This is a genomic window from Pseudomonas sp. NPDC096950, assembly GCF_044762525.1.
GTDB lineage: Bacteria > Pseudomonadota > Gammaproteobacteria > Pseudomonadales > Pseudomonadaceae > Aquipseudomonas.
The window spans coordinates 210,533-441,218 of record NZ_JBIWEL010000002.1 but is presented as its reverse complement, the minus strand read 5'-3'; the positions used below and the strand labels follow the sequence as shown (position 1 = coordinate 441,218).

At 59.3% G+C, this 230,686-nt stretch carries 199 protein-coding genes, 1 tRNA gene and 2 pseudogenes (1 of these 202 only partly in view); 85 read left to right on the top strand and 117 right to left on the bottom strand.

The window, feature by feature from the left end:
* From flgK to ACIQY3_RS06410, 7 genes are all read right to left on the bottom strand, one after another.
* Positions 1-1,989 carry the 5' portion of a flagellar hook-associated protein FlgK gene (gene flgK / locus ACIQY3_RS06440; protein WP_403018051.1) on the bottom strand. It extends 51 nt beyond the left edge of the window, so 1,989 of the gene's 2,040 nt are visible here — the first part of the coding sequence; it begins with the start codon at positions 1,987-1,989; its stop codon lies beyond the left edge, outside the window.
* 23 nt (positions 1,990-2,012) lie between these two features.
* Positions 2,013-3,320 carry a flagellar assembly peptidoglycan hydrolase FlgJ gene (flgJ, locus tag ACIQY3_RS06435; protein WP_403018050.1) on the bottom strand — a complete coding sequence of 436 codons (1,308 nt, stop codon included), beginning with the start codon at positions 3,318-3,320 and terminating at the stop codon, positions 2,013-2,015.
* An 11-nt stretch (positions 3,321-3,331) separates the two neighbouring features.
* Positions 3,332-4,420 carry a flagellar basal body P-ring protein FlgI gene (locus tag ACIQY3_RS06430; RefSeq protein WP_163909044.1) on the bottom strand — a complete coding sequence of 363 codons (1,089 nt, stop codon included), beginning with the start codon at positions 4,418-4,420 and terminating at the stop codon, positions 3,332-3,334.
* A 27-nt stretch (positions 4,421-4,447) separates the two neighbouring features.
* Positions 4,448-5,143, bottom strand: a complete 696-nt coding sequence (flgH, locus tag ACIQY3_RS06425; RefSeq protein WP_403018048.1) for a flagellar basal body L-ring protein FlgH — start codon at positions 5,141-5,143, stop codon at positions 4,448-4,450.
* Positions 5,144-5,195: 52 nt separating this feature from the next.
* Complete coding sequence (flgG, locus tag ACIQY3_RS06420) at positions 5,196-5,981, bottom strand: flagellar basal-body rod protein FlgG (RefSeq protein WP_054049256.1); 786 nt, start codon at positions 5,979-5,981, stop codon at positions 5,196-5,198.
* 46 nt (positions 5,982-6,027) lie between these two features.
* Positions 6,028-6,768 carry a flagellar basal body rod protein FlgF gene (locus ACIQY3_RS06415; protein ID WP_054615772.1) on the bottom strand — a complete coding sequence of 247 codons (741 nt, stop codon included), beginning with the start codon at positions 6,766-6,768 and terminating at the stop codon, positions 6,028-6,030.
* 310 nt (positions 6,769-7,078) lie between these two features.
* On the bottom strand, positions 7,079-8,638 hold the full coding sequence (locus ACIQY3_RS06410; RefSeq protein WP_403018046.1) for a sigma-54-dependent transcriptional regulator: 1,560 nt from the start codon (positions 8,636-8,638) through the stop codon (positions 7,079-7,081).
* Between the two features lie 407 nt (positions 8,639-9,045).
* On the opposite strand from ACIQY3_RS06410, the gene phhA reads away from it, so the two are divergent.
* The 5 genes from phhA to ACIQY3_RS06385 all read left to right on the top strand — a co-directional run bounded on the left by phhA (position 9,046) and on the right by ACIQY3_RS06385 (position 13,464).
* A complete protein-coding gene (gene phhA, locus ACIQY3_RS06405; RefSeq protein ID WP_054049250.1) occupies positions 9,046-9,837 on the top strand; it encodes a phenylalanine 4-monooxygenase in 792 nt (263 codons plus the stop codon).
* A 111-nt stretch (positions 9,838-9,948) separates the two neighbouring features.
* Positions 9,949-10,305, top strand: a complete 357-nt coding sequence (locus ACIQY3_RS06400) for a 4a-hydroxytetrahydrobiopterin dehydratase (RefSeq protein ID WP_054049248.1) — start codon at positions 9,949-9,951, stop codon at positions 10,303-10,305.
* The gene (locus tag ACIQY3_RS06395) at positions 10,305-11,498 is read left to right on the top strand and encodes an amino acid aminotransferase (protein WP_403018045.1); all 1,194 of its coding nucleotides are present in this window, start codon (positions 10,305-10,307) and stop codon (positions 11,496-11,498) included. Before ACIQY3_RS06400 ends, ACIQY3_RS06395 begins: the two co-directional genes overlap by 1 nt.
* 480 nt (positions 11,499-11,978) lie before the next feature.
* On the top strand, positions 11,979-12,161 hold the full coding sequence (locus tag ACIQY3_RS06390; protein WP_054049614.1) for a hypothetical protein: 183 nt from the start codon (positions 11,979-11,981) through the stop codon (positions 12,159-12,161).
* 103 nt (positions 12,162-12,264) lie between these two features.
* Positions 12,265-13,464 carry an MFS transporter gene (locus ACIQY3_RS06385; RefSeq protein WP_403018044.1) on the top strand — a complete coding sequence of 400 codons (1,200 nt, stop codon included), beginning with the start codon at positions 12,265-12,267 and terminating at the stop codon, positions 13,462-13,464.
* On the opposite strand, the gene arfB is transcribed toward ACIQY3_RS06385, so the two are convergent.
* The 4 genes and pseudogenes from arfB to ACIQY3_RS06365 all read right to left on the bottom strand — a co-directional run bounded on the left by arfB (position 13,461) and on the right by ACIQY3_RS06365 (position 16,019).
* Complete coding sequence (arfB, locus tag ACIQY3_RS06380) at positions 13,461-13,874, bottom strand: alternative ribosome rescue aminoacyl-tRNA hydrolase ArfB (protein WP_010461917.1); 414 nt, start codon at positions 13,872-13,874, stop codon at positions 13,461-13,463. The two genes, ACIQY3_RS06385 and arfB, sit on opposite strands and share 4 nt — an antisense overlap.
* A 351-nt stretch (positions 13,875-14,225) precedes the next feature.
* Positions 14,226-14,413: pseudogene (locus ACIQY3_RS06375) on the bottom strand (aminoacyl-tRNA hydrolase); the annotation flags it as partial.
* A gap of 420 nt (positions 14,414-14,833) precedes the next feature.
* Positions 14,834-15,526 (bottom strand): DUF4225 domain-containing protein, encoded by a 693-nt coding sequence (locus tag ACIQY3_RS06370; RefSeq protein WP_403018043.1) that lies wholly within the window; start codon positions 15,524-15,526, stop codon positions 14,834-14,836.
* Positions 15,519-16,019, bottom strand: coding sequence for an Hcp family type VI secretion system effector (locus ACIQY3_RS06365; protein WP_403018042.1), 501 nt, complete (start codon positions 16,017-16,019; stop codon positions 15,519-15,521). The genes ACIQY3_RS06370 and ACIQY3_RS06365 overlap by 8 nt, the downstream gene beginning before the upstream one ends.
* Before the next feature lie 267 nt (positions 16,020-16,286).
* On the opposite strand from ACIQY3_RS06365, the gene ACIQY3_RS06360 reads away from it, so the two are divergent.
* Entirely contained in the window at positions 16,287-17,129 is an 843-nt protein-coding gene (locus ACIQY3_RS06360; RefSeq protein ID WP_403018041.1) for an alpha/beta fold hydrolase, read from the top strand.
* A gap of 234 nt (positions 17,130-17,363) precedes the next feature.
* Here ACIQY3_RS06360 and ACIQY3_RS06355 read toward each other — a convergent pair whose 3' ends face one another.
* Both ACIQY3_RS06355 and ACIQY3_RS06350 read right to left on the bottom strand, forming a co-directional pair.
* Positions 17,364-18,785: an amino acid permease gene (locus ACIQY3_RS06355; RefSeq protein WP_403018040.1), complete on the bottom strand. Its 1,422-nt coding sequence runs from the start codon at positions 18,783-18,785 to the stop codon at positions 17,364-17,366.
* A 289-nt stretch (positions 18,786-19,074) separates the two neighbouring features.
* Positions 19,075-19,221: a hypothetical protein gene (locus ACIQY3_RS06350; RefSeq protein ID WP_403018039.1), complete on the bottom strand. Its 147-nt coding sequence runs from the start codon at positions 19,219-19,221 to the stop codon at positions 19,075-19,077.
* A gap of 501 nt (positions 19,222-19,722) precedes the next feature.
* Between ACIQY3_RS06350 and ACIQY3_RS06345 the strand changes: the two genes are divergently transcribed.
* Both ACIQY3_RS06345 and ACIQY3_RS06340 read left to right on the top strand, forming a co-directional pair.
* Positions 19,723-19,857 carry a hypothetical protein gene (locus ACIQY3_RS06345; protein ID WP_259698148.1) on the top strand — a complete coding sequence of 45 codons (135 nt, stop codon included), beginning with the start codon at positions 19,723-19,725 and terminating at the stop codon, positions 19,855-19,857.
* Positions 19,858-19,926: 69 nt separating this feature from the next.
* A complete protein-coding gene (locus tag ACIQY3_RS06340; RefSeq protein ID WP_403018038.1) occupies positions 19,927-20,892 on the top strand; it encodes a leucyl aminopeptidase in 966 nt (321 codons plus the stop codon).
* Between the two features lie 200 nt (positions 20,893-21,092).
* Here ACIQY3_RS06340 and rluB read toward each other — a convergent pair whose 3' ends face one another.
* From rluB to ACIQY3_RS06310, 6 genes are all read right to left on the bottom strand, one after another.
* A complete protein-coding gene (gene rluB, locus ACIQY3_RS06335) occupies positions 21,093-22,385 on the bottom strand; it encodes a 23S rRNA pseudouridine(2605) synthase RluB (protein ID WP_403018037.1) in 1,293 nt (430 codons plus the stop codon).
* A 143-nt stretch (positions 22,386-22,528) separates the two neighbouring features.
* On the bottom strand, positions 22,529-22,720 hold the full coding sequence (locus ACIQY3_RS06330) for a DUF1289 domain-containing protein (protein WP_403018036.1): 192 nt from the start codon (positions 22,718-22,720) through the stop codon (positions 22,529-22,531).
* 148 nt (positions 22,721-22,868) lie between these two features.
* Positions 22,869-23,879 (bottom strand): SMC-Scp complex subunit ScpB, encoded by a 1,011-nt coding sequence (gene scpB, locus ACIQY3_RS06325; RefSeq protein WP_403018035.1) that lies wholly within the window; start codon positions 23,877-23,879, stop codon positions 22,869-22,871.
* A gap of 11 nt (positions 23,880-23,890) precedes the next feature.
* Positions 23,891-24,649 carry a ScpA family protein gene (locus tag ACIQY3_RS06320; RefSeq protein ID WP_177331463.1) on the bottom strand — a complete coding sequence of 253 codons (759 nt, stop codon included), beginning with the start codon at positions 24,647-24,649 and terminating at the stop codon, positions 23,891-23,893.
* 60 nt (positions 24,650-24,709) lie between these two features.
* Positions 24,710-25,339, bottom strand: a complete 630-nt coding sequence (locus ACIQY3_RS06315) for an L-threonylcarbamoyladenylate synthase (protein ID WP_054049612.1) — start codon at positions 25,337-25,339, stop codon at positions 24,710-24,712.
* Positions 25,340-25,352: 13 nt separating this feature from the next.
* Positions 25,353-26,216: a PHP domain-containing protein gene (locus tag ACIQY3_RS06310; protein ID WP_403018034.1), complete on the bottom strand. Its 864-nt coding sequence runs from the start codon at positions 26,214-26,216 to the stop codon at positions 25,353-25,355.
* An 87-nt stretch (positions 26,217-26,303) separates the two neighbouring features.
* Here ACIQY3_RS06310 and ACIQY3_RS06305 point away from each other — a divergent pair, with 87 nt between their 5' ends.
* The 6 genes from ACIQY3_RS06305 to ACIQY3_RS06280 all read left to right on the top strand — a co-directional run bounded on the left by ACIQY3_RS06305 (position 26,304) and on the right by ACIQY3_RS06280 (position 30,592).
* Positions 26,304-26,900: a septation protein A gene (locus ACIQY3_RS06305; RefSeq protein WP_403018033.1), complete on the top strand. Its 597-nt coding sequence runs from the start codon at positions 26,304-26,306 to the stop codon at positions 26,898-26,900.
* Position 26,901: 1 nt separating this feature from the next.
* The gene (locus tag ACIQY3_RS06300) at positions 26,902-27,201 is read left to right on the top strand and encodes a YciI family protein (RefSeq protein ID WP_054049220.1); all 300 of its coding nucleotides are present in this window, start codon (positions 26,902-26,904) and stop codon (positions 27,199-27,201) included.
* Positions 27,202-27,311: 110 nt separating this feature from the next.
* Positions 27,312-27,725 carry a translation initiation factor 2 gene (locus ACIQY3_RS06295; RefSeq protein ID WP_265044067.1) on the top strand — a complete coding sequence of 138 codons (414 nt, stop codon included), beginning with the start codon at positions 27,312-27,314 and terminating at the stop codon, positions 27,723-27,725.
* Positions 27,726-27,732: 7 nt separating this feature from the next.
* Positions 27,733-28,410: a response regulator transcription factor gene (locus tag ACIQY3_RS06290; protein ID WP_123598925.1), complete on the top strand. Its 678-nt coding sequence runs from the start codon at positions 27,733-27,735 to the stop codon at positions 28,408-28,410.
* Positions 28,411-28,628: 218 nt separating this feature from the next.
* Complete coding sequence (locus tag ACIQY3_RS06285) at positions 28,629-29,078, top strand: Spy/CpxP family protein refolding chaperone (protein ID WP_123509089.1); 450 nt, start codon at positions 28,629-28,631, stop codon at positions 29,076-29,078.
* Positions 29,079-29,251: 173 nt separating this feature from the next.
* Positions 29,252-30,592, top strand: a complete 1,341-nt coding sequence (locus tag ACIQY3_RS06280) for a sensor histidine kinase (RefSeq protein ID WP_403018032.1) — start codon at positions 29,252-29,254, stop codon at positions 30,590-30,592.
* Between the two features lie 153 nt (positions 30,593-30,745).
* Here the strand turns inward: ACIQY3_RS06280 and ACIQY3_RS06275 are convergent, their stop codons facing one another.
* Entirely contained in the window at positions 30,746-31,312 is a 567-nt protein-coding gene (locus tag ACIQY3_RS06275) for a nitroreductase family protein (protein ID WP_403018031.1), read from the bottom strand.
* 121 nt (positions 31,313-31,433) lie between these two features.
* Between ACIQY3_RS06275 and ACIQY3_RS06270 the strand changes: the two genes are divergently transcribed.
* Positions 31,434-32,888, top strand: a complete 1,455-nt coding sequence (locus tag ACIQY3_RS06270; RefSeq protein ID WP_403018030.1) for a TrkH family potassium uptake protein — start codon at positions 31,434-31,436, stop codon at positions 32,886-32,888.
* Here the strand turns inward: ACIQY3_RS06270 and ACIQY3_RS06265 are convergent.
* Positions 32,845-33,906 (bottom strand): AraC family transcriptional regulator, encoded by a 1,062-nt coding sequence (locus ACIQY3_RS06265; protein ID WP_204280787.1) that lies wholly within the window; start codon positions 33,904-33,906, stop codon positions 32,845-32,847. The two genes, ACIQY3_RS06270 and ACIQY3_RS06265, sit on opposite strands and share 44 nt — an antisense overlap.
* Positions 33,907-34,066: 160 nt before the next feature.
* Here ACIQY3_RS06265 and ACIQY3_RS06260 point away from each other — a divergent pair, with 160 nt between their 5' ends.
* A complete protein-coding gene (locus tag ACIQY3_RS06260) occupies positions 34,067-34,378 on the top strand; it encodes an Mpo1-like protein (RefSeq protein ID WP_403018028.1) in 312 nt (103 codons plus the stop codon).
* 95 nt (positions 34,379-34,473) lie between these two features.
* Positions 34,474-35,064: an HD domain-containing protein gene (locus tag ACIQY3_RS06255; RefSeq protein WP_054049201.1), complete on the top strand. Its 591-nt coding sequence runs from the start codon at positions 34,474-34,476 to the stop codon at positions 35,062-35,064.
* A 134-nt stretch (positions 35,065-35,198) separates the two neighbouring features.
* On the opposite strand, the gene ACIQY3_RS06250 is transcribed toward ACIQY3_RS06255, so the two are convergent.
* On the bottom strand, positions 35,199-36,014 hold the full coding sequence (locus ACIQY3_RS06250; RefSeq protein WP_046055974.1) for a UDP-2,3-diacylglucosamine diphosphatase: 816 nt from the start codon (positions 36,012-36,014) through the stop codon (positions 35,199-35,201).
* A 128-nt stretch (positions 36,015-36,142) separates the two neighbouring features.
* On the opposite strand from ACIQY3_RS06250, the gene ACIQY3_RS06245 reads away from it, so the two are divergent.
* Together ACIQY3_RS06245 and ACIQY3_RS06240 are read left to right on the top strand one after the other, a co-directional pair.
* Complete coding sequence (locus tag ACIQY3_RS06245; RefSeq protein WP_403018026.1) at positions 36,143-36,901, top strand: AraC family transcriptional regulator; 759 nt, start codon at positions 36,143-36,145, stop codon at positions 36,899-36,901.
* Between the two features lie 250 nt (positions 36,902-37,151).
* A complete protein-coding gene (locus ACIQY3_RS06240; protein WP_403018025.1) occupies positions 37,152-38,045 on the top strand; it encodes a DMT family transporter in 894 nt (297 codons plus the stop codon).
* Here the strand turns inward: ACIQY3_RS06240 and ACIQY3_RS06235 are convergent.
* Positions 38,039-38,326: a SelT/SelW/SelH family protein gene (locus ACIQY3_RS06235; protein WP_403018024.1), complete on the bottom strand. Its 288-nt coding sequence runs from the start codon at positions 38,324-38,326 to the stop codon at positions 38,039-38,041. The two genes, ACIQY3_RS06240 and ACIQY3_RS06235, sit on opposite strands and share 7 nt — an antisense overlap.
* Before the next feature lie 72 nt (positions 38,327-38,398).
* Between ACIQY3_RS06235 and ACIQY3_RS06230 the strand changes: the two genes are divergently transcribed.
* Positions 38,399-40,588: a patatin-like phospholipase family protein gene (locus tag ACIQY3_RS06230; RefSeq protein WP_403018023.1), complete on the top strand. Its 2,190-nt coding sequence runs from the start codon at positions 38,399-38,401 to the stop codon at positions 40,586-40,588.
* 129 nt (positions 40,589-40,717) lie between these two features.
* Here ACIQY3_RS06230 and ACIQY3_RS06225 read toward each other — a convergent pair whose 3' ends face one another.
* The 3 genes from ACIQY3_RS06225 to recQ all read right to left on the bottom strand — a co-directional run bounded on the left by ACIQY3_RS06225 (position 40,718) and on the right by recQ (position 45,288).
* A complete protein-coding gene (locus tag ACIQY3_RS06225; protein ID WP_403018022.1) occupies positions 40,718-42,478 on the bottom strand; it encodes a FimV/HubP family polar landmark protein in 1,761 nt (586 codons plus the stop codon).
* Between the two features lie 129 nt (positions 42,479-42,607).
* Complete coding sequence (locus tag ACIQY3_RS06220; RefSeq protein ID WP_403018021.1) at positions 42,608-43,042, bottom strand: MarR family transcriptional regulator; 435 nt, start codon at positions 43,040-43,042, stop codon at positions 42,608-42,610.
* A 119-nt stretch (positions 43,043-43,161) separates the two neighbouring features.
* Complete coding sequence (recQ, locus tag ACIQY3_RS06215) at positions 43,162-45,288, bottom strand: DNA helicase RecQ (RefSeq protein ID WP_054049185.1); 2,127 nt, start codon at positions 45,286-45,288, stop codon at positions 43,162-43,164.
* 392 nt (positions 45,289-45,680) lie between these two features.
* Between recQ and ACIQY3_RS06210 the strand changes: the two genes are divergently transcribed.
* The 4 genes from ACIQY3_RS06210 (at position 45,681) to lapD (ending at position 49,531) form a co-directional block, all read left to right on the top strand.
* The gene (locus ACIQY3_RS06210) at positions 45,681-46,268 is read left to right on the top strand and encodes a YecA family protein (RefSeq protein WP_030130067.1); all 588 of its coding nucleotides are present in this window, start codon (positions 45,681-45,683) and stop codon (positions 46,266-46,268) included.
* 10 nt (positions 46,269-46,278) lie between these two features.
* Positions 46,279-46,674: a YbaN family protein gene (locus ACIQY3_RS06205; protein ID WP_403018020.1), complete on the top strand. Its 396-nt coding sequence runs from the start codon at positions 46,279-46,281 to the stop codon at positions 46,672-46,674.
* A 189-nt stretch (positions 46,675-46,863) separates the two neighbouring features.
* Positions 46,864-47,568, top strand: a complete 705-nt coding sequence (gene lapG, locus ACIQY3_RS06200; protein ID WP_403018019.1) for a cysteine protease LapG — start codon at positions 46,864-46,866, stop codon at positions 47,566-47,568.
* 22 nt (positions 47,569-47,590) lie between these two features.
* Positions 47,591-49,531, top strand: coding sequence for a cyclic di-GMP receptor LapD (gene lapD, locus ACIQY3_RS06195; protein ID WP_403018018.1), 1,941 nt, complete (start codon positions 47,591-47,593; stop codon positions 49,529-49,531).
* A gap of 353 nt (positions 49,532-49,884) precedes the next feature.
* On the opposite strand, the gene ACIQY3_RS06190 is transcribed toward lapD, so the two are convergent.
* Positions 49,885-58,518: a retention module-containing protein gene (locus tag ACIQY3_RS06190; protein WP_403018017.1), complete on the bottom strand. Its 8,634-nt coding sequence runs from the start codon at positions 58,516-58,518 to the stop codon at positions 49,885-49,887.
* 591 nt (positions 58,519-59,109) lie between these two features.
* Here ACIQY3_RS06190 and ACIQY3_RS06185 point away from each other — a divergent pair.
* From ACIQY3_RS06185 to ACIQY3_RS06175, 3 genes are all read left to right on the top strand, one after another.
* Positions 59,110-60,468 (top strand): TolC family outer membrane protein, encoded by a 1,359-nt coding sequence (locus tag ACIQY3_RS06185; RefSeq protein ID WP_123509062.1) that lies wholly within the window; start codon positions 59,110-59,112, stop codon positions 60,466-60,468.
* A 136-nt stretch (positions 60,469-60,604) separates the two neighbouring features.
* A complete protein-coding gene (locus ACIQY3_RS06180) occupies positions 60,605-62,764 on the top strand; it encodes a type I secretion system permease/ATPase (RefSeq protein ID WP_403018016.1) in 2,160 nt (719 codons plus the stop codon).
* Positions 62,765-62,773: 9 nt separating this feature from the next.
* Positions 62,774-64,141: an HlyD family type I secretion periplasmic adaptor subunit gene (locus ACIQY3_RS06175; protein WP_054049166.1), complete on the top strand. Its 1,368-nt coding sequence runs from the start codon at positions 62,774-62,776 to the stop codon at positions 64,139-64,141.
* A gap of 138 nt (positions 64,142-64,279) precedes the next feature.
* Here ACIQY3_RS06175 and ACIQY3_RS06170 read toward each other — a convergent pair whose 3' ends face one another.
* Together ACIQY3_RS06170 and ACIQY3_RS06165 are read right to left on the bottom strand one after the other, a co-directional pair.
* A complete protein-coding gene (locus ACIQY3_RS06170) occupies positions 64,280-64,876 on the bottom strand; it encodes a tRNA-uridine aminocarboxypropyltransferase (RefSeq protein ID WP_403018015.1) in 597 nt (198 codons plus the stop codon).
* A 4-nt stretch (positions 64,877-64,880) separates the two neighbouring features.
* On the bottom strand, positions 64,881-65,774 hold the full coding sequence (locus tag ACIQY3_RS06165) for a LysR family transcriptional regulator (RefSeq protein ID WP_008034255.1): 894 nt from the start codon (positions 65,772-65,774) through the stop codon (positions 64,881-64,883).
* A 366-nt stretch (positions 65,775-66,140) separates the two neighbouring features.
* On the opposite strand from ACIQY3_RS06165, the gene speB reads away from it, so the two are divergent.
* The 6 genes from speB (at position 66,141) to ACIQY3_RS06135 (ending at position 71,759) form a co-directional block, all read left to right on the top strand.
* On the top strand, positions 66,141-67,091 hold the full coding sequence (gene speB, locus ACIQY3_RS06160) for an agmatinase (protein ID WP_403018013.1): 951 nt from the start codon (positions 66,141-66,143) through the stop codon (positions 67,089-67,091).
* Positions 67,092-67,100: 9 nt separating this feature from the next.
* Complete coding sequence (locus tag ACIQY3_RS06155; RefSeq protein ID WP_054049160.1) at positions 67,101-67,523, top strand: nuclear transport factor 2 family protein; 423 nt, start codon at positions 67,101-67,103, stop codon at positions 67,521-67,523.
* A gap of 54 nt (positions 67,524-67,577) precedes the next feature.
* Positions 67,578-69,095, top strand: a complete 1,518-nt coding sequence (locus tag ACIQY3_RS06150) for a purine-cytosine permease family protein (protein WP_403018012.1) — start codon at positions 67,578-67,580, stop codon at positions 69,093-69,095.
* A 168-nt stretch (positions 69,096-69,263) separates the two neighbouring features.
* The gene (locus tag ACIQY3_RS06145) at positions 69,264-70,643 is read left to right on the top strand and encodes a sodium:solute symporter (protein WP_403018011.1); all 1,380 of its coding nucleotides are present in this window, start codon (positions 69,264-69,266) and stop codon (positions 70,641-70,643) included.
* A gap of 84 nt (positions 70,644-70,727) precedes the next feature.
* A complete protein-coding gene (locus ACIQY3_RS06140) occupies positions 70,728-71,453 on the top strand; it encodes an MBL fold metallo-hydrolase (RefSeq protein WP_403018010.1) in 726 nt (241 codons plus the stop codon).
* Between the two features lie 54 nt (positions 71,454-71,507).
* The gene (locus ACIQY3_RS06135) at positions 71,508-71,759 is read left to right on the top strand and encodes an acyl carrier protein (protein WP_403018009.1); all 252 of its coding nucleotides are present in this window, start codon (positions 71,508-71,510) and stop codon (positions 71,757-71,759) included.
* Positions 71,760-71,948: 189 nt separating this feature from the next.
* Here ACIQY3_RS06135 and ACIQY3_RS06130 read toward each other — a convergent pair whose 3' ends face one another.
* On the bottom strand, positions 71,949-72,077 hold the full coding sequence (locus tag ACIQY3_RS06130) for a PA1414 family protein (RefSeq protein WP_007914492.1): 129 nt from the start codon (positions 72,075-72,077) through the stop codon (positions 71,949-71,951).
* 139 nt (positions 72,078-72,216) lie between these two features.
* Complete coding sequence (locus ACIQY3_RS06125) at positions 72,217-73,110, bottom strand: LysR substrate-binding domain-containing protein (protein WP_403018008.1); 894 nt, start codon at positions 73,108-73,110, stop codon at positions 72,217-72,219.
* A 103-nt stretch (positions 73,111-73,213) separates the two neighbouring features.
* Between ACIQY3_RS06125 and ACIQY3_RS06120 the strand changes: the two genes are divergently transcribed.
* A complete protein-coding gene (locus ACIQY3_RS06120) occupies positions 73,214-74,392 on the top strand; it encodes an MFS transporter (protein WP_403018007.1) in 1,179 nt (392 codons plus the stop codon).
* Here ACIQY3_RS06120 and ACIQY3_RS06115 read toward each other — a convergent pair.
* The 4 genes from ACIQY3_RS06115 to ACIQY3_RS06100 form a co-directional block, all read right to left on the bottom strand.
* Entirely contained in the window at positions 74,337-75,269 is a 933-nt protein-coding gene (locus tag ACIQY3_RS06115; protein ID WP_403018006.1) for a DMT family transporter, read from the bottom strand. The genes ACIQY3_RS06120 and ACIQY3_RS06115 overlap by 56 nt on opposite strands.
* A gap of 253 nt (positions 75,270-75,522) precedes the next feature.
* Positions 75,523-76,968 carry an NCS1 family nucleobase:cation symporter-1 gene (locus ACIQY3_RS06110; RefSeq protein WP_403018005.1) on the bottom strand — a complete coding sequence of 482 codons (1,446 nt, stop codon included), beginning with the start codon at positions 76,966-76,968 and terminating at the stop codon, positions 75,523-75,525.
* Between the two features lie 365 nt (positions 76,969-77,333).
* Positions 77,334-77,726 (bottom strand): DUF2177 family protein, encoded by a 393-nt coding sequence (locus ACIQY3_RS06105; RefSeq protein ID WP_403018004.1) that lies wholly within the window; start codon positions 77,724-77,726, stop codon positions 77,334-77,336.
* A gap of 46 nt (positions 77,727-77,772) precedes the next feature.
* On the bottom strand, positions 77,773-78,609 hold the full coding sequence (locus ACIQY3_RS06100) for a S1 RNA-binding domain-containing protein (RefSeq protein WP_403018003.1): 837 nt from the start codon (positions 78,607-78,609) through the stop codon (positions 77,773-77,775).
* Between the two features lie 351 nt (positions 78,610-78,960).
* Here ACIQY3_RS06100 and ACIQY3_RS06095 point away from each other — a divergent pair, with 351 nt between their 5' ends.
* From ACIQY3_RS06095 to ACIQY3_RS06085, 3 genes are all read left to right on the top strand, one after another.
* Complete coding sequence (locus tag ACIQY3_RS06095; protein WP_017337097.1) at positions 78,961-79,149, top strand: hypothetical protein; 189 nt, start codon at positions 78,961-78,963, stop codon at positions 79,147-79,149.
* Positions 79,150-79,358: 209 nt separating this feature from the next.
* The gene (locus ACIQY3_RS06090) at positions 79,359-80,078 is read left to right on the top strand and encodes a TorF family putative porin (RefSeq protein ID WP_403018002.1); all 720 of its coding nucleotides are present in this window, start codon (positions 79,359-79,361) and stop codon (positions 80,076-80,078) included.
* Positions 80,079-80,156: 78 nt separating this feature from the next.
* Complete coding sequence (locus tag ACIQY3_RS06085) at positions 80,157-81,026, top strand: DUF6279 family lipoprotein (RefSeq protein ID WP_403018001.1); 870 nt, start codon at positions 80,157-80,159, stop codon at positions 81,024-81,026.
* 126 nt (positions 81,027-81,152) lie between these two features.
* On the opposite strand, the gene ACIQY3_RS06080 is transcribed toward ACIQY3_RS06085, so the two are convergent.
* Positions 81,153-81,542: a transcriptional regulator gene (locus ACIQY3_RS06080; RefSeq protein WP_403018000.1), complete on the bottom strand. Its 390-nt coding sequence runs from the start codon at positions 81,540-81,542 to the stop codon at positions 81,153-81,155.
* Positions 81,543-81,717: 175 nt separating this feature from the next.
* Here ACIQY3_RS06080 and ACIQY3_RS06075 point away from each other — a divergent pair, with 175 nt between their 5' ends.
* A complete protein-coding gene (locus ACIQY3_RS06075) occupies positions 81,718-82,452 on the top strand; it encodes a DUF899 domain-containing protein (RefSeq protein ID WP_403017999.1) in 735 nt (244 codons plus the stop codon).
* Positions 82,453-82,618: 166 nt separating this feature from the next.
* On the opposite strand, the gene ACIQY3_RS06070 is transcribed toward ACIQY3_RS06075, so the two are convergent.
* The 12 genes and pseudogenes from ACIQY3_RS06070 to ACIQY3_RS06015 form a co-directional block, all read right to left on the bottom strand.
* Positions 82,619-83,527: a LysR family transcriptional regulator gene (locus ACIQY3_RS06070; protein WP_403017998.1), complete on the bottom strand. Its 909-nt coding sequence runs from the start codon at positions 83,525-83,527 to the stop codon at positions 82,619-82,621.
* 341 nt (positions 83,528-83,868) lie between these two features.
* Entirely contained in the window at positions 83,869-84,435 is a 567-nt protein-coding gene (locus ACIQY3_RS06065) for a hypothetical protein (protein WP_403017997.1), read from the bottom strand.
* A gap of 290 nt (positions 84,436-84,725) precedes the next feature.
* Positions 84,726-84,962, bottom strand: a complete 237-nt coding sequence (locus ACIQY3_RS06060) for a hypothetical protein (RefSeq protein ID WP_403017996.1) — start codon at positions 84,960-84,962, stop codon at positions 84,726-84,728.
* Positions 84,963-85,156: 194 nt separating this feature from the next.
* The gene (locus ACIQY3_RS06055) at positions 85,157-85,399 is read right to left on the bottom strand and encodes a hypothetical protein (protein ID WP_403017995.1); all 243 of its coding nucleotides are present in this window, start codon (positions 85,397-85,399) and stop codon (positions 85,157-85,159) included.
* Between the two features lie 515 nt (positions 85,400-85,914).
* A pseudogene (locus ACIQY3_RS06050) lies at positions 85,915-86,073 on the bottom strand (hypothetical protein); the annotation flags it as partial.
* Positions 86,074-86,120: 47 nt separating this feature from the next.
* The gene (locus ACIQY3_RS06045; protein WP_403017994.1) at positions 86,121-86,297 is read right to left on the bottom strand and encodes a hypothetical protein; all 177 of its coding nucleotides are present in this window, start codon (positions 86,295-86,297) and stop codon (positions 86,121-86,123) included.
* 194 nt (positions 86,298-86,491) lie between these two features.
* Complete coding sequence (locus ACIQY3_RS06040; RefSeq protein WP_403017993.1) at positions 86,492-87,052, bottom strand: hypothetical protein; 561 nt, start codon at positions 87,050-87,052, stop codon at positions 86,492-86,494.
* A 178-nt stretch (positions 87,053-87,230) separates the two neighbouring features.
* A complete protein-coding gene (locus ACIQY3_RS06035) occupies positions 87,231-87,467 on the bottom strand; it encodes a hypothetical protein (RefSeq protein ID WP_403017992.1) in 237 nt (78 codons plus the stop codon).
* A gap of 10 nt (positions 87,468-87,477) precedes the next feature.
* Positions 87,478-102,306, bottom strand: coding sequence for a hemagglutinin repeat-containing protein (locus ACIQY3_RS06030; RefSeq protein ID WP_403017991.1), 14,829 nt, complete (start codon positions 102,304-102,306; stop codon positions 87,478-87,480).
* Positions 102,307-102,330: 24 nt separating this feature from the next.
* Positions 102,331-104,037 (bottom strand): ShlB/FhaC/HecB family hemolysin secretion/activation protein, encoded by a 1,707-nt coding sequence (locus tag ACIQY3_RS06025; RefSeq protein ID WP_403017990.1) that lies wholly within the window; start codon positions 104,035-104,037, stop codon positions 102,331-102,333.
* A 296-nt stretch (positions 104,038-104,333) separates the two neighbouring features.
* A complete protein-coding gene (locus ACIQY3_RS06020; protein ID WP_403018135.1) occupies positions 104,334-104,753 on the bottom strand; it encodes a DUF2846 domain-containing protein in 420 nt (139 codons plus the stop codon).
* Positions 104,754-104,758: 5 nt separating this feature from the next.
* Positions 104,759-105,187, bottom strand: a complete 429-nt coding sequence (locus ACIQY3_RS06015; protein ID WP_403017989.1) for an Sbal_3080 family lipoprotein — start codon at positions 105,185-105,187, stop codon at positions 104,759-104,761.
* A 252-nt stretch (positions 105,188-105,439) separates the two neighbouring features.
* Between ACIQY3_RS06015 and ACIQY3_RS06010 the strand changes: the two genes are divergently transcribed.
* From ACIQY3_RS06010 to ACIQY3_RS06000, 3 genes are all read left to right on the top strand, one after another.
* The gene (locus ACIQY3_RS06010) at positions 105,440-105,715 is read left to right on the top strand and encodes a hypothetical protein (protein WP_403017988.1); all 276 of its coding nucleotides are present in this window, start codon (positions 105,440-105,442) and stop codon (positions 105,713-105,715) included.
* A 255-nt stretch (positions 105,716-105,970) separates the two neighbouring features.
* Positions 105,971-106,555: a papain-like cysteine protease family protein gene (locus tag ACIQY3_RS06005; protein WP_403017987.1), complete on the top strand. Its 585-nt coding sequence runs from the start codon at positions 105,971-105,973 to the stop codon at positions 106,553-106,555.
* A 12-nt stretch (positions 106,556-106,567) separates the two neighbouring features.
* Positions 106,568-107,167: a hypothetical protein gene (locus ACIQY3_RS06000; RefSeq protein ID WP_403017986.1), complete on the top strand. Its 600-nt coding sequence runs from the start codon at positions 106,568-106,570 to the stop codon at positions 107,165-107,167.
* Positions 107,168-107,229: 62 nt separating this feature from the next.
* Here the strand turns inward: ACIQY3_RS06000 and ACIQY3_RS05995 are convergent, their stop codons facing one another.
* Positions 107,230-108,576 (bottom strand): DEAD/DEAH box helicase, encoded by a 1,347-nt coding sequence (locus tag ACIQY3_RS05995; RefSeq protein ID WP_008153197.1) that lies wholly within the window; start codon positions 108,574-108,576, stop codon positions 107,230-107,232.
* A gap of 193 nt (positions 108,577-108,769) precedes the next feature.
* Here ACIQY3_RS05995 and ACIQY3_RS05990 point away from each other — a divergent pair, with 193 nt between their 5' ends.
* Positions 108,770-110,068 carry a mechanosensitive ion channel family protein gene (locus tag ACIQY3_RS05990; protein ID WP_403017984.1) on the top strand — a complete coding sequence of 433 codons (1,299 nt, stop codon included), beginning with the start codon at positions 108,770-108,772 and terminating at the stop codon, positions 110,066-110,068.
* A gap of 109 nt (positions 110,069-110,177) precedes the next feature.
* Here the strand turns inward: ACIQY3_RS05990 and ACIQY3_RS05985 are convergent, their stop codons facing one another.
* The 3 genes from ACIQY3_RS05985 to ACIQY3_RS05975 all read right to left on the bottom strand — a co-directional run bounded on the left by ACIQY3_RS05985 (position 110,178) and on the right by ACIQY3_RS05975 (position 112,537).
* Positions 110,178-111,044, bottom strand: a complete 867-nt coding sequence (locus tag ACIQY3_RS05985) for a carboxylate/amino acid/amine transporter (protein WP_403017983.1) — start codon at positions 111,042-111,044, stop codon at positions 110,178-110,180.
* Positions 111,045-111,391: 347 nt separating this feature from the next.
* Positions 111,392-111,991, bottom strand: coding sequence for an FMN-dependent NADH-azoreductase (locus ACIQY3_RS05980; protein WP_403017982.1), 600 nt, complete (start codon positions 111,989-111,991; stop codon positions 111,392-111,394).
* A gap of 231 nt (positions 111,992-112,222) precedes the next feature.
* Positions 112,223-112,537: a 3-phosphoglycerate kinase gene (locus tag ACIQY3_RS05975; RefSeq protein WP_403017981.1), complete on the bottom strand. Its 315-nt coding sequence runs from the start codon at positions 112,535-112,537 to the stop codon at positions 112,223-112,225.
* A gap of 49 nt (positions 112,538-112,586) precedes the next feature.
* On the opposite strand from ACIQY3_RS05975, the gene ACIQY3_RS05970 reads away from it, so the two are divergent.
* The 5 genes from ACIQY3_RS05970 to aqpZ all read left to right on the top strand — a co-directional run bounded on the left by ACIQY3_RS05970 (position 112,587) and on the right by aqpZ (position 117,797).
* The gene (locus ACIQY3_RS05970; protein ID WP_123410624.1) at positions 112,587-113,510 is read left to right on the top strand and encodes a LysR family transcriptional regulator; all 924 of its coding nucleotides are present in this window, start codon (positions 112,587-112,589) and stop codon (positions 113,508-113,510) included.
* Between the two features lie 14 nt (positions 113,511-113,524).
* Positions 113,525-114,328: an alpha/beta fold hydrolase gene (locus ACIQY3_RS05965; protein WP_403017980.1), complete on the top strand. Its 804-nt coding sequence runs from the start codon at positions 113,525-113,527 to the stop codon at positions 114,326-114,328.
* A gap of 3 nt (positions 114,329-114,331) precedes the next feature.
* On the top strand, positions 114,332-114,889 hold the full coding sequence (locus ACIQY3_RS05960) for a peptidylprolyl isomerase (RefSeq protein ID WP_123410622.1): 558 nt from the start codon (positions 114,332-114,334) through the stop codon (positions 114,887-114,889).
* Positions 114,890-114,974: 85 nt separating this feature from the next.
* Positions 114,975-116,807: an ABC transporter ATP-binding protein gene (locus ACIQY3_RS05955; RefSeq protein WP_403017979.1), complete on the top strand. Its 1,833-nt coding sequence runs from the start codon at positions 114,975-114,977 to the stop codon at positions 116,805-116,807.
* A gap of 294 nt (positions 116,808-117,101) precedes the next feature.
* Positions 117,102-117,797, top strand: coding sequence for an aquaporin Z (gene aqpZ / locus ACIQY3_RS05950; RefSeq protein ID WP_403017978.1), 696 nt, complete (start codon positions 117,102-117,104; stop codon positions 117,795-117,797).
* 636 nt (positions 117,798-118,433) lie between these two features.
* Here the strand turns inward: aqpZ and ACIQY3_RS05945 are convergent.
* The gene (locus ACIQY3_RS05945; RefSeq protein ID WP_403018134.1) at positions 118,434-119,558 is read right to left on the bottom strand and encodes a GNAT family N-acetyltransferase; all 1,125 of its coding nucleotides are present in this window, start codon (positions 119,556-119,558) and stop codon (positions 118,434-118,436) included.
* A 279-nt stretch (positions 119,559-119,837) separates the two neighbouring features.
* Here ACIQY3_RS05945 and ACIQY3_RS05940 point away from each other — a divergent pair, with 279 nt between their 5' ends.
* Positions 119,838-121,154 carry a putative porin gene (locus tag ACIQY3_RS05940; protein WP_403017977.1) on the top strand — a complete coding sequence of 439 codons (1,317 nt, stop codon included), beginning with the start codon at positions 119,838-119,840 and terminating at the stop codon, positions 121,152-121,154.
* A gap of 416 nt (positions 121,155-121,570) precedes the next feature.
* Here the strand turns inward: ACIQY3_RS05940 and ACIQY3_RS05935 are convergent, their stop codons facing one another.
* From ACIQY3_RS05935 to aceK, 3 genes are all read right to left on the bottom strand, one after another.
* Positions 121,571-122,692: a beta-ketoacyl-ACP synthase III gene (locus tag ACIQY3_RS05935; protein WP_403017976.1), complete on the bottom strand. Its 1,122-nt coding sequence runs from the start codon at positions 122,690-122,692 to the stop codon at positions 121,571-121,573.
* Between the two features lie 312 nt (positions 122,693-123,004).
* Complete coding sequence (gene hrpA, locus ACIQY3_RS05930) at positions 123,005-126,916, bottom strand: ATP-dependent RNA helicase HrpA (protein ID WP_403017975.1); 3,912 nt, start codon at positions 126,914-126,916, stop codon at positions 123,005-123,007.
* Positions 126,917-127,125: 209 nt separating this feature from the next.
* Positions 127,126-128,847, bottom strand: coding sequence for a bifunctional isocitrate dehydrogenase kinase/phosphatase (gene aceK / locus ACIQY3_RS05925; protein WP_403017973.1), 1,722 nt, complete (start codon positions 128,845-128,847; stop codon positions 127,126-127,128).
* A 333-nt stretch (positions 128,848-129,180) separates the two neighbouring features.
* Here aceK and ACIQY3_RS05920 point away from each other — a divergent pair, with 333 nt between their 5' ends.
* Both ACIQY3_RS05920 and ACIQY3_RS05915 read left to right on the top strand, forming a co-directional pair.
* Positions 129,181-130,806, top strand: coding sequence for a methyl-accepting chemotaxis protein (locus ACIQY3_RS05920; protein ID WP_403017972.1), 1,626 nt, complete (start codon positions 129,181-129,183; stop codon positions 130,804-130,806).
* A 235-nt stretch (positions 130,807-131,041) separates the two neighbouring features.
* The gene (locus ACIQY3_RS05915) at positions 131,042-131,950 is read left to right on the top strand and encodes a DMT family transporter (protein WP_403017971.1); all 909 of its coding nucleotides are present in this window, start codon (positions 131,042-131,044) and stop codon (positions 131,948-131,950) included.
* Positions 131,951-132,105: 155 nt separating this feature from the next.
* On the opposite strand, the gene ACIQY3_RS05910 is transcribed toward ACIQY3_RS05915, so the two are convergent.
* The 7 genes from ACIQY3_RS05910 to ACIQY3_RS05880 all read right to left on the bottom strand — a co-directional run bounded on the left by ACIQY3_RS05910 (position 132,106) and on the right by ACIQY3_RS05880 (position 140,352).
* A complete protein-coding gene (locus tag ACIQY3_RS05910) occupies positions 132,106-132,408 on the bottom strand; it encodes a hypothetical protein (RefSeq protein WP_403017969.1) in 303 nt (100 codons plus the stop codon).
* A gap of 363 nt (positions 132,409-132,771) precedes the next feature.
* The gene (locus ACIQY3_RS05905) at positions 132,772-134,352 is read right to left on the bottom strand and encodes an aldehyde dehydrogenase (NADP(+)) (protein WP_403017968.1); all 1,581 of its coding nucleotides are present in this window, start codon (positions 134,350-134,352) and stop codon (positions 132,772-132,774) included.
* A gap of 154 nt (positions 134,353-134,506) precedes the next feature.
* A complete protein-coding gene (gene araD1 / locus ACIQY3_RS05900) occupies positions 134,507-135,502 on the bottom strand; it encodes an AraD1 family protein (RefSeq protein ID WP_403017967.1) in 996 nt (331 codons plus the stop codon).
* Between the two features lie 55 nt (positions 135,503-135,557).
* Complete coding sequence (locus ACIQY3_RS05895) at positions 135,558-136,733, bottom strand: L-rhamnonate dehydratase (protein WP_054049072.1); 1,176 nt, start codon at positions 136,731-136,733, stop codon at positions 135,558-135,560.
* Positions 136,734-137,061: 328 nt separating this feature from the next.
* Positions 137,062-138,066 carry a 4-hydroxythreonine-4-phosphate dehydrogenase PdxA gene (locus tag ACIQY3_RS05890; protein WP_403017966.1) on the bottom strand — a complete coding sequence of 335 codons (1,005 nt, stop codon included), beginning with the start codon at positions 138,064-138,066 and terminating at the stop codon, positions 137,062-137,064.
* Entirely contained in the window at positions 138,063-139,019 is a 957-nt protein-coding gene (locus ACIQY3_RS05885; protein ID WP_403017965.1) for an amidohydrolase family protein, read from the bottom strand. The genes ACIQY3_RS05890 and ACIQY3_RS05885 overlap by 4 nt, the downstream gene beginning before the upstream one ends.
* Positions 139,012-140,352 (bottom strand): MFS transporter, encoded by a 1,341-nt coding sequence (locus ACIQY3_RS05880; protein ID WP_403017964.1) that lies wholly within the window; start codon positions 140,350-140,352, stop codon positions 139,012-139,014. Before ACIQY3_RS05880 ends, ACIQY3_RS05885 begins: the two co-directional genes overlap by 8 nt.
* A gap of 380 nt (positions 140,353-140,732) precedes the next feature.
* Between ACIQY3_RS05880 and ACIQY3_RS05875 the strand changes: the two genes are divergently transcribed.
* From ACIQY3_RS05875 to ACIQY3_RS05860, 4 genes are all read left to right on the top strand, one after another.
* Positions 140,733-141,746, top strand: a complete 1,014-nt coding sequence (locus ACIQY3_RS05875; RefSeq protein WP_403017963.1) for a Bug family tripartite tricarboxylate transporter substrate binding protein — start codon at positions 140,733-140,735, stop codon at positions 141,744-141,746.
* A 34-nt stretch (positions 141,747-141,780) separates the two neighbouring features.
* Positions 141,781-142,314, top strand: coding sequence for a tripartite tricarboxylate transporter TctB family protein (locus tag ACIQY3_RS05870; protein ID WP_403017962.1), 534 nt, complete (start codon positions 141,781-141,783; stop codon positions 142,312-142,314).
* Complete coding sequence (locus ACIQY3_RS05865; protein WP_403017961.1) at positions 142,311-143,840, top strand: tripartite tricarboxylate transporter permease; 1,530 nt, start codon at positions 142,311-142,313, stop codon at positions 143,838-143,840. Before ACIQY3_RS05870 ends, ACIQY3_RS05865 begins: the two co-directional genes overlap by 4 nt.
* A 69-nt stretch (positions 143,841-143,909) precedes the next feature.
* Positions 143,910-144,851 carry a LysR family transcriptional regulator gene (locus ACIQY3_RS05860; protein WP_054615823.1) on the top strand — a complete coding sequence of 314 codons (942 nt, stop codon included), beginning with the start codon at positions 143,910-143,912 and terminating at the stop codon, positions 144,849-144,851.
* A 36-nt stretch (positions 144,852-144,887) separates the two neighbouring features.
* Here ACIQY3_RS05860 and ACIQY3_RS05855 read toward each other — a convergent pair whose 3' ends face one another.
* Positions 144,888-145,751, bottom strand: coding sequence for a DMT family transporter (locus tag ACIQY3_RS05855; RefSeq protein WP_403017960.1), 864 nt, complete (start codon positions 145,749-145,751; stop codon positions 144,888-144,890).
* Positions 145,752-145,852: 101 nt separating this feature from the next.
* Entirely contained in the window at positions 145,853-146,017 is a 165-nt protein-coding gene (locus ACIQY3_RS05850) for a hypothetical protein (RefSeq protein ID WP_403017959.1), read from the bottom strand.
* A gap of 180 nt (positions 146,018-146,197) precedes the next feature.
* On the opposite strand from ACIQY3_RS05850, the gene ACIQY3_RS05845 reads away from it, so the two are divergent.
* Positions 146,198-146,743, top strand: coding sequence for a hypothetical protein (locus ACIQY3_RS05845; RefSeq protein ID WP_403017958.1), 546 nt, complete (start codon positions 146,198-146,200; stop codon positions 146,741-146,743).
* 35 nt (positions 146,744-146,778) lie between these two features.
* Positions 146,779-146,937, top strand: coding sequence for a hypothetical protein (locus tag ACIQY3_RS05840; protein ID WP_403017957.1), 159 nt, complete (start codon positions 146,779-146,781; stop codon positions 146,935-146,937).
* Positions 146,938-146,990: 53 nt separating this feature from the next.
* On the opposite strand, the gene ACIQY3_RS05835 is transcribed toward ACIQY3_RS05840, so the two are convergent.
* Both ACIQY3_RS05835 and cysK read right to left on the bottom strand, forming a co-directional pair.
* Positions 146,991-147,929 carry an aspartyl/asparaginyl beta-hydroxylase domain-containing protein gene (locus ACIQY3_RS05835; RefSeq protein ID WP_403017956.1) on the bottom strand — a complete coding sequence of 313 codons (939 nt, stop codon included), beginning with the start codon at positions 147,927-147,929 and terminating at the stop codon, positions 146,991-146,993.
* A 280-nt stretch (positions 147,930-148,209) separates the two neighbouring features.
* Entirely contained in the window at positions 148,210-149,184 is a 975-nt protein-coding gene (cysK, locus tag ACIQY3_RS05830; RefSeq protein ID WP_403017955.1) for a cysteine synthase A, read from the bottom strand.
* Between the two features lie 127 nt (positions 149,185-149,311).
* On the opposite strand from cysK, the gene ACIQY3_RS05825 reads away from it, so the two are divergent.
* Positions 149,312-150,388 carry a DUF748 domain-containing protein gene (locus ACIQY3_RS05825; RefSeq protein WP_403017954.1) on the top strand — a complete coding sequence of 359 codons (1,077 nt, stop codon included), beginning with the start codon at positions 149,312-149,314 and terminating at the stop codon, positions 150,386-150,388.
* Here ACIQY3_RS05825 and ACIQY3_RS05820 read toward each other — a convergent pair.
* On the bottom strand, positions 150,385-150,888 hold the full coding sequence (locus ACIQY3_RS05820) for a DUF2442 domain-containing protein (RefSeq protein ID WP_403017953.1): 504 nt from the start codon (positions 150,886-150,888) through the stop codon (positions 150,385-150,387). The two genes, ACIQY3_RS05825 and ACIQY3_RS05820, sit on opposite strands and share 4 nt — an antisense overlap.
* The gene (locus ACIQY3_RS05815) at positions 150,876-151,106 is read right to left on the bottom strand and encodes a DUF4160 domain-containing protein (protein ID WP_403017952.1); all 231 of its coding nucleotides are present in this window, start codon (positions 151,104-151,106) and stop codon (positions 150,876-150,878) included. Before ACIQY3_RS05815 ends, ACIQY3_RS05820 begins: the two co-directional genes overlap by 13 nt.
* 202 nt (positions 151,107-151,308) lie before the next feature.
* Between ACIQY3_RS05815 and ACIQY3_RS05810 the strand changes: the two genes are divergently transcribed.
* Both ACIQY3_RS05810 and ACIQY3_RS05805 read left to right on the top strand, forming a co-directional pair.
* Entirely contained in the window at positions 151,309-152,154 is an 846-nt protein-coding gene (locus ACIQY3_RS05810) for a MoxR family ATPase (RefSeq protein WP_163908972.1), read from the top strand.
* Between the two features lie 21 nt (positions 152,155-152,175).
* Positions 152,176-153,354, top strand: a complete 1,179-nt coding sequence (locus tag ACIQY3_RS05805; protein WP_054049045.1) for a VWA domain-containing protein — start codon at positions 152,176-152,178, stop codon at positions 153,352-153,354.
* A gap of 102 nt (positions 153,355-153,456) precedes the next feature.
* Here ACIQY3_RS05805 and ACIQY3_RS05800 read toward each other — a convergent pair whose 3' ends face one another.
* The 4 genes from ACIQY3_RS05800 to ACIQY3_RS05785 all read right to left on the bottom strand — a co-directional run bounded on the left by ACIQY3_RS05800 (position 153,457) and on the right by ACIQY3_RS05785 (position 157,183).
* Positions 153,457-154,383, bottom strand: a complete 927-nt coding sequence (locus tag ACIQY3_RS05800; RefSeq protein ID WP_403017951.1) for a biotin-dependent carboxyltransferase family protein — start codon at positions 154,381-154,383, stop codon at positions 153,457-153,459.
* Complete coding sequence (locus ACIQY3_RS05795; protein WP_403017950.1) at positions 154,380-155,084, bottom strand: allophanate hydrolase subunit 1; 705 nt, start codon at positions 155,082-155,084, stop codon at positions 154,380-154,382. Before ACIQY3_RS05795 ends, ACIQY3_RS05800 begins: the two co-directional genes overlap by 4 nt.
* Positions 155,081-155,833, bottom strand: coding sequence for a 5-oxoprolinase subunit PxpA (locus ACIQY3_RS05790; protein WP_401322842.1), 753 nt, complete (start codon positions 155,831-155,833; stop codon positions 155,081-155,083). Before ACIQY3_RS05790 ends, ACIQY3_RS05795 begins: the two co-directional genes overlap by 4 nt.
* Positions 155,834-155,896: 63 nt before the next feature.
* Entirely contained in the window at positions 155,897-157,183 is a 1,287-nt protein-coding gene (locus ACIQY3_RS05785) for an MFS transporter (protein ID WP_403017949.1), read from the bottom strand.
* Positions 157,184-157,341: 158 nt separating this feature from the next.
* Between ACIQY3_RS05785 and ACIQY3_RS05780 the strand changes: the two genes are divergently transcribed.
* A complete protein-coding gene (locus ACIQY3_RS05780; RefSeq protein ID WP_403017948.1) occupies positions 157,342-158,256 on the top strand; it encodes a LysR family transcriptional regulator in 915 nt (304 codons plus the stop codon).
* A 130-nt stretch (positions 158,257-158,386) separates the two neighbouring features.
* On the opposite strand, the gene ACIQY3_RS05775 is transcribed toward ACIQY3_RS05780, so the two are convergent.
* Genes ACIQY3_RS05775 through ACIQY3_RS05765 form a run of 3 tightly spaced genes read right to left on the bottom strand, consistent with a single transcriptional unit; the run spans position 158,387 to position 160,248 of the window.
* Entirely contained in the window at positions 158,387-158,929 is a 543-nt protein-coding gene (locus tag ACIQY3_RS05775; protein WP_054049029.1) for a DUF2937 family protein, read from the bottom strand.
* Between the two features lie 12 nt (positions 158,930-158,941).
* Positions 158,942-159,718, bottom strand: a complete 777-nt coding sequence (locus ACIQY3_RS05770; protein WP_054049027.1) for a class II glutamine amidotransferase — start codon at positions 159,716-159,718, stop codon at positions 158,942-158,944.
* 32 nt (positions 159,719-159,750) lie between these two features.
* Positions 159,751-160,248 carry an MFS transporter gene (locus ACIQY3_RS05765; RefSeq protein WP_403017947.1) on the bottom strand — a complete coding sequence of 166 codons (498 nt, stop codon included), beginning with the start codon at positions 160,246-160,248 and terminating at the stop codon, positions 159,751-159,753.
* Between the two features lie 236 nt (positions 160,249-160,484).
* Here ACIQY3_RS05765 and ACIQY3_RS05760 point away from each other — a divergent pair, with 236 nt between their 5' ends.
* The gene (locus ACIQY3_RS05760) at positions 160,485-162,539 is read left to right on the top strand and encodes a S9 family peptidase (RefSeq protein ID WP_403017946.1); all 2,055 of its coding nucleotides are present in this window, start codon (positions 160,485-160,487) and stop codon (positions 162,537-162,539) included.
* Between the two features lie 218 nt (positions 162,540-162,757).
* The gene (locus ACIQY3_RS05755; protein WP_213937256.1) at positions 162,758-163,231 is read left to right on the top strand and encodes a cyclic nucleotide-binding domain-containing protein; all 474 of its coding nucleotides are present in this window, start codon (positions 162,758-162,760) and stop codon (positions 163,229-163,231) included.
* Here the strand turns inward: ACIQY3_RS05755 and ACIQY3_RS05750 are convergent.
* The gene (locus ACIQY3_RS05750; protein ID WP_403017945.1) at positions 163,228-163,518 is read right to left on the bottom strand and encodes a hypothetical protein; all 291 of its coding nucleotides are present in this window, start codon (positions 163,516-163,518) and stop codon (positions 163,228-163,230) included. The two genes, ACIQY3_RS05755 and ACIQY3_RS05750, sit on opposite strands and share 4 nt — an antisense overlap.
* Before the next feature lie 88 nt (positions 163,519-163,606).
* On the opposite strand from ACIQY3_RS05750, the gene ACIQY3_RS05745 reads away from it, so the two are divergent.
* The 3 genes from ACIQY3_RS05745 (at position 163,607) to ACIQY3_RS05735 (ending at position 165,789) form a co-directional block, all read left to right on the top strand.
* Positions 163,607-164,293 (top strand): spermidine synthase, encoded by a 687-nt coding sequence (locus tag ACIQY3_RS05745; protein ID WP_123410584.1) that lies wholly within the window; start codon positions 163,607-163,609, stop codon positions 164,291-164,293.
* 48 nt (positions 164,294-164,341) lie between these two features.
* Positions 164,342-164,713, top strand: coding sequence for a YajD family HNH nuclease (locus ACIQY3_RS05740; protein ID WP_008153129.1), 372 nt, complete (start codon positions 164,342-164,344; stop codon positions 164,711-164,713).
* 170 nt (positions 164,714-164,883) lie between these two features.
* Positions 164,884-165,789 carry a LysR family transcriptional regulator gene (locus tag ACIQY3_RS05735; protein ID WP_403017943.1) on the top strand — a complete coding sequence of 302 codons (906 nt, stop codon included), beginning with the start codon at positions 164,884-164,886 and terminating at the stop codon, positions 165,787-165,789.
* 76 nt (positions 165,790-165,865) lie between these two features.
* Here the strand turns inward: ACIQY3_RS05735 and ACIQY3_RS05730 are convergent, their stop codons facing one another.
* The 6 genes from ACIQY3_RS05730 to ACIQY3_RS05705 all read right to left on the bottom strand — a co-directional run bounded on the left by ACIQY3_RS05730 (position 165,866) and on the right by ACIQY3_RS05705 (position 175,025).
* The gene (locus tag ACIQY3_RS05730; RefSeq protein WP_403017942.1) at positions 165,866-166,510 is read right to left on the bottom strand and encodes a glutathione S-transferase family protein; all 645 of its coding nucleotides are present in this window, start codon (positions 166,508-166,510) and stop codon (positions 165,866-165,868) included.
* A gap of 173 nt (positions 166,511-166,683) precedes the next feature.
* On the bottom strand, positions 166,684-168,231 hold the full coding sequence (locus ACIQY3_RS05725) for an MFS transporter (protein ID WP_403017940.1): 1,548 nt from the start codon (positions 168,229-168,231) through the stop codon (positions 166,684-166,686).
* 39 nt (positions 168,232-168,270) lie between these two features.
* Positions 168,271-169,782: an efflux transporter outer membrane subunit gene (locus ACIQY3_RS05720; protein ID WP_403017939.1), complete on the bottom strand. Its 1,512-nt coding sequence runs from the start codon at positions 169,780-169,782 to the stop codon at positions 168,271-168,273.
* Positions 169,783-169,792: 10 nt separating this feature from the next.
* The gene (locus tag ACIQY3_RS05715; RefSeq protein WP_403017938.1) at positions 169,793-173,041 is read right to left on the bottom strand and encodes an efflux RND transporter permease subunit; all 3,249 of its coding nucleotides are present in this window, start codon (positions 173,039-173,041) and stop codon (positions 169,793-169,795) included.
* 15 nt (positions 173,042-173,056) lie between these two features.
* Entirely contained in the window at positions 173,057-174,241 is a 1,185-nt protein-coding gene (locus ACIQY3_RS05710; RefSeq protein ID WP_403017937.1) for an efflux RND transporter periplasmic adaptor subunit, read from the bottom strand.
* Between the two features lie 136 nt (positions 174,242-174,377).
* Complete coding sequence (locus ACIQY3_RS05705; RefSeq protein WP_403017936.1) at positions 174,378-175,025, bottom strand: gamma-glutamylcyclotransferase; 648 nt, start codon at positions 175,023-175,025, stop codon at positions 174,378-174,380.
* Positions 175,026-175,226: 201 nt separating this feature from the next.
* On the opposite strand from ACIQY3_RS05705, the gene ACIQY3_RS05700 reads away from it, so the two are divergent.
* The 3 genes from ACIQY3_RS05700 to ACIQY3_RS05690 all read left to right on the top strand — a co-directional run bounded on the left by ACIQY3_RS05700 (position 175,227) and on the right by ACIQY3_RS05690 (position 177,272).
* Positions 175,227-175,562 carry a hypothetical protein gene (locus ACIQY3_RS05700; protein ID WP_403017935.1) on the top strand — a complete coding sequence of 112 codons (336 nt, stop codon included), beginning with the start codon at positions 175,227-175,229 and terminating at the stop codon, positions 175,560-175,562.
* Positions 175,492-176,346, top strand: coding sequence for a hypothetical protein (locus ACIQY3_RS05695; RefSeq protein ID WP_403017934.1), 855 nt, complete (start codon positions 175,492-175,494; stop codon positions 176,344-176,346). Before ACIQY3_RS05700 ends, ACIQY3_RS05695 begins: the two co-directional genes overlap by 71 nt.
* 242 nt (positions 176,347-176,588) lie before the next feature.
* Positions 176,589-177,272 carry a response regulator transcription factor gene (locus tag ACIQY3_RS05690; protein ID WP_403017933.1) on the top strand — a complete coding sequence of 228 codons (684 nt, stop codon included), beginning with the start codon at positions 176,589-176,591 and terminating at the stop codon, positions 177,270-177,272.
* A gap of 169 nt (positions 177,273-177,441) precedes the next feature.
* Here the strand turns inward: ACIQY3_RS05690 and ACIQY3_RS05685 are convergent, their stop codons facing one another.
* Together ACIQY3_RS05685 and ACIQY3_RS05680 are read right to left on the bottom strand one after the other, a co-directional pair.
* On the bottom strand, positions 177,442-177,852 hold the full coding sequence (locus ACIQY3_RS05685; protein WP_403017932.1) for a hypothetical protein: 411 nt from the start codon (positions 177,850-177,852) through the stop codon (positions 177,442-177,444).
* Positions 177,853-178,004: 152 nt separating this feature from the next.
* Positions 178,005-178,409, bottom strand: a complete 405-nt coding sequence (locus ACIQY3_RS05680) for a hypothetical protein (protein ID WP_403017931.1) — start codon at positions 178,407-178,409, stop codon at positions 178,005-178,007.
* Between the two features lie 226 nt (positions 178,410-178,635).
* Between ACIQY3_RS05680 and ACIQY3_RS05675 the strand changes: the two genes are divergently transcribed.
* The 5 genes from ACIQY3_RS05675 (at position 178,636) to ACIQY3_RS05655 (ending at position 185,653) form a co-directional block, all read left to right on the top strand.
* Positions 178,636-181,857, top strand: a complete 3,222-nt coding sequence (locus tag ACIQY3_RS05675) for an efflux RND transporter permease subunit (protein WP_403017929.1) — start codon at positions 178,636-178,638, stop codon at positions 181,855-181,857.
* On the top strand, positions 181,847-183,013 hold the full coding sequence (locus ACIQY3_RS05670) for an efflux RND transporter periplasmic adaptor subunit (RefSeq protein ID WP_265043912.1): 1,167 nt from the start codon (positions 181,847-181,849) through the stop codon (positions 183,011-183,013). Before ACIQY3_RS05675 ends, ACIQY3_RS05670 begins: the two co-directional genes overlap by 11 nt.
* Complete coding sequence (locus ACIQY3_RS05665) at positions 182,997-184,409, top strand: efflux transporter outer membrane subunit (RefSeq protein WP_403017928.1); 1,413 nt, start codon at positions 182,997-182,999, stop codon at positions 184,407-184,409. Before ACIQY3_RS05670 ends, ACIQY3_RS05665 begins: the two co-directional genes overlap by 17 nt.
* Before the next feature lie 318 nt (positions 184,410-184,727).
* Positions 184,728-185,198, top strand: coding sequence for an RNA methyltransferase (locus ACIQY3_RS05660; RefSeq protein WP_010462134.1), 471 nt, complete (start codon positions 184,728-184,730; stop codon positions 185,196-185,198).
* A 77-nt stretch (positions 185,199-185,275) separates the two neighbouring features.
* On the top strand, positions 185,276-185,653 hold the full coding sequence (locus ACIQY3_RS05655) for a DUF2892 domain-containing protein (protein ID WP_054615842.1): 378 nt from the start codon (positions 185,276-185,278) through the stop codon (positions 185,651-185,653).
* A gap of 121 nt (positions 185,654-185,774) precedes the next feature.
* Here ACIQY3_RS05655 and ACIQY3_RS05650 read toward each other — a convergent pair whose 3' ends face one another.
* Both ACIQY3_RS05650 and ACIQY3_RS05645 read right to left on the bottom strand, forming a co-directional pair.
* Positions 185,775-187,004, bottom strand: a complete 1,230-nt coding sequence (locus ACIQY3_RS05650) for a hypothetical protein (RefSeq protein WP_403017927.1) — start codon at positions 187,002-187,004, stop codon at positions 185,775-185,777.
* A 114-nt stretch (positions 187,005-187,118) separates the two neighbouring features.
* Positions 187,119-187,568: a YcgN family cysteine cluster protein gene (locus ACIQY3_RS05645; RefSeq protein WP_403017926.1), complete on the bottom strand. Its 450-nt coding sequence runs from the start codon at positions 187,566-187,568 to the stop codon at positions 187,119-187,121.
* A gap of 281 nt (positions 187,569-187,849) precedes the next feature.
* Here ACIQY3_RS05645 and ACIQY3_RS05640 point away from each other — a divergent pair, with 281 nt between their 5' ends.
* Complete coding sequence (locus ACIQY3_RS05640) at positions 187,850-188,443, top strand: nitroreductase family protein (protein WP_403017925.1); 594 nt, start codon at positions 187,850-187,852, stop codon at positions 188,441-188,443.
* A gap of 126 nt (positions 188,444-188,569) precedes the next feature.
* Here ACIQY3_RS05640 and ACIQY3_RS05635 read toward each other — a convergent pair whose 3' ends face one another.
* The 6 genes from ACIQY3_RS05635 to ACIQY3_RS05610 all read right to left on the bottom strand — a co-directional run bounded on the left by ACIQY3_RS05635 (position 188,570) and on the right by ACIQY3_RS05610 (position 195,105).
* A complete protein-coding gene (locus ACIQY3_RS05635) occupies positions 188,570-189,502 on the bottom strand; it encodes a D-2-hydroxyacid dehydrogenase (protein ID WP_054615844.1) in 933 nt (310 codons plus the stop codon).
* A gap of 120 nt (positions 189,503-189,622) precedes the next feature.
* Entirely contained in the window at positions 189,623-189,916 is a 294-nt protein-coding gene (locus ACIQY3_RS05630; RefSeq protein WP_403017924.1) for a YcgL domain-containing protein, read from the bottom strand.
* A complete protein-coding gene (gene rnd, locus ACIQY3_RS05625) occupies positions 189,913-191,046 on the bottom strand; it encodes a ribonuclease D (RefSeq protein ID WP_403017923.1) in 1,134 nt (377 codons plus the stop codon). Before rnd ends, ACIQY3_RS05630 begins: the two co-directional genes overlap by 4 nt.
* Positions 191,047-191,169: 123 nt before the next feature.
* Positions 191,170-191,832 (bottom strand): class I SAM-dependent methyltransferase, encoded by a 663-nt coding sequence (locus ACIQY3_RS05620; RefSeq protein WP_403017922.1) that lies wholly within the window; start codon positions 191,830-191,832, stop codon positions 191,170-191,172.
* Between the two features lie 71 nt (positions 191,833-191,903).
* The gene (locus tag ACIQY3_RS05615; RefSeq protein ID WP_403017921.1) at positions 191,904-193,553 is read right to left on the bottom strand and encodes a phosphoethanolamine transferase; all 1,650 of its coding nucleotides are present in this window, start codon (positions 193,551-193,553) and stop codon (positions 191,904-191,906) included.
* Positions 193,554-193,722: 169 nt separating this feature from the next.
* A complete protein-coding gene (locus tag ACIQY3_RS05610; protein ID WP_403017920.1) occupies positions 193,723-195,105 on the bottom strand; it encodes a glutamine synthetase family protein in 1,383 nt (460 codons plus the stop codon).
* 562 nt (positions 195,106-195,667) lie between these two features.
* On the opposite strand from ACIQY3_RS05610, the gene ACIQY3_RS05605 reads away from it, so the two are divergent.
* Positions 195,668-196,855, top strand: a complete 1,188-nt coding sequence (locus ACIQY3_RS05605; RefSeq protein WP_403017919.1) for a cyanate transporter — start codon at positions 195,668-195,670, stop codon at positions 196,853-196,855.
* 146 nt (positions 196,856-197,001) lie between these two features.
* Positions 197,002-197,913, top strand: a complete 912-nt coding sequence (locus tag ACIQY3_RS05600) for a DMT family transporter (RefSeq protein ID WP_403017918.1) — start codon at positions 197,002-197,004, stop codon at positions 197,911-197,913.
* 243 nt (positions 197,914-198,156) lie between these two features.
* Here ACIQY3_RS05600 and ACIQY3_RS05595 read toward each other — a convergent pair whose 3' ends face one another.
* From ACIQY3_RS05595 to ACIQY3_RS05570, 6 genes are read right to left on the bottom strand one after another with little or no spacing between them, the layout of a single operon-like run.
* Positions 198,157-199,569 carry an amidase gene (locus ACIQY3_RS05595; RefSeq protein WP_403017917.1) on the bottom strand — a complete coding sequence of 471 codons (1,413 nt, stop codon included), beginning with the start codon at positions 199,567-199,569 and terminating at the stop codon, positions 198,157-198,159.
* Positions 199,569-200,909, bottom strand: a complete 1,341-nt coding sequence (locus ACIQY3_RS05590; protein ID WP_403017916.1) for an aspartate aminotransferase family protein — start codon at positions 200,907-200,909, stop codon at positions 199,569-199,571. The genes ACIQY3_RS05595 and ACIQY3_RS05590 overlap by 1 nt, the downstream gene beginning before the upstream one ends.
* Complete coding sequence (locus tag ACIQY3_RS05585; RefSeq protein ID WP_403017915.1) at positions 200,887-202,014, bottom strand: aminotransferase class III-fold pyridoxal phosphate-dependent enzyme; 1,128 nt, start codon at positions 202,012-202,014, stop codon at positions 200,887-200,889. Before ACIQY3_RS05585 ends, ACIQY3_RS05590 begins: the two co-directional genes overlap by 23 nt.
* Before the next feature lie 9 nt (positions 202,015-202,023).
* Positions 202,024-202,905, bottom strand: coding sequence for a TauD/TfdA family dioxygenase (locus ACIQY3_RS05580; protein WP_403017914.1), 882 nt, complete (start codon positions 202,903-202,905; stop codon positions 202,024-202,026).
* Positions 202,880-204,448: an AMP-binding protein gene (locus ACIQY3_RS05575; protein WP_403017913.1), complete on the bottom strand. Its 1,569-nt coding sequence runs from the start codon at positions 204,446-204,448 to the stop codon at positions 202,880-202,882. Before ACIQY3_RS05575 ends, ACIQY3_RS05580 begins: the two co-directional genes overlap by 26 nt.
* Positions 204,445-205,062, bottom strand: a complete 618-nt coding sequence (locus ACIQY3_RS05570; RefSeq protein ID WP_403017912.1) for a thermostable hemolysin — start codon at positions 205,060-205,062, stop codon at positions 204,445-204,447. The genes ACIQY3_RS05575 and ACIQY3_RS05570 overlap by 4 nt, the downstream gene beginning before the upstream one ends.
* A 173-nt stretch (positions 205,063-205,235) precedes the next feature.
* Between ACIQY3_RS05570 and ACIQY3_RS05565 the strand changes: the two genes are divergently transcribed.
* Positions 205,236-206,171 (top strand): LysR substrate-binding domain-containing protein, encoded by a 936-nt coding sequence (locus ACIQY3_RS05565; protein ID WP_403017911.1) that lies wholly within the window; start codon positions 205,236-205,238, stop codon positions 206,169-206,171.
* A gap of 266 nt (positions 206,172-206,437) precedes the next feature.
* Positions 206,438-207,373, top strand: coding sequence for a LysR substrate-binding domain-containing protein (locus tag ACIQY3_RS05560; RefSeq protein ID WP_403017910.1), 936 nt, complete (start codon positions 206,438-206,440; stop codon positions 207,371-207,373).
* 3 nt (positions 207,374-207,376) lie between these two features.
* Here ACIQY3_RS05560 and ACIQY3_RS05555 read toward each other — a convergent pair whose 3' ends face one another.
* From ACIQY3_RS05555 to ACIQY3_RS05525, 7 genes are all read right to left on the bottom strand, one after another.
* The gene (locus ACIQY3_RS05555) at positions 207,377-207,742 is read right to left on the bottom strand and encodes a 5-carboxymethyl-2-hydroxymuconate Delta-isomerase (RefSeq protein WP_290027577.1); all 366 of its coding nucleotides are present in this window, start codon (positions 207,740-207,742) and stop codon (positions 207,377-207,379) included.
* A gap of 70 nt (positions 207,743-207,812) precedes the next feature.
* Positions 207,813-209,003, bottom strand: coding sequence for a low temperature requirement protein A (locus tag ACIQY3_RS05550; protein WP_403017909.1), 1,191 nt, complete (start codon positions 209,001-209,003; stop codon positions 207,813-207,815).
* A gap of 15 nt (positions 209,004-209,018) precedes the next feature.
* Positions 209,019-209,957, bottom strand: a complete 939-nt coding sequence (locus ACIQY3_RS05545; protein ID WP_403017907.1) for a LysR substrate-binding domain-containing protein — start codon at positions 209,955-209,957, stop codon at positions 209,019-209,021.
* Positions 209,958-210,044: 87 nt separating this feature from the next.
* Positions 210,045-212,141 carry a DUF6311 domain-containing protein gene (locus tag ACIQY3_RS05540; RefSeq protein WP_403017906.1) on the bottom strand — a complete coding sequence of 699 codons (2,097 nt, stop codon included), beginning with the start codon at positions 212,139-212,141 and terminating at the stop codon, positions 210,045-210,047.
* A complete protein-coding gene (locus ACIQY3_RS05535) occupies positions 212,138-212,524 on the bottom strand; it encodes a GtrA family protein (RefSeq protein WP_403017905.1) in 387 nt (128 codons plus the stop codon). The genes ACIQY3_RS05540 and ACIQY3_RS05535 overlap by 4 nt, the downstream gene beginning before the upstream one ends.
* Positions 212,521-213,231, bottom strand: a complete 711-nt coding sequence (locus ACIQY3_RS05530; RefSeq protein ID WP_403017904.1) for a class I SAM-dependent methyltransferase — start codon at positions 213,229-213,231, stop codon at positions 212,521-212,523. The genes ACIQY3_RS05535 and ACIQY3_RS05530 overlap by 4 nt, the downstream gene beginning before the upstream one ends.
* A gap of 3 nt (positions 213,232-213,234) precedes the next feature.
* Positions 213,235-214,203 (bottom strand): glycosyltransferase family 2 protein, encoded by a 969-nt coding sequence (locus tag ACIQY3_RS05525; RefSeq protein WP_403017903.1) that lies wholly within the window; start codon positions 214,201-214,203, stop codon positions 213,235-213,237.
* A gap of 278 nt (positions 214,204-214,481) precedes the next feature.
* Here ACIQY3_RS05525 and ACIQY3_RS05520 point away from each other — a divergent pair, with 278 nt between their 5' ends.
* Positions 214,482-214,673: a DUF1508 domain-containing protein gene (locus ACIQY3_RS05520; protein ID WP_213937303.1), complete on the top strand. Its 192-nt coding sequence runs from the start codon at positions 214,482-214,484 to the stop codon at positions 214,671-214,673.
* Positions 214,674-215,290: 617 nt separating this feature from the next.
* Positions 215,291-217,429, top strand: a complete 2,139-nt coding sequence (mtlD, locus tag ACIQY3_RS05515; protein ID WP_403017902.1) for a bifunctional mannitol-1-phosphate dehydrogenase/phosphatase — start codon at positions 215,291-215,293, stop codon at positions 217,427-217,429.
* Positions 217,430-217,572: 143 nt separating this feature from the next.
* On the opposite strand, the gene ACIQY3_RS05510 is transcribed toward mtlD, so the two are convergent.
* Together ACIQY3_RS05510 and ACIQY3_RS05505 are read right to left on the bottom strand one after the other, a co-directional pair.
* A complete protein-coding gene (locus tag ACIQY3_RS05510; protein ID WP_403017901.1) occupies positions 217,573-218,007 on the bottom strand; it encodes a DUF86 domain-containing protein in 435 nt (144 codons plus the stop codon).
* On the bottom strand, positions 217,997-218,392 hold the full coding sequence (locus ACIQY3_RS05505) for a nucleotidyltransferase domain-containing protein (protein ID WP_403017900.1): 396 nt from the start codon (positions 218,390-218,392) through the stop codon (positions 217,997-217,999). Before ACIQY3_RS05505 ends, ACIQY3_RS05510 begins: the two co-directional genes overlap by 11 nt.
* 239 nt (positions 218,393-218,631) lie before the next feature.
* Between ACIQY3_RS05505 and ACIQY3_RS05500 the strand changes: the two genes are divergently transcribed.
* From ACIQY3_RS05500 to ACIQY3_RS05490, 3 genes are all read left to right on the top strand, one after another.
* Entirely contained in the window at positions 218,632-220,098 is a 1,467-nt protein-coding gene (locus tag ACIQY3_RS05500) for a tyrosine-type recombinase/integrase (protein ID WP_403017899.1), read from the top strand.
* Positions 220,099-220,261: 163 nt separating this feature from the next.
* The gene (locus ACIQY3_RS05495) at positions 220,262-220,573 is read left to right on the top strand and encodes a hypothetical protein (RefSeq protein WP_403017897.1); all 312 of its coding nucleotides are present in this window, start codon (positions 220,262-220,264) and stop codon (positions 220,571-220,573) included.
* A 60-nt stretch (positions 220,574-220,633) separates the two neighbouring features.
* Complete coding sequence (locus ACIQY3_RS05490; RefSeq protein ID WP_403017896.1) at positions 220,634-221,065, top strand: response regulator; 432 nt, start codon at positions 220,634-220,636, stop codon at positions 221,063-221,065.
* A gap of 9 nt (positions 221,066-221,074) precedes the next feature.
* Here the strand turns inward: ACIQY3_RS05490 and ACIQY3_RS05485 are convergent, their stop codons facing one another.
* From ACIQY3_RS05485 to ACIQY3_RS05475, 3 genes are all read right to left on the bottom strand, one after another.
* Entirely contained in the window at positions 221,075-221,818 is a 744-nt protein-coding gene (locus tag ACIQY3_RS05485) for a hypothetical protein (RefSeq protein WP_403017895.1), read from the bottom strand.
* Between the two features lie 293 nt (positions 221,819-222,111).
* The gene (locus ACIQY3_RS05480) at positions 222,112-222,672 is read right to left on the bottom strand and encodes a recombinase family protein (RefSeq protein WP_403017894.1); all 561 of its coding nucleotides are present in this window, start codon (positions 222,670-222,672) and stop codon (positions 222,112-222,114) included.
* A gap of 157 nt (positions 222,673-222,829) precedes the next feature.
* Positions 222,830-223,045 carry a hypothetical protein gene (locus tag ACIQY3_RS05475; protein WP_403017893.1) on the bottom strand — a complete coding sequence of 72 codons (216 nt, stop codon included), beginning with the start codon at positions 223,043-223,045 and terminating at the stop codon, positions 222,830-222,832.
* 546 nt (positions 223,046-223,591) lie between these two features.
* Here ACIQY3_RS05475 and ACIQY3_RS05470 point away from each other — a divergent pair.
* Positions 223,592-224,455 carry an AbiJ-NTD4 domain-containing protein gene (locus ACIQY3_RS05470; protein ID WP_403017892.1) on the top strand — a complete coding sequence of 288 codons (864 nt, stop codon included), beginning with the start codon at positions 223,592-223,594 and terminating at the stop codon, positions 224,453-224,455.
* A 493-nt stretch (positions 224,456-224,948) separates the two neighbouring features.
* On the opposite strand, the gene ACIQY3_RS05465 is transcribed toward ACIQY3_RS05470, so the two are convergent.
* Together ACIQY3_RS05465 and ACIQY3_RS05460 are read right to left on the bottom strand one after the other, a co-directional pair.
* On the bottom strand, positions 224,949-225,587 hold the full coding sequence (locus ACIQY3_RS05465; protein WP_403017891.1) for a hypothetical protein: 639 nt from the start codon (positions 225,585-225,587) through the stop codon (positions 224,949-224,951).
* A gap of 594 nt (positions 225,588-226,181) precedes the next feature.
* Positions 226,182-226,430 (bottom strand): helix-turn-helix domain-containing protein, encoded by a 249-nt coding sequence (locus ACIQY3_RS05460; protein WP_403017890.1) that lies wholly within the window; start codon positions 226,428-226,430, stop codon positions 226,182-226,184.
* Between the two features lie 115 nt (positions 226,431-226,545).
* On the opposite strand from ACIQY3_RS05460, the gene ACIQY3_RS05455 reads away from it, so the two are divergent.
* The gene (locus ACIQY3_RS05455) at positions 226,546-226,854 is read left to right on the top strand and encodes a hypothetical protein (protein WP_403017889.1); all 309 of its coding nucleotides are present in this window, start codon (positions 226,546-226,548) and stop codon (positions 226,852-226,854) included.
* 281 nt (positions 226,855-227,135) lie between these two features.
* Here the strand turns inward: ACIQY3_RS05455 and ACIQY3_RS05450 are convergent, their stop codons facing one another.
* From ACIQY3_RS05450 to purC, 4 genes are all read right to left on the bottom strand, one after another.
* Positions 227,136-227,654: a hypothetical protein gene (locus tag ACIQY3_RS05450; RefSeq protein WP_403017888.1), complete on the bottom strand. Its 519-nt coding sequence runs from the start codon at positions 227,652-227,654 to the stop codon at positions 227,136-227,138.
* A 9-nt stretch (positions 227,655-227,663) separates the two neighbouring features.
* The gene (locus ACIQY3_RS05445) at positions 227,664-228,863 is read right to left on the bottom strand and encodes an ATP/GTP-binding protein (protein WP_403017887.1); all 1,200 of its coding nucleotides are present in this window, start codon (positions 228,861-228,863) and stop codon (positions 227,664-227,666) included.
* 884 nt (positions 228,864-229,747) lie between these two features.
* Positions 229,748-229,837, bottom strand: a tRNA-Ser gene (locus ACIQY3_RS05440).
* 84 nt (positions 229,838-229,921) lie between these two features.
* Positions 229,922-230,635 carry a phosphoribosylaminoimidazolesuccinocarboxamide synthase gene (purC, locus tag ACIQY3_RS05435; RefSeq protein ID WP_403017886.1) on the bottom strand — a complete coding sequence of 238 codons (714 nt, stop codon included), beginning with the start codon at positions 230,633-230,635 and terminating at the stop codon, positions 229,922-229,924.
* Positions 230,636-230,686: the final 51 nt, after the last annotated feature.

The following is a 230,686-nucleotide window of genomic DNA, read 5'->3' as shown; positions in this document are numbered from 1 at the left end:
CTGCGAAGAGGCGGTGTAGTACTGCTGGTATTTGACCAGGTTGCCGGTTTCTTCATCCAGGTCGACCCCGGACAGCGAATCACGGGCGCCCTTGGCCTGAGTCAGGATCGCCGTGGTGGCGGCACTGTCGGACTTGCCCTGGGCCGCCTTGCTGCCGACGTTGGTCACCAGCGTGTTGTAGGCGTCGGTCAGGCTGATGCCCTTGCTCGCCGAACCGGTGTCCACGGTCTGCTTGGTTTGCAGGCCAACCAGCGCCTGGGCGTTGCGGTTGTCCGAAGACGCCGCGCCGGTCAGGGACATGGAGAAGCTTTCGCCAGTGCCGGGCGAACCGCCCACGGTGGTCTGCACGGTGAAGGTTTTCTGCACCGGCGGCGTACCGCCCATGATCGGCGTACCCGTGGCGTCGACCATCGGGACTTTCAAGCTCAGGGTGTTGTCCTGGCCCGGAACAATGGTGCCGCTGCCCAGCGGGTTGCCTTGGGCGTCGGTCATGCTGTAGGTCTGGCTGCCACCGCTGGGGGCACCGAAGGTGATCTTGACCGGCGTCGAGTATTTGAGCCCGGTCTGCATGTCGGACTGGTTCGTCGAGTTGTAGATATCGATGGTGCTGGTCAGCGTCGGCTGGGTGTACGTGCCGCTGGCCTTGGAGCTGGCCACACCGGTCAACGGCGCGGCGGCGGCGATTTTTTTCGGGTCGGTCAGTACGGTCTGGATGCTGGCTGCGGCGCCGCGGGTCGGGGTCACCTTGAAGCTGTCGCCGGCGCTCAGGGCACCGCCGTTCAGCGACAGGCTGAAACCGTCGATCACCGGAGGCGGAGTCGTCGTGGTACTGAAGGTGCCCATATCGGTGCCATCGGAGCGCTTGACGCTGTAGTCCGTGGCGCTGGTGAAGGTCACCTGATAATCGCTGGTGGTCAGCTTGCCGGTGTCCTTGATGGTGACATCCAGGTTACCGGAACCTGCGCTGTTGCTCGCATTGCCAATACTGCGCTGACTGATCAGCGCGGCACTGTTGATGTTGTTGAAGATCGCCGCGCCGAACTCGCCGTTCTTGTCGATGCCTTGGGCTTGCTGACTGTTGATCTGATCAGCCACCACCAGGGCCACGCGCCCCAGCTCATTGAGCGACGGGTCGAGCACTTCCTTGCGGTAGGTCAGCAGGCCACCGATTTCGCCGCCGCTGACCACCGAGGTAATGTCGATGGTGCTGGAGCCACGATCCATTTGCAGCGCCATGCGCGACGGATCGTCTTTGCTCGGCACGGTGCCCAGGGTGTTCGTCGTGTTGCCGATCACCAACGGCTGGCCGCTGCCGATGTAGATGTCATAGCTGGTGCCGCGTTCGACAACTTGCGCGCCGACCATCTCGGACAATTGGCGCACCGCTTCGTTACGGGTGTCTAGCAGGTCGTTCGGCTGGCCGCCGCTGGTGGAGATTTCGCCAATCTTCTGATTGAGGTTGGCAATCGAAGTGGCCAGTTTGTTCACCTGCGACGCCATGTCAGCCAGGCTGCCATTGATGGTGGTGTTCTGGTCGTTCAGCTGCTTGGCGATGCTGTTGAAGCGGGCGCTCAACGCCTGGGCGCCGGTCAGCACCGATTGACGCGAGGTATCGTCAGTTGCCGATGTCGACACACCTTGTACCGAGGTAAAGAATTTCTGCAACACGCCAGTCAGGCCGGTGTTGGTATCCGACAACGAGGCGTCCAGCGGCGTGGCCTGGGCCAGGTACGACGCGGACTCGCTGTTGAGCGAGGTGGCGGTGCGCAATTGCGAATCGAGGTAAGAGTTGTACACCCGACGCACATCGGCCAGGGTCGTACCGGTGCCAATGAAGACGTTCCCGTACTGTTGCGAGGCCTTGGTGCCCTGCACGGTTTGCTGACGCGAATAACCGGCGGTGTCGACGTTGGCAATGTTGTTGCCTGTCACAGCCAGGGAGGATTGGCTAGCCGCCAGACCCGACATCCCGATATTGAGCAAACTCATGGTTCAGACCTTATGCCTTGTGCCTATAAAGGCGTGGTGGAAGCGCCCGCCGCAGCGTAGTTTTGGTAACTCGTCATCTGCTTGGCTATCTGCGAAATCTTGTTGGCGTAGTTCGGGTCGGTTGCATAACCGGCCTTTTGCAACTCGCGCACAAACTGTTCTGGGTTATCGGCCGACTTCACGACATCTTGATAGCGATTATTGGATTGCAGCAACGTCACAAGGTCATGGAAGCTGTCCTTGTAAGAGGCGTAGGAACGGAACTCGGCCGTCTCCTTGACCATCGCGCCATCCCTGAATTCGCTGGTGATCGCCCGCGCCGAATCGCCCTTCCAACTGCTGCCGGTCTTGATGCCGAACAGGTTGTGACTGCTGCTGCCGTCCTGGGCGCGCGTGACCGATTTGCCCCAACCGGTTTCGAGCGCAGCCTGGGCCACCAGGTAACGCGGATCGACGCCGATGCGGTCGGCGGCTTCCTTGGCCATCGGCAACATGGTGTTGACGAATTCGTCAGCGGAACTGAAGGCTTTCTTCGCTGGCGCCAGAGGAATCTGCGCCATTGCGCGACCGTAAATCTGCATCTGCCCGCTCGACGCCGATGCAGTTGCTGACGGCAACCAGTCGCCGTTGTACAGCGGGCCCGCGCCGGTCGGCGTGGTGGTGGCGCGCTCAGGCAACAGGTTTTTGAGGGAGGTGGCCGCGGTCGTGGTGCTGGACGCGGTGGACGGCACCAGGCCGGCGAGCAAACGGTCGGCCAGTTTCGGCGGCAAGGCCAGACGCCGCTGATTGAGCAGCGCCACGTCATTGCTGTGAGCGGCCGTCGCTGTCGGCGACTTGACCCCGCGCGAAGCCCACAACGGACGCTCGCCGTTAAGGCGCGACAACGGGCCATTCGTGGCGACTGTACCGGCGGCCACCGGCGTGGTGATCGCTTCGGCCTTGGCTTTCGCCGCCTCCTGCTTGGCCGCCGAGTTCGCTGCCGCCTCACCTGGGGCCAGCGGTTTGTTCTTCGACATCTGGCGCATCAGCACGTCCGCCAGGCCAATACCGCCGCCTTCGCGAGACATGGAAACGGCCAACTGCTGGTCGGACATTTCCTGGTATTGCTTGGCGGCCGGGGTGTTGAGCGGATTGTCCTTGCCCAGTTCGTCGGTGGCCGAGCGCATGGACTTGAGCATTTCACCGAGGAACAGCGACTCGAATTCCTGCGCAACCTTGCGCATGTTCCCGTCGCTGTTCTTGTCGCCGATCTTGAGTTGGTTCAGACGATTGAGGTCCGAGTAAGAACCCGAGTCGCTGGTGCTGAGAGTGCCGCTCTTGCGCATGTCCATGGTCGACGTCCTCAGATCACGATCAGGTCGGCTTGCAACGCGCCGGCCTGTTTCAGTGCTTCAAGGATGGCCATCAAGTCACCCGGCGCCGCGCCGACCTGGTTCACCGCACGAACGATTTCGTCGAGGGTGGTGCCTGGGCCGAACTTGAACATGGGCTTGGCTTCTTGCTGGGCGTTGACCCGCGAGCGCGGCACGACCGCGGTCTGCCCATTGGACAGAGGGCCGGGCTGGCTGACGATCGGGTCTTCGGTGATGGTCACAGTCAGGCTGCCGTGGGTCACGGCGGCCGGGGACACTTTCACGTTCTGGCCGATCACGATGGTGCCGGTGCGGGAGTTGATGATGACTTTCGCCACCGCCTGGCCCGGATCGACTTCAAGGTTTTCCAGAATCGACAGGTAGTCGACGCGCTGGCTCGGGTCCAGTGGCGCGGTGACGCGGATCGAACCGCCGTCGATGGCCTGGGCCACGCCAGGGCCGAGCAGGTCGTTGATCTTGTCGACCACGCGCTTGGCGGTGGTGAAGTCGGAACGGTTGAGGTTCAGGGTCAGGCTGTTGCCCTGGTTGAAACCGCTCGGCACCGAACGCTCCACCGACGCACCGCCAGGGATACGACCGGCCGACGGAACGTTGACAGTGATCTTCGAACCGTCGCGACCTTCGGCATCGAAACCGCCGACCACCAGGTTGCCCTGGGCGATGGCGTAGACGTTGCCGTCGATACCTTTGAGCGGCGTCAGCAGCAAGGTGCCGCCGCGCAGGCTTTTGGAGTTACCGATGGAGGACACGGTGATATCCACCTGCTGACCCGGCTTGGCAAACGCCGGCAAGTCCGCACTGATCGACACCGCCGCGACGTTCTTCAACTGCACGTTGCCCGAACCCGGCGGCACCTTGATCCCGAACTGCGAGAGCATGTTGTTGAAGGTTTGCAGGGTGAACGGGGTCTGGGTCGTCTGGTCGCCGGTGCCGTTAAGCCCGACCACCAGGCCGTAACCGATCAATTGGTTGGTCCGCACGCCGGAAATGCTGGCGATGTCCTTCAACCGCTCGGCTTGAGCGGTGAAGGCTGCGGACATCAACAAGGCAGCGACCATGAGACTTCTGAAGTTCAACGTAGCCACCTAGAAAGGGAACAGCGGGCTGAGGAAGAAACGGTCGAACCAGCCTGGCTGACTCGCATCGGCAAACGCACCGGTGCCCGAATAGGTGATACGTGCATCAGCGACGCGGGTCGACGACACGGTGTTATCGGTGGCGATGTCATCGGCGCGCACCAGGCCGGCAATCCGCACCAGTTCATCGCCCGAGTTCAGGGTCATCCACTTCTCGCCGCGCACGGCGATGATGCCGTTGGGCAAGACGTCAGCGACAGTCACGGTGATCGAACCGGTCAGGCTGTTGCTCTGGCCGGATTTGCTGGCGCCGTTGGTAGCGCGGTCGCCGCTGTAGCCGACGTCCAGGCTCAGGTCGCCGCTGCCCACCGGGTTATTGGTGCTCAAGCCGCCACCGAACAGCGAAGACAAACCGATGCCGGTCTTGCTGGTCTTGTCGATCTGCGAGTTGGCGCCTTTGCTGGCCTGGGTCTTCTCGTTCAGGGTGATGGTGATGATGTCACCGACCCGGAACGCCTTGCGGTCGCTGTACAGGTTCTGTTCGAAACCGGCCTGGTAGATCGAGCCGTTATTGGCGGCAGCCGGCAACGGCGTGCGCGGCAACACCGGGGCGTAATAAGGGTCATTGGGCTTGGGCGTCGGCGCGACGCAGCCCGCGAGTGCGACTACCCCACTCAGTGCCAGAACAGATACAAAGCGATTCATGACCCTACCTCACGGTGTTGCTGGCGACCGCATGGCCGCCCCATAGACTTGATTACAGATTCTGCGTTACGAACGAGAGCATCTGGTCGGCGGTGGAGATCACCTTGGAGTTCATCTCGTAGGCGCGTTGAGTGGTGATCATGTTGACCATCTCTTCAACAGTGCTGACGTTGGAACCTTCCAGGGTGTTCTGCAGCGTGGTACCGAAACCGTTCAGGCCCGGGGTGCCGACTTGCGGCGCGCCACTGGCGGCGGTTTCCAGGAACAGGTTGTTACCCACCGCTTGCAGGCCGGCCGGGTTGATGAAGTCGGCGGTTTGCAAGTTGCCGATCACCTGGGAGGCCGGGTTGCCGGGAACGGTGATGGACACCGTGCCGTCAGTACCGACCGTGAAGGTCTGGGCGTTGTTCGGAATGACAATGGCTGGTTCCAGGGCGAAACCGCTGGCGTTCACGATCTGGCCGTTGGAGTCGAGGTGGAAGGTGCCGTCACGGGTGTAGGACGTGGTGCCGTCCGGTTGCAGAATCTGGAAAAAACCGCGACCGTCGACCGCCAGGTCCAACGGTTGCTCGGTGGTTTGCAGGCTGCCGGCGGAGAAGTTTTTCTGGGTGCCGACGATGCGCACACCAGTACCCAATTGCAGACCGGACGGCAGTTCGCTGTCCTGGGTCGACTGGGCGCCAGGCTGGCGTTTGATCTGGTAGAGCAAGTCCTGGAACTCGGCGCGATCACGTTTGAAACCCGTGGTCGATACGTTCGCCAGGTTGTTGGAAATTGTGGTCAGGTTAGTGTCCTGGGCGGACAGACCTGTTTTGGCAACCCATAGAGCCGGAAGCATTTCGATTCTCCTCGTGCGCCTGTTTTACGGCGCGACGTTCTGGTAATTAGCTGATCTGCAAGACCCGAGCCATGGCCTGGTCATCGTCTTTGGCGGTGTTCATCATCTTGATGTGCAGCTCGAATTGCTTCGACAAGGCCAGCACCGAGGTCATTTCTTCCACGGCGTTGACGTTGCTCGACTCCAGGAACCCGGACACCAGCTTGACGCCTGCATCGGCTTGCGCCGGCTTGCCGTCCTTGGTGTGGATCGAACCATCCAGGCCTTTGGTCATGTTCTTCAGGTCAGGGTTGACCAGTTTGATCCGGTCGATTTCGGCCATCACGCGCGGGCCTTCACCCATCGAACGAATGCTGATGGTGCCGTCTTCGCCCACTTCGATTTTCTGCTCGGGCGGCACGGCAATCGGCCCGCCATTGCCCATTACCGGCATACCGTTGCCGGCGCGCAACACACCCAAGGCGTCAATGTTCAGGCTGCCGGTGCGCACGTAGCTTTCGCTGCCGTCAGGGCTCTGCACCGCGATCCAGCCGTTGCCGGTGACGGCCACGTCGAGGTCACGACCGGTTTCCACCATCGAACCTGGCGAGAAGTCGGTGGCCGGACGTTCGCTCATGGCAAAGGCACGCGCCGGAAAGCTGTCACCAAACACCGGCATCGAACGGGCCTGTTCCAGGTCCTTTTGAAAACCGTTGGTGGAGATGTTCGCCAGATTGTTCGCGTGAGCCTTCTGCGCCAGTGCATTCTGGCTGGCGCCGGTCATTGCCACATAAAGGTACTTATCCACACTCAATCCTCTGCATGCCGGACGTTTGCCGCCCACCGCTGTACTGATGAGCCTTAAGCAATTTGCAGACCAACTTTTTTCTGACGGCCCGGGGCCCGGCAAACAAAGGACTTGAGGGGTTTGGAGGGGATGAGGGGATTGTGTCGAAGTCGAAAAACCGGCGGTGTTATGCCGGTAAGTGGCAAAGATTGAACTGCAGGTTGCCAGGACGACCGCCTTCGCGAGCAAGCCCGCTCCCACAGGGAAATGCGATCACCTGTGGGAGCGGGCTTGCTCGCGAAGGGGCCCTGACAGCCCCAACCACTATTGGCTATGACTCAGTCTTGCCGACGTCATACTCGCGCAACTTATTGGCAATGGTCGTATGCGAAACCCCCAACCGCTTACCCAACTGCCGACTGCTCGGATGTTCGGAATACAACCGCTCCAACACCGCTTTCTCAAAGCGCCCGACAATCGCATCCAGCCCGCCTTCCAGCGAGAAATCGCCAAGGGGCTGACGCACGCCGTAGTCGGGCAATCGAATGTGCTCAGCCTTGACCGTCCCGCCCTCGCACAACGAAACCGCCTGGAACAACACATTTTCCAACTGCCGGACATTGCCCGGCCAATGGTAATGGCTGAGCCGTTCCATCGCCGCCGGCGCCAGTTTCGGCAACGGACAACCGATCTGCCGACTGGCCTGGTCGAGGAAGTGCTCCACCAGCGGCGTCAAACCGTCGAGGCATTCGCGCAGTGGCGGGATGTGCAACGACAGCACGTTCAAGCGGTGATACAAATCCTGGCGAAACTCGCCGCGGGCGCACAACTCGGACAAGTCCACCTGGGTCGCACAGATCACCCGCACGTCCAGGTAGACCTCTTCATCACTGCCTACACGGCGGAAGCAACCGTCCTGCAAGAAGCGCAGTAATTTCACCTGCAAGCGCGGACTCATTTCCCCAACGCCATCGAGAAACAACGTACCGCCCGCCGTCAGCTCCAGCAGCCCGAGCTTGCCTTCGGCCCGCGCCCCTTCGAACGCGCCGGGGCCATAACCGAACAACTCGGTCTCGGCCATGGACTCCGGCAGACCGGCGCAGTTAAGCGCCATCAGCGGTGACTGGCCGCGCGGGCTGGCCAAGTGACAGGCCCGCGCCAGCAGTTCTTTGCCGGTGCCGGTTTCGCCTTCTATCAATAGCGGCGCATCCAGCGGTGCCATGCGCCGGGCCTCGCGCACCACCGCAGCCATGACTTTCGAACTCTGGAAGATGCTGTCGAAACCGCGCAGCTCTTGTTTGCGCACGTTATAGATGCGCTCGCCGACCCGGTCCGCCCGGTGCAACGTCAACACCGCGCCGGCCATGGCCTCGCTGTCGTCGTGCTCCGATTGCAGCGGGGCGATGTCGGCGAGAAACACGTCACCCTTGACCTTCACCCGCAGCCCGTTGATCCGCGACTTGTTGGCGCGCACCAGTTCCGGCAAATCGAAATCCTCGGCGTAACGGGACAAGGGAATCCCCGGCACCTCGTCCACCCGCACTCCGAGCAACTGCGCCGCCGCGCGGTTGGCCGCGACGATGGAACCGCCCATGTCGATCGACAGCACCGGGAACTCCAGGGCGCCGAGCAGCGCATTGAGTTCCATATGCCGACGCTCGCTGGGCATCAGTCCTACACGCTTGACGCCGAATACTCCGCCAATCGCTTCGAATTTCGGACGCAGCGCCTGGAACTGGATGTTGATCAGGTTCGGGCAATGCAGGTAGATCGCATTGCCATGCTCACCGCCGACCTCGCCGCGCGCGACGTTGATCCCGTATTCCACCAACAGATTGAGGATGTCGCGCAGGATGCCGATGCGGTTTTGGCAGTGGACTTTGATACGCATATAAAAGGCCTGAAAAAGCGGTGAGTGAATTGGATGCCAAACACTTCACCCTGTGGGAGCGGGCTTGCTCGCGAAGGCGTCGTGTCAGCCAATGATGATGTCGACTGACACTCCCTCTTCGCGAGCAAGCCCGCTCCCACAAGGGGGATTGCGGTGTCCTCGGGGGCATTTTTCTGCAAGGGCACTCAGATAGTCGTCAAGATTATGTGACACCCAGAGCGCTTTTCAAACCCGAAAAACTCAATACCTGCGCCACAGCCATCAATCCGTAACGAAAACTTTACGAAAAACACGGATTTCTCCTACGCGCGATCCGAATCACCTGCTGCATCACCACACGCCTTGGGGTATCTCTAGGTCCATAGCTGTACATAACAAGAACGACTTCCCCCTAGCAGGAGAGCAGCATGAAGCAGACGCAATACGTGGCCCGCGAGCCCGATGCGCAAGGTTTTATCGACTACCCCGCCGAAGAACACGCGGTGTGGAACACGCTGATCACTCGCCAACTGAAAGTGATCGAAGGGCGTGCGTGCCAGGAATACCTGGACGGTATCGAAAAACTCGGTCTGCCCCACGACCGCATTCCGCAACTGGGTGAGATCAACAAAGTTCTCGGTGAAACCACCGGTTGGCAAGTGGCCCGGGTTCCGGCGCTCATCCCCTTCCAGACCTTTTTCGAATTGCTCGCCAACAAACAGTTTCCGGTAGCGACGTTTATCCGTACCCGCGAAGAGCTGGATTACCTGCAAGAGCCAGACATTTTCCACGAGATCTTTGGCCACTGCCCGTTGCTGACCAACCCGTGGTTTGCTGAATTTACCCACACCTACGGCAAACTCGGCCTACAGGCCACCAAGGAAGAACGCGTGTACCTGGCGCGTTTGTACTGGATGACCATCGAATTCGGCATGGTCGATACGCCAGAGGGCCTGCGCATCTACGGCGGCGGCATCCTGTCCTCGCCGAAAGAAACCGTTTACTGCATGTCGGACGAGCCGGAGCATCAAGCCTTCGATCCGCTGGAATGCATGCGCACGCCGTATCGCATCGACATCCTGCAGCCGCTGTACTTTGTGCTGCCCAATCTCAAGCGCCTGTTCGACGTGGCCCATGAAGACATCATGGCGATGGTCAAGCAAGGCATGCAGCTGGGCTTGCACGCACCGAAATTCCCACCCAAACCCAAGGCCGCGTGAACCGCGACTTTTACTGACAAGTGAGCCTGTCAGTCGGCGCGGCTTTGGTTTAGCGTGACGGCATTGACGGCCGATATAGCCCATATAAAAACTCGATACAGGAAACAGACCATGTCCGCTTTGAACCAAGCCCATTGCGAAGCCTGCCAAGCCGGCGCCCCTCAGGTCAGCGACGAAGAGTTGCCGGTACTGATCAAACAGATCCCGGACTGGAACATCGAAGTCCGCGACAGCGTGATGCAGCTGGAAAAGGTTTTCCTGTTCAAGAATTTCAAGCACGCCCTGGCCTTCACCAACGCGGTGGGTGAAATCTCCGAGGCCGAAGGTCACCACCCGGGCCTGCTGACCGAGTGGGGCAAAGTCACCGTGACCTGGTGGAGCCACTCGATCAAGGGCCTGCACCGCAACGACTTCATCATGGCCGCGCGCACAGATGACGTGGCCAAGGATGCCGAGGGCCGCAAATAATGCATTTCGACGCCATCGGCCGAGTACCCGGCGACCCGATTCTCGGCCTGATGGAGGCCTATGCGCAGGACCCCAACCCGCGCAAATTCGATCTGGGTGTGGGCGTCTATAAAGATGCCCAGGGCCTGACGCCGATTCCGCAATCGGTGAAACTCGCCGAGGCGCGCCTGGTGGATCGCCAGACCACCAAGACCTACATCGGTGGTCATGGTGAACCAGCGTTCGGCAAAGTCATGAACGAACTGGTGCTCGGCGCCGATTCGGCACTGATCGCCGAGCAACGGGCCGGCGTCACCCAGACGCCGGGCGGCACCGGCGCATTGCGCTTGAGCGCGGACTTCATTGCGCAAATGCTGCCGGGCCGTGGCGTCTGGTTGAGCAACCCGACTTGGCCGATCCACGAAACGATTTTCGCCACGGCCGGGGTCAAGGTCAGTCACTACCCGTACGTGGGCAGCGACAACCGTCTCGACGTTGATGCGATGCTCGCGGTGCTCAACGAAGCCCCCAAGGGCGACGTGGTGCTGCTGCACGCCTGCTGCCACAACCCGACCGGTTTCGATTTGTCCCATGACGATTGGCGTCGGGTGCTCGACGTGGTACGACGCCGCGAGTTGTTGCCGCTGATCGACTTCGCCTACCAGGGTTTCGGCGACGGTTTGGAACAGGACGCCTGGTCCACCCGTTTGTTCGTCGACGCGTTGCCGGAAGTGCTGATCACCAGTTCCTGCTCGAAGAACTTCGGCCTGTACCGCGACCGCACCGGTGCGCTGATTGTCTGCGCGAAAACCGCCGAGAAATTGGTGGATATCCGCAGTCAACTGGCCAACATCGCCCGCAACCTGTGGTCGACCCCACCGGATCATGGTGCCGCCGTCGTGGCGACCATCCTCGGCGACCCCGAGCTGAAAAGTCTGTGGGCCGACGAAGTAGAAGCCATGCGTTTGCGCACCGCGCAACTGCGCACTGGCCTGGTGGAAGCCCTTGAGCCCCACGGCTTGCGCGAGCGCTTTGCGCACATCGGCGTGCAACGCGGGATGTTCTCCTACACCGGGTTGACGGCGGAGCAGGTCAAACAGTTGCGCGATCATCACAGCGTGTACATGGTCAACTCCGGCCGGGCCAACGTGGCGGGGATTGATGCGACGCGTTTGGCGCTGCTGGCCGAGGCGATAGCTGAAGTCTGCAAGTAACCTCGAGCCATTACACATCCCTATGTGGGAGCGGGCTTGCTCGCGAATGCGGAGTGTCAGTTGACATCAACTGACTGATACACCGCATTCGCGAGCAAGCCCGCTCCCACATTTGATTTGTGTGACTGCTGTAGACCTGTCTAGACAATCCCATTCGTCGAAACAAATGGATATAAAAGTCTGTTTGTCATTTCTCCTGCTGTATCCTGCCCAAGCTTTTTAAAAGCGCGGATCTACCAGATCTATCAACAGACTTTGCGAGGAGCGCGAACATGCACGAGATCCCTAATCTCCCCTTCCCAAGCCTGCACGAAACTGAGCAGACACCCCCGCAACAAGCCAGTGCCCAACAGCCTGAGCCGAAAGAAGCCACTGACAGTCGAAAGGCTGACAGCGAAGACTGAAACACCTGCAATGCCAGACCGTGTGGAAAGCGCTAACATGCGCTTTCCACACCGCCTGAACCCCGAGCACCCTGCCATGACCGATGACTTTTCTGAAACCCAGGCCAGCGTTCTGATCGGCACCGCCGAGAAAATGATCGAGATCTGGAATCGCCTCTCCCCGGAAAAACAAGCCGCCCTGCTCGCCCGTTTCGGCAGTGAAGAAAACGCCCTCGCCGCCCTGGTCACCACGCAACTGGTCGCCCCGGCCAAATCCTGACTCATCCCGCCCAACAAATAGTTTTACTTTTCCACGACCGCTCGCCCCTCGCGCCGCTATCATAAGCAGCCTATCTATCCTGCTGCCCCGTGGACTTTTACCCATGTCAGAAAACCAGCGCCCCCTGGCGGTCACGCTGCAAGTCGTTTCCATCGTCCTGTTCACCTTCATCGGCTACCTCAACATCGGCATTCCCCTGGCCGTATTACCGGGTTACGTCCACAGCGACCTGGGTTTCGGCGCGGTCATCGCCGGGCTGGTGATCAGCGTGCAATACCTGGCCACCCTGCTCAGCCGGCCTTACGCCGGGCGCATTATCGACAACAAGGGCAGCAAACTGGCGGTGATGTACGGCCTCGCCGGTTGCGGTTTGAGTGGGGTGTTCATGCTGATTTCAGCCTGGACCCAAAGCCTGCCGATGCTGAGCCTGATCAGCTTGCTGATCGGCCGACTGGTGCTCGGCAGCGCGGAAAGCCTCGTGGGCTCGGGCTCGATCGGCTGGGGCATCGGCCGGGTCGGCGCGGCGAATACTGCCAAAGTGATCTCCTGGAACGGCATCGCAAGCTACGGCGCCATCGCCATCGGTGCGCCGCTGGGCGTGCTGCTGGTCGATCAAATGGGTTTGTGGAGCATGGGCGTGAGCATCGTGCTGCTGGCGGTGCTGGGCCTTGCGCTGGCCTGGCCGAAAACCGCCGCGCCGATTGTGGTCGGTGAACGCCTGCCGTTCATGCATGTGCTGGGTCGGGTGTTGCCCCACGGCTGCGGCCTGGCGCTGGGCTCGATCGGTTTCGGCACCATCGCCACCTTCATCACCTTGTATTACGCCACGCAGCATTGGTCGAACGCGGTGCTCTGCCTGAGCCTGTTCGGGGCCAGCTTCATTGGTGCGCGGCTGCTGTTCGGCAACCTGATCAACCGCCTCGGCGGGTTTCGCGTGGCGATTGCCTGCCTGTCGGTGGAAACCCTGGGCTTGTTACTGCTGTGGCTCGCGCCGGACGCCCACTGGGCACTGGCCGGTGCGGCACTGAGCGGTTTCGGCTTCTCACTGGTATTCCCGGCGCTGGGCGTGGAAGCGGTCAACCTGGTGCCGGCCTCCAGTCGCGGCGCGGCGGTCGGGGCTTATTCGCTGTTCATCGATTTGTCGCTGGGGATTACCGGGCCACTGGCCGGTGCAATTGCAGCGGGATTCGGCTTTGCGTCGATCTTCCTGTTCGCTGCCCTCGCCGCGCTTAGCGGTTTGGCGCTGAGCGTTTATCTGTACCGGCAAGCACCGAAGTATCGCGAAGAAAGAGAGCCCCGCTAGAAGTCGATCTTACCGCGCCCGGCCTTGATGCTGCCGCGCTTGGTCTTGGACTCCAGCCGACGCTTCTTCGAACCGAGGGTCGGCTTGGTCGGGCGGCGCTTCTTTTCGACTTTGGTGGCGCTAAGAATCAATTCCACCAACCGTTCCAGCGCATCAGCGCGGTTGGCTTCCTGCGTGCGATATTGCTGGGCCTTGATGATCAACACGCCGTCGCTGGTGATACGGCTGTCCCGCAACGCCAGCAGCCGCTCCTTATAGAACTCGGGCAACGACGAGGCCGGTATGTCGAAGCGCAGATGCATGGCGCTGGAGACCTTGTTGACGTTCTGCCCTCCCGCGCCCTGGGCACGAATGGCAGTCAATTCGATCTCGGCATCCGGCAGATGCACGTTGTTGGAGATTACCAGCATGGAAAAGCGTCCGGGTTCAGGACGTGCAGGATACCGCGAATGCGGCTTTGAAAAACGGATCGCTACGGTTGCACCCTAGCCAGTCTTATGCGTGCCCACGCATTCTCGGAATATAAAAGCGCAAACCAAAAAAAACCAGAATTGAGTAAGTGACCAAGTAGGCGACATTCAAGCCCCAACCGCCCAAAGGAATAACCTCAGTTATGCACCAGACTATAATTCCCGTCGACAAGCCTGAGCAGCCTAAAACCAGGCAAGTAACAGAAAGGTAATATCGAACATTTTCAAGCATCAGTAAGCCCTTTCATTGCTGACAGGATCGAATCTAAAAAGTTGCGCAGATTCAGGATGCTGACTGTCGCGCAGCGCCATCAACCGCTCCTTGTAAAATTCGGGCAAGGAAGAGGCCGGAATATCGAACCGCAGGTGCATCGAGCTAGGGACCTTGCTGAAGTTCTGACATCGGCGCCTTGGGCGTGGATGGCGGTCAATTCGATCTCGGCATCCGGCAGGTGCACTTTGTTGGAGATTACCAGCATGGAGACGCATCCGAGTTTCGGGGTGTGCAGGATACCGCGAATAACGAACTGAATATCTGACAATCATTGGAACAGGCCTTTCCGAATCTTTCAGAACCACAATTAACAAACCTAAAAAAACAGTTGCTTTTATTCGCCCAACTTTACTAACCTAACAAATCATATCAATGAGGCTTCACAACTAATGCTCCTTGAAAAAATTCGATATTATCTTGCCGTCACTCTCCTAGTACTAGGCTGCTCTGGACTACCCTCAGGGCTGATTGTATTCGGCATAAGAAAAATAATTCACATAGATGAAAAATACTTAAACAAAGTTTACCTAGCAACATATGCTATCGTTGTTTTTTTTGGATTGATTATATACATCCCAAGAATGCACGGAAAAACATAGTAACTAAACCCTCATAGCACCCCCACTTAAGAACCTGACATCTCTTGAGATCTAATTATATTTATCGTGAGAAAGTCAACAAACACCTCAAAGGCCAGCGTTAGTTTTCCCGTCTGTTGGTAAGCTCTTTCGTAGTTTATCGGGTCACGCCTGAAAAGTTCAAAAGCCTCAGGCCTTTGAACTCTCCTAAAAACCCCATACGCTGACAAAATCAAATCCAAGGAGTAATAAGCCACATCCCCCCTGTCATCATCAAAGGCAGTTCTGTAGATATTCCTAATGGGTCCAACAGTGCCGGACGCGTCCGGCCCATAGTAGATATTCGCCATCCCTTCATAAATGTTATTCGCTCCGTGTCCAACCATCAGCGCTCCCGGAACAACACCTAATACGCCAACTCCCGGGGTAGCAGCGATTGAAACCCCCGTTTTAATCTGCATTGCACCCGCCGCCACCCCAATACCATTCTGCAGGTAAAACCGCGCCCTTGAAGCCAACGCCTCATACTCAGCCCTGATTTCCTGACCCCCTTCCCAAGCGCTGATCAGCCCTTCATCGACTGCCTGAATAACTTCATTGGCAAACGAAGAAATCATCGATCCAAATCGCAGCCGCATAAGACCGTCAGGAAAATGCGTCATGCCAATGTTGCATCCGACTGCAACCAAATCGGAAGCCGCTCGCGTTACATCATGAATATCACAAGCGTCTTCATTCACCCTCTTCCCTCCATGAACTATAAGCGCTTGTCGCTGCGGTTACATGGGCCCAGGCGATTTCTCTATATCGAATCGCTACCTGCTCCTGCGGTTCGGCATCATTCATGCGAATAGCGTGGGGCACTTGCTGACTGATATGCGCAATTCGCGCACCGTTGAGGTGTATTGAGTAATAGCGCTCCTGTCCTCCAGCCGAGGCGGTGCGGTAGAAGTTGATCGTACATTCAACCTCCTCACGCTCATGCAACGCACTCGCCAGCAGGGGTGATGCTTTATCAATCGCTTTGGTGATCACGATCGGCATGTGTTTACCACGATCACCGGCCATGTTGCCTTCATTACCAGTCGTCATATCGTGCGAGAACGCCAACACCAGGATCTCATCTTCGTGATCAAACTGGCATTTGTGACCAATAGAGCTATTACCTGAGCAACCGGCAGAGATAAAACCTTGACGTTTACCGGTAATCGTCATGTAGCTGTTACTGGCCATATACGCCGCTCGTTAATGTTTTCGGGACGCCAGACTAAGATAAAAAAGACCCTGTAGGTTGTAGTCCACTTCCGAATTAACAAGCTTCATTCTGTTTTTGCAATTTTCCGAAGCCACTGTAGTACATGGCAACTACACATGTAGGAACCAGGCTTCAGAAGCCCATCCGCAATATATCTTTATATATCTACACCTGGCCTTCTGACGGCAGCCTTCTACGCTAAAGCCTCCGGATCACGCCGATCAGTCGCTTAAATGGAGAGACCTATGCCTCGTCGCTTGCTTGCTGCTTTCTGCCTGCTGCTGTCATTCAACGCGGCTCACGCCGTCGAACGCTGGGAAACACTGCCGGACACCCCCGCTCCAATCACCAGTGCAAAAACCGGCCGTGCCGACGTCAACGGCATCAAGCTCTACTACTCGATTACCGGCCACGGCTCTCCTGTCGTGTTGCTGCACGGCGGTCTGGCCAATTCCGATTACTGGGGCAATCAGGTCAAGGCTCTCTCGGCGAAGCACACCGTCATCACACTCGATAGCCGTGGCCATGGTCGCAGCTCCCGAGATGCGCGACCTTACGGTTATGACTTGATGGCGGACGACGTCATCGCGGTGCTCGACAAGCTGAAGATCGAGCGCGCTGATTTCGTGGGCTGGAGTGACGGCGCGATTCTCGGGCTGGATCTGGCGATGCGCTATCCGCAGCGTGTCGGCAAAGTGTTCGCCTTCGCCGCCAATACCCAGACCTCGGGGGTCAAGGAAGGCGTAGAGAAGAACCCGACCTTCGCCGCCTACATCGAACGCGCCGGCAAGGAATACGCGAAGCTGTCGCCGACGCCCAAGGAATATGATGCGTTCGTCGAGCAAATCAGCCACATGTGGGCGAGCCAGCCGAACTGGACCAGCGAAGACCTGGCGAAAATCAAAAGCCCGGTGTTGATCGTTGACGGCGACCATGACGAGGCGATCAAGCGCGAACACACCGAATACATGGCATCGGCCATCCCCGGTGCCGGCCTGCTGATCCTGCCGAATGTCAGCCATTTCGCGTTTATCCAGGACCCGGCGTTTTTCAATGCGTCGGTGCAGAGCTTTCTGGATGAAAAGTAATCACTGACACCACAGCCTCACTCCCACAGTGGTTGTGTGCTGTTCTCCGGCAGTGTGTTCAACACAAATCCAGTGTGGGAGCGGGCTTGCTCGCGAAGAGGGCGTGCCAGACGACATCTTCATCGTCTGACACGACGCCTTCGCGAGCAAGCCCGCTCCCACAGTGAGTTTTGTGTAAACCCTGAAAACAACAAACCCGGCACAAGGCCGGGTTTGTTGTTTTTGCACTCTGCGTTACTTCACGCTTGAGCTGGCAGCCTGCAGCGTGTGTTGGGCGCTGCGCTTGTTCTTGATGCCGTAGCAGATCCACATGAACGCGACCCACACCGGGATCGCATACACCGAGATCTGGATCCCCGGAATCAGCAACATCACGCACAAGATGAACGCCACGAACGCCAGGCAGATGTAGTTCCCGTATGGGTACCACAGGGCCTTGAACAGCGGCGTCTGTTGGGTCTTGTCCATGTGCTGACGGAATTTGAAGTGCGAGAAGCTGATCATCGCCCAGTTGATCACCAGGGTGGCCACCACCAGCGACATCAACAGTTCCAGCGCATTTTGCGGGATCAGGTAGTTCAGCAGCACGGCAATCAACGTCACTGCCGCCGACGCCAGGATCGAACGCACCGGCACGCCGCGCTTGTCGATCTTCGCCAGGGCTTTCGGCGCATCGCCCTGCTCGGCCATGCCCAGCAGCATGCGGCTGTTGCAGTAGGTGCCGCTGTTGTACACCGACAATGCTGCGGTCAGGACCACGAAGTTGAGGATGTGCGCAGCGGTGTTGCTGCCGAGCATCGAGAACACTTGCACGAACGGGCTACCGCTGTAGGAATCGCCCGATGCGTTCAGGGTCGCCAGCAGACTGTCCCATGGCGTCAGCGACAGCAGGATGACCAGGGCGCCGATGTAGAAAATCAGGATCCGGTAGATCACCTGGTTGATGGCTTTCGGGATCACGGTTTTCGGCTTGTCGGCTTCGGCTGCGGTGAAGCCGAGCATTTCCAGGCCACCGAAGGAAAACATGATGATCGCCATGGCCATCACCAGACCGCTGACACCGTTCGGGAAGAAGCCACCGTGGGACCACAGGTTGCTCACCGACGCTTGCGGGCCGCCATTACCGCTGACCAGCAAATAGCTGCCCAGGGCGATCATGCCGACAATCGCCACGACCTTGATGATCGCGAACCAGAACTCGGCCTCGCCGAAGACTTTGACGTTGGCCAGGTTGATCAGGTTGATCAGCACGAAGAAACCGGCGGCCGAGACCCAGGTCGGGATGTCCGGTGCCCAGTAGTGGATGTATTTGCCGACCGCGGTCAGCTCCGACATGCCCACCAGGATGTACAGGATCCAGCAGTTCCAGCCCGACAGGAAGCCAGCGAAACCGCCCCAGTATTTGTGCGCGAAGTGGCTGAAGGAACCGGCGACCGGCTCTTCGACGATCATTTCGCCGAGCTGACGCATGATCATGAAAGCAATGAAGCCGCAGATGGCGTAGCCGAGGATCATCGACGGGCCGGCGGATTTGAGGACGCCCGCCGAACCGAGGAACAGCCCGGTACCGATCGCGCCACCGAGGGCGATCAGTTGAATATGGCGATTTTTCAGGCCGCGTTTCAGCTCGCCTGAATGCGAGTTTTGTCCACTCATGAAAAGGGTCTCACGCAAGGTTTGATGATGTTCAGTAGACGTTGCTGCTCAGTTGCAATTTCAAGCAGCGCCGATCAAACCCCAGCGCAAGCACCAGGAGTTCAGCGTATTTACAACGGTCATGCGTCACCTGTTTGTTTTTATCTGTGACGAAATCGAACCCGACACGCTTGTGGCGCGGCGGAGTGAACAAGACGGGTAGCCTTGAAATTTACGCAGATGCGCAGGAGATCACAGTTAAAACGCGGCGCATTGTACACCGCTAACCCCCTGCTGCCAGACACGCGAGTCAGCGCGTCTGTTGCCGGGATTGCCTGTGTCCGCCCTGGGAGTGCCGGGCGGCTGCAAAAAAGAGGTCAGACCTTTGCAGGTCATCGACGCGGGCGAGCAAAAAACCGGCCCACGGGGAGAGATGGAAATGCGTCACGGCGTTCATTGCGCCTCCTTCTTGTTATGCACCTGCACGGCAGGCATGGGGGGCATCTCACCCTTCCTGTGCTGCTGAAACAAGCGCGCCAGAGCCTTGCAGGGTCGTTAAAGAACGGACTTTCGGAAGGTTTTCCTTACAGTCCTGAAAAGGGCCTCATTCGAAGGGTATTGACGGTGGAATTCGTAAAACGTCCGTTACATGCCGTAACGAAAACTTGCCAAATCAGATCTTTCCGCAGGCTGACTGCAAATTGACGTTAGGAAGCTTCCTAAGGAAAAGGTCGAGTCAGTTTTCTGTTTTTTATAAAGAAATTCGCAGTCAAAAAATGGAATAAAAAATTCAAACAAATCTTATTTAATTATTTTTTTGCATTCCAAAACCCTGTGAACTAGGTTTTCAGCGACTTGCCGGACCGCATCGATCGGCAAGTTGGCGGGTTATTCACTGATTGAAAAACACGCCGCTGTTCCTATTCAACAGTCGTAAAAGTCATCTGGGAGATTCACTATGCAACTGGACAAAGACTTGGAAACTGAACTGCAACTGGACGATTGGTTTGAAGCGCCGACCCATGACGCCGCCGTTGAAATGATGCAAGCCGACGCGGTTGTTCCGTTCGGCACGGCGATGTGGCCTCTGTAAGCCATCCCGGCGGGCACGATCCGGCCGGTTGTGCCTGCCCCATTTGCTCGGTTTGTCAGGGAGGACTACATGGATAAGCAACGCGCTATCTCGCATTTCCTTTACTACCTCGAACAACACCCGGCCCTCGTCGGCATCAACCCGGCGAAGGTCTTGCTCGGCCACACCGCGGATTACGAGGCACTGACCGGCGCCATCGCCGAACAGGCGGGTAACAGCTCACCGTTCAGCTTCAGCGCCATGCGCCTGGATCTGGAACCCACGGATTTTCTGGCTCAGGCGATTGCCGACAGCGATCTGTACATTTTCTTCTACGACTCTTCCACCCTGCCCAACCCACGCCCCGAAGGCCCGGAATTTCTCCGCGCACTGCAAGGAGTGATGGCGCAAAACTGGAAGAAGTCGCTGCTGTTCAAGGATTACGGCGATTACTTCTACGACACGTTCAGTGTCACCCCGCAGCGCATTGCCGGGTTGAACAGCCACTTGATCCAGCGCATGTCCCACGCGACAACCCTCAGTTTCAAAGATGACCATGGCTCGTGGTTTGAAACACCGCTGAGCAGTATCAAGAAGTGGACCGACATCAACGGTGTCGGCAACTTCGACCTGGCACCCGGTGAGATCGCCACCCACAGCGAGGAGATCAATGGCCGGGTGAAGTTCATGGGGACGTTCCTCAGCACCATTCCGTTTGCCCGCAAATACGGGGTGCTGGAGTCGCCGCTGGAGTTGTGGATCGAGAACTCGACCATCAGCAAAATCGCCACGGACGTGCCGGGGCTTGAGCACGATTTCAATAAATACCTGGATGCCAATCCGTCGAACCGGCGGATCGAAGAGTTGGGCATTGGCACCAACGAAGGCGTGAAGGATCTGTATGCACGCAACGCCGGGTTCGAGGAGCGCCATTGCGGCTTGCACCTGGGATTGGGCGGCGGGGCCAAGGGCAGTCATCACCTGGACCTGATCTTCTCCGGTGGCGTGTTGGCGCTGGATGATGAGCCGGTGTTTGATGGGCGGTTTGTGTTTTAACTGCTGAAATGGCGGTGCTGCTTCTGGCGCCTTCGCGGGCAAGCCCGCTCCCACATTTGATCGCATTTCTGCGAGACAACTCGGTCACCTGTGGGAGCGGGCTTGCCCGCGAAGAGGCCCGACCATTCACCGAACCACTACAGCCAGACCAAAAAAAACGCCAACCCGAAGGTTGGCGTTTTTTATGCGGCGCTTACCGATTACTCCGGCTTGCGACGCCCAAAGCCCGGACGCTGGCCCGAACCGGCTGGCGCGCCACGGCGTTTGCCCGATGGCGTGTCCTTGTCGACCAAAACGATGCCTGGGCGTTTCTTCCCGACAGGCTTGGCCGGACGCTTGGTGTCGGCCGGACGGTCTGCCACTGGCGTACCGCGACTCGAATCACCACGAGCTTCACCACGAGGAGCACCGCGATCGCTACGACCACCGCTTGGCGCACCACGGCCTTCACCGCGCTCGGTGCGGCCATTGGCCGGACGTGGCGTGCGTGGACCGCGCTCGCCATCAGCGCGTGGCGCTGCTGGTTTGCGGGCTGGACGCTCGCCTTCGATTTGCGGTTCACGGGAGTCACGTGGCGTCGCAGCGGTCTGGTTACCGATAGCAGGACGCAACGAACGCACGCGCTCGGTCTTGCCCATCGGACGCGACGATTTACGCTGCATGCGATCGAGCTTGTCTTTGCTCTTGGCGTTCATCTGCGGCATGGCCACAGGCGTCAGGCCCACTTCAGCACTCAGAATGTCGACTTCGTACTGGCTCATTTCGCGCCAGCGACCCATCGGCAGGTCGGAGTTGAGGAACACCGGACCGAAACGCACGCGCTTCAGACGGCTGACCACCAGGCCCTGAGATTCCCACAGGCGACGAACTTCGCGGTTGCGACCTTCCATCACCACGCAGTGATACCAGTGGTTGAAACCTTCGCCACCCGGCGCCTGTTTGATGTCGGTGAACTTGGCCGGGCCGTCTTCGAGGACGACGCCTGCTTTCAAGCGCTCGATCATCTCGTCATCGACTTCGCCACGCACACGTACCGCGTATTCACGGTCCATCTCGTAGGAAGGGTGCATCAGGCGGTTGGCCAGTTCACCGTCGGTGGTGAACATCAGCAGACCGGTGGTGTTGATGTCCAGGCGACCGATGTTGATCCAGCGACCTTCTTTTGGTTTCGGCATCTTGTCGAAAACGGTTGGACGGCCTTCCGGGTCGAGGCGGGTGCAGATTTCGCCGTCGGGCTTGTTGTACATGATCACGCGGCGTACCGACTCGGCGGCTTCTTCGCGCTTGATCACCTTGCCATCGATGGTGATGGCGTCGTGCATGTCGACGCGCTGCCCGAGGGTGGCGTCTTTGCCATTGACCTTGATGCGGCCGTGGCTGATCCAGGCTTCCACGTCACGGCGCGAGCCGACGCCGATACGGGCGAGGACTTTCTGCAGTTTTTCGCCTGCTGGGCCGATTTCCTGGTCGTCTTTCTGGTCGTTGATACTCATCTGGGCACCTCCCGGTGTGGTCTGTTCAGGCCTTGCCTGAAGCGATGTAAAACTGGTTCTCGGGCGAAGGGATCGCCGGAGGGTCGCGAATCATACGCTCATGCAAGCGTTCGCGCATCAGAGACTAGCTGATCAATGGATACTTACTTGTGTTTCCGCCGACCGGTGGCACCGAGTTTGATCAGGCGCAGCGCCGCTTCGGCCAGCACCGTGCGCTTGTCGGACTTGTCGAGTTTCTTCCAGGCCTTGATCTCGCGCTTGCTGCGGCCACAGCCGAGGCAGATATCGTCGGTGAACTTGCAGACGCTGATGCAGGGGTCTTTGGTTGAGCTCATACCTACTCCAGAAAACGCCACAAACCCTTGTGGGAGCGGGCTTGCTCGCGAAGGGGGCGCGTCAGTCGACATCATTGCCGCCTGAAGCACCGCATTCGCGAGCAAGCCCGCTCCCACAAGGGGATCTGCATTGACCGCAGGTTTGGGGTCAGTCGTCGAATTCCCGGCGTTCGGCTTCGATCGCTTCGGCGAGGGCGCGGGCTTCGGCTTCTTCGTCGCTCAGTTCGGGTTCGGGTTCGGGTTCGGGTTCGGGTTCCGGTTTGTGCTGCTCTAAAGCGGCGACGGCGGCCAGGAGTTTCTCTCGCGCTTCGGCGACACCGAGGACATCGTCTTCCAGCTCTGCTTCCGGCTCTTCTTCGATTGTGGCTTCAGGCTCAGGCTGAAGTTCAACTTCAATCTCCGGCTCGGGCTGTTCCAAAACCTCCTCAGTCTCGGTCACCGCCCCATCCCGCAACAAATCGTCGAAGTCAGTCTTGATCCCCTGCTCCATGTCATCCAGTTCCAGCAACAGCGTGTGGAAACTGGTTTCTTCCTTGGGTTCTTCCGGCTCGGCGCTGGCGTCGGCCAGTTCCTGCAAACCGGCCGGGACCGGCGCGTCGTCGAAGTCGAGCACCGGGTCAGGCTCCATCTCCCGCAGTTCGGCCAGCGGCGGCAGGTCGTCGAGGTTTTTCAGGTTGAAGTGATCGAGAAACACCTTGGTGGTGGCGAACATCGCCGGTTTGCCCGGCACATCGCGGTAGCCGACGATGCGAATCCACTCGCGCTCCAGCAAGGTCTTGACGATGTGGCTGTTGACCGCCACGCCCCGCACATCCTCGATCTCGCCCCGGGTGATCGGCTGGCGATAAGCGATCAACGCCATGGTTTCGAGCATGGCCCGGGAATAACGCTGCGGCCGCTCTTCCCACAAACGGCCGACCCACGGCGAAAACTTCTCGCGAATCTGCAAGCGATAGCCGGACGCGACTTCCTTCAATTCAAAGGCGCGGCCGTCGCAGGACTTGGCCAGGATCGTCAGGGCTTTCTTGAAAACCGGCGGCTCCGGCCGTTCGCCCTCTTCGAAGAGTTCGAACAGGCGTTCCAGTGATTGCGGTTTTCCCGAGGCCAACAGAAAGGCTTCAAGCAGTGGCGCCAGCTCGCGGGGTTCAGTCAGGTTCATGATTCAACTCGTTATTCGGCTCGGGCCCGCACATGGATCGGCGCGAACGCTTCATTCTGCACCAGCTCGACCAAGGATTCCTTGACCAGTTCGAGGATCGCCATGAAGGTCACCACCACCCCCAGCCTTCCCTCTTCGGCGGTAAACAGCTCGACAAAGGGCACGAAACCGCCGCCCTTGAGCCGTTCCAGCACATCGCTCATACGCTCGCGGGTGGACAACGCTTCGCGGCTGACCTGGTGACTTTCGAACATGTCGCCACGGCGCAGGACCTCGGCCATGGACATCAGCAATTCTTCCAGGCTCACGTCTGGCAACAGCTTGCGCGCCCGGGCTTCCGGGGCGTCGAGCTTGGGCACCACCACGTCGCGGCCCACCCGGCTCAGGCCATCAATGCCTTCGGCGGCGGCTTTGAAGCGTTCGTATTCCTGCAAGCGGCGTATCAGTTCTGCCCGGGGATCGTCTTCTTCGGCTTCGATGGTTTCCGCGCGCGGCAGCAACATCCGCGATTTGATCTCGGCCAGCATCGCGGCCATCACCAGGTACTCGGCGGCCAGTTCCAGGCGCACCGACTGCATCAACTCGACATAGCCCATGTACTGCCGGGTGATTTCCGCCACCGGGATGTCGAGGATATTGATGTTCTGTTTGCGGATCAGGTACAGCAGCAGGTCGAGGGGGCCTTCGAAGGCTTCGAGGAATACTTCGAGGGCATCCGGCGGAATGTACAGGTCCAGCGGCATTTCCATGACCGCCTGGCCATAGACCATGGCGAAGGGCAGCTCTTGCTGGGCTCCGGCCTGACTGTCGACGGGTTCTACTGCGGACATCTACGCCTCGGCCATAAACGGCGTCGGGTCACCGCAACCGACGCGGATCACTTCAGGTTCGCCGTCGGCCAGATTGATCACCGTGGACGCCTTGATCCCGCCGAAACCGCCGTCGATGATCAGGTCCACCTGGTGTTCCAGCAACTGGCGCATTTCATGGGGATCGCTCAACGGATCGGTGTCGCCGGGCATGATCAGGGTCACGCTCATCAACGGCTCACCCAGCTCCGCGAGCAGCGCCAGGGCGATCGGATGGCTTGGCACCCGCAGGCCGATGGTGCGCTTCTTGGCGTGCAGCAACAGGCGCGGCACTTCCCGGGTGGCGTTGAGGATAAACGTATAAGGCCCAGGTAAATGGGCCTTGAGGATGCGGAAGGTGCCTGTGTCGATCTTGGCGAACAGCCCCAGTTGCGACAGGTCACTGCAGATCAGCGCGAAGTTGTGCTTGTCGTCGAGCTGACGCAAGCGGCGCACGCGCTCCACGGCGTTCTTGTCGCCAATCTGGCAACCAATGGCGTAGGACGAGTCTGTGGGATAAATCACCACCCCGCCTTTGCGGATGATCTCGACAGCCTGTTTGATCAGGCGCGCTTGCGGGTTTTCCGGATGAATCTGGAAAAATTGACTCACATTCTCTACCTGTTCAGACGGCGGCAATAATTGGGTCATGTTTGAATCGACACCATAACGGTGGCAGATCCTCCGGAACCGGGCGGTATTCACCGATTTCCGACCAGCCTCCAGGGCCATGAAAATCACTGCCGGCGCTGACCAGCAGACCGAACTCCCGGGCAAGAATGGCCAAGCTGCCCACCTGTTCGGCGGGCTGATGGCCATTGACCACTTCGATAGCGTGGCCCCCAGCTTGAATATAGTCGGCAATCAGGCGCCGACGCTTGCTGCGCGTGAAATCGTAGTGCCATGGATGCGCCAGGCTGACCCAGGCACCGGCGACGCGCAGGGTCGCGACGGTGTCTTCGAGGGTCGGCCAGTGTTGCTTGACGTCACCCAGTTTGCCGGCGCCCAGCCATTTGCGGAACGCTTCGGCGCGATCCTTGACGAAGCCTTCGCGCACCATCCAGTCGGCAAAATGCGGACGGGCCGGCGCGTTACCGCTGTCGCCGAGCGCCTGCTGCATCTCGCGGGCACCGTCCATCGCGCCAGGCATACCTTTGAGCGCGAGTTTTCGGCTTATTTCTTCGGACCGTAGCCAACGGCCATCGTGCAATTTGGCGATCGCCTCGACCAACGGTACGGCATTCACGTCGAAACCGTAGCCCAACACATGAATAGTCGCGCCGCCCCAGGTGCAGGACAATTCGACGCCGTTGACCAGTTGCATCCCCAACGCCGTCGCGGCGCTGCGGGCCTCATCGAGGCCTTCAAGGGTGTCGTGATCGGTCAAGGCCAGGACTCGCACGCCTTTCTCGAACGCACGCGCAACCAGTACCGCAGGCGCCAGGGCGCCATCGGAGGCCGTGCTATGGCAGTGCAAATCAACATTCACAGGGCTTTGTAACCTCAAATCAGCTGGCGCTATCGCGCGCCAATATGTTTGTTATTATGCCGACACATCCTGCTTCTGGCTGCCACTGTGAAACAATTCATCGACTTCATCCCGCTTCTGCTGTTTTTCATTGTCTTCAAAATCGATCCACGGGTCGTCGACATTGCCGGTCATGAGGTCACTGTAGGCGGTATTTACAGCGCCACCGCCATGCTGATCATCAGCTCCCTGGTGGTTTACGGCACATTGTTCATCAAGCAGCGCAAGCTGGAGAAGAGCCAGTGGCTGACCCTCATCGCCTGCCTAGTCTTCGGTAGCCTGACCCTGGCGTTCCACAGCGAAACCTTCCTTAAGTGGAAAGCCCCGGTGGTCAACTGGCTGTTCGCCCTGGCCTTCATTGGCAGCCACTTCATCGGCGACCAACTGCTGATCAAGCGCATCATGGGTCACGCACTGACCCTGCCAGATCAAGTCTGGACCCGCCTGAACATCGCCTGGATCGGGTTTTTCCTGTTCTGCGGCGCCGCCAACCTGTTCGTTGCGTTCACTTTCCAGAACTACTGGGTCGACTTCAAAGTGTTCGGCAGCCTGGGCATGACGCTGCTGTTCCTAGTCGCGCAGGGCATTTACCTGTCCCGCCACCTGCATGACGCCGATACCACCACGCCAAAAACCGAGGACTGACATGCTTTATGCAATCGTTGCTACAGACGTCGCCAACTCCCTGGAAGCTCGCCTGGCCGCACGCCCGGCGCACCTTGAGCGCCTGCAAGTGCTCAAGGGCGAAGGCCGCATCGTGCTGGCCGGCCCGAACCCTGCCGTGGACAGCAATGATCCGGGCGCCGCAGGTTTTACCGGCAGCCTGATCGTCGCCGAGTTCGAATCTTTGACCGCCGCTCAGGCTTGGGCCGATGCCGACCCGTATATCGCCGCAGGCGTCTACGCCAACGTTTCCGTGAAGCCGTTCAAGCAAGTCCTGCCGTAAATTTCCCCCACGCGATGAACCTTGTCGGTTCATCGCGCTCTCAATCGCTCATTATTCTCGTTTGCCTGCCGACAACTTGCCTAATAACTCGATTGGAATCAGGAGTCGTGATGCGCAAGGGTCCGTTGTGTCTGATGTTGGTGACGTTGTCGATCGTGGCTCCCGCACACGGTGAAGAGGCTGCCACTGGCAGCAATTCCACGCCGCTGTCCTTGAGCGCCGGCAGCCAGATCGCCGAGTTGCAGCAACGCTTGAAAGTCAGCGAGCAGCAACGAGAAGAACTGAACAAACAACTGCAAAATGCCGATGCCGAGCGTGAAAGCGCCCAACTGGCCCGGTTGCGCCAAGAGAACCAGCGCCTGAAGCTGCAACTCAAGGAAGCCCAGGCCAACGGTCCGCTGCCACGCTTGCTGACTGATCAGCAGCAATGGTTCGTCACCGGAGGCGGAGTAGCGCTATTGGCCCTGCTCTGCGGTATCTTTGCCAGTGGAGCAAGTCGAAAACGTCGGCAATGGCTAAATTGAGTGAGTCATGAGCGAGCTGTTATTAATTGATGATGACCAGGAGCTGTGTGAGCTCCTGAGCAGTTGGTTGAGTCAGGAAGGTTTTGTGGTCCGTGCCTGTCACGACGGCCAGAGTGCCCGCCGTGCGCTGGCCGAAACCTCCCCCGCCGCCGTCGTGCTGGACGTGATGCTGCCTGACGGCAGTGGTCTGGAATTGCTCAAGCAACTGCGCAACGACCATCCGGACTTGCCCGTGCTGATGCTCTCGGCCCGGGGCGAACCGCTGGACCGCATCCTTGGTCTGGAACTCGGCGCCGACGATTATCTGGCCAAGCCCTGCGACCCACGAGAACTGACGGCCCGGCTGCGCGCGGTATTGCGCCGCAGTCATCCGGCGGCAGTGTCCAGCCAGCTCGAACTCGGCGACCTGTGCTTCAGCCCGGTGCGCGGCGTGGTCAGCATCGATGAACAGGAATTTACCCTCACCGTCTCCGAAAGCCGCCTGCTCGAAGCCCTCATCAAGCAACCCGGCGAACCGCTGGATAAACAGGAACTGGCGCAGATCGCCCTCGGCCGCAAGCTGACCCTGTACGACCGCAGCCTGGACATGCACGTCAGCAACCTGCGCAAGAAGATCGGCCCGCATCCGGATGGCCGTCCGCGCATCGTGGCGCTGCGTAGCCGCGGTTACTACTACAGCCTCTGAAGCCGACTATCGACCCGTAGGGGCACGGCTTGCCGGCGATGGCGATCTCAGGGATGCCTTCGCCGGCAAGCCGTGCTCCTACGCAGCCTGTAAGTTTTGTCAGGTCGGCACAAAACTGTCTTTACCCAAGCTTTACGCTCCGCTGACCGCCGCTGACCTTGATCTCCGTAATCTGAACTCATCCGGAACGTACCGGGAACGAGACAAGGAGATTCACCATGCGCAAGACTCTTATCGCTCTGATGTTCGCCGCCGCCCTGCCAACCGTTGCCATGGCCATGCCTGAAGGTGCCGGCCCGATGGGTGGCCCGATGGACGGTCCGCGCCACGGCGGTCAGATGTACCACCACGGTAAAGGCGGCCCGTACAGCCAGCTGGACCTGAGCCGCGAACAGCGTGAGCAGATCCGCAAAATCATGGGCGAGCAGATGCATGATCGCAAACAACTGGTCGAGAAATACCTGGAGAAACTCTCCCCGGCCGACCAGAAAGCCATGAAGGATGAAATGGCCACCAAGCATCAGAAAGCCCAGGCCGATGTGCGCGCCGTGCTGAAACCGGATCAACAGAAGAAATTCGACGAGATCCAGAAAAAACAAGCCGAGCGCCGCGCCGAGTGGGCCGAGTTCAAGGCCTGGAAAGCGCAACAGCCGCAAAAAGCGCAATAATGTGTTAACCCCGGACCCAACGGCCAACACCGTTGGGTCTTTTGCCATTCTGTACAATGTGGGAGCGGGCTTGCTCGCGAAGGCGGAGTGTCAGGCACAGCACTTATTGACTGACACACCGCCTTCGCGAGCAAGCCCGCTCCCACATGGCGTTCTTTGTTCGAGGATTTTCTGTGCGCTCATTGTTCTGGCGTATCCTGGCCAGCTTCTGGCTGGCCATCGCTCTGGTTGCAGGGCTTTCGATTCTGCTGGGGCACATGCTCAACCAGGATGCGTGGATCCTCAGTCGCCATCCGGGCCTCAACACCCTGGCCGAAGAGTGGACGCAAACCTACGAAGCCCAGGGCGAAGACGCCGCCCAGGACATCCTCGAACAGCGCAAACGCCAATATCACATCGACGTCCAGGTGCTCAACGAGAGCGGCGACCCGGTAGTGCGCGGGACTTTCCCACGTCGGGCCGCGGCGTTTGAAGCACGGCAGAACGACGACGATCGTCGCCTGCCATGGCGCCGCCTGACCGCTGAGTACACCAGCGAAAAAACCGGCAACACGTACCTGCTGATCTACCGCATCCCGCACCCGGAACTGGATTCCTGGCACCGCGAAAGCCTGCTCTGGCCATTGAGTGCGCTGGGTATCGCATTGGTGGTGCTGACACTGTTCAGTCTGCTGGTGACTCTATCGATCACCCGCCCCCTCAGCCGTTTGCGCGGCGCGGTGCATGACCTGGGGCAAACCACCTATCAACAGAACAGCCTGGTGAAACTGGCCAACCGCCGCGATGAATTCGGCGTGCTCGCCAACGACTTCAACCGCATGGGTGCGCGCCTGCAAAGCTTGATCGGCAGCCAGCGGCAATTACTGCGGGATGTGTCCCATGAATTGCGCTCGCCCCTGGCTCGATTGCGCATTGCCCTGGCTTTGGCCGAGCGGGCTAACCCTGAGGAACGGGAAAAACTCTGGCCACGCCTGACCCGCGAATGCGACCGACTGGAAGCGTTGATCAGCGAAATTCTGGTCCTGGCACGGGTCGATGCAGACAACGCCAGTGCCGAAGACGTCGATCTCAACGCCTTGCTGCACACCCTGCAAAAGGACGCGCAATTGGGTTTCCCGGAACAGACCGTGCACTTGGAAGCCGAGCCGCAACTCAACCTCAAAGGCTGGCCAACCATGATCGAGCGCGCCGTGGACAACCTGCTGCGCAATGCCCAACGCTTTAACCCGGCGGGCCAGCCGATTGAAATGCAGGCCTCGCGCCAGGGCGAGCGGATGGTGGTGAGCGTGCGCGACCATGGGCCGGGGGTCGAGGCCGAGCACTTGAACCTGTTGGGAGAACCGTTCTACCGCGCACCGGGGCAAACCGCCGCCGGGCATGGCCTGGGCCTGGCCATTGCACGCCGAGCCGCAGAACGGCATGGCGGCAGCTTGATCCTGGCCAATCACCCGGACGGTGGGTTCATCGCCAGCCTGGAATTGCCGTTGGTGCCGGGGGCTGTGGTTCAGCTCTGACCCACATGGATCACCAGCAAACACAACATGTATGCACAACCTCACCCCCTGTGGGAGCGGGCTTGCTCGCGAAGGCGTCGGGTCAGTCAACATCTCTGTTGAATGTGATGCCGCTTTCGCGAGCAAGCCCGCTCCCACATTGGATCTGTGTCGTCAGGCCTTACCAGGCCAGGCGCTGACGAATTCGGCCAGATCAACTTTCTCTGCAACCCGCGGTTCTTTCTGCGGTGTGCCGAGATAAAGGAACGCAATCACTTCCTCCCCTTCCGCCAACCCCAACCCCTTGGCCACATGCGTCGAGTAAGCCAGTTCACCGGTCCGCCATACCGCACCAATCCCCTGTGCATACGCCGCCAGCAAAATCCCGTGGGCCGCACAGCCCGCTGCCAGCAGTTGCTCGGATTTCGGGTATTTGACGTGATCCTGCAACCGCGCAATGACCACAACCACCAATGGCGCGCGCAGCGGACCATTGCGGGCCTTGTCCAGCACCGCTTCGGGCGCCTCACTGTCCTGCAGCTTCGCCGCTTCAGCCAGCAACTCACCCATTTGCTCACGCGCCGCGCCTTCGACGGTCAGGAAGCGCCAAGGCTGCAAATGGCCGTGGTCCGGGGCACGCAGCGCAGCGCCGAACAGCACTTCCCGCTGTTCGGCGGTAGGGGCCGGTTCGACCAGTCGGGGAACGGAAACACGGTTGAGCAAAGCGTCGAGAGCCTGCATCGGCCACCTCCTGTAAAAAATGTTTGGCTATTCTAGCTGCAACCCTGCGGGAGTGCCGGTTTACATGGCAGACCCCACAGGTAGAATGGCGCCCTCCCCACTTTCAGCCCGAGCGGACTTCATGGCGTTGCCGACCTTACGGACTATTGGTTTCATCATCGGCATCTTCCTGATCACACTGGCCATCGCCATGGTCGTGCCCATGGCCACCCTGGTGATATTCGACCGCACCGGCGACCTGCCATCGTTCCTCTGGGCCAGCATGATCACCTTCGTCGCCGGCCTGGCGCTGGTCATCCCCGGACGCCCCGAACACGTGCACCTGCGCCCCCGGGACATGTACCTGCTGACCGTCAGCAGTTGGCTGGTGGTGTGTATCTTCGCCGCGCTGCCGTTCCTGCTGACCCAGCACATCAGCTACACCGACTCGTTCTTCGAAAGCATGTCCGGCATCACCGCCACCGGCTCCACGGTGCTCAATCACCTGGATGACATGTCCCCTGGCATTCTGATGTGGCGCTCGCTGCTGCACTGGATCGGCGGCATCGGTTTCATCGGTATGGCGGTGGCGATTTTGCCGCTGCTGCGCATCGGTGGCATGCGGCTGTTCCAGACAGAATCGTCGGACCGCTCCGAAAAAGTCATGCCCCGCTCGCACATGGTGGCGCGCCTGATAGTGGCGGCCTACGTCGGCATCACCATCGTCGGCAGCCTGGCTTTCTGGTGGGCCGGGATGAGCCTGTTCGATGCGATCAACCACGCGATGTCAGCGATTTCCACCGGCGGGTTCTCCACTTCCGACGAGTCCCTGGCCCACTGGAAACAACCGGCGGTGCACTGGGTTGCGGTGGTGATCATGATTCTCGGCAGCCTGCCGTTCACCCTTTATGTGGCGACGTTGCGCGGTAACCGCAGGGCGCTGATCAAGGATCAACAGGTCCAGGGTTTGCTCGGCATGCTGCTGGTGACCTGGCTGGTGCTCGGCACCTGGTACTGGTGGACCACCAACCTGCATTGGCTGGATGCGCTGCGGCACGTGGCGCTGAACGTAACGTCGGTGGTCACGACCACGGGGTTTGCACTCGGGGACTACAGCCTGTGGGGCAATTTCTCGCTGATGCTGTTTTTCTATCTGGGCTTTGTCGGTGGCTGCTCGGGCTCGACGGCGGGCGGGATCAAGATTTTCCGTTTCCAGGTCGCCTACATCCTGCTCAAGGCCAACCTTAACCAGTTGATTCACCCGCGAGCGGTGATCAAGCAGAAGTACAACGGTCACCGGCTTGACGAAGAAATCGTGCGTTCGATCCTGACCTTTTCGTTCTTCTTCGCCATCACCATTTGCGTGATCGCGTTGCTGCTGTCGCTTCTGGGCGTGGACTGGATGACCGCGTTGACCGGCGCGGCGAGCACCGTGTCCGGCGTCGGTCCCGGCCTGGGCGAGACTATTGGCCCGGCGGGTAACTTCGCCACCCTGCCGGACGCTGCCAAGTGGATTCTCTCGTTCGGCATGCTGCTGGGCCGACTGGAGATCATTACGGTGTTCGTTCTGTGTATTCCGGCGTTCTGGCGTCACTGACCTGTTTCGGCGCATCCATCAATCGCGCCCGATACTCACCGGGCGTCGCGTCGAACCAGCGGCGGAAGGCGCGGAAGAAATTGCTCGGGTCAGCAAATCCCAACAGGTAGGCAATTTCCAGCAGGGTCATGCTTGGCTGCGCCAGGTACTGCTCGGCCAGTTCGCGGCGGGTGTCGTCGAGCAAGGTCTGAAAACTCGTGCCCTCTTCCTGCAAGCGGCGCTGCAAGGTACGTTGCGACAGGTGCAGGGTCTGCGCCACCGTATCGCGCTTCGGCTCGCCCTGGGGCAGTAAACGGCAAAGTACTTGCCGGGCCTTGTGGGTCACGCGACTTTCAGAAAACCGCGCCAGGTACTCGCCGGCAAACCGGTCATGCAGCAGCGCCATCGCCTCGTTGGCGGTCGGCAGCGGCGCTTCCATGTCGGCACGTTCGAAGATCAATGCGTCGTACGGCGCGTTGAACACCAGCGGCGCATGGAAGGCTTGTTTATAGGGTTCCAGGTCAGCGGGTTCATCGCCCTGCACCAACACCTTGCGCGGCTGCAGGGTGCGGCCGGTCAACCAGCCGCACAGCGCCAAGGCACAGGCCAGTGAGGCTTCGGCGCTCTGCCGGGTCGGCGGCAGGTGGTCGCCGTGGACGGTCAGAATCAGCGCATAGCCTTCTTCCAACAGGCGGAAACTCAGGTCGGCACTTTCGGCAATGATCCGCTGGTAGCGCACCAGCCGCTGGAAACCTTCTGCCAGGGTCTGGCTGGACATCAGCGCGTAGCCGGCGACATGAAAGGATGCCGGTCGCACCACTTTGCCCATGTTCAAGCCGATCGCCGGGTTACCGGACAGCTCGACCGCGCGCTGCCAGAGCCGCGTCATGGAATCTTGCGGGAAGCGCGCATCCGGATCATCCAGTGCCGCGTAGTCGAGCCCCAGCTGTTTGAACAGAACCCGGCAATCCAGGCCGTCCATTTCCAGTGCTTTGACAATCCCCATCGCCCAGCTTGCAGAAGTCGTTCGTTCGCTCATGGCGTTTACTTACATGATGAGCCGCATCTCACGGCCAATTACCGAAGGATACTAAAGTGGCGCCTATTGTCACTGGCTGATGCCAATGATCACTCTAGACTCAAATAAGCTACCCGCAGAACAACTTGCCATCAGAACAATAACCACAGAGATCGCAGTCGTGGAAAATACCAAGCGTTTCAATAGCTTCGCTGAGTTCTACCCGTATTACCTCAGCGAACACAGCAACAGTACGTGCCGACGATTGCACTTTATCGGCACCTCCCTGGTTATTTTCATCCTGGCGATGACCATCGGCAAAGGCGCCTGGCTGCTGCTGATCGCCCTGCCCCTAGCCGGTTACAGCTTCGCCTGGGTCGGGCATTTCTTCTTCGAGAAGAATCGTCCTGCCACCTTCCAGCACCCGTTCTACAGCCTGCTCGGCGATTTCGTCATGTACCGCGACATGATTCTGGGCCGCGTGCCGTTCTAGGCTTCCCGGGCCAGCAAAGCGTCCCGTGCAGACAGTGCACCAGTGGATCCAAGTTCTACACTCAATCCGTCACTTCGCAAATAAGAAGATCGCCGATGAACGCCAATGCCCGCTTCACCCACATGCAGGACGGCACGCAGGAGGACTGGGCGATCATCGCCGCGGACTTCAGTGCCTACGCCCGACAATTGCCGACACGGATTGTGGCGCACCTGAAGTTGCTGGAGGGTGATTTTGGCGGCTTCCCGGTGGATCGCCTGACCCATTCGCTGCAAACCGCCACCCGCGCCTGGCGCGATGGCCGCGACGAAGAATACGTGGTCTGCGCCCTTCTCCACGATATCGGCGATACCCTCGGCTCCTACAACCACCCGGACATCGCCGCGGCGATCCTCAAGCCCTTCGTCAGTGCAGAGCATTTGTGGATGGTGGAGAAACACGGGATTTTCCAGGGTTACTACTTCTTCCATCACCTGGGCATGGACCGGCACCTGCGCGAGCAATTCAGCGGGCATCCGCAGTATCAGGCGACCATTGAGTTCTGCGCCAAATACGATGCGGCGGCGTTTGATCCGGCGTATGAGACGCTGCCGCTGAGTTTCTTTGAGCCGATGATGGAACGGCTGTTTGCGCAGCCGAAGAACTCGATCTACAAAGCGGCGATGGAAGAACACGCGCCGGCCTGAAAACACACCACAACCCAATGTGGGAGCGGGCTTGCTCGCGAAAGCGGTATCACATTCAACATCTTCGTTGACTGACACACCGCTTTCGCGAGCAAGCCCGCTCCCACAGGGGATCTGTGGTGGCCATCAATGTGTTACGCCGGTTCGGCGACTTTCACCGCTTTCAACTCCGCCTCCCGCGCCTGGGCATCCGCCAGTCGATACAACTCGATCGAGCCGTCCCAGTGCTCGATCAACGCCGTGCACGACTCCACCCAGTCCCCGCAATTCAGATAATCCACCCCGCCGACCTTGCGAATTTCGGCATGGTGAATGTGGCCGCACACCACGCCATGCAACTCGCGCTTGACGCATTCGTGGGCGATGGCTTCTTCGAAGTCGCTGATAAAGCTGACTGCGGTTTTCACCTTGTGTTTGAGGTACGCCGACAGCGACCAGTAACCGTAGCCGTAGCGGGCACGCCAGTGATTGAGCCAGCGGTTGAGGGTCAGGGTGAATTCGTAGGCCGAGTCGCCGAGAAAGGCCAGCCAGCGGTGATAACGGGTGATCACGTCGAACTGGTCGCCGTGGATCACCAGCAGGTGCCGGCCATCGGCGGTCACGTGCACCGCTTCGTCCACCAACTGGATATTGCCGAGGATCAGCTTCGAATAGCGACGTAGGAATTCGTCGTGGTTGCCGGTGACGTAGATCACTTCGGTGCCGCGCTTGCTCATGGTCAGCAAGCGGCGGATCACGTTGGTGTGGGCCTGGGGCCAATACATGCCGCCACGCAGTTTCCAGCCATCGATGATGTCGCCCACCAGGTAGATCTTGTCGGTGTGGTAGCCCTTGAGAAACTGCGACAGGTGCTCGGCCTGGCAATCCCGGGTGCCCAAATGCACGTCGGAAATCCATAAGGTGCGGACACGTTGTTTACGACTGGGTTTGGCGAGCTCGGCGCTGGTCATGGGCAACCCTCTGGGATGTTTTTACAAGCTTGCGCCGGTCGGGTTAATTGCCCATGACAGTGACGAGTCAATCCTGTGACAGCGCCCGGCCGGTGTAGACTGGCCGCATCTTGCCCCGGAGACCTGCGATGAGACCGATCCTCACGCTTCGCCAATACAGCCACGACCTGATCGTCCACAGCCACGACCACGCGCAACTGGTGTTCGGCTTGTCGGGCGCGCTGGATTTCGAGGTCGGCGGCCAGGGCAGCCAGGTGGTGCAGCAGAGTTTCGTGGTGATCCCGGCCGGCATGCATCACGCCTGTGGCAGCCCCAACGGCAGTCGCTGCCTGGTGCTGGATGTGCCCGATGATCAATGGGTATCGCAATCCCTGGGAGAACACGCCGACGCCAGCCGCCGCTTGCTCGACAACGCCGGCCGCCTGCCGCTGGATGCCGGGCAAAGCCAATTGGTCAGTTGGCTGGCGGGCAGTCCGGTGAGCGATCCGCTGATTGCCCAGCAAGGTGCGGTTCTGTTATTGGCCAGCCTCAACCACATCAAACCGGATGTGATCGGTGGACGACGCCTGCCGTATGCAGCGCTGAACGCACACATCGACCAGCATGCGGCCTATCCGCTGCAAGTGGCTGATCTGGCGCGCATCGCCGACCTCTCCAGCGCGCGCCTGCATGCGCGGTTCGTGGCCGAGTGCGGGCAGACGCCGATGGACTACATTCGCAGTCGGCGGCTGCACATTGCAGTGAGCTTGTTGCGGGATTCGGCGCTGCCGATTGGCGAGATCGCCAGTCGGGTCGGTTACAGTTCCCAGAGTGCGTTTGCGGCGGCGGTGTTGCGTGAGTTTGGTGCTTCACCCGGCACATTGCGCCGCGAGGCGAATGCCGGTTAGTGAATGTTTGTGAATACAGGATCTGTGGCGAGGGGGCTTGCCCCCCGTTGGGTCGCGAAGCGGCCCCTGCATTCGTACGTCAGACCTCATTTGCCGGATTGACGACTGCTTCGCAGCCGAACGGGGGCAAGCCCCCTCGCCACAAGGTATTGCGCGAGGCTGGCGACAAAAGTCGATAGTTTGCCGACAGACACAGCGAGTCGTTACGCGGTTCAATGGTCGGGTTCAATACGTTTTCCAAAGGATTGCAATGACTCCCCGTACTGCCCTTGGCGCCCTGCATATCGGCGCACTGATGTTTGGCCTGACCGGTGTGTTCGGCAAACTCGCGGCCGCCACCCCGGCGGTCATCGTCTTCGGTCGTGCGGCGTTCGCGGTGCTGGCACTGGCGTTCTTTGCGCGGTTCGCCAGCAACACCCGTTGGCAGAAACTCGAAGCCGTGGACTGGCGCCGCCTGCTGCTCAGCGGCTTGCTGCTGGCCGGGCACTGGGTGAGTTTCTTTATTGCGGTGAAGGTCGCAGGGGTGGCGATTGCGACCCTGGGTTTTGCCAGTTTCCCGGCCTTTACCGTAATCCTCGAAGGGCTGATCTTCCGCGAGAAAATCCGCGCCAATGAAATCCTGCTGGTGGTGCTGGTCAGCGTGGGCCTGGTGCTCGTCACGCCGTCCTTCGACCTTGGCACCGGCGCGACCGTCGGCCTGCTGTGGGCGGTGGGCTCCGGTTTGCTGTTCGCCCTGCTGTCCCTGACCAACCGCGCCAGTTCCGCGCGCATCCCGGCGGTGCAGGCTGCGCTATGCCAGAACGTGGTGGTTGCGCTGTGCCTGCTGCCAGTCGCCGCGCCGCAGTTGAGCGAAGTGCGCGCCATCGACTGGTTGTGGATCGGCTTGCTCGGCGTGTTCTGCACCGGCGTGGCCCACAGCCTGTTTGTCGCCAGCCTGGCGGTGATCAAGGCGAGGACCGCCGCAGTGGTGTTTGCCCTGGAACCGGTCTACGGCATCACCATGGCCTGGCTGCTGTTCGACGAAACCCCGACCCTGCGCATGCTGCTCGGCGGCGCGCTGATCATCGTCGCGATCGTGGTCTCCAGTCGCCTATCCGGCAGCTCAAGCAAAAAAGCCGTGGCCGCGGAAGCCGCCTCTCACTGAGTGCGGTCGTTGTGGCCGAGGTCGCGGTCCGGGTCGATCTGATCCCGGACCCGCTGCTTCAGCACCTTGGCTTCCGGAAAACCGCCGTCCGCCTTGCGCTCCCAGATTTGCACGTCGTTACAAAAAATATGAAAGACCCCGCCCGTGCCCGGCACCAGGGACACTTTGCCCAAGTCGTCGCCAAAGGTGCTGAGCAGTTCCTGGGCCAGCCAGGCGGCGCGCAACAGCCACTGGCATTGCGTGCAATAAGTGATGACGATTTCCGGTTTTTGCATGGTCATGATCGCTGAAACTCCTGAGCCAGAGGGGCGCCGCTATAATAGCCGCCTTTATCGCTTGCCCCGAGATTCACGATGCGCCGTTTACTGTGCTGCCTGTTGCTTTGCCTCTTCCCTTCAATCGTCCACGCCACTGACGCACCCCGACCGAAAATCGGCCTGGTGCTGTCCGGCGGCGCGGCCCGTGGCCTGGCGCACATCGGTGTACTCAAGGCACTGGAAGAACAAGGCATCAAGATCGATGCCATTGCCGGCACCAGCATGGGCGCGGTAGTCGGTGGGTTGTACGCCTCAGGCTACAAAATCGATGAGCTGGAAAAACTCGCCCTCAACATCGACTGGCAACAAGCCCTGTCCGACGCCCCGCCGCGAGAGGACGTGCCGTTCCGCCGCAAGCAGGATGACCGGGACTTCCTGGTGAAACAGAAACTGAGCTTTCGCGACGACGGCAGCCTCGGCCTGCCACTGGGCGTGATTCAGGGCCAGAACCTCGCCCTGTTGCTGGAAAGCCTGCTGGCCCACGCCAGTGATACCCGGGACTTCGACAAACTGCCGATCCCGTTCCGTGCGGTCGCCACCGACATCTCCACCGGAGAAAAAGTCGTGTTCCGCAAGGGCCACCTGCCCCAGGTGATCCGCGCCAGCATGTCGATCCCGGCGGTGTTTGCGCCGGTCGAACTGGGCGGACGCTTGCTGGTGGACGGCGGCATGACTGACAACATCCCGCTCGACGTGGCACGTGAGATGGGCGTCGACATCGCCATCGTGGTCGATATCGGCACCCCGCTGCGCAATCGCAAACAACTGACCACCGTGGTCGATGTGCTGAACCAGTCGATCACCCTGATGACCCGGCGCAACTCCGAAGAACAACTCGCCGCCCTGCACAAGGACGATGTGCTGATCCAGCCGTCACTGGCGAGTTTCGGCGTGACCGACTTCGGCCGCGCCCAAGACATGATCGACGCCGGTTACCGCGCAACCAAGGTTCTTGAAGCGCGCCTGGCCCAACTCAAACCGGTGCAACCGCTGGACGCCGAACTGACCGCCGCCCGGGCCCCGAGCCAGCGCACACCGATCATTACCGCGATCAAAGTGGAAAACGACTCGAAAGTCAGTGACGACGTGATCCGCTACTACATTCGCCAACACGTCGGCGAGCCGCTGGACATCGGCCGCTTGCATACCGACATGGGCACCCTGTACGGCCTCGACTACTTCGAGCAAGTGCAATACCGCGTGGTGCACAAGGGTGAGGATCACACCCTGGTAATCAGCGCCCGGGGCAAACGCAGCGGCACCGATTACCTGCGGGTCGGCTTGAACCTGTCGGACGATATGCGCGGCGACAGCGCGTTCAACCTCGGAGCCAGCTACCGGGTCAACGGCATCAATCGCCTCGGCGCCGAATGGCTGACCCGGGCGCAGATCGGCGACAAGCAGGAACTCTACAGCGAGTTCTATCAACCGCTGGACGTCGGTTCGCGCTACTTCATTGCGCCCTACGCTGCATTTGAAGCGCAGAACGTCGACGCGGTCCTGGACAACGACCCGATCGCCCAGTACCGCGTCGAACGTTATGGTTTCGGCCTGAATGTCGGCCGGCAGATTGGCAACAGCGGCGAGATCCGCTTCGGTGTCGGCGAGGCCTGGGGCAAGGCTGACGTGCGCATCGGCGATCAGGATCTGCCGAGTGAAAGCTTCAACGAGGGCTTCTATGAGCTGAAGTATTCGTTCGACTCGTTCGACAACGTCTACTTCCCCCACGAGGGCAAGGAGATCGGGTTGGCGTTCCGCCAGTTCGAACCGGGCCTGGGCTCGGACAAGCGTTACCGCCAATGGGAATTCAAACTGGACAAGGCCATGAGCAGTGGCCCGGACACCTTCATTCTGGGTGGGCGTTATGGCCGTACGCTGGACGATGCCAACGTTGTCACTTCAAGCTTCCTGCTCGGCGGCGCGCGGCAGTTGTCGGGGTTTCGCGAAGATGCGATTTCCGGGCAGAACGTCAGCCTGATGCGCGGGGTTTACTACCGCCGCCTGACGCCGCGTTCGTATTTGCCGCTGGATTTCCCGTTGTACATCGGCGGCTCACTGGAGCGCGGGCGGGCGTGGAACAACGATAATGAGTTCGACAGCGGTTACATCAATGCGGCCAGTGTGTTCATCGGTTTCGACACACCGCTGGGGCCGCTGAATTTCAGTTATGGCTTTAATGATGCGGATGAACAGGCGGTGTATCTGAATCTGGGGCAGACGTTTTAGCCGGAGCACCACTGTCCAATGTGGGAGCGGGCTTGCTCGCGAAAGCGGTGTGTCAGTCAACATAGATGTTGAAAGTCAGGCCGCCTTCGCGAGCAAGCCCGCTCCCACATTAGAGATGTAGTGACCGTGCTAGCGGATACCAGCCAACAAAGTCCGCGCAGTCTGCTTCAGGGGCTCATCGCCTTCCTTGAGCAATTCGTTGAGCAACTCGATGGCGCTGTCCAGATCGCCGTCATCAATGCAGTTTTGGGCTTGTTCAAGTTTGCCAGCGCCGGCCGGCACGGGTTCGGGCAGTGGCTCCAGTTCCAGCGACTGGCCGGGCTCGCTGAATGCGTCGAGAAAGTCATCGTCCAGCGTTTGTGCTTCGGGTTCGGCGTCCCACTCCAGTTCAGGTTCGCCCAGTGCCGGTTCGTCGGGCATTTCGTAGACATCCGGCATAACGTGCAGATTTGAAGTGAACGCCGGCTCATCCGGCAACGGCGGCTTGACCATCGGCGAGGGCGAATCGTCGAAGGGGCTGACCAGATCCCAATTGGAGTCCATCGACAGGTCGTCAAGGTTCAACTGGAAGTCATCGCCGGGTGGCGCTTCGGGGACCGCCGCCGCGACAGTCGCAATGACCGGCGCAATGGCCGCGACCGGTGCGGCATTCGCCAGTTTAGGGAATCGGGCGCGAAGGTCCGCCAGTTGCTGCGGATTAACCCCGGCGTCACGCAGACTGCTTTCCTGCGCGTCATAGGCCGGCGTATCACCTTGCTTGCCCAGCACTTCCAAAAGCTGCAACGCCAGATCGGTGCGCTGCGGTTCCTTGAGCAACGCCTCACGCAACAAACCCACCGCTTCGGAAAACCGACCATAGGCCAGGTAAATGCCAACGCCTTCCAGCACATCGCCGGCGGGGGTCTCTTCGCGGTGATCGGGGACTGCCGCGACACGGGCAGGTTGTGGCGGGATCTCACGTTCAGGTTCATCACGTACCGGCGCCGTCGATAATGGCTCGGTCAACGCTTGCTGGCGTTGCCGGCGAACAAACAACCCAAGCAGCACCAGCACCACCACCCCCAGCAGTCCGGCAATCAGTAACCAATTGCTGCTCTCGGGTTCCTGAACCACGACCGGCGCAGGCGCCACGGCGACCGGCGCGACGTCAGGCTTCTGCGCGACCTCGGACAAGCGGGTCTGCAAGTCGCTGACCTGCTTTCTTTCATCGGCAATTTGCCCGTCCTGGGTCTTGATCCGAACGTTCAACTCATCAATGGTTTTTTGCAGCTGCTGGTTTTGCAGGACGCTGGCGGCCAGTTGCTCGGCCACCTCATCGTTTGCGGGTGCGGCCGCCGGAGGAGCAACGCTGGCGGCGGGTGCAGGCGCCTTGCTCTTGGGGGACTGTATCGGTGCAACGGTCGGCTCGACGCTCGGAAAACCGGAGCTCGGTTCTTTGGCCGACGGCTCGTCCGTCGCAGGGACAATCCCCGGTGAACCCGGCGGATCGATCAACACCGTGTATTCGCGCAGCAATCGGCCGTTGGGCTGATTGAGCTGCACCAGGAAATTCAGAAAGGGTTCTTTGACTGGCTTACTGGAAGTCACCCGGATCAGCGTGCGGTTGCCCCGCAGGATCGGTGAGAATTTCAGGTTATTGAGGAAGAACACACGCTCGACGCCCGCTCGGCTGAACTCCTCGGCCGTGGCCAGGCTGACCGACAGATCGCTTTCCGCCAGGCCCGCCGCATCCACCAGGGCGATATCCGCGCTGAATGGCTGGTTCAACGCCGAATGCACGGTGATGTCACCCAAGCCCAGGGCCGGTGCCAATGCCGAGTAAGTGACCGCAACGCCGGCCAGAAGCAGCCGAGTGCAATACCGCAAAACCACGTGCCAACTCTCGAGCATGAGCATCCCTTAGATTAAGCAGAACCAACCTGTACGTGTTCGCACATCCGGTACGAACACGATATTGCCTAGTAGTTCTTTATAGTCTGCCCAACGGGGTATCTCAAAAACACGGCCTAAGGTTTTGCCTCAAGACTTTTCGAGGTTGGCCAGAATGTGACCGTGAACACGCATGCAGACCTTCAGATCGGCCTCATCGACGCCTTCGAACAGCTCGTGGCGCAGTTGAGTCGCAATGGTTTCAATTTGTTCGATCAATGGCCGGGCCGGGGCACAGAGGACGATTTTTTTCGCCCGACGGTCTTCCAGCACCGCTTGGCGTTGCACCAGGCCCTGGGTTTCCAGGCTGTCGAGCAGCCGGGCCAGGGTCGGTCCTTCGACGCCGACGCTTTGCGCCAGTTCGCGCTGGGTCGGGGCTTCCTCGAAACGTGCCAGGTGCAGCAGCACCAGCCAACGGGCCTGAGAAAGTCCCAGACCGGCCAGACGGCGGTCCAGTTCGGCGCGCCAGCCACGGGACATCTGGGCCAATTGCATGCCAAAGCGGTGTTGATCGGTTAACGGCATAAAAAACTCATGGTTAGACTGAAATAGAGAAAAACTAATTATTAGTCAGCTAAGCATGACCTTTGGCTATAGGCAAGGTTTGCTCTGTACTGAATCGTTACATCTATGCTGTCGGTCACTTAAATCTCGAATTCGGATTGCAGCGCCGCCCGCACACAGTACAAAACCCCTTCCGGCACGCGACCGGCAAACAACGCGGCAATCTCCGCGACCGGCGGCAGCTCGCCTTCGCCGTCGAGGAACGCGTCCTGGATTTCGCCCATCAATTCCTCGGGCAGGTCCAGCGCCTGTTCCAGCGACAACTGCTGCTTGCCGATGGCCTCGGCGAGCATGGTGTAGACGTTCTTTTCCGAGCATTGCAGCTGACCGGCAATCTGCAACGGCGTCATGCCGGCCCGGGCCAGGGTGATCAGCTCGTGGCGCACGTCGGCCACCACTTTCGGTGCCTCGACCTGACCACCGAGCACTTCGAGGAATGCCTCGCCGTAACGCTCCAGCTTGCGTGCGCCGACGCCGCTGACCGTGGCCATTTCCGCCAGGGAAGTCGGCTGGCTGCGGAGCATTTCCAGCAAGGTCGAGTCGGGGAAGATGACGTACGGTGGCACGCCGTGTTCTTCCGCGAGCTTGCGACGCAGGGCACGCAGGGCTTCCCATTGTTCGCGCTCTTCGCCGCGGACCAGCTGGCTCGCCTGGCTCTTGCTGCTTTTCGCGGTGGTTTGGGGCTTGAGGTCGCGGCGCAGTTCCAGGGTCACTTCGCCCTTGAGCAGCGGCCGGCAGGTGTCGCTCAGGCGCAGGCCGCCGTAGCCTTCGAGGTCGATGTCTGCCAGACCACGGGCCACCAATTGGCGGAACAGCGAACGCCATTCGCTCTCGCCCATCGCCTTGCCGACGCCATACACCGACAGATGCTGATGGCCGAAGCTGCGGACCTTTTCGTTGTCCTTGCCCAGCAACACATCCACCAGATGGCCGACGCCGTAGCGCTGGCCGGTGCGGTAGATCGCCGAGAGTGCCTGACGGGCCGGCTCCGTGGCGTCCCAGGTCTGCACGCCGTCGACGCAGTTGTCGCAGTGGCCGCACGGCTCCGGCATGTCTTCGTCGAAGTAGGCCAGCAGCGTCTGGCGCCGGCAGCGGGTTTCTTCGCAGAGCGAGAGCATCGCGTCGAGCTTGTGCTGCTCCAGGCGCTTGTGGCGCTCGTCGCCTTCGGAGTTCTGCAGCATTTGCTTGAGCATCACCACGTCTTGCAGGCCGTAGGCCATCCACGCGTCTGCCGGCAGACCGTCACGACCGCCGCGACCGGTCTCCTGGTAATACGCCTCAAGGGATTTCGGCAAGTCGAGGTGAGCGACAAAGCGCACGTTGGGTTTGTCGATGCCCATGCCGAACGCCACGGTGGCGACCATGATCAAGCCTTCCTCGTTGAGGAAGCGTTTCTGGTGATGGGCCCGGGTTTCGTTGGGCAGGCCGGCGTGGTACGGCAGCGCCGGGAAACCCTGTTCGCTGAGGAACACCGCCACTTCGTCGACTTTTTTGCGCGACAGGCAGTAAACGATGCCGGCATCGCTGCGCCGTTCGGCGAGGAACGCCAGCAATTGCTTGCGCGGCTGCTCCTTGGGGACGATGCGGTAGAAAATGTTGGGACGGTCGAAACTCGACAGGAAACGCTCGGCGTCCTGCAAATGCAGGCGATCGACGATTTCTTCCCGGGTGCGCTTGTCGGCGGTGGCGGTCAGGGCAATGCGCGGGACGTTGGGGAACAGTTCCGCCAACTGGCCCAGTTGCAGGTATTCGCGGCGGAAGTCGTGACCCCATTGCGACACGCAGTGCGCTTCGTCGATGGCGAACAGGGCAATCTCAAGGCTTTGCAGGAAGGCCAGCATACGCGGCTGCACCAGGCGTTCCGGCGCGAGGTACAGCATTTTCACTTCGCCGCGCTTGATCCGTGCGGCCAGGTCGCGCTGTTGTTCGGCGCTCAGGGTCGAGTTCAATGCGGCGGCGGCCACGCCCAGTTCTTCGAGGGTCGCGACCTGGTCGTCCATCAACGCGATCAGCGGCGACACCACCACCGCCAGGCCTTCGCGCAGCAGCGCCGGGACCTGGAAGCACAAGGACTTGCCGCCACCGGTAGGCATCAATACCAAAGCGTCGCCGCCATTGGCCACGCGCTCAATGATTGCACCCTGGCGGCCACGGAAACTGTCGTAGCCGAAGATGTCCTTGAGGACGCGTTGAGCCTGTTCGAGCATAAAAACTCCAAAAATCACCGAAACATCCCTGCAAGGCTGGTTCAGAACCACGCACGCTGCACTGACAAATCGTAAGTGCGCATTGCATGACGCTTCACATCTCAGCCGCGACGCCGGCAGGGCATCACAAAACGCGGGAGTATACCCGACCCCTCCGTTGCAAAGGGTGCCGCTGAGAAGACACACAATGACAAACACCGGGCAACCCCTGTGGGAGCGGGCTTGCCCGCGAAGGCGGCTTAACATTCAAGATTTACATTGACTGACCCACCGCTTTCGCGAGCAAGCCCGCTCCCACAGGGAATAAGGCGCAAATATCCCGCGCGGCTGGCCTGGGGGCTCAAGAAGGCCTAGAATTCCCGCATCTGTTTAATTCCCCAAGGTAGCTTTTAATGTCCTTCGCTGAGCAACTAACCCGCCTGCAAGTCTTCCTCGACGCCGATGAACTGCATGACGAGGCGCTGGACTACGTGGCCGCCCACGGCTACCTCACGGCGCTGTCGATCTGTTCCGAAAGCGTTCCCGACCGTGAATGGATCGACGCCCTCTTCGCTGAAGAGCCGCATTACGCCGACGACACCGAGCGTGAAGCGATCGAATCCACCCTGTTGGCCCTCAAGGCTCACATCGCGCGCCAACTGGCGTCCGACGAAGAGTTCGAGTTGCCGTGCGACCTGGACCTGGGCGAAGAGCCGGATGACTCCGACCTGCGCGGCTGGTGCATCGGTTTCATGGAAGGCGTGTTCCTGCGCGAAGCGGCCTGGTTCGAAACCGCCGAAGACGAAGTCAGCGAAATGCTGCTGCCGATCATGGTCGGTTCGGGCCTGTTCGACGAACAGCCTGAGTTCGAAGACATCGCCAAGGACGCCAACCTGATGGACGACATGATCGTGCAGATCCCGGAAGCCCTGACCGCGCTCTACCTGCTGTGCCAGGCACCCGACGAAAAACCGGCGATCCTCAAGCCACGTCACCACTAAGGTCTTGCCTATGGACAAACCCATAGGCAACCGCTCCCTGATGTTGCGCTACGTGCTGCTGGCCATCGGCTGGCTGAGCGTAGCGTTGGGGGTGATCGGGATTTTCCTGCCGGTATTGCCCACCACGCCATTCTTGCTGCTGGCGGCCGCTTGCTTCGCCCGCAGTTCGCCACGTTTCTATCAATGGCTGGTCGAGCATCCGCGGCTTGGGCCGTGGATTCGCGATTACCTGGACGGCAACGGCATTCCGCTCAAGGGCAAGGTCTACGCCATCGGCCTGATGTGGGTGAGCATCCTGTTCTCCTGCTACCTGGTGCCGCTGCCGTGGGCGCGGGGGTTTATGTTGACCAGTGCGGTGCTGGTGACGATCTACATCCTTCGGCAGAAGACGTTGCGCAAGACTTGATCGTTCCCACGCTCTGCGTGGGAATGCAGCCCGGGACGCTCTGCGTCCCTGCGAAGCGAACGCGGAGCGTCCGTTGAGCCATTCCCACGCAGAGCATGGGAACGATCATGCGCCGCTCGCCCGACAATCAACCCTCCCCCTCCCGAAACTGCGCCTAGACTTCAGTCATCTGCACCCGAGCAGCCAGACATGTCCAGCAGTCGGCGTCGTCCAGGATGGCCAGCGCTCCGACTTCGGTTCGGCGGCTGGCTGCTGGCGGGTTTTCTGCTGGCCGGGCTGGGCAGTGTGTGCGCCGACTGGGATTTCGGGCAGATCCTGCAAACCGCCAAAAATCGCTACGGCCCCCTCGGTCCGGCACAGGGGCGAATCGAGGCCTGGAACCAGATGCTGCAAGGCGAACGCAACCAGCCAGAACGCGAGCAACTGAACGCGGTCAATCGCTTCTTCAATCAGCAATTGAGTTTTCAGGACGACACCCGCATCTGGCAGCAGATCGATTACTGGGCCACGCCGGAAGAGTCCTTGATCAAGGGCGCCGGTGACTGTGAGGACTACGCCCTGGCGAAATATTTCAGCCTGCGTCAGCTCGGGGTTCCCAGCGAGAAACTGCGCATCACCTACGTCAAGGCCCTGACCCAGAACCAGGCGCACATGGTGCTGACCTTCTACAGCAGCCCCACGGCCGATCCGCTGGTGCTGGACAACCTGATCGGCGACATCCGCCCCGCCTCCCAACGCAAAGACCTGCTGCCGGTGTACGCCTTCAACGCCGAAGGCCTGTATTTGCCCGGTGCCAATGGCGGCAAGCGCAGCAGCGACTCGAAAAAATTGTCACGTTGGCAAGACGTGTTGAAAAAGATGCAGGCCGAAGGGTTCGCCGTGGGCGACGGCTAGCCGCCACAGCAAGGAGCGTTTTATGTCACTGCGCAAACAGTTGTTTCTCGCCATTTGCCTGTTTCTGCTGGTGGCGTTCAGCGGCAGTTTTTTTGTCAGCCTGGAAAGCTCCCGGGAACAAATGCTCGGCCAGCTGCGCTCCCACGCCCAGGACGCCGCCACCGCGTTGGGACTGTCCCTGACCACGCAGATCGACGACACGGCGATGATCGAATTGATGGTCAGCTCGATTTTCGACAGCGGTTATTTCAGCAGCATCCGCATCGTCAACATCGCCGATGAACAAGTGCTGGTGGAGCGTGATGCCCCCGCGCGAATCGAAGGTGTGCCCGACTGGTTCGTGGACCTGGTGAACTTGCATCCACAAGGCGGGGACGCGTTAATCATGCGCGGCTGGGAGCAAGTGGCGCGGGTCGAAGTGTTGAGCAATCCGCAATTCGCCTTGGCCAAACTCTGGGACAGCACCCTGGGTAGCCTCGTCTGGCTGCTGCTGTGCGGATTGCTCAGCGCGATGTTTGGCGGCTGGCTGCTGCGTCGGCAATTGCGCCCGCTGGACAAAATGGTCAAGCAAGCCGAAGCCATCAGCAAACGGGAGTTTCTCAGCCTGCCGAAACTGCCGCGCACACCGGAGCTGAAACGGGTGGTGCTGGCGATGAACCAGATGGTCGAAAAGCTCAAGGCACTGTTTGCCGAAGAAGCGGCGCGCAGTGAAAAGCTGCGGGCTGATTCCTTTCAGGACAGCCTCACCGGATTGGCGAATCGACGCTTGCTGGATGAGCAATTGGCCGACCACTTGTTGGTCAGCGAACAGAGCAGCGACGGCCACTTGCTGATGTTGCGGATCAACGACCTTGCAGGCCTCAACCAGCGCCTGGGCGGTCAACGCACCGATGCCTTGATCGGTGCCGTCGGCGAACTGCTCAAACGCCTGACGCAACTTCCGGAGCGGCGCACCTGGCTGGCAGCGCGCAATCGCGGCGGCGAGTTCAGCCTGCTGACCCCAGGCCTCGACGACAAGGACGCCGCGCGCCTGTGCGCCGAGATCAGCGCCACCCTGGAAAACCTGCGCCTGACCGGCGCCAGCGACAGCATGCCGGTGGCGCACCTGGGCATCGTCGCCTTTCAACCGGGCGAGCCGGCCGGCGCTGTACTGCTGCGCCTCGATCAGGCCTTGACCCAGGCCCAGCAGCATCCCGAGCGGCCGTGGGTGCATCTCGATCACGCCAACACCGCGCCGAACCAGTCCCAGCACGACTGGCGCAACTGGATCGACGACGCCCTGACCCACGGCAAATTGCAGCTGTACTTCCAACCGGTGGTGCAATGCGCCGACACCAGCCAGGTGATGCACCACAAAATCCTCGCGCGGTTATTGGACCCAAATGGCGAAGCGATTGCCGCCGGGCACTTCCTTCCGTGGATCGAACGCCTCGGCTGGTCAGCCCGCTTCGACCTGGCGATGCTCGACGCCACCCTCGACTACCTCGCCGTCAATCGTTGGCCCCTGGCGCTGAGCCTGTCCGGCACCACCCTGCGCGATCCTGCGTCACTGCAACAAATTCTGCGGACGCTCGACTCCCTGCCGGAACTCGCACCGCTACTGATCCTGGAAATCGACGAACGCCAACTGCCGCCCCCGGATGAATTGCAGCGCCTGAGCCACAGCTTGCTCCACACCGGCTACCGCATCGGGTTGCAGCATTTTGGCGGGAGCTTCAGCCAAATCGGCAACCTCAGTCAGTTGGGGTTGGCGTACTTGAAGATTGATGGGAGTTACATCCGGGGGATTGATGAGCAGAGTGACAAGCGACTGTTCATCGAAGCGATTTTCCGGGCGACGAACAGTATTGATTTGCCGTTGATTGCGGAGAGGGTCGAGACACAGGGAGAGCTGGAGGCGATCAAAGAGCTTGGGTTGTTTGGGGTCATGGGGCGGTTGATCGGGCCGCCGGAGCCGATGTGAGATTGCCAGCGAAACCGCGTTATTGTTCTTCGCGAGCAGGCTCGCTCCCACAGGGGAATGGTGTCGTGCACAACATTTGAGTACGGCCCGGATCCAGTGTGGGAGCGAGCCTGCTCGCGAAGGCGGTGGGTCAGCCGACATCTCTATCAACTGACATGGCCTCTTCGCGAGCAAGCCCGCTCCCACAGGGGAATGGTGTCGTGCACAACATTTGAGTACGGCCCGGATCCAGTGTGGGAGCGGGCTTGCTCGCGAAGGCATTCCTACAGTCACCGCATGACTAAAATCCAGAGCACAAAAAACCCGCCACTCCCTTTCGGAAATGGCGGGTTTGTCGTTTCAGCCCTACCGCATCAAACCGTGTCCACCTTCAGCGAATGGTCGTTGAGCATGCCGGTGATGATGGTCGCCGTGTCGTGCCCGCCTGCGACTACCCCGCCCGCGCCTGGTGTGACGCCGTAGTGGCTGGCCAGGTTGACGCCGGCCAGGTCGATGGTCTGGGTTGGCGTGGCGCCGGCCATGGCGCTGACGTCGATGCTGGTGACCAGGCTCGCACCGCTGCCGGTGACGGTGAAGTGCAGGTAGTCATCCAGCGACGCGGTGGTGCCGTTTTCGCCTTGCAGCAGTTGTGACAGGTCGAGTTTGTCGGTGCCGGGGGTGAAGTCGGTGACCACGTCGTGGCCACTGTTGCCGGCTAGCCACTGGAAGGTGTCGGCCCCCGAACCGCCGGTGAGGGTGTTGTTGCCCAGGCCACCGATCAACAGGTCATCGCCGCCACCGCCATTGAGCGTGTCATTGCCCAGGCCGCCGTTGATCACGTTGTTGTTATTGTCCCCCGTCAGTGTGTCGTTGAAGTTGGAGCCCACCAGGTTCTCGATACCGGTGAGTGTGTCGGTGCCCGCGCCGATGGTGTTTTGCGCGCCGAGCAGGCCCAGGTTGACGGTGACGCCCGCCGTGGCATGGGCGTAACTGGCGGTGTCGATGCCGGTGCCGCCGTCCAGCAAGTCGTTGCCTGGTCCGCTGTACAGCAAGTCGTTGCCGGCGCCGCCGTGCAATTCGTTGTTGCCACTGCCCGCGGTGAGCACGTCGTTGCCGTCACCGGCGTTGATGATGTTGTTGCCGGTGCCGGCCACCAACACGTCATCGCCCGAGGTGCCGGTGAGGGTGTGGCCGTCCTGGTAGCTGATGGTCACGTTCGCCGTGTCGCTGCCGCCATGGTTGTCGTTGGCGGTGTAGGTGCCGTGGTAGTCCGGGGTGAGGTCGTGGGCCCCGGCGTAGTTGACGGTCATGGTCAGTTGATAGTTCTCCGACCCAGTGGTGTTGCTGCCACTGGTGTTGGTGATGTTGGTGACGTGGATCTGGTAGGTGCCATCGGATGTCGCCGTGATGGTCCCGCCATCGGCGATGCTCACGAACGCACCGCCATTGAGCGAGTACTCCAGGGTGACGTGACCGGCCGCCAGGTTGTGGTCCAGGTTAAGGGTTTCGCCCTGTTTCAGTTTGACGGTGATCAGGTCTTCATCGTTGGCGTTGGACGTCGTCACTGCGCCCAGGTAGCCGCTGATCACCAGCACGGCGGTCATCGCTGCCGAGTTCGCCGCGAAGGAATTACGCACATCCGCCAATGCCTGGTTGGCGGCGTTGTTGCCGGTGCCAGTGAAGCTGATGGCACCGGTGCCGGTGAAGTCCGCGCCTTTCGCTGCCCAACCGGTGTTGAACGTGGTCGGGGTCGCCGTCATTGGATCGCCATTGGCGTCGGTGTCGTTGGCCAGCAGCAGCTCGCCCGGCACCGTAATGGTGCCCGACAGCACGTTGGTGATGATGTGGTCATCGACCGCCACCGGTGGTGCATTCGGGATGACTTTGACGGTCAGCGTCGAGCTGGCCAGGTCGCCGTCGTTGTCACTGGCGGTGAAGCCGATGTTTTCGGTGATCACCACCGCCGTGGTTTTCTGCGAGGTGTAGGTGTATTCGCCGGTGTCGAGGTTCACCACCAGCGTGCCGCTGTTGTTGGTGGCGATGCTGATGGTGTTGTTCACCGTGTTGAACGTGCCGTGGTTGGTGCCACTGAATGTCAACGAACCCTGATTGCTGTTGCCTCGCGGGTCATAGGTGTACGTAGTGCCATCGACCACAAGGGTTTTGATGAAACCGCCATCGGCGCCGAACGAACCGCCCTCCATCAGCGTGCCGGTGACCGGTGCGCCCTGCACGGTGCCCGAGAGCACCGAGTTGAGTTGGTTGAGGTCAGTCACCACTACCGCGTTGGTGTTGGTGTGGGTGCTGCCGTCATAGGCCAGCGGGTCGAGGTTGGCATTGCTGACGCCGCTGCCCAGGCCAATCGCGTAGTTTTTGATGCCGTTGGCGTCGAGGAAGTTTTTCAGCGCCGCCTCGTCCGATGTACCGATGTCCTGGCCGGACGTCGGTTTGCCGTCGGAGAAGAAATACCCGACGTTCTGCGCCCCGGTGAGTTTGCCGTCCGTATTGAACGCGGTTTGCAGGGCCGCCACAGCCGCGTCGTAGTTGGTGCCACCGCCAGCGGTGAGGCCCGCGATGATCGACTTGGCTGTCGCCACATCGACCCACACCGAGGTTTTGTCGGTGGCGCTGCTGCTGAAGGTGACGATCTGTACTTTCACATCACCCAAGTCATCGTATTTGTCGAGCAAGGCACTGATCGCCTGCTTCGCCAGCGCCAGCCTCGACAGGCCTGGCACCCCGGAGGCGTCGGCCATACTGCCGGAAACGTCGATCACCAGCAGCAGGTTGGAATCGACTTCCACCGCGGTTACCGAACGGTCAGACGCCACGGCTTTTGGCACGTCATCGACAATGTTCACCACGATGGTGCTGGTGGTGCTGTTGCCCAGCGCATCGGTGGCTTTGTAGGTGAAGCTTTCGCTCAGGGTGTTTGGCCCGTCATTGGCGCCCGGCGAGGTTTTCGGCGCCGAGGTCAGGGTGTAGGTGTAGCTGCCGTCCGGGTTGATCAGGATTTGTCCGTAAGTCCCGGTGGCGCTGCCGACCACGCTGTAAGTGAGCGGACCGGTGCCGCCGGTGACCGATCCGACCAGCGTACCGGTGGCGGTTTCGCCAGTACTTGTCGGGTCGCTGCCGGTGACCGTGCCGGGTGCCAGGTCCAGGCCATCCTTGCTCAGGTCGAGGGCTTTTTCGAAGACCGTCACGTCCTGATCGACCACTGCTTTGAGGCCACTGTCGTTGACGTTAATGGTGATGGTGGTGGTGCTTTCGTCACCGTCGGAATCGCGCACGGTGTAGACGAACGTATCGGTGGCCCCCGCCACGCCGACCGAGTTCGGGTTGCTGTGGTACACGGCGTTGCCCGCCGCATCCAGGGTCAGGTAGCCGTAGGTCCCGTTGATGTTGGTGCCCAGGCCGCCCACCGCCGAAGTGCCGGTGTTGCTGCCGGCGCGCACGCCGATCACCGCCCCGCCCGCTGAGGCGCCGTCGGCACCCAGCACGTCGTTGCCGAGCACGCTGAGGTTGATGGTCGCGCCTTCGGCGGCAGTGCCGGTGTCTGGCGCTGCGGTCGGCAGGTCATCGACGATGTTGACGTTGATCTGCCCCGACGCGGTGCTGCCGTCGGTGTCCGTCGCCACCACGTTGAAGTTCTCGGTGAGGCTGTTGGCGCCGTTGGCGGTCGGATGGGTTTCGTTATCCACCAGGGTGTAGCTGTAGCTGATGACGCCGGTGCTCGCGTTGTAACCGGTGATGGTCAACGTGCTGCCCAACGGCGTCACGATCGATTGCGGGAAGCCTGCCGCCACGCCGCCCGCGACCACATGAATGCCGCCGACGTCGAGGGTTTGCAAACCGTCCAGCGCGGTGACGGTGAAGGTGCCGCTCTGGGTCAGCGCCGGGGTGTTGGGGCTGGTGCCGTCGCTGAGGTTTTTCTCGTAGACGGTCAGCTCGCCGCCATTGACGTTGAGGCCGTTGAGGGTCACCGGATCGTCGTTGTTGTGGATGTTCAGCACCAGGTTGGCGGTGCTGGTGTCGCCGTCCGAATCGGTGATGGTGTAGGCGAAGGTCTCCGTGCCGTTGCCGCCGCCGTGCAGGTTTTTGAAGTCGGCGTCGTTGGTGTTGAGGGTGTAGGTGTAGGTGCCGTTGGCATTGAGGACCAGCGTGCCGTACGTCCCGGTGAAGGTGCCAGGAGTCACAGGGCCGGCGTTCGGGCCGGTGGCGACGAGGTCTGCGCCCTGAATGTCGTTGGTCAGCACGTTGCCATTGAGCGTCAACGCGCTCTCCGACGCTATACCGACGTTGCTGTCGTTGACGGCTTTTGGCACGTCATCGACGATCTGCACGACGATGGTGCTGGTGCTGATATTGCCCAGGGAATCGGTGGCCTGATAAGTGAAGCTTTCGGTCAGCGTGTTGGCACCGTCATTGGCATGCGGCGTGGTGCTCGCCGGGGATGTCAGGGTGTAGGTGTAGGTGCCGTTGGGGTTGAGCTGGATCTGGCCAAAGTTACCGTTGGCGCTGCCCACCAGGGTGTAAGTGATCGCGCCGATGGCGCCGGTGACCGAACCGACCAAGGTGCCACTGGCGGTTTCGCCGGTGCTGGTCGGGTCGCTGCCGACCACGGTGCCAGCCGCCAGGTCCTGGCCATCTTTGGTCAGGTCCAGGGCTTTTTCGTAGACGGTCACGTCGGTGTCGCTGACAGCCTTGATGCAGCTGTTCGAGACGTCGATGGTGATGGTGGTGGTGCTTTCATCGCCATCGGCATCGCGCACGGTGTAGACGAAGGTATCGGTCGCACCGGGAGCGTTCACCGCGTTGGGATTGCTGTGATAGACCGCGTTGCCGTTGGCATCCAGCGTCAGGTAACCGTAGGTGCCATTGATGTTCGAGCCCAGGCCACCGATGGCCGAGGTCGAGGTGTCGCTGCCGGCGCGAACGCCCACCACGGCACCGGTGACCGCCGGGCCGTCAGCCCCGCCGATGTCGTTATCCAGCACGTTGCCCGACACCGTCCCGCCCTCGGCCACAGACGCGCTGTCCGCGTGAGCAGTGGGCAAATCGTCGACGATATTGACGTTGATTTGATTGGTTGCCGTGCTGCCGTCGGTGTCCGTGGCCACCACGTTGAAGTTTTCGGTGATGCTGTTCGCACCGTTGGCGGTTGGGTGGGTTTCGGTGTTCACCAGGGTGTAGCTGTAACTGACCACGCCCGTGGTCGCGTCATAACCGGTGACGGTCAGCGTACTGCCCAGCGGTGTCACGATCGATTGCGGGAAGCCCGCCGCCACGCCACCGACCACCACATGAATACCGCCCACGTCGAGGGTTTGCAAACCGTCCAGTGCGGTGACGGTGAAGGTGCCGCTCTGGGTCAGTGCCGGCGTGTTGGGGCTGGTGCCGTCGCTGAGGTTTTTCTCGTAGACAGTCAGCTCGCCGCCATTGATGTCGAGGCCGTTGAGGGTCACCGGGTCGTCGTTGTTGTGGATGTTCAGCACCAGATTGGCGGTGCTGGTATCGCCGTCGGCATCGGTAATCGTGTAGGTGAAGGTTTCCGTGCCGTTGCCATTGCCGTGCAACGCTTTGAAGTCGGCGTCGCTGGTGTTCAGGGTGTAGGTGTAGGTGCCGTTGGCATTCAGGACCAAGGTGCCGTAAGTGCCGGTGAAAGTGCCGGGGGTGATCGGGCCGCTGGCCGGGCCAGTCGTCACGCGGTCGGCGCCTTGCACGTCGTTGGTCAGCACGTTGCCGTTGAGGGTCAACACACTTTCCGAGGCGGTGCCGGCGTTGCTGTCGTCCAGCGCTTTGGGCAGGTCGTCGATGACGTTGACGTCCAGGGTCGCGTTGGCGGTGGTGCCGTTGTCATCGACCACGGTGACGGCGAATTGCTCAGGCAGGTTGTTAGCGCCGCCCGCTGTCGGATGCGCTTCGTTGCCGTTGAGGGTGTAGCTGTAACTGACGACGCCAGTGGTCGCATCGAACCCGGTGATGGTCAGGGTGTTGCCCAAACCAGTCGGAATCGATTGTGGGAAGCCCGCCGCCACGCCACCGCTGACGACGGTAATACCGCCGACGGTCAACGTCTGCACGCCATCCAGCGCGGTGATGGTGAAGGTGCCGCTTTGGGTCAATTGGGTGCTGTCCGGAGCGCTGCCGAGACTGAGGTTTTTCTCGTAGACCGTGAGCTCGCCGCCCTCGACGTTCAGGCCATTGATGATGACCGGGTCGTCGTTGTTGTGGATCTGCAGGACAAGGTTGGCGGTGCTGGTGTCGCCGTCGGAATCGGTGAGGGTGTAGGTGAAGTTTTCCGTGCCGTTGCCACCGCCGTGCAGGGCTTTGAAGTCTGCGTCAGTAGTGTTCAGGGTGTAGGTGTAAGTGCCGTTGGCGTTGAGCACCAGGGTGCCGTAAGTCCCGGCGAAAGTGCCGGGCGTCACAGGGCCGGTGGCCACGCGATCCGCGCCTTGCACATCGTTGGTCAGCACATTGCCGTTCAGCGTCAGCAGAGTTTCCGACGCCGTGTTCGCATTGCTGTCGTCCACCGCTTTTGGCACGTCGTCGATCACATTGACGTCCAGCGAACCGTTGGCCGTGGTGCCGTTGTCATCAACCACCGTCACCGCGAATTGCTCAGGCAGATTGTTCGCGCCGCCCGCAGTTGGGTGTGCGTCATTGCCGTTCAAGGTGTAGCTGTAGCTGACCACGCCGGTGGTTGAGTCGAACCCGGTGATGGTCAGGGTATTGCCCAACCCGGTGGAAATCGATTGTGGGAAACCAGCCGCCACACCGCCGCTGACGACGGTGATCCCGCCGACGCTCAACGTCTGCACGCCATCCAGTGCGGTAATGGTGAAGGTGCCGCTTTGAGTCAGCGCGGTGGAATCCGGTGCACTGCCCAGGCTCAGGTTTTTCTCGAAAACGGTGAGTTCGCCGCCCTCGACATTCAACCCGCCAATCGTCACCGGATCATCGTTGTTATGGATTTGCAGCACCAACGTTGCAGTGCTCGCATCGCCGTCGGAATCAGTGATGGTGTAGGTGAAATTCTCGGTGCCGTTGCCGCCGCCATGCAAGGCCTTGAAATCCGCGTCACTGGTGTTGAGGGTGTAGGTGTAAGTGCCGTTGGCATTCAGCACCAGGGTGCCGTAAGTACCGGCGAAAGTACCCGGAGTGACCGGACCGCTCTCAGGACCTGTCGCCACGCGATCCGCGCCTTGCACGTCGTTGGTCAACACATTGCCATTCAGCGTCAGCAGGGTTTCCGACGCCGTGTTCGCATTGCTGTCGTCCACCGCTTTTGGCACGTCGTCGATCACATTGACGTCCAGCGAACCATTGGCCGTGGTGCCGTTGTCATCGACCACGGTGACGGCAAATTGCTCAGGCAGATTGTTAGCACCACCAGCGGTTGGGTGCGCGTCATTGCCGTTCAGTGTGTAGCTGTAACTGACCACGCCCGTGGCGCTGTCAAACCCGGTGATGGTCAGCGTATTGCCCAACCCGGTCGAAATCGATTGCGGAAATCCAGCCGCCACGCCACCGCTGACAACGGTGATCCCGCCGATGCTCAACGTCTGCACGCCATCCAGCGCCGTGATGGTGAACGTGCCGTTCTGGGTCAACGCCGTGGCGTCTGGCGCACTGCCCTGGCTCAGGTTTTTTTCGAAAACGGTGAGCTCGCCGCCCTCGACGTTCAACCCGCCTAAGGTGACCGGGTCGTCGTTGTTGTGGATTTGCAGCACCAGGTTGGCGGTGCTGGAGTCGCCGTCGGAATCGGTGAGGGTGTAGGCGAAGGTTTCGGTGCCGTTGCCACCGCCGTGCAGCGCTTTGAAATCCGCATCGCTGGTATTGAGCGTGTAGGTGTAGGTGCCGTTGGCGTTGAGCACCAGGGTGCCGTAAGTCCCCACGAAAGTGCCGGGAGTGATCGGGCCGCTGGTTGGGCCAGTCACTACGCGATCAGCACCTTGCACATCGTTGGTCAGCACGTTGCCGGTCAACGTCAGCAGCGTTTCAGACGCGGTGCCGTTGTTGTCGTCCACAGCCTTGGGCACGTCGTCGGTGATGTTGATGTCCAGTGAACCGGTGGCCGTATCGCCATTGGTGTCCCCGGCGACCACGGTGAATTGTTCGCTGAGGTTGTTGGCGCCATCGCCGGCCGAATGGGTATCGTTGCCGTTGAGGGTGTAGCTGTAACTCACCACGCCAGTGGCCGGGTTGTAGCCGGTGATGGTCAGGGTGTTGCCGAGTTGAGTGGTGATCGATTGCGGGAACCCTGAGGCCGCCCCGCCGCTGACTACGTTGATGCCGCCGATGTTGAGGCTCAGCAAACCGTCGGGGGCGGTCACGGTGAACGTGCCGCTTTGAGTCAGGGCCGCTGGATTGGCCGCCGAGCCGTCGGGCAGATTGGATTCGTTGAGGGTCAGTTCACCGCCCACGGCATCGAGGCCGCCGAGGGTCACGATGTTGTTCACCGGAACGACCACCGGGGTGTTGTCGTTTTGCTGGACATCGGCGTTGTGCCGTTCTTCAGGAATCTCTGGAATACCGCCAAAACCGGCAGTCGGGAAACCGATGGTCGGATCGACCCGCCCGCCCACTTCTTCCAGCAGCACGAAATTGTGACCGCCACCCAGGGCACCACCCGGTGCACCTGTCGCCTGCGGGCCGGCCGCAGTGGCTTCACCGGTCTGGGTCGGGTCGGCACCAGCCGCGATGGCTTGCTGGAGTTTTTGTACGTCGGTCAGTTGTGCTTCGGTAGGCGTCACCGCTTCAGGCGTGTCCACATGGGGCGCCTGATGCGCGAGCAATTGAGAGGTCATTTGCAGACTGCTGCCACGCCCCAGTGTCAGCTCCTGGCCATTTTGCAGATGCACCGCCACCGCGCCTTCGGCCCCGGTGACCAGTTGATCGCCGGCAAACAAGCGGTCGCCCTCGACCAACGCACGTCGAGTACCGTCGGCCGCAACCGCGAACACCTGACCAATTACCTTACTGACGATTCCGATGAGCGTAGCCATGTGCATCTCCTCCGCTGCCAACACCTGTCGGCACCTGTTTGCGCGAAGAGCGTGCTCATGGCGAAAAGCGGGCTACCAGGCGGATCGTCTACCGGAATGCGTGTTTACCTAAGTAAACCGCATTCCTGGCGACGCTCACGCCAAGCATGTCACTCGCGGGCCATTTGTCCGGCTCGGCATAAAACCCTATGCAATCAATGGCATCGGGCTCCCATTGCGGAACAACCTCCCTGCGAGCGATGCGTAACGGTTCTGAACCACCAGAGTGACAAAAAAATGTCGCTCTAAAACCGTCCCACTTCCCTCCCCTCCAGCACTTCTCCGCCCTATGTCGCTAAGTGGATGGAACTTTCCTCAAACCCTCTGGAGCTCCCTAAGGCTCATGAATCAAGGGCTTTCGCTTTGAACAATGTGCTGGATTTTTCAGAGCGCATAAGTTTTTTTTGACATAAGCCTTATGAGAAATAGTTCTTAGGTTTTTCCTAGAATGTTCTTAGCTCTGTTGTTACAAGAGTGAAACGGTTTCGCCTATAAATAGCGTCAAGTATTTGACGACAAGTAAGCACCATCAGGAAACAGGGAGAAGTACCCATGCGCCTTTTAACCCCCCTCTGCAGCGCGGTTTTGCTGGCCATGGCCTGCACTTCTCAGGCTCAGGCCATGTCGTTGACCGACGCGATCCAAAGCACCATTGCGACGCACCCCGAACTTGCATCGCGCGTGGACGCGCGGCTGTCGGCGGATGAGCAAGTGAAAGTTGCCAAAGGGGGCTTCTATCCATCAGTCGATTTGAACGCCGCTTACGGGCGCGGCTACAGCGATAACACCAACACCCGGGCCTTCGGCAATCACCACACCGAAATCCTCAATTACACCCAGTCGGAATTGCGCCTGCGGCAGATGCTGTTCGACGGGTTCAACACCGCCAACGAAGTCGAGCGCACCAAGGGCGTGTCCAACTCCCGGGCCTATTACGCCCAGGGCACCGCCCAGGATCTGGCCTTGCGCACCATCGAGGTCTACCTCGAAGTGCTCAAGCGCCGTGAACTGGTGACGCTGGCCACCAACAACCTGCAAGCGCACATGCGGGTCAACGATCAGATCGGCCTGCGCACCCAGCGCGGTGTCGGCAGCAACGCCGACTCCGATCAGTCCACCGCTCGCCGGGCACTGGCGCAGAACAACCTCGACACCGCCGAGGTCGATCTGGCGGACGCCGAGTCGAACTTCTACAGCGTGGTCGGGCGTATCCCCGATGAGCTCGAAGCACCGCCGTCGACCCGTGGCGAGTTGCCGACCAGCCTGCCGGAAGCCCAGCAGAGCATGGTGGAAAACAACCCGTACCTGAAATCCGCCCAGGCTGACGTGCAATCGGCCGAGAGCCAGTATGAAGTCGCCAAGTCGCCGTTCTACCCACGTTTCGACGCTGAAGCCGCGGTGGGCGCGAACAACAACGTGCAGGGTGACGAGGGCCACGACAACGAATGGCGCGTCGGCGTGATCATGAACTACAACCTGTTCCGCGGCGGCAGCGACAAGGCGCGCCTGGCCTCCGATGCGCACCAGATCAACCAGGCGATGGACATCCGCAACAACGCCCTGCGCCAGCTCAACGAGAACATTCACCTGGCCTGGAACGCCATGGTCAACGCGAAGAAACAAACCCCGACCGCGCGTGAATACGCGGAAACCACCAAACGCGTCCGGGCGGCCTACCAGGATCAGTTCGGCCTCGGCCAGCGGACCCTGCTCGACTTGCTCGACAGTGAAAACGAGCTCTACAACGCCAACCGCCGCTACACCGAAGTGCGCTACACCGAGGAGTACTCGATGTACCGCGTGCTGGCGAACATGGGTCAGTTGCTGAGCAAACAACGGGTGGTGCTGCCCGCCGATGCGATCGCCTCCTCGGAAGTGAAAAACGAAGCACGTTTGCCTGAACTGAAGTAACCCCCGCGCAGGAGCAGCCGCAGGCTGCGATCTTTTGACTTTGGTTTTTAAGATCAAGATCAAAAGATCGCAGCCTTCGGCAGCTCCTACACGGTGAGGTGTATGGATGTCTGTACCAACAACAGGAGCGATCAATTTGACCAGCATGGAACCCGGCAACAGTGGTGTCGATCCGCGCCTGAGCTTCGATGACCCGCTTCTGGACGGTCTGTTGATCCTCTGCAAACTCCACGGCGCGGCGGTCAGCCGCGCCAGCCTGAGCGCCGGCCTGCCCCTGAACAAGCAACGCATGAGCCTGGACCTGCTGCCCCGCGCAGCGGCCCGGGCGAGTTTGCAGGCGCGTTTGCTGCGTCGGGACCTGGCGGATATTTCTGCCCTTAATTTGCCGGTGTTACTGATCCTCAACGATGGCCGCACCGCCGTGCTGCGCCGCTTTGGCGATGACGGTCAGTTGCTGATTCTGCCCTGCGAAGCCGAGGGCGGTGAACAATGGGTCAGCCGTGAAGAGCTGACCGCCAATTACAGCGGCCAGGCGTTGTTCGCCCGGCCGCGCCATGAACTCGAAGACTTGCGCTCCCCCCTCGTACCGCGTGTCGAGGCGTGGTTTCGCGACACCCTGAAGCTGTCGAAATGGCTGTACAGCGATGCGATCCTCGCCAGTTTCCTGATCAACCTGCTGGGGCTGATGGTGCCCTTGTTCGTGATGCAGACCTACGACCGGGTGGTGCCGAACCAGGCCACTTCGACCTTGTGGGTGTTGGCCATCGGCTTGCTGATCGGCACCGGTTTTGAACTGGTGCTGCGGGTGGTCCGCGCGCACCTGCTGGACACCGCGGGCAAGAAAACCGACGTGATCCTTTCCGCAACTCTGTTTGAACGCATCACCGGCATGGCGATGAAAGCCCGGCCGGCGACCATCGGCGGTTTCGCCCAGAGCATCCATGACTTCCAGGGCCTGCGGGAATTTCTTACCGCCGTGACCCTGACCAGCCTGATCGACCTGCCGTTCGCCGTGCTGATGCTGGTGGTGATCGGCCTGCTCGGCGGCTGGCTGGTGGTGATTCCGCTGCTGGCGTTTCCGATCACGATCATTTTCGCCATGGTGATCCAGGTACGCCTGCGCGACACCGTACAAAAAAGTCTGAGCCTGGGCGCCGAACGCCAGGCATTGCTGATCGAAACCCTCGGCGGCCTGGAAACCCTCAAGGCGTGCAGCGCCGAAAGCGAGCGCCAGCACAAATGGGAAAGCACCCACGGCGCCCTCACCCGCCTCGACAGCCATGCGCGCAATCTTTCGGCCCTGGCCACTAACGGCACGCTGTTCATCCAGCAATTCTCCGGCATGGCGACCATCGTCGCCGGGGTCTACAGCATCATCGCCGGCAACCTCAGCGTCGGCGCGCTGGTAGCGACCTACATGCTCGGCAGCCGCGTGCTCGCACCGCTGGGGCAGATTGCCGGTTTGATCACCCGCTACCAGCAAGCGCAACTGACCATGCGCAGCACCGATGCGCTGATGTCGTTGCCGCAAGAGCGCGATCCGAAACAACGGCCACTGGAGCGCACGCAACTGCAAGGCGCAATGGACGTCAGCGGCGTGACCTTCCACTACAACGGCCAGAACGCTCCGGCATTGGCCAACATCAGTTTCAGCGTCAAACCCGGCGAACGCATCGGCATCATCGGCCGTAGCGGCTCGGGCAAAAGTACCCTCGCACGGTTGGTGATGGGTTTCTACGCACCGGAAGAAGGCCAGTTGCTGCTTGATGGCCTGGACTTGCGGCAACTCGACGTCGCCGACCTGCGCCAACAGATCGGTTATGTCGCCCATGACCTGCCGCTGTTGGCCGGCAGCCTGCGCGACAACCTGACCCTCGGCGCCCGTTACATCAGCGATTCGCGGATGCTCGAAGTGGCGGAACTGACCGGCGTTACCGAACTCGCGCGCCAACATCCCCAAGGCTTCGACCGGCCCGTGGGTGAGCGCGGACAATTGCTGTCCGGCGGTCAACGCCAGGCGGTGTTGCTCGCTCGGGCGTTGTTGCTCGACCCGCCGATCATGCTGCTCGACGAACCCACCAGCGCCATGGACAACAGCAGCGAAGACGTCCTGCGGCAAAAACTCCACAGCTGGGTCCAGGGCAAAACCTTGCTGCTGGTGACCCACCGCACCTCGATGCTGAGCCTGGTGGATCGATTGGTGGTGCTGGACAACGGACGGATCGTCGCCGACGGCCCGAAAGAAGCGGTCATCGATGCACTGCGCAAGGGCCGTGTCGGCTCTGCGGCTGTCTAGGAGTTGCCCATGGCTCGTTCATCGTCCGACGTTTCAAAGGATCGTGGCTACTTCGGCAGCTTCAGCAAAAGTGCGGAAAGCGAATACATGCCGGAAACCGCCGGCGCCGCGTTGCAGGATTCCCCGCGCCTGTCGCGGATTACCGTGTGGCTGGCGGCGGGGCTGCTGATTTCGGGGCTGGTCTGGGCCAAGTTCGCGGTGCTACAGGAAGTGACCATGGGCGAAGGCAAGGCGATTCCGTCGAGTAAGGTCCAGGTGATCCAGAACCTGGAGGGCGGCATCGTCTCCGAGATTTTCGTCCGCGAAGGGCAAATGGTGAACAAGGGCGACACCCTGCTGCGCCTGGATGACACGCGGTTTTTGTCGAACAAGGGTGAAAGCGAGGCGGATCGTTATTCGTTGACCGCGAAGGTCGAGCGCTTATCGGCGGAGGCTGAGGGGCGGCCGTTCAAGCTGTCGGACGAAGTCATCGCCAAGGCCCCGCAAGTGGCCGAGGACGAACGCTCGCTGTACGAACAACGGCAACGCCGACTGGCCAGTGAACAACGCACCCTGAGTGAACAACTTCGGCAAAAAACCCAGGAACTGGCGGAATTCCGCTCGAAACAGGGGCAATTCAGTTCCAGCCTGGCGTTGCTGCAACAAGAGATGAACATGTCGGCGCCGCTGGTGGGCACCGGGGCGGTGTCGCCGGTGGAAATCCTGCGGCTTAAACGCAGCGCGGTGGAGATTCGCGGTTCGTTGAATGCGACCACGCTGGCGATTCCTCGGGCGGAATCGGCGATCAACGAGATCAAAAGCAAGATCGACGAATCGGAACAATCCTTCCGTTCCGACGCGGCGAAAGAGCTGAATGAGAAACGCACCGACCTGTCGAAAATCACCGCATCGAGCATTGCCATCGACGACCGCGTGACCCGCACCACGGTGGTGTCGCCGGTGCACGGGATCATCAAGGTGCTGAAGGTCAACACCATCGGCGGCGTGGTTCAGCCGGGCAGCGACATGGTGGAAATCGTGCCGCTGGAAGACAACCTGCTGATCGAAGCCAAGGTGCGGCCGCAGGATGTGGCGTTCCTGCACCCCGGCCAGAAAGCCATGGTCAAGTTCAGTGCCTATGACTACACGATTTATGGAGGGCTGAGCGCGAAGCTGGAGTTGATCGGCGCGGACACGATTACCGATGATAAGGGCAACAGCTTCTACCTGATTCAGGTGCGGACCGATAAGAATCACTTGGGCGGGGATGTAAAACCGTTGCTGATCATTCCGGGGATGGTGGCGACGGTGGACATTATTACCGGGGAGAAAAGCGTGCTGGATTATCTGCTGAAACCGGTGCTGAAGGCGCGGACTGAGGCGATGCGGGAGCGCTAGGCATTTTCAAGGCTCGCGGTGATTGATCTGGCGTCTTCGCGAGCAGGCTCGCTCCCACAGTGGATCGCATTTCTTCAGGAAGAACTCGGTCAACTGTGGGAGCGAGCCTGCTCGCGAAGACGCCCTCACTGGCGCCGACTATTTCGGCCCATGATTACGCTGGAAAACCTCCTCCCCCATCGCCGCAATCTGCCCCTCGATCAACGCCTCGAACGGTTTCAACAACGGCTCGAACGTGGCCGGTGCTTCCAGGGTTTGCAACGCCTGCACAATCGCCTCCACCGTCGACAACGCCCCCGGCCCCGGGGCCTTGCGCAAGCGATACCGCGACACGCCGCCCTCCGCCAACGCCACCCGAGGCAACGCCGCCAGCAGCGGATTGAGGTGCAGCATCTTGCGCGCCTTGCGCCAGGTGCCGTCCGGAACTACCAGCAGCAAGGGTTCATCGCTGGAGGTGTAAGCCTGCAACGGCTGCGCCTCGTCGCCGGGAAACAACAATCGCGCCTGATAACCCGGCCGGTTCAACAGCGCCGGCAAATCCTCAAACACTTCACCGACGATCAACTCCGCATTGTTCAAGCCCAACGCTGCCAGCCGAGCGGTGTTCAAGGCATGGTTCACTTCGCTGGGATGCTGCAACAGCAAGACCCGGGTGCGGCTGTCGAGGCTCGGGATTAGCGGGCACAGGCAGTGGGTTTGCGGGCGCAGGCAGCGTGGGCACTGGATTCTGGACATGTTCTTAAGCCTGGTTGAGCTGTGCTTTGAGCAGATCGCGGAAGGTCTGGATCAGCGGTTCGCGGCTGCGGCCACGGCGCATGATCATCGAGAACGGCGCCTGATACCCGAAGGTCGCCGGCAGCAACACTCGCAGGTCGCCCTTGTCGGCCCAGGCCTGGGCGTAGTGTTCCGGCAGGTAGCCGATGTAGGCGCCGGACAGCACCAGGATCAATTGGGCTTCCATACTTTCCACAGTGGCGGCGCTGTGTTTGAAGCCGTGACGCGCCAGTTCCGCCTGACTCCAATAGCCGCGACCGACCATGCGCTGCTGGGTGATGACTTGCTCGGGAATGCGCCGCTCGGTGAACAGCGGATGGCGGCTGCTGCAATACAGCCAGTGTTGCTCGCGGTACAGCGGCATGTAGACCAGCCCGCTCATGCGCGTGGAAAACGCGCCGATGGCCAGGTCGAGTCGGTTGTCCTGCACGCCGAGTTGCAGTTCGTAGGGGCTCATCACCGACAAGTGCAAATGCACGGCCGGGTGTTCCTGACTGTAGGCGCCGATGGCTTCGGCGAAGGGCAAGGCCTTGTCGCTGACGGTGGAGTCGATGACCCCGAGGTTCAGCGTGCCGCGCAACTCGCCCTTGAGCGCTGCCGCGTATTGCTCGAAACCTTCGAGTTCGCCGAGCAGCCGCAAGGTTTCCTGATGGAACAACTCACCCTTGCTGGTCAGGCTGAAACCGCCGCGCCCGCGATGGCAGAGCACCAGGCCCAGCGCCGCTTCGAGCTGGCTCATGTAAGTGCTGATGGCCGAGGTCGAGAGGTTGAGCTCTTGCTGGGCGTTGGCGAACCCCTGATGACGAACCACGCTGACGAAGATGCGCAATAGTTTCAGGTCGGGTAAAGCGTTGGCCATGGGGGCTCCTGTTACAAGGATACGCGCGAGGCTTCTGTGGAAACACAATCCTTGTGGGAGCGGGCTTGCTCGCGAAAGCGGTGTGTCAGGCAATATTGATTTCGACTGACACGACGCCTTCGCGAGCAAGCCCGCTCCCACATGAGATGCGGTGTCCGGCCGATGAATGACAGGTGTCAGCGATTCTGCGCTTGGCGGAAGTCTATCGCCGTCCCCGCCATTAGTTTAGAAAAATCTGAACTAAGTATTTGCCCGTAGCGATTCTTCCCGTCCACTACATTTCGCATTATCGGCCCACAGCGGTGCCCGTACCTTCCGTGAACGGCGTGCCGACATAAATAAAACAACGACGATGAGGCCTTACCCGTGGACAAGATTCTTCACCAACCACTGGGCGGCAACGAAATGCCGCGCTTCGGCGGCATCGCCACCATGATGCGACTCCCCCATTTGACGACCGCTGCCGGCCTGGACGCTGCCTTTATTGGCGTGCCGCTGGACATCGGTACTTCCCTGCGCCCCGGCACCCGCTTCGGACCTCGCGAAATCCGCGCTGAATCGGTGATGATCCGCCCGTACAACATGGCCACCGGCGCTGCCCCGTTCGATTCGCTGTCGGTTGCCGACATCGGCGACGTGGCGATCAACACCTTCAACCTGCTGGACGCCGTGCGGATCATCGAAGAGTCCTACCACAGCATCCTCGAACACGACGTGATCCCCCTGACCCTGGGCGGCGACCACACCATCACCCTGCCGATCCTGCGTGCGATCCATAAAAAGCACGGCAAGGTTGGCCTGGTGCACATCGACGCCCACGCCGATGTGAACGATCACATGTTCGGCGAGAAAATCGCCCACGGCACCACCTTCCGTCGCGCCGTCGAAGAAGGTCTTCTGGACCCCGACCGCGTGGTGCAAATCGGCCTGCGCGCCCAGGGCTACACCTCCGAAGACTTCAACTGGAGCCGTAAACAAGGCTTCCGTGTGGTTCAAGCCGAAGAGTGCTGGCACAAATCCCTGGCGCCACTGATGGCCGAAGTTCGCGAGAAAGTCGGCGGCGGTCCGGTGTACCTGAGTTTCGACATCGACGGCATTGACCCGGCCTGGGCTCCTGGCACCGGCACCCCGGAAATCGGTGGTCTGACGACCATTCAGGCAATCGAAATCGTGCGTGGCTGCCAAGGTCTCGACCTGGTCGGCTGCGATCTGGTAGAAGTCTCGCCCGCTTATGACACCACCGGTAATACCTCGCTGCTGGCCGCCAACCTGCTGTACGAAATGCTCTGCGTACTGCCTGGCGTGTCCCACCGCTGAGGATTGATCATGAACGAACGCGATCAGGTTTTGAAAGCCGCCGCCGATCTGGTGACTGCTTTTGCCCGTAACGATCGCGAAGCCTACTTCGGCGCCTTCAGCGCCGATGCCAGCTTCGTGTTCTACACCCTCGAACAGCCGCTGCTGTCGCGCGATGCCTACCAGGCGTTGTGGGACAACTGGCGCGCCGAGGATGGCTTCGAAGTGCTGTCGTGCACGTCGAGCAACGCCTTTGTCAGCCTGCAGGGTGACGTGGCGATTTTCATCCATGACGTGGCCACCGAGCTGCGCATGCAAGGGGAGCAACACTTCAGCCAGGAGCGCGAGACGATTGTTTTCAAGAAACAAGCGTCTGGCCAAGAACAACAAGGCCTATGGCTGGCCTGTCATGAACATTTGTCCGCAATGCCGGAAGGGCTGCCATCCCCTTAGCCAAACAGGTGACGCTCACACACGATGAGCGCGCCTTTATGATCGGAGCTGATCATGAATAACAACAACAAAGACAAAGACCAAAGCCTTACGCAAATTGAAACTTACGGGGTCGAACAGATCCCGGACAGCGAACGCACCGCAGGCCCGACGGACTTGTTCCGGATGATCTTCGGCGGTTCCAACACCTTTGCCACCGCCGTGCTCGGCAGTTTCCCGGTGCTGTTCGGCCTCTCGTTCCAGGCCGGTGTCTGGGCGATTGTGCTGGGCGTACTGCTGGGTTCGCTGATCCTCGCGCCGATGGGCCTGTTCGGCCCGATCAACGGCACCAACAACGCCGTGTCTTCCGGTGCACACTTCGGCGTGCACGGGCGGATCGTCGGTTCGTTCCTGTCGCTGCTGACCGCCATCGCCTTCTTCTCGCTCTCGGTGTGGAGTTCGGGGGATGCGTTGATCGGTGGCGCCAAACGCCTGATCGGCCTGCCGGAAACCGACCTGACCCTGGGCCTGGCCTACGGTCTGTTCGCGATTCTGGTGCTGACCGTGTGCATCTACGGCTTCCGCTTCCTGCTGTGGGTCAACAAGATCGCGGTGTGGAGCGCCAGCCTGTTGTTCCTGCTGGGCATCTTCGCGTTCGCAGGTCCCTTCGATGTGAACTACGCCGGCACCGTCAGCATGGGGCAACCAGGGTTCTGGGCTGCGTTCATCGGCGCGGCGCTGGTGGCCATGAGCAACCCGATTTCCTTCGGTGCGTTCCTCGGTGACTGGTCGCGCTACATCCCGCGCGACACGCCAAAAGGCCGGATCATGGCGGCAGTGGTCATCTCGCAGATCGCGACCTTCATCCCGTTCCTGTTCGGCCTGGCCACCGCGACCATCGTGGCGATCAAGGCACCGGACTACATCGCGGCCAACAACTACGTCGGCGGTCTGCTGGCCGTTTCGCCGAGCTGGTTCTTCCTGCCGGTGTGCCTGATCGCGGTAATCGGCGGCATGTCCACCGGCACCACCTCGCTGTATGGCACCGGGCTGGACATGTCCAGCGTGTTCCCACGGGTGCTGTCGCGGGTCAAGGCGACGTTGCTGATCGGTGTGATGTCGATTGCCTTCATCTTCATCGGGCGCTTTGCGGCGAACCTTGTGCAGAGCGTGTCGACCTTCGCCGTGCTGATCATCACCTGCACCACCCCATGGATGGTGATCATGATCATCGGCCTGGTGGTACGTCGCGGCTTCTACTGCCCGGATGACCTGCAGGTGTTCACCCGTGGCGAGAAAGGTGGCCGCTACTGGTTCACCCACGGGTGGAACTGGCGTGGCCTGGGTGCGTGGATCCCGAGTGCACTGGTCGGCCTGTGCTTCGTGAACCTGCCGGGGCAGTTCGTCGGTGTGCTGGGCGATCTGGCCGGTGGCATCGACATCAGCCTGCCGGTGACCCTGGGCCTGGCTTCGCTGGTGTACCTGACATTGCTGAGCCTGTTCCCGGAACCGCGGGAAGTGTTTGGGCCGCAGGATGCGCGTAGTAAGGGCACGGACTCGCTCGGTAAACCGGCGTTGCGCCAAGCCGCCTGATTCAACGCATTACCCCTGTGGGAGCGGGCTTGCTCGCGAAAGCGGACTGTCAGTCACATTGATGTTGAATGTACCGACGCCTTCGCGAGCAAGCCCGCTCCCACAGAGAGCAGCCCCACAGAAACACCTTTGTTTCACCATAAAAAAGACAATTGGAGACACGCCATCATGGCATTGGATTTATTCGTCGTACTCATCTACGCCGCCGCGATGCTGATACTCGGCTATTACGGCATGCGCAAAGCCAAGACCAACGAAGACTTTTTGGTCGCCGGTCGTAACCTCGGCCCGAGCCTGTACATGGGCACCATGGCCGCCACCGTACTGGGCGGCGCGTCCACCGTCGGCACCGTGCGTTTGGGCTACGTGCATGGCATCTCCGGTTTCTGGCTGTGCGCCGCACTGGGTTGCGGGATCGTGGCGCTGAACCTGTTCCTCGCCAAACCGCTGCTGAAACTGAAGATCTACACCGTTACCCAGGTCCTGGAAAAACGCTACAACCCGATGGCCCGCTCGGCGAGCGCGGTGATCATGCTGGCGTACGCGCTGATGATCGGCGTGGTCTCGATCCTGGCAATCGGCACCGTGCTGCAAGTGCTGTTCGGCCTGCCGTTCTGGATTTCGGTACTGCTCGGCGGTGGCGTGGTGGTGATCTACTCGGCGATCGGCGGCATGTGGTCGCTGACCCTGACCGACATCGTCCAGTTCGTGATCAAGACCGTGGGCCTGATGTTCATCCTGTTGCCGATCTGCATGTATCGCGTCGGCGGCTGGGATGAGTTGGTGTTGAAACTGCCGGCGAGCGCCTTCAGCTTCACCACCATCGGCTGGGACACGATCATCACCTATTTCATGATCTACTTCTTCGGCATCCTGATCGGCCAGGACATCTGGCAACGTGTGTTCACCGTCAAGAGCGCCAAAGTGGCTCAAGTCGCCGGTACGTTCGCAGGCTTCTACTGCATCCTTTACGGACTGGCCTGCGCCCTGATCGGCATGGCCGCTCACGTGCTGATCCCGGACCTGGACAACGTCAACAACGCCTTCGCCGCCATCGTTAAGCTGTCCCTGCCGGACGGTATCCGTGGCCTGGTGATCGCTGCGGCCCTAGCTGCGATGATGTCCACCGCCAGCGCCGGCCTGCTCGCCGCGGCCACCACCCTGACCGAAGACCTTCTGCCAAAACTGCGTGGCGGTAAACAGTCGAGCCTGGGCATGAACCGCCTGTTCACCCTCTTGACTGGCCTGGTGGTGCTCGGCATCGCCCTGGTAGTCAACGACGTGATCAGCGCCCTGACCCTGGCGTACAACCTGTTGGTAGGCGGCATGCTGATCCCGTTGATCGGTGCGATCTTCTGGAAACGCGCGACCACCGCCGGCGCTATCGCCAGCATGGGCATGGGCTTCGCCACAGCGCTGGTGTTCATGTACAAGGATGGCCTGGATGCCAACTCCCCGATCTATTACAGCCTCGGCGTGGGCTTGGTGAGCTTTGTGCTGGTCAGCCTGATGTCCCGTCGCCCGGCCGTGGTGGCGAGCGCCGTCTAAGCTTTCTATAAAGAACTGATGCTTTCTTCGACGGGTGTGGCGTCGGTTGCCACACCCGTTTTTTTTCGTCTGGAGAAAACCGTTATGAAGATTGTTTCTCGCGATCAGTGGTTCGAGGTCAAAACCCTGGCCGACGGCATCCGCCTGATTCACGAGCCTTACATCCGGCCCTTCTACCGCTGCAACCTCTGGCACATCCAGGGCCGCGACAAGGACTTGCTGCTGGACAGCGGTTCCGGGCTGGTGAGCTTGCGCGAGCAATTGCCGTGGATCACCGAGCGGCCGCTGGTGGCGGTGGCCAGTCATTGCCATTTCGACCACATCGCCGGGCATCACGAATTTTCCGAACGGCTGGTGCACCCGGCCGAAGCGCAAATCCTCGCCGAGCCCGATGGCGAGAACACCTTGAGCACGGCGTTTGTCGGCGACGAGATGTTCGAAGCGCATCCTGACTGCCCGTTGTGCTACGCCGAATACCGGGTCAAAGCTGCGCCAGCCACCGGGATGATTGAAGAAGGCGATGTGCTGGACCTAGGGGATCGCGTGCTGCAAGTGCTGCACACGCCAGGGCATTCGCCGGGCGGCATCAGCCTGTATGAAGCGGCCACCGAGACCTTGTTCAGCGGCGACATCATCTACGACGGCCCGCTGATCGAAGACGCCTACCATTCCAACCTCGACGACTACGCCCGCAGTTTGCAACGCTTGCACGCGCTGCCGATCCGAACGGTGCATGGCGGGCATTTCGGCAGTTTCTCCGGGGAACATTTGCGCACGATGATTGACGAGTGGCAGCGCTCCCACGGCTGAAGCCTGCTGTACTCAGCCAAGGGAAAACAACAATAACGCCCTCGAAGAACGACTATGACCAGAGCCGCCGTTCGCGCTGCCGTGCACCGTTTCATCAGCCGCCTGCTGGAACGTCAGGATGACTTCGACGACAACGCCAGCCTGGCGCAGTTGGGCCTGGATAAAGAAGATATCGAAGAATTGATCTTCCATCTGGAAGATGAGTTGGGGTTGACGGCGTTTACGGCGGAAGAAGACCGGATGCTCAAGGACGCCAGGACGGCGGAGGATTTGAGTCGGTTTTTAGTGAGGATCGGACGGCATTGAGAGGGATTGCCAAGTACAGCCGAGAAACTGTGGCGAGGGGGCTTGCCCCCGTTGGGCTGCGGAGCAGCCCCGAAACCATTCACCCCGGTTGTATCAGGCAGACCATGTTGGCCTATCTACGACTGCTGCGCAGCCGGACGGGGGGCAAGCCCCCTCGCCACAACGCTCGCCGCAGGCACCGTCCGCAATTTACCGGCGACGCTGCTGGCGTCGGCGCTGTTCGTCGTCAGTGCGAATAGGCACAGGTTGCAGAGGCGGTTCGATCAAACCGAGTGCGACACCCAGGTCGTGCAGCCAGTTTTGGATTTTCTCTTTCATGGTGCCCCCTTCAGGGTAGTGCCGAGTGGCCAAAATTCTGTAGCCACTTCGCACTGATAATAGTCCGAAGTCCTACGCAATGCTCGCCCAAGATCGCAATGATCTGTTACTGAATTGATCAAAATACCTGACCAATAGTTCAAGCCGTCGCCAGCGCCTGGCTCGGCACCGTCGGATAGACCATTTGTTGCTGCTCAAGCCAGGCGTTCAGATTCGCCCCCACCATGCCTTTGCGCCACATCAACCAAGTGGTGGCGCTGGCAAACGGTTCGGCCAACGGATGCACCGCCACGCTTTCGCGGCCCGGCAGGCTGGCGAGCATCGACTCCGACATCAGCGCCACACCCGAGCCGGCGATCACGCAGGCGAGCATTCCCGGATAAGACTCGATCTCTATCGCCCGGCCCATCGCCGCGTGGTAATGGGCGAACCAGGCTTCCAGGCGCATCCGGTAGGAACAGCCTTGGCGAAAGGTGAACACCGAGCGCCCTTGCACATCCATCGCGCTGAGGATCGGCGGGTGATCGGCCTCGCTGATCAGCACCAGCCGTTCGTCGCACAACGGCACGCCGTCAAGGCCCGCCAGTTGCAGCGGACCGTCCACCAATGCCGCATCGAGCCGCCCGGTGAGCAAGCCTTCGAGCAATTCACCGCTGGGGCCGGACTGCACTTGCAGGTTCACCGCCGGATAGGTGCGGTGGTAGCGCGCCAACAGCCCCGGAAGGTGGATAGCGGCCGTGCTGTACATGGTGCCGAGCACGAAGTCACCGGCCGGTTGCCCGCCCTGCACCGCCGCACTGGCTTCGTCGTGCAGGGCAAACAGCTTGGCGGTGTAGTCCAGCAGGACTTTTCCCGCAGGTGATAACTGCAAACGCTGACGCTCACGCAGGAAAAGTTCGACGCCGAGTTGCTCTTCCAGTTGTTTAAGGCGGGTCGACAGGTTCGACGGCACCCGGTGCAGGCGTTCGGCAGCGCGAGTGATGGAACCCTCTTGCGCAACAGCCTGGAAAATCCGCAATTGGCTGAATTCCACACCTTTCTCCTAATCAGAACAAGTTACTCACTATTATTCATTTTAAAAGAAAGTCAATCAGTCCTAGCCTGACGGTCATTGATCCTCTGCTGGAATTCAGACCATGTCCCCTCTGATTCGCTTAACCGCCAGCTTCATCGCCTTGATGATGGCCATGGGCATCGGGCGTTTCGCCCTGACGCCGCAACTGCCGCACCTGCTCAGCGAAGGCCAGATCGACCTGACTGCCGCCGGTCTGATTGCGGCGGCCAACTACCTCGGTTACTTCGTTGGCGCGGTGGACGCGATGTTCGCTCGTCGTCATCACCACGTTCGCCTGCGGTTGCTGGGTGGATTGTGGCTGTGTGTGCTGCTGACCCTGGCGTCGTTCTGGGCCAACGGCTTTTGGTCCCATCTGCTGCTGCGCTTTGGCACCGGCGTGGCCAGCGCCTGGGTGTTGGTGATGATCACTGCGTTGAGCCAGCCATTGGCTGCGGCGGCCGGGCGCCCACGGCTGGGTGCGTTGGTATTTGCCGGACCGGGTTTGGGGATTTTTCTGACGGGGTTGTTGGCCTTGGGCTCACACCTGTTGGGGCAAACTTCCGCAACGTTGTGGCTGGTGTACGCCGCTGTTGCGCTGGTAATGCTGCTGGGGATTCTGCCCTTCCTGCCGCAACCGACTGCCGCAGTAGCCGCACCGACCGTCAATACATCAGGCAATCAGGGCATCGGTCGTTTAGGGCTGATCTATGGTTTGTACGGCTTGGGCTACATCATCCCGGCCACGTTCCTCTCGCAAATGGCCAACGCGCAGTTCCATGGTCAATGGATGGCGGATCTGTTCTGGCCATGCTTCGGCCTTGCGGCAGCGATTGGCGTGGTGCTGGTGAGTTTGCGTCGACATAACCCGAATGCCACGCGGCATTGGCTGATGGCGACGTTGTGGTTGCAAGCCGCCGGGGTGTTCGCCTGCTTGCTGGGCAGCGGCCCGGGCTTGGCGCTGGGCGTTATCCTGTGTGGCACGCCGTTCCTGGCCTGCATGCAACTGGTGATGCAACGCTCCCGGGAACTGGCACCCCACGCCACTCAGCGCAATGCCGGATTGCTGACCGCGTGCTTTGCCGTGGGACAACTCGCCGGGCCTTTGTTGGCAGCAACCAGCAGCCATTTCAGCGGTGGCCTGCAACCTGCGCTGATCGTCGCCGGCAGCGGCTTGCTGATCGCAGGCGGTTTGCTGCTGGGCCCGCTCAGTGCTGGCCGAGGGCTCTGCGTAAACGACGGCGCACCCACTGCTCAGCGCTGACAAAAGTGATGCCGAGCAGCACCAGCACCGCGCCGATCACGAAGTTGAGGCTCAGGTCTTCCCCCAGTAACACCACGCCGAACGTGACGCCGAACAGCGGCGTCATGAACGAAAATACTGCCAGGTTCGCCGCCAGATAGCGGCGCAACAGCCAGAACCAAGTCAGGTAACTGAAGAACGACACCACCAAACCCTGGAACAGCACGCTGGCCACCGCCACCGTGGTCAGGCTGACGTGGGAGACCTGGCCGCTGAGGACCGCGATCAGCAACAGGCCGACAAAACCGACGATCAATTGATAGAACAAGGTCAGGGTCACCGGTGCTTCCGACAGCCGCGAGGCTCGCACCACCACCGTGGTCGCGCCCCACGAGGCACCGGCCAGAACGCCCAACGCATCGCCCATCAACATGCGATGGTCGAGATTGTCCCAGGACACGCCGCCGGCAAACGCGATGGCGATCCCGACAAACGCGAGAAAAATCCCCAGCCATTGCACCGGTCTTAAACGCTCGCTCGGCAACAGCCAATGGACGCCCAACGCGGTGAAGATCGGCGCGGTGTAGAGGAACACCGACATGTGCGCGGCGGTGGTCAATTGCAGGCCTTCGGAAATAAAGAAGAACTCCAGACCAAACAACGCGCCGGCCAGTAGTCCACCGCGCCACGTATGGCTGACTTGATCCCAACCACCCTTCCAGCAGATGAGAAGTCCTACAAGCAACGCAGAAATGCCCGAACGCCCGGCGGCTTGCATGACCGGTGCAATGTCCGGCGCCGCCCATTTGATCATCACCTGCTGCACGCCCCAGATCAGGCACAGCCCGAGCATCACTTGCAGGGCAAACCCATCGGCGCTACGCCGGGTGGCGCTCACCGGAACACCTCGAAAACACAATCCATGGCAGTGACTCGACAGTAAAAAGCAAAGCCCCAGCTCAAGGCTGGGGCGAAAAATTATGCTGTCGATTATTAACCAGATGGCCAGAAAATGCCGCCTGTAAGAGATATACCGAGCAAAGACAATCCTGTGGGAGCGGGCTTGCTCGCGAAGAGGCCATTACATTCAACATTGTTGTTGAATGACAGACCGCTTTCGCGAGCAAGCCCGCTCCCACAATGGACTGCGTTTAGCCAGTGGTCACCATCGCGACCGTGGGCCGAGTTTGCTCACGCCAAGCCAAAACGAAGTAAATCGCACCGCCGAGGAAGCAACCGGTGAACCAGGCAAAGTTGGCCATCGGTTGCAGCACTGGCGTGAAGGTGATCGCGACGCCCATCAACGTGGCTGGAATCAGTGCCTTGACTGCCGTCCAGTTGACCCCACCGCTGTAGTAATACTTACCGCTCGGTCCGTCATCGAACAACGCATCCACATCGATCTGCTGCTTTTTGATCAGGTAGTAATCCACCAGCAGAATCCCGAACAACGGACCGATAAACGCCGCGAGTACATCAAGTGTGTAATGGATCACTTCAGGGTTGTTGAACAGGTTCCACGGGGTGATGAAGATCGACGCCACGGCGGCAATCATGCCACCGGCACGCCAGCTGATTTTGCTCGGGGCGACGTTGGCGAAGTCGAACGCCGGGGACACGAAGTTGGCGACGATGTTGATGCCGATGGTCGCGGTGACGAAGGCGAAAGCACCGAGCAGCACCGCCACGCTGTTGTCGATGCGCGCCACCGTGGCAATCGGGTCGTGGAGCATTTCACCGAACACCGGCAAGGTGCCGGAGACGATCACCACCGTCACCAGCGAGAACGCCAGAAAATTCACCGGCAGGCCCCAGAAATTGCCGCGACGCACGTCCGCCATGCTGCGGCAATAGCGACTGAAATCGCCGAAATTCAGGGTTGGCCCGGAAAAGTACGACACCACCAGCGCCGTCGCGACGATGACTTGTCCGAAAGCTTCCCAGCCAGAGAGGGATTTTTCCGCGAGGGTGAAGCTGATATTGCTCCAACCGGCCTGCCAGACGATCCAGCCGGCGAGCATGAACATCACGCCGTACACCACGGGTCCTGCCCAATCGATGAAACGACGGATCGATTCCATCCCAGTCCAGAACACCAGCGCCTGGACGAACCACAAACTGAGGAAACCGAACCAGCCCAGGTAGGACAAACCGGCAAAGTGCGGTTCGGCGTAGGCTGCCATCGTAGGAAAAAACCGCAAGACGACAATGATCAGCGCACTGGACGCCAGGTAGGTCTGAATCCCGTACCAAGCCACCGCGATAAGGCCACGAATGACCGCAGGAATATTCGCGCCGAACACGCCGAACGCCAACCGGCAGATCACCGGATACGGCACCGCCGCTTGCTGGCTCGGCTTAGCCACCAGGTTGGCGATCAACTGCACGATGCAGATCCCGCCGAGCAACGCGATCAACACCTGCCAACTCGCCAGCCCAAGGGCAAACAGGCTGGCGGCGAACACATAACCACCAACGCTGTGCACGTCGCTCATCCAGAAAGCGAAGATGTTGTACCAATTCCATTTCTGCGGCAGCGGCCCCAGATCCTGGTTATACAGGCGGGGGCTATAGCCGTTGGGCACTTGCTCGGTCATCGCGGGGCTCCTCGTCAGAACCGACCCACCGCACTGCGTACGGGAGCCGGCATCGTTTGTATACGAGTTGCTACGCAGAATGCGTGCCATAGGCGTTTAACATGTGACAGAACACGGCTTTCAAGCGGCGGGGGGATAGGTTTCAGATCGGTTTTCGGGCAACGAATGCCCATGAACAGGGCGCAGGCGCCTGCTAACGGTGCAAAGTTTTATGTATACAACTGGAATGGGTGACTGCTGCGCAGTCAATTCGCGAGCAAGCCCGCCCCCACAGAGAATTTATGTTTGGCTGAAAATCTTCATCTCACGCAAATCCCCTGTGGGAGCGGGCTTGCTCGCGAAGACGTCATCACAGACAACTCAAATCACCGCACCCTACGCGCAACCCAATGCCCGACAGTGCAAGCCACACACGTCGCAAAAGTACCCCACGCCATATCCATCACCGCCAACCCCGCCGACCACCCATTCAGCGTCGCCCAGTTGCTCAAGTCATAAGTGCCATAAGCCACCAACCCCAACAACGCCCCCAGGCGAGCGGCCCGTTGCCAGCTCAGCGCCGGCAATACCACAAACACCACACAACCGAAGACATAAAGGAGGTAGAACAACGCTGCCGGGGCCAGCAGCGGTTGGTCGAGCATCAGCGGGCCGAGCAGCGCGCGGTAGGTCGGCGCCATCAGCACGCCGAGCCAGAGGCCGTCGAGCACGAGAAACGCCAGCAAGGTGCCAGCGTAAGCCAGGAGAGCCTTTTTCATCGCAGTCCAACCCCATGTCATCGATTTACATGGGGCCAGTGCGCGGTCAGCTTAGTTCAATGCGATCCGCATGAATGACAATCTGGCCGTTCTTGTACAACGCGCCGATGGCCTTCTTGAAGTTGCCTTTGCTGACGCCGAACATGCTGCTGATCAGGGTCGGATCGCTCTTGTCGCTGATCGGCAGGGTGCCGTTGTTATCGCGCAACTTGGTGAGGATCTTCGAGTTCAGGCTGGTAGCCGCTTCTTCGCCGACTGGTTGCAGGCTCAGGCTGATCTTGCCGTCGGTACGAACTTCTTTAATGAAGCCCTTCTCTTCTTTACCGGCGCGCATGAACTTGAAGATTTCGTTCTTGTGGATCAAGCCCCAGTGCTTGTTGTTGATGATCGCCTTGAAACCCATGTCGGTCGCTTCGGCCACCAGCAGGTCAACTTCCTGGCCCGGGGTGTAGTTGGCCGGGGTCTTGTCCAGGTAGCGGTCCAGGCGCGCGGTCGCGGTGATGCGGCGGGTGTGCTTGTCGAGGTAGACGTGCACCACCACATACTCGCCGGCGGTCATCTGGCGTTTTTCTTCGGAGTACGGCAGCAACAGGTCCTTCGGCAGGCCCCAATCCAGGAACACGCCGATGCTGTTGACTTCAACGACTTTCAAACTGGCGAATTCACCGACCTGAACTTTCGGCGTTTCGGTAGTAGCGATAAGTTTGTCATCGCTGTCCAGATAAACAAAAACGTTGAGCCAATCTTCATCTTCGCTGGGAATATCTTTAGGGATATAACGATTGGGCAGAAGGATTTCACCGTCCGCGCCACCGTCCAGATATAAACCGAAGTTAGTGTGTTTAACCACTTGCAAACTGTTGTAGCGCCCGACTAAAGCCATTTCCAATACCCTCATTGCGTGGGCGGCATTCTACCCGGTTTTGCGAGCCGCGTTCGCCGGCCGGCCCGGTGGCGCGAGAAAATCCTCTGCAAGCCTTGATTTTCCTGGGTTTGTCGACGGGCTTGCAGCCGCTCGTCAGACGGATCCTGCGCCCCGAGTCAGCCTCCGTCGAGCTCAAGGTGCGTTTTCACTGCCCATCTTCTTATTTAAAACAGCAGCTTAGCCGGGTAATTCGGACAATAACTTGTGAATAATCGAGTGATTGCCTTGGTTATTTCAGGGGGATATTTACCAAGCAATTGTCAAGTATTTCCTGTACGATGCTTGGCCAAGTTAATTTTCTACAGGTTAATGGCCGCCATGCGTGTAAAAGCATCCAACAGCAAAGCAAAGCCAGCTCCAGCCGTTGAAACCAGCGAATCGATCAACAACCAGATCGCTGCTTTCCTCAAGTCCGGTGGCGAGATCCAGCAAATTGCCAAAGGCGTCAGCGGCCAGACATTCGGCCCGTCGAAGCAAATCACGCTCGGCAAGAAGTAACACCCTGCTTTAACTGGTCCGTAAGCGCTTTGAACGTCGAAGCGCTTGGACTGGAACCTCCTCGCAACACCTCGCAAAACCCATCAATATTTTTCAGAAATCGACGAACGGCCCTCAATGCCGAGCATTCGCCGGTATGCTTGCACACGTCTAGATTAAGCGTTTCAGCAGATTTCGGTTCCTGCTTCCTCGCGGTCATGGAGTGACGCATGCTCAAACCCTCCTATCTATTGCTCGGCGCCCTCCTGCTGTCGTGCTCGAGTGCCAACGCGCAAATTTTCCAGCGCGAGTTGGGCGACTTCGACCTCAAGCTCGGCACTACCCCGAGCCGCAGCATGGCCCAAGGGTTGGTCAAGCCTTCCAGCACCGGCTCGTTCCACGGTGGTCTCGACCTGAGCCATGACAGCGGCTTCTATGTGGGCCAATGGTCGCCGAGCATGGGCTTGAGCCCAGGCAGCAACCTCGAAGTCGATTCCTACATGGGCTTCAAGCAACCCTTCGATAAAACCCTCGGCTACGAAGTCGGCATGATCCATTACAGCTATCCGAAAGTGGACACCCTCGACAGCCAGGAGCTATTCGGTGGCCTGACCTTTCTCGGCAGCCGTTTCGGCGCCGCCTTCAGCAACGACCCCGACAAACAGAACAGCACCGTGTTCGCCGACCTCGGTGGTAACCAGCCGTTCGGCATCGGGATCAGCATGAAATACACCACCCACCAGCTCAACACGCCGGTGTCGGTCGACGGTGGTGCAATCGGCAGTTTCACCGACTGGTCGCTGCAACTATCCCGCGCGTTCATGGGCGTCGACCTGGACCTGATCTACAGCGACTCCAACCTCAGCGGCAGCGATTGTTCCGCCTACTCCGGGCACAACAGCCAATGCGACGGGCTGGTCACCCTCAAGGCCGAACGCGCCTTCTATTGATCGGCTTGAACTGCCGGGCTTATCTTGCGTTCACATAGAGACACCTTTAAAGAAGCCAGGCTTCGCAAGGACTCGCCCATGTCGCGCTGGTTTAAACGCGTTGCTCTACTGCTGACCATCACCCTGGCCCTCGGCGCCTGCAGCCGCATGGGCCTGGCCTACCGCAACCTCGACGTGATCATTCCGTGGACGCTCAGCGACTACCTGGACATGAACGGCGAGCAAAAAGGCTGGTTCAACGAACGCCTCAAGGAACACCTGAGCTGGCACTGCACCACCCAACTGCCGGGTTACCTCGATTGGCTGGACCGGTTGCAGGCGATGGTCGAAACCAATCAGGTCACCGACGAGGCGCTCAAGGCCCGCACCCAGGAAGCCAAGCAAGCCATCGCCCAGACTGCCAAGGAGATCACCCCGTCGGCCATCGAATTGCTGCAAGGACTGAATGACCAGCAAGTGGCGGAGATGAACGACGCCTTCGCCAAGGATCAGCGCAAACGCCAGGAGGACTACCTCAAGCCATCCCTGGATCAGCAAATCAAGGACCGTGGCGAGCGCATGGACAAACGCCTGAATGACTGGCTCGGACCGCTCAGCCCGACCCAGCAGCAACGGGTGACGGCGTGGTCAAAAGCCTTGGGCGACCAGAATCAACAATGGATCGCCAACCGCGTGCATTGGCAGAAGCAATTCAGCGCGGCCGTTGCGCAGCGCCAGAGTGCAGAATTCCCACAGCGGATCGAGATGCTTCTGGTCAATCGTGAGAGTTTATGGACACCGGCTTACCGCCAGGCCTACGCCAACACCGAGGCACAGGCCCGGGGACTGTTGGTGGATTTGATGGCCGAAAGCACGCCGGAGCAGCGGCAGCGGTTGTTGAAGAAGATTGATGGGGTGAGGAAGGACTTCAATGATTTGAAATGCCTGAAAGCCGTTAAACAAGGCTGAACTCAACACAAATCCAACTGTGGGAGCGGGCTTGCTCGCGAAGGCGTCATGTCAGTCAACATTGATATCGACTGAGACGACGCTTTCGCGAGCAAGCCCGCTCCCACATTAGTTTTGCGGTGTTCTTCAGGCGATCTGCGCTTTCGACGCCACCTGATCGAACGTCACTTCATCCAGCGCATCCTGCTGCTCATCCAGCACTTGGCGCGGATGATCATTCCCCGGAATGCTGCTGTCGATCAGGCTCAACAAACTCGATCCTCGCTGCGTCAAAATGTAGTTCGAGCCGCTGCCGCCCTGCTCTTCCGGCCGGGGCTCGATATAACCGCGTTCCAGCAGTAACTTTTCGTACTCGCCGGCCACCGCTTTCAGGTGATCCAGGTTCTCAGTCTGCTCGCCTTCCGACGCTTTCTCCGCCGCGTACTGCTCGGCGTAGGCCCGAGGCGTGTAGCTGCCCTCACCGTGCTGCACTTCGTGCAGCAAGCGTTCGATCAAATCCCAGTTATAAGTCGTCATCCTTTCAACCTCCAAGCCAGAGTGTGTGATGGCCTTCATAGGTTGTGACCGACGGCGCGGGTAGCCGTTCAGCCGAGGTTTTGAACGGTACCGACCGGTGGTATGTCGAATTTCCCACAGGCCGAACGACTAGGCTGTGTAAGCCAACTCCCAGCATCCCGCAGGAGAAAACCCAATGAACGTTCAGAATCATCCCGTCGTCTCGCGAGAAGAATGGCTCGCCGCCCGCAAGCAACACCTGACACACGAAAAAGCCTTCACCAAGGAACGCGACAGACTCAGCGCTGAGCGCCGCGCCTTGCCCTGGGTAAAAATCGACAAGGACTATCGCTTCCAGGGCCCGAACGGCGAATTGAAACTGGCCGATCTATTCGGCGACAACAGCCAACTCATCATCTATCACTTCATGTTCGCCAAAGGCTGGGACGCAGGCTGCACCGGCTGCTCGTTCCTGTCCGACCACATCGACGGCGCCAACCTGCACCTGGCCCACCATGACGTGGCGGTGGTGGCGGTTTCCCACGCACCGTTCGCCGAATTCCAGGCCTTCAAGCGGCGCATGGGCTGGAAATTCGACTGGGTGTCGTCAGACGGTTGTGATTTCAACTACGACTTTGGCGTCTCGGCCCGAGCCGAAGACATCGCGGCCGGAACGGCGACCTACAACTACGAAAAAAACCCGTGGACCGAAGAAGAACTCCCCGGCCTCAGCGTGTTTTATCGCAACCCCGCCGGCGAGATCTTCCACACCTATTCCAGCTATGAACGAGGCCTGGACCTGCTGGTCGGCGCCTACAACTACCTCGACCTTACGCCCAAGGGCCGCAATGAAGAGGAAATCATGGAGTGGGTGAAACACCACGACAAATACGACGACAAGGGGTCGTCCAGTTGCTGTCATGGGGGATAATTTCGAGGGCCGAGGTGCGGCGGCTATTCGCGAGCAGGCTCGCTCCCACAGTGGAATGCATTACCTTGTGGGAGCGGGCTTGCTCGCGATGACGGACTAACTTTCAACATCGATGGCGACTGATACACCGCTATCGCGAGCAAGCTCTCTCCCCCATTATTCGAGGTCAGGAATCCGGTGGCATCGGCTTCTTCACAAAATCCACAAACGCCCGCAATGCCGGGGACATCTGCCGCTGACTCGGGTAATAAAGGTAAAAACCCGGAAACGCCGGCGTCCACTCCGGCAGCAGATGCACCAGCCGCCCGGAAGTAATGTGCTCCCGCACCTGATGCTCAAACAGATACGCAATCCCCGCCCCTTCAAGCGCCACGCGAGTGAGCATTTCCGGCTCCGTGACCACCAGCGGACCATTCACCGAAATCGCCAGCCGTTCACCGGCACGCTCAAACTCCCAGCGATACAGACTGCCGTCTGTGGGCCAGCGATAGGACAGGCATTGATGCTCGCTCAAATCATGCGGCGTGTGCGGCGTGCCGAATTGCTCGATATACGCCGGTGACGCCACGACCATCATTTCCAGATGCCCGCTCAACTCCACGGCGATCATGTCCTGATCGAGACTTTCGCCAAGCCGGATCCCGACGTCGAAACCACCCGCGACCATATCCACCAAACGCTCGTCGGTGACGATGTCGAGACTCACGCCGGGATAAGTGTTCAGGAACGGACCAATCAAAGGCGCCAGATAATGAATCGCCGCAATCCGTGGCGCATTGATGCGCAGTCGACCGCTGGGCGGCGTACCCGGCGTTTGCGTGACCCCGGCCAGCGCCGCGTCCACTTCGTTGAGCGCCGGTTGCAGCCGCAACAACAACCGCGCGCCGGCATCGCTGGGCGACACGCTGCGGGTGGTGCGGTTGAGCAGGCGCACGTCCAGCCGCTCTTCCAGTTGGCGGATGGTCTGACTCAACGCCGATGCCGACATCCCCAAATGAGCCGCCGCCCGCACGAAACTGCCGTGCTCGACCACCGCGACAAAGGCCCGAAGCTGGGCGTATTCACTGCCTCGCATTATGTATGGGTTCCTTAATAAGTCGGACCGATACTAACGCATTGTTGAAACAATCCCACTCCTTTGAGATTTACAGCGACGCGAGGTAAATGAAAATCCCCCTTCACGCAGCCGGAACGCTCATCACGGGAATACGCTGCTCAGGCTGGCTCACATCGTAAACATGTTGCTCACACCCCTCACCCACAAACTGGAACTCCACCAAATAGACCTTGCTTCGTTCTGGTGAAAGCGCTCTTCAGCGGGCCGTAACTATAACTACAAAAAAAGGACAGGTTGACTTTTTGGCCGCTATATAAACAAACAAATAAGCCAGCCCATTCTTCACCATTTTCCACAGTCTAAACAACCATGATCATAGCTACTTCTTGATCCTTAAAGTCCTCCAAGTCCCCTCCCCCTCCACCGAGGACTACTCCACCAGACTTCTCATAAAACCACTCTTCCGCCTCATCATAAACCAGTTCATAGAAAGAAGCGGCCACATCCATTCTCGAACCAAGTCGAGTACCGTCTGCCAAAAGGCCTTGATACGAATATGTGAGTTTTTTATCCCCCAACACATCGAAGTAATCAAACATCCAGACAGAAACACTAGATACTTTTTTATCTAAAAATCCAACTACCAATGCTCTTGTCTCAGATGAAACCAGCTTCGATTCGGGAAACTGGCAGTACCAGCCGGTAAGGGCAACGTCAGCAACAGCAAACTTAAAATATACTCGACCCTGCTGCTCATTAACTTCAAGCAAAAACAGCGGCGCCTCTGGAAACTTGTAGAGACCACTTACAAAATCAATACAGTACACCTTGATCAAAGCTTTAAAATCTTCAAGATCAGAGCCTAACTCGATACCAGCCAATGTCACACCAGGAACTATAGGTGCACTCCAACTAAAGATACTCATATCATACTCAAAAATAATTTCTGGTCTGTCCAGGCATTCAAAGCAAGCTTATTCGATACATTGAATTGTGTCTAAAGCTCCCTGGCTTGCAGTTTACGCCAAGGGATCAGCATTTACACATGATTCGCAATCTTCAAACCATGTCGTTCATTTGCCCGGTGGAAAACAAAGTAGAAGATCTATTTTTCCGGCCATGCCAAATAAAATAAACCCGTTCTTTTCTACCTGCCTACTCGCGAGTCGCACCTTAGCCTTGACTTAAGGCTGGCTAACGGTGCCCTATTTCTATTTCAGGAAGCCCACTCCGTCTTATCAGGAAAATGACCCTCCCTCCAAAGACGCACTAATTTTGTTGCAGCTCTTTTTGACCACGCTCCATTTTTATCCAGAGGGCACTCTTTCAGTAGACGAATAGACTCACCATCTTTATCTATCCGAATCAATCCAACATCCAAATTCCGGCCAAACGTGTATTCAACATACTCTTTCGTTTCTGCGACTTTATCCATTTCCATATAAAACGCCATACAACTCCCCTCCATTTCCTAGTGGACTCGGATATCGCAACTGTATTTTAACATGAGCAACACCATTGCAAACTTATGGCAAAAATCGGGATCAAAAATTGGCCAGATTTACTTCTGGCCATTACATAGCAAAAAAAATAATCCCGCCCATTTATTGCATAGCCCAAAAAAGGTAAATCCCCCCTCCTTTCCCCCTACAAATAACCTGCCTTCTTCAACATTGCCAACAGCTCAGCGTTTAGTGATTCGTCACTTATTCCTTCAGTTTTTCCTGGCCCCCGCCAATGCCAGATAAGCTGCAGGGCCAAGCTATCCACCTCGATAAACTCTTCATGAAAAAGCTCGCTAAGCCGTACATTACCAAGGGTGCTATCAACACTTATTAATTCTCTGAAAACCTCACACGGCAGTTTATCTTCGTTTATACCCTCAAGCATAAATACTCCAGTGCAATTAACCAGTTTAAGAATAGAAGGGAAGATTTATTTTTAGTCGCTGCCGTACAAATAAATCCGTCCATTTTTTCATCTCCTCATTTTTCACGCCTAACGAAGCGCTCAATTATGCACAGAGGCACGCTCGACAGTTTGATTTTTAACTTACACCAATTCTTGAAACCTAGAATCCCCGCGCATCAACCTTAGAGCTTCAGACCAGTTCCACAGTACCCCTTCAATGTGACCCGCAGGCACCAGTTTTCCAACATTACTCTCAGGAAAAATCACCATTGCTTCTTCACAGCAATGATAAAAAACATTGAAACAATTCGCTTCCACATCGGTCAAGACAATAAAACTTTGTCCTTGCTCATCTAAAGGCGAATATATTTTATGCGCACACGCACCATGCTCGATTCCAAATCTGTCTCTCGTCCCGTCTACGATACAATCAAATACTCCTCTTGACGTAGCCAGCCCACCCCATCACCGATTGCTATATACATTCCCATGCGTCACCTCAAAATCAGTATTTTATCTTTCGATGCTGCGGGCAATCCCTCAATCCAGCTTGTCACTAGCCTTTGATTATCAAGCGTCAAGTCTCTGTAATCCAGAGGAACTATATCTGCCTTATCAATATGCTTTATCAACTGCTCATAATTAGTTTTTGCATTATTAACAAAAACTTATTAAGCGGTTCAACCCTGCTGGCATCAGTTCACATAAAGTCAACGGTTTTCCCTGCATAAGGTCCATCAACAAACACGAAGTCTGGATTCGGTTGCCCAAGAATTGGCTCCATTCGTTTCAAGGTACTGCCAAAAGTATTCTCTAGCTGAACAGCTGCCTGACCTTCGTGCAACGCAATTTTCTGAGTATCAGGATCAAGTGCCAACTCTTCAATCCGCCTAACGTTGGTGGATACAATAGGGTTGATAGAGTTTAACCCTGTCTCAGGAACCGTTGCGTGATGCTTGTGATTTGATGGATGTGATTGGTCGGCGGCTGCGGGCGCAGGTCGCGGGGTGAATAAAAACGGGCGACCTTTTGGGTCGCCCGTTTTATGTCATGAACAATAGAAGAGCCCTTTTATGCAGCAGGTACGCTCGTCACGGGAACACGCTGCTCAGGCAGGGTCACATCGTAAACATGCTGCTCACAGCCCTGCCCCACAAACTGGAACTCCACCAGATAGACCTTGCTTCGTTCTGGCGTAAAAGTGTTCTTCAGCGGGCCGCAACTATAATTGCCGCCGGCGTCTCTACCATTCGAATATCCCGACACCTCAAAAGACTTATCGGCATCGGCTTGTACTTCCAACTGCGGAAAGCGTTTAACCGCCGCGCTATTGGCCACTTCGTTAAGTTTGGCGATCCAGCCGAACACCTTGCCTTGGCCAGAGTCCACCACGGTCCCTAGCACTTCCATTCTCTGGTCAGGATCGGCTGCACGGCGGACCGAGAACTCGACTGGAAATGTGTTACCCGACGCTTTCATGATGACCTTGGCGTGCTGCGCATCGACAGCTACCGTGTTTTGGCGTAGCTGGATGCCGTCTTTCAGCAGGCTGGGGGAGGAGTCCCTGACGTTGGAATGGCAGCCTGACAAGGTGAGAATCAGGGCTAGTATTAACAGTGGAGTTCTTTTCACTTCTGAATATCCTTATTAAAGGTATGCCCGGTGGAAAACGAAGAAGAAAAATCTATTTTCCTGCCATGCCAAATAAAATAAACCCGTTCTTTTCTACCTGCCCACTCGCGAGTCTTACCTTAGCCTTGATTTAAGGCTGGCTAACGGCGCCCTTTTTTCCATTTCTACTTCTATTTCTTCAGGAAGCCCACTCCGTCTTATCAGGAAAATGACCTTCCCTCCAAAGACGCACTAATTTTGTTGCAGCTCTTTTTGACCACGCTCCATTTTTATCTAGAGGGCACTCTTTCAGCACGCGAATAGATTCACCATCTTTATCCATTCGAATCAATCCAACATCCGAATTCCGGCCAAACGTATATTCAACATACTCTTTCGTTTCGGCTACTTTATCCATCTCTATATAAAACGCCATACAACTCTCCTCAGTTTCCTAGTGGACTCGGGTATCGCAGCTGTGTTTTATCATGAGCAACACCATAGCCAACTTTAAAAATACCATCAAATCTAGACTCAAAATATTCATGTTTAAAGAGCTGAACATCTTCTGTCTTGTACGTACCATTTTGAAATCTCGACCATGCCTCAGCAATCTCGGCATCCGGATCAAAACGACGTATACCTCCATCTCGCATCACATGATCCTGAATAAACAGATGTTCTTTTACTCTTTCAACTTGAAAATCTGGAATACCTAAGTTTTTAGCAATATCTGAGACATCATCAGTAGAGTTCCGGATAATTTCGTACTGATCCATTGCCCATCGCTCGCGCTTCATATACTGCTCAGCTGTAAGTTCCTGGGCACCCGTGCTGTATGTCTTACCTTTCCCATCAGCAGTAATGATAGGGTCTAGCCAGTGGGACTCCGCCCCCACTTCGCCCAGTTTCCCAATCCGGCCCGCGGGCACAAGGTTAATTGCCATTTCCGCATCATATTTGGCTCTAACTGCCGCGCTAGCGGCCGTGTTGCCCTGCAATTCATACAGAGAGGCCAATATCTCTACATCGTTTTTGTTATCACGATAGCTGTTGAACAGCCTATCGGGGCTCGCCATGGACAACAAGAGACCATTTGCGATTTGGCTGGTTGTATCCGCCGGGTTGTTGAGAAGGCTGCTGCCCAGAGACCAGAAATTGGTTGCTATGCCCGTAGCCGCGTTCCAATACCCCTGTGGCGAGCCGGTGAGAACACCCATCGAGAAATCACCGAAACCCTCACGAAAATTCAGATTCTTTTCATAAAAATCCTTGTTTCGAAAGTCTTCAGCTTTTGGGATGTAGTTAAAATTCGGATTCAGATAATCGCCGTACAGCCGATTATCCGCATACGCCTCAGGGTGGTTAACACTGTAATTTTGAAGCAGACGAGCCGTTTCGTTTGGCGTGTAGGTCTTTTTGTCACTGAACACAGGGACATCTTCGTTGACCGTCGCAGTGACATCGTAGCTATCCGCCAATGGGGCTAATGCAATACCCAAATACTTGAGGGTCATGTCATCAGGGGCCGTCGCCTTGGCGTCAATGACCGTACGCCAGCCCGCATCGGTGTAGTAAACCAATGCCCTGGCCAAGCGCGTTTCCGCCTCGGCTTCGGTAATGCCTGCGTCCTTGGCCAATGCTTGTGCTTGAGCCTTAATCAGCGGAATTTCTGCCGGGTGCATCTGACGGTTGAACTGCTCAACATTGGCAGCAATAGCGGCACCGCTCATCTGCGCAACCGAACCACCGCCGCCGACCGCCGCCCCAAAGCCTGCGGCGATCAAAGTCCCGAATGCATCCCGGCTTGCCACGCCGATACCGTAACTTTTCAGAACCTCATCCAACGCCGGCATAATTGCTGCCGATGTGCCTGCGCTAAGGGCACCGTTTACTACCGAGCCACTCGATAAGCCTTGTACGGCACCGGCCAGGCTGTGCAACAAGACACGTGCAGCGCCACCTTCGGCCCACGCCGCTTGCAGGGTCGTGTCCTTGTTACGTATTGCGTCCGCCAGTTGTTGATCGGCGTAGTTGCCTATCGTTCTGAAGGTATCCGCCGCTGTGGTATTGGCGACAACGCCGATCGCCGTTGCACCGCCCACACTCCCCAAACCGGCGGCTATCACGCCAGCGGCGATATCCGCCATAAAGCGTTTGTCACCGCCTGCTCGCCAGCTGTCGAACTCATTGATTGCAGCCTGGCGTTCCTCCTCAGTCGTCGCGGATTTGATTTTGTCACTGGCTGCTTGCTGCTGAGCGTTAGCTACTTTGTTGATGATGTTTTTTGAAAGCGCAACGGTGCTCTGGATTAGATCAATCCGCTCCTGAATCGCTTTTTCATCTGGCTTATCCAGCGTCTGGTTGGCGTTTGCTGTATCGCGATTCAACCCAACCAGATCATTCGCCCCCTCAGCGTTGCGCACGATGATGGTGCCTTCACTGACAGCGCTGCGGGTGCTGCTGTGGTCCGAATCACTCAGCGACAACGGAACGCTACCACCTACACTCGAGCCAGAATTGCTGCCATAGGACGCCGAGAAACCTGCCGACTGAGCGCTTATCTCGCTGGTATTTTTAATATCGCTGACGATCAGACGATCAGTGCTAAGCAGATTCTTGTCGGGAGACGCTTCACTGGCTATTACCGCGCCTTGCAAGGTGGTGTTTTTACCGACGGTAATGTCATAACCACCGTTACCGGCAAACAAACCGCTCTGATCTGTCACTGCCTTGTAGTCGCTGTTCATATTGCCAGCGGCCAGACTTCCAGACACGGCCACAGGTGCGCCGTAGCAGAACGGCGGAATACAGATGCTACCGCCGATCCCGGCACTGCCCTGTTTGCTTTTCTGCGTCTCGGTGTCCTGACGCGAGATGATGTTGAGATTGCCGTCAATCAACGCATTGATACTGTCTGCCCGTACCTGTGCACCGGCCAGGGTGGTGTCCTGTCCGCTATGCAGGGAAAGAGAACCGGTATCCAGAGTTGTGTTGACTTGGGTAACCGAGCTACCCGTCCCCATGCTCTTGGCGATAGAAGCGCCCAGATCGAGGGTGAATCCGTTCTGTTCGCCGAGGTTGAAACTGGCGCCAATGGCGGTTTTGTTGTTGCTGCTGTTGTTGGCCCAGTCGGCGGTGTTTTGCGCGCTTTCCAGTGTGATGTTGTTTTTTGCAATTAAGACCGTGTCGGCGGCTTTCAAGCTGCTGCCAATGACGTGAATATCGCCCGCCGTTCCCGGCGCACCGCCATCGGCGATGATCAGTAGGTTACTGCCTGCGTTGAGCGTGCTTTGCTTGGCGGTTTGGCTGGTGTACTCACTTGTGCTTTTGCTATGAGTATTCGCCAGCTCGGTACCGATTTTGATCAGGGAGCCGTTGCTGGCAGATCCCTGTTTTTTTCCATAATCCGAACCAGCGCCTTCGGCGTCGCCGCCCATACCTCCCAGATCGTTGAACGCCATTGCCGCTTGAGCCAGCTTGACCGCTTTGAGGCGCGGATCGTCGGCGTTTTTGGCCGCTTCTACTGAGCTTCGAATCGTATTGACCGTATCGACGATTGCGCCGCCAATGACCCGCCCCACCGCCAAACTGTTGCTCTTGTCAGTACTGCTCTGGCTCAAGCTTTCCATGCCAGCAGCAATGGTCACCTTGGAACCGATCAGGCTCATGTTCTTGGTGCTGATCAGGTCGCTGGCAATCACGCTCAGTTCACGACCGCTGGTGAGACTGACGCTGCCCTCGCTGGAGCCAATGGTGCTGCCGGTCAAAGTGGTTTGGGATGACTGGCCGGTGTGATTCTGACTGTTGATCGACAGATGCTGGTTACCGGTGATGTCATCGACGCCGAGGTTGTTGGCTGTCAGTACACCGGTCAGGTCGCGGTTCTTTTCCTTATGAAGCTCGTTGCGGGTGAAGGTATTTTCCGCCGCCTTAATAGTAAGGTCACGGCCCGCCTGCACAGTCAGATCCTGGGTACTGACCAGTGACGATCCGGTGATCGTAATGTCACGCTTGGCCGCCACATCCACGGTATTACCCGAAATCATGCTACCGACAGCCGTGGTTTGTGTTTCCGCTAGCTGATCCTTGACCTTGCTCGACTTCAAGCCGCCCCAACTGCTTTTACTGGAACTGCTTTCATGGCGAGCGCTACTCGAATCAGTAACCGCGACGATCTGAATGTCATTGCCCGCGGCCAATTGCACGCCGCCCTTATCGGCCGCCACTTCGCTGCCTTTGATCAGCATGTCGTTGCCGGCCAGCAGCGTGGCGTTACCGCCAGACGTCACTGAGCTGGCGATATTCGTGGTGCTGGCCACCTCGTCAAGCCGACTCTTCTTGCCCGAGGAACTTTTCTTGGTTTTGCTGTAAAAGCTGTAATCGGTATCTTCGGCAGATTGGAGCACCAGATTGGCGCCAGCGGCGAGATAAGCCTCATCGCCGGCACTGACCCTACTCGCAATCAAGCTCAGGTCCTTTCCGGCATCAAGCGAGATCGTCCCCCCCGCTTTTACCGTCGTAGACACCTGACTAACATGATCCTCCTGGCTCGTAACCTTCTTGGTCTTGCTATACGAGTGCTCTTCATCCGCCGCCGACGCCAACGTCAGATCACCAATCGCGCTCATGCTCACATCACGCTTGGCATCGATCTGGCTGGCAATCGCCGTGATGTCACGACCGGCATTAATCTTCAGGTCCTGCCCCACATCAACCGTCGAGCCGTACTGGGTAACGCTCGAATCCGTATGCAAACCACGCACGCCGCTGTTGACCTGTTCGGCGGAGACGAGGTTGACGTCACGCCCGGCATTGATGGTGGTGTCGCCACCGCTTTTCAGCACGCCGCCGGTGTTGTTGAAGTCTTGTCCGGCCTTGATGGTCAGGCTGTTGGCGGCTTCGATGCGGGCGGCGCTGTCGACGAAGTCGGTGCGTTCGTCGCGGTAACCGCTGCTGCTTTCGTGGGTGGTGACGGTGCGTTCGTTGATCACGTCGCCGCGGGTGGCGGTCAATGAGACGTCGCGGCCGGAGATGACGCCGCCGGCCTTGTTGATCAGGTTGTTGCCGGCCAGCAGGTCGAGGCGGTTGCCTGCTTCCACGAGGCCGCTGTTGACCAGGTCGTTGCCAGCGGTGGCCGACAGGTTGCTGGTGGCTTTCAAGGTGCCGGCGTTGTTCAGGTCCTTGCCGGCGATCAGGGTCACGTCGCTGCCCTGGATCAGGGCGCCGTTGGCGGCCAGGCGATTGTTGGCGTTGGCCAGGTACAGCACCGGCACCAGCACTTGCTCGCCGTTCACTTCGGCGTTTTCCATCCAGACAATGTCGTGGGTCAGCGCCGCGACTTGTTCGGACGTCAGGCTGACGCCGATCGACAGGTTGAGCTCCGTCTTGCTCGCGACGGCGTTGTTCATCAGGTACTTGAACATGCTCTCGTCGGAGGTCTGGCCGTCGATGAAGCGCTGGCCGGTACGGGCGACCACGGCTTGTTGGATCAGGGTCTGTTCGTAGAAACCATCACCCAGGCGCTTGGCACTTTGATCAGGGTCGTAACCGAGGTTGGACAGCAGGTAATCCGAGCTCATGAACTGCTTGAGGTCGGTGAGTACCGGGTTGGTTTCGATCAGGTATTTCTGGGGGTTGGACTGACCGCTGCTGCTCGGTAAGCCCTGGACTCGTGTAATGGTCTGGGCAACGGCCGAGGTGATTTGCGTCGGGACGGTCGATGGGTTGGCGGCGCCCAAGGGTGCTTGGGACACGGGCAGTACGCCGACAAGCGCCGGTTGACCGGCCAGGTTCGATCCGGTGACGCCGTTGACCACGGTGGTGCCGGTAGCGCCAGAAATATGCCCCGGTACGTTGATGCCACCCGCGCTGGTTGGCGCACTTACGTTGATGGCCGACGCGTTGGCGACAATGCCCGCGCCTTGGCGAGCGTCTGTCGCCAATTGAACACTGGCCGCAGACACTTGAGTGACGTTACCCAACTGGATATCCCGCGCCTGCACATCCGGCGTGGTCTGGTTGCGTTGGGTCAGCGACACACTGGCGCCAGCGAAGGTCCAGCTTGGCGCAGCGGCACTACCCGTCGAGGCCTGGGCGTTGCTGCCATCCTGCCCGCTCAGGCGGAACAAGCCGTTCTGACCGGTAGGCAGGGCGAAGCCAGGCAAGGCCAACGGGTTGACTTGCTGCTGGGCCAGGTCCGGCGGCAGTTGCTGATTTATGGTGATGCGCGTGGAAAACTGGCTGCCCGCCGCGGCGGTGCCGGTACGCGGACCGCTGCCTACGTAGGTGTAGCCAGGGCGTACGACACTGTTATCGATGTTGTTTTGAGCATTGATGTAGACCGCGCCGGCAGCCTGGATCACGGCGGCGTAGCTTTGGTCGCTGGAAGCGATTTTCCGGGTGCTGCCCAAGCCCGGAAGCTCCGTTTCGGTCATGCCGATAAAGTTGGCCATGCCGGCTTGCAGACCACTCAGGTCATTGGCGTTGTAGCCGGGGCTTTCATACCAATACTGGTTCGTGAAGGCACTCGCGGCGCTGTACCAGCCACCGGCGTTTTTGGTCCGCTCCGACATGAAGATGCGGGTGGTTTCGGTTTCACCGGTTTCGACGCCGCTGTTGGTCAGGTTGACCAGCGTGGCGCTCAGGTTGCCGCCGGTAGCGATGGTGCTGCTCTGGTTCAGCAGGTTGCCACCGCGCAGGCTTAAATCTGAACCCGCTGTGATGCTGGAGGCCGCGCTGGCCGCGGTGACCTCAAGTTTTTCACGCTGGACGATTTCCCAGGCGTGGTTCTGCTTGCCGCTGCAGTCACCGGCGTTCACCCCTTCGATACAGGTGACTTCGCCAATCCGCGCGGTGTAGAGACCCGCGTTGTCGACGGTCAGCACAGTGCGGATGTTCTGGATGGTGCTCGCGGCCAGGCTCATGGTGCCGTCGCTTTGGATCGACGCCGAGCTGTTCACGATGCTGTTGGCAAAGCCGCCGCTGCCGTCGCGGTCGATACTCAGGTTGCCGAGGCTGTAGACGTTGGCGTTGCTGTTGTTGAAATCAGCCACGCGCAACGACATGTTGCCGCCGCTGAAAATCAAACCACCGCTGTTGGTCAGGCTGCCGGTCGTCAGTGTCAGGCCGCCACCGGCGCCCAGTGTCCCGAAGTTTCTAACCCCGCCCGCCGTGATGGTCATTCCGGCCCTGGAAGTCAGACGACCACCATTGTCCAGTTGGCCGCCGACATTGATCGTGGTATCGCCGCCGCCAGCAATACTGGACGTCGCCTGGTCAAGACTCACTTGCGCCCCGCTCAGGCCCAGGTTGCCCTGGCTGCTGAGACGACCGCCGCCCCAGTAAGCACCGCTCAGGCCGACGTTGAGGCTGCCATCACTGGCGATCAAGCCTTCGTTGTGCCAGTTGAGACCGCTGCCGCTAAAGCTGTCGGACGCCAACAATTGGCCGCTGGCGGTCTGGGTGAAGTTGTTGACGTTAACGCTCAGGCGCCCGGCCTGGATCACGCCGCTGTTGGCCCAGGTGTCGGTGCTGATGGTCAGGCCACCACGGGTGACGAGGGTGCCGCCGGCGTTGATGACGTTGGGGGTGGAGATGTCGAACGTGCCGGTGCCGACGTGCAACAGACTGCCGCCGGTGTTGAGGAAATTGCCGGCGCCGAGGGTCAGGTCGGAGTTGGCGGTTTCCAGGGTGCCGTTGCGGTTGTCGAACAGGCCGCCAATCTGGAAGTTGGTTTTGCCGCTGGTGCCCAGGGCACGCAGTTGGCCGGTCTGGTTGTCGAGGCTGGCAGCCTTGATCGCCAGGGTGCCGTCACTCTCGATGATGCCCAGACGGTTGTTCAGCGCGCCGCTCAGGGTAAGGTCGATTTGTTGACCGGCGATCTGGCCATCGTTGTCGCCACTGTTATCGAAATTGTTGCCGGTGACGTTGATCTTGCCCTTGGCGTACAGGCCGCCATTGCGGTTATCGAAGTTAGCGGTGGAGATGATTGCATCACCACTTTGCGCCGAGAGGCGTCCGCCGTAGTTGTCGATGCCGCCCAGGGCGGTCAGGTTCAGGCGTTGGGCCTGGGTGACGCCGCCCTGGCGGTTGTTGTTCAGGTCATAGCCGTTTTTCAGCACGCCGGTCAGGTGCGCGGTGAACGCCGCTTGCAGGCTGGCGAGCACGCCGCCGCGGTTGTCGAGGTTGCCAGCGGTGACGCTCAGGTCGCCGGCCTTGGCGATGATCCGACCACTTTGGTTATCGATATCGCCGCCGGTGGTGAGGGTCAGCGCACCTTGGCTTTGCAGCGCGCCCTTGGCGTTGCCGAGGCTGGCGGCCTGGATCTTCAGGTCGCCGTTCTGGCTGTAGATCAAGCCGTCGGCGCTGTTCTGCACGGCGCCCGGGGTGGTGATGGTCAGCAGATCATTGGCCGCGACGGTGCCGCGATTGCGGTTGTCCAGGCCGCCGGTCAGCAGCGTCATCAAGCCCTGGCTCGCCAGTTGGCCGCCCTGGTTATTGATCTGGGCGACATGCTGCACCAGCAACGGCCCGGCGCTGGCCAGTTTGCCGTTGGTGTTGGTCAGGACGCCGAGCAGGTCGAGGGTCACGGCTGCGTTGCCGACCAGGTTGCCGCCGGTGTTATCGAGGGTGGTGCCGGTAAAGCTCAGATCCTGTTTAGCGTTCAGGGTGCCGCCCGCGTTACCCAACGTGATGGCCCGCATCGCCAGGGTTGCGCCGCTGTCGATCAAACCGCCCTGGGCGTTGTTCAGCAGACCGCTGAGCGTCAGGGTTTGAGCGCCGCCGCTGGAGAGGACGCCGCCGTTGCTGTTATCCAGGTTCGCGGCATTGACGCTGAGGTTTTTCAGGCTGACCAGTGCACCGCTGCCGCTGTTGAGCAAGTCGCCGCTCAAGGTCACGCCGAGGTTGCCGCTTTTACTGGAGAGCGTGCCGTTGTTGCGGTTGTCGAGGCTGCCAGCGTTGACCTCGAGGCCCTGCCAGCCGGAAAGCAAACCGTTCTGGTTGAGCAGATTACCGGCGGTCAGGCTCAGCAAGTTGCTGCTGATCAGTTTGCCGCCGCTGTTATCGAAGGTGCGCCCGGCCAGGGTAAAGCTCTGGCTGCTGGAAACTTCACCGACGCGGTTGCTCAAGTCACGCAAGCGGCTGATGGTCAGCGGTCCCTTGGCGGTGATCAAGCCGTTGTTGTTGCTCAGGTCGCCATCGTTCAGATCAAGGGTGATGCCGGCATCGCTCAACAAGCGACCGCCATTGTGGGTCAATGCATTCAGCTTCAGGTCGATATCACCAGTGGCCGAGACTTCACCGCCATTGCTGGAATCCAGGCTATTGGCGGTCAGGTTCAAAGAACCCTTGCTGTTGATCAGGCCTTTGGCGCTGTTGTCCAGTGCGGCCGTGTTGATCGTCAGCGCAGTGCCGACGAACATCTGGCCGCCGCGGTTATCGAGATTGCCAGCGTCGATGTTCAGCGCCTGTGTCGCATTGATCAGGCCGTCGCTTTTGTTGGTCAACAAACCACTGACGTTCAGCGCGAGGTCGCCACGGCTGTTCAGGGTGCCGCCACTGTTGTCCAGTGTGCCGGCGCGCGCGTCGAGGCTGGCGGCAGCGATCATGCCCTTGACGTTATTCAGCATCTGGGCGATTCGCAGGGTGATGCCCTGATTGCTCAGCAGCTGGCCGTTGTTGCTGTTGTCGAGGTTGTTTGCCGTCAGGGTGAAGGCTTGGGCGCTGGAAATTTGACCTTTCTGGTTAAGCACATCCGTCAGGTTTTTCAGCACCAGAATCGGTGCATTGATCACACCGCTCTGGTTGTTCAACTGGCCGTTATTCAGGTCCAGATTCAGGCTGGTGTTACTGAACAACCGACCATCCTGCTGATCCAGGCTGGCGACGTTTGCCGTCAAGGCACCGGTGCTGCCGATCTGGCCTTTGTCCTGGTTGGTGACGGCGCCCGCTTTCAGATTCAGGGTGCCGCCACTGTTCAGTTTGCCGGTATGACTGTTGTCGAACGCGCCGGTCGTGACGTTGGCAGCGCCCACGGCAGTGATGCTGCCCAGTTGCCGGTTATCGAGGCTGGCGCTGTGCAGATCGAGGTCGGCATAGGTGATGAATTTGCCGCCCTGGTTGCCGATCGCCCCGACGCTGTTGAAGGTCAGGTTACCGGCGCTGGACAAGGTGCCGTTCGCGTTGATCAACGCACCCACGCGCACACCCAGGGTGCCTTCGCTGCTGATCAGACCGAGGCTGTTGTCCAGCGACGCACCGAGGCCAACGTCGATGTTCTGTTGGCTGAGCAGGAAGCCGCCGGTGTTATCCAGCGCAGTGCCTGTGACGTTCAAACCGGTCTTGCCGGAGATGCGGCCGGTGTTGCGGTTGATGATTTGATCGACCGTCAGTGCCAGGGTGTTTTGCGCGAGGATCTTGCCGCCGTCGCTATTGTCCAGTTGCTGGCCGACCAGGGTCAGGTCGCCTTGAGTGGAGAGTTCGCCACCCCGGTTGTCGACGTTGCCAACCTTGATGTCCAGTACACCCGTCGCGCCGACCAGGCCACTCAAGCGGTTGTCCAGGCTGTTGCCGGTCAGGCTCAGATTGCCTTGGGCGATCAGTTTCCCGCCCTGTTGTTGCAAGCTGCCAATGTTGGCGGTGAGGTCTTTTTTACCGGCGATCTGGCCGAGGCTGTTGTCCGTCGTGGCGGCGCTGAGGACCAGATTGCCGTCGGCGATCAACGTACCGTTGTGGTTGTTAAGGGTGTTATCGACGACCAGATTCAGGCCGTCGCGGCTGCTGAGCATACCGTCGGTGTTGTCGAGGCTGGCACTGTGGACGTCCAGCGCGGCGGCGGAAATGATGCCCTTGATGTTGGTCATCGCCTGCGCCACGCGCAGGGTCAGCGCCTGATTGCTGAGCAGCTTGCCTTTGGCGCTGTTGTCGAGCGTCCGGGCATCGATTGTGAAGGCTTGGGCACTGGAGATTTCGCCGTTCTGGTTGGCGACGCCGTCGAGGTTTTTCAGCAGCAACGCACCGGGGGTATTGATCAAGCCGCCCTGGTTGTTCAACTGGCCGTGGTTCAGGTCGAGGCTCACGGACGTGTTGCTGAGCAACTGGCCGCCCTGTTGATCGAGGCCAGTGACCGCAGCGGTCAACGCCATGGCACTGGCAATGCGGCCAGTGTCCTGGTTGGTGACTTGGGCAGCGTTCAGGTCGAGGGTGTTGGCGCTGGTCAGGCGACCGCCATGACTGTTGTCGAAAGCACCGGTGGTGACAAGGGTCGCGCCTTTACCGGACAGCAGCCCGTTGTTGCGGTTATCGAGGCTGGCGCTGTTGAGGGTCAGCCCGGCATTGGTGCTGATCGAACCGCCCTGGTTATTCAACGCGCCCGAGGTGACGACGTTGAGCTCGGTCGCGCTGGACAGGCTGCCCTGCGCGTTGTTCAGGCTGGCGGCGTTGACCGTCAGGGTGCCTTCGCTGCTGAGCAGGCCGGCACTGTTGTCGAGATCCCCCGTCAGGTTGATGGCGAGGTCATTCTGGCTGGCCAGCGTGCCACCGGCATTGTTCAGGCTGGTGCCATCGAGGCGCAGGATGTTGCCGAACAGCAGGCCTTTGTTCTGGTTGATCAGGTGAGCGACCGTCAGGCCCAACGCGGTGCCGGCCAATACCTTGCCGCCGTCACTGTTGTCCAATTGCTGGCCGCTGATATCGATATCGACCTGGCTGGAAATCTCGCCAGCACGGTTGTCGATATTGCCGACATTGAGTTTCAGCGCTTTTGTAGCCCCTACCAGACCACCGTTGCTGTTATCCAGCGACGTACCGGTGAGGGTCAAAGTACCCTGGGCAACCAGCTCGCCGTCTTGCTGGGTCAACGCGTCGATATTGGCGATCAGGTCGCTCTGGCTGGCGATGCGGCCGGCGTTATTGAGCACCACGCCGGCTTGCAGTTGCACCAGGCCTACGGCGCTGAGCAAGCCGCCCTGGTTGTCCAGGCGCTGGCCAGTGAAACCGATGCCGGCCTTGCTGCTGAGCAGGCCTTGCTGGCGGTTATCCAGTTGATCAACGAACAGCTGCAGGTCCTTGTCGGCGCGGATGACGCCGCCGCGGTTGTCCGCCGTGGTCGTGCGCAAGGTCAGCAGATTCAGCCCCGAGAGACGACCACCGCCGTTGTCCAGGCTCAGGCTCTGGATGTTCATCAAGCCTTTGGCCTGCACGCTGCCGCCGCCCTGGTTGTCCAACAACCCGGCGAGGGTGACGTCGAGGTTGCCGTCAGTCACCAGACTGCCGACCTGACGGTTATCGAGGCTCCCGGCGGTGAGGCTCAAGCCTTGCCCGGCCCCCAGCGTGCCGGCCTGGTTATCCACGGCGCCGTTGATGGTCAGGTTCAGGCGTTGATCGGCCATCACTTGGCCGCCGGCGTTGCCCAGGCTCATGGCGTTGATCGTGCTGTTGCCGGCACTGGTCAATTCGCCGTTCTGGTTGAGCAGCGCCCCGCTCACTTGCAGGTTCAAATCGGCATCGCTGCTGAGGCTGGCGTCAGTGTTGTCGAGGCTGGCAGCGTGCAGGTCCACGCCGGCGCCGGAGATCAATCCCCGGACGTTGGCCAGCACCTGATCGATACGCACGGTCAACGCTTGATCGCTGACCAGTTTGCCGTCGGTGTTATCGAGACTTTGCGCAGCCAGGGTGAACGCCTTGGCACTGGAGATTTCACCGCCAGTGTTGTCAACGGTGTTCAGGTTCTTCAGCAGCAGTTGGCCCGGGGCGGTGATCAGACCGCCACGGTTATTCAGGTAACCGTTGCTCAGGTCCAGGCTGACGTCGGTGTTGCTGAACAACTGACCGCCGCCATGCTGGTCGAGGCCGGTGACGGTCGCGGTCAACGCCATGGCGCTGGCAATCCGGCCGGCGACGCTGTTATCCACCTGGCTGGCGGTGAGCTGGAGCGTGTCGGTGCTGGTCAGTCGACCGCCCTGTTGGTTGGCGAATGCACCCGTCTTGATGACCACGCCTTTGCCGGCGATACGCCCTTGCTGGCTGTTGTCGAGGCTGCTGCTGATCAGCGACAGGCCGGCGTCGGTGAGCAAGGCGCCGCCCTGGTTGGCAATGGCGCCGTCACTGTTGACGGCCAAATTGCCCACGCTGGAAATACTGCCGCCATTGTTGCCCAGGCTGCCGGTACGCACATTGAGTAGGCCATCGCCGCGCAGCGTGCCTTGGGTGTTATTCAGTTGATTGGCCACGGACAGACTGAGATTGCGTTTGGCATACACGCTACCGCCGCCGCTGTTATCCACTTGCCCGCCACTGAACTGCACATCGCGCTGCCCGGAGATCACACCCTTGAGCTGATTGTTGAGGGTATTGAGGGTCAGTGCGACATCGCCGTTGGCCAGCAGTCGGCCGTTGCCGCTGTTGTCCGCCTGACTGCCGTTCAACACCAGATTGCCCAGGCTGGAGATTTCACCGTTGCGGTTATCCAGCGTTGGCGTGGTCAGCAACAGGTCGCCGCCCGCATTGAAAAGCCCGGCCTGATTGAGCAGTTGCCCGGCAATCCGGGCGGTGAGCGCGCCCGCACTGAGCATCTTGCCTTGCTGGCGGTTATCCAGCGTGCCCGCCACGTTCAGGCCCAATGTGCCCTGACTGACCACCGAACCTTGCTGGCTGTTATCCAGCGCCCCGGCGCTGATCTGCAAGTCGCGCTGGGCCAGCACACGCCCGCCCTGGTTGTTGAACTGGCCACTGGCGGTAATGCTCAGGCTCTGCCCGGCACCGATCAGACCAGCCACGTTATCCAGCGACGCGACCCGCAGCGTGCTGACGGCCGAGCTGGACAGTTCGCCGCCGCTGTTGATCAGATTCCCGGCATTGACATCGAGATTGCCCGCACTGGTGATCAAGCCGCCCTGGGCGTTCAGCAACTGATTGGCGGTGACGGCAAGATTGCCTTGGCTCAGCACCCGACCTTTCTGGCGGTTATCCAGGGTCGCGGCGGAAATCTGCGTGCTGCCCTGGCCATTGAGCGTGCCGCCCTGGTTGGTCAGGGTCTGCGCCACCGAGGCTTGCAACGTGCGGCTGGCAATCAGGCTGCCGGTGTTATTGAGGTTCTGCGCCGTGACACTGATATCGCCCGTGGTGTTGCGGCTGTTATCGGCGTTCACGCCAGCTTCGATCACCGCCTGATTGCTCAACTGCCCGCCGCTGGACAGGCTGATGCGATCCCGTGCCGCGAGGTTCTGCTGAACGTTGAGATCACCCGAGGTGGCGACGGCGACGCTGGTGCCCGCATAAACAGGCCCGGTGGCGTTAAGGCTGGCGGCATTGACGTTGACCGCGCCGCTGGCAGCGGTCTGGGCCATGCTCAGTTGCCCGTTGACGTCGAGTTGAATATCCCCGCCGCTGGCCGCCATGTTACCGGCCAGTTTCACCCCGACCCCGGCCTCGGTGCCCACCAGTCTGATCGCCCCGGCGTACATACCGCCCAGGGCCGAGGAGTCGATGGCCAGTTCCGGTTTGGCGCTACCGTCGTCAGCGCGAGCGGTGGCGTTGAGGCTGTCGGCGTTGACGTCGTTGCGACCGGCGATGATGGTCAGGTTGTTCGCCTGGATCTCGGCGTTGATCTTCGCGCTGCGGGTGATGATTTCGAAGCGATCGACGTTGTTGGCGTTGAGCCCGGCACCGTCGATGGAAACGCTGCCCTGATCGACCTGGAAGCGATCCAGTCGACCGCTACCGTCGAGCACCGGTTTGCCGGTGGTGAGGGTGACGCGCGGGGTGTTGATAAAGCCGCAACCGTTGCAACTGATGCCGTACGGGTTGGCAACAATCACACGGGCCGATTGCCCCGCCACTTCGGTGTAGCCGCGCAACTGGCTCGGGCTGCCGCCGACCACTTCATTGAGGATGGTTTGTGCGGCGACGCGGTTGGTCAGGTTGGGGTTGCCAACGATGATCCCGCCCAGCTGCGTCGCGCCGGTCTGTGCCGCGACGTTGTTGAGAATCACGCCCTGGGCGCCAACGTTGTAGTCGTGGAACTGGTTATGCGACAGCCCCGCGCCGTTCGGCGTGGCGATCTGGATAATCGGCACCCCGTTGCCAGCCTGCCCCAGACTGGTCGCCGGATTGGCCACCACAATCCCTTCGGCCTGGGCCCACATCGGCTGCCAGAACATGACGTTCGCCAACAGGAACGCCAACCCGCGTTTGGGCATGCCCCAGAAGTGCTCACGGGTTTTCAGGTCCGAAGAGGGCTGGCGCGCGAGGAAGGCGTATTGGCGAACGTCCATGTTGGAGGTCTCGAGAAGGTGTAATTAAAGAAAGAAATCCAGACGGAAATAAATCGGTGCTTCGCGCTCGGTCAGGGCATCCGGGCGTTCCAGGGAGTGGGCAAATGTCACGCTGGCGGCCAGGTGCTGGCCACGGGCGAACAGTTCCACCGAGTTGCTGGACATCCGCCCATGCTGGTCACCGTTGTAGCGATTGGCGCTGATCACACCCTGGTCGTAGCCGAGGCTGGTGCCGTATTCGGCGAACACCGGGCGCAGCCATTCGAGGCTGACCGGGCGGCTCCAGCGCAGGTCGTTGCGCCAGTAGCCGCCACTGTCGCCGGACAGGGATTGATCCTTGTAACCACGGATCGACGATTGCCCGCCGAGGCTGGTGCGTTGCGGGCTGAACAGCACGTCTTCGCTGTGCTGGCCGGTCATCAGGCTGCTGAAACTGAACGACTCGCCCCACACCTTGAACGGTTGCAGGTAGCTCGCGGTGGCGGTGTATTTGCGATAGCGCGCGTCCGGCTCGCCGGGGCCCGGATGATCGTTGCCCTGGGCGTCCAGCAGGCCGATGCCTTGCTGCATGCCCAGGTCCAGGTTGATGAACGCACTGCCGATCCGCCGACCGTGGTTGATGCCGAATTGCGCTTCGCTGATGCGGTTGCTGCTCAGCGCCAGCTTGCTGTCTTCGATGAAGTTGTTGGTGCGCAGGTACGACAGACCGGTGCTGAGCGAGGTCTTGCTCACGGCGTCGCGATGGATCACCCGCTCGACGCGCAACTGATGGTTTTCGCTGTCGCCGGTCTGCTTGAAATTGAAGCCGTTGGACTGAGCCTGCGAGCGGTACTCGCTCTGGCTGTAGGTGTAGGTGAAGTTCCACCAGCCCCAGGGCAGGTTGTAATTGAGCATCGTGTTATTGGACGTGTGCTGGTGATCACTCATCGCATCGTGACCGCCGCGCAGGTTCAACTGATCCGCCAGGCCGAGCGGGCTGTCCCAGTCAAACGTGGTGCCCCATTGCTGCTCGCCGGTGCTGCGCTGGCCGTCATTGCTGCGGGACAATCCGGCACGCCACGGCTTTTGTGGCGTGTTCTTGACCAGCACTTCGCTGCCACCAACGGCCTTGCCCGGCGACAATTCCATCTGCGCCTGATTCGACGGCAAGCGGTTCAACTGATCAACCATCTGCTCGATCTCGCGCAGATTGACCAACTCGCCGGCTTTACCGGGAAACGCCATGCCCAACTCGCGTTCCGACAGTTTGCTGTCCTCGGCGCCCTTCAACCCTTCCAGCTTGCCCTCGACCACCAGCACCTTGAGATGGCCAGCGGACAAGTCCTGCTGTGGCAAATAGGCACGGCTGGTGACCAGGCCTTTTTCGATGTAATGGTCGGTGATGACCTTGAGCAATTCGTTGAGCTGGGTGACGCCCAGGCATTGGTCGATAAAGGGTTTGAGCAGGCGCTGTTTCTCGCTCTGCGAAAGACTGTCCGCACCGCTGAGTTCGATGTCTTTGATCGGGAAGCAACGGGTATCGACGGGGGCTGCCGGTGGCGTTGGCTTGGCTTCCTTGCCCGGCAAGTCCTTGAGTTCTTCCAGACGACGGCGTTGCTCGTCGAGGAGCCGATCCTGACGCTCACGGATCAGGTCGGTATCACCAGGAGTGGGGGCAGCGTAAGCAAGATTTAGCGGAGACAGGCACAGCAAAGCCAGGCACAACCTCGCCACAAGGGCGGGTGAGTACATGTTCGATCCCTCGAAATTGAGAGTGGTAGCAAAATAGTGGCGCGATATTAGATGGCCACTATTTTGGCGTCAATGAATGGATCCATTCAGAGGTGAGTGCCGACGAACGGTAGGTCGGTGGTTTGCGTTGTAGGATATGGGATGACAGTTACGAGCCCTTGAATGAAAACGGGCGACCCGTGGGTCGCCCGTTTTGCATAGTTCACAAGCGCGTGCGTTCAGTGATTTCTCACTGTTTCTCGACGCGTTGTTTCTTTGGTTCCTTAACCTCGACCATTTTCAACACAAAAAACTGTCTATTTAACCGGTATATATGAATAACCCCTCACCAAGACTTTCCCTTCCCTGGCATCCCTTACCCGGATCAACTCAGCCATGTACTCCTGAGTATATTCAACGAAGTACGCTTTACCCGGCTCAACCGTCAGATTCAAATAAACATTTTTCGGATGGGTGTGTTGGCCCGCGGATATTTTATGCAACCCCGGGCTGATAAAAACCCAGGAATAGTTACGATCATTAAGGCCCACCACCGCACTGTCATTGATGCTGAAAATGCTGTCATAAAAACTGCCCTGAATGACCTGGGTTCGCATCATGTAAACCAGTGCTTTACCCGGCGGTGGTGCTGGTGGTTCGAAATAGGGTTGGCTGGAGGTCATGTGACCGCATCCAGCCAACAGCAGCATGAATAAGGAAACCGCAAGGCTTTTCATCATATTCATTTGTTTTGCCCCAACAACTGATTGATCACCGGGCCCATTTTTTCCTCAACCGTTGCGACTTTGGACGGATCAAACCCACCTTCCCCAGTTAAGTGATATTGAGCAAAACCGATTTGTTTATCATCCTTGTAGAGCCAGATATTCGCGTCGGAAAGATAGGCGGACAAATCCCACGAGCGAGTCGCGGTATAACTCAGGCGGTACTCACAACCATCTGGAAGAGGCGAGGCATGAAGCCGACTCTCGATGCCGTGTTTACGCAGAAGGACTTGCAGTCCATCGACAAAATCGCCAACCACCACCTTCGGGTTCTCCTCGATGCAGAGCCTGGAGATACGATATTGGGGAGCAACGGGTTCGACTTTGATGTTGGTACAGCCGGTTAATGTTAATAACAAAATTGATGCCAGCGTTCTGAACAGCATGTTCTATTCCTGAATTAACTTAAATATCAACAAGGGTGCAGCACTACAGCATTACTACCTGGACAGCCTCAACAATAGCGTCCCCTACTGACCCTCCACAGCCAAAAATGATATCAATATAGTGGCCCTCAGATAAACCGTCGTAAACAGCTGGCTCACGATCTTTTGCCGTCATCGCGCCCGCCCTGAACTTTTTTCATGCAACAACCCTCAACCGGGTAACCCGCCTTAACCGGAACTGAGGCCTCTCACATGAAAACCTTGCTGAAGCTCACCCTCGCCGCAACCCTCGCCTGCGCCCTGCCTGTCTGGGCCTGCACGCCGGAAGAAGCCACCGCAAAACGCGAACAACTGGCCAAAGAAGTGACCAGGCTCACCCAACAGAATCCGAAGAAGGCCAAAGAGATTAACGACAAGTTGCAGAAGATGGATCTGGGCACGGCCAGTGCGGATCTGCCGGATAAATGTCAGTTGATTGATCAGCGGTTGAAGGAGCTGGATACGGCGGATAAGAAGGCCGAGGGTTAAGAGCAAAGTCAAAAGATCGTAGCCTTCGGCTGCTCCTACGCGCCTGTGGGCGCCGCCGAAGGCCGTAATCTTTTGATCGTTAATTTGCACTAGTGCATTTAATTATTTGCACAAACGCATATCCACACCTAAGGTTACCTCGAGCCCGGATCGGAGCGGCCATTAAACATGGCAAACCGCATACGCCGATCGCTCGGCAACACCGCTGTACACCCACTAGCTGGACGCTAGTTTTCACTCATGGAGGATTGAAAAATGTTAACCACTGAAGCAACACAGTTCACCGGCGAAACACTGCCAAGGTGCCTGGCAAATCATCTGCTCGACCCACACCTGGTCGAGGTCGAATCGGCGGCACGCGTCAATGCACTGGCCGCCGCCAGCCTCAACTTCACGATGCAGCCACAAACCCAGACCAACTGGTGCTGGGCGGCGGCTTCCGCCTCGGTCGGCAACTATTACGGCACCGGGTCCTGGACCCAATGCGGCGTGGCCAGCGCTGCGCTGGACCGTAACTGCTGCAATCAGCCGGGGCCGTGCAACGTGTACGGTTATCTGGACACCGCCCTGCGGATCACCCGCAGTTTCAACGGCATGAATCAGGGTTCGTTGCAGATGTCGGCGATCCAGAACCAGATCAACATGGGCCGCCCGGTCTGTCTGCGTTGCGCCTGGTACGGCGGCGGTGCGCACTTCCTGGCGATCTATGGCACCAACGGCAACTACGTGCTGGTCGCGGATTCGATCTACGGCTACTCAACCCGCGCGCTGAACTCGTTCCCCGGTTCGTACAACGGCGGCGGCAACTGGACCAACACCTACTTCACCGTAAAAAACTAGGAGGGCGACATCATGCAACTGACTTATCCAAAGGCGCCTTCCAACGGCGTGCAAACCTTGCGTCCGGCGCTGCAAGCGGCGCTGCAAACCCAAGGCTTCGGCATCAATCGCCAGTTTGCCAGCGCTACACCGAGCAAGATCAGCCTCAGCGAGGCCTATCGCGGTTACTCGCTCAGCCTGGAGGATTTGAACCAGGGCAAAGGCCTGAAAGCCGCCAAGGTTGGCGACTGGCATTACCTGGTGTTTTCCGATGGCGTGACGATTGCCGATGCGCAGTTGGCCGACGTGCGCGGGCATGTCGAGTTTTCCTCGCTGAACCACGGGGCCATGGCGGCCGCCACAGTCGGTGCGTTGAAACTGGCGGAACAGTCGCCGCAACTGCAAGGTAAAACCGTTGAATTGCGGGTGCTGTTTGTCTCGGCCATTCACCTGGTCGCAATCTGGCTGCACGCCGACACTGAAGACGTGCTGATCCCGATCGAGCCGACGCCCAAGGAACTGGCGGTCACTCAGTTGTACAGCGAAGCGGCCCTGCTCGCTTTGCTGAAACCGGCGGCTGATCAGGCCAAGCAACGCTTTGATGCGGACACCAGTGGGCTGTTGGGGAGCTGACAAACGCTGGACATAAAAAAACCCGGACACTGTCCGGGTTTTTTATTGGAGGCTAAGGCGCTTTATTCAGCAGCCGGCGCTTCCGGCTTGCGGCGCTTGAGCGGCGCCATGCCGTCCTTGCTGACCAGCGACAAGGCGTCGGTCTTCGGGCGGTTGGCGATCTTGCGCTTGGTCGGTGCCTTGGCGCCGGTTTTCTTCTTGTCGCCTTTGGCGTCGACCTTTTTCTTCTTCACGCCAACGGCTTTGCCCGAGGCCTTGACCTTCTTCGGTCCGCCGTAGGTGCCTTTGACTTCCTTGATGGTGCGGCGCTCGAAGCTCTGCTTGAGGTAGCGCTCGACGCTCGACATCAGGTTCCAGTCGCCGTGGCAGATCAGCGAGATGGCCAGGCCATCGTTGCCGGCACGCCCGGTACGACCGATGCGATGCACATATTCGTCGCCGCTGCGCGGCATGTCGAAGTTGATCACCAGGTCCAGGCCTTCCACGTCGAGGCCGCGGGCGGCAACGTCGGTGGCCACGAGGATTTTCACGCCGCCCTGCTTCAGACGGTCGATCGCCAGTTTGCGATCCTTCTGGTCCTTGTCGCCGTGCAGCACGAACGCTTTGTATTCCTGCGCCACCAGACGACCGTAGATACGGTCAGCCATGGCCCGGGTGTTGGTGAACACGATGGCCTTCTGGTAAGTCTCGTTGGCCAGCAGCCAGTTCACGATTTGTTCTTTGTGCTGGTTATGGTCAGCGGTGATGATTTGCTGACGGGTCGTCGCGTTCAGGTCGCTGACGTTGTTGAGCTGCAAGTGTTCAGGATTGTTCAGCACCTTGGCGACCATCTCGCGCAGGCCCGAACCGCCAGTGGTGGCGGAGAACAACATGGTCTGCTGGCGGTTGGTGCACTCTTCCACCAGACGTTGCACGTCTTCGGCAAAGCCCATGTCGAGCATGCGGTCGGCTTCGTCGAGCACCAGCACTTCGACTTCTTTCAAGTCGAGGTTGCCGGCGTTCAGTTGCTCGATCATCCGGCCCGGCGTACCGATCAGGATGTCCGGCACCTTGCGCAGCATGGCGGCCTGGACCTTGAAGTCTTCACCGCCAGTGATCAGACCGGACTTGATGAACGTGAACTGGGCGAAGCGCTCGACTTCCTTGATGGTCTGCTGGGCCAACTCGCGGGTTGGCAGCAGGATCAGGGTCTTGATGCTGACGCGGACTTTCGCCGGGCCGATCAGACGGTTGAGGATCGGCAAAACGAAAGCAGCGGTTTTGCCGCTGCCGGTTTGCGCAGTCACCCGCAGGTCACGCCCTTGGAGCGCCAGCGGAATAGCCGCTGCTTGCACTGGCGTTGGCTCGACAAATTTAAGCTCGGCCACGGCTTTGAGCAGGCGTTCGTGCAGGGCGAATTGGGAAAACACGGGTGCTACCTCGAAGAAATACAAAAAAACAGCTGCATAGGGTAACGGTTTCGAGCGCTAAGGCCGAGTTTCTTTATGCAAACGACAGTAAACAGTGGCTTTTTTGTTGCCTGATTTGTCTCCAAACGTCATCCGTAACGTCTTAAATGCTCTAATCGCCCCGACGCAACCTACAGAAGAATCGTTTTCGCCCATGGATATCAAACAGCTCTGGCTCAATGCCCAAGACCTTTGGGGCGCCCTCGACCAACACCCCCTCCTGCATTCCAGCCTGGCGCTGGTCCTGTTGCTGGTGGTGGCGCTGGTCCTCGGACGAGTGGCGCGCTACCTCATTCTGCACGCCACCAAAATGCTCGGCCGGCAACCGGCGCTGCACTGGGTCAACGACTTGCGGCACAACAAGGTCTTTCATCGACTGGCGCAAATGACGCCGTCGCTGGTGATCCAGTTCGGCCTGTACCTGGTGCCGGAATTGAGCAAGACCAGCCGGATCTTCCTCGGCAACGTGGCCCTGTCATTCACCATTCTGTTCCTGCTGCTGGCGGCCAGCGCCTTGCTCAGCGCCCTGCTGGACATCTACGCCCGCACCGAACACGCCCGCACCCGCTCGATCAAAGGCTATGTGCAGCTGACGAAAATGGTCTTGTACGTGCTCGGCGCAATCATCATCGTCGCCACGTTGATCGACCGCTCGCCGCTGTTGCTGCTATCGGGTCTGGGTGCGATGTCGGCGGTGATTCTGTTGGTCTACAAGGACACGCTGCTGTCGTTCGTCGCCAGCGTGCAACTGACCAGCAACGACATGCTGCGGGTCGGCGACTGGATCGAGATGCCGCAAGTCGGCGCCGACGGTGACGTGGTGGACATCACGTTGCACACGGTCAAGGTGCAGAATTTCGACAAGACGATCGTCTCGATCCCGACCTGGCGCCTGATGTCCGAGTCGTTCAAGAACTGGCGCGGCATGCAGCAGTCCGGTGGGCGGCGGATCAAGCGCAGTCTGTTTATCGACGCCAGTGGCGTGCGTTTCGTGCGCGATGACGAAGAATCGAAACTAGCCCAGGTGCACTTGCTGACCGATTACATCAGCCGCAAGCAGGCGGAACTCAAGGCCTGGAACGAAGCCCAGGGTAACGTCGCGGCGATGTCCGCCAACCGCCGGCGCATGACCAACATCGGCACCTTTCGCGCCTATGCGCTGGCGTATCTGAAAAGTCACCCGGAAATCCAGCCGAACATGACCTGCATGGTCCGTCAGATGCAGACCACCGCCCAGGGCATCCCGCTGGAAATCTACTGCTTCACCCGCACCACCGCGTGGGCCGATTACGAGCGGATCCAGGGGGATATTTTCGATTACCTGCTGGCGGTGTTGCCGGAGTTTGGCTTGAGCCTGTATCAGCAGCCAAGTGGCGGGGACTTGCGGTCGGGGTTGCTGCCGGCGGTGCTGGGCGCGAGCCATATTCCCGAGCCCGAAAAACACATCATGTAACCCCACGCTCCCCTGTGGGAGCGGGCTTGCTCGCGAATGCGGAGTGTCATTCACCATAGATGTTGACTGACACGGCCTCTTCGCGAGCAAGCCCGCTCCCACATGGATTTTAGGGTGTGGCTGTAGATCGGCGCACACCCAACCGACTAATCCACACCGCCAGCAATATCACCGACCCGCCGAGGAACAAGCGCCCCAGTTCTTCATGCTGATTCCAGATCAGCAAATTGATCAGCAACCCCACCGGCACATGCAGATTGTTCATCACCGCCAAAGTGCCGCCATTGACCAGGCACGCGCCTTTGTTCCACCAGTACAACCCCAGCGCCGTCGAGACCAGGCCGAGGAACACCAGCACGCCCCATTGCAGCGGTGCTTCGGGTAGGAAGTTGTGTTTGCCGAACAGCAAAAACGCCGGCAACGCCACCGCCAATGCGCCGAGGTAGAAGTAGCCGAAGCGCCGATAGTGCGGCAGATCGCTCGGATGACGTGCCACCAGATGTTTGTAAAGCACTTGCCCGGCGGCGTAGGTGAAGTTGGCCAGTTGCAGCAACAGGAAGCCCATGAAGAAGTCCGGGTTGATCCGGTCGTAGCGAATCACCGCCGCGCCCGCCACCGCCACCAGCGCCGCGACCAAGGCCCACGGATTGAAGCGCCGGTTCAGCGCATCTTCGATCAGCGTCACGTGCAACGGTGTGAGGATGGTGAACAGCAACACTTCCGGCACCGTCAGCACCCGGAAGCTCAGGTACAGGCACACGTACGTCACGCCGAACTGCAACGCGCCGATCAGCAACATGCCGCGCATGAATGCGGGCTCGACCGAACGCCAGCGCGTCAGCGGAATAAACACCAGCCCCGCCAGCAACACCCGCACCAGCACCGCGAAGTAACTGTCGACATGCCCGGCCAGGTACTCGCCGATCAAACTGAAGGAAAACGCCTGGATCAGCGTGACAAAAAGTAGATAGCCCATGCTCGCCTCGTTTCGAATGGCGGCGACGATAGCGGGTTTTACGCTTCACTGCGAATCATCAGGTAACACACAAATCCCCTGTCGGAGCGGGCTTGCTCGCGAATGCGGTGTGTCAGTCGCCATCCACATTGACTGATCCACCGCTTTCGCGAGCAAGCCCGCTCCCACAGGGTTTTCTGCACATTCATCAAATCCCGGGCAAAAAAAAGCCCGATCTCGCTAAAGCGTTCAATCGGGCTACAGCACTCAGGAGCAACAAGTGCAAAGGGAGGTTCGATGCGCGTAAAGCCTTGAAGGGGTTGCGCCAGGCCACTTGAACATCAAGGGATTATCTGGCGATTAAAGCCTCAAGCCACTTGGGAAAGCTTGGCGTTGGCCTGGTTCAGACCCTTCTCCTGGAAGTCGCCGCCCAGGTTCATGCCTTCGGCGTGAATGAAGGTCACGTCGTGGATGCCGATGAAGGCCATCACCTGGCGCAGGTACGGTTCCTGGTGATCCGCCGGGCCTCCGGCGTAGATCCCGCCGCGAGCGGTCAGCACGTAGGCACGCTTGCCGCTGAGCAGGCCATGCGGGCCAGTGTCGGTGTACTTGAAGGTCACGCCGGCACGCAGCACGTGGTCAAGCCAGGCCTTGAGGGTGCTCGGGATCGCGAAGTTGTACATCGGTGCGGCCATGACCAGCACATCGGCGGCCAGCAGCTCATCGGTCAATTGGTTGGAGCGGTCCAGGGAAGCCTGTTCGATGTCGTTGCGTTGTTCGGCAGGTTTCATCCAGCCGCCGAGCAAGTTGATGTCCAGGTGTGGCACCGGGTTGACGGCGAGATCACGGACGGTGATCTGGTCAGCCGGGTGTGCGGTTTTCCATTGGCTGATGAAGGTCTGGGTCAGCTGACGGGATACCGAGTCTTGCTGACGGGCGCTGCTTTCGATGATCAGAACGCGGGACATGGGATGTAGCCTCCATCTGAGAATGCTGTAAGTCGATGGAGTGGAGATTAAACAGAGTTATATCGATGAAAAAGCGCAAATAACTGCTATAAAGCATCGATAAATTCGTTTATAAGCTGAGCGAACGCTGCACCTGTGGGAGCGGGCTTGCTCGGGAAAGCGGTGTGTCATTCAACATTTTCGTCGACTGACACACCGCTTTCGCGAGCAAGCCCGCTCCTACAGGGTTATTTATTTAGGCGAGCAGCTCAGGTTGATACGCATCTTGATAATGGTGCGGGTGAATTTGGCCGTGGCGTTCTTGTGTTTGCCGGCGGGCACTTCGATGGTGCGGGTGCGCGGCGATTCCGGGCCGTTGTTGAACACCACCTTGCACACCGCATCCGCGTCGCCGTAGTTGTTCACCTGGATGGAAGCGATGTCGTTATCCGTGTCGTAGGCGTTGTAGTCGATGCTCAGGCCATTGAGCTGTTTTTGAACATCGATCGGATAGGCAAACGCAGTCAGCGGCAGCATCGCCAACACTACACAACAAAACTTTCTCATTCGGCAGTCTCCAATAAGGACCGCCAGCTTAGGACAAGAGGAGCTCATCATGAAAGCGCCCCGCGTGACCCTTGATCAATGGCGAACGTTGCAGGCCGTGGTCGACCACGGTGGTTTCGCCCAGGCCGCCGAAGCGCTGCACCGCTCGCAATCGTCAGTCAGCTACACCGTGGCCCGCATGCAGGACCAGCTCGGTGTGCCGCTGTTGCGCATCGACGGCCGCAAAGCCGTGCTGACCGAAGCCGGTGGCGTGTTGCTGCGCCGCTCGCGGCAACTGGTGAAACAGGCCAGCCAACTGGAAGACCTGGCCCACCACATGGAGCAAGGCTGGGAAGCGGAAGTGCGGTTGGTGGTCGATGCTGCTTACCCGAGCGCCCGCCTCGTGCGCGCCTTGACCGCATTTATGCCGCAAAGCCGTGGCTGCCGGGTGCGGCTGCGCGAAGAAGTGTTGTCGGGCGTCGAAGAAGTCCTGCTCGAAGGCGTGGCCGACCTGGCCATCACCGGCCTGAGCATTCCCGGTTACCTGGGCGCGGAATTGAGCGACGTCGAATTTGTCGCCGTCGCCCACCCCGAACACCCGTTGCATCGGCTGAACCGTGAGATCAACTTCCAGGACCTTGAAACCCAGATGCAAGTGGTGATCCGCGACTCCGGTCGCCAGCAGCCACGGGACGTCGGCTGGCTCGGCGCCGAACAACGCTGGACCGTCGGCAGCCTGGCCACCGCCGCGACTTTCGTCAGCAGCGGCCTGGGTTTCGCCTGGTTGCCCCGGCACATGATCGAACGGGAATTGAAGGAAGGTACGCTCAAGCTGCTACCGTTGGACCAGGGCGGCAGTCGCAACCCGAGCTTCTACCTGTACTCGAACAAGGACAAACCCCTGGGCCCGGCGACGCAAATCCTCATCGAACTGCTGCGCACCTTTGACACCGCGCCGCTGGATGCACCGTTCGCCGCCCCAGAACAAGCCTGACACGGAGTAAACGAATGGCCTATTTCGAACATGAAGGTTGCAACCTGCACTATGAGGAATATGGCCACGGCGCTCCCCTGCTGCTGGTCCATGGGCTGGGTTCCAGCACCCTGGACTGGGAAATGCAGATCCCGGCATTGTCCGCCTGCTACCGGGTGATCGTCCCGGACGTGCGCGGCCACGGTCGCTCGGACAAACCCCGGGAGCGCTACAGCATCGCCGGGTTCAGCGCCGACCTGATCGCGCTGATGGAACATCTGAACCTCGGTCCGACACATTATGTGGGACTTTCAATGGGCGGCATGATCGGCTTTCAACTGGCCACGGATCAGCCGCAACGGCTCAAGAGCCTGTGCATCGTCAACAGCGCCCCCGAGGTCAAGCTGCGCAGTCGTGACGATTACTGGCAGTGGTTCAAGCGCTGGAGCCTGATGCGCGCGCTCAGCCTCGGCACCATTGGCAAGGCCCTGGGCGGCAAGCTGTTCCCCAAACCGGAGCAGGCGGATTTGCGACAAAAAATGGCCGAGCGCTGGGCAAAAAACGACAAACATGCTTATCTCGCCAGCTTCGATGCCATCGTTGGCTGGGGGGTTCAGGAACGACTTTCGAAGGTCACCTGTCCAACCCTCATCGTCAGCGCCGACCGTGACTACACACCGGTCACGCTGAAAGAAACCTATGTAAAACTGCTGCCCGATGCGCGGCTGGTGGTGATCGCCGATTCGCGCCACGCCACCCCGCTGGATCAACCCGAACGCTTTAACCAAACCCTGCTCGAGTTTCTCACCGCAGTCGACACCACTACTCAGGATTACTGACCCATGCTGAAAAAAATCGCCCTCGTCGCCGGCTCCGTACTGTTTGCCGCCAACCTGATGGCCGCCACGCCCGCCAAGGCGCCGCATGTGCTGCTGGAGACCGACAACGGTCAAATCGAAATTGAACTGGACGCGGTCAAGGCACCGATCAGTACCAAGAACTTTCTTGATTACGTCAACAGCGGCTTCTACAACAACACGATTTTCCACCGTGTGATCCCGGGTTTCATGGTCCAGGGCGGCGGTTTTACTGAACAAATGCAGCAGAAAGACACCAAGGCACCGATCAAGAACGAGTCCAAGAACGGTTTGCATAACGTGCGTGGCACATTGTCCATGGCCCGTACCTCCGACCCAGACTCGGCCACCAGCCAATTCTTCGTCAACGTCAAGGACAACGACTTCCTCGACCAGGGCGATGGCTATGCCGTGTTCGGTAAAGTCGTTAAAGGCATGGATGTGGTTGATATCATCGTCAACTCTCAGACCACCACCAAAAGCGGCATGAAAGACGTACCTGCCGTTCCTGTGCACATCAAGTCGGCCAAAGTCATCAACTAAGCTTCACAGGATGTCTTGAGCGGTTGTCGCCCTGCGGCACCGCTCACATTGTTCAAAGGAGAGCCCCAGCGCGGGTGGAGAACCAATGCTTTATCGCCGTTTTGAGAAACTGATCGACATCTTCCGCGACGCACCGACGGCGGCTCCGCCGGATCGGGTTCTCCCCTTCTATACCTATTACCTGAAGCAGGTCTGGCCGAGCTTCGCCGCCCTGCTGATTGTCGGCCTGTGCGCCTCGTTGATCGAAGTCGCGCTGTTCAATTACCTGAGCCGCATCATCGACCTGGCCCAAGGCACGCCGAACCCGAATTTCTTCCAGGATCACGCCCTCGAACTGACCTGGATGGTGGTGGTCACCCTGATCCTGCGCCCGATTTTCTTCGCCCTGCACGATCTGCTGGTGCACCAGACCCTGACCCCGGGCATGACCAGCCTGATTCTGTGGCAGAACCACCGCTACGTGCTCAAACAGAGCCTGAATTTCTTCCAGAACGACTTCGCCGGACGTATTGCCCAGCGCATCATGCAGACCGGCAACGCCCTGCGCGATTCCGCCGTGCAAGCCGTGGACGCCCTGTGGCATGTGCTGATCTACGCCATCAGCGCGCTGGTGCTGTTTGCCGAAGCCGACTGGCGCCTGATGATCCCGCTGATGACCTGGATCGCCGGCTTTATCGGCGCGCTCTATTACTTCGTGCCACGGGTCAAGGATCGCTCGGTGCAGTCTTCCGATGCGCGCTCCAAACTCATGGGGCGGATCGTCGACGGCTACACCAACATCACCACCCTGAAGCTGTTCGCCCACACCAATTTCGAACAGCATTACGCCAAGGAAGCGATCAAGGAACAAACCGAAAAAGCCCAGATGGCCGGCCGCGTGGTCACCAGCATGGACGTGGCCATCACCAGCATGAACGGCCTGCTGATCGTCACCACCACCGGCCTGGCCCTGTGGTTGTGGACCCAATCGCTGATCTCGGTAGGCGCGATTGCCCTGGCTACCGGCCTGGTGATCCGTATCGTCAACATGTCCGGCTGGATCATGTGGGTGGTCACCGGCATCTTCGAAAACATCGGCATGGTCCAGGACGGTTTGCGCACCATTGCCCAACCGGTCAGCGTCAACGATCACGAGCATGCCAAGCCACTGGCGGTGGCCAACGGCGAAGTGCGCTTCGAGCACGTCGACTTCCACTACGGCAAGAAGAGCGGGATCATCGGCGGCCTCAACCTGACCATCAAACCCGGCGAGAAAATCGGCCTGATCGGCCCGTCCGGCGCCGGCAAGTCAACCTTGGTCAACCTGCTGTTGCGCCTCTACGACGTCGAAGGCGGGCGCATCCTGATCGATGGCCAGAACATTGCCGAAGTCGGCCAGGAAAGCCTGCGCGAGCGCATCGGCATGATCACCCAGGACACGTCGCTGCTGCACCGTTCGATCCGCGACAATCTGCTTTATGGTCGGCCCGACGCCACCGACGCCGAACTTTGGGAAGCCGTGCACAAGGCCCGGGCCGACCAATTTATCCCGTTACTCTCGGACGCCGAAGGCCGCACCGGTTTCGATGCGCACGTGGGTGAGCGCGGGGTGAAACTTTCCGGTGGCCAGCGTCAGCGGATCGCCATCGCCCGGGTGCTGCTCAAGGACGCGCCGATTCTGATCATGGACGAAGCCACCTCGGCGCTGGACTCGGAAGTCGAAGCGGCGATCCAGGAAAGCCTGGAAACCCTGATGCAAGGCAAAACCGTGATCGCCATCGCCCACCGGCTCTCGACCATCGCCCGGATGGATCGGCTGGTGGTGCTGGAAAACGGCAAGATCGCCGAAACCGGCAGTCACGCCGAACTGCTGGCCCATGGCGGGTTGTATGCACGGTTGTGGGCGCACCAGACGGGTGGGTTTGTCGGCATTGATTGAACAAACCCGGACCCTGTGGGAGCGGGCTTGCTCGCGAAGGCGGTGTGTCAGGCAACATTGATATCGACTGACACTCCCTCTTCGCGAGCAAGCCCGCTCCCACAGTTAGATCTGCGACACACCAGAAACCGCCACAGCCCTCTAACCACGGGCCCTGGCGGTTTTTTCACGCGCGCTGGAATTCCCCTAAAACCCTGCTGTACTCAGCCAAGGTTCTGGAGATGAACCTGTCGTAAATCTGCAGGAAGCATCACGCGATACAGTCTCGATAGGTCGCCTATCAAGGACGCTCTCATGTCTCTGTTCAAACGTTCAGTCACTGAGTTGTTAGGTACGTTCTGGCTGGTGTTGGGTGGGTGCGGCAGTGCGGTGTTGGCCGCGTCTTCGCCGTTGGGTATCGGAGTGCTGGGGGTGGCCCTGGCGTTTGGTCTGACCGTGCTGACCATGGCGTTCGCCATTGGCCATATTTCTGGATGTCATCTCAACCCCGCCGTATCGGTCGGGCTGTTCGTCGGTGGTCGATTTCCTGCCAGGGAGCTGCCGGCCTACATCATCGCCCAGGTGATTGGCGGAATTATCGCGGCGGCATTGCTCTACTACATCGCCAGCGGCAAGGAAGGCTTCGACCTGTCAGCGGGGCTGGCCTCCAACGGCTACGGTGAGCACTCACCCGGCAAATACACGCTGGCCGCAGGCTTCGTGTGTGAGCTGGTGATGACGGCGATGTTCGTGCTGATCATCCTCGGCGCCACCGACAAACGCGCCCCGGCAGGACTCGCACCGATCGCCATCGGCCTGGCCCTGACGCTGATCCACTTGATCTCGATTCCTGTCACCAACACCTCGGTCAACCCGGCCCGCAGCACCGGCCCGGCATTGATGGTGGGCGGCTGGGCCATCGCGCAGTTGTGGATGTTCTGGGTCGCGCCGTTGCTGGGGGCGGTGGTTGGCGGGGTGACTTATCGCTGGCTGGGCAAGGAAGGCAACTGAGCGATTGGACGAGGATTTGTCATGTCTGCAGGCATGGCAATCCTCGCTTCCTCGACATGTTTCAGTAACTCGCGCAAAACCACTAAGTGCGCGACACTTTATTAATCAACTTTTATTCAATAAACACAACTTGCAAAACCCTCACACAAACAGAAGCAAACATCACTTAGCCCTTATTTAAAGTCATTGTTAATATCCCGCCCCTTGAACCACTGGTTCAATACATCAGACAAACAACCGGAAAACATTCATGATCAAAAAGATTTTGGCCCTTAGCGTATTGCTGAACATCGGGCTGTTTCAAGGTGCGGCCTTCGCGGAGAGCAAAGGGCCCTTCGTTGAGGAAAGCACTCCCCACCATGGCGCCATGCTGCCTCCCGTACCAAGGTGCCCGCCAGGCTACACCTGGAATTCTTTGCAGAACACCTGCACCCGTTAAACACCTACTAAAATCAATTTCCAGCCAATAGCCCTGAAACAAAAGATCAAAAAGCCTGGCTCACTTAAGTAAACACCCAAGTATTCAGCAGGCACTTAATCTTTCTGAAACATCGCGCCCCTAACAATAGGGGCCGGTGTACTTCCCGCTTACACCAAACAGTTCCTGAAGCGAACGAATACAATATTAATGAATCGTCAAACCTGCCGATAAGGCAACGCCGTTCTAGCCTCCTCGGCATACGCCAACACCCCGACACGCTCCTGCTGCAAGAAGTCTTTGACCGCCGCTTTCAACCCCGGATGACGCAAGTAGTGCCAGGAATGAGTAATCACCGGCTCGAACCCGCGAATCAACTTGTGCTCACCCTGGGCACCCGCGTCAAAACGCTGGAAGCCGTTAGCAATCGCATAATCCATGCCCTGGTAGAAACACGTCTCGAAATGCAAACGGTCGTACTCCGCCAGGCAGCCCCAGTAACGACCATAAAAGCTGTCGCCACCCACCAGACTGAACGCCATGGCCACCGGTCGTGAGCCTTGCTTGGCCAGCACCACACGAATCGACTCGGGCATGCGCTCGGCCAACAGGCTGAAGAATTCTCGCGTCAGGTATGGCGTTTGCCGACGCACCGCGTAGGTATTGGCGTAGCAGGCGTAGACGAAATCCCACTGCGCCTGGGTCAGTTGCGCGCCCTCAAGCCATTCGAACTCGATGCCCTGCCCCGCCACTTGCTCGCGCTCCTTGCGCATCTGCTTGCGCTTGCGGGAACTGAGCGCGTCGAGGAAATCCTGAAAGTCCCGATAACCACGGTTCTGCCAGTGGTACTGACAACCGATGCGCTGCAACCAGCCCGGCTGTTCGGCCAGCGCGGCGTCGGTGAACGGGTCGGTGAAATTGATGTGCGCGCTGGAAAGTTCTTCGATTTCCAGATAGCCCGGCAGGCTGTTCAGCAGCTCGAAACCATCCTCCACGTTGGCCGCCAACAAGCGCGGGCCGCTGACCGGGCTGAACGGCACGGCGGTCAACAGCTTGGGGTAATACTCGATGCCGGCGCGGGCGCAAGCGTCGGCCCAGCCGTGATCAAACACGTACTCACCGTAGGAATGCCATTTGCGGTAACTGGGTAATGCCGCGATCAAACGATCGCCTTCGATATGCAGCAGATGCTCGGGCTGCCAGCCGGAATGCGGGCCGACGCTGCCACTGTCTTCCAGCGCACTGAGAAAGGCGTGGCGCAGAAACGGCTGACTTTCAGGTACCAGCGCGTCCCACGTCTGGGGCGCGATTTCGGACAGACTTTCCAGACATTGCAGCGGCATCGGCATTCTCACAGTTCGTTGCATGACAGCCTGGCGAGTATCGCCTATTGCCACCTATTCCACACCCGTCATCCGCCGACAGCGCTCTAGAACGAAGGTTCATGAAAGATTTGTATCGTCATCGAGACGCCATCACTTTGCCACTGCACTGTCATAAACCATCGCGATACTGGCGCCTGTTTTTAGAGCGCCGGGTTCTACCCGGTCACTGTTTTCCGTCCTCAACGGTCGGTTGTGTCCTGGATGGCTCAGTCATCCCTTTCATCTTCGGAGATTGATATGCGTCTTGCTTCCACGAAAACTGCGGCGGCCCTGTGTGGCGGCCTGCTGCTGGCCATGAGTGTTCCGGCGAGCGCCGCAGTCGACGCCAAACTGCTCGACATGCTCAAGGCGAATGGCTCGATTTCCCAGGCGCAATACGCCGAATTGCAAGCCGAACTGGCTCGGGATCAGAAAGACCAGCAGATCGCCCGCCAGGCTCAGCAAGAGACCAATGAACAGATCGCGGCAACCGCGAAGAAAACCAACGAGCTGAGCACTTTCGACCAGAAACTGGCATGGGCCGCCAAGACCCAATTCAAGGGTGACGTGCGTTTCCGTGAAGAAACCGTGCACAACGATGGTGTTTCGAACAACAAAGACCAGGACCGCCAGCGCATTCGTGTGCGCCTGGGTGCCTACAGCGAAATCAACCCGCAAGTCGACACCGGTATCCGTATCGCCACCGGCAACAACGACGACGCTCGCTCCACCAACCAGAGCCTGGACGGTTACTTCGACAAGAAGTCGATCTGGCTGGATCAGGGCTACGTGGACTACCACCCTGACTTCATCAAGAACCTGCACGTCGTTGGCGGCAAGATGCCACAACAATGGGTGAGCATGGGTGACATCATCTGGGATAGCGACATCAGCCCGGAAGGTCTGGCACTCACCTACAAATACCCGTTGGGCGGCAGCACCGAGCTGTTCGGCAGCGCCGGCCACTACACCCTCAAGGACAACGTCGACGGCGACGGCGTGCAGTTCAAGCACGACCTGCGTCTGTACGCTGGCCAGTTGGGCGCGCGTTTCGCCATCACCGACAACCTGAAACTGACCCTCGGTGGCAGCGTCTACGGCTACGACAACGACGACGACATCACCGCCGGTGGCACCACCACGCCGTCCATCCTGGCCACCAACGGCAACACCCCGAACGAACAATTCAAACTGTACGAAGGTTTTGGTCAGTTGGACGTCGCCGGCCTGCCATTGCCGCTCTCGGTATACGGTCAGTACGTCACCAACAAAGACGCCAGCAACGATCAGGACGCTGCCTGGTTGGCTGGTGTGAAGACCAAGCTTTACGGCTTCGCCGTGGACTACAACTATCGCGACGTTCAGCGTAACGCGGTGGTCGGCGCCTTCACCGACTCCGACTTCGCCAACGGTTTCACCGGTTCGCGCGGCAGCAAGTTGAAAGTCAGCTATGAAATCGACAAGAACTTCGCCCTTGGCGCGACGTACTTCATGGCCAAGTCCGACTTCACCAACGCCACCATCCGGGATTCGGACATCAAAACCCTGCAACTGGATGCCGAAGCCAAGTTCTGATACCCCGCAATACGACCCGGGCAAGGAAGCCCGGGCGCTTCTTTACAGCCTCGCGTTGGTCTATCGGTCCCCATCATCCGTCCGATAACCCAACGCGGGGCTGTTTTCATTCTCCCTGCGTCAGACTCAAACCTTTGTGGCGAGGGGGCTTGCCCCCGTTGGAGTGCGAAGCGCTCCCCTGCATTCTTCCAGTCAGACAGCGTCAGCAGCTTTTGCGACTGCTTCGCAGTCGAACGGGGTGATGCGGCATTCCGACAAGCCCCCTCGCCACAGGTAAACGCCCTAACCACAAATATCCGGCACAAAAAAAGATCGCAGCCTGCGGCAGTTCCTACGCCGATCGGGTTCAACCTCACTATTGAGTTGAAACCCGACCCTGTAGGAGCTGCCGCAGGCTGCGATCTTTTAGAGCGAACTCAGCGCTTGCGCAGAATCACGCTACCAATCGAATACCCGGCGCCGAACGAACTGAGCACCGCCAGCGAACCTGCCGCCAGATCATCCTGATTCTTATGAAACGCAATCACCGAACCGGCGGAGCTGGTGTTGGCGTAGGTGTCGAGAATCACCGGGGCTTCTTCTTCGGTGGCTTCGCGGCCCAGCAGTTTCTTGACGATCAAGTGGTTCATGCTGAGGTTGGCCTGGTGCAGCCAGAAGCGCTTCACGTCGCCGACGTTGAGCTTGTTCTCTTCCAGGTGCGTGGCAACCAGTTCGGCGACCATCGGGCACACATCGCGGAACACCTTGCGGCCTTCCTGCACGAACAGTTTGTCCTTGGCGCCGATGCCCTCTTCCGCCGCGCGGTTGAGGAAGCCGAAGTTGTTGCGGATGTTGTTGGAGAATTTAGTCAGCAACTTGGTGCTGACAATGTCGAACTGGTACGGGGACGTCGCCAGGTCGGCACGTTCAATGATCACCGCGGTGGCGGCGTCGCCGAAGATGAAGTGGCTGTCGCGGTCGCGGAAATTCAGGTGACCAGTGCAGACTTCCGGGTTGACCATCAGGATCGCCCGGGCCTGGCCCAGTTGCACGCTGTTGGCGGCAGCCTGGATGCCGAAGGTCGCCGAGGAGCAGGCGACGTTCATGTCAAAACCGAAGCCTTGAATGCCCAGGGCTTCCTGGACTTCGATGGCAATGGCCGGGTAGGCGCGTTGCAGGTTGGAACAGGCGACGATCACACCGTCGATGTCTGCGGCGGTCTTGCCGGCGCGCTGCAAGGCTTGTTCGGCAGCGCCGATGGCCATCTGGCACAGCACCGACCATTCGTCGTTCGAGCGCTCGGGCAGGCGTGGCGCCATGCGTTGCGGGTCGAGGATGCCGTCCTTGTCCATGACAAAGCGGCTTTTGATACCGGAGGCTTTTTCGATAAACGCCGCACTGGACTCGGTCAACGCTTCGATCTCGCCGCGCGCGATGGCGTCGGCGTTGTCGGCGTTGAATTGCGCGACGTAAGCGTTGAAAGACTGCACCAGCTCTTCGTTGGAGATGCTGTTGGCCGGGGTGTACAGGCCGGTGCCGCTGATGACGACGTTATGCATGGTCGTTTCTCTAATCTGTTCAGGCAGAAAGCGTTGGCACCGACGTACCAACACACAAAGGGTTTTTTCCCATTCCGTGGAATCCAACCTGGCATCGCTTTATTCCGATCCGCAATGCCTGAGAAGGCGCAAAATCGCGGGGCCGGCGTTTATAGGCGCGAAGTTTGCCATAAACGCTGGGGTTTGGCCCCTTTTGCCGGATCAAACACCAGTCAATGTGGGAGCGGGCTTGCTCGCGAATGCGGTGGGTCATTCCGCTTAACTGTTAACTGACCCACCGCATTCGCGAGCAAGCCCGCTCCCACAGGGGGTTTAGGGTTCGACCTGGGTCCACTGTTTGTTCAGGCGCTTATCGGAGATCGGCACCTTGGTCCCCAGTTGCTGGGCGAATAGCGAAACCCGGTATTCCTCCAGCCACCAGCGATACAGCTCCAACTGCGGATCGCGTTTGCCTTCCTGCGCATGTTTGTTGGCGCGGGTCTGGTATTGCGTCCACAAACCGGACAACTCACCAGCCCAGACCCGATCCCGCTGCACTTGCGCGCCAATCTTCTCGAAACGTTGCTCGACCGCTTTCAGATAACGCGGCAGCTCCTTAAGCCACTGCATCGGCGTTTCCCGGACAAACCCCGGATACACCAGATGACTGAGCTGCTGCTTGATGTCGTTCAACGCCACGGCTTGCGCCAGGTCGATCTTGCCCTTGAAGCGCTTCTGCAGACCGTGCCAGAGCTTGAGAATCTCCAGGGTCAGCTTCGCCAGGCGTTCGGCGTGCTCGGTCCAGCCGCCGCGCTTGCGCTCGGCCAGCGACGCCAACCCGGCGCCATCCCGTGGCAACGGGTCTTCGCCGTCGAGAATGCAGCTGTCGAGACTGGCCAGCAGAATGTCTTCGACCAAGGCATCGATGCGCCCCAGTTCGCGGTACATCAGGCCCAGCTCGGTCAGCCCCGGCAACTTGCCCCGCAGGAACTTCGCCGGCTCGGCCAATTGCTGCATCAACAAACGCTGCAACGCACGGCGATGCTGGAACTCGGCTTCGGCGGGGGTCGAGAACCGCCCTTCCTTGACCGTGCCGCCCTCTTCCACCAGCGCCGGATACACCGTCATCGACAGTCCGGCGATCTTCTGCTGGGTTTTCTCGGCGACGGCGGCAAAGACTTTCGGCTCCACCGGTTGCTGGTTTTTCGCGGTTTGCGGCACCGCCAACGCAGCTTGGCTGGCTTCAGCGAAACGAGCGGTCAACTCAGCCAGATCCCGCCCTTCGCCAAGGAACTTGCCCTGGCCGTCGACGATTTCCAGGTTCATCCGCAAATGGCTGTCGACTTGTTGCGAGGCTTCCGCCCAGGCTTCATCGCTGACCCGCGCACCGGTCATGCGCAACAGTTCGCGGCCCAACGCCTGGGGCAACGAGCCCTCGGCGAAGGTCATGCGCTGCAACGCGGCTTTGACGAAGTCCGGCACCGGCACGAAATTCTTGCGCAAGGCTTTGGGCAGGTTGCGCACCAACGCCACGCACTTGGCCTCGATCACGCCGGGCACCAGCCATTCCAGGCGTTCCGGCGGCAACATCGGCAACAGCGGCGCCGGCACACGCAGGGTCACGCCGTCACGCGGGTGGTTCGGTTCGAAGTGATAACTCAGCGCCAGTTCCAGATCACCGATGTGCAAAGTGTCCGGGTAATGCAACGCAGTGACTTCACTGGCCTCGCGGGCCAGTACGTCTTCTTCGCGCATGATCAGCAGTTGCGGGTCTTTCTGACTGTTGACTCGATACCAACTGTCGAAGGTCGCAGTCTGGTGAATCTCCGCCGGCAGTCGCGCATCGTAGAAGGCGAACAGGGTTTCTTCGTCGGCGAGGATGTCGCGACGGCGGGCCTTGGCTTCCAGTTCGTCGAGCTGTTCCAGCAACTGCGCGTTGGCGGTCAGGCACTTGGCCTTGGACTGGATTTCGCCACGCACCAGACCTTCGCGAATGAAAAATTCGCGGGACACCACCGGATCAATCGGCCCGTAATGCACCGGCCGGCGCCCGACGATGATCAACCCGAACAAGGTGATCTGTTCGAACGCCACAACCTGCCCGCGCTTCTTCTCCCAATGGGGTTCGAAGTGGTTTTTCTTGATCAGGTGCCCGGCCAACGGCTCGATCCAGTCGGCGTCGATCTTGGCGACCATCCGCGCGTACAGCTTGGTGGTTTCCACCAGCTCGGCGGTCATCAGCCATTGCGGACGCTTCTTGCCCAGCCCCGACGACGGGTGAATCCAGAAGCGGCGCTGACGCGCGCCTAGGTAGTCACCGTCCTCGGTTTTCTGGCCGATCTGACTCAGCAGGCCCGAGAGCACGGCTTTGTGCAGTTTCGGGTAATCCGCCGGCTCTTTATTGAGGCTGAGCTGCATGTCGCGGCAGATCAGGCTCAACTGGCGATGGGAGTCGCGCCACTCGCGCAGGCGCAAGTAGTTGAGGAAATTCTTGCGGCACCAGTTACGCAGCGGACTGGCGGTCAACGCCTGACGCTGTTCTTCAAAACCGCGCCACAGATTGACCAGCCCGGCGAAGTCCGAGTCCACGTCTTTCCATTGCGCGTGGGCCTGATCCGCCGCTTGTTGGCGCTCCGGCGGACGCTCGCGCGGGTCCTGGATCGACATGGCGCTGGCGACGATCAGCACTTCTTGCAAGCTGCCGAGTTTCGCCGCTTCCAGCAGCATCCGGCCCATGCGCGGGTCCACCGGCAAGCGCGCCAGATTGCGCCCCAGCGGAGTCAGTTGACTGTTGCGGTCCACCGCCGAGAGTTCTTGCAGCAGGTTGAAACCGTCGCTGATGGCCTTGCCATCCGGCGGTTCGATAAACGGGAAATCGGTGATCTCGCCGAGGCGCAGATGCAGCATCTGCAGAATCACGGCGGCGAGGTTGGTACGCAGGATTTCCGGGTCGGTAAATTCCGGGCGACCGATGAAATCTTCTTCGCTGAAGAGGCGAATACAAATGCCCGGCTCGACCCGCCCGCATCGGCCTTTACGCTGATTGGCGCTGGCCTGGGAAATCGCTTCGATGGGCAGGCGCTGGACTTTGGCGCGATAGCTATAACGACTGATGCGCGCGGTGCCGCTGTCGATCACGTAACGAATGCCCGGCACGGTCAGTGAGGTTTCCGCGACGTTGGTCGCCAGGACTACGCGGCGGCCTGGGTGCGACTGGAAAATCCGCTGCTGTTCGGCCGGTGACAGTCGGGCGTAGAGCGGCAAAATCTCGGTGTGTTTGAGCTGAGCTTTGCGCAGCATGTCCGCCGCGTCACGAATCTCCCGCTCGCCGGGCAGGAACACCAGCACATCGCCGGGGCTCTTGCGCTCGCTGCGTTCGAACGCGGCGATTTCGTCGAGGGTGGCGAGGATCGCCTGATCCACGGTCAAGTCGTCCTCGACGCGGTTGCCCTCTTCGTCCTGCTCAAGCGTCAGCGGGCGATACCAGGTTTCCACCGGGAAGGTGCGGCCGGAGACTTCGACAATCGGCGCATCATCGAAATGCTTGGAGAAACGCTCCAGGTCGATGGTCGCCGAGGTGATGATGACTTTCAGGTCCGGGCGGCGCGGCAGCAGGGTTTTCAGGTAACCGAGCAGGAAGTCGATGTTGAGGCTGCGTTCGTGGGCTTCGTCGACGATGATCGTGTCGTAGCGTTCCAGGTAGCGGTCGTTCTGGGTTTCCGCCAGCAGGATGCCGTCGGTCATCAGTTTGATCAGGGTGTTGGAATCGCTCTGATCCTCGAACCGCACCTGATAGCCGACCAGCGCGCCCAACGGCGTCGCCAATTCTTCGGCCACCCGGCTCGCCACACTGCGCGCCGCAATCCGGCGCGGCTGGGTGTGACCGATCAGGCCGTGCTGACCACGGCCGATTTCCAGGCAGATCTTCGGCAACTGGGTGGTTTTGCCCGACCCGGTTTCGCCGGCAATGATCAACACCTGATGCTTGAGCAGCGCTTCCTTGATTTCGTCACGCTTGGCGGCGATCGGCAAACTGTCGTCGTAACGAATCACCGGCAGGCTGGCACGCCGCGCCAACACCTGATCACAGGACGCCTGCATGCGCGTCACCCAATGGGCCAGCTTGGCCTCGTCAGGTTTCTTGCGCAGCTCAAGCAACTGCCGCCGCAGCCGGTGGCGGTCGGCGAGCATGGCGTGATCGAGGTTTTTCAGCAGTTTGTCGATGGAAGGCGATTCGTCAGTCATCAGGTACGCAATAAGTCGTCTAGTGGCGCAGGGGGGCGATTGTCGCAGATTTGTGCGCATAAATGATGGTTCGGCACATGACACAACAGCGTGCCTGATCTTTTCGCGAGCAAGCCCGCTCCCACATTGGATGTGCGGTGTTCACAAATCCCCTGTGGGAGCGGGCTTGCTCGCGAAGGCGTCAGCCCGATCAACAAAAACGCTATGCCCTACTCGTTATCCAGGCCCTTACGCCGATACGGAAACACATCAATGACTTTCCCGGCGCGAATGGCTTCTTGCAGGCTCTTCCAGTAATCCGCGTTGTACAACTCGCCATGCAGCTGATCGAACAACTTGCGCTGCCCGGAATCGGCAAACAAAAACGGCGGAAACTCTTCCGGAAACACATCCAGCGGCCCGATCGAGTACCACGGTTCGGACGCCATCTCATCCTCCGGCGTACGCGGTTGCGGGATGTGGCGGAAGTTGGCTTCGGTCAGGAAACAAATCTCGTCATAGTCATAAAACACCACGCGCCCATGCCGGGTGACGCCGAAGTTCTTCAGCAACATGTCGCCGGGAAAAATATTCGCCGCCGCCAGTTGCTTGATCGCCAGTCCGTAATCCTCCAGCGCCTCGCGCACCTGCGCTTCGTTGGCGTTTTCCAGGTACAGGTTCAGCGGTGTCATGCGCCGTTCGGTCCAGCAGTGGCGGATCAGCACCGTGTCGCCTTCGACCGACACCGTGGACGCGGCGACGTCGAGCAGTTCTTCCAGGCACGCCGGTTCGAACTTGCTCAGTGGGAAACGGAAGTCGGCGAATTCCTGGGTGTCGGCCATGCGCCCGACGCGGTCGACGCTTTTTACCAAGCGATACTTCTCGATCACCGTGGCGCGGTCGACGTTTTTCGATGGCGAGAAACGATCCTTGATGATTTTGAACACAGTGTTGAAACCCGGCAGGGTGAACACGCTCATGACCATGCCGCGCACGCCGGGGGCCATGATGAACTGGTCGTCGGTGTTGGCCAGGTGATTGATGAGTGCCCGGTAGAACTCGGACTTGCCGTGTTTATAGAAGCCGATCGAGGTGTACAGCTCGGCGATGTGCTTGCCCGGCAGGATGCGCTTGAGGAAGCCGATGAATTCCGCCGGCACCGGCACATCCACCATGAAATACGAACGGGTGAACGAGAAGATGATCGATACGTCCGCTTCATCGGTGATCAGCGCATCGATCTGAATGCCGCGCCCTTCCCGGTGCAGCAACGGGATGACCAGCGGCCATTGTTCGTCCTGGGTGTAGATGCGCCCGACCAGGTACGCGCCCTTGTTGCGGTACAACACCGAGGAGAACAGTTCGACGGACAGTTCCGGATCCTTGCAGACCCAGTCCGGCAGGTTCTCGCGCAGTTGCGCTTCGAGGCGGCGCAGGTCGCCGGCCAGGTCGGCGTAATCCTCGCTGAAGCGGTAGTCGGCAAAGATGCTCGCCAACATTTCCGACAAATGCCCCTGAGGCAAGTAGGTGCGGGTTTGCGCGGCGCGGGCGCGGCGCAGGCTGGGACGGGTGGTGTGAATGAACATGCAGCCGTCGCTGATCAGGTCATGGCTGAACAGCCCGCAGAAGATCGAGTTGTACCAGGTCTCGGACAGCTCATCGTCGAAACGCAGGTCGATCAACGTGATGTAGGCGCTTTTGACCAGCGGCCAGCAGCTCACATCCATCAACGTATCGACCTCGAAAGACGTCCGTAGCCGCTCTACGGTTTCGCCGACCTTGTCTTCGTACAGGTTGATCCGCGCCGCCGACGCCGATTGCGTCTCCTGCCACTGGGCCTGTTCGAAGCGGGCCCGGGCGCCGTCGGTGATCTGCCGGAAGTGCTCGCGGTAGTCGTCGAAGCCATCGAGGATCAATCGGGCGATATCGGCGGCGGGCCAATGCTGCGGCATGGTGAGACCTCTGCGAAAGTGCGGAAGCCTGAGCTTAGCCAGTGAACCGGGTGCAGGAGAAGCGTAATTTTTGCCATTGATGTCTAGGGTCGAGCGCAACTTGTGACGGTTTTTTAATCGACCGACCGGTCAGTAATCAGCCCTTTCAGTCACCCCCCCCCCCCACCAGACAGGGTTTTGCTATTCCCCTGCCCTGCATCCCCTGAAACAGAGCCTTACAGATTGGTCTTACCAAAATGATGGCACTTTGATATACAAGCCGCCATCACCCGCCTAATAAAAAGATTCTCGGTACACGAGGACTCATCCCAAATCGCCCAAGGAGCACATTCGATGTCTATCAGGAACATGCGCATAGGTTTGCGCGCCGGTTTGAGTTTCGCCGTTTTGGCCAGTCTGCTGATGGTGGTCGGCCTGTTCGGCCTGGGTCAGATGGCGACCCTGCGTGAAAGCGCCACCGTGATCGAAGAGTCGTGGATGCCGAGCATCGAGAGCATTCATGACAGCGCCACGAATATCGCCACCATCCGCCTGGAATCCCTGCGCTTGATCGCCGTCAATCAGCCGGCCGTGCGGGAAAAGAGCAAAGGCATGATCAGCGTCCAGCGCCAGGAATTGCTCAAGCGCCTCAACGATCACAAACAATTGCTGGCCAGTGACCAGGAGCGGGCCATGCTCGCCAGCCTGAGCGCGGACGTGACCAAGTACATGGCGATTCTCGACCAGATCATCGCCCAGATCGACGCCGGCCAATCGGAGCAAGCCTACGCCCGCCTCAATTCGGAACTGGCGCCCCAGGGTGGCGTGCTGGATAAATCCCTGGAAGCCATGATCAGTTTCAATCAGCAAGGCGCCGCAGCCGCCTCCGCCGAAGCGGCGCGGATGTATCAGCGGGCGCAGTGGATTGTCGGCACGATCATCGTGGTCGCGCTGTTCGCCACCCTGGCGCTGGCCTGGCTGCTGACCCGCAGCATCACCGCGCCGATCAATCAGGCCCTCAGCGTGGCCCGGCGCATCGCCGCCGGTGACCTGAGCGGCCAGGTGGTCAGCCACGGCAACGACGAAGCGGCGCACCTGCTCGATGCCCTGGCCGACATGCAAAGCCATTTGCGCACGACCATCCGCGGCATCAGCGACTCGGCGCAGCAACTCGCTTCCGCTGCCGAGGAAATGAGTTCGGTGATGGAAGAAAGCACCCGTGGACTGCAACTGCAGAATGATCAGATCGAACAAGCCGCCACCGCCGTTACTGAGATGAGCACGGCGGTGGACGAAGTGGCGGCCAATGCGGTGTCCAGCGCCGAAGCGTCCCAGGCTTCGAACGAGGACAGCAAACACGGGCATGTTCAGGTCAGCGAAACCATTACCTCGATTCAAGGGCTGGTCAGCGAAGTGCTCGGTGCTTCGCAACAGGCTGAAGGCCTGGCAACTCAGGCCCAGGACATCAGCAAGGTGCTGGAAGTGATTCGCGGCATAGCCGGGCAAACCAATCTGCTGGCGCTCAACGCGGCCATCGAAGCCGCAAGGGCCGGTGAGGCCGGGCGCGGGTTTGCCGTGGTGGCCGATGAAGTGCGTTCGCTGGCCCAACGCACGCAGAATTCCACTGAAGAAATCGAGCTGATGATCAGCAATATCCAGCAAGGCACCGGGGCCACGGTCAGCGCGTTGCAAAGCAGCGCCGAGCAAGCCAGCCAGACCTTGCGCCGAGCCAACAGCGCCGGGCATGCGTTGGAGAAAATCACCGCGTCGATCTCGCAGATCAACCAGCGCAACCTGGTGATCGCCAGTGCTGCCGAACAACAGGCGCTGGTGGCGCGCGAGGTCGATCAGAACCTGGTGAACATCCGCGACCTCTCGACCCAGACTGCGGCGGGTGCTACCCAGACTTCCGCTGCCAGTCAGGAATTGTCGCGTCTGGCGGTTGACCTGAATGGGTTAGTGACGCGTTTCATTATTTAGTACTGGATGCAGCAAGATTTACTGTGGCGAGGGGGCTTACTTGTGGCGAGGGGGCTTGCCCCCGTTGGGTCGCGCAGCGGCCCTGAAATTTTGTGAGTGCTGCGCACTCAAGCGGGCGCAAGCCCCCTCGCCACAGGCAAGCTCCCTCCCCGCAGAAAATTTAATGCCCGAATTGCGGTTGCGATCCTCAGGGCTCTCGGCAACACTTCCGTCCCCATAAAGGAAGGAGTGCACCGTGAGCCCTGTCGATATTTTCCGTTTACTGTCGCTGGCGGCGATCTGGGGTGCGAGTTTCCTGTTTATGCGCGTGATCGCCCCGGTGATCGGCACCATTCCCACGGCGTTTTTCCGGGTGTCGATTGCCGCTGTCGGCTTGCTGGTGATCCTCGGGCTGATGCGCATCAGCTGGGATTTCAAAGGCAAACTCAAGACCGTGATGCTGCTCGGGGTGATCAACTCCGGGATCCCGGCGACCCTGTATTCCGTGGCCGCGCAAGTGCTGCCGGCCGGTTACTCGGCGATCTTCAATGCCACCACGCCGCTGATGGGCGTGTTGATCGGCGGGCTGTTCTTCCATGAAAAACTCACCGCCGCCAAACTCGGCGGGGTGTTCCTCGGGCTGCTCGGCGTCGGCGTGCTGACCCGCGCCGGCCCGGTGGCGTTCGACCTGCAATTGCTGATGGGCGCCCTCGCCTGCCTGCTCGCGACCACCTGCTATGGCTTCGCCGGATTCCTTGCCCGCCGCTGGCTCGATCATGCCGGCGGCCTCGACAGTCGCCTCTCGGCGCTCGGCAGCATGCTCGGCGCAACGTTGTTTTTACTGCCGCTGTTCGGCTACAGCGTGATCAGCAATCCACCGGCGAGCTGGGGCGGCTGGAGTGTCTGGTTGTCGCTGCTGGGCTTGGGCCTGGTGTGCACCGCGTTTGCCTACATCGTTTACTTCCGCCTGCTCAGCTCGATCGGCCCGGTTAAATCGATGACCGTGACCTTCATGATCCCGCCGTTCGGCGTGCTGTGGGGCGCGTTGCTGCTGGATGAGCCGTTGTCGATGGCGCATGTCTATGGCGGGGTGTTGATTGCGGCGGCGTTGTGGCTGGTGTTGAAGCCGGCGGTGGTGAAAGTGCCGGAGTTGGCCAAGCCGTAATCGATCTGTAGCCAAGTGATAACCCTGTGGGAGCGGGCTTGCTCGCGAAGAGGCCGTGTCAGTCGACATTAATATTGAATGGCACACCGCTTTCGCGAGCAAGCCCGCTCCCACATTTGATCTCTGGTGTTCACACCATCACTGTGTGTTTGTCGCTATACCGTCGCTTTGTAGCCGTCTTCGCGCTGACGCGCCCGGGCCTGGACCACATTGAGCATCGCGCAGCCTTCCCGCGCCAGCAGGTGCATTGCGCGGGTGACGCGGGTCAGGTCGCAGTCGGAAATGCCGGTGAGGTTGAGGCTGGTCAGGGTGTCGGTCAGGTCGCGAATCACCGTGAACCGGTGCATGGCGCACGCGGCGATGTCGCTGAGTTCTCGGTGGGTGTTGATGTAGAGGACTGGATGGTCGGCGTCGTAGGTGTCGATGGGGAGGTAACGCGGCATGATTTGGTCGTGCATGGGTAAAACTCCAAATAAGGCTACCTCAAGTCCGCGGCCAAGCGAAAAAGGTGGCAGCTGTGTACGGGTTGGCCGACCGGCACCCATCAAACCGGCACACCCGAAGGTATCCCGCGCACAGCTGCCATAACACAGCATCCAGACATGAAACATGCCTGAACAATGACGCTGATGCGTTTTGATGATCGACCGGCCAAGGTCATTTCGCGGTGTTTTCCGCGAACCAAAACTATAGAGGTCGATACCAAAACGCGGCAACAGGGTACGTCGTAGGAAACGTCTTGGAAAGTTGTGCGCCGCCGCGTCACCTGCTACACCCGCCGTAGGACCGCTCTTTCCCTCCCGCACAAACGCCGCCAAGGACTACAACGCCTGCGCACTTATCTCCCCATCCACCAACCGCCGAATCCCCAACGGATTGGCGCTCTGCAACGCTTCGGGCAGCAGCGCGTCCGGATAATTCTGGAAACACACCGGCCGCAGGAAACGACTGATCGCCAGTGTCCCCACCGACGTTCCGCGAGAATCCGACGTCGCCGGGTACGGCCCGCCATGCACCATCGCATCGCAAACCTCCACGCCGGTCGGGTAACCGTTGAGCAGAATCCGCCCGACCTTTTCCTGAAGCATTTCCGCCAGCCAGCGGTACTCGAGCAATTCGTCCGCCTCGCCAATCAGCGTCGCTGTGAGCTGCCCGCGCAAGCCCTGAAGCGCTGCCGCCAACTGCGCCTGATCCTCGACTTCGATGACGATAGTGGTCGGCCCGAAAACTTCTTCCTGAAGCAGTTCATCACCCTTGAGCAACAGGCTGACATCAGCCTTGAACACTTGCGGCTGAGCCTGTCCGCCCTGCTGCGGTTGGCCCGCCAGGTGCGTTAGCCCCGGATGTTCGTGCAACGCACCAAGACCCAGACCGTAGCTGATCAGTGCGCCGGCATTGAGCATGGTTTGCGCCGGTTGCTGATTCATATGCGCGCAAAACTGCTGCAGGAACGCGCTGAACTGCGGCGAGCGCAGGCCGATCACCAGGCCTGGATTGGTGCAGAACTGGCCACACCCCAGCGTGACCGAACCCGCCAGTTGCGCGGCAATCTGCTCGCCGCGCACCGCCAGGGCTTCAGGCAGCAGGAACACCGGGTTGATGCTCGACATCTCGGCGAATACCGGGATCGGCTGCGGCCGGGTCGCGGCCATGTGGCTCAGGGCATTGCCACCCTTGAGCGAACCGGTGAAGCCCACGGCTTGAATCGCCGGGTGTTTGACCAGCCATTCGCCGACACCCCCGCCATAAATCATGTTGAACACCCCGGCCGGCATGCCGGTGCGCTCGGCGGCGCGCAGGATCGCGTCCGCGACCCATTCGGCGGTTGCCATATGGCCGCTGTGGGCCTTGAACACCACCGGGCACCCGGCGGCCAGTGCCGACGCGGTATCGCCGCCCGCCGTGGAAAATGCGAGTGGAAAGTTGCTGGCGCCAAACACGGCGACTGGCCCGAGCGCGATCTGGTACTGACGAATGTCCGGGCGCGGTAAAGGCTGACGTTCCGGCAAGGCACGGTCGATGCGCGCGCCATAGAAGTCACCGCGACGTAGGACGTTGGCGAACAGTCGCAGCTGACCGCTGGTGCGCCCGCGTTCACCCTGGATGCGTCCGGCCGGCAATGCAGTTTCGCGGCACACGGTGGCGACAAATTCATCGCCCAGGCCATCGATTTCATCGGCGATGGCGTCGAGGAACGTCGCGCGTTTTTCAGCGCTCAGGTTGCGGTAGATCGGGTAGGCGGAGGCGGCAGCTTGGGCGGCGGCGTCCACTTCGGCTTCGGTGGCCTGGAAGAAAGTGCCTGGTAGTGGTTCGCCGGTGGTAGCGTCGAGGCTTTGCAGTTGCACGGTGCCTTTGGCGCTGCGGTGGGGGCCGATGTAGTTGTGTCCGAGGAGAGTGGTCATTGGGGGTTCCTTCACCGGCTGACTGCGCCTGTGGTTGAAGATGTTGGAGGATTTAAGATCCACCCCTCACCCCAGCCCTCTCCCCATAGGGGAGAGGGGGAAAGGGAGCTGATCTTCAAGCCTTTCAAATGAGCGCCTGACTCAGGTTCCACACTTAAAGCGCTCGAACCTGTCCGATAGCCAACGGCTGGGCGCTTTCGCCGATGCCGTTTTCCAGGGGGGCGCCGAATTCGGCGAGGCTGATCTGGAAGCGGTCGCCGGGCTGGGTTTTGACGCCGTCGGCAAACGACAGCGTGGCGGTGCCAAAGTAGTGCACGTGGACATCGCCCGGACGCAGAAACTGCGCGTATTTGAAGTGGTGGAATTCGAGGTTGGCGAGGCTGTGGCACATGTTGTCTTCGCCGCTGAGAAATTCCTTTTCCCAGAGGGTTTCGCCGTTGCGCACGATGCGGCTGGTACCCGCCAGGTGCTTGGGCAATTCACCGACGCGCAACTCCGGGCCGTAGGCGCAGAAGCGCAGTTTGGAGTGCGCGAGGTACAGGTAATTGCGCCGCTCCATCACATGGTCGGAGAACTCGTTGCCCAGGGCATAACCGAGGCGATACGGCTGGCCGTCATCGCCAATCACATACAGGCCGGTCAGCTCCGGTTCTTCGCCGGCGTCTTCGGCAAACGGCGGCACCGGGAAGTCTGCGCCGGGGCGCACGACGATATTACCGTCACCTTTATAGAACCATTCCGGTTGTGCACCGACCTGCCCGGCGGCCGGTTTGCCGCCCTCCAGCCCCCATTTGAAAATGCGCATGGTGTCGGTCATGCCGGCTTCAACGGCGCCGTCCTGCTGGTGCATTTTGTCTCGCGCTGAGGCGCTGCCCAAATGGGTCAGGCCGGTGCCGCTGATCAGGCAATGGGCCGGGTCTTCGTGATCCAGCGGCGGCAACACGCGGCCCTGTTGCAACAGTTGCAGGTAATCCGGGCCCGGCTCGGTACCGCGCCAACTGACTTCATCTTGCAGGCTACGTTGCCCACGGATCGCCGCGAGCGCCAGTTCACGGGTGCTGCGGGTGCCGTTCAGCACCTGGACCTGTGAACCCTCGACGAGGCCAACCTGGCGTTCTCCGGCGGTGTTTTCAAATTGAATCAGGCGCATGTCCGGCCCTCCAGAAAGTCATGGATAGCGCCGCTGAACTGCGGCGCTTGAAAGATCACTCGATGATGTTGAAGTCGCTCAAATACTCATCGGAGATTTCCAGGCCCAGACCCGGCGTGTTGTCGTCGAGCTGGATGTAGCCGTTGACCGGTTGCGGCTCGCCCTTGAACACGTAGTAGAAGAGTTCGTTGCCGACTTCGACGTCGAACACCGGGAAGAACTCGGCCATCGGTGAGGCGGTGGTGGACATGGTCAGGTGGTAGTTGTGCATCTGCCCGGCGTGGGGGATGACCGGCACCGACCAGGCTTCGGCCAGGGCGTTGATCTTGCGTGCTGCGGTGATGCCGCCGACGCGGTTGGTGTCGTACTGGATCACGTCCACGGCGCGGCGTTCCAGCAGGTCTTTGAAGCCGTAGGAAGTGAACTCGTGCTCGCCGCCGGAGATCGGCATGATCCCCATTTTCTTCAGCTCGATGTAACCCTCGATGTCATCGGCGATCACCGGTTCTTCCAGCCAGCGCGGTTCGAATTCAGCAAGTTTGGGCAACATGCGGCGCGCATATTCCAGGGTCCAGCCCATGTAGCATTCGAGCATGATGTCGATGTCGGGACCGGCGAGGTTACGCAGGGCGCGCACCTGTTCGATGTTCTTGCGCATACCCGCCGGACCGTCTTTCGGGCCATAGCCGAAACGCATTTTCAGCGCGGTGAAGCCTTGGTTGAGATAGCCCTGGGCTTCTTCGAGAAACAGGTCGAGGTTGTCGTTGGCGTAGAGCTTGGAGGCGTAGGTCCAGATCTTTTCCTTGGTGCGGCCACCGAGCAGTTTGAACACCGGTTTGTTGACGGCTTTGCCCATGATGTCCCAGATCGCGATGTCGATCGCCGAGATCGCCGCCATGCCGATGCCTTTGCGGCCCCAGGCGTGGCTCTGGCGGTACATCTTCTGCCAGATGTATTCGTTGTCGAACGGGTCTTCGCCGATGGCAATGGGCGCCAGGTAGGTGTCGATGATTTCCTTGGCCACACGGGGCGCCAGGGCGCAGTTACCGATGCCGACGAGACCGGTGTCGGTCTCGACTTCAACCACCAGCCAGCCGTGGAAACGGAACGAGCCCATGGCATCGCCGCGCTCGAACAGGATGTCGCTGGCGTTGGTGCAGAAGTGCGCTTGCGGTGGGACGACTTTGCCTTTCCACTCGAAAACGCGGGTACGGATTGCTTTGATTTTCATGAATACAGTTCCTTGCGCTGCCGGCTTTTTGTAGTTGTTGAGTCGCTGCGCAGAACCGCTCGGGCGGCCGGTTCTGGTCATTCGATGGGCCGACTTTAGCCAGCGCGTGGGGGCGGCGGATAATCACTTATGCGTATCCGGCGATAACCTGGGGTGATAGGAAAAAGCGAATATCCGGTAGATAGGGTTATCAGCCCTCACACAAAAAAAATGTGGGAGCGGGCTTGCTCGCGAAAGGGCCGTATCAGTCGACATTGATGTCGCCTGACACGGCCTCTTCGCGAGCAAGCCCGCTCCCACAGGGATGGGTGGGGGATTTGCATGGTTTTCAGTAGTTGTTGGTGCCCATCCGGCAAGCAATTTCGAACGCCTGGCGGATCGCACCGACGTTCGCCTTGCCCTGCCCCGCGATATCAAACGCGGTGCCGTGGGCCGGGGTGGTGATCGGGATCGGCAAGCCGCCCTGCACCGTCACGCCACGGGAGAAGCCCATCAACTTGATCGCGATCTGCCCCTGGTCGTGGTACATCGTCACGACCGCGTCGAAGGCACTGGCGTCGCCCTGGACCTTGAGGAAAATCGTGTCCCCCGGATACGGCCCTTCAGCCGCAATACCCAACGCCTGGGCCGAACGCACCGCAGGACCAATGATGTCCAGTTCTTCGCGCCCGAACGAACCGTTGTCGCCGTTGTGCGGGTTCAAGCCGCACACGCCGATGCGCGGTTTTTCCAGGCCGTTGCGCTTGAGCGCGGTGTCGATCAATTGAATCGCTTCCACCACCCGCGCCTGGCTGAGCATCCCCGGCACTTCGGCCAAGGCCACGTGGGAAGTCACCCGGGACGTCCAGAGATTGTCGAGCACGTTGAATTCGCAGAATGGACCGTGGAAATCCAGCAACTCGGCGAACCAGTGCAGCTCGTCGTTGTGCGCCATGCCGGCCATGTGCAGCGAGGTCTTGTTCAGCGGCCCGAACAGCACCGCATTGGTGGTGCCGGCCTCGGTCAGGCGCAGGGCTTTTTCCAGGGTGTCGAGGCTGTAGCGGCCGCCAATCACACTGGCCTCACTGCGCGGGAATTCACCGAGGGTGTCGCCGCGAAAGTCGTAGAACAGCGGCGTGTCATCAACGAACGACAGCGCGTCCAGCGACTCCACGCGCTTATAGGGAAACGTCACGCCAGCGATGCGCATGCCGCGCTGCATTTCGGCCTCGTCGGCAATCAGGATCACGTTCGCCTGGCTGCGCACAGCTGGCTCGCCGAGCAGGCGTGCGATCAGTTCCGGGCCGATGCCCGCCGGGTCCCCCAGGACCATGGCGATGGTGGTTTTGTTCATGCTTCACTCCTCAAGGCGTCAGGCCATGTCCGGTCAATGGCGCAAGGTTCGCAGCGATAAACCCGCTGCGCGTTGCTGTAGAACAGTCGCTCCTGATCGGCGTATGGCCGGTCAGCAACGATGGATTTGAAACCGCTGTAAATGGCGTCGAACGAGCCGCACAAACTGTCCACCGGGAAGTTGCTGGCGAACATCGCCCGCTCGCTGCCGAACATCGCAATCACTTCGCGCACGATCCAGGCATTGTCTTTGGCGCGCCACGCCTGGCCACCCTGGCCGAGGCCGGAAATTTTCACCTGCACGTTCGGCCACTCGGCCAGGCGCGCCATCGCCAGGCGCCAACCGGCGAGGCCTTCGGCACTGCGGTCGCTGGGCAAACCGGCGTGGTTGAGAATCAGCGTGGTGCCGGGAAAATCCCGGGCCAGCCGCTCGGCTTCGTGCAGGTTCCACCAGGGTGTCTGCAAGTCGAAATGCAGACCCAGCCCTTGCAGTGCGGCATAGCTGCGGCGCCAGTGTTCGTCGCTCATCAGGCTGCGCAGATGGCCGACCTGCCCCGGCGCGGTCGGGCCACCGGGTTTGTGCCGAACGCTGCGCACGCACTTGAAACTGGCTTGCTCGGTGAGCACCGCGATGGCGTCCGGGTGATCGAGCCAGGCTTGCGCAACGATCGCGTTCGGCACGCCATAACGAGCGGCCAAACCTTCGATAAAACGGGTTTCGCCAATTGGGTCCTGCGGGTTCCATTCGGTCTCGATGTACACCGTTTGCACGACGTTGTGAGAGCCGGCATCGGCGAAATAATCCTCGGGGAAATAGCGACGCTTGATCGCGCTGTAGTCACCGTAGCGAAACGGGATGTTGGCCTCCGGCGCCAGCCACGGATGATCATTGATCGACGGGTCCCAGAAGTGATGATGGGCGTCGATGATCGGGCCGTTCCAATGCTCACCCATAACGCACCTCGTCCAGACTGATGAACAACGTTGCCAAAACGAAGACTGCCGAGCACACCGCGAAGAACCCCAGCACCGGCGCAAACCCACCGGCCATTTGCAGAATGATCCCCACCAGAATCGGCACCGCGATACCGCCGGTGCTGCCGGCCATGTTCATCACGCCACCGATCAAACCGACCCGCGCCGGTGCCGCCAGCAACGCCGGGAAGCTCCAGTAGAGGCTGCCCCACATAAGAAAAAACGCGGTCATGGCCAACAACGCCACAGCCGCAAAAGGATTGCTAAGGGTCGGCAACAACAGGAACGCGCCAAGGGCCACCAGACCGGAAAACGCCAGCAGGCTCTTGACCGCCACGCCACGGCTGACGCCTTTGCGGATCAACCCGTCGCAAAGGAAACCGCCAGTCAACGAGCCCAGCGCACCGCACACAAAGATCACAAACGTAGCCGCACCAATCCCCTTAATATCAAAACCGCGGGCCTGCGCCAGATAACTCGGCCCCCAGGTCAGCAGGCCGAAATAAACCATCGCCCAACTGGCCCGACCGATCAGCAGGCCACTCAACGAACGGGCGGCAATGCCCAGCCCTTTGACCGGCACCCGCGCCGCTTCGGCAGCCGGGGTCGCGCGGCCGGCGTTGATCTTCTCGAGTTCTTCGGCATTCACCTGCGGATGGGTCGCCGGGTCATCCCGCAGATAACGCCGCGCCAGCCAGGCCAGCACCAATGTCGCGATGCCGGCGATCACAAACGCCAGACGCCATGAATCCAGCGAAGCGATCAGGTAGGCAATGATCAACCCGCCGAGCGCCACGCCCAACGGGCTGCCGCTGTCCATCAGCACCGCACCGCGACTGCGCTCGCTTGGCGCCAGCCACAGGGAAATCAGTTTGCCGCCCGAGGGGAACAACGGCGCTTCCGCCGCACCGAGTGCGACACGGGCGAACAGCAACGACAAACCGCCCGTGGCGAATGCGGCGATGACCTGGAACGTGCCCCACAACCCCGTGGACCAACTGATCACCCGGTGCGGCCCGAAGCGATCGATCATCCAGCCGCCCGGAATCTGCAACAGCGCATAGGCCCAGAAAAAGCTGCTGAGGATCAGCCCTTGCATGCTCGGCGAGAGGGAAAATTCGTGGGCAATGGTCGGCATCGCAATCGACAGCGATACCCGGTCGATCAGATTAACCATGGTCAACGCGAAAATGATCGCGAAGATCCGCCAGCGAACACTGCTGGCCTTGCTGGTGACGGCCAACGGCACGGCGGCTGTGATCGGTTGGGCAACTGCGCCGGGCAGATGCAGGGAAGCACTGGGACGAGCCATGGTGCGTACCTCGATTTATTATTTTTGTGTGATACCGCATTGCCGCTTCAGGGCGGCGCTGATGAGCACTATCGAAGGCTGGCTGATAACCGTCTAATCAATGATTGAGATACGGCGATAGCCTCGGGTTATGGCAAGCCCTGTTTTCTGGGTGTTTTACGCCGGGCCGCTTTCAACGACTTTCCTCTCAAAAGGCTCTGGCGCAAAGCCTTCAGCGGGAATCACCGATTTGCCTGCCTTGACCTATAACCCCAGGCTATCGGTGTATGTATTGTTTTGACTAGACGCCGACCCCGGTCCTTCACACACTCAGGCCAGGCTTGCAGCTTCCAAGCGTCGACAAGCCACTTATAACAACTACAAAAAAACGAGGCCCTTCCATGCGAAATGCATTCGTCCGTCGCACATCCCGTCTGTTTCTTGGCTGCACGCTGGTCGCCGCCGGCGCCCTTCCCGCTCTCGCTTACGCCTGGCAACCGGACAAGAATGTCGAAATCGTCGTGGCCGGCGGTCCCGGTGGCGGCACTGATCAACTTGGCCGGCTGATCCAGTCGATCATCACCACCCACAAGTTCCTCGACGTAAATACCATCGTCCTCAACAAGGGCGGCGGCAATGGCGCCGAAGCATTCCTCGACCTGAAAATGAACAAGGGCGACCCGGAAAAACTGGTGATCGGCACCAACAACATCTACCTGTTGCCGCTGGTGTCCAAGCTTGGTTATCAATGGCAAGAACTGACCCCCGTCGCGGCCCTGGCCGAAGATGACTTCATCCTCTGGAGTTACAAGGATGCGCCGTGGAAGGATGCCAAAGGCTTTTATGAAGCGGTCAAGGCTGACCCGTCGAACCTGCGCATGGGCGGCAGCCAGTCCAAGGATGTCGACCAGACCCTGACCCTGCTGCTGAACCAGACCACCCATAGCAAACTGGTGTACATCCCGTTCAAGAGCGGCAGTGAAGCCGCGACCCAACTGGCCGGCAAACACATCGCCGCCAACGTCAACAACCCCAGCGAAAGCATCAGCCAATGGCGCGGCGACCAGGTCGAACCGCTGTGCGTTTTCAGTAAGGAACGCATGGCCTACACCGAGAAGGTAGCGGGCGACAAATCCTGGGCCGACGTTCCGACCTGCCACGAACAGGGCCTGGGAATCGATCAGTACCGCTTCCCGCGCACCGTGTTCATGCCCGGCGACGTCACTGCCGAGCAGCGGGCGTTCTATGTCGAGCTGATGCGCAAAGTCACCGAGACCCCGGAGTTCAAGGCCTACGTCAAACAGAACGCGCTGGTGCCGACCTTCCTCGAAGGCGAGCCGCTGACCGCCTACATTGAAAAGGACACAGCCCGGGTCACGCCGGTCTTCAAAGAAGCCGGCTGGCTGAAAAACTGAGTTGTCCACGGCCGTCACCTCTGGAGGTGCTTTCATGTCCCATTCTTCGGATTCACCGGCGCTGGTCGGCACCCGCTGGGTCGAACTCGGCCTGGCAGTCTTCACCGCGCTGATCGGCGTGGTGGTGATGTTCGGCAGCGTCGAACAAGGTATCGGCTGGGGCGATTCCGGCCCCGAGCCGGGTTACTTCCCCTTCTACATCGGCCTGATGCTGAGCGCCGCCAGCGTGGCCAACGGCGTATTGACCGTGGTGCGCTGGCAAGCCCTGGGCATTGCGTTTGTCAGCCGTAGCGCGTTCAAGCAAGTGGTGTCGGTGTTCGTCCCGATTGCGCTGTTCGTCGGTGCGATGCCGTTCACCGGCATCTACGTGTCCTCGGCCTGTTTCATCGCCTGGTTCATGTGGCGCGACAAGGTCCGGGTCAAACCCTATGGCAAGTGGATGATCGGCACGGTGTCACTCGGTGCAGTGCTCGCCAGTTACCTGATTTTCGCGTTGTGGTTCAAGGTCCCGCTGGATGCCGGCCCGATGGGCGACTGGATTGCCCTGGCCGGGAGAAATTTCAAATGAGCGAGTTCGATTCCCTGCTGCAAGGCATGAACCTGATCCTGACCCCGGGCCACATCGGCCTGATGGTGATCGGCGTGCTGCTGGGCATCCTGGTCGGCGTATTGCCCGGCCTAGGCGCCCCGAATGGCGTGGCATTGCTGTTGCCGCTGACCTTCACGATGTCTCCGGTGTCGGCGATCATCCTGTTGTCGTGCATGTATTGGGGCGCGCTGTTCGGCGGCTCGATCACCTCGATCCTGTTCAACATCCCCGGGGAGCCCTCATCGGTGGCGACCACGTTCGACGGCTACCCGATGGCCCGGGAAGGTCGCGCCGCCGAAGCACTGACCGCGGCCTTCAGCTCGGCCCTGATCGGCGCGCTGGCCGGGGTGTTGTTGCTGACGTTCCTCTCGACCCGGATCGCGGCGTTCGCCATGTCGTTCAGTTCGCCGGAGTTCTTCGCGGTGTACCTGTTGGCGTTCTGCACCTTTATCGGCATGAGCAAGAACCCGCCGCTGAAAACCGTGGTGGCGATGATGATCGGTTTCGCCATGGCGGCGGTCGGCATGGACACCGTGTCTGGCAACCTGCGCCTGACCTTCGATCAACCGGCATTGATGACCGGCATCAGTTTCGAAGTGGCGGTGATCGGCCTGTTCGGCATCGGTGAAATCCTTTGCACCGTCGAAGAAGGTCTGGTGTTTCGCGGCGAGCATGCGCGGATCACGCCGATGATCATCCTGCGCACCTGGGCCAAGTTGCCGCGTTACTGGTGGACGATTGTGCGCAGCACGTTGGTCGGTTGCTGGATGGGCATTACCCCCGGCGGGCCGACCGCTGCCTCGTTCATGAGCTACAGCCTGGCCCGGCGTTTCTCGAAGAACCGCGACAACTTCGGCAAGGGTGAGCTCGAAGGCGTGATCGCCCCGGAAACCGCCGACCACGCCGCTGGCACCAGCGCCCTGCTGCCGATGCTGACCCTGGGCATTCCAGGCTCGGCGACCGCCGCGGTGATGCTCGGTGGCTTGATGATCTGGGGCCTGCACCCAGGCCCGACGTTGTTCGTCGAGCAGCATGATTTTGTCTGGGGCCTGATCGCCAGCATGTACTTGGGTAACGTGGTGAGCCTGATTGTGGTGTTGGCCACCGTGCCGCTGTTCGCCTCGATCCTGCGCATTCCGTTCTCGATCATTGCGCCGATTATCATCATGGTCTGCGCCATCGGCGCTTACTCGGTGCATAACTCGTTCTTCGACGTGGTGCTGATGCTGGGCTTCGGCGCGCTGGGTTATCTGTTCAAGAAACTCGGCTACCCGATCGCACCGCTGGTGCTGGCCGCCGTGCTGGGCGACAAGGCTGAAGATGCGTTTCGCCAGTCGATGCTGTTCTCCGACGGCCACCTGGGGATTTTCTGGTCCAATGGGCTGGTGGGCAGCCTGACCACGGCAGCCCTGCTGATGCTGTTCTGGCCGTTGATTTCCAAAGTGCTTGGGGCGTTGACGGGCCTGCGCAAACCACCGGTCAGCAAAACCAAATCGGTGCTGTGACACGGCAATGCTGGCAACGCCTGACATTTGTTGTCAGGCTTGCCGCAGTCTTTTTTGCGAGCACGGCCCATGACCCGAATTCCAGAAGCTAACGTGATCCACAGTCGACTGCGTCTGCGCCAACTGCGGCTGATGCTGGCGTTACAGGAATTCGGCTCGTTGCGCCGCGCCGCCGATCACATCGGCATGACCCAACCAGCGGCGACCAAGATGCTGCACGAAGCCGAGGATTTGCTCGGCGTCGAGCTCTTCGAACGCCTGCCTCGGGGCATGCGCTCCACCCCGTTCGGGGAAACCGTCATTTATTACGCGCGCATGGTGTTTGCCGAACTCAGCGGCATGCGCGAAGAATTGGTCGCGCTGGAATCCGGCAACCTCGGCAGGGTCGCGGTCGGCGCGATTCCGGCGCTGGCCTCGGGGCTATTGACCCGCACCATCGCGACCTTGAAACAAAGCCACCCACGCTTGTCCATGAGCATCCAGGTCGACACCAGCGACGTGCTGGTGCAGGCGTTGTTGCAGGATCAACTGGATATCGTTTTGGGGCGGATCCCCGCCGGTGCGCGGGCCGAGGAGTTGCTGTTCGACAGCCTCGGTGAAGAAGCCTTGTGCGTGATCGCCGGCGCGCAGAATCCACTGGCGCAAGAGAAGAACCTGAGCTGGGCGGAGTTGCAGAACATGACCTGGGTGCTGCAACAACATCCAAGCCCGATGCGCGCGATCATCAATCAGGTGTTCCACAACGCGCGGGTCGACATCCCCAACAGCATCGTTGAAACCACGTCGATCATGACCTTGCTGTCGTTGATCCAGCAGACCGACATGCTCGGCGTCACGCCCGTGTCAGTGGTCGAGGATTATGCCGGCCGTGATTTGCTCGCCGTGTTGCCGATCAAGTTTGAAGCGCGGTTGCCGCCGTATGGGTTAATCACCCGGCGTCATCGCATTCAATCGTCGGCCATGCAGGCGTTCATGAATTCGGTGCGGGCCGAACAGGCGCTGAGCAAATAAAAAAGGCCCGGAACTGGGTTCCGGGCCTTCGCGTTTTCAAGTGGTTTTTCGGAAGACGAAGACCAACCCGACGATGATCAGCAGCATCCCCAGCACGCTCAACAGCGCCAGCCGATTACCGAAGAACAGGTAATCCATCACCGCCGTCACCGCCGGCACCAGGTAAAACAGGCTGGTGACGTTCACCAGATTGCCCCGGGCGATCAGCCGATACAGCAGCAATGTCGCCAACACCGACACCACCAATCCCATCCACAACACCGGCACGATAAAACCGGTGCTGTGTTCAAAATGGAACGGCTGGAACGGTACGAAGATTCCGCAGACCAGCAACCCGGCCAGGTACTGCACCGGCAGCGTGCCGAGGGGATTGTCGGTGATTTGCTTCTGCATGATCGAACCGAAGGTCATGCTCGCCAGCGCCAGCAGCCCAAACAGCATTCCGGCCAGCGACATCCCGGCCAGGCCGATGCCTTGGTAAACCACCATGATCAACCCGGCCAGCCCCAGCGCCAGGCCGAACATTCGGCTGAGCGAGCGCTGCCGCTCCATGATCACCACGGTGAGGATCGGCTGCACGCCCATGATCGTTGCCATCACACCGGGGGTGACCTTCAGGTCCAAGGCCAGCAGATAGAAAATCTGATAAGCCCCCAGCAACACCACGCCTGTAGTCATCGCATACATCATCGGCTTGCCGCCCTTGGGCAGTTTCAGCTTGAGCAACGGCACCAGCAGCACCAGCCCGCACAGGGCAATGACGAAGCGAAACAGCAGAAAGGCAAAGGGTGACGCGTGGGCCAGGCCCCATTTGGAGAAGATCGCCCCGCTGCTCCACAGCAAGACGAACAGGCTCGTGGACGCCGCCGCGAGCGCGGTTTTTTTCGAAAGGACAAACATGAAATACCACCTGTCATCAGGCAAATAAAAGCCAAGTCAGCCGAAGCTGAAGTTCAGTAGTTTTTTTCAGACGGGCATGGGGGAACAGCAGAGAAAGCTGATCAGCCCGAAATGCCGACGCCTGGCGGTGATACGACTGCGCACACCGGCGTGCTACTGACAGGAGGGGGGTAATGACTGATCTGCGCAGGCTGCGGAATCCCGCACGGCACGACGCCAGCGTTGACCGCTGAATCGACTACCGCGTTGATGTGGGATGCAGGCATGGGCTGATCTTTTTTGAGGGCCTGCTGGAGGGAGCAGGCGAGTGGCGACTATAGCCAGTCCGCGACATAGATTGCAACGACTTGGTCAAAGGGCCAGTAGCGACAGCTCCGTATGAGCGCCCTACCCTTCAAAGGAATGGATCAACCCGCCAACGGGGGACATGGAATGCACGAGATCACATGCCAAGGGAACGGACGCACATTCGGTATCAGTTATATAAATCGAGGGCTAGGAATCTTGCTGCAACCAGCGCTGCTCAGTTGCAGCATCGACTGAACCAGGCTGGCCCAACGAAAACTGATCTATCACAGGTTCGGTTCGAAGCCATCAATGCACAGGCTCTGGATGCTTGCGAACGCTGGGAGGATCCACACTTTTTATGGGATGAGGTCATAGGATGGAAAGCTAAGGAGCCTTTGTCTCTGGATATTGCCATCTGGTTCGACGAGGAGCTTTGCGGACTATGCTTTGCGAATCCGAACAACAGTCGGCAACGAATCCGCATCGTGCGATTGGAAGGGCGACCGGGGGAAGCACATCCTTTAAAACGCCGTATTGCGACACTGGCGATGATGGCGATTGACCGGTATGCGCAAATTTTAGGCAGCAAGTACATTGAGGTTCAGGAACCGCTGGAAGGGGCCATTTCTGTTTATCAACAACTCGGCTTTGCATTTGATTCTGAAGGTCGACTTGTCATTGCCGTGGAGGGTCTAGTATTGTGAAAACTGCTCAATTAATGATCAGAACCGGAGGGAATATGCGCAAAGCGATTAAAAAATCCCCCATAAAAAAACGATCGTCCGAAACACAAAACAAGCCAGTCACTGCAGAGCTATCAGCAAATCAACGTCGTTTTTTGCAGATACTTGTTGAGGGCATCGAAGGCGAACCTGACGTGCTCGCCGGGCGCCGATAACATCGGCGAAAAAAAACCGCTCCAATGAGCGGTTTTTCATTTCTTGCCCGCAATCACCCGAACAACCAATACCCCAACAACGTCAACACCACCACCGCCAATACCGGTCGCAGTACGCGATAGGCCTTGGGATGCCGACGTTTCCACTGTTTCACCACGCCGCTGAACTTGTCGCTGGAGTTCTTGCTCCAGGCGTAGGCCTGGTTGATACCGCCAACGCGCTCATCGTCGAGGTTTTGCGGGGCGGTGGCGCGACCGAGCAGGCCACTGACCCAGCGGTTGATGCGGGTCATGATGCGGTTGCTCAGTGGTCGTTCGATGTCGCAGAACAGAATGACCCGAGTCTTTTCGGTTTCGTTCTTGACCCAGTGTACGTAGGTCTCATCGAACATCACGTCTTCGCCGTCACGCCAGGCGTAGACCTGGCCATCGACAAAGATGCGGCAATCGTCGGAGTTCGGCGTCGACAACCCCAGGTGATAGCGCAGGGAGCCGGCGAACGGGTCGCGGTGCGGGTTGAGATGGCTGCCGCCCGGCAACAAGGCAAACATGGCGCCCTTGACGTTGGGGATGCTGCTCACCAGCGCCACGGTTTTTGGGCACAGAGCTTCGGCCGATGGCAAGGGTTTGTCGTACCACTTGAGGTAGAAGCGCTTCCAGCCCTTCTTGAAGAACGAGCCAAATCCGGCATCGTTGTTCTTTTCGGCGGCGCGGATATAGCCCTCGTCGAACAGGTGCATGGCTTCGTCGCGGATGACTTCCCAGTTGTCCCTGAGCACATCCAGTTCCGGAAACTTGCTGCGGTCCAGGTAGGGCTTGGACGGAACACCGGAAAACAGGTACATCAAGGCGTTATAAGGTGCGAACAACGCCGAGTGATTGACGAACTGCCGCAGGACCGGCAGACGTGCCTTGCCGCGCAAATGCACATAGAGCGTACTGCCGAGGAATAACAGCAACACCGACGCTTTCGCGGCCAGGGAAAAGGTCATCAACGACTCCTTGAGAATAGGCAACTTTGCACCGCGCCATTTACCCGACGTGGCAGCCGGCCATGATAACCACTACCGGCCCGGGGAAAAACCCACATAACTGAACATTCAGTGTTAAGGATTGCGCAACAAAGCACTTATTAACATAAGGTTCCTGAACGAAGGCTGACCTGAATCAGCCTTCCTTTTGCTAGATCAAAAACCAGATCAAAAGATCGCAGCCTTCGGCAGCTCCTACGCGCCTATGGGCGCAGCCGCAGGCGATCTTTTGATTTCTCGGTTATTGCTGGGTTTCTGCCTCCGTAAACAAATCACTGAACAACATGCTCGACAAGTAACGCTCACCGGAGTCCGGCAGGATCACCACGATGGTCTTGCCCTGCATTTCCGGGGTTTCGGCCAGGCGAACCGCCACCGCCATCGCCGCACCACACGAGATACCGCACAAAATCCCTTCTTCCTGCATCAGGCGCAGGGCCATGGCCTTGGATTCGTCATCGGTCACCAGTTCGACCCGGTCGACGATCGACAAATCGAGGTTTTTCGGCACAAAACCGGCACCAATGCCCTGGATCTTGTGCGGGCTCGGCTTGATTTCTTCACCGGCCAGTTTCTGGGTAATCACCGGCGACGACACCGGTTCCACGGCCACCGAGAGAATCGGTTTGCCCTGGGTATTCTTGATATACCGCGAAACACCGGTAATGGTTCCACCGGTTCCGACGCCTGCCACCAACACATCGACCGCACCGTCGGTATCGTTCCAGATTTCCGGGCCAGTGGTCTTTTCGTGGATGGCCGGGTTGGCCGGGTTTTCGAACTGTGCCGGCATGAAATATTTGGCCGGGTCGCTGGCGAGAATGTCCGCTGCCTTTTCGATCGCGCCCTTCATGCCCTTGGCCGGCTCGGTCAGCACCAGTTCAGCGCCCAAAGCCTTGAGCACCTTGCGCCGTTCGATGCTCATGGACGCCGGCATCGTCAGCATCAGCTTGTAGCCACGGGCGGCGGCGACAAACGCCAGGCCGATGCCGGTGTTGCCCGACGTCGGCTCCACAATGGTCATGCCAGGCTTGAGTTTGCCGGTGCTTTCGGCGTCCCAGATCATGTTCGCGCCAATCCGGCACTTGACCGAATAACCGGGGTTGCGCCCCTCGATCTTGGCCAGGATCGTCACGCCACGCGGCGCGATGCGGTTGATCTGCACCAGCGGCGTATTGCCGATGGAATGGGCGTTGTCAGCAAAAATACGACTCATGGCTGGGTCCTTATGCAGCGTTGAATAAGCGTTCCAAGGTATGCCTGTTGCCGATGGTCGTCCAGTCGGGTCGAACGTCCGCAGACGCTCGTAGTCAATGGCTGTACACCGCCAAGGAATTGCCATCATGAAGCGTCGATACAGTTGGCCCCTATGGACCGTCGCCGGCCTTGTTGTATTGCTGGTTGCCCTTGACATCGCCCTGCCCTACCTGGTGCGCAACTACCTGAATGACAAGTTGGCCGACATGGGCGACTACCGTGGCCAAGTCACCGACGTAGACCTCGCCCTGTGGCGCGGCGCCTACAAAATCAACGGACTGAAGATCGTCAAGGTCGACGGCAAAGTCCCTGTCCCCTTCGTTACCGCGCCGCTGATCGATCTTTCGGTCAGTTGGCATTCGCTCTGGTACGACCATGCCGTGGTGGCCGAGGTGCAGTTCATCCAGCCCGAAGTGAACTTCGTCGACGGCGGCGCCAACAAGCAAAATTCCCAGACCGGTCGAGGCACCGACTGGCGTGCTCAATTGAGCAAATTGTTGCCGATCACGCTCAACGAAGTGCGAATCGACGACGGAAAAATCAGCTTTCGAAACTTCAGCTCTTCCCCGCCCGTAAACATGAACGCCACCCAGGTCAACGCGAGCCTCTTTAACCTGACCAACGTGGTCGACACCGAAGGCAAGCGCGACGCCCGCTTCGAGGGCAAGGCCCTGCTGCTGGGCCACGCCCCGCTGGAAACCACCGCCACCTTCGATCCCCTGAGCAACTTCGAAGACTTCGAATTCCGCCTGCGGGCCAAGGACATCGAACTCAAACGCATGAACGACTTCGCCTCGGCCTACGGCAAATTCGACTTCAACGCCGGCCACGGCGACGTGGTGATCGAAGCCGAAGCCAACAAGGGCCAGCTCAAGGGCTACATCAAACCGCTGCTGCGAGACGTCGAAGTGTTCAACTGGCAGCAGGACGTCGAGAACAAAAACAAAGGAATCCTGCGCTCCGTTTGGGAAGCCATCGTCGGCAGCACCGAAACCGTATTGAAAAACCAGCGCAAGAACCAGTTCGCCACCAAAGTCGAACTCAGCGGCAACGTACACCAGCAAGATATCAGCGCGTTCCAGGCGTTTTTACAGATTTTGCGCAATGGTTTCGTCCAGGCGTTCAATGCGCGGTATGAACAGCCAAAGCCGGATGCGGGTTAAGGTTTACGAGTGACGGTATAGCGACCGGTTTCCTCGGCTGCTGCCAATGCTGAAGGTCGTCGCTGCAAGGAGTCCCAGCCCAGGCAAGCCAAGGCCAATGATTTGGGTACCGCTTCGCGTCCGCTGCTGTAGCGGCTGATACTGCGGGCACTGACGCCCAGCGCTTCGGCGGCTTGATTCAAGGGCAACCCGGTGCGAGCACGCCAATCGATGAAGATTCGGGTGTTTTCGTCGGCCGCGTTTTGCGCCAGGGCATCCAGATACAAAGAATCCGCACCAATCTGAATATCCGGCTCGGCCCATTCCACAGTCCAACCATCATCGCCGAGTGCGGCATCCTCAAAGACGCGAACCTCAAGCAACGGTTGCAACCCTGGATAAGCGTACAAATCGCGGCTCAAATTCAGCGTTAGTTGTTGCCCGTCGATAAAGGTCAACGCCAGGCGGTATTCCGGTAAAGCCTTTACCGCCGTCAGCCGGGGTCGCTTCATGGGTAACATCGTTTCCAGTCCTCCAGCAATTCCACCTGATGAGTTCCCACCCATTCCAATGCTTCCCTGAGAATCAGCGGTGGCGCCCTTCCTGCCATCACTTCGACGGTCTCGAGGCTAAGCATCACGTCCAGCCCGCCACCGGTTAGGTAGACATGGGGCGGTGGGTGATCCTTCTCACGCAACTGAATGCGGTATTTGTCGCGAAATCGGTATTTAGTAGACATACCGCAAAGCCTATCGCCAAATCGGCGATACCTGAATGCTGGCCTTGCGCCGAGACTGAGTCAAGATGTGACGCCCCATTCAGAGACTGAATAACCCGTCTGCGTTCACAGTCGACCGGGCAGCGCGTTATAGTCGGGGCATCACATTTATTCCGTCCCGCCCTGCCCGTTCAGGTCGGCGCTACCGTTCGAGGATTAGCAGATGAAGTTCGAAGGCACCCAGGCCTACGTCGCCACCGATGACCTGAAGCTGGCGGTCAACGCCGCCATCACCCTGGAGCGTCCGCTGCTGGTCAAGGGCGAGCCGGGTACTGGCAAGACGATGCTGGCCGAGCAACTGGCCGAGTCCTTTGGCGCCAAGTTGATTACCTGGCACATCAAATCCACGACCAAGGCGCATCAGGGCCTGTACGAGTACGACGCGGTGAGCCGTCTGCGGGATTCGCAGTTGGGCACGGAAAAGGTCCACGACGTTCGCAACTACCTGAAAAAGGGCAAGCTGTGGGAAGCCTTCGAATCCGACGAGCGGGTGATCCTGCTGATCGACGAAATCGACAAGGCTGACATCGAGTTCCCGAACGACTTGCTGCAAGAACTCGACAAGATGGAGTTCTACGTTTACGAGATCGACGAGACCATCAAGGCCAAGAAACGTCCGATCATCATCATTACCTCCAACAACGAAAAAGAGCTGCCGGACGCGTTCCTGCGCCGTTGCTTCTTTCACTACATCGCCTTCCCGGACCGCGTCACGATGCAGCGGATCGTCGACGTGCACTACCCGGACATCAAGAAAGACCTGGTCAGCGAAGCGCTGGACGTGTTCTTCGATGTACGCAAAGTGCCGGGCCTGAAGAAGAAGCCGTCGACCTCCGAACTGGTGGACTGGCTCAAACTGCTGATGGCCGACAATATCGGCGAAGCGGTGCTGCGTGAACGCGATCCGACCAAGGCCATCCCGCCGCTGGCCGGGGCCTTGGTGAAGAACGAACAGGACGTGCAATTGCTTGAGCGTCTGGCGTTCATGAGCCGTCGCGGCTCTCGCTAAGCATTCATAAGGGCGATCGCCATGCTGCTCAACCTGTTCAATGAAATGCGCGCCGCCAAGGTGCCGGTCTCGGTGCGCGAGCTGCTGGACCTGATCAACGCGCTGAAACAGCGCGTGGTCTTCGCCGACATGGACGAGTTTTATTACTTGGCCCGGGCGATCCTGGTGAAGGACGAAAAGCATTTCGACAAGTTCGACCGGGCCTTCGGTGCCTACTTCAATGGCCTGGAAAAACTCGACGATCATCTTCAGGCGTTGATTCCCGAAGACTGGCTGCGCAAGGAATTCGAACGTTCCCTGAGCGATGAAGAGCGGGCGCAGATCCAGTCCCTCGGCGGCCTCGACAAGCTGATCGAAGAGTTCAAGAAACGCCTGGAAGAACAGAAGGAACGCCACGCCGGCGGCAACAAGTGGATCGGCACCGGCGGCACCAGCCCGTTCGGTTCCGGCGGTTTCAACCCGGAAGGCATCCGGGTCGGCGATGCCGGCAAGCGCCAGGGCAAAGCAGTCAAGGTCTGGGACCAGCGAGAGTACAAGAACCTCGACGATTCGGTGGAACTCGGCACGCGCAACATCAAGGTCGCCCTGCGTCGGCTGCGCAAGTTTGCTCGTCAGGGCGCGGCGGAAGAGCTGGATATCGATGGCACCATCGACCACACCGCTCGCGACGCCGGCCTGCTGAACATCCAGATGCGGCCGGAGCGGCGCAACACCGTCAAGCTGTTGCTGCTGTTCGACATCGGCGGCTCGATGGACGCCCATGTGAAGATTTGCGAGGAGTTGTTCTCGGCCTGCAAGACCGAGTTCAAGCATCTGGAGTACTTCTACTTCCACAACTTCGTTTATGAGTCGGTGTGGAAGAACAACATGCGCCGCACGTCCGAGCGTTTTTCGACCCAGGATCTGCTGCACAAGTACGGCGCCGACTACAAAGTGATCTTCATCGGCGACGCAGCCATGGCGCCCTACGAAATCACCCAGGCCGGCGGCAGCGTCGAGCACTGGAACGAAGAGCCGGGCTACTTGTGGATGCAGCGGTTCATGGAGAAGTACAAGAAGTTGATCTGGATTAACCCGTATCCGAAAGATACGTGGGGCTATACCTCGTCGACCAATATCGTGCGGGACTTGATTGAAGACCGGATGTATCCGCTGACGCTGCGGGGGTTGGAGGAAGGGATGCGGTTCTTATCCAAATAATCTTCTTTGCCTGTCAGGGCCCCTTCGCGAGCAAGCCCGCTCCCACATTGGTCTAGTGCAAGACACAGATCCAGTGTGGGAGCGGGCTTGCTCGCGAAGCTTTTAGCGGCCTGAAAACCGCCGCAGATAGGCGACCTGCTCCCGATGCGCCACATCCTGCACCACTGGCCGCAACCGCACCTTCGCCCCCGGCAAACACTGCGCCAACCGCGCCAACGCCAACGGCGTCAACGCGCCCAATCGCGGATAACCGCCAATGGTCTGTCGATCATTGAGCAACACGATCGGCTGCCCGTCCGGCGGCACCTGCACCGCGCCGAGCGGGATGCCTTCGGAGATCATCGGTTTGCCCTGGTATTCCAGCGCCGTGCCCAGCAGGCGAATGCCCATGCGATCGGCGCGGCTGTCCAGCGCCCAGACGCTGTTGAATGCGTCGAACAGACTCTGCCCGCTGAACGCGCCGATCTGCGCGCCGAGCACCAGGTCCAGCGGCGTATCGAGTTTGAAATCCGGGATGTGCTCCTGCGGTAACTCCCGCAGCAGGATCAACGGACTGCCCGAATAACTCAGCTGCGCATCCTTGGCCAACGGCCGGCCCATGCCATCGAGCCCGCCGAGTTCCTCACGGACCACCGTCGCACTGCTGCCCAACACTTTCGGCGCATCAAACCCGCCCGGTGCGGCGAGATAGGCCCGCGCCCCCAGCAACGGCTGGGAGAACTGCAAGCGCTGGCCTTTTTGCAGCCGGAAACTGCGCCACGGTGCCAACGCCTCGCCATTCACTTGCGCGCCCAGATCCGCCCCGGCCAGCGCCAGCACGCAGTCTTCCTCGGCCACCACCGTAAACCCGCCGAGGGTGATTTCGATCACCGGCGCATCCAACCCGTTGCCCAACAGCCAATTGGCCCACGACATCGAGCGCCAATCCAGCCCGCCGCCCTGGGTCACGCCCAGATGCCGCACGCCGAATCGACCCGCATCCTGCAACAGGCACAGCGGCGTACTCGCTTCAATTCTCAGACGGCTCATGCCTGGGCCTCCAGTGGCGTATCGTCGCCGCCCAGATTGATGAACTCGGCGTGGCTGACGGCTTCGAAGCGCACCGTGTCGCCGGGTTGCATCAGGCTGTAGCCGTCCCGTTCGCGGTCGAACAGTTTGGCCGGGGTGCGGCCGATCAGGTTCCAGCCACCGGGGGACACCACCGGGTAAGCGGCGGTTTGCCGCTCGGCAATTCCCACACTCCCCGCTGCCACTTTCTTGCGCGGCGTGTTCAGACGCGGCGCGGCGAGGACTTCTTCCACCAAACCCATAAAAGCAAACCCCGGCGCGAAGCCCAACGCGAACACCTGATACTCACGCTCGCTGTGACGACGGATCACTTCGTCCACCGCCAGCCCGCTGCGCTGCGACAACAGGCTCAGTTCCGGGCCGACGCTCACGTCGTACCAGACTGGTAACACATGGCATTTGCCCGTGGTGCTGGCGTTGGGCGACAGATCGATCAACGCCTCGGCAATCAATTCCCGAGCCTGGGCCGGACTCAACGCAGTCAGGTCGTAATGCACCATCAGCGTCGTATAAGACGGCACCAGGTCGATCAAATGCCCGGCAAACGCGGCGCGCAGACTTTCACTGGCCGCGAGCATCCACGGCATGTTGGCTTCGGCGATTTCATCGAACAGACGCACCATCAGGCAGTCCAGCGCCACCACTTCGACCCTTGGTTTCATGACGCGCTCTGCTGATTCAAGGCCTGGCGGATACGCTGCACGGCGGCCACCGAACTGGCGTTGTCGCCGTGTACGCACAGGGTGTTGGCCTGTAAATGCAAGGCGCTGCCGTCATTGGCCGTGAGGTGATCGCCACGGGCAATGATCAGTGCCTGTTCGATAATTTTCTCCGGATCGTGATGCACCGCGCCCGGCAGTTGCCGCGAAACCAGCATGCCGGCGCTGTCGTAGGCGCGGTCGGCGAAGGCTTCGAACCACAGGGTCACACCATACTCATCGCCCAATTGCTGCGCGGCGCTGTTGTCGCGGGTAGCCATCAGCATCAGCGGCAAGGTGCGGTCGTAAGCCGCCACGGCCTGGATCACCGCACGCAATTGCGCCGGGTTGGCCATCATGTCGTTGTACATCGCGCCGTGGGGTTTGACGTAGCTGACTTTGCCGCCCTGAGCCCGGCAGATGCCGTCGAGGGCGCCGATCTGGTAATGCAGGATGTCCTGCAGTTCTTGGGCGGTATACGCCATGGAGCGGCGGCCAAAGCCGACCAGATCCTGATAGGCCGGGTGCGCGCCGATCTGTACGCCGTGGCTCAGGGCCAGGCTGACAGTCTTGCGCATGATGCTCGGGTCGCCGGCATGAAAGCCGCAGGCGATGTTGGCGCAATCAATGAAGGGCATGACCTCGGCGTCCAGACCCATGGTCCAGTTGCCGAAGCTCTCGCCGATGTCGCAGTTCAATAGCAGGCGGCTCACGGTGAACACTCCTGTAGGCATATTCTTTTTTTACTGCCGGATAGATACGCAGCAGATTATCAGTTACTCGGCGTCCAGTTGCTTGCCACGGGTTTCCGGCAGGCTCAAGGCGGCGAGGATCACGACCCCGTAGGACACCGCCGCAAACGCCCCGATACCGACGCTCAGCGGCACTTTCTGGCTGAGCAAGCCGATCAACAGTGGAAACAACGCGGCCAGCGCCCGGCCGATGTTGTAGCAGAAACCCTGGCCCGAACCGCGAATCCGCGTCGGGAACAACTCAGTCAGGAATGCGCCCATGCCGCTGAAAATCCCCGAGGCAAAGAACCCCAGCGGGAAGCCCAGCCACAGCATCACCGTGTTACTGACCGGCAATTGGGTGTAGAGCAAAACGATGGTGAACGAGCCGACGGCGAACAGGATGAAGTTCTTCTTGCGCCCGAGGATGTCGGTCAAATAGGCGCTGATGACGTAGCCGATGTAGGAACCGACGATCACCATCGCCAGATAGCCGCTGGTGTTGAGGACGCTCAAACCGCGCTCGTTCTTCAGGAAGGTCGGCAGCCATGAGGTAATCGCGTAGTAACCGCCCAGTGCGCCGGTGGTCAGCACCGAAGCGCGGATTGTGGTGAAGAGGATGCCGGGGGCGAAGATCTCGTAGAACTTCGCCGGGTTGCTTGGCTCTTGCTTGGCCTTGGCTTCGCGGTAGATTTCCGGGTCCTTGACCAGTCGGCGGACGAAAATCACGAAAATCGCCGGGACGATGCCGAGGATAAACAGCGCACGCCAGGCGTCTTCCGGCGGCAGTACCGAGAACAGCAGTGCATACAGAATCGCCGTCAGCCCCCAACCCAGCGCCCAACCCGATTGCACCATGCCCACCGCTTTGCCACGGTCCTTGGCGCGAATCACTTCGCCCATCAGCACTGCGCCGGCGGTCCATTCACCGCCGAAACCGAAGCCCATCAAGGTGCGGCTGATCAGCAGTTGTTCGTAGTTTTGCGCGAAGCCGCAGAGGAAGGTGAAGAAGGCGAACCACAGCACGGTCAGTTGCAAGGTGCGCACGCGGCCGATGCGGTCGGAGAGAATCCCCGCCACCCAGCCGCCGATGGCCGAGGCGATCAGGGTGCTGGTGTGAATCAGCCCCGCTTCACCGGTGGTAATGCCCCACATGGCAATCAGGGTCGGCACCACGAAACTGAGCATCTGGGTGTCCATGCCGTCCAGGCCATAGCCGATCTTGCAGCTCCAGAAGGTGCGGCGTTCCTGTTTGTTGATGTTGCGATACCAGTCGAAAGGTCCCGGGCGAGTCGTTGCCTTAGGGATGTCGAGGGTGTCGGGCGCACTCATGGCAAGTCTCCGTACATATTTTATTGGTATTGTTCTGAGCCCCGACGACGCCTATCGTGGGAACCGGATGGCCTGATTTTTGGGCGCCCGGCCCTGCGGCGTCCAACTAATAAAAACCCGCCCTAGACATAAGAATTCTTTATCCCCGAGCAAATCCCATGAATTTGAAGTTCCTCGAGACCTTTGTCTGGGTCGCCCGACTCAAGAGTTTTCGCCTGACCGCGGACAAGCTCTTCACCACCCAGGCGTCGATTTCCAGCCGCATCGCGGTGCTCGAAAGCGAGCTCGGGGTGAAGCTGTTCCTGCGCGATTCCCGGGGTGTGAGCCTGACGCCGGAAGGCCTGAAAGTGCTCGAATACGCCGAGCAGATGATGGACACCATGCAGGCGCTCAAGCAGTCGATCGAGACCCGCTCGAGCAAGGTCGGACGGGTGCGCATCGGCGTGATGGACACGGTGATCCACACCTGGCTAAGCCCGTTGGTGGCGCAGATGATGGATCACTATCCACTGGTGGAAATCGAGCTGGTGGCGGATACGTCGCTCAACCTCTGCGATCAGCTGCACAAAGGCTTTCTCGACCTGATCCTGCAAACCGATCTGTTGCGCCAGGAATCCGTGCGCAGCCTGGAACTGGCCAGCCACCCGATGGGCTGGATCGTCGCCAGCAATTCCATCTACAACCGCGAGTATTCAGGCGTGGCCGACCTGGCCCGTGAGCGGATCATCACCTACTCGAAAAACTCCCATCCGCATCAGGATGTTCTGGCGTTGATGCAGGCCAACGGTGTGATGACGCCACGGCTGAACTGCGTGAACTCGGTGTCGGCGATTACACGGTTGCTGCGGGACGGTTTTGGCATTGGCGCGTTGCCGCCGGTTTTGGTGGCCGAGGAACTGGCGCGGGGGGAATTGACCTTGCTGGCCATCGACCAACGGCCACCGAATTTGCAGGTGGTGGTGTCGTGGCGAGTCGGGGTGGAATGGGTCGAGGAGATTGTGACGTTGTGTCAGCAGGTGTTGGAGGGGTATGCGCGTAAGGTGGGTGAGGGTTACATCGTTTTGGCCAACTGACCCCTTGATCGTTCCCACGCTCTGCGTGGGAATGCCTCAACGGACGCTCCGCGTTCGGCTTTGAATGGGACGCGGAGCGTCCCGGGCTGCATTCCCACGCGGAGCGTGGGAACGATCAATCTTTAGTGGATCAAAGGCCCCGCACATCCCGATCTTCAATCGGCCGGCTCTGGCGCAGGCGTTTGCCGCCCAGCACCACCCAGTCGATCAACCGGAACAGGCATTCAATGCCGAACGACAGCAGCAACGCCCCGCTCATGCCCCAGATCATCGCTTCCGGGGTCAGCAATATCTGGTAGCTATAGCCGTTCCAGGTTTCCTTGCGGATGTCCGGATCAGCGGCCAGTGCCACTTGCAGGAAGCGGATGTACCACGGGCCTTGCATGGCCTGGAACTGTTTATCGAGGGCAATCTGACGGGTGAGCAGGTTGCTCAGGCTGTCGGCATCGCTGCGAAAGATCGGGTCTTCACTCGCCCGATAATGCGCGACCAAGGCCTGCATATCGCCTTTGAAGAACTGATTGGCGGTGCCCTGAAAACCACTCAAACCGGTCTGCGCCTCAATCAGGTGCGCTTCGACCCGCTTGGCGTAATCGCTGATGAACCCCGGCACCTGGACACCGATCAACAGGCCCGCCGCGAACAACACCAGCCGTAGATAACTGAGCAACATGGGGGTAAGTCCTTATTCGGTCTTGCCCTGGCTGACGCATTCGCCGCGCCGCCAGAGGCTCCATTGGCCCGGTTCGTAGCGGGTCCAGGTTTCGTTTTCGGTCAAAGGCTCGGTGGCGATCACTGTGACCACGTCGTTGGGCGTGGTTTCGGCCTGGAAGTCGACGATCACATCGACGTCCTTCAGGCGCGCCGGGCCGAACGGTGCGCGGCGGGTAATCTGCGCCAGTTTGGTCGAGCAATAGCAGAACAGCCAGTCGCCGTCGCTAAGCAGGCAGTTGAACACGCCTTTGCTGCGGTATTCGGCGCAAGCGGCCACCAGGTCTGGCAGCAGTTCTTCGATTTCCACCGGTTCCGGGAACGCCGCGCGTACGCGGTTGAGCAAGTCGCAGAACGCCGCTTCGCTGTCGGTATCGCCGACCGGGCGGTAAAAACTCTTGATCGGTTCGAAATCCGCGAGCTGGCCGTTGTGGGCGAAACACCAGTTACGGCCCCACAACTCGCGCACGAACGGGTGGGTGTTGGACAGGCAGACTTTGCCGACGTTGGCCTGGCGGATATGCCCGATCACCACTTCGCTCTTGATCGGGTAGCGTTGCACCAGATTGGCGACTTCGGATTCGCAACTCGCCGCCGGGTCCTGGAACAGGCGCAGGCCACGACCTTCATAAAAGGCGATGCCCCAGCCGTCACGGTGCGGCCCGGTACGCCCGCCGCGCTGCATCAGCCCGGTGAAGCTGAACACGATATCGGTCGGGACATTGGCGCTCATGCCCAATAACTCACACATGCTCGGACTCTCGCTGAAAGGCAGGGGCAAAGTTACAAACGCGGTTCGATGCGCGAACGCTGGGGGTTGTTCGGGATCGGTGGACGGCCATAACGATCGTCGCCGGCCACGCCAAACGGTTGTTCGTCTTCATAGTCGTCAGGCTTGATCGCGGCCTTGGCGGCGGCAGCCTGTTCCTTGCGGGCGTTGGCGGCACGTTCGATGGGCCAGCGGATCAGCACCAGGAGCAGGTACAGGCCGAAGGCGATCATGCCGTACATGAACAGATCGGAAATCGCCCGCCAGGCGTTGTTGCCCACCTTGAACGCCAGGTCCAGCGCGGTAATGGCGATGGCTGGGGCGACTTTTTCCTTCACCGGGTCGATGATGGTCGGGCTGAACAGCAACACCGCCATCAGCAGCCGCAGCGGCTCACGCAGGTAGCGCCACATCCAGCGGGTCAAGCGCATCCACACCAACAGGCAGCCTAAAGCGGCAAAGGCGTAGAGGCCCCAAGCGATCAGATAGTCGTTCTCGGTCATGGTGTCCATGGCAAGGCAGGCAAAGAGGCGCTTATAGTAACGACTTTTCGCCTGTCCGGCTTGTCCCAATACCAGCCTGCTACGCGCAGCCCCTGTGGGAGCGGGCTTGCTCGCGAAAGCGGAGTGTCAGCCAACAGAAATGTTGAATGTGCCGGCCCCTTCGCGAGCAAGCCCGCTCCCACAGGGATCTGCAGCGGCATCAAGACCTGCGAACCCTTATTCCGACCATCGTCCGAGAGCCCTTCATGCCCTTATCCGCCAACGTCACCAGCGCCCCGATTGCCCGCAAGGACGAAGGGGGTGACCCGTATGCCTGGCTCCAGGAGCGCGACACCGACGCGGTGCTCGACTACCTGAAGGCTGAAAACAGCTACCAAGAGGCACAAACCGCCGATCAGGCCGGGTTGCGTGAAACCCTGTTCGAAGAGATCAAGGGCCGGATTCTCGAAACCGACCTGTCCCTGCCCTCCCCGTGGGGCCCATACCTGTATTACACCCGCACCACGGCGGGTGACGAGTACGCTCGTCATTACCGCTGCCCGCGCCCGGCGGATGACAGCCTGGTCATCGACGAAAGCCAGGAACAATTGCTGCTGGACCCCAACGAACTGGCCAATGGCGGTTTTTTCTCCCTCGGCGCGTTCAGCATCAGCCCGGACCACCAGCGTCTGGCCTACAGCCTCGACACCACGGGCGACGAGATTTACACGCTGTTTGTGAAGGAATTGTCCAACGGTCGTGTCAGCGAACTGGAATTCCAGGACTGCGACGGCAGCATGACCTGGGCCAACGACAGCGTGACGCTGTTCTTCGGCGAACTCGACGACACTCATCGCCCGCACAAGCTGATGCGTTATCGCCTCGACGGCACGGCGGCCGAAGAAGTGTTCCATGAGCCGGACGGCCGCTTCTTCCTGCATTGCTACCGCTCCAGTTCGGAACAGCAATTGCTGCTGTCCCTGGGCAGCAAGACCACCAGCGAAGTCTGGGTGCTCGATGCCTTCCAGCCGCACCAGGCCTTTACCTGTCTGGCGCCACGGGTCGAGGACCACGAATACGACGTCGACCACGGCGCCCTCGATGGCGAATGGACCTGGTTTATCCGCACCAACCGCGACGGCATCAACTTCGCCCTGTACACCGCCCTCGATACCGGCGTGGCGCCGACCGAGGCCGACTGGCAGAACTTGATCCCCCACAGCGACACCGTGATGATCGAAGGCCTGAGCCTGAACGTTGAAGCCGTGACGTTGAGCCTGCGCGAGGGTGGCCTGCCGATCATCGAGGTGCGCCCACAAGGCCTGGCGTCTTATCGCGTGCAATTGCCGGACGCGGCCTACAGCCTGCATGTGCAAAACAGCCTGGAATTCGTCAGCGACCGGATTCGCCTGCGTTACGAGGCGTTGAACCGTCCGGCGCAGGTTCGTCAGCTGGAACTGGCCACGGGCGAACAGAAAGTCCTCAAGGAAACCCCGGTGCTCGGCCCGTTCGACGCCGACGCCTACGTCAGCCAGCGCCTGTGGGCCACAGCGCCGGACGGTACGCAGGTGCCGATCAGCCTCGTCGTTAAACGCGAAGCGCTCGGTCAACCGACGCCGCTGTATCTGTACGGCTATGGCGCCTACGGCGAAAGCCTCGACCCGTGGTTCTCCCACGCCCGCCTGAGCCTGCTGGATCGCGGCGTGGCGTTTGCCATCGCCCACGTGCGCGGCGGCGGTGAACTGGGGGAAGCCTGGTACCGCGCCGGCAAGCAGGAACACAAGCACAACACGTTCAGCGACTTCATTGCCTGCGCCGAACACTTGATCGCCAAGGGTTTCACCACCGCGCCGCACTTGGCGATCAGCGGTGGCAGTGCCGGGGGTTTGCTGATCGGCGCGGTGCTGAACCAGCGTCCGGAGCTGTTCGCGGCGGCGATTGCCGAAGTGCCGTTCGTCGACGTGCTCAACACCATGCTCGACCCGGATTTGCCGCTGACCGTCACCGAATACGACGAATGGGGCAATCCTGAAGAGCCGGACGTCTATGATCGGATCAAGGCCTACGCCCCGTACGAAAACGTGACTGCCCAGGCGTATCCGGCGACCCTGGTGATCGCCGGCTACAACGACAGTCGCGTGCAGTACTGGGAAGCGGCCAAGTGGGTGGCGAAATTGCGCGCGACCAAAACCGACGACAATCCCCTGCTGCTCAAGACCGAACTGGGCGCCGGGCATGGCGGGATGAGCGGGCGTTACCAGGGATTACGTGACGTAGCCCTCGAATACGCATTTGTTTTCCAGGTTTTGGGGATTGCGTGAGGAACTTGGCTTGGTGTTCCGGTCTTAAACCCTGACACCGGGCTGGCTAAAACAAATATCCCCCTGTGGGAGCGAGCCTGCTCGCGAAAGCGGTATGTCATTCAACATTGATATGAATGTGCTGACCTCTTCGCGAGCAGGCTCGCTCCCACAAGGGATCTGCCGTGTGCCACACCACCCGAACCCGCAACAAACCACAAGAAAAAGACCGTGACGACATGTCAGAACCGACCTTACTGAACAACGAAATCCGCGACTGGCTGATGGACTGCGGCCTGTTCGATCAACTGCTGCCGGCCGACTTCGCTGCGGCTTCCGGTTATTTCAGCATCAGCACCATTGCCCAGGGCGAAGAGATTTTCCACGAGGGCGATGCCGGCAGTTTCATGTGCATCATCCACACCGGCCAGGTGTCGGTGCAGAAGACCAACAGCGACGGGCAAACGGTGGTCATGGCCACCCTGCGCAGCGGTCGGGCGTTCGGCGAGATGGCCGTGCTCGATGGCGAGCGGCGCTCGGCCAGTTGCGTGGCGGCGAGCAATTGCCAGTTACTCAACCTGGGCAAGGACTCGCTGGAAAAGATGCTCAACGACGCACCGAAGATCGCCGCCAAGATCATCCGCGCCCTCGCCGTCTCCCTGTCCAAACGCCTGCGCATGGCTGATGGGCAACTGTTGTCCCAGCAGGTCTAACCGCCCGGCGATTTGATTTTCGTGCTGTTCGGCTCAAGGCCCGGCAACGGCTGGTCCTTGGACGGCGGGCTGGGCATTTCGATCGGCACGAGTGGCGGGCCGCCGCTGCCAATCCCGGTCCGAGGCACGCTGGTGGGGGTGATTTGCGGGTACGGCGTGGGGGTCGCGGTGCCGGGCGAACCGGCCATCGGCGCCGGGCTGGTGGGGATGGTTTGCTGCTCCTGGGCCTGCACTGCAGTTATCGAGAGCGCGGCCAAGGCAATGACCGTTAGAATGGTGCGCTTCATCAATGGCTCCGTTGGCCTTGTTGTCTGCTTGCAGGCTACTCCCAACTGCGTCCGTTTGCCTTATGCCAATTTTTTCCAAGAGCCCGCCATGAAACGTTTCGTTCTGCTCGACACCGCCCCCATCCCTGAAAACGGCGGTGCCCTGTGCCTGTTCGAATACGGCGAGGACTTCGTCATCAAGATCCAGGGTGGCGACGGCGGGCAATTGATGAACACCCGTATGCACGGCTCCGAAGACGCCCTGGCCGAGATCCCGTGCCGCAAGGTCGCCGGCCGGCCGAACTCCCGCGTGTTGATCGGCGGTTTGGGCATGGGCTTCACCCTCGCCTCCGCCCTCAAGCACCTGGGCAAGACCGCTGAGGTGGTGGTCGCCGAACTGGTGCCCGGCGTGGTCGAGTGGAATCGCGGGCCGCTCGGTGAAAAGGCCGGCAATCCGCTGCTCGACCCACGCACCGTGATTCGCATGGAAGACGTGGCCAAAGTGCTGCAAGCCGAGCCCCAGGGTTTCGACGCGATCATGCTCGACGTCGACAACGGCCCCGAAGGCCTGACCCAGCGCGCCAACAGTTGGCTTTACTCGTCTGGCGGCCTGAGCGCCTGCGCCAAGGCCCTGCGGCCAAAAGGCGTGCTGGCGGTGTGGTCGGCCAGCGCTGACAAGCAGTTTTCTGACAAGTTGAAAAAGGCCGGTTTCAAGGCCGAAGAAGTCCAGGTCTTCGCCCACGGCAACAAAGGCACGCGCCACACGATCTGGATTGCCGAGAAGCTCAAGGGCTGAGCTAAACTGAGTTCATAACCGTCATTAGTCTTTTACAAAGGTGAACCCATGAGTTCGTCCACCCCGACCAATACCTCGAAGCTGGATCGCATCCTTGCCGACAACCAGCGCGACAAGGAAATGGGTTACCGCGATAAAGCCCTGAAGATGTACCCGCACGTGTGCGGCCGCTGCGCCCGTGAATTCTCCGGCAAGCGCCTCAGTGAACTGACCGTGCACCACCGCGACCACAACCACGACAACAACCCCCAGGACGGTTCGAACTGGGAGCTGTTGTGCCTGTATTGCCACGACAACGAACACTCGCGCTACACCGATCAGCAGTATTTCGACGAAGGCTCGCTGAGCAGTCCGAAAATCGCCAAGGCAACGCACAACCCGTTTGCGGCGCTGGCCGGTTTGATGAAGAAAGAAGACTGACAGGTAAAAAAAGGCCCGCATGCGGGCGGGCCAAAAAAACAAACCAAAGTCAGTGGGCAATCAGCGATCGCTAGCCGTCACTCGTTGCTCACTGCGGCCATTGTTACCGACCAAAAACCGTTGATAAACTCCCGAAAACGAGATGCTTAGTCGCTCACAGGGAGACAATAATGGAACGCACCGATGCTTCATTTCCCGACATTGCGGCATTTGTCGGCGTCGCTCAAACCGGCAGCTTCACTCGGGCAGCCGAGAACCTTTCCACCAGCAAATCCAATATCGGCAAGGCTGTTCAGCGCCTGGAAGCACGGCTCGGCACCAAACTGTTCCAGCGCACCACCCGCGCCGTGCGCCTGACCGAAGACGGCGAAACCTATCTCGTCGCCGCCCAGGCTGCGCTGGATGGCCTTCGCGATGCCGCCCAGGCGTTGGCCGCCCGCAAAGACGAGCCGATCGGCCGTGTACGACTCGACATTCCCTCGGGCTTTCGCCAACTGTTTCTACCCACCATTTCCGAACTTCGTACCCGCTATCCCCAGGTAACGCTGGAATTGTCCATGACTGATCGCATGTCGGATGCGGTAGGTGAAGGCTGGGACATTGTGGTCCGGGCCGGCGAGCTTCCTCAAGACAGCGAAATGACCGTGCGCAAGTTGTGCAACATCACGCTCAGCCTGTACGCGTCTCCCGACTATTTGGCCCGCCATGCGCCGATCGAAACGTCCGCAGACCTCGTTCATCATGAAGCCGTCATTTTCCGCGGTTTTACCGGGCGACTGCGCCCATGGTCGTTGTCCGAGAATGGCCATGTTCGAGAACTGTCGCCGACTCCGGTGCTGGTTGTGTCTGACGGACAAGCCCTGATCGACGCAACGGTCGTCGGGCTCGGCATCGCGCAAATCTTCGACAAGGTTGCCCAACCCTACGTGGAGTGCGGCAGGCTGGTACGCGTGCTTCCAGCCGTCGACACCGCCGGCCCGCCGGTCCATGCCTTGATCCCACTGGGGCATCGAATGCCGGCGAAAACCCGCGCCGTGCTCAATTATCTGGCAGATCGCTTGCGAGAGCCCGCTTGAACATCACGATTTACCGAGCTGTAAAAAAGGGTCGCAGCGTTGACTGCGACCCTTTCTGATTCCAACGGAATCCGGCTCAGGCAGATTTGCGTTCCTCGTGCACGGCGACAATCTCGGCTTCGTCTTTCAGGGCTTGCTTTACCGAAGCGCGGGCATCGATACGCGCCTTGTAGGCCATCAGGTTTTTCAGGTGGGTAATCGGTGCGCCGGAACGCTCATGCCACCACGTACCGAAAACATAAGCATCCGCCACGGTGAAGACATCGCCGGTCAGATACGCGCGGCCATCGGCCAAGCGCTGATCGAGCACGGTGTAGGCGCTGACCAACTTATTGCGGGTCCATTCGGCGCCATCTTCGGTCATCAACTTGCGCATCAAGGGAATGTGCTTTTGCGCAATTTCGGTGGCCAGGAAGGTCAGCAATTGATCGAACTTGACCCGTTCCAGAGTACCGCGTGCCGGTGCAAGCTCGGACTCTGGATGTTGGTCGGCAAGGTAAGAGGAAATGGTGATGGTTTCGGACAACAAGTCTTTCTGATCATTGTCGAGAACCAGTACCGGAACATAACCCAGTGGATTTATTTCGGCGAAGTTGTCGTCGTTGGAAGTGGTCTTGCCGAAGACATCGTAATGAATCAATTGCGGCTTCAGACCCAGCTCATTAGCAATGATCTGGACAGTTTGGGAGCAGGTTTGATTGGCAATATAGAGCTTGATCATGGGGGTTATTCCTGAAAAGTCATTGGGTGTGTCGAAGCCTTGTCGGGCCCGATGACTGAAGTGTGGGCCGAGTCTTGAAGTGGATAAACCACGCAAGAAGCGATGGTCTGTAGACAATGGAGAGACAATAAAAAACGCCGCTCACCCGGGTAACCGGGCGCGCGGCGTCATTTTCAAGCGGCTTCACTGACGCGGTCTTCAACGACTGTTCGGTCTTTGCTCAACAACCCCAGCACCACCGCTGCGGAGGCGAGGGTAATGAGGGTCAGGATATGCAGCAGGTACTGGAAGGCCGAGGCGTAACCTTCCACCAATCGCTCGTTGGCCAGACCCGGTACGGTGTTGATCGCATGGGCCATATCGCCCGTCGTCACCCGGTGGGCGGTTTCGGCGATCAGCGCCGCGTCGGCACTGCCGGCCACAACCTGGACGGCCTCTGACAGATTGGTGTGCAGCAGCGAAGCGAGCATGGCGGCAACGCTCGCCAGAGCAATGCCCTCACCCGCAACGCGCACGGTATTGAAAATACCGGCGGCCATGCCAGCGCGTTCCTTCGGCACCACGCTGACGGACAAACCATCCATCAACCCCCACGGCAACCCCGCACCGATGCCGATCACCAGCATCGGGCCGACCAGGCCGAATTTCGGCTCACCGACGTTGTACAGGCTCAGCCAGTGCAGGCCGATGGCCGCAATCAGGAACCCCACGCCCGACAAAATTCCGGCCGAGACGAACCGCGTCATGGAAGCCGCGAGCATCGGCACCACCAGCATCGGCGCCGACAGGGCCAGCAACAGCAGACCGGCATCGATTTCGCTCAAGCCTTCCACTCCGATAAACCGCAGCGGCAACATCACCACCAAGACGATGTAGCAATAGCAGGTGCCGATCGGCAGCATTTGCACGCCGACGAAGCGCGGGAAGCGGAACAGCGTCAGGTCGAGCATCGGACGCTTGACGCGCATTTCGATCATGACGAACGCCACCAGCAATACTGCCGACAGCCCCAGCAGACCCACAACCAAAGGACTGCCCCAGCCGCTGTCAGGTGCCTGGATCACACCGAAAGTGAACAACGCCAGGACCGCACTGAAGATGATCGTGCCCGGCCAGTCCAGGCCCGTGGCGCCGGGGTCGCGGGTTTCACGCATGCGCGGGATGCCGAAGACCATGGCGATCACGCCGATCAATGCGGTAAAGACGAAGATCGCACGCCAGCTGAAAGCCTCGATCAACACGCCCGCCACCAGCGGACCGAAGGCCAGACCGATGCCGAAGGTGGTGCCGAGCATGCTGAACGCTCGCGTGCGCGCATGCCCTTCGAACTCCTGGGCCAGTGCCGCGGAACCGCTGGCCAGCGCTGCCGCGCCCGCCACACCTTGAATCGCCCTCAGCACATCCAGCCAGAACACCGAGGGTGCGAGGCTCTGCGCCACCGACGCCGCCGTAAACAACAGCATGCCAATGGTAAACAAGCGTTTGCGCCCGTAAACGTCGGCCAGTGCACCGGCGGCCATCAACAGGCTGCCGAAGGACAGCATGAACGCGTTGGTGATCCAGGTCAGCGCCACCGGGCTGCCGCCAAGATCACGGCCGATGGCCGGCGTCGCGACTGCGCCGCCGGTAAAGCTCAAGGGGAGGACCAAAGCGGAAAGACAAATCGCTGCAAGAATCAGCAGCTTGTCCTTCCCCCTCGCCTCATGATCAGTTGAAGTCATGATTTCACCATTAGTTGGAATTGCACGTGCGGGTTTTCTTTAGTGTTGCGTCACGTTAAGCGCGGTCTTTTCGGGTACTGCGTTACCCCAGCCACCGCCCAACGCGCGGATCAGGTTGACGGTCGCGGCCGCCTGCGCGCCCTGCAACTGCACAGCGGCGCGACGTGATTGCAGTGCCGAGCGTTCGGCATCGATGACGGAGAGGTAAATCACATCGCCTTCGGTGTATTGCGCCCGGGCCAGTTGGGCTGCACGGGAGGAAGCACCCACCGCTTTGGCCTGGGTCTGGGTCTGCCCTTCCAGCAGCCGCAGGTCTGACAGGTTGTCTTCGACTTCGCGGAACGCCACCAGCACCTGCTGGCGGTAGTTGGCCACGTCTTCTTCGTAGACGGCCCGGGCATTGGCGAGGTTGCCCTTGCGCAATCCGCCATCGAAGATCGGCAGATTCAGCGCGGTACCGGCCAGCGGTCCCAGCAAAAAGGTGCTGCTGCTCCAATGGAACAGATTGCTCAACGAACCCGATTCAAACCCTGCCGAACCGGTCAACGTCAGCGACGGAAAAAACGCTGCTTTCGCCACGCCGATCCGCGCATTGGCCGCTGCCATGGACCGTTCGGCGGCGGCGATGTCCGGACGCCGCTCCAACAGCGACGACGGCAGGCCGGCGGGAATACGCAGGATCACCGGTTGCAGCGGATTGGCGGCCATCGCGAACTCCGCCGGGGTCTTGCCCAACAGCACCGCGAGGCTGTGTTCCGAGGTTGCACGCAGACGTTGCACGGTCATGGCATCGGAGCGCGCTGTCTCCAGTTCGGACTCGGCCCGGGCCACATCCAGTTCACTGATGTCACCCATCGAGTAGCGCTGTTGCACCAGCTTCAAAGCCTGCTCCCGCAACTCGACCGCTCGGACATACACATCGCTTTCCGCATCCAGTTGGCGCAAGGCGAAATAGTTCTGGGCGACGTCCGCCTGCAAGGCCAGCAGGACCGAACGGAACAGCGCTTCACTGCGTTGAGTCTCGGCATCCGCCGCGTCCACGGTCGAGGCCACACGACCGAAGATGTCGACTTCATAGGACACGCCGGCCTGGGCGCGCCACAGGGTCTGACTGGCGCCCTGGCCGCTGTCCGACTGAAACTGCGAGGCAGGCGACACCTTCTCTCGCGTGGGGCCGAAGCCCGCATCCAGGGTGGGAAACAGGGCGGAACGGGCGGACTGGTTCAGTGCCCGAGCCTCCTTCAACCGCGCCGCCGCAGCGACCAGGTTCTGGTTGGCGTCCTGGGCCTGGCGCTCGAGGTCGTTCAGCGCAGGGTCCTTGAACACCCGCCACCACTCACCACGGGCGATGTCTTCGGACGGCTCGGCGGTTTTCCAGTTGCCAGCCTCAGCCGGCTTTAAAAGCGGCTGGGTCTTCTCCTCTTTGTACGCCGGCGGCATCGACACATTCGGCTTGAGGTAGGTGGGTGCCAGCGAGCAACCTGCAGTCGCCAACACCGTCGCCAGCCACACTGAGCGTAAAAGCATCCGATTCTTTGCAAATACTTTCATGTCGTTCTCCTTACTTCTCGAACGCGGTTTCAGGCACACGAGCCGAAGCGTGAGGGCGATGATCGTCAGGCGCGTAGGTGCCGACAGGATTGAGTTCGGCCCCCAGGTGCGGATGCTTGCCGTGCTTGTCCGTCAGGTGCTTGACGCCCGACAGCTTGCGCAACAGCACGTAGAACACCGGGGTCAACATCAGGCCGAACAAGGTCACACCCAACATGCCGAAGAACACCGCAATCCCCATGGCCTGGCGCATTTCAGAACCGGCGCCGGTGGAGAACACCAGCGGCACCACGCCCATGATGAAAGCGATGGACGTCATCAGAATCGGGCGCAGGCGCAGGCGGCTCGCTTCGATGGCAGCCTCGACGATGCCCCGTCCCTGCATTTCCAGTTCGCGAGCGAACTCGACAATCAGGATCGCGTTCTTCGCCGACAGCCCCACCAGCACCATCAAACCGATCTGGGTGAAGATGTTGTTGTCACCGTTGGTCAGCCACACACCGACCAGCGCAGACAGAATGCTCATCGGCACGATCAGGATGATTGCCAGCGGCAAAGTCAGGCTTTCGTACAACGCCGCCAGCACCAGGAACACCAACAGCACGCTGATCGGGAATACCCACATGGCCGCGTTGCCCGCCAGGACCTGTTGATAAGTCAGGTCAGTCCACTCGTACTTGATGCCGCGCGGAAACACTTCCTTGGCAATGCGATCGACTGCCGCCTGAGCCTGGCCAGACGAGTAACCCGGTGCGGGGCCGCCGTTGATATCCGCAGCGGTGTAGCCGTTGTAGCGCACGACCATTTCCGGGCCGTAGGTGGTGGTGACTTTAATGAGCGACGACAGCGGCACCATCTCGCCTTTGTCGTTGCGGGTTTTCAGTACGCCGATGTTTTCCGCGGTGGCACGGAACGGCGCATCAGCCTGGGCCCGCACTTGATACACACGACCGAACGCGTTGAAGTCATTGACGTACATCGAGCCCAGGTAGATCTGCAGGGTGTCGAACACATCCGTCACCGACACACCCAACTGCTTGGCCTTGACGCGATCCAGTTCAACATTGAGTTGTGGCATGTTGATCTGGAACATGGAGAACGCCGGGCCCAGTTCAGGGGCCTTCGCCGCAGCGGCGAGGAAATCCTGGGTCGCCTTGTTCAGCGCCTCATAACCCAGCGCACCGCGGTCTTCGATCATCAACTTGAAACCGCCGACCGTCCCCAGGCCAGCCACTGGCGGTGGTGGGAACACGGCAATCGCAGCGTCCTTGATCCCGGCGTATTTGGCATTCAACTGCGCCACGATGGCGGCGGCGGACTGCTGCTTGGAACGGTGCTTGGACGGCTCCAGTACCGGAAACACCAACGCGCTGCTCGGGGAGTTGGCCAGGCTGACCGACAACCCGGGGAACTGCGGCAGGTTCTTGACCCCGGGAATGGCCAGGGCGATATCACCCATTTCACGGACGACTTTCTCGGTGCGATCCAGGGTGGCGCCGCTCGGCAGTTGCGCAATGGCGACCACGTAGTCCTTGTCCTGCGCCGGCACGAAACCGCCAGGCACGATCTTGCCCATCCACACTGCGCCGCCCAGCAGGATGCCGTAGATCACCAGCATCACAAGCTTGCGGTTGACCACACTGCCGACGCCCTGGCCATAGCGTTGCGAGCCACGGTTGAACACACGGTTGAAGGCTTTGAAGAAACGTCCGAACAGCGCGTCCATGATCCGCGTCAGCCGGTCTTTCGGCGCGTCATGTCCCTTGAGCAAAATAGCGGACAGCGCTGGCGACAAGGTCAGCGAGTTGAACGCCGAGATCACGGTCGAGATCGCAATGGTCATCGCGAACTGTTGGTAGAACTGCCCAGTAAGACCAGACATGAAAGCCAGCGGCACAAACACCGCAACCAGCGTCAGGGCGATGGCGATGATCGGCCCACTCACTTCCTGCATGGCTTTGTAGGTCGCGTCGCGAGGCGACAGACCGTCAGCAATGTTGCGCTCGACGTTTTCCACGACCACGATCGCATCGTCCACCACGATCCCGATGGCCAACACCATGCCGAACAACGACAGGGCGTTGATGGTGTAGCCAAAGCCCAGTAACAGCGCAAACGTACCGATGATCGACACTGGCACCGCCAACAAAGGAATCAGCGAGGCGCGCCAGGTTTGCAGGAAGATGATCACCACCAATACGACGAGAGCGATGGCTTCGAGCAAGGTCTGGATGACGGCGTTGATGCTGTCCCGAACGAACTGGGTCGGGTCGTATTTGATGCCGTAGTCCACACCGTCCGGCATGTCCTGCTTGATCTCCTCCATGACCTTGCGCACGTCATCGGAAATCTGCAACGAGTTGGCGTTCGGCTGCTGGAAGATGATCATCTGAATAGCCGGCTTATTGTCGAGCATCGCTCGCAACGTGTACTCGGAAGCCGCCATCTCGACCCGCGCGACATCGGACAGACGAGTGATCGCACCGCCGCTGGTCTTGAGGATGATGTCGCGGAACTCCTGCTCGGTTTTCAAACGGCCCTGGGCGTTGACACTCAATTGCATCGGCACGTTGGTCAGCATCGGCGCACCGCCGACGATACCGGCCGCCACTTGCACGTTCTGCTCGCGAATGGCGCTGACCACATCGGTGGCGGTCAGATTCAGGCGCGCGACTTTCTGCGGATCGAGCCAGATGCGCATCGAGTAATCACCGGCGCCCCACATCACCACTTCACCCACGCCCGGGATACGCGCCAGGCGATCCTTGACGTTGATCAGGGCGTAGTTGCGCAGGTAGGTCAGGTCGTAACGCTGATTAGGCGACAGGATGCTCACGCCCATGGTCAGGGTCGGTGACGACTTGATCGTGGTCACGCCAAGGCGCTGCACATCTTCGGGCAAGCGCGGCAGCGCCTGGGCCACACGGTTTTGCACGAACTGCTGGGCCTTGTCCGGATCAGTGCCGAGCTTGAAGGTCACCGTGGTGGTCAACTTGCCGTCGCTGTTGGCCAGCGACTGCATGTAGAGCATGTCTTCGACGCCGTTGATTTGCTCCTCGATCGGCGAAGCCACGGTTTCCGCGATGACTTTCGGGTTGGCGCCCGGGTATTCGGCGCGGACCACCACCGAAGGGGGAACCACTTCCGGGTATTCGGCGGTCGGCAGTTTGGTCAGGGCAATCAGCCCCGCCAACACCACAACCACCGACAACACGCCGGCGAAGATCGGCCGGTCAATAAAGAACTTGGAGATATTCATGAGGATGTTCTCTCGTTAAGCCGAAGGCTTTGCAGCGCGACCGATGTTCGCCATCTCAACGGAGTTGGCGTGCACGGTGTCGTTGGGACGAACACGCTGCACACCGCCGACCACCACACGGTCGCCGGCCTTCAAACCGGAGGTGACGATGCGCAGGCCTTCATGCAAGTTGCCGAGGATGACTTCGCGGTACTCGACCTTGTCGTCCTGCCCAACCACGAGCACGAATTTCTTCGCCTGGTCGGTGCCGATCGCCGAGTCATCCACCAACACCGTGTCGAACGGTTTACCGCCGCCAACCTTGATCCGCGCATACAGGCCCGGCAGCAGTGCGCCGTTGGCGTTATCGAAACGGGCGCGAACGCGAATGGTCCCGGACTGGGTGTCCAGTTGGTTGTCGATGGAATCAACAACGCCATTGCGCGAATAACTGTCTTCGTTGGCCAGACCGAGGGACACCGGCGCGGGCTTGGCAGACGACTGATTCAGGTAGCGCAGGTAAGTCTGCTCATCGACATCGAACGAGGCGTAGATCGGCGACACCGACACCAGGCTGGTCAATAGCGGCGCGGTGGCCCCCGTGGAGACGACGTTACCGACGGTCAACTCCGCACGGGACACACGACCGGCCACGGGCGCGGTGATTTCGGTGTACGACAGATTGACCCTGGCGGCGTCCAGCGCAGCCTTGGCCATCTTCACATTGGCGACGGCTTCGCGGGCGGCGTTCTGCTTCTCGTCGAAATCCCGCTTGGCGATGGCGTTCTGTTCGATCAGGCGTGCGGCACGCGCCGCATCGGTCGCCGTGTAGGACGCCCGGGATTCGGCAGCGGCCAATTGGCCGGCCGCGCGATCCACTTCAGCCAGGTAAGGGCGCTGGTCAATGGTGAACAATGGGTCACCTTTTTTCACCAGCGCGCCGTCCTTGAAATGAACGGCGACGATGGTGCCGGGAACCAGCGGCCGGATATCGACCTTGTCCACGGCTTCGAGGCGACCGGAGTAGTTCTGCCACTCACTGATCGACTTGAACACCACAGTGGCGACGTCCACTTCCGATTTCGGCACGGGTGTGGCCTCCGTCGCACTGGCCGTACTGACGGGCGCAAAATGATCGCCATACTTCACGGCGATGCCGGCAGTGCCGGCCACTAAGAGCGCACTTAACGCGACGGAAAGCCGTTTGCGATTGGCGATCATTTCTCTATCTCCTGTTGATTGAAAAGTTGTTGCTGAACGGTTGGTTTACAGCTGCTTTTACAAAATCGGGGCACAAGCGGGCCCGCACCTGAACACTCGGGTCTTGGGTTATTACTTGGCTTAGAGCGGTGTTAGTTCACGCCACTATTCCCACTGATAACGCGCCGATGTATTCGTCGACGAAACCACTTTCATTCAGCGCTTCATGCAACTTGTGAACATAATCGGCATTGCTTCCCATGAGGCCGGAAGCGCCCGCGATACTCGGGGCGATGGATTCGATACTGGCGTCCCGCTCATACAGTGGATGTTCTGGCTCGGCGACAAACACCAGCGCCGACGCTTGAGTTCCATCTTCCAGGGTGATTGATGTCCACAGCGGCCGGTACGCACCGGTAGGCATTTCACGCACCCACAACAGGATCAACTCCTCGTCTGCGACCTGTTGCGTCAGCCTGAACGCAACACCTTGAGTGGAGCCACCCGGTTCAAGGCCCAGCATTCTTCCAGGCATTTCAACAGTGGCGCGCCCGGCAATCATTCGCATACAAAAACTGCGGTGCCAGCCATGTAAGGTGGCGCGTTGGCGGGCGGCGAAGTTAAGCAACGGGTTCCAGATCAAGGAACCGTAACCAAATACCCAGAAGTCTCCGGAGTCTGGACGAGCCGCCAGGGTGTCCAGCATCGACCGCTCGATGCGCTCAAGGGTCCAAGCGATGTCTTTCGGTAACTCACCAAAGGTTTCAAGGTAAGCGCCGGAGGTAATCAGGTGTTTCGTCAACATCGCCAATGCCTCTGAATCGGTGACAACAGCAGCCCATGGATGAATAGTGCCGGAAGCACAAAACCGGATAAATAACGCAGGGAGATACTGTTAGTAGCCGCTGAAGAGACAATCGCCAGCGTCGTCCCAGGCCAGCCGATCAACGTTTTACGTCCACTTCAGGATTCAGGAGCGCGGGGGTTTGGCGCATCGCAGGCAACAATGGCCTTCGAAGATGAAACTTTCCATGGCTATATCGCCGCGTTGAAACTGGACAATGGCGAGGTGCTGGCGGCAGAGTTGAATCGTCGCACCGCCGCTCCCACAGGGGGATTTGTGTTTCAACCGGCAATTACTTGCCGCTCCCGGCAATCCTTGCACGCTAAAAACATGTCAAAACCGCTACAAACCGGCCCACAAGCGGCGATTCCCCCGCTGGCACTGTTCTTGCGATGTATCAGCATCAATACACGCAAGGCAGTGAACGATGAACGTCTCCTCAACCTTCAACAGCCCCGCGATGGTGGCTTACGGCGCGGCGGCCCAGGCCAAGGCTAAGACCAGCACCACCGAGCAGGCCGCCAAAGACGCCAAGACCGACGACGCGGTCAGCCTCTCGAAAAAATCCACCGATTACAGCGGCTCGATCGGCAACAACACACCGTACTTTCCCGTGCGCGCGGGCATGAACGCAGACGCCCTGGTGCTGGGTGTCACCCAACCCGGCGCGGTGTCCAGCTCCAAGGACAAATCCTTCGCCGATGTGGCCGTGGATGCGCGCAAGCGCATGGACGACAAGTACGCGCAGATGAAGGCCGGCGAAAAGCCTTACAGCGGCAGCGTTGAAGACAAGAATGCATTGATGGGCGATCTGGATCGTCGTTCGCTGAACGCCGTGGCCACCAATGAGGGCGGCAAGTTTTCCAGTGATGAGCAGGAAGCGGCCAAAGCGTTGATGCAACAGCAGGCACGTTTGGCGTCGGGTCATTACAGCGGCCCTGAAGATCAAAAGAAAAACTGGAAAGACCCGTTTGCCAATGACCCGATCGGGCGCGCCAAGGCTGCCTTGAGTTTCCTCGACAACATGAGCCCCGAGGAAAAGACCAAACCGGAATGGTTGTCCCAGCATCAGACCTTGCAGGACGCGCTGGCTCAGTACGACAAGGGCGACGTGGCCGCTGGCGGCAAGAAGAAAGACGGGCACTTCAACAACCTGGCGGAAATCCTCGCGGGCGTCGACACCAGTGGTTCGGGGAGCAAAGACCCGGAGGGCAACAAGATCACCAACGCGGCCAGCGCGATGATGGACAAGCTCAAGGCGATGCTGCCCACAACCAAGTAACACACCACTTACCCCTGTGGGAGCGGGCTTGCTCGCGAAGGCGGACTGACATTCAACATTGATGTTGACTGATCCACCGCCTTCGCGAGCAAGCCCGCTCCCACAGGGAACTGAGGAAGGCTTTAAAAAGTATTCGCGGTATAGCGCATTTCCTTTGTACCGCAAATGAAACTTTCCTCAGCAAACCGCTAACCGTTTATTGGCAAAATCGTGGCATCCGGAACTCTGAACAGGTAACCGACATGTCCCGAATCTTGACCATCGAAGACGATGCCGTGACCGCCAAGGAAATCGTCACCGAACTGCAAAGCCACGGGTTCGAAGTGGACTGGGTGAGCAATGGCCGCGAAGGCCTGGTGAGCGCGGTCAGTGGCAATTACGACTTGATCACCCTCGACCGCATGCTCCCCGAGCTGGATGGCCTGGCGATTGTCACCACGTTGCGTGCGATTGGCGTGGCCACACCGATCCTGATGATCAGCGCCCTCTCCGACGTCGATGAACGCGTCCGAGGCTTACGTGCCGGTGGCGATGATTACCTGGCCAAGCCATTCGCCACCGACGAGATGGCGGCGCGGGTCGAAGTGTTGCTGCGACGCAAAAGCCCGGCCAAAACCTTCGAAACCACCCTGCGCATCGCCGACCTGCAACTCGACTTGATCAGCCACGAGGCCAATCGCGCCAACCAGCCACTGAGCCTGTTGCCCACCGAATACAAACTGCTGGAATTCATGATGCGCAATTCGGGGCAGATACTGTCGCGGATGATGATTTTCGAAGAGGTCTGGGGGTATCACTTTGATCCGGGCACCAACCTGATCGACGTGCACATTGGCCGGTTGCGCAAAAAGATCGACCCGCCGGGGTTGCCGCCGTTGATCCGGACGATGCGCGGGTCGGGGTATGTGATTGCGGAACCGCTGTAGGCAAACCACAACCCCTGTAGCAGCTGGCGAAGCCTGCGTTCGGCTGCGAAGCAGTCGCAAAATCAGACGGCGCGGTGTTTCAGTTAAACCGCGTTATCCGTATTTACGACTGCTTCGCAGCCGAACGCAGGCTTCGCCAGCTGCTACAAGAGTTTCGTCGCCAACAATCCTATCCGGGCATGCACTGGAAATCGCCGGTCTGCGCCAGTTCCTTACCGCGTGAATCCTCAAGCCGCGCACTCACGGCCTGGCCCAGGCTCGATTCCACCAACCGATAATGCTCACCGGCCTTGAACTGCGTGTAATAGACCTTGCCTTCGCAATCCTCCTGATTCGAATCACCACTCGGGATTTCGAACAGCGTCACCGCCAGATCATGGGCACCGGGTGTCACTTCAAAGAAGCGTCCGTCATCGATGCGTTGGCCATCCACCCGCTCGGCCAGCATGTCATTGGGCGACTCTTCCTGAAGCCCGATCCAGGCCATACTCGGATCAGGTTTTGGCATCGGGCCGGCGCAGGCGGACAACAGGCAAACCACGCTCAGGCCGGGAATCAATAGCAGCTGTTTAAGTGTCATTGGAATGTCCTTCCTAAAATCTTGAAAACATCGCAATCCCTTGTGGGAGTGAGCCTGCTCGCGAAAGCGGTGGGTCAGTCAACATTTACGGCGACTGACACGCCCTCTTCGCGAGCAGGCTCGCTCCCACAAGGTTTGTTTTTGCATCAGGCTCAGGAGCACAGAAACCCTCTGCTCTGCGCCACCTGGTTACCGTGGGAATCCATCAGGCTGACACCCGCCTTCAGTCCCTCGCTCGACGCATTGATCTGGTAGTGCTCACCAGCCTTGAACTCGCGGTAGCTCAAGTGTCCCGTGCAATTGAGGTCCAGCGAACTACCGTCCGCGCCGCTGATCAACGTCATGTCCAGCCGATGAGCCCCCGGCTTGACCTCGAAATAGCGCCCGTCATTCACCTGTTGCCCATCAATCCGCTGCGCCAGCAAATCGGCACTTCCCGGTTGTTCCAGACCAATAAAAGCTTCGCTCGGGTCAGCCTTGGGCATCGGCCCGGCGCACGCTGACAACAGACACACCAGGCCCAGGCCCGGCAGCATTAACAGGGGTTTGAATGTCATGGAAAAACACCTCGTGAAATGAACGTCGAGACCGTCGCCAGGTGTGGCGGTGGGCGCTCGGCTTGAGGTCAAGAGTGGCGTGCTAGAGCGGTTCGGACAAATGAATCCCCATGAAAGGATTTTCAGGAAATGCTTAAAGATTTCTTCATCCCCGTGAAGGCAAATCTTTAAGTTGCAACCGCAAGACTGCCCGCCAATTGCATTCAAGACCTCGGAGGTTTACGGCATGCTCGGGCTGGTAAAGACCGCACTGCTCAAGCCCTACACGTTTATCGTGCTGGCAATTTTCATCTGCATCATCGGGCCCATGGCGGCCCTGCGTACGCCCACGGATGTGTTTCCCGACATCGGCATTCCGGTGATCGCGGTGGTCTGGCAATACAACGGCCTCGCGCCGCAGGACATGGCCGGGCGGGTGATCTACACCTATGAGCGCTCCCTGAGCACCACGGTCAACGACATCGAACACATCGAGTCGCAATCCCTGCCGGGCATGGGCATCGTGAAGATTTTCTTCCAGCCCGGCGTGGATATCCGCACCGCCAACGCCCAGGTCACGGCGGTGTCGCAGACCGTGCTCAAACAAATGCCGCCGGGCATCACGCCGCCGCTGATCCTCAACTACAGCGCCTCGACCGTGCCGATTTTGCAGATGGCGTTCTCCAGCCCGACCCTGTCGGAAGCGAAGATCCGCGACCTGGTGCAGAACAACATCCGTCTGCCGCTGACCTCGGTGCCGGGCCTCGCAATTCCGACGCCCATGGGCGGCAAACAACGGCAGATCACCCTCGACCTCGACCCGCAGGCGCTGGCCGCCAAAGGCCTGTCGGCGCAGGACGTCGGCAATGCACTGGCGGCGCAAAACCAGATCATCCCGGTGGGCACCGCCAAGCTCGGGCCCAACGAATACACGGTGCTGCTGAACAACAGCCCGAAAGCCATCGACGAACTCAACGACCTGCCGATCAAAACCGTCGACGGCGCGCTGATCACCATCGGCCAGGTGGCCCATGTGCGCGACGGCTCGCCGCCGCAGACCAATATCGTGCGGGTAGATGGCCGCCGCGCGGTGCTGATGCCGGCGCTGAAGAACGGCAATATTTCCACGCTGTCGATCATCGATGGCATTCGCCAGATGCTGCCGCTCATCAACGAAACCGTGCCGTCGTCGCTCAAGACTTCATTGCTGGGCGACGCCTCGGTGTTCGTCAAACAGTCGGTCGGCAGTGTGGCCAAGGAAGGCATCATCGCGGCGTTGCTGACCAGCGCGATGATCCTGCTGTTTCTCGGCAGTTGGCGTTCAACGCTGATCATTGCCGCGTCGATCCCGTTGGCAGTGCTGTCGGCCATCGCCCTGCTCGCGGCCAGCGGCCAGACCCTGAATGTGATGACCCTCGGCGGGTTGGCGCTGGCAGTGGGGATTCTGGTGGACGACGCCACGGTGACCATCGAGAACATCAACTGGCACCTGGAACAAGGCAAAGCGGTGAAGACCGCGATCCTCGACGGCGCGAAACAGATTGTCGGCCCGGCCTTCGTTTCGCTGCTGTGCATCTGCATCGTGTTTGTGCCGATGTTCCTGTTGCAAGGCATCGCCGGTTACCTGTTCCGGCCGATGGCGCTGGCGGTGATTTTTGCCATGGCCAGTTCCTTCATTCTGTCGCGCACGCTGGTGCCGACCCTGGCGATGTTTTTGCTCAAACCGCACAGGCCGGAACAAGGTCCGGGGCATCACCCGGAAGATCAATTCATCAACCATCACGAGGGCGAGCAGCACCGCAAAACCCATCATCCATTGCTGCAACGGGTGCTGAATTTCCAGCAGGGTTTCGAGCGGCATTTCTCCAACTTGCGGGACACCTATTTCGGTTTGCTGGAGCTGGCGCTGGAATACCGCAAGCGTTTCCTGCTGGGGTTTCTGGCGTGTGTGCTGGCGTCGTTTGCGCTGCTGCCAAGTCTGGGTGAGGACTTCTTTCCCGCCACCGACGCCGGCGCTTTATCGCTGCATGTGCGCTTGCCGCTGGGCACGCGGATCGAGGAAAGCGCGGCGGCGTTCGACCGCATCGAAGCGCGGATCCGCGAGATCATTCCGGCGGAGCAACTGGACACCATCGTCGACAACATCGGCATCCCGCTGAGCGGCATCGACATGGCCTACAGCAACAGCGGCACCATCGGCCCGCAGGACGGCGATATTCAGGTCAGCCTCAAAGCCGAGCACAGCCCCACCGCCGATTATGTCAAACGCCTGCGCGAAGCCTTGCCCGAAAGCTTTCCCGGCAGCCACTTTGCCTTTCTGCCGGCGGACATCAGCAGCCAAATCCTCAACTTCGGTGCGCCTGCGCCGCTGGACGTGAAAATTTCCGGCCCCAACGACGAGGCCAACCGCGCCTACGCCGTGGAACTGGAGCGGCGCCTGCAACATGTAGCTGGGGTCGCTGACTTGCGCATCCAGCAATCCACCGGTTATCCGTCGTTGCAGGTGAATGTCGATCGACTGCGCGCCAATGGCCTGGGCATCACCGAGCGCGATGTGACCAACAGCATGGTCGCGTCGCTGGCTGGCAGTTCGCAGACCGCGCCGACCTTCTGGCTCAACCCGGCCAACGGCGTGTCCTATGGTGTGGTCGCGGCGACGCCGCAATATCGCCTCGACAGCCTGCCGTCCCTGGAAGCCTTGCCGGTGACCGGCAGTGACGGGCAATCGCAGATCCTCGGTGGTTTGGCGAGCATTTCCCGGGTGCAGAGCCCGGCGGTGGTCAGCCACTACAACATCATGCCGACCCTGGATTTGTACGCCAACGTACAGGGCCGCGACCTCGGCGGCGTGGCCAAGGACATTCAGAAAGTCCTCGACGACACGGCATCCATGCGGCCCAAAGGCGCAGTGATCAGCCTGCACGGGCAGATCGATGCGCTGCACGAAGCGTTCAGCGGTTTGAGTTTCGGCCTGCTCGGCGCGGTGGTGCTGATCTACTTGCTGATCGTGGTCAACTTCCAGTCGTGGGTCGATCCGTTCGTGATCATCACCGCCCTGCCCGCCGCGCTGGCCGGGATTGTCTGGATGCTGTTTCTCAGCGGCACCTCGCTGTCGGTGCCGGCCCTGACCGGGGCGATCCTGTGCATGGGCGTGGCCACGGCCAACTCGATTCTGGTGGTGAGTTTCTGCCGTGAACGCCTGGCCGAACACGGCGATGCGCTCAAGGCTGCGCTCGAAGGCGGCTACACCCGTTTCCGCCCGGTGTGCATGACCGCCCTGGCGATGATCATCGGCATGTTGCCGCTGGCCCTGTCCGAAGAACAGAACGCGCCGTTGGGCCGCGCTGTGATCGGCGGTCTGATCCTCGCCACCACCGCCACTTTGCTGTTCGTCCCGGTGGTGTTCAGCCTGGTTCACGGACGCCAATCCTCTCGTCCTGTTGTTGGAGAAAGCTCTCATGTCGCCTGATCAAAAACCGTCGCGCAAACGCCTGATGTGGGTGGGGGTCGGCGGTCTGACCCTGGCCGCGTTGCTGGTGGCCAACGGTCTGGCTGCCCGCACCCGCCACGAGAAAGCCGTGGCCGCCTGGACCGAAACCGCCGCCATGCCGTTGGTCAGCGTGTTCCAGCCGCAACAGAACGTGCACGGCGACAGCCTGCGCTTGCCGGCGCACCTGGAAGCGTGGAGCAAGGCGCCGATCCATGCGCGGGTCAGCGGTTATCTGAAGGACTGGAAAACCGACATCGGCAGCCAAGTGAAGGCCGGGCAGATTCTGGCCGAGATCGACAGCCCGGACCTTGATCAGCAAGTGGCGCAGACTCACGCGCGTCTGATCCAGGAACAGGCCAACGCGCGCCTGGCCGAGACCACCGCGAGCCGTTGGCAAAACCTGTTGGCGACGCATTCGGTGTCGCGTCAGGAAGCCGATGAAAAACGCTCCAACGCTGCGGCAGCCAAAGCTAACGCCGATGCAGCGGCCGCCGACTACGCGCGCCTCTCGGCGCTGGAGGATTACAAAACCATTCGCGCGCCGTTCGCCGGGACCATCACCGCGCGCAACACCGACATCGGCCAGTTGATCAAGGCGGACAACGACAGCGATCCAGAGCTGTTCGACATCGCCGACACCCATCAACTGCGCCTGTACGTGCCGGTGCCGCAGAACTACGCCAGCGTGATCCGCCCTGGCATGCAGGCTGAACTGATCGTGCCGGAACATCCCGGCGAGCATTTCAGTGCGCGGTTGATTGGTGACTCCACGGCGGTTGACCGGCGCTCCGGCACCTTACTCGCGCAGTTTGTCGCGGATAACCCGGACGGCGCGTTGTTGCCCGGCGACTATGCCGAGGCGACCTTGCAGATTCCGGCGGACACCCATGGTGTAAGCATTCCCGCGAGCTCGCTGATCTTCCGCGCTCAGGGCACGCAAGTGGCGGTACTTGATCCGGATAATCACGTGCATTTGCGCGATATTCATATCGGTCTGGATTTGGGTGAGCGACTGGTGATCGATCAGGGTTTGAAGCCTGCGGACCGGGTCGTCGATAACCCGCCGGATGCCCTGCGTGAAGGCGATACCGTGCAATTGGCCGACGCCGGAGGTGTGCATGCGCCCAAGGCTTGAGCTGCTGATCATGGCGCTGGCGTTGCAGGGGTGTTCGATGGCGCCGACGTACAAGGCGCCGGTCATCGACTTGCCGGCGCAGTATCGCGAGCAGACCAGTGACGGGCCGTGGCACTTGGCCAAGGCTCAGGAATCGCGCCCGGACTGGTGGCAGATTTATCAGGACTCTCGGCTGAACGACCTGCAACAGCGACTGCTCAAGGCCAACCCGGACCTGGCGGCAGCCCTAGCGCACTTTGATGCGGCGCAGGCCTATGCCGGGCAGTTGCATGCCGGGTTGTTCCCGCAAATCACTGCCAGTGCCCAGCCGCTACGCCAACGTCAGTCGGACGGCAAACCGTTGCGTGGCAGCAATCAGCCGTCGGTGTACAACAGCAACACCGCTGGATTTGCGCTGAACTTCAACCTCGATTTGTGGGGGCGGATTCGCAATCAGGTGGCGGCGGGCGATGCTCAGGCTCAGGCTTCGGCGGACGACTTGGCGGCGGCGCGGTTGAGCCTGCAACAGCAACTCGCGACGCTGTACATTCAGCTCAATGGCCTGGATGCGCAGAACAAAATCCTCACCAGTTCCCTCGATGACTACACCCAGGCGTTGCAACTGACCCGCGACCGCTATGAAGGCGCCATCGCCTCGGAACTGGACCTGACCCGCGCCCAAAGCCAACTGGCCGAGGCCCAGGCACAACTGGACGATGTGCGGGCACAAAGGGATCTGGCCGAGCATGCGATGGGGGAATTGGTGGGTGAGCCGGCGAGTGTTTTCCGGCTCCAGGCGAGCGATCAGGTTTTAGCGTTGCCGTCAGTCCCCGGCGCACTGCCGAGCACTCTGCTGCAACGCCGCCCGGACATCGCCGCCGCCGAACGCCGGGTGTTTGCCGCCAACGCCAATATCGGCGTCGCCCGCGCGGCGTGGTACCCGGACTTCAGCCTGACCGGCCTGCTCGGTGGGCAAACCGCCGGCAGCGGCAATCTATTGGCCGCCGGCAATCGCTATTGGGCGCTGGGGCCGTTGGTCAATCTGCCGATCTTCGACGGCGGCCGCCTCGACGCCAACGAACGCCAGGCCAAGGCAGAATTCGAAGAAGCCGCCGCCCATTACCGCAGCCAGGTGCTGCGGGCGGTACGGGAGGTTGAAGACAACCTCGGGCAACTGCGGGATCTGCAACGGGAGGCTGAAGATGAGCAAGCGGCGGTCGATGCCGCGCAGCACACGCAGACGCTGGCGATGAACAGCTATGAGGCTGGGGCGGTGAATTATCTGGATGTGGTGACGGCGCAGACCTCGGCGTTGCAGGCCCAGCGGCGGTTGCAGGGTTTGCAGACGCGGCAGTTGCAGGCGAGTGTCGGCTTGGTCGTGGCGCTGGGTGGGGGCTGGAGCAGCGGCGAAGATTGATATTGGCTGTGCAGGCCCTATCGCGAGCAAGCTCGCTCCCATAGGGGTTTTGCGCCGAACTCAGTATTTGTGAACACCCGAGATCAACTGTGGGAGCGAGCCTGCTCGCGAAAGCGGTGTGTCATTCAACATTGATATCGACTGACACGGCCTCTTCGCGAGCAGGCTCGCTCCCACATTGGTTTTGCGCCACGACTGAGCCCTGTGGGAGCGGGCTTGCTCGCGATGGCGGCCGTCCAGGCGCCGCCAATCCCGAAACTGCCCGCTCTCGGCCAATCCCCGTATAATCGCCCTCTTTTTCCCGAAGGCACCCCGCTCGTGGCAGACAAACGGTACAGCTGCATTGGTTTGTATAACCCCAAATCACCGGAGAACGTCGGTTCGGTGATGCGCGCCGCTGGCTGTTATGGCGTGGCGTCGGTGTTCTACACCGGCAAGCGCTATGAGCGCGCCGCCGATTTCGTCACCGACACCAAACGCGTGCACTACGACATCCCGCTGATCGGGATAGATGACCTGAAAAAGATCCTGCCCCTGGGCTGTGTGCCGGTCGCCGTGGAATTGGTGGAAGGCGCCCGTTCACTACCGGAATACACCCACCCGGATCGCGCCCTCTATATCTTCGGCCCGGAAGACGGCTCGCTGGATAAAGAGATCCGCGACTGGTGCGAAGACGTGGTCTACATCCCGACCACCGGTTGCATGAACCTGGCGGCCACCGTCAACGTCGTGCTCTACGACCGCATGGCCAAGGGGCTGAACACCCGCTCCGGTGCGAAATTCCGCTGAGTCACCGCACATCCGATGGAACAAGCGGCCCGCTTCGGCAGTCAGCTTTACTATCCTTCCCTGCCTGGAGACAGATCATGAGCGAACTCAAACGCGTAGAACGCATCGAATCCACCCCGTTCCAGACTCGCCACGAGCAAAACGTCGAGGGCTGGGAACGCATCGGCTCCCTGGCTGGCGGCGTGGTGATGATGGGTAAGGGCCTGCGGCGCGGCGGTGTGTTTGGCTTGATTCAAGTGGCCATCGGCGGCGTGGCTTTGGCCCGTGGCATTACCGGGCACAGCTCGGTGAAAAGCTTGCTGGAGAAAAGCCGTCAGGACATGAACACCGTGCGGGCGAAGATTCAGCGGGCGGGTGACGAGTTGAATCAGTTGAAAGCGGCTGCGGAAGCGGCGACCAAGACGGCGACCGTCACCGGGAATGATTCGTTGAAATCGCCGAAAACCGGGGTTTGATCCCCCGCCCTGATCGTTCCCACGCTCTGCGTGGGAATGCCTCTGGGGACGCTCTGCGTTCCGGCTCTGGAAAGGGACGCGGAGCGTCCCGGGCGCATTCCCACGCAGAGCGTGGGAACGATCAGTTCAAGAGCTCGGTATCGAGGACTTTGGAAGGCTCACCGATGACGCTTTCGGCGAGCTGAACAAACTCTTTGGTATCGACACTTTCCAAATGCATCGCCCCGCGCTGCACATCATCCAGCGACCGCTTGTTGCGGGTCTTGATGCGAATCTCCTGATCCAATTCCTGTAGCAGCAACACTGCCCTGGCAATCTGCGCCGGGCTAACCTGCGAGCCGCGCAGGGTCGTCACCTTCTGGCTGTCCTTGGCCAACTTCTTCTGCAAACTCTCATAGCGCTCATCGCTCATGCCGCCGGCGCGACGCACCAGTTCGATGGCGTAATACTCCGCCAGGCCTTCGCTGATCCATTCGCTATGTTGTTTGTCGTTGACCCGGCCGAACACCTGGGCCAGTTCGCGTACCAACACACTGGTGCCGCTTTCGCTGACCAGCGGCAAACGGCTGTTGAGGTAGATCGATTCCCGCGCCGCCAGGCTGCCGCGCCACATCGGGTCATTGGCACCGACGATCAGCAGTTTGCTCGGATGGCGTGGGAACACGGCCTGGGCTTGCGGCCAGACAAAGGTCAGCAGCGTCAGCACGTCCATGCGATGCATGCCCTGCCCCACCGGCGAGGCGACGGTGACTTCGGTTTCCCCCAGCCGTGTGCGGCGACTGCCGAGATGGCCGGCGAGCATCCAGCCGGTCGGCCGGTCGAACAAGCGGGAGACGTTGTTGATGCGGAACGTGTTCTTGCCGATACGCGGCCAGGCGGTTTCGACGCTTTTCCAGCCGCTGGGCAATTCGAATTCCAGGCGCGATACCAGTTCGATGCCGTCCTGCTGATCGAGTTTGGCCGCCGGCACCAGGTCGTCGCCACGCATCAGTGCCCAGTTTGGCGTCATGCGCGTGTCGAAGCTGCCGCTCTTGCGCCCGTGGCTGATGCGCACGCGGTAGGTCAGGCTGGCCTTGTCGGCGGCCGGGTGCCAGATACCCCGGGCGGTTTTGCCCGGCGTGAGTTGCCATTGGCCGTCGGCCTTGAAGTCGCTGTAGTGGCTGCCGTCGCCCAGGTCAAAGTCGAGGCTGCGCACCGCCGAGCCTTGCGCCAGGGTCAGACGCACTTCCGCCTGATCGCTTTGCGGCAACAGGCGCACGTGGTAATCCAGATCGACCTTCTTCGCCGCCCACACCGACGAACTCAGGGCCAATGCCCCGATGGCCAACGCCAGCCGCAATCCCCCAGCCATACACACTCCTTGTGGCAATAATCACTGCCTATTTATTGGGTGAGTGCTTCGCACTCAAGCGGGAGCAAGCTCCCTCGCCACAGCAAGCTCCCTCGCCACAAAAACGGTGGACCTTTAACCCGCCCGGAAAATCAGATGATCTTCCCAATCGTCTTCCGGCACGCTGCCTTCGGCGAGCATGCGTCCGGACTGGGAGATGCGTTCGTGGTGCACCGCATCGCGATCGCCGCACACCAGGTGGTGCCACAGTGGCAGGTCCTTGCCCTCGCTGACCAGCCGATAACCGCAGGTCGGCGGCAGCCACTGGAACTCTTCGGCCTTGCCCGGTGTGAGCTGAATGCAGTCCGGGACGAACTCGCGACGGTTCGGGTAATCGGTGCACTGGCAGGTGTTCAGGTCCAGCAGTTTGCAGGCGATGCGCGTGTAGTAGACGCTGTTGTCTTCTTCATCTTCGAGCTTTTGCAGGCAGCACAGGCCACAACCGTCGCACAGCGATTCCCATTCCTGGGGATCGAGTTGATCGAGGGTTTTGCGTATCCAGAACGGTTCGACTTTGGCGGCCATGGCTCAAGCATCAACATCAGGTGGTGAAAAGGCCGCCAGTCTAGTGCCCAAGGCCTTGCGGGCCAAGCGCTGGCGACTGCCGGTAAGAACTTCACTTGTCAGTTTTGGCGCCACGAAGTAGCTTTGCCAGTCGCAACGAGCCAAACCTGAAGGCCATTAACGCGCAACCGCGTTGCATTCCGGTGAACTGCCACGGCTCGAAAAACCTCATCGCTCAGCTCAACTGTGGCCGCTGGTTTTTATTTCGACTCCCTGACCCAAACGTAGCAAGGAACCTCTGCATGAGTGCCAATCCACGCGTTGCCGAATATGCCATTCACCCACAGTTCACTGATCGCTGGTCGCCACGGGCCTTCACCGGCGAAAGCATCCCGGAAGAAACCCTGCTGAGCTTCTTCGAAGCCGCGCGCTGGGCGCCGTCCGCCTACAACTCGCAGCCTTGGCGGTTTCTCTACGCGCGCCGCGACACGCCGAACTGGGAGCGTTTCCTGGGTCTGCTGAATGAGTTCAACCGCGGCTGGGCGCAACACGCCTCGGCGCTGGTGATCGTGATTTCGAAAACCACCTTCGCCGTTCCCGGCGCCACCGAAGAAACCCCGGCGTTGTGGCACACCTTCGACACCGGCTCGGCCTGGGGCCACCTGGCGCTGCAAGCCAGCATCAGCGGCTGGCACACCCACGGCATGGCCGGTTTCGACCAGGAACTGACCCGCAAGGAGCTGAACATTCCCGAAGGTTATGCGCTGCACGCGGCGGTGGCCGTCGGCAAACTGGGCGATAAAGCGACGCTGGCGGAATACCTGCAAGCCCGCGAAGAACCAAGCCCACGCCGTCCGCTGAGCGAACTGGCGGCTGAAGGCGACTTCACCCTCTAAACCACACTGCAAAACCCACTGTGGGAGCGGGCTTGCTCGCGAAGGCGGTGTGTCATTCAGCTGTGATGTCGGCTGACACGGCCTCTTCGCGAGCAAGCCCGCTCCCACATTTTGGTTTCGGTGTACTCAATAACCGCGATTGAAGTCCACTTCGCCGCGCAGCGCTTCGCCTGCCTGGTAGGCCCGCAGGTTTTCGACGAACAGGTCCACCATCATCGTCGGCGATGTGGGGGCCGAGCTGTGGCCGGTCAGGAGCAAGCCCCAGGCAGTCCAGAACGGGTGCCGTTGCGGCAAAGGTTCCTGACGGCAGACGTCGATCACTGCGCCGGCCAGGTGCCCTTCTTTCAAGGCTTCCACCAGGTCCGCATCGACTACCGCCACGCCGCGTCCGACGTTGATGAACACGCCGGTCGGCTTGAATTGCTTGAACAGCGCTGCGTCGTACAAATCATGGGTGTTGGGCGTGTTGGGCAGCAGGTTGATCACGTAATCCACTTCGCCGACCAGTCGCGGCAGGTCGGCCAGCGCGGCCACTTCCACAAACGGTGCCTGCTCCCGGGCTTCGCTGGCGATGCCGTACAGCTCGACGCCAAACGGCACGAGGAAGTTCGCCACGGTCTGGCCGATGTCGCCGGTGCCGACGATCAGCACTTTGCGTCCTGCCAGGCTTTGGCCCTGACGGCTGTCCCACTTGCGCTCGACCTGGCTGACCAACCGCGCCAGCACCTCGCGTTCGTGGCCGAGCATATAGGTCAACACGTATTCAGCCATGACCTGGCCGAAAATCCCCACCGCACGGGTCAGGCGATAGTGACGTGGCAGGCCGTCGGCGAGCAGCGGCGTGATGCCGGCCCAGGTCGATTGCAGCCATTGTGGCTGGTGGCCCTGACGCAGCAGGTTGGCCAGCAAGTCCGGCTGGCCGAGCCAGATCGGGCAATCGGCAGCCTGGCGCGCGAGTTCGGCGGAGTCGCCGCTGGTCAGCACTTCCAGTTCGGGCGCTGCCTGACGCAGCAGTTGGGCGTACACAGGGTGGTCGTGTTCAGCAATCAGAACGCGCATGGTTCAAACCTTTCGAAAACAGAGCAGACGGCCGCCGGCGGAGTATCGCTCCGCCACGCTGGCCATCGCCAAAATCATTCCAGTCTTTCACACAGGTTCTGAACAGAACCTGTCTGCCGATCACATCGGGTCGTTGCGGCGCAGCAGTTCTTCGGGCAAGTGTTCGATGTACTCGTCCTCGGCCGGCGGCATTTGCAAGTGATAACCCTGTTTCTCAAGGTTTGCCAGGACCACGGTGATGTCCTCGCGGGACAGTTTGCGCTCGGGGGTCAGCACCAGGTCAAAGGCGTGATGCGGCTTGCCGAACGCCGCCATCAGCGATTCCGGGACGCGCTCCAGTGCATCGCTTTTGAGCACATAGAGGTACATCTCGTTTTTCTTCAGGCTGCGGTAGATGGAACAAATACGTTTCAAGGCTGTTCTCCGGCGGTGGCCAGGCTGTCGAGCAGCGCCTGGCCCATCAATTCGCGGCGCCAGCCACGCAGCGAATCAGGCAATTGGTAAGGACCGTTGGGGTAGCCGCTCTTGAGCAGCGCTTCCAGGGTTTTCTTGCGCAGCATCAGTTCTGGCGCGATGTTCAGGCGTTCGGCTTCGGCCTGGCCGATGGCCCGCAGTTGCTTGATCAGCGTGGCGGCGTCCACTGGCAAGGGTTCCGGCACTGCGGGCGGCCATTGATCCGGCGACACATTGGCAGAACGCTTGATCAGGTCCAGCAGGAATTCGCCGTCCTGACGCACGGTACGCGGGTGCATGTCTTCGATTTTCGCCAGCGCGCCGAGGTTGTCCGGCTGAGTCCGCGCCAGCGGCCACAACGAATGCTCACGCACGATGCGGTTGCGCGGCAGGTCCCGGGCGCGGGCTTCGTGCTCGCGCCAGGCGCAGAGTTCACGCAACACCGCGAGCTGGGCGCGGGACAGTTTCCAGGCGAGTTTGGCTTCGCGGTAGACCTCGTACGGATCGACCTCGCGGCGCAGGTTGGCCACCAGTTCGGCGCCGTCCTCCAGCACCCAGTTGTATTTGTCTTCGGACAGCTTCGGTTGCAGGCGTACGTAGACTTCCGCCAGGTGCAGGGCATCTTCGGCGGCGTAGCTGATCTGGGTGTCGGACAGCGGGCGTTGCAGCCAGTCGGAACGGGTTTCGCCCTTGGGCAGGTCGATGCCGAGCACTTCCTGGACCAGCCGCGAGTAACCCATGGAAAAACCGAGGTTCAGGTAAGCGGCGGCCAGTTGTGTGTCGAACAACGGGGCCGGCAGGCTGCCGGTCAGGCGCAACAGGACCTCGAGGTCTTCGCTGCACGCGTGGACGACTTTGACCACGGCCGGGTTTTCCAGCAACGCGGCCAGGGGCTGCCAGTTGTCGATGGTCAGCGGATCAATCAGGTAAGCGCGTACGCCATCGCCGATCTGCAGCAGGCCTGCGATCGGATAAAAGGTGTCGACCCGCATGAATTCGGTGTCGAGGGCAACGAATGGCAGCTGCTGCCACTCGGCGCAAAACTGACCGAGGCTATCGTTGTCGCGAATCCAGTGAATATCGATGGCCACACGGCTCTCCCTTGAAGAATGGCGCGCAGTATATATCGCCCCCGGCGATTTCCGCGCATCCACTGAACAAGAGCTTTAGCGAAAAGACCTGCTTAAAGGCAAGAAATGTCTGACGAAGGGAGGTTAACCGGTCTTACGCAGCACGTAGACCCGCATCCGCGCGCAACCGGGAAAGAAGTCCTGGTGACTGAGCAGGCTGAAACCCGCCTGTCTGAACTCGGCTTCCAGCAACAGCTTGCCCGGCAACAACGGGGGCTCGAAGCCCTCGGTGGCGGATGGCCGACGCCCGAAGCGGCTTTGCAGGCGGACCGCGACAATCACCGTGTCACGGCTGACGCGGTGGAATTCCCCGAGCATGGCCAACCGGTGGTCGGGGCTGGCGATATGTTGAAACAGTTGCATGCAAATCATGCAATCCACCGCGTTCGCCGATAAATCGAGGGTGAACGCCGAGCTCTGAAAGGTCTTGATCCGCTTGAGCAACTGCTGCGGGTGATGAGTGCGGGCGTGATCGAGCATGTCCTGGGACGGATCGGACGCGAGGATCACCCGGTTGCCGTGCTCGGCCAGCACCGGCCAAAAACGCCCGGCGCCGCAGGCTACATCCAGCAACAACCCCGGCTCGCCGGCGACCTTGAGGGCGTTGCGCACCAATTGCTCGGCGCGCCAGAACGCCAGGCGTCCGGCCAAGCCACGGGGCTGCGGCTGCAAGCAGACGCGAGCGTGTTCCTGATCGTAGCGCCGGGCGAACTCTAGCTCGACGGCGGATGGGGGCAACGCGGACATATACAGGCTCTTATTGAAATATCTACCGGCCGCAGGTTAGCGACTGGTCCGTGAAAAATAAGTCGAAGCACTCACTTTTTTGCCAGCACGCCATCGATGATCGGTGCGCGGCAGCCGGCGAACATGTCCAGGTCCGGGTTGTAGACCTTGCTGTCGACTTCCAGCAGACCGAGCATCGAATGGAACAGGTTGTCCTGGCTCAAGGGTTTTTCGCGACTCAGTTGCAGGCAATGGGTGTCCACCGCGAACGACTTTTGATAGCTGTCGGAGAACCACGCCAGCATGGCCACATGTTTCTGTTGTTCCGGCGCCATCATGTAAGGCGTGCCGTGGAGAAACAGGTTGTACTCGCCCAGGGATTCCCCGTGATCGGACAGGTAGAGCATCGCGGTATCGACTTTGTCCTGGTTGCTGCGCAACAGATCAATCAGGGTCGACAACACGTGGTCGGTATACACCAGGGTGTTGTCGTAGCCGTTGACGATACTGTCGCGGCTGCAATTATTCAGCGCATTGCTTTCGCAAACCGGGGTGAAGTGTTCGTACTCTTTGGGGTAACGCTTGAAGTATTCCGGGCCGTGACTGCCCATCTGGTGCAAGACCAGCACGGTGTCTTTATCCAGGGTGTCGATAAAGTGCTGCAAACCTTGCAGGAGGATTTCATCGCGGCATTCACTGCTGGAGCACAACACCGGGTCCTTCAAGTTGCTGACGTCGTCGATGGTGACCCGATCGCAGGTGCCTTTGCAGCCCGACTGGTTATCGCGCCAGATCACGTCCAGGCCGGCACGCTTGAGCACATCCAGCAGGCCTTCTTCGTTCTTCGCCTTGCTGGCGTTGTAATCCTTGCGCCCCATGTTGGAGAACATGCACGGCACCGAAACCGCAGTTTCCGTGCCGCAGGAATGCACGTCGGTGAAAGCGATCAGGCCGGCTTCTTTACTGAGTTTGGGCGTGGTGTCGCGCTCATAACCCAAGACCCCGAAGTTCTCGGCCCGGGCACTTTCGCCGACCACCAGCACCGTCAGGGATTTGCGCCCATGGGTCTGCCAGCTCAGGTCTTTGCGGGCGTCTTCACCGATCTTGACGAAGGGCTGTTGCGCCGAGGCGACTTGCTCGCGCAGATAACCGACCGAGGCGCCGATGTAGTTGCTCGGCACCACCATCAAGTGCAATTCATGGTGATTGCGAAACAGCGACGACAAGCCCTGATAGTTCACCAGCGCCACGCCACCAATTACCACCACCGACGCGACACTGACCAGGACTTTACTTAATAGATCGCGGTGCCAGACGCGATAATTGATCGGTGTTTTCCATAACAACCACGATGGCAAAACACCCAATAGAACTATATAAGCCAACAACTTAATCGACAGTAAGTCGCGCACTTCCGTGGCATTGGTTTCGGCAAAGTTACGGAACATGCCGGCATCGATCAGCACGCCATATTGGCTCATGAAGTAAGCCACGCCGGCACTGACCATGAAGATCAACGTCAGCAGCGGCTTGAGCACGGGCCGGAACGCCAGCAAGGTCAAGACGATGTTGAAGGCGCCGAGCACCATGACGCCAAATGCCACGCGCATGGCGATGCCCTGAGCGTTGGTGGCGGTGATTTCGAAAAGGTGCTGCCAGAGCACCAGATTGAACCCGGCCAATAAAAAGGCGCTGGCAATCAGCGTCACCCACTCGGGGCGCACGGCTTTGAATTTCAACATGCGAATGGACTGTTCCTGAAAAGATGTGCCGCCGGCGAAATGTGAAAATTTCATTTTCCGCGACAGCACAAACTTTAAGCAGCCAACCATCAATTTTTCGTGAAAAAGAAGCCAACGATTAGTTGGCCCAAGATATAGACGTGAAACTTTTAATGTATTTGAGAAACTGTCAGGCCTGGTTCAGGTACCAGCGCCAATCCTGCTCCCCGACTTCGCCCATGAACTGCCGATATTCGGCACGCTTCACTGCCAGGTACACCCCCAGGAACTCAGCGCCGAACGCGTCCCGAGCCCAGCTCGAACCTTCCAGTGCGCGCAACGTGGTCAGCCAGTCGGTCGGCAGCAATTCGGTGGCCTGGGCGTAACCGTTGCCTTCCACCGGCGCGCCGGGGTCGAGTTGCTCACGGATGCCACGGTGAATACCGGCCAGGATCGCCGCTGCTGCCAGGTACGGATTGGCGTCGGCCCCGCAGATGCGGTGTTCGATGTGCCGGGAGAACGCCGGCCCGCCGGGCACCCGCAGGCTCACGGTGCGGTTGTCCACGCCCCAGGTGGCGGCCAGCGGCGCATAACTGTTGGTCTGGAAACGCCGATAGGAGTTGGCGTTAGGGCAGAACAGTAGCAACGAATCGAGCAAGGTGCTGAGCATGCCGCCCACGGCCTGCCGGAGCAGTGGCGTGCCGTCGGGTGCTTCGCTGGCGAACAGGTTGTTGCCGTCCTTGTCCGCGAGGCTGACGTGCATGTGCATCCCGGTGCCGGCCAGGTCATCGAAGGGTTTGGCCATGAAGCACGCCGCCATCCCGTGCTTGTGCGCCACGCCTTTGACCAAGCGTTTGTAGCGCACCGCTTCGTCCATCGCCTGCAAGGCATCGGTGCGGTGCTCGAGGGTGATTTCCACCTGGCCCGGCGCGTATTCGGAAATCGCCGTGCGCGCCGGAATGCCCTGGAGTTTGCAGGCGCTGTAGAGGTCGGCGAGGAACGGTTCGATCTGCTCCAGTTCGCGCAAACCGTAGACCTGCGTGGCCCGTGGTCGTCCGCCATCGACGTCCCGCGCCGGTTGTGGCCGACCGTTACTGTCGCGCTGTTGATCCAGCAAATAAAACTCCAGCTCCGCCGCCATCACCGGGTAATAGCCGTCGGCCTGCAAGCCTTCGATGACCTTCGCCAGCAAGTGCCGTGGATCGGCAATGGTTGCCGGCAAGCCTTCCTTGGGGTGCATGCTGACTTGCACCGCCGCCGTGGGAATCAAGCGCCACGGCATGCGCTGCAAACTGCCGCTGACCGGGTAGGCGCGGCAATCGATATCGCCGACGTCCCACACCAGCCCGGAGTTTTCCACGTCGTCGCCATTGATCGTCAGGCCGAGAATGGTGCTCGGCAGTGGCCGGCCGCTTTCATACACCGCCAGCAGTTCATCGCGATGCAGCAACTTGCCCCGAGGCACGCCGTTGTTGTCGAGGATGAACAATTCGAACATCTCGATATCCGGGTTCTGTTCCAGAAAGGTCAGGGCTTCTTGCTTGGTCGCGAAGGAGGTCGTGGCACAACTCATGGGAATTCTCGTTTTTCCGTGTCAGGCAAACGCGCAGGCGCCGCCGGTTTGATCCCGACGCATGGCGTGGGACCTGTAGGAACAATTAACGGGAAACGCAGGAATCCGGCGGGCGCGCGTGGCGGCAATGCCACAGTGCCCAGAAGGCCAGTTCGGAAGGAAGTGCAGAGAGCTTTGGCGCAGTGGCAGGCAGGAATCGACGACCGAGGCTGGATGCCGGGTGGTGGAATGCGACTGGCCAACCGTCCATAGAAGAAACCGCAGAAAACAGATGAGTTGCAGCGTCACATGGCGGGATGGGTCGTTAAATCGGGAATTGAAGAACTTTGGTTGTGGGTTGGCTAAACATTACGAGCGTCACACATAACCTGTGGGAGCGGGCTTGCTCGCGAAAGCGGTGTGTCAGCTACATCAGTGCCTTATGACACACCGCCTTCGCGAGCAAGCCCGCTCCCACAGGGACTGTGGTTTATTTAATTTCTAGATACCGCCCCAGACTTTCTGATTTGCCGCTGCCCGGCCCCTCGCGCCTAATCAAGACCTTGTTCTTGAAGGCTTGCTTATGGAAAACGTTCGCGCAACTACCCGCCCTGCCCTCTGGCTGATCGCCAGCATCATCCTCGTCGCACTGAACCTGCGCCCGTCCATGGCCGCGATCGGCCCTTTGCTGTCGGCGATTCGCGGGGATATCCCGCTGAGTTTCAGTACCGCCTCGCTGCTGACCATGCTGCCCGTCATGGCCATGGGCCTGGCGATGTTTCTGGGCATGCGCGTCGCGCAGCGCTTCGGTGAACACCGCACCATCGTCCTGTCCCTGGTGATCATCGGCGTGGCCACGGTGTCGCGGCTGTATCTGGACAGCACCCTTGAACTGATCCTCAGCGCGGTGCTGGCCGGGGTCGGCATTGCGCTGATCCAAGCGGTGATGCCGGCGCTGATCAAGTCGCGCTTCAGCGACAACGTCTCGCTGTTCATGGGTTTGTATGTCACCTCGATCATGGGCGGCGCGGCTATTGCGGCTTCGTTCTCGCCGTTCGTGCTGGCGCAGACCGGCAGTTGGCGCATGGGCCTGGCGATCTGGGCGTTGCTCGCACTGCTGGCCCTGGGTTTCTGGTTCGCCCAACGCTCGGCCATCCCGCAACTACCCGCCGCACCGCAAGGTCGCCAGGAGTCGTTTGTCGGTAACTCGCGGGCCTGGTTGCTGGCGATTTTCTTTGGTTTGGGCACGGCGTCCTACACCTGCGTGCTGGCCTGGCTCGCACCGTACTACGTGGAAAAAGGCTGGAGCGAACAGAACGCCGGTTTGTTGCTCGGGTTTCTGACCGCCATGGAAGTGATCTCCGGTCTGGTCACCCCGGCGATTGCCAACCGCAGCCAAGACAAACGCCTGGTGCTGGCGGTGCTGCTGGCCTTGATCATGGCGGGCTTCTGCGGCCTGATCCTCAGCCCGGAACGCTTCAGTCTGCTGTGGCCGTGCCTGCTGGGCCTGGGCATTGGCGGTCTGTTCCCGATGAGCCTGATCGTGTCCCTTGATCACCTGGACAACCCGCGCCGTGCGGGCGGCCTGACCGCTTTCGTGCAAGGCATCGGCTACCTCATCGCCGGGCTCTCGCCGCTGATCGCCGGGATGATCCGCGACCAGTTGGGCAGCTTCGAGTGGGCCTGGTGGTCACTCACGGCCGTGATGGCGGTGATGATCCTGATGGTGTTGCGCTTCAACCCGAAACGTTACGCGCAACATATCCAATAGTTTTCGACGGTCCTTTCAAGGCCTGCCTCCTGGCTGATCAGCCATTTCCTTGAAAGGACCTGTTTACGTATTTAAAAACTCGCCCGTGCCTGCAGGCCGGCCTACCTATCATTGGCGTCTTGCACTCAAACGCTGGGGGAGCACTTATGAAACAAGTCGGTTTTGCAGCAGCTCATTGGGGCATGTTGATTTGGGCGATGCTGATCGCCGCGTCTTTTTTTGCGGCGGCTGAGGTCAGCCAAGCGATTGATCCGATCCTGCTGACCGGCCTGCGCCTGTTGTTTTCAGCCTTGATGTTCCTGCCGCTGCTGCTATTGAAAAACCACTCGCCGATCTCGGTCAAAGGCTTGCTTGCGCATGCGGTGCTCGGGTTGTTGCTGGCGACGTATTTTGGTTCGCTGTTCGAAGCGCTGCGCTACACCACGGCGGTCAACACCGCGACGTTGTATACGCTGGTGCCGCTGATGACGCTGTTCTTTGAAGTGTTCCTGCTGCCGAGCCCGAGTTTGAAAACCCGCTTGTTGCCGATGCTGATTGCGGCGGTCGGCGCGGTCCTGCTGATCCTCAAGGGGTCGGCCCCGGGGGAATTGCCGGCGCTGTATCCGGTCGTGGTGTTCGGCATTGGTTGCCTGGCGATGGCGCTGTATTCGCCCCTGAGCCAGCGCTTCAAGGCCAAGACCTTGAAGGGCCGTGACCCGGTGGCGATGACCTTCTGGAACATGCTGTTCGGCTCGTTGTTTCTGCTGGTGTTCTGCCTGTTCAGCGGCGGCTGGCGCAGCGGCGCGCAACTGGCGGTGAGCGATATGTTATGGCTGGTGTACCTGGCGCTGTTTGGCACCCTGGCGACTTTCTGGTTGCTGCACCGGGCGATCGGGGTGATCTCGCCGTCGACGGTGATTTCCTATGTTTATCTGAATACGTTGTTTGTCACGCTGTTCCACTGGTTCTGGCTGCGGCAGCAACCGGCGTTGATCGAGGTTTGCGGGGCGGTGTTGGTGGGGGTCGGGATGTTGGCGCTGGTGGTCAGCAGCCGGAATGTGAAAACCGTTACCGCTTGAAATCTGATTAATGTGGGAGCGGGCTTGCTCGCGAAGGCGTCGTGTCAGTCAACATCATTGTTGAATGACATACCGCTTTCGCGAGCAAGCCCGCTCCCACAGGGGATCGCAGTCGAACGCAAATATTAAGCTCACCCTGGACCAAATGTGGGAGCGGGCTTGCTCGCGAAGGCGGCGTATCAGTCGACATCATTGTCGAATGACACACCGCCTTCGCGAGCAAGCCCGCTCCCACAATGGGGATCACCGGATGGCGGGGATCACCGGGCTCCAGCGGGTCATTTCCCGCTCGAGGAAGTTGGCCACGGCCAGCAGCCGTTCCTCTTGCCAGTGCGGGCCGATGATCTGGATGCCGATCGGCAGGCCGCTGACCGGGTCGTGTCCGGCGCGGATGACCACCGCCGGAGAGCCGGACAGGCTGAACGGGAACACGAAGGCGTAGCGATCGCGGTCCAGCAGCGACTCGCCATGGGCGAACGCCACGTCCGGGAACACCGGGCAGATGAACAGATCGTGCTGATTGAAGAACTTCGCCAGTTGATAGCGAAACGTGTCGATCATGATCCAGTCGCGCTTCATTTCATCGACGCTCAACTCGACCTCTTCGCTCAAGCGGATCAACTCCGAGGTGGCCGGCGTGTAGGTCTGTTTGTTCATCGACGCAAACAGCTTTTTCCAGCTACGCCCGGCATCCGCGCCGGTGATGAAGACCCGCCACAGCACATCACTGGCGTCATCGAGCATCGGCGGAGTATTCGAAATAACGTCCGCGACCACACTGCCCAGGCACGCCTCGACCCGTTGCAGCACCTGCTTCACCGCCGGGCTGACTTCGGTTCGGGCCGATTCCCAGGACAACGCCACACGCAGCTCCGCCAAAGGCTTGCTGTCATTGAACGGCACATCGACAGTGTCCGGGTCATGTCCATCGGCGCCGCTGATCAATTGCCCGAGCAGCGCCAGGTCATCGACATAACGCCCCATCACGCCAAACGCCGAGGTCAGGTGAAACAGCCCGGAGCGGTCGTTGGGAAATTGCCCGGTCAATGGCACGCGCCCCTGGGTCAACTTAAGGCCGCAGATGCCGTTGAAATGCGCCGGAATGCGCACGCTGCCGCACGCATCCGAAGCCAGCCCGGCTGGCGAACAACCCGCCGCGATGGCCGCCGCTTCACCGCCACTGCTGCCGCCGGCGGAACGCTGCGGGTCGTAGGGGTTGAGCGTGCGGCCATACAACAGGTTGTCGGTCTCGAAGGCCATGCACAGCTCGGGCACGTTGGTGATCCCGAGGATGATCGCGCCGGCCTCGCGCAGTCGGGCCACCACCGTGGCGTCCTCCTGGCTGGCGGCGCCGAGCAATTCCTCCAGCCCACGGGACATGCGAAATCCGCGCACATGGCAGACGTCCTTGATGGTCATCGGGATGCCGTGCAACGGGCCGCGAATATTGCCGATGCGCGCCATCTCATCAGCCTCCCGGGCCTGCCGACGCAATTCGTCGGCGGACTCCAGTTGGATCAGCGCATTGATCTGCGGATTACGCTCGGCAATCCGCTGCAGATAGAACTCCAGCAGGCTGACGCTGGTCAGCACGCCGCGTCGCAGCAGGCCGGCCATCTCGCGCAGGGTCAGGGTGTCCGGATTGAAAATGCTCATCAGCGCTCCGCTTTGCTGCGTAGCAGCTTGTTGGGGATGTGGTACATGTTGCGCACCACCAGGGAAAACGCCTTGACCGCCAGTTTCGGCCGACGAGCGATCGCTTCCAGCGCTTCTTCGGTCATGGTCAGGACATGCCGCAGTGCTTCAGGGGTGATGTTCAGCGGCGGGTAAAAACGCAGCACCGGATGCTCGGCTTTTTCATTCATCGAATGCCCGGCGTGTACGCCACGCTTGCCCAACTCCATGCTCATCAGCGCTTCGTAGACCGAGCCGCGCAAGCGCAAACCGGTCATCAGGCCGACACCGGGCACATCCTCGACAATCTGCGGATAACGCTGGGCCAGCCGTTGCAGACCATGGCGCAGCAAGCCGCCATTGATCCGCGACGCCTCCACCAGGTTGTGTTTTTCGATGAAGTCGATCGCGGCCATCGCCGAAGCGCAACCCACCGGATGCCCGCCGTTGGTGCGCTGGTCCGGCTCGATCTCGCGCAACGGGTGTTGCGTGCTCAGGCGCTGGCTGTACATCGCGCAGGCGAACGAGGTGTAGCCGCCGGTCAGGCCTTTGGAAAGAATCATGATGTCCGGCACGACGTCGTCGTATTGCACGGCGAACCATTTGCCGCAGCGGCCGAAACCGGTCTGGATTTCGTCGGCGATCAGCAAGGTGTCGGTGGCATCGCACAGGGCGCGGATGTTGGCCATGTAGCCCACCGGCGGCACCTGCAAATGCGCGCCGCCGAGGATCGGCTCGACGTACACCGCACACACGCCCTCGCCCACGGCTTTCTGCAACGCGGCGAAATCGCCGTAGGGCACGTAGGTCACTTCCGAAGCGGCAGTGCCGTAGCTGCGATGGTGCTGTTGCTGGCCGAGGATGCTCATCGCCGCCAAGGTTTTGCCGTGGTAGGAATCGCTCATGACCACGATCCCGCGCCGGTGCTTCTGCACCTTGAGCACGTAACGCATGCTCTGTTCGATGGCTTCGGCGCCGGAGACCATGTACTGCACATCGCCCCACTCGCCCGGCACCAGTTCGCGCAGACGCTCGGTCAGTTGCTCTTGCACCGGATGCACCCGACCTTCGGGAACCCAGGCCATTTGGTGCAACTGGGTCTGCACCGCCTCACGCACCATCGGGTTGCGATGGCCGACGATAAACACCCCATAACTACAGGCGCAGTCGATAAAGCGCTTGCCGGTATGGTCGGTGACAAAGATGCCATCGGTTTCCTGCTCGACGCTGGTCTTGCCCATGCGATACAGCTTGGTCGCCGAAGCACTCCAATGCCGCTGGCAATCATCCAGCAGTTGTTCATGCGGCATGGTTAAGGACATGGCTGAAAGTCTCCTTGATGATGGTGGCGGCACGCTGGATGTGTTCGGCACGCGCGGTGACCGGGCAACGCAGAATCAATTCGCGGCCACGGGGCGGGCTGACGTAGATGCCACGCTGATAAAGTTCTTCGCATAAATCGACGGGGTTGACGTCAGCAGCCAGCGGCAGGCTGACCCAGCCACCACAGGCCACCGCGCCGAATGCGGCGAGCGCTTGTGCCAGGACCTGACCGTTGTTGAAGCACTGTTTGGCCGAGTCGTGGGCCTGCACATAATCAAGTGCCGCCATGGCGGCGACGCAGGCCATCGGGTTGCCGGCGGTGGTGCTGCCATGTTTGGCCGGGCTGCTGCGACCGTAAACCTGATAGGCCATCTGTTCGCTGCACGTATAGGTGCCGATGGGAATCGCGCTGCCGCCCAACGCGCCGCCCAGCACCACGATGTCCGGGGTGTTGTGGTAGCGCTGGAAACCAAACAGCGTACCCAGGCTGCCCAGGCAACTTTGCACATCGACCGCAATGACCGGCGCCGAGACCTTGGCCGCCGAGGCATAGAGCTGATCGAGCAGCGTCTGGTCGATCAGGCGCAGGCGACCGTCCGCATCGATCACGGTGCTGGTGTGGCACACGGCAAAGCAATCGTTCCAGTTCACTTTGGCCAGGTCGCGAGCATCACTGACCGCTACCAAATCGAAGCCGAGGAAACGCTGGATCTCCAGATATTCCTGCGGCGCGCCGAGGCAGCGTCCGTAACTCAGCGAGCCATAATCGCCGCCCTGAACAAACACGATGGTGTTGCCCTTGGGCTTGAGGCCTTTGCACAGTTTCAAGGCCCCTTCGAACGCTTCGTCGCCGGAGCTGCAAATATAGGAACTGACCAGCGGCGCCGGCAACAGCTCGGCCAGACGCCGGCAGAACGCGATCAAGGGCTCGGACATCAACACGCGATTGGACAGGCCCATGCGGTCGGCCTGCTGGCTGACCGCTGCGATCACCGACGGCACCTGAAAGCCGAAGCCGCCGGCCAGGTCGATGATTTGGCGGCCATCGCCGTCGGTGTACGTCTCGTACTGACCCGAAATGATTTGTTTATTAGAGGTTTTCATAAAGAGGTCTCAGCGGTAGCTCAAGGCGTTGAAAATGCGACGACGCTCGTCAACGATGGCTTCGCGGCCATGCATCACCCGACGGTTGTCGATCATCACCATGTCGTGGTCGCGCCAGCCGACCGGGTAGGTGTATTGCGCAGACACCGTGGCGATTTCTGCCAGGAACTCGGCGGGAATCGGCTGCCCGGATACGGTGTCGATCACCGGCACTTCATAGTTGAAGGACGGCCCGAGGATGCTGTTGGCGAAGGCCGGGCGCTGGCTGAATTCGGAGACCAGGATCGCCGACGTGCTGAAGGCGTAGTGGATCGAATCGTCGTCAGGGTTGAAGGTAATCACGGTCTGCGGATCGTTGCCGACGATCTGCATCAAATCGTTGATGCTGACCGCCGCCGGGTCCGAGAGCGCCGCCGAATAGTGACAAACCAACCGCCGCCACTTGTCGCCAGCCACGGTGCGGCTGTAGCGAATCGGGTTTTGTTCGAAGAAGGTGCGGCATGCGGTTGACAGTTTCGCCAGCACTTTTTCGCCGTCGCACAGGGTGGTTTGCGAACCTTTGCGCGGCGCTTCCTGGCAATAGAACCAGGTGATGTCCGGCCAGAACGGCGAGTTGCCATTCTCGCAATGCAGGCCGATTTCCTGACGGCCCGCGTCCACCAACTGCGCCGCACCGCCGACCATGACCCGCGCCGGGTCGAGGCTCAGGCGCGAACTGTTTTGCCGCACATAGCTGCTGAAATCCTCAGGCGTGTGGATGCAGTTGCGCAGCAGCACGACACCGTAGTGCCCGAGCAATTCGTACAGCTCGGACTTACCCAGACTGGCGAAATGGTGGGCTTCGATTATCGAGATGTCGGAACTTTCACAGCGATAGGCAGGCGTGTTCATCAGCAGCATTCCCTTGCAGGTCGGCGAAAACAGTGGCGATATCGGCGCGTTTCGGGCGGCCGGTGACGGTATAGAGTTGTTCGAGCAATGGATCGTCCTTGGTCAGCAGCCAGAGGCGGCTCGGGCGTTCGATGTCGGAAAAGCGCCGGGTTGACCAGGAGGCCAGTTCGTCGCGATCTGGCGCCGACTCGACACAGAGCAGCGCCACCAGACCATGGGTTTCATCGAAGAACACCGCGGCATCGCGCACGCCGGGGTACTCGCGATATTCCAGCTCGACTTGCTCCGGGCTGACGTTGCGGCCATTGGGCAGGCAGATCACATTCTTCTTGCGACCGCGAACGTAGAGATAGCCGTCGGCATCCAGTTCGCCCAAGTCGCCAGTGTCCATCCAGCCATCGTCGGACATCGAACAGGCGCTCGGGTCCTTGCCCGAATAACCGCTGAACAGCGAGCTGCTCTTGACCTCGATGGTCTTGTCGGCGCCGATGCGCACCTGCACATGCGGTAACGGTTTACCGACGCTGCCCAGACGCTGGTGCTGCGCGGTGTTCATGCTGACCACCGAGGCGTTTTCCGAGAGTCCGTAACCCTGGAACACCGGGATGCCGTCCTCGGCGAGGGCGTTGAGAATATCGATGCCGACCGCCGCGCCGCCGCAGGTGATGTGCACACCGGAGTGCAGATATCGAGACAGGCGCTCGCTTTGCGCATCGCCTTGGGCCAGTTGCTCGTAGAAGCGATTGAGCATCACTGGCGGCACCGTCAGGGCCGTCGGTTCGACTCGCAGAATCCACGCGATCAAACGTTGCGGCGAAGTCCCCGGCTCGCCGAGCAGCGGCTCGCCTTCAGGTAGGAAGTGCACGGTGCCGCCGGCCAGCAGCGGCAAGTACGCGGCAGTGACTTGCTCCAGCAGCAGGCTCAATGGCACCAGCGACAGGTAACGGCGATGGGCATCGACCGGCATGCCTTGACGCAGTGATGTCAGCACCGCGCCCACTGCCGTCGTGCTCAGGCGCACGCCTTTTGGCCGGCTGGTCGTGCCCGAGGTGTGGATGATTTTGCAGATCCAGTCGCTGTCGCCGTCCGGCTCATGCAGCAACGGTTGTTCCAGGGCCAGCTCGCTGATCCGTCGCAAGCGACTCTCGGGAAAATCGAGCATCCAGCGCTCGGCCAACGTGCGTTCGCCGGCGCTATCCACCAGGAAGCCGTCGCAGCGCTCGGCCAAATGTTCGGCCTGGGCCTGGCTGAACGCCAGTGGCAACGGCAACGCGGTGATCCCGGCAAACAGACACGCCAGGTCGGCCACCAGCCAGTCGCTGCTGTTGCGCGTGGCAATCCCCAGCACGACGTGGTCGCCATGGGCCGGGGTGTCGAAGCGTCGCTGCAATTCCGCCGCCAGGTTCAGCGCACGGGATTCCAGCTCGCCGTAGGTCATGACTGCGGCGTGTTCCAGCCCGGACGCGTCGCAATCGACGGCACAGACTTTCTCGCGATTGACCTGCAGCGCCTCGCGCAGGTCCGCAATGAAGCGGCCGCTCATGATTGCGCCCTCTCCGGCAGATCCGTCGGCAACTGGGTGAACAATGTGCCGAGGGTCATGGCGGCGAATCGCGAACGTTTCGGGTCCACGCGGATAAAACCGGTGACCGGCATTTTCGAGTAATAGGAGCCCCAGTTTTTGCCGCCATCATTGGCCAGGCGCTCTGGGTCGGCAGTTAGCAGCGGTTCGAAAACGATCTGGCAGCTTTCCATCATTTCCCGGACCCGGGGGGTGACGGTGCACAGCAAATAGTGGCCACCCATGCACCAGGCCAACAGCGGGATCATGTTGACCATGATCATTCCGGCGGTCAGGTGATGGGAAATCAAACTACCGATTTCAACGATAGTTGACCGATCGATCGGCTTTTCAAAGCGTTCGGACAGTATCGTTTCTATCGGTTGCGACAGGTATTGTTCGGAGAACAGTGTCCGGTGATCCGCAAACGTTATACCGGCACAAGAAAGAATGCGCTCCTCATTATCCAGAGTCACCGCAAAATACTGCGGGCTTGGCTCTACTGTCGCCTTATAAGAACTGCGAAACTTTTCTTTCACAACTTCAGTGGCTTGCACCCATAACGGTGTCTGACTTTCAGTGACACGTACCAACACTTCGACCTCCCTGTCCCTATTCAGGACTCCTTTTAAAGTGAGCGAGAATATATTGAGGAAATCTCCGACAGACTATTTAAAAAACCAATTGCTTCCGCTAATATATAAATAAACAACCTTGTCACAAAAACAAAAGATAGTGACGCACATGGATTTTCACCGAGACGGATTTTATGCTTAATAGTAATTTGCTCAGAAAACTCGATATGCAGGATCTGATGGTGTTCGTTGCCGTATACGAACAAAGCAGCGTCACCGAGGTTTCCGAAACCCTTTGCGTCAGCCAGTCCACCGTGAGTTACTGCTTGAAAAAGCTGCGCACGAGCTTCGACGACGAGCTGTTCATCAATACCCGCAATGGCATGTGGCCGACCAATAAGGCCACCACCATGTATGGCCATGTGTTGAAAATCCTGAAAAGCATAAACATATGCCACTCCGGTTTACACGCATTCGATCCGACACAGAAAGAGATTACGTTTAATATCTGCGCGCCGGAGTATTTTGAACTACTGATTCTCCCCAACTTATTAAAACGTTTTATTGGAAGTAGCTTTCCGGTTATTGTAAACATCCAGAAATTTCACAGAGATATCCCGATCGAAGAACTTATCGACGGACGTTTCGATCTGGTTATTTGTTTTGGCCCCAACTTTCATCGCAGTTCTAAAAGTTTAAAATCTCAAATATTGCTGGAAGATGACCTGGTCTGTGTCGTTGATAAAAACTTTGCGCCGCCAGAGGGCGAATTCAGCCTGGACAGCTTTGTCGCACGCCAGCACATCTTCCCTACCCCTTGGACTTCAGACACCAACATGGTGGATGGCTGGCTCAGCAAATGGGCTTACAGCCGCCAAATAGTCGCACGAGCCAACAGTTATGTGGCAGCACTCAACATGATCACCGGCACCGATTTCGTGCTGACACTGCCTCGGCGTATCCAGATGCTGATCAGTAACGAAGATAAATTTGCTCATTGCAAACCGCCCACCGGTTTACCCAACTTTACCCTGGACATGTTGTGGAATGAAAAGCCGGGGCAGGACAGCGCGAATAACTGGTTTCGCGAACAAATTGTCAGCGTCTGTGCCCAGGACGGCCTGCTGTAATAAGAACTATTAGCACACAACTTCACATTGAATGACCCACCGCAGCCAAACACCGGGCATCACCTCGGCGTTTAGCGAGTGGATCATCAATGTGGGCGGTGCGGGGTTGATCGCTTTCTGCCAGCAGGTCGTGTTACCTACACGATGTGTCCCACATCTGACACTGAAGTCTCCTACAGGGCTTTCTCCTGGTACCATCGTTCCGTTAGGATCGTTCGCACACGTTTGCGCACCGTCAGCGCAAGGAGCACAGCGAGACAGAACGGATGCTAAACAGTAACTTGCTTAGAAAGCTCGATATGCAGGACCTCATGGTGTTTACCGCCGTGTATGAGCAAAGCAGCGTCACCGGTGTGTCGGAGGCACTCTTCGTCAGTCAATCCACCGTGAGTTACTGCCTGAAAAAACTGCGCACCAGTTTTGAAGACGAGTTGTTTATAAACACCCGCACCGGAATGCGCCCCACCTACAAAGCCAGCACCATGTATGGCCATGTGTTGAAAATTCTTGAAAGCATCAACCTGTGTCACGCCAGCGCCCAGGCGTTCGACCCGACTTCCCAACCCGTCACCTTTAACATCTGTGCACCGGAATACTTCGAGCACTTGATTCTGCCGCGCCTGCTGAAACGCTTCGATTTCGCCGACCTGCCGGTGGCGGTCAACCTGCACAAGTTCGAAACCGATATCCCCACCGACGAGTTGCGCGACGGCAGCCTCGACCTGCTGATCTGTTTTGGCCCGAACGTTCATCCCGGCCAAACCGACTTCAGATCACGGATGTTGCTGGAAGACGATCTGGTTTGCGTCTTCGACAAACGCGCCACGCCGTTGGAACCACGCTTGAGTCTGCAAGCCTTCACCGAACGCCAGCACGTGTTCTCGACCCCCTGGTCAGCCGCCACCGACCGGGTCGATGGCTGGCTGGCACGGCAGGCGCAAAAGCGCGAGATCGTCAAACGGTCGAACAGCTACAGCGCGGCGTTGAAGATGATCACCGGCACTGACTTCATCCTGACCCTGCCCCGGCGCATCCAGCGTCTGCTGGCCAACGAGGCCGTGTTCAATCATTGCGAAGCCCCTAACGGCCTGCCGGGTTTCACCCTCGACATGCAATGGAGCCAAACCGTGGATCAGGACAGCGCCAACACGTGGCTGCGCGAGCAAGTGCTCGAGGTCTGCGCCGAACAGCAAGCGGCCTGAATCTCAGAAGCCGATGGCCGTCTTGGTGTAGGACTCGCGATCGATATCGAGGATTTCTACGCACAACTGGACTTCAACATCCGTCGGCCATTCACACAGATCCTGCACCACGGCCAACAGGCTTTCGGACAGCTGCTTCTTGATTTGCGGTGAGCGACCGCTGAGCAACGCCAGCTTCACATGCACGAACGCGCGCTCGCCCAGTCCGGTGCCGACCTTGAAGGTTTCGACCTTCAGGGCACGGCTCTTGATGTCGTGCTCCGCCGCAAACTGACCGGAACCCACCAACGTGTTGTTGAGTCGGATCAGCGCCACATCGGCGTTCAACCCGGGCAGGTTGGCGGTGTATTCCATGTGCAGGTGAGGCATGACGGTGCTCCTGAGGGTTCGCGGAAAGGGTCTACATATATCACAGAGCCACCGGATTTCCGGCGGACTTTTAGTGTTGTGCTGCTGCCAATGATTCACGCAATGCCACGGTTTCCCAGGCGGCCACCAACACCACCACTGCCGTGGTCAACGCGCCGAGCATCAACGCCGAAAACAGATGATTCAGCGCCAACGGCAGCAGCAAGAGCAACAACCCCAGGCCGACCAAATGGGACAACGGCGGCAATAGCCGATCGGCCATGACCCACTTGAACAAGGCGTTACCCAACAGAAACAGGCATGGCCCGGCGATGATCGCGAGGATACCCGCATCACTGGCGTGATCCGGATGCATCAACACCAGTTCATCGGCCACGGCGCTGACAATAACCCCGGCGACGATCAAGACGTGCAGGTAGGTGTAGGCAATCCGTGCCTGGCGGCCCGGGTCGGTGGAATGGGCAATGCGATGGTGAGCACGTTCGGCGCCGCTGTCGAAATAGACCCACCACATGGCGATGCTGCCAAGCACCGCCACCAGAAACGCCATCGCGCCTTGCAGGCTCAAGTCCAGTTCGGCAAACGTCGCGCCCGTTACCAGCAGCGACTCGCCCAAGGCAATGATCACGAATAAACCGCAGCGCTCGGCCATGTGATTGCCTTCGACGTTCCAGTCCTCCAGCGTCGAACGCCCCAGGCCGGGCACCCAGAAATACAGGGACGGCGAGATCAGTTCGATCAGCAACGCCAGCGCCCAACAGGCCAGGCGCTGATCGCCCTCCAGAAATGCGCCGGCGATCCAGAACACCCCGGACAGCACCAGCCAGGCGAGGATGCGCTGGAAGTTACGGGTCATGTTCCGCGCTTCGCCGCGCACCGCCCAGATCGCAAACAACGTGCGCCCGACCTGCATAAACACGAAAGCCCCGGCGAACATCAACCCATGATCGGTAAAGGCCTTGGGTATCGATGAAGAGAGCAGCAAACCGGCGATCATCAGGCCGAACAGCCCGAGGCGGATCGGCAGTTTTTCCGGATCGAGCCAATTGGTGATCCATGAGGTGAAAATCCACACCCACCACACCGCGACCATCATCAGCGCGACCTGCACGGCGCCGCCAATCGACAAGTGCGCCAACAGGGAATGTGAGAGCTGGGTCACCGCAAACACGAACACCAGATCGAAAAACAACTCGACCATGCCGACCTTGCCACTGTCGAGGCTACCGCGCCCACGCAACAACGAACGGGATTGGCTCATGGTTGCGCTCCTTGGTCAGTGTGTACCGGCGCCGTGCATGTCGGCCAGACCGCGCTCACTCATAAACGCTTCCAGGCGCGACCGCAGCCAGCGTTCGGCCGGATCAGTGTCGACGTGGCTGAGCCAGACCATGGACAGGTCCAGGGTTGGGGTCTTGAACGGAAACGGCTCCTGAAACAAATGACCGGACGCGGCCATGGCGCTGGCGGTGTAGTCCGGCAGGCTGGCAATCAGGTCGGTCCCCGCCAGCAGGGCCGGCAATGAGCTGTATTGCGGCACGGAAAGGACCACGTGGCGCTTGCGGCCAATTTCCGCCAGCCACTCATCGGCGTAGCCACTGACGTTGGCGGTGTGGGAAACCAGCACGTGGGGGCGTGAGCAATATTCGTCGAGGGTCAGCGGTGTGTCGGATGCATCGGCGCGCAAAATGCTGGGCAGGATGTGCCGCAGCAATTTGCGCTTGGCGTTGGCCGGCAGCCCACGGGTCTGGCTGATGCCGACGGTAATGTCGCCGGAAGCCAGCAGGTCGGGAATCCGCCAGTAATCCACATGCTGGACAACGAACACCACCTTCGGTGCTTCCTGGCGCAAGGCTCGCAGCAACGGGGGCAACAGACCGAACTCGACATCGTCCGAGAGCCCGATCCGAAAGGTCATGGTGCTGCTGGCCGGGTCGAAATCGTGGGTCAGGCTCAAGGCCACCGACAGCGAATCCAGCGCCGGCGACAGGTGCTGGATGATTTCTTCGGCCCGGGCCGTCGGCTCCATGCGATGGCCGACGCGAATGAACAGCGGATCGTTGAACATCGTGCGCAGGCGGTTGAGCGCGGCACTGATGGTGGGCTGGCCGAGAAACAGCTTCTCCGCCACCCGCGTCACGTTGCGTTCGAGCATCAATGTCTCGAACACCACCATCAGGTTGATGTCGGCCTTGCGTAGTTCATTGCGATTCATCCACTGCACCCCGTCCCCAAGACTTGCGCCAGTTTAGAAAGGCCGGGGGGGTGGCGTCTATCGGCATGATCGCCGTTGTTCGCAGGATCACTGCACCGTCAGTGACTTCATACCCAGGCCCATGACGCGCCGATCCTCCCCGAGCCCCAATTGTTTCGGGCTGATCGCATCGGGTAACTGCACATGAATACGCATCAGCGTGTCGCTGGCCACGGCCTCGTGGATGGCCGGAGTGATCGGGATTTCGATGCGATTGCCTTGAACCGCTGTCAGACGCGTCGTCAAAGCCTGGACGCCGTTGATACTGAACACCACCGTCTGACCGGCATGCATCGGCAGCACGAACCCCAGCACGTCAATCACAATGGACCGAGCCTCTGGCTGCACTCGAAGCAGAATGTCCGCCTCTGCGCCTTCTGACCAGGTGCCCCAGGTTTCCGGTGCTCCCCAACCATCGGTCAGGTGATGAGTCTTGTGGTTGAACGCTTGCTGTTGCCCGATCTTGATCATCGGCACCCAATTCATCGAGCGCCCCTCATCCTCGACCGCGAGGCATTGCGTGCAGTGCTTCCAGCCCGGCGCCAGCACCACCAGGCCATCGATGCGGGCGAGCAAGTCCGTATCGCTGTTGACGGTTTTCGCCGCCTCCAGCATGGAATTATCATCAAGGATGTAAAGCGAGTCCGAATCGTAGTGCCCGGTTTCCAGCATGCGCCGGGTCTTTTCTCCAGCCTTGTCCAGAGCCTTTGAACTCATTCGGCCGAGATAAACGGCGTCGGTTTTCATGCCATGGACCACGGCGTAGTCCGCCAGCGGTTGCCAGGTTTCCGGCTGATTCTGTGGCGGCAACCAACGAATGTTCGCGTAACGGGAAGCCGCACTGGCCCAGAACGGATCACGCAACGGTGTCGACCACTCGCTGGCGGGCTCCATCATCCGACTCTGGCGCAGGCCTGCCCAACCGTTACGGGTATCGACAGCCTGGACACAAAACGCCACCGCCAGCAGGCACGCCGCCGCGCGCGGCCGGTTGCCACGCACCACGAGGTAAATGATGGCAAGCACAATGACGTAGAACACCGGCCAGAACATCCGCCCGGACGCCCGGAAGATATTCGCCATGTTGACGATTGCTTTCGGCAACGGGTAGTGAACGGTGAGCAGGCCGAGACCGATGTCGTTCGTCAGCGCGAACAGCAACAAGCCGAAAAACGCCAGCAACAGAATCGGCAGGCTGCGCACCGCATTGCCAAAGTCGGTTTTCCCTCGCAGCAGAGCAATGACGGCATAAATCGCCAGCAACAGCACGCCGGCCCCGAGGTAGTTGAAACCTTCGTAATCGCCGGGGCCTTGAGGAAAGTCCGGCAAGACCATGGACCAGCCGCTGGCGTTTATCAGTGAAAGCACATTCATCCGATACAAACCAAAGCCAGCCGCCATCGCGCCTTTACCGACACTGAAATAACCCGCCTGCCAGCAACACAGACTCACCACCAAGAACAGTAAAAGCAGTTCGATCAGTGCGGTGCGCCGGGTCAACTGGCCTTTAAGGGTTCTGCCCGCCAGATCAGCAATCCAGATCAACGCCACCATCGCCAGCAAGTAAGCGTGCACCAGCGCCGTCACCGCCAATAGCGCGCCCCAGGCCAGTCGGCGCTTCTGTACGCCAGGGTGCAGCGCCAGATACAGCGCCGCCAGAATCAGAAAATGCCCGGACAGGGACAAATGTCCGCCCATGCGCAAAAACATCGGCGGCGAAAACACGAACAGCCCGGCCCCCAGCAACCTCAAGGCAACATTCGGTGTCGCCAGCCCCACCAGTTTCCAGGCGAACCAGGCTTGCAGGACAAAACACGCCAACAGCCAAATACCGAAGTACTGGAAGGTCTCGGGTAACCATGCGTTAAAGGGTTTGAACAGCAAGGCCAGCAGCGGATTGGAGTCGGAGAAAATGATCGCGTTGCCCAGCTCCAATCCGTAGTCCGGGTTCAGGCCCAGCGGAAACGTCCACGGCGAGTGTCGGAAAAACGCCCATCCGAGGTAATGAGTTGCCGTATCGCCGACTTCCAGCCAGGCAATGTTCTGCGGGTCCAGGGCGCGTGGCCCGATCACGATGAAAAACGCCACCACACCCATCAGCAAGGGCAGCAACCCAAGCGCCCAATGCTTGCCAGAATCCTTCATCGATACGTCCAGAAGTTATGCAATACAAAGGTGAAGGCCGGAATGGTCAAAGCCACGGCAGCGATCCCCATCAAGTAGTTGAGCCCGGCGACTTGCGCGGCCCAGGCCACGAACATCGCCAGCAGGAACCCGGCGCCAGAGACAACCATGAAGCGCATCAACGTGCGGCCATGCAGTCGGGCGGAAAAACTCCAGGTCGTGTTGATCAGGTAAGACACCACCGTCGCCACGGCAAATGCCACGCCGTTAGCCAGCGGTGGCATGGGCATCACGAAGTTGATGAACAGCACGGCGACGACCGCGTGAAGCGCAGTGACGAACAATCCTGTCACCGCAAATCTCGATGCTCTTTTGATCAATGCGGATTTTTCGGCTGACGTCACGGCTTCTGCGCCAGCACGAACACCGTCAGACCCGCCAGGCGATTCGCGCCCATGAATGGCAGTTCAATGCTGCACAAGATCTTCAGGATCGAATTCACCACAGGATGATGCTGCTTGAGCTGCGAACGCGGCGGCGACGGTTGCGTGCCCTTGGGCAACAGCCGCAGCGTCGCGGCAATCGGGAACACCGCGCCGAAATAGTAGGCGCCCTGCTTCACCGTCAAACCGGCATCCCGGGCGACTGTTTCAAATTGCGCCAGGGTGTAGCGGCGTTTGTGTTCCAGAAAATCATCGTGACCGCTCCAGAGAAACTGGAACGCCGGCACCGTCATCAGGAAACGGCTGCCGGACGGGACTTTATCGACATAAGCCTTGAGCAACCCGACGTCATCGTCGACATGCTCCAATACGTCCATCAGTAGCACCAGATCGGCGTCCACCGCATCAATGCCACGACGATAATGCACCGGTTTCCCGCAGGTGCTGGCATCGGAGTCCGCGTCGTAACTGATGTCCACGCACCAGGCTTCGTTCGCGGCGGTGTGGGTCAACAGATGATGGGTAAAAAACCCGGAACCGGCGCCGACGTCCAGAATCTTCTTGATCGGTGAATCGCCCAGCAAACGCTTGGTAGCCGCCGCTTTCGACGAGTAATACCAGTGCTGATCAATGCTTGAACCGAGGATGTCGGTTTCCTTGAGATCCATGGTTCAGTCCTTGGGGTCATAGACACGTCGCACCAGATAAACCGGCCGGCGTTTGGATTCGATGTAGGTGCGGCCCAAGTATTCGCCGAGCACCCCGATGCCGATCAGTTGCAGGCCACCCAGGAAAGTCACGGCCACCATAAGGGAGGCGTAACCCGGCACGTCGATCCCAGTGATCAACGTGCGCACCACGATGAAAATGGCGAAGGCAAAAGACACCACGGAAACGAACAATCCCAGATACGTCCAGACCTTGAGCGGATCGGTACTGAAACTGGTAATGCCCTCCAGCGCGAAATTCCACAGGCGCCAACCATTGAACTTGGTTTCACCCGCTACCCGCTCCGGGCGCTCGTAATCGACATGGGTGGTGCGAAACCCGACCCAGGCAAACAGACCTTTCATGAAACGCCGAGACTCGGGCAACGATTCCAACGCCTCGACCACACAGCGATCCATCAGGCGGAAATCTCCGACATCCTTGGGCAGCGGTTGGTCAGAGATTCTGTTGTGCAGGCGGTAGAACCAGTTGGCCGAGGTTTTCTTGGCCCAGGAGTCGGTCTTGCGACTCACACGATGGCCCAACACCACTTCATAGCCTTGGCGCCACAGGGCAATCATCTGCAGGATCACTTCCGGCGGATCCTGCAAATCGGCATCAATCGGCACCACCACCTGACCGGTGGCGGTCTGCAAGCCAGCAGTCAACGCCGCTTCCTTGCCGAAGTTACGGCTCAGGTCAACGACCCGAATGCGCGGATCAGACGTCTGGCGCTCCAGGAGCAAATCCAGCGTCGCGTCGCTGCTGCCGTCATTGACGAACACCATTTCCAGCCCCACCAGCGCCTCATCCTTGAAGACGTCAGTAATCCGCGCGATGAACAAATCAATGGTCGCCGCTTCATTGAACACCGGGATGACGAGCGAAAGCGCCACATGCCCGGCCAGTTGCGTTCCGTGCTGATGAGTCAATTGATTGCTCTTTTTTATAGTGATTTTTCAACAATCTTTGGTCACCGGGGTGTTTTCCGGCGCCACGAGCTGCCCCGTATTAAGCAGGAGCAAGAGAGGTGATGCAAGGGCGAAACTGCAGCGGTTTTGGCCATTCTTCCAGTGCTCGATTAGCTGTAGGAAAAGCCTTCAAATCATTGGAAACAAAGTCCCGATGGCCAAAAAAACCAGCTCCGCTAGGCTTGCTGACATGCGGCACACAGGTTGTCGCAATTAACGAATCGCATGGAGCGAGCTGAATGTATTTTGAGATTTACAGGCAATCGAAAGGCACCCCGAGTACAGGCAAAGGGCAGTGGCGCTGGCGGCTGCGGGCGGGGAATCATGAGACGGTTGCCAGCGGGGAATCATATGTGAACAAGGCGGATTGTTTGCATGTGATTGAGTTGATCAAGGGGGTGCATGGGGAGACGCCGGTGAAGGAGATTTAAGGGCTCGGTGAACTCCCATGCCCTCAAAATGAAAAGCCTCGTGTCGTTTTGTCGACGAGGCTTTTTCTATACTTTGCGTTCATCCCGCCACCACCCCCCAACCTTGATCCAGACGCATCCCATGCTGTATACCTAAAAAGACCTAACGCAACACCGAAGGAAATTACACCGCCTTATGCATGGAATCACACGTATCGATCGCCTTGTCGGCCCACTCTCCGCATCCCTGATTGCGCACTGTGGGCCTCACGTCAAACGCTGCGCTGGCGCAGCCACAGGGCTTGTTACTCGCCTCTTTGCACTCCTCGCTGTACACCGTCTGCGACCTCGTTTGTCGGACTGCTGCGTCCATCGACGCCATTGCAACGTCCCTCCGCCCTCCTGTTTCTGATCGTCAGCCACTGAACCGGCGCATCCATCTCCCGTTTTTTCGCGGGGCTCGTGCTCGTCTGGCTTTTCTATCTGACCCCGTCACGTCCTGAGCGAGACACCGCCCGGTCGGCCATTGCGCCTCGAACCGCGCACGTCGGCTCCAGGCCATCCCATTTTGCTGGCGCAGTGCCCCTTTTGAGGCGGCTTTGCGTTGAGCCTCTCCACGGTACAAGGAGTATCAATCGATGATTTATTTCCAGGGAAAAAGAATTCTCAGTGCCATTTTCGACATGGATGGCACCATGTTTGACACCGAACGCCTGCGTTTCAAAACCCTCAAGCAGGCGTCCAGCGAAATATTCGGCAAGCCGTTGAGCGAGGAAACCCTGATCGGTTCGCTGGGCCTGAGCGCCAAGAAAGCCGAGGCTTTGGCGAAGGCGCACAACGGCGAGGACTTCCCCTACGCCGAAATCCGCCAGCGCGCCGATGAGCTTGAGCTGGCGTATGTGCGCAATGAAGGCGTGCCGATCAAGCCAGGCTTGCTGGAAGTCCTGGAGCGCTTGCGCAAATACGGCCTGACCATGGCCGTCGCGACCTCAAGCCGTCGGGCGATTGCCGAGGAGTACTTGATCAATGCCAATGTGCTGAAGTATTTCGACATCACTGTGTGTGGCGATGAAGTCAACCAAGGCAAACCCCATCCCGAGATTTTCCTGCGGGCGGCCAGCGCGCTAAATTGCGAGCCGGGCCACTGTTTCATGGTCGAAGATTCGGAAAACGGCCTGCTCTCGGCGATCCGTGCCGAGGGGCAGCCGATCCTGATTGAGGACATCAAGCCTCCCGCGCCCGAGGTCAAGGCCGGCGCACTCAAGGCTTACGCAAACATGCAGGAATTCCTCGGCGATTTGACCGAGTGCATGCCCGACCTCGGCACGCCCGAGCTGACCGAATCCTTTCCTCAGGCGCTGAATCAGTTTCGCGTGGGCATTCATGGCTTCGGCGCCATGGGCGGCGGCTACCTGACGCAGATTTTCTCCCACTGGGACGGTTACACCCGGCCCTGTGAAATCATCGGCGCCACCCGCTCGTGTATGCTGCGCGAAACGGTCGAGGCCTTCGGACGGTTCAGCGTGCGCTACAGCGCGACGTCCTTTGACCAGACCATCGAAAACCTGCGGATGATCGACATGGACGACGCCGAAGCGGTGATCGATATGTACGACGTCGCGGAAATCGTCGGCCTGAGCCTGCCCGAGCCCGCCATCCGCAAACAAGCGGATGTGATCGCCAAGGGCCTGATCCGCCGCTTCGAACGGCGTCGGCGCGAGCTGACCATCCTGATCGTGCTGAACAAGGTCGGTGGCGCCGCCTTCGTGCGCCGTCACGTCGAAACGCAGTTGCTGCTCCTGGTGTCACCCGAGACTTGCCAGCAGATCCTCGACAAGACTCACTTTGCCGAAACGGTCGTCAGTCGCATCGTCTCGAAGATTTCCAACGAGGCCCTGCTCCGGCAGTTGCGGATCAAATCGAAAATCTTCCAGAACAGCCTGAGCGATGAGCCGACCACTCACTCAACATCGACGGCCGTCAAAGCGCCCGAATACGAACGGCTGATTGGCCGCTTCCGCCCCTTCGCCCAGTCCAGCAACGCCCTCAGCCAGATGCACCTGATCCTTTTCAACAGCGAACCGGACATGCCTCTCTACGTTGAGCGCGGCAGCAACCTGCTCGAGCGATTGCGCCAGGTGAAAACCGTGGAAGATATCACCCAGACCCAGGTCATCAAGAACCTGCTGTGGAACGGCCCACACGCGATCATTGCCTGGTACGCCAGCCTGTTGGGTTATTCGTGGTTGGGCCAAGGCATGGGCGACCCGCGCGTCAGCGCCCTGGCCGAACGCTTGATCCGCGAGGAAGTCGGCCCAGCCTTGGTCGCCGAAAACCCGCACATGAGCGAAGCCGTCGCCGGCTTCGCCAAGACCTTTCTTGAACGCTGCAACACATCCTTCAAAGACCCTTGCGCCCGCGTCGGCCGCGACCCGCTACGCAAACTCCAACGCAACGAACGTATCCTGCGCAGCATCGACCTGGCCAGGAAACACGGGATTGATTCAACCGGCCTGGAGTTCGGCACGGCGTTGGCCCTGCACTACGCCTTGCGTTCGACGGACGCCAAGGATCAGGAAAGTCAGTTGATGCGCACGCTCTATGAAGAGAACGGGAGTGTCGAGGCAATGTTGACGTATACCGGGAGTTATAACGGCAAGCCTTATCCGGGACTGGACCCGGTCAGGGATGCGGGGTTGGTTGAGGGGATTGGTGGGCATTTTGAACGGCTGGTGAAGCCGGATGCCGGGCATTGGGGGTGGCCAGCCCAGGGATAGGTGCAAGGGAAGTAGCGTTAACGCAAAAGCCCCCGTAATCAGCAATGATTACGAGGGCTTCGTCTTATTCAATAATGGCGCAGAGCTAGAGGTCGGCACGTTCAGCTGCTTATCGTTGAAGACCGCGCGCAAGGAGGGAGTTGTCAGTCCGGCTTACTCTCCAAACTCGCATCCTTGGTCAAAATATAGGAACTGAACTGCAAAAAATCATCGAGATGCTTTGTGATTATCGCGACAGTGATCGGCAATTGGAGGGTTTGATATTCGTGTACGGCAATATTACGAAACCCCACCATGTTCTTCAGACTGCCAAGCAGCGAAGCATTGACCCATCCACCCTTGGATAGCAGCTCAAACACGTCACGCGCACTCTGCGGCACCCCTAGACGCTCACGACGAATCAGATGCTGCCCCATGTCCAGCGCGGCTTCGCAGGCGCGCTGAATATTCAGAATCGCGGCGTCCTGGCGAGTGAAATCAGTAGCGAAACTGACGGGTTCCTTCTCATATTCCTGACGAGCTCGCGCTACACAACGCTCAATGCTCGCAGCCTTATTGATGAGAACATCATCGACCATACACTTTCCCTTCCTTCTGGATATCTGCCAGCAGCTCCGCTCTTGCGGTATCCAGTGCAGTTTTTTCGCTCAGGATAAAGCTTTCGAAAAGACCTGCCTGACTGTCCTTGGACCAGAGGCGATGCCCCGTGGTCAGTATCTGGTATTGCATCACTGTTGATGCAGCGCGCAGATCGAGCAAATCGACAGGAACGCCTACGATATCAGCAAGCTCTCCAGACAACCGCCAAAGCATTAACGGCTCGACCGGCCCTGAAGAAAGCACCGCGACATCCAGATCACTCTCAGCGCCAGCATCACCGGTTATCTGACTGCCGAATAAGTACACAGCCAATAGATCAGGCAACTGGTCCTGCAAGAGTGTCAGCGATTTTTCCAGGTTCATGACTGATATCCAGATCGCCATTTAACGAAGACCGTAACAGAATTAGTCACGTTGTTTTTGCCCTGAAACAAAAAACCCCCGACAACGATGAAGTTATCAGGGGTTTTCGTTTTTCAATAATGGCGGAGAGATAGGGACTCACCATACATCACACAAAACCCCAACAAACACTGTATCTACTGGCTTTTCAGGTGCTTTTACGTAGAATCTTTACGTAGAATTCTTACGTAGATACGACCATGGCCAAAGCTCAAAACCTCGAACTGCAAGGCGGCATCTACCACGTGCGGATGGATGTCCCCAAGGACGTGCGAGAGGCCTTCGGCGGTCGGCGTGTCCTATCCCAGACCCTTAAAACTGGGTCTCGGGCGGAGGCACTGCTACAGCGGCTGCCGATCTTACATGCGTGGAAGCTTCGCATAAAGGCGGTTCGCGACGGCAAGTTGCTGGGGGACGGTTGGCAGGAAGACATAGTGCAAACCCTTGAAGATTTGGATGCAATCACCCAAGGGCAAAAGCGAGCGCTTGTCGGTGAGACTGCCCCACCCTTGCCATATGTCGATCCAGCTTTCAAAGCGAAGCTGATGAACAGCCCTCGGTTCAAGGAATCCATACGGATGCTTGTAGGCGATCACCTCAAGGATGGTATCGAGGGACGTATCAAGATTCAGGATGAACTGAATCGAGGACTCAAGGAAATGCTGCAAAAGCTTCTTGGCACTGACTACAAGCTCACCAGCGAGCAGGGCCAGGAACTGGAAGTGCTGGTAAAAGATCCGGCCAGCTACAAAGCCCGCTCGCCGATTACGAAGGTACGGTTAGCCTCATTCCGCACCTACAGGCTTGAGCATCACGTTGCACTCAAGACGGTGAATCAACAGGAGTCGAAGCTGTTGAATCTGTCGGAGCATCTGCAAACGACTAACACCAAGCTCGACTTTGATTCGGTGAGTGCATGGCTACAGGGCATGAAGCTCAGCAGCAAGACCAAGCAACAGTATCTGCTTGCCGGTAGTCAGTTCTGGCAATGGGCGATGCAGCATGAGCCACAGTGGCGACAGACCTTCAAAGGGCACGTGAACCCATTTGAGAAACACACGCTACCTACACTCAAAGGCAAGGCCAAGCTTGACGCAAAACGGAAGGCTTTCACCATCGAGGAAGTCGGCACCCTGCACAACGCAGCGAAGGAACAGAACCTCGGCACGCTTTCAGACTTGATCTTGTTGGGTGCGTATACCGGGGCTCGCATCGAGGAACTGTGTCAGCTTCGCAAAGAGCATCTGATTACCGTGGATGGGGTGATGATGTTCGATATCGTGGATTCGAAAACCGTTGCAGGCATTCGACAAGTGCCAGTGCATCCCAAGCTAACGGCGCTCGTGGATCGACTCGCCATAGCTTCCACTGACGGCTATCTGGTGCCTACCGACAGCAACAACAAATATGGGATTCGTTCGGATGCACTGAGTAAGGCGTTCGGTCGATTGAAAACCACAATGGGGTTTGACCGTACACGCGTGTTCCATTCGATCCGTGCAACGGTAATCACTCAGTTGGTGCGAGCAGATATCGCAGACAGGCTAATCAAGGAGCTTGTAGGCCATGAAACCGGCACGGTGACGTTTGATGTGTACTCGGATGGATCATCACCAAAGCAGAAGCTCAAAGCCATATCGAAGCTCCCCACCCTAACGAATGTTTAAACGTCAGCTTCGCTGACAACGTGAAGGGCAAAATCAAAGGCTCGTCTTCGCCTATGTATATTGCTGCGCTAATGCAATTACCCCCCTCGCCGCCTGTCTTGCCAGCCTTGAAGCCGTAGCACTGGAAACGATACTGTATGTGCATCCAGTATCGAGCGCGATAATGATGGAAAACGATTTGATTTCAACCGAGGGTTTCGAGCTTGGGCTTCCCAGCATGGAGGACATGCTGCGTCACGAATGCGACTTGCTGCACTCCGAACTTGAGGTGGTGAGGCGAGACCTTCGCCAATCGCACAAGAACCTTGCCGGAATGATTTGCATGTGGCGCACCAGCGACAAGGAGCTGTCAGCGTTGAAGCTGGAGCACGAGCGGCTACGTTGGACGCTGAGCGACATGTACCGCCGTGAGACGGAGCTGGAGACGGCGAAATTTAGTTACAGCTACGGCGATCACAGCAAGCCGAAACCGTAGACCCAGCACACCGAAGGTGAAAGACTCAGAATCCCCAACTGGAAGGCGCACAACATCGCCATGGAAGTGAATTTTCAGCTACAGCCTATCGACGGCGAAATCATTGTGGTGGAGGACGACCCCCTACTACGTGACCTGATGCAAGAAATCCTTACGGATGTTGGCGCTCGCTGCGTGGGTTTCAGCACTGGTGATGATGCGCTTATTTACATGCTTCAATCCGGCACCCAATGCGCTTTGATCGTTGCTGACCACGGACTACCGGGACAGGTACAGGGCGCCGAATTGGCAGAGCTCGTCCGGGGCAGATGGCCCACGATACCTGTAGTCATTACATCGGGATGGACAGACTCATTTATTGGGCTGCCCAGCTCTACCAGCTTCCTCCAAAAACCATGGACGTTAGAGGGACTGGTGACGGCAGTTGCAGAAGCGCTTCAACCGGGTGTTCCGGTGAGCGAGAAAACCCCGCATCCAAATGATGGGACGTGAGGGCCAGGTTTAACGTGTGACGATCTCAAGCAAGGGAATACGACGCTCCAGCAAAGTCGTAACCCTGTGCTGTATGTCGGGCTGCTTATCCAAAAGGCTTTCCATCCCAAGACGATCCATGTCCAACCAGAACAACGCAATGGCACTGACATAACGAGTCAGAATTTCCACAGTGATTCGTAAGTGCTGCACTGGCGGTTTTGGTGGCGGTGGTGGTTCCATCGAAGAATCAAGCCACGGGAACTGTATAGGTGCAGGCCACAGCTCAGGGTGCAAGGTGTGCAGGTCTCTGGCGGAATCACCATCGCCGTGACGACAAGCGTTGCCCAACATCTGCAACTGAGTAAGTGCTGGGTAGGAATCGAAGCTACTCAGCTCAACACCTCGCACCTTGAAGAACAGTGCGTTCAACTTAGTGCCCCATGTGGCGGTCTCTAGCTTCTTAAGGGTTACCCCTTCAATGGTGTGACGACCTAAACAACAGATGAGGTAGGAGCGTATCTGTTGCTCCCATAATGACTGGATGGCGAGGGCAAACGTCATGTATGTACGCTGGATCAGCCCCTCATGGTCGGACAGAGCAAAATGGAACACCAAATCATCTTGAGCAGCACGAGCCAGCTCCTGCCGCTTCTGCTCTAACGCTGCGAGCGACGGTTGCACAACCAGCGAAAGGAAGTCTTGAACAGTGTCACCGTTGTTGTGAGCGTAAGCATCGGCAAACCCAATCGTCCATTTATAGGGTGCTGTCATGTCTTCATCCTTGTGGCGTTGAGGGCCGGGTTTTCCAGATTCCCATTTTTCGTATTTTTTTTCGACCACTTGTATGGGCGTCTGGGATTCATGGCTGGAATTTGGACGGATCCGCAGCGCCGTTAAACGCTCACCTCTACACCCTTGTCTAGTCGCTAGCTTTTCCAAAATAACCCTGCACCCTAGGCCGCTCTCTGAGCCTGATTCAGACCAGTAAACGACTCAGCTTCACCCTGTATGCAAAGACGACGAAGCCCGCTCAAGGCGGGCTCATGCGTCACTACAGACCTACTTCAAACCTTGTTCCAATGTCTCTTGATGGTTGGCAAGCTCACCTTGAGTTCGGCTGCTGCCTGAGCCTGTGTCATGCCTTTAGCCTTGAGCTTCTGCACTGCTTCGGTAGTGTCTACAGCCACTGGACGACCACCCTTCTTGTCAGACCGTGCAAGGCCCTCTCTGGTGCGTTCCTTGATGCGATCACGCTCAAAGGCTGCAACTGCTGCGAGAACTGTTAGCTGTAGCTTCCCGGCTGCACTGGTGAGGTCTACGCCATCAAGATCGAGGCTACGGACATGGATACCAGCAGTAGCCAACTGGGACACTGTGGCGAGCACGTCTTGCACGTCCCGGCCTAGGCGATCCAGCTTCAACACTACAAGCGTATCGCCTGCTTCCATGCGTTCAGCCATCTTGCTGAACTGGGGACGCTGGAGGGCCGGCACACCTCCGCTGATTTGCTCGGAGAACCAGCGAGCAGGCTGGATATCGAAACCTTTGGAGGTGAGCGCCACCAGTTGGTTATCGGTGTTCTGCTCTGTCGTACTCACACGACCGTATCCGAATAGACGACTCATTTACTCACCTCCTCCTAGGTATCCCTCACGCTGTTCGTGGGGTATCAACAATGGAGGGATCATATTGCATTGGTATCAACAACCTGTAAACCCGTATTTGATGATACCGGTGTAGGTATCGGATAGACGGTATCGTTTAACGGTCGTTTGATGATACCTATGATTGCCGTACTTGGTTGATGGCATCGGTGAGGGCCTTGGCGTTCAAGTCGAGCACCTGTAGAGCTGCCAATGCGTTATCAGCAGCAATGGTGCCTCCTTGGCTGGAAATCCAACCGGCGAATTCTTCAAGCGCGGCGGTTATTCCATGCTGCTGACTCAGGAGCAGCGTTAACGCGTCAGCCATGGCTACAGCCTGATTCTGGGTGGGCATGGAGTTTCTTCCTTATAAGACGTGAGGGAGCCTCACGATTCCCCCACAAAAGCATCACTTCTTCTTGGGGCCGCTAGGTGACTTCTTCGGCTTATCTGTTTCCTTTACCGACTCTCGCGGATTTTTCTTGGCCTCTTTCTCGGTGATGTACTCACCAGTCACTGCGTCACGATATCTCGTAGGCATGCTCGCTCCTTAATAGCCTATCGCCACGTCGGCGACACCATCAAAGTAGCTGAGGGAGGTCTTTCTGCAAGGTGGTGGGAGGTAGAGCGGGCTTTCGCACAAATCGGTGTTTCGGTGACGGAAGGTGATTTTGGCACGAAAACTTCAAGTTGAAGGTTTCTCACCGAATCGAGCTTGATCGACTGTCACCAGACCAGCGTAAACGCTGGCTTATAGGTAGACGATCTAACCTGCCACGTGGTTATAACCGGTGACGAAAGCATGGTTTCCATAGGGTTTCCGGGAGGTTTCCAAAGGTTATAGTCAGGCACTCTGCCATCAGCTAACATCCGTGAAATTGACTTACAGTAAGGAAACTACATGCCTGATGATCAGACCCAATTGAGCTTTTCGCAGCGCATGGGGCTAGTTCCCGCAGTGAAAGCTGCACAGGTAGATAGTATTGATGCTCCTTTAAAAAACGCGCTGTGGAATGTTGTACTTCTTCACAGCCTAAGTGGCTTCTACTCTCGGGAGGCTCGCTATCCTGACAGAATAAAAACTTCATATTTTTACGATTTTGCAGTAGCAATATACGGCGACTTTTTCAAGGTTCCTGTAGATACTCTCCCCTCCGGCTGGTCCACATTTAAAGAAAGGATTCGTGAGAATTACTTTAAAATGTCGTGGCATCGAACTTATAGCTTCTTGGAATTCTTGGTGGCACTGAACCACAGAGAAAAAGGTGAAGAGCTCACCCAAGGCTTCAATACGGTGCTTGTGCGGGAAAACTCAGCATACCGTTTTGTTTCTGGAAAGGTTACGCCCATAACATCCATAGAAGAGATTGAAGAGATTGAGCAAGCGATCTCTGTGTCTGACCAGTATGCCGGGGTGAAAACCCACTTAAATACGGCGCTTGGTCTCCTGACAGACAGACAAAATCCTGATTACCGTAACTCGATGAAGGAATCCATTAGTGCTGTCGAGGCGCTAGCGAAACACTTGACAGGAAATCCAAAGGCGACACTCGGGGAAGCCCTTACTGAACTTGAAAGGCGTCACCGTCTCGATCCTGTGATAAAGAAAGCTTTCAGTACGTTGTACGGTTACACAAACAACTCCGATGGGATTAGACACGCCGTCATGGAGGACAAACAAGTGTTAACGAAGGCTGACGCTCGGTTCATGCTGATCTGCTGCTCAGCATTCATCAACCTAACTATTGATAGCGTAGAAAATTGAATATCATCGGTGGTCGTACCGAAAGCGTTAGCTTTCATGTTGAATCAACCATGGCGTGACCGCCGACTACCCTTCGGGTGTACCTCGACACAAATACAAATAAACAAAAATCCAGCTCTTGCCTTTGATCTTGCCTTTTGCTTCGGTGCATAAACGAATGCGGACGCATTCAGTAGTAAACCGTCAGCGGACGCTGACAGCTATTGCACGTCACCTTCGGTGTAGCAGATCAAAAGCGAAGAGCTTTGATGTGTGTTGATATTATTGTATTTGACGGTGGGCTGATCCTGAATCGGGACGATGCGACTATTGTCCATCAACGTGTATAAACTGTAGTGCTCCGCACTGACGTTCGCTTCTCTCTCTTATCCGACCGTAATTCAAGTGAACAACTGAACCTTGGTAGTATTATACGGACATAAAGTTCACTACTGATGAATCACGCCTCCAAATGAGCAACTGAACCTTTGCATAATCTATACAGACAGAAAGTTCAGATACACAGATGACCGAACTCTTCATCAGTCGGAAAGGCAAACTCCTCGACTGCTTTCTGCGTCACTCTACCTTCCATCGTGTCAACTGCGTCCAACATTCTCTTACCTTGAACCATAGGCCCAGCGGGATGATCACCGAGACCTAAAGTAATAATCTCTTGGCGAACATGCCACGGGTTGGCGGTAGGATACTTTTCGCAGAACTCAGCAACCATTTCATCGAGCCGATCAAATAGAATGATGGCATCTTGGAGAATCTCATTCTGACTCGCACGTGCTGCTTCTGGCTCCATCCAATCCGGGCGGATAAATGCGTCTTCGGGCAATGCACGGCGTGTTCTCTTATCAATCGCCTGGGGAATCGCTTCATCAAATGGAATGCCGTAGGCGACTTTGATTTTAGTGCGAAACTCCAATCGAGAGATTCCTTCCGGGCGAGTCGCCAGCGGAAGTAGCTGCTCCATCAAGAAGAAGTGTGTATCGAACACCGCAACCGTGCCAAGATTCCGCTTGCACCAGTTCTCGGTGACGCCATTGGCAGCAAGCGTCGCTGCGATATCTTTGTATGATGCACCCTCGGAGCGCATCTGAACCGCTTGTTTGCGGGCGGTGTCGGTGACCTTACTTGTAGCCATTTATATCTCCTCTATATAGTTCGTTACATAGGCAAAAGCTTCGTTGTGGGTTGGTAGGGTCAATTCCCAGGCAGCACGATACCGACGCCTGACGTTACCTTGTGGGTATGTCGAGAACATTCGGTTCGAATTGCTGGAAAGAGTGGCCTTTATACGCTTATTAACCATGTTTTGTCAAGGGGCATTGCATTCGGGTAGTTGCACCCAATCAACTACCGATACAAGCTCCTGTAGTGCGTTTTGATGATCGCAATCTGACGACACAACCCAAACTGTAACCCCACGCTTATCTAGTCCATATGCTTCCACACGGCCCGAGATGTGCAGCTGTCGATCAGGTTTTTTGTAACTGACTAAATGCGTAGGTGAGAGCTTGAGCGTTCAATCCAGTGCCTGTGGAGCTGCCAAGGCGTTTTCAGGTGCGATGACACCACCTTGGCTGGGTACAAGATCCTCTAGCCCAGCAGCTATGCCCTGCTAGCTGTAAAGCATCAGCGTTAATACATCAGCAGTGGCGAGTGCTTGATTCTGGCTGACCATGGCATGATCGATGACAGAACAAAATAGAATCTATGCCTTAGCCAACAATCCTGCTCATCCTTTCGACAAAATTTTTTCGAACTCTGCAATCAGTTCTTGCAGGCCAACACCCAGGACCTTGCACAGATCGCGAAGCTGCACGACGTCCAAGCGGCGTGTACCACTTTCAACATCACTCATGAATGACTGTGGCCGCTCCAGCGCCTGTGAGCACTGAACTTGAGTCAGACCCGCCGCTCTTCTGTACTTCTTCAGCAGCGACAAAAGCACAGCGTGTTCTGGTCGATAGATCGTCTTGGTCATGGCTGACTGGTTAGGGTGGGCAGCTGTCCAACCTATATCTGGTTTTCAGATATCTGAATTTGGGATAATGTGAGTCTCACCGAAACTCAGACCCCAGCCCAATGCAGGCGAGACAATGAACGAGAAAATCTTCGTACTGAATAGTCAGAAGAAAGCTACCAACCACATCTTTCATCTGATCCTGAGCGTCCTCACTGGAGGTCTGTGGTTGATCGTTTGGCTTATCGCCGCATCGAACAACAGCAGTCATAACAAGAAACTCGACGACCAAATCAATCAGATCATGAAATACAAGACACGAGGTCTGAGCGATAGCGAAACTTACCTTAAGATCAACGTGGATAAGGCGAACTCAGATGTTTACCACGGGCGGGTTATATTCGTAGTCATGGTGGCAGTCTTTGCGTACTTCTATTTTCGGTAATCGCACCAATAAAAAACTAGCACTATCATCAGCGCCGCTAGAACTGCCTAAGCGAAAGCGCTAGCTTTCAGGCGGGCTCAACCATGGTGTAACCACCGATTGCCGCCAAAAGCGAATAACTTTTATTGTATTGATTCGATTAAAGTGGATGGTGAACTGACTCAAAATCGGGACGATGCAATTATTACTAACCCATGAAGAATACCTGCAGCCCCCACCATAGTCGCAAATTATATATTTTTAAACTTCCTAAGAATTTAGAACATCCGACCATTCTCAAATTATTTTGGTGCTGTCAGGTAATCAATTAATTCATCAACAAGCAAAACCCTACCCCGATTAGCATCGATAAACTCCTTATTAAAATGGCGCTCATAAAATCGTACATCCATGGAATCGCCAGGATAAAGCTTTGCCAACATACGTTTACAATCACCAGTCGCAGCATTTTCCAAAAGCCTATTGTTGCCTAATTTTAATATTGTCCCCTCAATAGCTGGATTAGATTGAAACAACGTAACACCATTCCTTTTAAAATAACGCTTACTTTCATCACAGAGCGGGATATCGGAATCTAACATCGCAGCTAAAAAATCATAACTTTTGCCTCTTACCCCACTGATAAGTGCATCCACAATACCAAGCGGACCATGGCCTCGTGCATTTCTTATTCTGACACTTACATTACAATCGCGCCCACCATAACATCCTTTAACATGTGTCAAAAAAGCTAGCTCCGTATCTCCCTCAACAGCAAATAAAATGGTTTGGTTTGTTTTTCTAACTGTTCTTGGCGGCATGGACGGCACTCACACTCTAGGAATCGCGCCGTAGGCGCCTGACATGTATTTAGCATAAAAATTATCATCACTTCTTACGCCCTCCATATCCGACAGTTTCCACGCTTCGCTAGAACTGTCATTTTTCTCAACCAAAAGCACTTGACTTTTTTGCAACTGATTCACAACCTCGATTGAGTGAGTTGTGAAGATCAATTGAGCGTTGTGAGGATTAGTTCGCTTATTAAAAAACAAATCGAGAATAGGCTCAATCATAAGCGGGTGTAGATCACCTTCTAGTTCGTCATATATCATGACACCACCAGTTTCAAGAAGAGGCAGAATTTTACTCAACAAAAAAAACGCCGCCTGCGTACCATTCGACTCCCATAGTAAAGGCAGTTTTGTTTCTTCATCGCCCCTCTTGTGAACCGCCCACGGCAACAGGTGTTGACTCACCGTGCCGTCTTCTTCCGCACGATCATAGGAGTCGATGGTTATATCCACCAAGCCAAAGTCCTGCTCACGAAGAAAACGCGCCATCATCTCTCTAGAGGCGTCATTTTCACTATAGTAAGTGGATGCATCATAGACGTCGGTTGTACCATAATATGTATTACGACCATACATAGATATATTCGTCGTATTTAAACGGAGCGCGTTGCAAATACTGACTGCCACTTTACTTTTATATTGCGCAGCTAAAGATATCAAGGAGACCTCTTCACCCACTTCATCCAGCGGCATTTGTGCAGTACCAAAACCCTTTCGAGTTACAGTATATTTTTTTTCCTCCCCATCCCATTTACGCATAAATATTTTCGTCCACAGCCTGCTTGTTTTCTTGTCAAGCGTCTCACCATAGACTCTTTCATCACTTCTAATTAACGAGTATCTATATCGAACTCCGTCAGCATCAAACTCAAGCTTAACTGTAATGAGTGGACTTTTAGAGAAAGCATGAGAACGCACACGAGTTTTGGTATTTTCTGGATTAGCAAAGAATGAATCCGTGATAAACCAGAGAACATAGGCCAGTGGCTTTATAAGATTTGTTTTCCCGGAGCCATTTGCACCGATAACAGCGAGAACTTTACTAACCCTTTCATCCGACACGGAAGAATCGAAACTCTTATCATTTAAGCTCGTTCGCTTATCCATTACGAATGAAATATCGGTTTTTTCTTCGAATGAGAAAAAATTTTCAAAGCCGAAGCTGTAAATCGTCATAGCTTACTCGCCTGATTGATACAATATTTTGTCGAGTATGCTCTAGCAAGCGTGTTTGTCAATGACAGCTATTGGAAGTCCTAGGCCTAACCTCCATGCAACCTTCCGCATCCTGCTGATCCGCAGCCCACCTGAAACGGGTCCAGCATTGCTGATGAGTCCTTTGCCGAGGTTATCGCCTGCAATCGCGCTAAGCGAGGCACTGGCAGTCGCGGCGATCCAACCGGTCACCCACTGAGCTCCGTTAAGCAGTGCGCCGCAGCGCCCCCTTCTAGCAAGCTCGCTGTTCCGCGTCAGCTGTGCCCCTGACGGACAGCGACTCAAAATAGCGCAGCGAACACAGTGACTAGTCTTACCTGACCCCATCGCACTTCAGTCTCATGCCACCCTAAACATCACCCACCTGCTACAACGCTTTATCCGTGAAAGCTATGCCAGGAGCATTGGCGTTTTCCCAAAATGAAAACATGGCAACTGCTAAGCATGGGACAAACGCCCTGCCCCCGAGACTGCTTGCATTGCTATGTAGCACGATGAGTGTGCCGCCCTTGTTCGTTGATGCACGGTAGGTCTGCCAGTCCGGCAAGTCGCCCTTGGTTTTGTCGGTGATAAGCGAAACCTGCTTCACGGGAGAAGCAAAACGAGCGGCCTGCTCCCGAACGGAGTACCAAAGCTTGTTGAAGCTAAGCGCCCGGTACGCATTCAGATAGCGACTTCCCCGGAGCGCTGGGAGCACTGCCGGTGAGAAACCGAAGAATAAATCAGGCTCTGTTCCGAAGCGCTGAAGAGGCGCTGAAGACTAATGAATTTTACGTAGAATTCTTACGTAGAACCATTAAATGAAAAAAGCCCCGAGACCTGAGTCTACGGGGCTTTTCAATGTATGGCGGAGAGATAGGGATTCGAACCCTAGGTACCGGTGAAGGTACAACGGATTTCGAATCCGTCCCATTCGGCCACTCTGGCATCTCTCCAACGGCGCGCATCATAACAACACTTTTGCCGGAAGCGAACCCCCTTAGGCAAAATTTTTCCGTGCTATCAGATGCTTGCGTCGGTTAAAGCGGTACGCCCAGACGATTGGCGACTTCTTCGTAGGCTTCGATGACGTCACCGAGGCCTTGGCGGAAGCGGTCCTTGTCCATTTTCTTGCCGGTAGCCTTGTCCCACAGGCGGCAGCCATCCGGGCTGAACTCGTCACCCAGGACGATGGAGCCATCGGAGAACACGCCGAATTCGAGTTTGAAGTCGACCAGCAACAGGCCGGCGTCGTCGAACAGTTTGCTCAGGACTTCGTTGACCTTGAGCGACAGTTCTTTCATGCGAACCAGTTGCTCGGCGGTGCCCCAGCCGAACGCCACGACGTGGGATTCGTTGATGAACGGGTCGCCCTTGGCGTCGTCCTTCAGGAACAGTTCGAAGGTGTAAGGGTTGAGCTTCAGGCCTTCTTCAACGCCCAGGCGTTTGACCAGGCTGCCGGCAGCGTAGTTACGCACAACGCACTCGACCGGGATCATGTCGAGTTTTTTCACGAGGCATTCGTTGTCGCCCAGCAGTTTGTCGAATTGGGTCGGCACGCCGGCGGCTTCGAGTTTCTGCATGATGAAGGCGTTGAACTTGTTGTTCACCATGCCTTTGCGGTCGAGCTGCTCGATGCGCTTGCCGTCGAACGCCGAGGTGTCGTTGCGAAACAGCAGGATCAAGCGGTCAGCGTCGTCGGTCTTGAAAACCGATTTGGCTTGGCCGCGGTAGAGTTCTTCACGTTTTTCCATGATGGGCTCAGCTTGCTAAGTAGGTGGGCTAGGCGATGGGTCGCCAGTCGA

Excerpts from the sequence above, each read along its gene's own strand:
- flgJ (WP_403018050.1), bottom strand. The coding sequence starts at position 3,320 with ATGGACATGCGCAAGAGCGGCACTCTCAGCACCAGCGACTCGGGTTCT.
- ACIQY3_RS06430 (WP_163909044.1), bottom strand. The coding sequence starts at position 4,420 with ATGGTCGCTGCCTTGTTGATGTCCGCAGCCTTCACCGCTCAAGCCGAG.
- flgH (WP_403018048.1), bottom strand. The coding sequence starts at position 5,143 with ATGAATCGCTTTGTATCTGTTCTGGCACTGAGTGGGGTAGTCGCACTC.
- flgG (WP_054049256.1), bottom strand. The coding sequence starts at position 5,981 with ATGCTTCCGGCTCTATGGGTTGCCAAAACAGGTCTGTCCGCCCAGGAC.
- ACIQY3_RS06410 (WP_403018046.1), bottom strand. The coding sequence starts at position 8,638 with ATGCGTATCAAAGTCCACTGCCAAAACCGCATCGGCATCCTGCGCGAC.
- phhA (WP_054049250.1), top strand. The coding sequence starts at position 9,046 with ATGAAGCAGACGCAATACGTGGCCCGCGAGCCCGATGCGCAAGGTTTT.
- ACIQY3_RS06400 (WP_054049248.1), top strand. The coding sequence starts at position 9,949 with ATGTCCGCTTTGAACCAAGCCCATTGCGAAGCCTGCCAAGCCGGCGCC.
- ACIQY3_RS06395 (WP_403018045.1), top strand. The coding sequence starts at position 10,305 with ATGCATTTCGACGCCATCGGCCGAGTACCCGGCGACCCGATTCTCGGC.
- ACIQY3_RS06390 (WP_054049614.1), top strand. The coding sequence starts at position 11,979 with ATGACCGATGACTTTTCTGAAACCCAGGCCAGCGTTCTGATCGGCACC.
- ACIQY3_RS06385 (WP_403018044.1), top strand. The coding sequence starts at position 12,265 with ATGTCAGAAAACCAGCGCCCCCTGGCGGTCACGCTGCAAGTCGTTTCC.
- arfB (WP_010461917.1), bottom strand. The coding sequence starts at position 13,874 with ATGCTGGTAATCTCCAACAACGTGCATCTGCCGGATGCCGAGATCGAA.
- ACIQY3_RS06365 (WP_403018042.1), bottom strand. The coding sequence starts at position 16,019 with ATGGCCAGTAACAGCTACATGACGATTACCGGTAAACGTCAAGGTTTT.
- ACIQY3_RS06360 (WP_403018041.1), top strand. The coding sequence starts at position 16,287 with ATGCCTCGTCGCTTGCTTGCTGCTTTCTGCCTGCTGCTGTCATTCAAC.
- ACIQY3_RS06355 (WP_403018040.1), bottom strand. The coding sequence starts at position 18,785 with ATGAGTGGACAAAACTCGCATTCAGGCGAGCTGAAACGCGGCCTGAAA.
- ACIQY3_RS06350 (WP_403018039.1), bottom strand. The coding sequence starts at position 19,221 with ATGAACGCCGTGACGCATTTCCATCTCTCCCCGTGGGCCGGTTTTTTG.
- ACIQY3_RS06345 (WP_259698148.1), top strand. The coding sequence starts at position 19,723 with ATGCAACTGGACAAAGACTTGGAAACTGAACTGCAACTGGACGATTGG.
- ACIQY3_RS06340 (WP_403018038.1), top strand. The coding sequence starts at position 19,927 with ATGGATAAGCAACGCGCTATCTCGCATTTCCTTTACTACCTCGAACAA.
- rluB (WP_403018037.1), bottom strand. The coding sequence starts at position 22,385 with ATGAGTATCAACGACCAGAAAGACGACCAGGAAATCGGCCCAGCAGGC.
- ACIQY3_RS06330 (WP_403018036.1), bottom strand. The coding sequence starts at position 22,720 with ATGAGCTCAACCAAAGACCCCTGCATCAGCGTCTGCAAGTTCACCGAC.
- scpB (WP_403018035.1), bottom strand. The coding sequence starts at position 23,879 with ATGAACCTGACTGAACCCCGCGAGCTGGCGCCACTGCTTGAAGCCTTT.
- ACIQY3_RS06320 (WP_177331463.1), bottom strand. The coding sequence starts at position 24,649 with ATGGTCTATGGCCAGGCGGTCATGGAAATGCCGCTGGACCTGTACATT.
- ACIQY3_RS06300 (WP_054049220.1), top strand. The coding sequence starts at position 26,902 with ATGCTTTATGCAATCGTTGCTACAGACGTCGCCAACTCCCTGGAAGCT.
- ACIQY3_RS06295 (WP_265044067.1), top strand. The coding sequence starts at position 27,312 with ATGCGCAAGGGTCCGTTGTGTCTGATGTTGGTGACGTTGTCGATCGTG.
- ACIQY3_RS06290 (WP_123598925.1), top strand. The coding sequence starts at position 27,733 with ATGAGCGAGCTGTTATTAATTGATGATGACCAGGAGCTGTGTGAGCTC.
- ACIQY3_RS06285 (WP_123509089.1), top strand. The coding sequence starts at position 28,629 with ATGCGCAAGACTCTTATCGCTCTGATGTTCGCCGCCGCCCTGCCAACC.
- ACIQY3_RS06275 (WP_403018031.1), bottom strand. The coding sequence starts at position 31,312 with ATGCAGGCTCTCGACGCTTTGCTCAACCGTGTTTCCGTTCCCCGACTG.
- ACIQY3_RS06270 (WP_403018030.1), top strand. The coding sequence starts at position 31,434 with ATGGCGTTGCCGACCTTACGGACTATTGGTTTCATCATCGGCATCTTC.
- ACIQY3_RS06265 (WP_204280787.1), bottom strand. The coding sequence starts at position 33,906 with ATGAGCGAACGAACGACTTCTGCAAGCTGGGCGATGGGGATTGTCAAA.
- ACIQY3_RS06255 (WP_054049201.1), top strand. The coding sequence starts at position 34,474 with ATGAACGCCAATGCCCGCTTCACCCACATGCAGGACGGCACGCAGGAG.
- ACIQY3_RS06250 (WP_046055974.1), bottom strand. The coding sequence starts at position 36,014 with ATGACCAGCGCCGAGCTCGCCAAACCCAGTCGTAAACAACGTGTCCGC.
- ACIQY3_RS06245 (WP_403018026.1), top strand. The coding sequence starts at position 36,143 with ATGAGACCGATCCTCACGCTTCGCCAATACAGCCACGACCTGATCGTC.
- ACIQY3_RS06240 (WP_403018025.1), top strand. The coding sequence starts at position 37,152 with ATGACTCCCCGTACTGCCCTTGGCGCCCTGCATATCGGCGCACTGATG.
- ACIQY3_RS06235 (WP_403018024.1), bottom strand. The coding sequence starts at position 38,326 with ATGACCATGCAAAAACCGGAAATCGTCATCACTTATTGCACGCAATGC.
- ACIQY3_RS06230 (WP_403018023.1), top strand. The coding sequence starts at position 38,399 with ATGCGCCGTTTACTGTGCTGCCTGTTGCTTTGCCTCTTCCCTTCAATC.
- ACIQY3_RS06225 (WP_403018022.1), bottom strand. The coding sequence starts at position 42,478 with ATGCTCGAGAGTTGGCACGTGGTTTTGCGGTATTGCACTCGGCTGCTT.
- ACIQY3_RS06220 (WP_403018021.1), bottom strand. The coding sequence starts at position 43,042 with ATGCCGTTAACCGATCAACACCGCTTTGGCATGCAATTGGCCCAGATG.
- recQ (WP_054049185.1), bottom strand. The coding sequence starts at position 45,288 with ATGCTCGAACAGGCTCAACGCGTCCTCAAGGACATCTTCGGCTACGAC.
- ACIQY3_RS06210 (WP_030130067.1), top strand. The coding sequence starts at position 45,681 with ATGTCCTTCGCTGAGCAACTAACCCGCCTGCAAGTCTTCCTCGACGCC.
- ACIQY3_RS06205 (WP_403018020.1), top strand. The coding sequence starts at position 46,279 with ATGGACAAACCCATAGGCAACCGCTCCCTGATGTTGCGCTACGTGCTG.
- lapG (WP_403018019.1), top strand. The coding sequence starts at position 46,864 with ATGTCCAGCAGTCGGCGTCGTCCAGGATGGCCAGCGCTCCGACTTCGG.
- lapD (WP_403018018.1), top strand. The coding sequence starts at position 47,591 with ATGTCACTGCGCAAACAGTTGTTTCTCGCCATTTGCCTGTTTCTGCTG.
- ACIQY3_RS06190 (WP_403018017.1), bottom strand. The coding sequence starts at position 58,518 with ATGGCTACGCTCATCGGAATCGTCAGTAAGGTAATTGGTCAGGTGTTC.
- ACIQY3_RS06185 (WP_123509062.1), top strand. The coding sequence starts at position 59,110 with ATGCGCCTTTTAACCCCCCTCTGCAGCGCGGTTTTGCTGGCCATGGCC.
- ACIQY3_RS06175 (WP_054049166.1), top strand. The coding sequence starts at position 62,774 with ATGGCTCGTTCATCGTCCGACGTTTCAAAGGATCGTGGCTACTTCGGC.
- ACIQY3_RS06170 (WP_403018015.1), bottom strand. The coding sequence starts at position 64,876 with ATGTCCAGAATCCAGTGCCCACGCTGCCTGCGCCCGCAAACCCACTGC.
- ACIQY3_RS06165 (WP_008034255.1), bottom strand. The coding sequence starts at position 65,774 with ATGGCCAACGCTTTACCCGACCTGAAACTATTGCGCATCTTCGTCAGC.
- ACIQY3_RS06155 (WP_054049160.1), top strand. The coding sequence starts at position 67,101 with ATGAACGAACGCGATCAGGTTTTGAAAGCCGCCGCCGATCTGGTGACT.
- ACIQY3_RS06150 (WP_403018012.1), top strand. The coding sequence starts at position 67,578 with ATGAATAACAACAACAAAGACAAAGACCAAAGCCTTACGCAAATTGAA.
- ACIQY3_RS06145 (WP_403018011.1), top strand. The coding sequence starts at position 69,264 with ATGGCATTGGATTTATTCGTCGTACTCATCTACGCCGCCGCGATGCTG.
- ACIQY3_RS06140 (WP_403018010.1), top strand. The coding sequence starts at position 70,728 with ATGAAGATTGTTTCTCGCGATCAGTGGTTCGAGGTCAAAACCCTGGCC.
- ACIQY3_RS06135 (WP_403018009.1), top strand. The coding sequence starts at position 71,508 with ATGACCAGAGCCGCCGTTCGCGCTGCCGTGCACCGTTTCATCAGCCGC.
- ACIQY3_RS06130 (WP_007914492.1), bottom strand. The coding sequence starts at position 72,077 with ATGAAAGAGAAAATCCAAAACTGGCTGCACGACCTGGGTGTCGCACTC.
- ACIQY3_RS06120 (WP_403018007.1), top strand. The coding sequence starts at position 73,214 with ATGTCCCCTCTGATTCGCTTAACCGCCAGCTTCATCGCCTTGATGATG.
- ACIQY3_RS06110 (WP_403018005.1), bottom strand. The coding sequence starts at position 76,968 with ATGACCGAGCAAGTGCCCAACGGCTATAGCCCCCGCCTGTATAACCAG.
- ACIQY3_RS06105 (WP_403018004.1), bottom strand. The coding sequence starts at position 77,726 with ATGAAAAAGGCTCTCCTGGCTTACGCTGGCACCTTGCTGGCGTTTCTC.
- ACIQY3_RS06100 (WP_403018003.1), bottom strand. The coding sequence starts at position 78,609 with ATGGCTTTAGTCGGGCGCTACAACAGTTTGCAAGTGGTTAAACACACT.
- ACIQY3_RS06095 (WP_017337097.1), top strand. The coding sequence starts at position 78,961 with ATGGCCGCCATGCGTGTAAAAGCATCCAACAGCAAAGCAAAGCCAGCT.
- ACIQY3_RS06090 (WP_403018002.1), top strand. The coding sequence starts at position 79,359 with ATGCTCAAACCCTCCTATCTATTGCTCGGCGCCCTCCTGCTGTCGTGC.
- ACIQY3_RS06085 (WP_403018001.1), top strand. The coding sequence starts at position 80,157 with ATGTCGCGCTGGTTTAAACGCGTTGCTCTACTGCTGACCATCACCCTG.
- ACIQY3_RS06080 (WP_403018000.1), bottom strand. The coding sequence starts at position 81,542 with ATGACGACTTATAACTGGGATTTGATCGAACGCTTGCTGCACGAAGTG.
- ACIQY3_RS06075 (WP_403017999.1), top strand. The coding sequence starts at position 81,718 with ATGAACGTTCAGAATCATCCCGTCGTCTCGCGAGAAGAATGGCTCGCC.
- ACIQY3_RS06070 (WP_403017998.1), bottom strand. The coding sequence starts at position 83,527 with ATGCGAGGCAGTGAATACGCCCAGCTTCGGGCCTTTGTCGCGGTGGTC.
- ACIQY3_RS06065 (WP_403017997.1), bottom strand. The coding sequence starts at position 84,435 with ATGAGTATCTTTAGTTGGAGTGCACCTATAGTTCCTGGTGTGACATTG.
- ACIQY3_RS06060 (WP_403017996.1), bottom strand. The coding sequence starts at position 84,962 with ATGGCGTTTTATATGGAAATGGATAAAGTCGCAGAAACGAAAGAGTAT.
- ACIQY3_RS06055 (WP_403017995.1), bottom strand. The coding sequence starts at position 85,399 with ATGCTTGAGGGTATAAACGAAGATAAACTGCCGTGTGAGGTTTTCAGA.
- ACIQY3_RS06035 (WP_403017992.1), bottom strand. The coding sequence starts at position 87,467 with ATGGCGTTTTATATAGAGATGGATAAAGTAGCCGAAACGAAAGAGTAT.
- ACIQY3_RS06030 (WP_403017991.1), bottom strand. The coding sequence starts at position 102,306 with ATGGACGTTCGCCAATACGCCTTCCTCGCGCGCCAGCCCTCTTCGGAC.
- ACIQY3_RS06025 (WP_403017990.1), bottom strand. The coding sequence starts at position 104,037 with ATGTACTCACCCGCCCTTGTGGCGAGGTTGTGCCTGGCTTTGCTGTGC.
- ACIQY3_RS06020 (WP_403018135.1), bottom strand. The coding sequence starts at position 104,753 with ATGAAAAGCCTTGCGGTTTCCTTATTCATGCTGCTGTTGGCTGGATGC.
- ACIQY3_RS06015 (WP_403017989.1), bottom strand. The coding sequence starts at position 105,187 with ATGCTGTTCAGAACGCTGGCATCAATTTTGTTATTAACATTAACCGGC.
- ACIQY3_RS06010 (WP_403017988.1), top strand. The coding sequence starts at position 105,440 with ATGAAAACCTTGCTGAAGCTCACCCTCGCCGCAACCCTCGCCTGCGCC.
- ACIQY3_RS06005 (WP_403017987.1), top strand. The coding sequence starts at position 105,971 with ATGTTAACCACTGAAGCAACACAGTTCACCGGCGAAACACTGCCAAGG.
- ACIQY3_RS06000 (WP_403017986.1), top strand. The coding sequence starts at position 106,568 with ATGCAACTGACTTATCCAAAGGCGCCTTCCAACGGCGTGCAAACCTTG.
- ACIQY3_RS05990 (WP_403017984.1), top strand. The coding sequence starts at position 108,770 with ATGGATATCAAACAGCTCTGGCTCAATGCCCAAGACCTTTGGGGCGCC.
- ACIQY3_RS05985 (WP_403017983.1), bottom strand. The coding sequence starts at position 111,044 with ATGGGCTATCTACTTTTTGTCACGCTGATCCAGGCGTTTTCCTTCAGT.
- ACIQY3_RS05980 (WP_403017982.1), bottom strand. The coding sequence starts at position 111,991 with ATGTCCCGCGTTCTGATCATCGAAAGCAGCGCCCGTCAGCAAGACTCG.
- ACIQY3_RS05975 (WP_403017981.1), bottom strand. The coding sequence starts at position 112,537 with ATGAGAAAGTTTTGTTGTGTAGTGTTGGCGATGCTGCCGCTGACTGCG.
- ACIQY3_RS05970 (WP_123410624.1), top strand. The coding sequence starts at position 112,587 with ATGAAAGCGCCCCGCGTGACCCTTGATCAATGGCGAACGTTGCAGGCC.
- ACIQY3_RS05965 (WP_403017980.1), top strand. The coding sequence starts at position 113,525 with ATGGCCTATTTCGAACATGAAGGTTGCAACCTGCACTATGAGGAATAT.
- ACIQY3_RS05960 (WP_123410622.1), top strand. The coding sequence starts at position 114,332 with ATGCTGAAAAAAATCGCCCTCGTCGCCGGCTCCGTACTGTTTGCCGCC.
- ACIQY3_RS05955 (WP_403017979.1), top strand. The coding sequence starts at position 114,975 with ATGCTTTATCGCCGTTTTGAGAAACTGATCGACATCTTCCGCGACGCA.
- aqpZ (WP_403017978.1), top strand. The coding sequence starts at position 117,102 with ATGTCTCTGTTCAAACGTTCAGTCACTGAGTTGTTAGGTACGTTCTGG.
- ACIQY3_RS05945 (WP_403018134.1), bottom strand. The coding sequence starts at position 119,558 with ATGCCGCTGCAATGTCTGGAAAGTCTGTCCGAAATCGCGCCCCAGACG.
- ACIQY3_RS05940 (WP_403017977.1), top strand. The coding sequence starts at position 119,838 with ATGCGTCTTGCTTCCACGAAAACTGCGGCGGCCCTGTGTGGCGGCCTG.
- ACIQY3_RS05935 (WP_403017976.1), bottom strand. The coding sequence starts at position 122,692 with ATGCATAACGTCGTCATCAGCGGCACCGGCCTGTACACCCCGGCCAAC.
- hrpA (WP_403017975.1), bottom strand. The coding sequence starts at position 126,916 with ATGACTGACGAATCGCCTTCCATCGACAAACTGCTGAAAAACCTCGAT.
- aceK (WP_403017973.1), bottom strand. The coding sequence starts at position 128,847 with ATGCCGCAGCATTGGCCCGCCGCCGATATCGCCCGATTGATCCTCGAT.
- ACIQY3_RS05920 (WP_403017972.1), top strand. The coding sequence starts at position 129,181 with ATGTCTATCAGGAACATGCGCATAGGTTTGCGCGCCGGTTTGAGTTTC.
- ACIQY3_RS05910 (WP_403017969.1), bottom strand. The coding sequence starts at position 132,408 with ATGCACGACCAAATCATGCCGCGTTACCTCCCCATCGACACCTACGAC.
- ACIQY3_RS05905 (WP_403017968.1), bottom strand. The coding sequence starts at position 134,352 with ATGACCACTCTCCTCGGACACAACTACATCGGCCCCCACCGCAGCGCC.
- araD1 (WP_403017967.1), bottom strand. The coding sequence starts at position 135,502 with ATGCGCCTGATTCAATTTGAAAACACCGCCGGAGAACGCCAGGTTGGC.
- ACIQY3_RS05895 (WP_054049072.1), bottom strand. The coding sequence starts at position 136,733 with ATGAAAATCAAAGCAATCCGTACCCGCGTTTTCGAGTGGAAAGGCAAA.
- ACIQY3_RS05890 (WP_403017966.1), bottom strand. The coding sequence starts at position 138,066 with ATGAACAAAACCACCATCGCCATGGTCCTGGGGGACCCGGCGGGCATC.
- ACIQY3_RS05885 (WP_403017965.1), bottom strand. The coding sequence starts at position 139,019 with ATGGGTGAGCATTGGAACGGCCCGATCATCGACGCCCATCATCACTTC.
- ACIQY3_RS05880 (WP_403017964.1), bottom strand. The coding sequence starts at position 140,352 with ATGGCTCGTCCCAGTGCTTCCCTGCATCTGCCCGGCGCAGTTGCCCAA.
- ACIQY3_RS05875 (WP_403017963.1), top strand. The coding sequence starts at position 140,733 with ATGCGAAATGCATTCGTCCGTCGCACATCCCGTCTGTTTCTTGGCTGC.
- ACIQY3_RS05870 (WP_403017962.1), top strand. The coding sequence starts at position 141,781 with ATGTCCCATTCTTCGGATTCACCGGCGCTGGTCGGCACCCGCTGGGTC.
- ACIQY3_RS05865 (WP_403017961.1), top strand. The coding sequence starts at position 142,311 with ATGAGCGAGTTCGATTCCCTGCTGCAAGGCATGAACCTGATCCTGACC.
- ACIQY3_RS05860 (WP_054615823.1), top strand. The coding sequence starts at position 143,910 with ATGACCCGAATTCCAGAAGCTAACGTGATCCACAGTCGACTGCGTCTG.
- ACIQY3_RS05855 (WP_403017960.1), bottom strand. The coding sequence starts at position 145,751 with ATGTTTGTCCTTTCGAAAAAAACCGCGCTCGCGGCGGCGTCCACGAGC.
- ACIQY3_RS05850 (WP_403017959.1), bottom strand. The coding sequence starts at position 146,017 with ATGCCTGCATCCCACATCAACGCGGTAGTCGATTCAGCGGTCAACGCT.
- ACIQY3_RS05845 (WP_403017958.1), top strand. The coding sequence starts at position 146,198 with ATGCCAAGGGAACGGACGCACATTCGGTATCAGTTATATAAATCGAGG.
- ACIQY3_RS05840 (WP_403017957.1), top strand. The coding sequence starts at position 146,779 with ATGCGCAAAGCGATTAAAAAATCCCCCATAAAAAAACGATCGTCCGAA.
- ACIQY3_RS05835 (WP_403017956.1), bottom strand. The coding sequence starts at position 147,929 with ATGACCTTTTCCCTGGCCGCGAAAGCGTCGGTGTTGCTGTTATTCCTC.
- cysK (WP_403017955.1), bottom strand. The coding sequence starts at position 149,184 with ATGAGTCGTATTTTTGCTGACAACGCCCATTCCATCGGCAATACGCCG.
- ACIQY3_RS05825 (WP_403017954.1), top strand. The coding sequence starts at position 149,312 with ATGAAGCGTCGATACAGTTGGCCCCTATGGACCGTCGCCGGCCTTGTT.
- ACIQY3_RS05820 (WP_403017953.1), bottom strand. The coding sequence starts at position 150,888 with ATGTTACCCATGAAGCGACCCCGGCTGACGGCGGTAAAGGCTTTACCG.
- ACIQY3_RS05815 (WP_403017952.1), bottom strand. The coding sequence starts at position 151,106 with ATGTCTACTAAATACCGATTTCGCGACAAATACCGCATTCAGTTGCGT.
- ACIQY3_RS05810 (WP_163908972.1), top strand. The coding sequence starts at position 151,309 with ATGAAGTTCGAAGGCACCCAGGCCTACGTCGCCACCGATGACCTGAAG.
- ACIQY3_RS05805 (WP_054049045.1), top strand. The coding sequence starts at position 152,176 with ATGCTGCTCAACCTGTTCAATGAAATGCGCGCCGCCAAGGTGCCGGTC.
- ACIQY3_RS05800 (WP_403017951.1), bottom strand. The coding sequence starts at position 154,383 with ATGAGCCGTCTGAGAATTGAAGCGAGTACGCCGCTGTGCCTGTTGCAG.
- ACIQY3_RS05795 (WP_403017950.1), bottom strand. The coding sequence starts at position 155,084 with ATGAAACCAAGGGTCGAAGTGGTGGCGCTGGACTGCCTGATGGTGCGT.
- ACIQY3_RS05785 (WP_403017949.1), bottom strand. The coding sequence starts at position 157,183 with ATGAGTGCGCCCGACACCCTCGACATCCCTAAGGCAACGACTCGCCCG.
- ACIQY3_RS05780 (WP_403017948.1), top strand. The coding sequence starts at position 157,342 with ATGAATTTGAAGTTCCTCGAGACCTTTGTCTGGGTCGCCCGACTCAAG.
- ACIQY3_RS05775 (WP_054049029.1), bottom strand. The coding sequence starts at position 158,929 with ATGTTGCTCAGTTATCTACGGCTGGTGTTGTTCGCGGCGGGCCTGTTG.
- ACIQY3_RS05770 (WP_054049027.1), bottom strand. The coding sequence starts at position 159,718 with ATGTGTGAGTTATTGGGCATGAGCGCCAATGTCCCGACCGATATCGTG.
- ACIQY3_RS05765 (WP_403017947.1), bottom strand. The coding sequence starts at position 160,248 with ATGGACACCATGACCGAGAACGACTATCTGATCGCTTGGGGCCTCTAC.
- ACIQY3_RS05760 (WP_403017946.1), top strand. The coding sequence starts at position 160,485 with ATGCCCTTATCCGCCAACGTCACCAGCGCCCCGATTGCCCGCAAGGAC.
- ACIQY3_RS05755 (WP_213937256.1), top strand. The coding sequence starts at position 162,758 with ATGTCAGAACCGACCTTACTGAACAACGAAATCCGCGACTGGCTGATG.
- ACIQY3_RS05750 (WP_403017945.1), bottom strand. The coding sequence starts at position 163,518 with ATGAAGCGCACCATTCTAACGGTCATTGCCTTGGCCGCGCTCTCGATA.
- ACIQY3_RS05745 (WP_123410584.1), top strand. The coding sequence starts at position 163,607 with ATGAAACGTTTCGTTCTGCTCGACACCGCCCCCATCCCTGAAAACGGC.
- ACIQY3_RS05740 (WP_008153129.1), top strand. The coding sequence starts at position 164,342 with ATGAGTTCGTCCACCCCGACCAATACCTCGAAGCTGGATCGCATCCTT.
- ACIQY3_RS05735 (WP_403017943.1), top strand. The coding sequence starts at position 164,884 with ATGGAACGCACCGATGCTTCATTTCCCGACATTGCGGCATTTGTCGGC.
- ACIQY3_RS05730 (WP_403017942.1), bottom strand. The coding sequence starts at position 166,510 with ATGATCAAGCTCTATATTGCCAATCAAACCTGCTCCCAAACTGTCCAG.
- ACIQY3_RS05725 (WP_403017940.1), bottom strand. The coding sequence starts at position 168,231 with ATGACTTCAACTGATCATGAGGCGAGGGGGAAGGACAAGCTGCTGATT.
- ACIQY3_RS05720 (WP_403017939.1), bottom strand. The coding sequence starts at position 169,782 with ATGAAAGTATTTGCAAAGAATCGGATGCTTTTACGCTCAGTGTGGCTG.
- ACIQY3_RS05715 (WP_403017938.1), bottom strand. The coding sequence starts at position 173,041 with ATGAATATCTCCAAGTTCTTTATTGACCGGCCGATCTTCGCCGGCGTG.
- ACIQY3_RS05710 (WP_403017937.1), bottom strand. The coding sequence starts at position 174,241 with ATGATCGCCAATCGCAAACGGCTTTCCGTCGCGTTAAGTGCGCTCTTA.
- ACIQY3_RS05705 (WP_403017936.1), bottom strand. The coding sequence starts at position 175,025 with ATGTTGACGAAACACCTGATTACCTCCGGCGCTTACCTTGAAACCTTT.
- ACIQY3_RS05700 (WP_403017935.1), top strand. The coding sequence starts at position 175,227 with ATGGCCTTCGAAGATGAAACTTTCCATGGCTATATCGCCGCGTTGAAA.
- ACIQY3_RS05695 (WP_403017934.1), top strand. The coding sequence starts at position 175,492 with ATGAACGTCTCCTCAACCTTCAACAGCCCCGCGATGGTGGCTTACGGC.
- ACIQY3_RS05690 (WP_403017933.1), top strand. The coding sequence starts at position 176,589 with ATGTCCCGAATCTTGACCATCGAAGACGATGCCGTGACCGCCAAGGAA.
- ACIQY3_RS05685 (WP_403017932.1), bottom strand. The coding sequence starts at position 177,852 with ATGACACTTAAACAGCTGCTATTGATTCCCGGCCTGAGCGTGGTTTGC.
- ACIQY3_RS05680 (WP_403017931.1), bottom strand. The coding sequence starts at position 178,409 with ATGACATTCAAACCCCTGTTAATGCTGCCGGGCCTGGGCCTGGTGTGT.
- ACIQY3_RS05675 (WP_403017929.1), top strand. The coding sequence starts at position 178,636 with ATGCTCGGGCTGGTAAAGACCGCACTGCTCAAGCCCTACACGTTTATC.
- ACIQY3_RS05670 (WP_265043912.1), top strand. The coding sequence starts at position 181,847 with ATGTCGCCTGATCAAAAACCGTCGCGCAAACGCCTGATGTGGGTGGGG.
- ACIQY3_RS05665 (WP_403017928.1), top strand. The coding sequence starts at position 182,997 with ATGCGCCCAAGGCTTGAGCTGCTGATCATGGCGCTGGCGTTGCAGGGG.
- ACIQY3_RS05655 (WP_054615842.1), top strand. The coding sequence starts at position 185,276 with ATGAGCGAACTCAAACGCGTAGAACGCATCGAATCCACCCCGTTCCAG.
- ACIQY3_RS05650 (WP_403017927.1), bottom strand. The coding sequence starts at position 187,004 with ATGGCTGGGGGATTGCGGCTGGCGTTGGCCATCGGGGCATTGGCCCTG.
- ACIQY3_RS05645 (WP_403017926.1), bottom strand. The coding sequence starts at position 187,568 with ATGGCCGCCAAAGTCGAACCGTTCTGGATACGCAAAACCCTCGATCAA.
- ACIQY3_RS05640 (WP_403017925.1), top strand. The coding sequence starts at position 187,850 with ATGAGTGCCAATCCACGCGTTGCCGAATATGCCATTCACCCACAGTTC.
- ACIQY3_RS05635 (WP_054615844.1), bottom strand. The coding sequence starts at position 189,502 with ATGCGCGTTCTGATTGCTGAACACGACCACCCTGTGTACGCCCAACTG.
- ACIQY3_RS05620 (WP_403017922.1), bottom strand. The coding sequence starts at position 191,832 with ATGTCCGCGTTGCCCCCATCCGCCGTCGAGCTAGAGTTCGCCCGGCGC.
- ACIQY3_RS05615 (WP_403017921.1), bottom strand. The coding sequence starts at position 193,553 with ATGTTGAAATTCAAAGCCGTGCGCCCCGAGTGGGTGACGCTGATTGCC.
- ACIQY3_RS05610 (WP_403017920.1), bottom strand. The coding sequence starts at position 195,105 with ATGAGTTGTGCCACGACCTCCTTCGCGACCAAGCAAGAAGCCCTGACC.
- ACIQY3_RS05605 (WP_403017919.1), top strand. The coding sequence starts at position 195,668 with ATGGAAAACGTTCGCGCAACTACCCGCCCTGCCCTCTGGCTGATCGCC.
- ACIQY3_RS05600 (WP_403017918.1), top strand. The coding sequence starts at position 197,002 with ATGAAACAAGTCGGTTTTGCAGCAGCTCATTGGGGCATGTTGATTTGG.
- ACIQY3_RS05595 (WP_403017917.1), bottom strand. The coding sequence starts at position 199,569 with ATGAGCATTTTCAATCCGGACACCCTGACCCTGCGCGAGATGGCCGGC.
- ACIQY3_RS05590 (WP_403017916.1), bottom strand. The coding sequence starts at position 200,909 with ATGTCCTTAACCATGCCGCATGAACAACTGCTGGATGATTGCCAGCGG.
- ACIQY3_RS05585 (WP_403017915.1), bottom strand. The coding sequence starts at position 202,014 with ATGAAAACCTCTAATAAACAAATCATTTCGGGTCAGTACGAGACGTAC.
- ACIQY3_RS05580 (WP_403017914.1), bottom strand. The coding sequence starts at position 202,905 with ATGAACACGCCTGCCTATCGCTGTGAAAGTTCCGACATCTCGATAATC.
- ACIQY3_RS05575 (WP_403017913.1), bottom strand. The coding sequence starts at position 204,448 with ATGAGCGGCCGCTTCATTGCGGACCTGCGCGAGGCGCTGCAGGTCAAT.
- ACIQY3_RS05565 (WP_403017911.1), top strand. The coding sequence starts at position 205,236 with ATGCTTAATAGTAATTTGCTCAGAAAACTCGATATGCAGGATCTGATG.
- ACIQY3_RS05560 (WP_403017910.1), top strand. The coding sequence starts at position 206,438 with ATGCTAAACAGTAACTTGCTTAGAAAGCTCGATATGCAGGACCTCATG.
- ACIQY3_RS05555 (WP_290027577.1), bottom strand. The coding sequence starts at position 207,742 with ATGCCTCACCTGCACATGGAATACACCGCCAACCTGCCCGGGTTGAAC.
- ACIQY3_RS05550 (WP_403017909.1), bottom strand. The coding sequence starts at position 209,003 with ATGAGCCAATCCCGTTCGTTGTTGCGTGGGCGCGGTAGCCTCGACAGT.
- ACIQY3_RS05545 (WP_403017907.1), bottom strand. The coding sequence starts at position 209,957 with ATGAATCGCAATGAACTACGCAAGGCCGACATCAACCTGATGGTGGTG.
- ACIQY3_RS05540 (WP_403017906.1), bottom strand. The coding sequence starts at position 212,141 with ATGAAGGATTCTGGCAAGCATTGGGCGCTTGGGTTGCTGCCCTTGCTG.
- ACIQY3_RS05530 (WP_403017904.1), bottom strand. The coding sequence starts at position 213,231 with ATGGATCTCAAGGAAACCGACATCCTCGGTTCAAGCATTGATCAGCAC.
- ACIQY3_RS05520 (WP_213937303.1), top strand. The coding sequence starts at position 214,482 with ATGTATTTTGAGATTTACAGGCAATCGAAAGGCACCCCGAGTACAGGC.
- mtlD (WP_403017902.1), top strand. The coding sequence starts at position 215,291 with ATGATTTATTTCCAGGGAAAAAGAATTCTCAGTGCCATTTTCGACATG.
- ACIQY3_RS05510 (WP_403017901.1), bottom strand. The coding sequence starts at position 218,007 with ATGGTCGATGATGTTCTCATCAATAAGGCTGCGAGCATTGAGCGTTGT.
- ACIQY3_RS05505 (WP_403017900.1), bottom strand. The coding sequence starts at position 218,392 with ATGAACCTGGAAAAATCGCTGACACTCTTGCAGGACCAGTTGCCTGAT.
- ACIQY3_RS05500 (WP_403017899.1), top strand. The coding sequence starts at position 218,632 with ATGGCCAAAGCTCAAAACCTCGAACTGCAAGGCGGCATCTACCACGTG.
- ACIQY3_RS05495 (WP_403017897.1), top strand. The coding sequence starts at position 220,262 with ATGATGGAAAACGATTTGATTTCAACCGAGGGTTTCGAGCTTGGGCTT.
- ACIQY3_RS05490 (WP_403017896.1), top strand. The coding sequence starts at position 220,634 with ATGGAAGTGAATTTTCAGCTACAGCCTATCGACGGCGAAATCATTGTG.
- ACIQY3_RS05485 (WP_403017895.1), bottom strand. The coding sequence starts at position 221,818 with ATGACAGCACCCTATAAATGGACGATTGGGTTTGCCGATGCTTACGCT.
- ACIQY3_RS05480 (WP_403017894.1), bottom strand. The coding sequence starts at position 222,672 with ATGAGTCGTCTATTCGGATACGGTCGTGTGAGTACGACAGAGCAGAAC.
- ACIQY3_RS05475 (WP_403017893.1), bottom strand. The coding sequence starts at position 223,045 with ATGCCCACCCAGAATCAGGCTGTAGCCATGGCTGACGCGTTAACGCTG.
- ACIQY3_RS05470 (WP_403017892.1), top strand. The coding sequence starts at position 223,592 with ATGCCTGATGATCAGACCCAATTGAGCTTTTCGCAGCGCATGGGGCTA.
- ACIQY3_RS05465 (WP_403017891.1), bottom strand. The coding sequence starts at position 225,587 with ATGGCTACAAGTAAGGTCACCGACACCGCCCGCAAACAAGCGGTTCAG.
- ACIQY3_RS05460 (WP_403017890.1), bottom strand. The coding sequence starts at position 226,430 with ATGACCAAGACGATCTATCGACCAGAACACGCTGTGCTTTTGTCGCTG.
- ACIQY3_RS05455 (WP_403017889.1), top strand. The coding sequence starts at position 226,546 with ATGAACGAGAAAATCTTCGTACTGAATAGTCAGAAGAAAGCTACCAAC.
- ACIQY3_RS05450 (WP_403017888.1), bottom strand. The coding sequence starts at position 227,654 with ATGCCGCCAAGAACAGTTAGAAAAACAAACCAAACCATTTTATTTGCT.
- ACIQY3_RS05445 (WP_403017887.1), bottom strand. The coding sequence starts at position 228,863 with ATGACGATTTACAGCTTCGGCTTTGAAAATTTTTTCTCATTCGAAGAA.
- purC (WP_403017886.1), bottom strand. The coding sequence starts at position 230,635 with ATGGAAAAACGTGAAGAACTCTACCGCGGCCAAGCCAAATCGGTTTTC.